Source organism: Achromobacter sp. EG18 (assembly GCF_059759395.1).
In genome coordinates this window covers 1680840-1910497 of sequence record NZ_CM186213.1, presented here as the reverse complement: position 1 = coordinate 1910497, position 229658 = coordinate 1680840, and the positions used below count along the sequence as shown (strand labels likewise).

Here is a 229658-nt window from a genome sequence, read left to right as displayed (position 1 = left end):
GCGTGATTGACGGCATCGCCTTCCAGACCAACATCCTGGCGCTCAACGCCGCGGTCGAGGCGGCCCGCGCCGGCGAGCAGGGCAAGGGTTTCGCGGTGGTGGCCAGCGAAGTGCGCGCGCTGGCGCAGCGCAGCGGCCAGGCCGCCAAGGAGATCAAGGGCCTGATCGACGATTCGGTGCAGAAGGTGTCCATTGGTTCCGACCAGGTCGAAGCGGCCGGTGCGACGATGCAGGAGATCGTGGTGTCGGTGCGCCGCGTGACCGACATCATCAACGAGATCTCCAGCGCCTCGGAAGAGCAGTCGCAAGGTATCCAGCAGGTCAACCAGGCGGTCTCGCAGATGGACAGCGTGACGCAGCAGAACGCCGCGCTGGTCGAGCAGGCGGCCGCGTCGGCGGCGTCGCTGGAGACCCAGGCGCAACGCCTGCGTGACGCGGTGGCGGTGTTCAAGCTGCAGACCGGCCGCGTGATCGACGCCGAGGCCGCTGCCCTGGGCCGCGCGGGCGAACCGGCATTGCTGGGCGCCTGACGCGGCATCTTCGAGGCGCCGGCGCGGGCGCCTTCAGGCCAGCGTCCGCGCCAGCCAGTCGATCAGTGCATGGGCTCGCGCCGGCAGGCGCCGGGAACCCGTCAAGGCGTATAGGGTGACCGGCTCCAGTTCCCATCGCGGCAGCACCGGCACCAGCCCCGCGCCCCGCCAGACGGCCGCGCCCAGCGCGTGCAGCGCGGCGATGCCGACGCCGCGGGCGGCCAGTTGCAGCGCCATGGCGGGCGTGTCGACGCCATAGCGCTCGCGCGCCAGGACCACGACGCGCTCGGGGCCGCACCACAGGCGCCAGCGGGCGGGTCGTGTGTCATGGGCGCGATGCGCGCCGACGCGCAGGCCGATGCAGTCATGCATCGCCAGGTCGGCGGGATGCTCGGGCGCGGGCCGTCGCGCCAGATAACCGGGCGCCGCGTACAGGCTGGCGCGCAAGGCGCCCAGCCGGTGCGCCATCCATGCCGGGTCCGCCGGCGGTTCCAGACCGATCGAGATATCGCAGGGCTGCGGCGCCGCGTCCGCGCCGCCGGGCGGGTCCAGTTGCATGGCCAGGTCCGGATGGCGTTCGGCGAAGGCCTCCAGCGCGGGGGCCAGCGCATGCCGCACGCTGGCGTCCGGCAAGCGCACGCGCAGCGGGGCGGCCTGGCCCGCCGGCCCGCTGCGCGGGGACCCGCGCCAGCATGCGCGGGCCGGGCCCGCGTCGGCCGGAATGCGGCGCTGTTCCAGGTCGAGGCGGCCGTGTCCGCCCTGCGCCATGTCTTGCGTGAATTTCATCGATCCCGCTCCCGGCGCCACCGCGTTCGTTCAGAACGCGTAGACCACCCCGACGCTGCCGAACACGTTGGCGCGGCGCTCGGTCAGCGGGCTGTCGCGGGCGTCGCCCAGCAGCGTGTTCACGCCCACGGTGGTGACGGTGCTCCAGCTGGCGTCGATGCGATGCGACCAGGTGGCGAACAGGGCGGCGGATTTGAAGCCGGACGACGGCGAGTAGGTCGACAGCCCTTCGCGGCTGCGCGCGGCCTGCGAGGACGTGACGCCATACCAGGTCTGCATGTCGTCGTGGCTGGCCCACTGCGTGCTGGCGCCGAGGTTGACGCGGTTGGCGCCGTCCTGCCAGGCGGCATAGGTGGCGCGCAGTTCGAGCGTGCCGCCGTAGCCGCTGCGCGCCGCCTGGCGGTATGCCGCGCCCAATGAAAACGGACCCGGCGCCCATTCGACGAAGGCGCCATAGGTGCCGTGGAAATCGATGTCGTCCAGGCCCTTGGTGCGGTCGGCGTCGCTGGAATCGCGGCCCAGCGCCATGCCGACGAACACGCCGGCCTTCCAGTCGGGCGCCAGCGTGGTCTGCAGGCCCATCGCCGGCAGGCCGGCGCGCGGCGAGATGAAGAAATTGCCGGAATGGTAGTTGATCAGCGGCACCGGCAGGGCGCGGTGTTCGCTGGAGCCCTGGTACACCGGCACGTAGCCGACGCCCAGGCCGATGAAATTGGTGCCAGATTGCTCGGCCTGCGCCGTGCCTGCGGCGCAGGCCAGGGCGGCGCCAGTTGCTAACATAGCCAGCTTCATTTGCGGGGAATTTCCTTTCTTTCGTGAACCGGTGCCCTGGCGCGAGCCAGGGGCACGACGAGCCGCCATTGTCGGAGCCGGCTTTTAAAAATTCTTTAAATCCAGGGCGCCACAATGGCGCGCCATGGACAGTCTGGGAGCGTTCTTGCAAGTTCTGCTGGTCGAAGATGACGCCATGCTCGGAGACGCCTTGCGATCCAGCATGGTGGGCGCGGGCCTGCGCGTCGATTGGGTGCGCGACGTGCCCGCCGCCCGGCTGGCGCTGGTCGAGCATGGCTACGGCGCGGTGCTGCTGGATCTGGGCCTGCCGGGCGGCAGCGGGTTGGCGGTGTTGAAACACCTGCGGGCGCGCTACGACGCCACGCCGGTGCTCATCATCACCGCCCGCGACCGCCTCAGCGAGCGGGTGCAGGGCCTGGATGCCGGCGCCGACGACTACATCGTCAAACCGTTCCAGCTGGACGAACTGCTGGCGCGGCTGCGCGCCGTGGTGCGCCGCAGCAGCAATTCGGTGGTGTCGGTCCTGCGCTGCCGCGACGTGCAGCTGGATCCGGCGCGGCGCGTGGTGACGCGGGCCGGCGCCGAAGTGGTGCTCAGCGCCAGCGAGTACCGCACCCTGCTGGCGCTGATGGAACGCGCCGGCCAGACCGTCAGCCGCGAACAGCTGGAGGCCGCGGTCTACGGCGGCAGCGGCACCATCGAAAGCAATACCGTGGCGGTGTACGTCCACCAGCTCAGGCGCAAGCTCGGCGACGACCTGGTCGCCACCGTGCACGGCCTGGGTTATCGCATCGCCGCGGCGGACGCGGCATGAAGACGCTGCGCAAACGCCTGACCGTCACGCTGCTGCTGACCCTGCTGTTGACCTGGGCGGCGGTGTTCATGTGCCAGCAGCACGCCATGAACGAGGCGCGCACCGGCATCCGCGACCAGTCCCTGGTCGACTCGGCCAACCAGACCATCCTGTCGCTGCGCCGCAGTCTGCTGGAGGAGCGGCCCGATGAGCGTTTCAAGCTGCCGCCGTCCAGCCATTTCCGCGGCGAGCGGACCACGGTGCAGATCTGGTCCAAGGGCGACCGGCGCCTGGCCCTGCGTTCGCCCGAGGCGCCGGACCAGCCGCTGAACCCGGACTTCGAAGACGGCTTTCGCGACAGCGTGATCGGCGACGACACCTGGCGCGTGTACTCGCTCAGCGACGCTTCCGGCCAGGTGCAGGTGCAGCTGGCGCGCGCCGACAGCGACCGGCGCGCCGAAGCCGTGGCCGCCTTCAAGCGCGGCCTGGTCATCGTGTCGGCGTTGTTCCTGCTGCTGGCGGCATCAACCTGGATCGTGGTGCGGCTGGCGTTCCGTCCGGTCGATCGCGCCGGTGACGCGATCCAGCGGCGCACGCCATTCGACCTGGCGCCGTTGCCGCTGGACCGCCTGCCGGGGGAATTGCATCCCTTCGTGCGCTCCATCAATGCCCTGCTGGTCCGGCTTCAGGCCGCCATGGACCACGAGCGCCGCTTCCTGGCCGATGCCGCGCATGAACTGCGCACGCCGCTGGCCGCGCTCAGCGCGCAGACCGAACTGCTGTCGCAGCGCATCGCCGACACGCCGGCCGCCGACGCCGCCGCCCCGTTGCGCGCGGTGGCGCAGCGCACGGCGCGCCTGGCCGAACAATTGCTGGACCAGGCGCGCATGGACGCGGTCAGTGAAACCGGCGCCGATCTCGACACCGTGTCGCTGGACGCGCTGGTGGTCCTGCTGGTGCGCGACGGCGAGGCGGCCGCGGCGCGCAAGCGCCAACGCATCCAGCTGGACGTCCAGGCCTGCGAGGTGCGCGGCGGCATGGATACGCTGGGCGTGCTGGTGCGCAACCTGCTCGACAACGCCCTGCGCTACACCCCCGAGGGCGGCCAGATCGCCGTGGCCTGCGGGCCGCACGAGCGGGGCGGGGCCTGGCTGCGGGTGGCCGACGATGGCCCCGGCATCGCGCCGGCCGAACGCGCGCGGGTGTTCGACCGCTTCTATCGCGCCCCGGGCGCCAACGGCGGCGGCAGCGGCATCGGCCTGTCGCTGGTGGCGCAGATCGCGGCGCGCCACGGCGCCGTGGTGGCCTTCGTGCCTGGCCTGAATGGCCGGGGCGTGGGCCTGATGGTCACTTTTCCCGCGACCGCGGCGGCATGAAAAGGGCCGGCCTGAATGGCCGGCCCGCGAACCAGGCGCGGTGGCGCGCGTGGTTTACTGATCCAGCTGGATCCTGGCGTCGGCCGCCACGTTCTTCCACTTCTTCACGTCGCTGGCGATCACGTTCTTGAACGCTTCGGACGTGCCGGCCACCACCGTGCCGCCCAGGCTGGCCAGCTTGGCCTTGACCTCGGGATTGTTCAGCGCCTTGACCGAGGCGTCGTGCAGCTTCTGCGTCACGTCGGCCGGCAGGCCCTTGGGCGCCAGCAGGCCGTTCCAGGCGTTGGCCTCGTAGCGCGGCAGGCCGGCTTCCTTGAAGGTCGGCGTGTCGGGCAGTTCCGGCGAACGGGCGTCGGCGGCGATGGCGATGGGACGGATCTGGCCGCCCTTGATGTACGGAAGCGAGGCCGGCACCGGCTCCCAGATCATCGACACCTGGCCGCTGATGACGTCGGTGAAGGCCGGGCCCGCGCCGCGGTAGGCGATGTGCATGAGCTTGGCGCCGGTCATCGACTTCATCAGCTCCATCGCCAGGTTGCCCAGGCCGCCCGCGCCCGACGAGGCGTAGGTGTACTTGTCCGGGTTGGCCTTGGCGGCGGCGATCAGGCCGTTCAGGTCGGCGGCGGGGAAGTCCTTGGTCACGCTCAGCACGCCGGGAACGGTCACCAGTTGCGTGATGGCGGTGAAGTCCTGCGCCGCGTCGTAGGTCAGGTTCTTGTAGACCGCCGGATTGGTGCCGTGGGTGCTGGACGAGGCCAGCAGCAGTACGTAGCCGTCGGGCGCCGCGTCGGCCACGAAGCGCGTGCCGATCGAGCCGCCCGCGCCGGCCTTGTTCTCGACCACCACGGTGGCGCCCAGTTCGGTGCCCAGCTGCGCCGCAAATACGCGGCCGATGATGTCGGCGGTGCCGCCGGGGGCGAACGGCACGATCAGGCGCACGGGCTTGTTGGGGTAGTCGGCCTGCTGCGCCGAGGCCGGGCCGGCGATCAGCGAGGCGCCGCTCAGCAACGCCACGGCGATTGCGGTTTTGGTCAGTTTCATGGTGTCTCCAGGCGAAGGTTAGTCGAGGCCGTTGAGCCAGTCGACGATGAGTTCGGCGATGCGGTCGCTGTTGCGGTCCAGCATGCAGAAATGGGAATTGCCGGCGATGCCGGCGGCGGGCAGGTCCAGCACGTCGGCGCGGCGGCCGGCCCGCCGCAGGGCGTCCCAGTAGGCGTCGGTCTGGGCGCGGTAGCGCTGCCAGGTGTCGTGGTGGTCGAAGTGGTCGCCCCATACCAGCAGTTGCGGGGGCAGGGAGCCGTCGACGCGTTCGGGCGTGCCGGTCGGTTCCACCGCCACTACCGCGCGGATCGGGCCGGGGCATTCGCGCGCCAGTTGCGTGGCGTAGCCGCCGCCCTGGCTGTGGCCGATGACGATGCAGGGGCCGGCCAGGTCGAGCAGTTCGCGATAGGCGTCCAGCGCCATGGCGTCGTGCGCCAGCCAGCGCGGCACGAACTGCTTGGCGAAGGTGTCGAAGGCGTCGGCCGGGAATTGCTGCCCCGGATGGGCGCCACGCGGCTGGCCGCGGGGTGCGTAGCCGTTGGCCGGGCCGATGCGGAACAGGTGCCAGGCTTCTTCCTTGGAACGGAAGATCGGCGCCGCGTCGTAGATCTGCGGGTACATCGCCCAGGAAGCGCGGCCGCGCTCGGGCGCGTCGGCCACGAATACGTCATAGCCGGATTGCAGCAGCCGCCAGAGCCAGCCCTGGCGGCCGTCGGGAGTGCTTTCCCATTGCGCGCCGCTCATGCCGCCGCCGTGCCACAGCAGCACCGGATGCGGATGGCGCGGCTCGGCCAGGCGGTATTCCTGCACGTAGAGCTGCCCGGCGCAGTAGCTGCCGTTCATGTCGATGGCGCGCGCGGCGCCGTTGCCCACCACCTGCCTGCGCAGCACCGGCAGCCCGCTGGCCACGGCCTCGCGGCCGCCCAGGAAGTGGCTGCGCAGGGATTTCAGCAAAACGGGGGCGTCGGGCATCGGCATCTCCAGGGGACGCCGTAATACTAGTTGTAACAAACGCTGGGTTTGTGCAGAATGTGCAGCGCTTGTGCCGATACGGCACAACCCCACGAAAGGACAACGGAGACGAAATGGACATCAAGTGGCTGGAGGACTTCGTGGCGTTGTCGAAGTCGCGCAACCTGTTCCAGGCGGCCGAGGCGCGCAATGTCACGCATCCGGCCTTCGGGCGCCGCATCAAGGCGCTGGAGGACTGGGCCGGCGTGCCGCTGGTCGAGCGCGGCCACCAGGTGTCGACGCTGAACGCGGCCGGGCGCAGCATGCTGGCGGCCGCCATCGACGTGCTGGACATCCTGCGCGAGACGCGCCAGGGCCTGCAGAAGCCGGAACAGGAGCGTGTCCGCCGCATCGCCATCGCCTCGGGCAAGACGCTGGCGCATTCGGTGCTGCCGGGGCTGATGGCCAGGGTGCAGCAGGGCATGCAGCCGTTCCAGTTGAAGGTGGTGACCACCACGCTCAACTACGGCATCGACATGCTGGCCGACGGCGAGGTCGACTTCCTGCTGTGCCACGCGCACGAGCCGCTGTACGCGCAGATCGACAATCCCGACTACCGCTGCCGCCGGGTTGGCGCCGACAAGCTGGTGGCCGTCAGCGCGCCGCTGGCGCCGGGCAGCCGCCATCCGCGCCACGCCGTGCCCAAGCTGGCCTCGGATCCGGCGGTGCCGTTCCTGGCGTACGCCGACAGCATGTCGCTGGGCCGCATCCTGCGCGACCGCCTGCGCGGCCTGTGCGTGCCGGCGCGGTTGCAGACCATGTACGAGTCGGACCTGGCGGACGCGCTGCATGCCATGGCGCGGCAGGGCTTCGGCCTGGCGTGGCTGCCCCACACGCTGGTCGAGTCCGACCTGCGCGCCGGCGTCCTGGCGCGGGCCGACAGCGCGCGCAACGACATCCACATGGAGATCCGGCTGTACCAGTCGGTGGCCAACGCCAAGCCGCTGGCGCGGCAGGTGTGGAGCCGGATCGAGGCGTACGCGGCGCGCTAGGGTGGAGGGCGGCGCCAGCCGGCACCGTTTTTCCGGCGCCGCGCGACAAACAGGGACAAAAGATGCCGGCGGCGCCCGGCAGGCATAAAATGGCGGATTATTCCGCTTCCCGACCACAGGATCCCGCGCCATGAACGCACGCATCCCCGACGACGCACTACCTCCTACCCTCGATCCGAAGGCTCTGCAGGCTTTTGTGGACGACAAGTGGGACAACGAGATCATCCCCGCGCTGACCGACTACATCGCCATTCCGGCCAAGAGCCCGGCGTTCGACGCCGACTGGGAAAAGAACGCGTTCATCGAGCGCGTGGTGCGCGACGCGGCGCAGTGGGTCGAAGCCCAGAAGGTCTCGGGCCTGAAGCTGGAAGTGGTGCGCCTGCCGGGCCGCACGCCGGTGATCTTCTTCGACGCGCCCGCCACCCGCAGCGATAACGGCGACACCGTGCTGCTGTACGGCCACCTGGACAAGCAGCCGGAATTCTCCGGCTGGCGCGCCGGCCTGGGTCCCTGGACCCCCAAGTACGAAGACGGCAAGCTCTACGGCCGCGGCGGCGCCGACGACGGCTACGCCGTGTACGCCTCGCTCACCGCCATCATGGCGCTGGACAAGCAGGGCATCCCGCGCCCGCGCTGCGTCGGCATCGTCGAGACCTGTGAAGAATCCGGCAGCTACGACCTGCTGCCCTACGTCGACGCGCTGCGCGACCGCCTGGGCAACGTGGCCCTGGTGGTGTGCCTGGATTCGGGCGCCGGCAACTACGACCAGCTGTGGATGACCACGTCGCTGCGCGGCATGGTCTCGGGCACGCTGGAAGTGCAGGTGCTGGACGAAGGCGTGCACTCGGGCGATTCCAGCGGCGTGGTGCCGTCGTCGTTCCGCATCCTGCGCCACCTGCTGGACCGCCTGGAAGACAGCGCCACCGGCCGCCTGCTGCCGCAAAGCCTGCATTGCGAGATTCCCGCCGACCGCATCGAACAGGTGCACGCCACCGCCCGCATCCTGGGCGACGAAGTCTGGCGCCGTTTCCCCTGGAGCTGCGGCGCCGACGGTGGCTTCGTGCTGCCCATGACCACCGAGCCGGAACAGGCGCTGTTGAACCGCACCTGGCGTCCGACTCTGTCGGTGACCGGCGCCGAAGGCCTGCCGCCGCTGTCCAGCGCCGGCAACGTGCTGCGTCCGCGCACCGCCTTCAAGCTGTCGCTGCGCCTGCCGCCGCTGGTCGACGCCGTTGCCGCCTCCGAGGAGATCAAGGCCCTGCTGGAAGCCGACGCGCCCTACAACGCCAAGGTCATCTTCAAGGCCAACGAGGGCGCCGCCACCGGCTGGAACGCGCCGGCCTCGGCGCCGTGGCTGACCCAGGCGCTGGATGCCGCCTCGCAGCAGTACTATGGCGCGCCCTGCGGCTACATCGGCCAGGGCGGCACCATTCCGCTGATGAGCATGCTGCAGAAGGGCTTCCCCAAGGCGCAGTTCATGGTCTGCGGCGTGCTGGGCCCCAAGTCCAACGCCCACGGGCCGAATGAATTCCTGCACGTGCCCTACGGCAAGAAGCTGACCGCCGCGGTCGCGCAGACCATGGCGGCGATGCCGGCGGCCTGATCGGCGTTGGCGGAGGAAAGAAAGCCCGGCCTGGCCGGGCTTTTTTCATGGCGTCGCGGCGGCGCGGTGCGCCGAGGGGCGGAAGACCACGTGGAGCGAAGCGTTGGAGGTCACGCGCAGGATCACGTCCGCGCGGGGGCGGCGTGAAAGGCAGTGGGCAAGAGACTGCAGCAGCAGCCACAGCCAGACAAGCAGGAAAGCGGCTTCCACAAACACGTGGGTGATCAGCCTGCCGGGAGATTCATTCAGGGGGGCGAGCCGCACGACGCTGTGCAAGCCGTGTTCGGCCAGCAACGCCTGCATGCGCGCCGTCAGGCTATTCATGGCATCGATGTTCTCGATGTAGAAGTCTTCGCGTCGCCGTAACAGCGCCGCCAGCGCTTCGTCGGACAGGTGGTCGGCGAAATAGGTGAGCGCGATGGTCATCCGTTGCTCTCGTGGTAGTCGTGGCGCCACTCTAGCGCGGCCCCGTCGCGCGGTGCCACAGGCTCCGGCAATGTCGGACGGAGGGTGGATGGCGAGCGCGGCCGTCAACGGCGCCCCGGCCACCGCCATCACGCCCGCACCAGCGCCATCGCCCCGAACAGCGCCGCCAGCCCCAGCCCGAGCGAAAGGCCGGCGTACAGCAGCGCGGTGCCGATGCGCCCCTGTTCCACATGCAGCGCGGTCTCCAGCGCGAAGGTCGAAAAGGTGGTGAAGCCGCCGACGATGCCGGTGGTCAGGAACAGCCGGGTCGGCTGCGACACCGAGAACTTCAGCGCCAGCAGTTCGGTGATCAGCCCCATGACGAAGCAGCCGATGACGTTGGTGGCCAGGGTGGCGTAGGGGAAGGCGACCCAGCCCAGGCGCAACGCGGCCAGGCTCATGCCGTAGCGCGCGGCCGAGCCGAGGCCGCCGCCGACGAATACCAGCAATAGATTCAAGATTTCTCTCCAGGTGAAACGATGGAGAGCAACAGCCTGGGGCTTGTCCACGGGCCGCGCCGGTTGCAGGCGCGGGCGGCCAGCGACGAGGTCGCGGCCCGAAAAACAAGAAACCCGCCGCGGCGGGTTTTGTCCGGACGGCACCCGCTGCGGGCATGTTGCCCGGTCAGCAGGAGCCATCAGCCGAGGGATCGGCGGTTTTGGGAAGCTCCATTCCCATTGCGATCGATTGTATCCCAGGCGTGGCGGCAGGGCGTTGGCCCACGGTGAACCCGGTCGCGGCGCCTTCCACCTGGTCGCCTATACTCGCGTTTTGCCAGGACTGCCCGCCATGATTTCCACTTCCGACGCCTACGCCAACGTGGTTGCCGAAACCCGCCATTGGCTCACCCAGGCCGTGATCGGCCTGAATCTCTGTCCGTTCGCCAAAGCGGTCCAGGTCAAGGACCAGATCCGCTTTGCCGTCAGCGATGCCACCGACGCCGAAGGCGTCCTGACCGACCTGCAGGATGAGCTGGCCCTGCTGGCCGAGGCCGATCCGGAGAAGATCGACACCACGCTGCTGATCATTCCCGACGCGCTCGACGATTTCCTGGAGTTCAACGACTTCGAAGACCTGTCGGACCGCCTGCTCAAGCGCATGCGCCTGGTGGGGGAGTTGCAGGTGGCCACGTTCCACCCGCAGTTCCAGTTCGCCGACACCCAGCCGGACGATATCGAGAACTACACCAACCGGTCGCCGTATCCCATCCTGCACCTGCTGCGCGAGGACAGCATCGACCGCGCGGTCGAGTCGTTCCCGGACGCCGCCGAGATCTACGAGAAGAACATCGACACGATGCAGCGGCTGGGCCTGGAAGGCTGGAAGCGGTTGATGAGCAAGCCCGCCTGAAGCCGGGCGCGGCCGGCGGCGAAGGCCGTCGGCGCGGTTGTCGCATCTGTCGGGACGCCGCCGCACAAGGGCGCGACCGCGCGGGGCACGGTCGGCCGCGCGAACCTGGGTTCAGCGGGGCAACGAAGCCCCGCCGCAGATGGCGATGTCCTGACCGGTGATGGCGGCCGCCTCGGCGGACAGCAGGAACGCCACCAGGGCCGCGATCTCGCCGGGCTGTATCAGCCTGCCGATCGGGGGCATGCGGGCCGGGCTGGCGGCCCGGGCGGGGTCTTCCAGCATGCCCGTCTGCGTGGCGGCCGGGGACACCACGTTCACCGTGACGCCCTGGCCGGCCAGTTCCGCGCCCCAACTGCGCGCCAGCGCCACCAGCGCCGCCTTGGACGCGGCATATTGGCCGCGGCCGGGCATGCCCTGGGCCACGCGGCTGCCGACCAGCACCACGCGGCCGCCGCCTTGCGCGACCATCGCCGGCGCCAGATCGCGGGTCAACCGGACCGCGGCATCGACGTGCAGTTTCCACATCAGTTCGCCATCGGCGGATTCCGATTGCGCCAGCGGCGCCACCCGCAACAGCCCGGCCGCATGCACCAGGGCCGTGGCGTTGTCCAGACCCTGCAAGGCCCGATGGGTGGCGGCGTCGTCACACAGGTCGACCGTGACATGCCGGTAGGCGGGATGCCGCGTCACGGCCGGCCCGAGGTCCAGTCCGGTCACGCGCCAGCGGCCATCCAGCAGCCGCTGCACGATCGCCTGGCCGATGCCGCCGGTGGCGCCAGTGACGACCGCGTGGCCTGGGGTGGGATCAGTCGACATGGATGTGGCCTTCTTCGATGATTTTGCGCGAGCGCGCCATATCGTCCTTCTGGAAACGCGTGAACCCGGCCGTGGTGATAGGCGTGATCGTCACGCCCAGCTGTTCGTACTTGGCCGCCATGCCCGAGGACAGGGCCTTGTTGACCTCGGCGTTGAGCTTCTCGACGATCGCCGCGGGGGTGCCGGCCGGCGCCCACAGGCCGTACCAGCTGTAGTACTGGTAGCCGGGCAGCACTTCGCCCACCGTGGGCACGTCGGGCAGGTTGGGCAGGCGCGTTTCCGAGGTGACGGCGAGGATCTTCAGCATGCCGCCCTTGTAGTACGACAGGGCGCCCAGCACCGGGTCGATGAATCCGTCGATGCGCCCGCCCACCAGATCCTGCAGCGCGGGCGAGGTGCCGCGGTACGGGATGACCATGTAGTCCAGGCCGCCCTGGCGCTTGAGCAGTTCGGTGGCCAGGTGACCGGCCGATCCGATCGAGCCGACGGCGAAGGTCAGTTTGCCCGGATTCTGCTTGGCATAGGCCAGCAGGCCGGCCAGGTCGGACACCGGCAGGTCCTTCTTGACCGAGACCGACAGTGGCGCCTTGCCGGCCATGGCGACGGGCACGAAGTTCTTGTCGACGTCGAAAGGCACGGACTTCATCGTCATCGGCGCCGTGGTGAAGGTCGAGGCGTTAAAGAGCAGGGTGTAGCCGTCGGCCGGCGACCGGGCCACGACGTCGGCGCCGATGATGCCGTTGCCGCCCGAACGGTTTTCCACCACGAAGCTCTGGCCGGTCTGCTCGCTTAGTTTTTGCGCCACGTCGCGGCCCAGCATGTCGAGCGTGCCGCCCGGCGGGAAGGGGATCACGAACCGCACCTGGCGCGCGGGGTAGGCGGCCTCGGCGTGCGCCGCGGCGGCGCCAAGCGCCGTGCACAGGGCCAGCGCGGCGCGCAACAGAATGGTTTTTCGCATGATGTGTCTCCTCTTGTTTTGATGTCGTCGCGGCGTCGCCGGGGCTGTCCCGCCCCTTGGCCGCCGCGCGATGCGGCGTCAGCGCGCCAGCAGTTCCGCCTTGGCCAGCGCGGCGCGCAGCGCGTCCATCTCGGCCGCGCCGGGGGCTTCGGTGGGCGGACGCACCGCGGCGCTCTCCAGCACGCCGGCCAGGTACATGCCGGCCTTCATGCGGGCATGCGCTTCGCCAGTGGGCTCGCCGGCGCCGTACACCGCGTCCTTGAGCGGGGTGATCAGCGCCTGCACCGCCTGGGCGCGCTTCAGATCGCCGGCCTTCACCGCCTCCCACAGATCGATGATGAGCTGCGGGATGAAGGTGGCGAAGCCGACCAGCGCGCCGTCCACGTCCTGCACCATCGAGGCCAGCAGGTATTCGTCGTGGCAGGTGAGAATGGCCTTGGAGGCATCGGCGTCGCGCAGCGCCTGAATGTCGCGGGCATACTTGTTCATGTCGCGCTGGCCGACCTTGAAGGCCTGCACGTAGGGCAGCCGCGCCAGGTCGGCCAGCAGGCTCGACGAATAGGACGCGCGCGTCCATGCCGGATAGACGTGGCAGACCAGGTCGAGACCGGGCGCGGCCTCGTGGATGGCCTGGAAGTATTCCAGCGCGTGGCCGGGCGTGAAGCCGAAACGCAACCAGTGGTGGGGCGGCATCACATCCAGCGCGGCGGCGCCGGCGGCGCGCGCGGCGCGGGCGTGTTCGGCGGCCTCGGCGATGCCTTCGCACACGATCGAGGAAATCACGGGCAGCCTGCCGCGCAGCTCGTCGGCCACGATGCGGGTGACCTGCGCGCGTTCGGCGGGCGTCAGCGAAAACACCTCGCCGGTGTGGCCGTTGGTCATGACGGCGACCACGCCATCGTGGCCCGCCAGCCAGCTGGCCAGGCGGCGCAGCGCGGGCTCGTCGATGCGGCGGTCGGCGGTGAACGGGCAGGCGATCGCGGGGATGATGCCACGGTAATTCGGGATGGAAGGCATGGGTGTTTTCCAGGTCCTGTGGGTGGGGGAATGGCCGCTATGATTGCGGCATCCCCTTTGGGCCGTCCAATACTCGAATTGCATAGAATTATCTATGCTGCGCTGCAAACAATCATGGGACCTGGAAACCGACCTCTGGACATGAATTGGCTGGAGGATTTCCTCGCGCTGGCCGACACCGGAAGTTTCTCGCGCGCGGCGGAAGCGCGCGCCATCGCGCAGCCGGCGTTCAGCCGCCACATCCGCGCGCTGGAGGAATGGGTGGGCGCCGACCTGTGCGACCGCAGCTCGCATCCCACCGAACTGACCGCCGCCGGCCGCCGCTTCCTGCCGCTGCTCAAGCAGGTGCTGGCCGACCTGGAGGCGGCGCGCATCAAGGCGGTCGCGGCCCATGCGCAGGATGCCGCCAGCCTGCGCTTCGCGGCGACCCATCTGCTGTCGCTGACCTTCTTTCCGAAATGGCTGGCCGGCCTGGAAGCGGACATGGAAGTCGGCGCGATCCAGATGATGTCCGACAGCTTCCAGGCCTGCGAAGACCTGATGGCGCAGCGCCGCGTGCAGTTCCTGCTGTGCCACCGGCATCCGCGCGTGGCCAGCCGCCTCGATGAAACCGCCTATCCCATGGTGCGGCTGGGCACCGATACGCTGGTGCCGGTCAGCGCGCCGGGCGGATCGGCCGCGCCGGCGCATCGCCTGGCGGGCGAGGGCGCCGTGGACTTCCTGGCCTATGGGCCGGCCTCGGGCCTGGGGCGCATCGTGGCCAGCCAATTGCGCAAGAAGGACCTCGGCGAGGAACGCATACGCGCCACCTTCGTCGGGCCGCACGCCACGTTGCTGCGGACCATGGCGGTGCAGGGCCGTGGCGTTGCCTGGCTGCCGGACATGTTGGTGCGCGAGGACCTGGCGCAGGGCAGGCTGGTGCGCGCCGGCGGCCAGGAATGGGACATTCCGCTGGAGATCTGCCTGTTCCGCCAGCCGACCGACATGGCCGCGGTGGCCGAGCAACTGTGGCGGCTGGCCGCGGCGCGCGCGGCGGGGCAGGCCACCGACCCGGGATATCCCTAGATAGCCCCCGCGCCATATTGCATACAAGATACCGTCATTGAGACCCCCCGCCGTTCGGCGGGCGGCCTGTGCTTCCTTCCCCCTTGTTCATCGCATGGCTCGCGCGGCCGCCTGTCGCGAGGTCGTCGTGCGCGCCTGTCTGGAGAGAGCCTTATGCCGTTCACCCGCCGCCACGCCCTGGGCGCGCTTGCCGCGCTGCCGTTGATGCCTCGCCTGGCGCATGCCCAGGCCCAGGCCGATTTCCCCACCCGCCCCGTGCGCCTGCTGGTCGGCTTCGCGCCCGGCGGCCTGACCGACATCGCCGCGCGCGCGCTGGCCGAACGCATGGGCAAGGTCCTGAAGGGCAGCGTGGTGGTCGAGAACCGGCCGGGCGGCCAGGCCATCATCGCCACGGTGGCCGTGGCGCGGGCCGAACCCGACGGCTACACGCTGGGCTTTGCCGGCACCAACGGCATGATCCTGAACCCCTTGCTCTACAACAACCTGCCGTACCAGCAGTCGGACTTCAAGCAGCTGGGGTCGATGGGCAAGTCGCCGATGCTGCTGATCGTGCATCCGGCGCTGGGCGTCAAGAACGTGCAGGAATTCATCGCGCTGGCCAAGAAGAAGCCGGGCGACATCACTTGCGCCCATGCCGGGCGCGGCGTCATCAACCACCTGGCGCTGCTGCATTTCCAGTCCAGGACCGGTACCCAGTTCCAGGACGTGCCCTACAAGGGCAGCGGCCCGGCGCTGCTGGACCTGATGGCGGGCACGGTGCAGAGCACCTTCGATTTCCCGACGTCGGCGCTGCCTAACATCCAGTCGGGCAAGCTGCAGGTGCTGGCGGTGACGGCCGACAAGCGCCTGTCGAGCCTGCCGGACGTGCCGACCATGAAGGAGGCCGGCGTCGACGGCTTTGAACTCTATACCCGCATGATGATCTCGGGGCCGGCGGCGATGCCGGCGGAGGTGGTCAGGACGCTGGAGCATGCGGTGCGCGAAGGCACGCGCGATCCCAGCCTGGTCAAGCAGTTCGCCGAGCAGGGAGTGACCGTGGAGTTCACCTCGTCGGCCGACCTGGACCGCGTCATCGCCGAGGAATCCGCCATGTGGGCCGGCGTGATCCGCGCCAACAACGTGCCCAAGACCGACCTGAAAGGCTGAGGAAGCGCCATGACCGAGCAAGCCCGCATCACCGTCAGTCCCGAAACGGCGCTGATCGACGTGCCGCGCGAGATCCGCATCGACGGTTTTCCCGCCTACGCCTTCGTCACCGTCACGGCCCGCATGCGGATGAGCGGCGTGCCGTGGCGTTCGCAGGCGGTGTTCATGGCCGGCCACGACGGCAGCCTGGACCTGGCGCGCGATTGCCCCGTGTCCGGCAGCTATGCCGAGCCGTCCGCCATGGGACTGTTGTGGTCGATGACCTGCGAGGAGATGGACCGGGTGGTGTTCCCGCCTGATCGCACCGAGCCGCTGGTGATCGACCTGCACGCCACCGACGGCCGGCATGAGGCCACCGCGCGGCTGGTGCAGACCTTCGTGGCCGAGGGCGTCACGCACCGCGCGGTGCGCGAGCAGGTCGGCGGCATGACGCTGTCGGGCGAGCTCTACACGCCCGCCGGCCCCGGCCCGCATCCGCTGGTGATCTACATGAACGGCTCGTCCGGCGGCGTCAACGCGCCGCGCGCGGCGCTGTTCGCGGCCCGCGGCTACCAGTGCCTGGCGCTGGCCATTTTCAACTACGACGGCCGGCCCAAGTACCTGAACGACATGCCGCTGGAGTATTTCGAGCAGGCGCTGCGCTGGGCCCGCGCCGAACTCAAGCCGCGCGACGGCTTCGTGGCGCTGTCGGGCATCAGCCGCGGCGGCGAGACCTCATTGCTGGTGGCGTCGCACTATCCCGACCTGGTGAGCGCGGTGGTGGCCTACGTGCCGTCGCCGGTGACGCACGGCGTGGTCAGCGCCGGCGAGCCGGGCACCGGACGCAATGCGCAGGTCTGGCGCAAGGGCGGGGAGCCCTTGCCGCACCTGTGGCAGGACAACGCCAGCGCCGATTGGGAGGCGGCCTACGCCTCGGACCCGCCGTACCGGCAGACCCATGCATTCCTGAGCGCCAGCCGCGATGCCGCGGCGTTCGAGCGCGCCCGCATTCCGGTTGAACGCTATCCGGGCCCGGTCCTGCTGGTGAGCGCGTCGGATGACGGCTTCTGGCCCAGCACCGCATATTCCGAGATCGTCATGCGCCAGCGCGAGGCGCACGGGCTGCCCACGTCGCATTATGTGTGCAAGGGGGCGGGGCATCACGTGCACTATCCGTGCCTGCCGGCCACGCTGATCAGCAAGCCGCACGCCATGTCGGGCCTGTTGCTGGACGCGGGCGGCACGCCGCCGGCCAACGCGGCCGGCAACGAGGGGTCCTATCGCGCGGTGCTGGCCTTCCTGGCGCGCGCGACCGGGCAAGCGTCATAACGCGCACGGCCCCGACCGGCGAGGCCGGCGGGGCCGTGGGGCGCGGGCTGGCGCGTGCGCCGGCCCGCGGGCGTTCCGGAAGATCACGCCTCGGCGGCTTCCTCGGCCGCGACCACCGGCTGCACCTGATCGATCAGGCTGGGCCAGGTGTTGATCGACAGCAGGTGGCAATAGACCAGCGGTAGCCAGCCATTGGCGCGCCAGCGCAGGAATTCCGCTTCCGGCAGCTTGTTGAACCTGGCTTCGTCGATCACCTTGAAGCCGGACATGGCCAGGCGCTGGCCGTCGGCCAGGGTGATGTCGGCGCGGTTTTCGACCAGCAGGTCGGCGTCGGCCAGGGCGCGCGCGAATTCCAGCGTGTAGGCGTGCTGGTTCTGGTAGTCGCGGCAGAATTCCAGGGCGCTGCGGGCCAGCGCGGTCGGCTCGCCGGCCTCGTCGAAGAACGGGTTGTCACGGCCCTCGACCACCGCGGCGGCCTTCTCGTCGATACACAGCGTGTACTGGCTGCGGTCTTCGTTCTCCATGAAGATGAAGGGATAGCGGCGCACGTAGGCCGGGATGTAGGTGCCGGGGCGCCATTGGCCCTGCGCGTCGACGAACAGGTTTTCCTGGCCGCGCACGCCCAGCACGGCGACCGGCGTGGGCTGCTCGCCATCGGTGAAGACGATGGGGAAGTGGCGGCACGCGGTCGGCAGCTCGGTGGCCACCAGCGGCACCGCGTTGGTCCTGGCGGCGTAGGCGAAGCCGGTGTTGCCGGCCAGCGACAGGTTGGCGTGCACGCCGGCAGCGAGCGGACGGGGTTGTTCGTAGAACAGGGGAAGCGAAGTCTGCGTGGTCATGGTGTTGGATCAGAGAGTACGTGAGGGAGTGCCGGTGTCGCGGCGCGCGTCATCGGATGACGGCACGCCTTCGGCGGCGGGGCGCTGCGGATTGGCGCCGGGCGTCTGCAGCACCGGGTTGTTGCCGGCCGGCACGCTCAGGAGCGCATTGTCGCCGGAAGGCAGCTGCCAGGTAAACGCGGAGGCCACGGTCAACACCTGCGGATCGGTGTACGCGCCCAGGGCGTCGGGGCCGAAGCCCTTGGACGGAACCGTGCCCTGGAACAGCGGGTTGGCGGTGGGCGTGGTGGGGATCACCGTGCGCGGCGCCGTCACGGCGGCCAGGCGGTCGATCACGTCCGTCGGGCCCCAGGTGGCGCCGTTCATGTAGTACGGCGCGCCGACCAGCGAACTGCGGACCATGGTGGCGGCCATGGAGCCGGTCTTGCCGCCGATCGCGCCCCACATGTCGGCCGAGCCGGCGTTCGGCACGGTCAGCCCGGCCACGTCCAGCTTGTGGCTCGGATCCGCGTCGTTCAGGCCGATGCGCAGCGCGCCCACGCCGGAGGCCAGCGTCAGCGAGGTCTGCAGGCCGCTCAGGCCGATGGCGGTGATGTCGCCGTTGGTCTGGATGACCGCGTTGCCGCCTTGCAGTTTCGCCGGCGCGCCCAGGTTGATGGGGCCCTGCGTCACCAGCAATTGCGCCGGCAGGGTCAGCCCGGCGCCGCCGGTCTGGGTGAAGCCGGTGGCGGCCTTCACGGTGCTGCCCGCGCCAAAGGACGTGGTGCCGGTCGGGCTGGTATTGGCGATGCGGATCGAACCCGTGTCGGCGGTGACGTTCTTGCCAAATGACAGCGTGCCGCCCGAAATGTCGATGCCGTCCGGGCCGGAGGCGCGCACCGCGCCGTTGTAGCTGGCGGACTTGGCCTCCAACTGCTGCACACGGTAGGCGCTGACGTCGCCGTTGAACACGATGGTGTCGACGGCGCGCAGGGTCAGCGAACCCAGGCCGGTGGCGTCGCCCGCGACCTGGATGTTCTTGCCGGCGTTGACGTTCAGGTTGTTGCCGTTGCCGCCATCCAGCTTGCTGCCCAGGATCACCGAGCCGGTGTCGCTGGTCAGGTCGCGGTCGCCCTTCAGGGTCACGGCGCCGTTGTAGACCTGGTCGCCCGTGGTGTGCGTCTTGCCGCCGCCCAGGGTGGTGGCGCCCGTGACGGCCACGCTGCGCAGCGGCGTGGTGGCGCCGACGTCGCCCTGGATATCGGCGTTGCCGACGATGACCAGGCCTTGCTGGCCCGGCTGGGTGCCGTCGACGCCGGCCTTGAGCTGCACGTTGGCGCCGGTCAGGGTGGTGTCCACGCCGCTCAGGATGACGTGCTGGCCGTATTGCTGCGTGCCGGTGGTGTCCACCGAGCCGCCGTTGATCAGCACGTCGCCATTGCCGCCGGTCTGCACCGAGGCGGCGCGCACCGGGCCGTCCAGCACGATGTCGCCGGCGGCGCTGACCTTCAGGTCGCCCAGGCGCGAGCCCTGGCCGACCGGGCCGGCGAAGGTCACTTCGCCGCGGTTGGCGACGACCGTCAGGCCGTGGCCGCCGTCGACCGCGCGGTCGAAGCCGATGTCGCCCTGGCGGCTGGTCACCGAGACGTTGCCGCCCACGGTCACATTGCCCTGGTACGACTGTTCGCCGTCGGTGACGATGCTGCCGGCGCCCAGCGTGGCGCTGCCCTTGACCGTCAGGCTGGCCAGCGGATCATTGGCGCCCAGCGGTCCCTTGAGCACGGCATTGCCGTCGATGGTCAGGTCGTGCTTACCGTCGCCGCCGCCCAGCAGGCTGACGGTGCTGCCCTTGAGCACGGTGTCGGTGCTGAACACGGCGCGTTCGCCATAGGACTGCGTGCCGGTGGTGTCGATCAGGCCGCCGTTGATGGCCAAGGTGCCGCCGGCGTCGGTGTTGACCGACGCGGCGTACACGGCCTTCTCGAAGGTGGTGGCGCCGTTGCTGTTGAGGGCCAGGGCGCCCAGGCGGCCCGTGGCGGCGTCGCCGACCTGTTCGGCAAAGCGCACGTCGCCGCTGCCGCTGCTGACCGTCAGGCCGCTGCCGTTGCCGCTGGTGACCGTATCGTTGAAGGTCACCTTGGCGTCGGCGGTGCTCAGTTGCGCATTGCCGGACAGTTCGACCTTGCCCAGGTAGGACTGTTCGCCCACCGTCTTGAGCGGGCCGCCGCCGAGCGTCGCGTCGCCGTCGACGGTCAGATAGGCCAGGCGGCCATTGGCGCCGGCGCCCACCGGGCCGTTGATCGTGGCCGGACCTTCGATGGTCAGGCCCTGGCCCTCGTCGGTCGCGTTCGCGCCGCCGGCCAGGGTGACGCTGGCGCCCTTGAGCGTGACGTTGCCGCCCAGCGTGACCAGCTCGCCGAATCGCATGACGCCAGTGGTGTCGACGCGCTCGCCCGTGATGGTCACGGCGCCCGGGTCGTCGGTCTGCACCGATGCCGCGTAGACCGAACCATTGAAGGCGGTCGTGCCGGCCGTGTCGACCGTCAGGTTGCCCAGGCGTTGCGTGGCGCTGCCGACCGCGTCGAAGCTGACGTCGCCGCCGGCCGTGGACACGACGTGCAGGTCATGCGTGCCGTCGAGCGCGCCGTCGAAGGCCACGCCGCCGGTGGTGGTGCTCAGCGTGTGAACGCCGCTCAGCGTCACGGCGCCCTTGTAGCGCTGGTTGCCGGTGGTGGCGATGCTGCCCGCATTGAGCGTGGCGGCGCCGTCCAGCGTCAGGCTGGCCAGCTTGGTGGTGGCGCCGATGGCGCCGGTCAGCAGGGCCGTGCCGTCGATTTCCAGCGCATGGGCGCCGTCGGCGCCGTTGGCCAGGGTGACGGTGGCGCCGGTCAGCACCGCATCCTCGCCCAGCGTCACGTGGCCGACGTAGGTCTGCGTGCCGCTGGTGGTGACGCTGCCGCCGTTGATGGCCGTGTCGCCGGTGCCCGCCTGGTTGAGCGAGGCGATGTCGACCGCGCCGCCGTAGGTGGTGGTGCCGCTGCTGGTGACGGTCAGCGCGTTGGCGCCCGACACGGCGCCCGTGAAGGCGACCGCGCCGCTGCCGGTGGTCACGCTCACGGTGCTGGCCAGCGTGGTGGCGCCGTCGACGCCGAAGGCGCCGTTGGCGGTGGTGTACGCGCCGCGCAGCGTGGTGGCGCCGTTGTACTGCTGGGCGCCGGTGGTGGCGACCTGGCGCAGGTCGATGTTGTTGCCGGTGATGGTCAGGCTGGCCAGGTTGGAGGCATTGCCGCCCAGCGTGACGTCGCCGTCGTCGGCCACGATCACGGCCTGCTGCGCGCCGCCGTTCAGCGCGCCTGAGAGGGCGACGCCGCCGTTGGCGCCGTTGGCCGTCAGGGTGCGCTTGCCGCCGGCCAGCGTGGCGTTGCCGGTGATGCCGATGGCGCTGCCGGTCAGGTCGCCGTTGAGGGTGACGTTGCCGGTGTAGGCCTGGCTGCCGCTGGTGTTGGTGGCGGCCATGGCGATGGCCGCGCCGCTCACGGACAGGTCATGCACGTCGGCGCTGGCGATATCGTGGCTGACAGTGACGTTGCCGGCGGTGGAGGCCAGCGTGACGTCGCCGCCGTTGCCGGCCGACAGGCCGACCGTGCTCGTCAGGTTGCCGGCGGAGGCGATGCCGATGTTGCCGTCGGCCGTCGCGACGCGGCCCAGCGTCAACGGACCGGAGGCGTCCACATAGATGTCGCCGCTGCCCAGGACGTTGGCCTTGAGGTTGCGGGCCGACGTGGTGAAGTGGTCGGCCTGGGTGCCGATGCCGGTCTTGCTGGTCAGGTCCAGGCTGTTGGCCGTGAGGGTGTTGTCCAGCCGCAGCAGCGAGCCCTCGGCGGCGCTCAGGATAACGGTGCCGCTGGCGGCGCCGGCGTTGACGATGCCGATCTCGACATCGCCGTGCTGCGAGGTCAGCGCGATGGTGCGGTTGCTGCCGGCGGCGGTGGCCGAGGCGTTCAGCGAGCCGGTTGCCGTGGCGCTGATGTCGCCGTTGGCGGCGCTCAGCGATGCGTCGAGCGCGCCGGTGTTGGTCAGCGTCAGGTTGGCCGGCGTGCTGGTGCCGGTCAGGCTGGCCCCGATGGTGCGGGCTTCGGTCACCAGCGTGGTGTTGCCGCCCGCGGCGCCGCTGCTGAAATTCAGCGTGGTGCCCTTGACGTTGATCGTGCGCGGCGTGGCGCCGGCCGCCACCACGTCCTGCGTGCCCTTGAGCGTGATGGTGCCGTTGGCCTGCACGCCGGCGCTGGCCAGCGTCAGCTTGCCGCCCGAGGACAGCAGCAGGTTGGCGGCGGTGTTCGACATGCCGCCGCTGGCGTCCAGATCGCCGGCGGTGGTCAGGTAGACCGAGCTGTTGGCGCCGCTCTGCTGGATGTTGCCGCTGTTGGCGCTGAGCGCCCGCGTGCCGATGTTGTTGACCACGATGACCGCGCCGTCGGCGGCGGTCGACAGGTTGCCCAGGGCGCCGAGGTTGGTGCGCAGCGCGATGCCGCCCGAGCCATTGCCCGGGTAGGCGGCCGAGCCGATGCTGCCGCCGGCGACGGCCGTCAGCGTGTTGCCCAGGACCAGGTTGTTGGCCACCGCGCCGAGGATGGAGCCGGCCGCATTCAGGCTGATGTCGCCGCCCGCCGAGGCGTCGATCGTGTTGACCGACAGGTCGCCGCTGGTGGTGGCGATCGAGATGCTGTTGCTGGCCGAGCCGTTGCGGCTGATGGCGCTGGTGACCAGGGTGGGGCCGGCGGTGGTGATGCCGATCGCGCCGTTCTGGGTGATGACCGATGCCAGCGTGGTGCCGGCCGCGCGGTTGTCGTTCAGGTAGATCGCGCCGGCGCCGGTGACTTCGGCGGTGATGTTGGCGGCGGTCGTCTGCAGATTGTCGGGCGAGCCAGCGGCGCCGCCGATGCCCGCGCCGGCCTTGAGCACCACGTTGTTGCCGATGATGCGCGTGGATTCCTCGCGGTCGTCGACGATGGTGCTGCCGGTCTTGCTGAAGTCGATGTTGACGGTGCCGGCGCCAGCGTCGATGTTGCCGGCCACCAGCTGGCTGTTGGCGCCGTTGCCGGTGATCTTGATCGCGCCATTGGACGAGATCGCGTTGGCGATCTGCAGATTGCCGGCGGCCGCGATGTCGATGGTGTTGCCCGACAGGTACGAGTAGACGGAATTGTTGTCCGCCGCCAGGTACATGCCGCCGCCGGTGGTGGCTTCGACGCGCTGGCCGGTCGCGTTGATGCGGCCGTTGCTGGCGCCGATGGCGTTGGCGGCGTTCAGCGCCACGCCGTAGGCCTTGACGGTGGCGCCGGCGGCGTCGGCCAGGATCGAACCGTTCTCGGCGTTGAGCGTGACCTGGCCGTGGTTGGCGCCGGCCTGCACGTTCTTGACCGTGATGTTGCCCGAGGTGGTCTTGACCGAGATGTCGTTGCCGGTGGCGTCGGTGCCCGAGGTGACGCTGGTCAGCGCCAGGCTGCCGTTGCCGGTGATGCGCGTTTCGCCATTGGCGACCGAGGTCGTCAGGCCGCCCAGCAGGTTGCCGCTGCTGTCCAGGTAGAGCGAGCCGTCGCCGGTGACGGTGGCCGACACCGGGCTGTTGGGCGCGGCGATCTTGATGGCCGCGTCGCGCGTGCCGATACCGTTCTGCGCCGTCAGCGTGATGGCGCCTGCGCCCGCGCCCGAGAGCGTGCCGCCGCCGTACAGGATGCTGCCGGTCTGGGCGTTCAGGGTCAGGGCGTTGCCGGTGCCATAGCTGACCGTGCCGACCAGGATGTCGCCCGTGGTGGTGGTGACCGACAGGTCGCCGCCCGCGCGCAGGTTGCCCAGGTTGATCGAGCCGGTCTGCTTGAGCCAGATGCCGCCCGAGGCGGTGGCGGCGATGTTCTTGACCTGGGTGTTCAGGGCCAGGCCGGCCGAGCCGATCGTGTTGGGCGCGTTGCCCGAGGCGGTGGACAGCGTCAGGTCGCCGGCGACGATCTTGGAGGACGCGTTCATGCCCTGGATCGAGCCGCCCGTGGTGTAGTACGGGTTGGTCGACAGGTTGACCGAACCGTTCTGGGTGACGTCGATGTCGTGTACGTTGATCGCGCCGATGGCCTGGTAGGTGAAGTTCAGGCCGGTCGTGTCGCGCACGATGGTCAGCGCGGTGGCATTGCCGGTGTCGGCGCCGCTGAACGTCAGGTTCTGGGCGTCGATGGTCAGGAAGCCGGCGCTGCCCAGGTTCGAGCCCTGCGCGTTGGTGCGGATGATGGTCAGGTCGGACAGGTCGGCCAGGTTGTCGACGTAGATGCTGCCGGGCGTGGCCATCGTCAGCTTCTCGGTGTTCAGATGCAGGCGAGCCGAGTTGGAGGAGCCAATCTTCGAGGCCGTGCCGTAGTTGGCCGTCAGGTTGACGCTCTTGCCGGTGACCAGGTTGCCGTTGTCGATGCCGGTGATGCTGCCGCGCGCGGTCGACAGCGTGACCGCGCCGTCGGTGGACGTGACGGCGCCCACGGTCAGGTTGCGGCCGTTGTTGCCGGTGTCGGCGGCCAGCGTGATGTCGCCAGCCGCGGTAACCGAGGTCGCCTGCAGGCCATAGGTCTCGTTCAGCGCGATGCTGCCATCGGCGCGGTCGGTCCTGGTGGCGCTGAGGGTGACCGTGGTGGTGCCGCCGTTCAGGGCATTGGTGCGGATGGCGCTCTTGTTGCCGATCGAGCCGTTGGCCGTCAGGTTGACGCTGGTGGCGTTGTTGATCGTGCCGCTCAGGATCGAGCCGCCGGTGTTGTTGACCGAGAAGGCATTGCCATTGGTGTTGACCGTGCCCAGCTCGATGTCGCCGAGGGTGTTGCCCACCGAGCTGGCGCCGGTCGAGGTCAGGCTCGGCAGGCTGGTGTTGCCTTCCACCGTGATGAACGCGCCGCCGTTGTCGGCGCGGCCGCTCAGCGTGCTGACGCGGGTGTCGATGGCGTTGCCCGTGCCGGCGGCGCCGATGGCGTTGGCCGCCGTCAGGGTCAGGCCGGCCGCGTCGATCTTGCTGTTGGCGTCGCCGTCGCCCAGCAGCGAGCCGCCGCGCGAGTACAGCGCCACGTTGTCGTAGCCGACGTTGATCGCGCCGACAGTGATGCTGCGGTCGCTGGTCACGCTCAGGTTCAGGCCGCCCGCGTCCTCGACCTTGGTCAGGACCAGCCCGGCGCTGCTGCCGCTGCCGCCATCCGCGGCCTGGAACACGATGTTGCCGCCGTCGCGGGTGGGCGAGGTGATGCCATAGCTGCGCGCGCTGTTGCCGGTGGAATACAGCGTCAGCGCGTCGATGTGGCGGTCGGAGTCGATGTACACATCGCCGGCGTTCTGGATGTTCACCAGCGGCGCCGACAGGTTGATCTCGCGGCCCACGGCGCCGATGGCGCCCGAGCCCTGGGTGGTGATCTGCACCGACGCGGCGGTGATGCGCTGGCTGTCGTCGGCGCTGCCCAGGATGCTGTTGTTGCTCGACAGGCGCACCGTGCCGTTCTGGGTGGTGTCGATGATGCCGATGTCCTGGCCGACGTTGCTCGACAGCATCAGGTTCAGCCCGGTGTTGTCGCGCACCTCGTTGACCTGCAGGCGGCTGCCGTTGTGGGCCACGTCGAACAGCAGTTCGTTGGACAGGATCTGGTAGGTGGCCGCCGACGAGCCGGTGGCGTACAGCGACAGGCTGGCCAGGTCGCGGTCGTTGTCCAGGTAGACGTGGCTGCCGGCGGTCAGGTACAGCTCGCCGGTGGTGGTGTGGATCGAGCCCGAGTTGTCGCCCGACGCCACGCCGATCTGGCCGCTGGCGCCCAGCGTGACCACGTCGCCGGTGATGTGCGAGGTCGGCGTCAGGTTCAGGATGTGGGCGCCCGAGCCAAAGGCGCCCAGGCTCACGGTGTTGGCCGGGCCGACGTCGACGTTGCCGACGTACAGCGTGCGGTCGCCGTTGAACGAGAAGTTCAGGCCGGTCAGGTCGCTGACCTCAGTCATCGTGTAGACGCCGGCGTCGGTGACGTTGAACGTCAGGCCCTTGGCCGCCACCTGCACCACGTTGTCCACGGCGCTGTTGGCGTGGTTGGCGGTGATGTTCAGCGAGAACAGGTCGCTGGCGTTGTTGATGTACAGGTTGCCGCCCGACTGCGTGGTCAGCTGGCGGGTGTCGGTCTGCATCGCGTTGCCGGCGGCGCCGATCGACTGCGTGGCGGTCAGCGTCAGGACCGGCGTGACGAAGCGGCCGGCGCCCTGCGTGATCGAGCCGTTGGTCACGTTGACCTGGGCCGAGCTGGTGGCGCTGTTGTCCAGCAGCGTCAGGTTCTTGTTGTTCGACACCCACAGGCTGCCGCGGACGTTGGACGAGAGCGAGTCGACGCTGACGAACAGCGGCTGGTTGGTTGCGTAGGTGCCCGTGACCGAACCGGCATTCAGGGTCAGTGCGCCGGTGGTGATGTTGGGCGAGCTGGCGCTGGAGCTGTTGCCATAGATGGTGCCGTTGCTCGCCAGCGTCACCGAGCCGCCGGCGGCGGTGCTGACGTTGTTGACCGTCAGCGCGCGGTCCGACGAGATCGACAGCGCCAGGTTGCCGGTATTGGTGATGTTGTTGAGCGTCAGGCCGGCGACGCCGGTGGAGTCGCTCAACGAGAACGCCGTCATGCCGCTGGCGCTGATGTTGTACGTGTTGTTGATCGAACCGCTGCTGCTGTTGTGGTTGGCCGTCAGCGACAGCGCGGTCAGCGCCTTGTTGTTGGCGACGGACACGTTGCCGGCCGAGGCGATCGACAGGTTGGACGCGCTGGTCTGCGCCGAGACGCTGCCATTGGTGCCCAGGGCGCTCAGGCTGACATTGTTGCCGGTGATGAGGCCCGAGCCGCCGATGGTCGGGGCCAGGTCGGTATTGGCGTAGCGCGAAGTCAGCGACACCGAGCCGCTGCCGGTGTTGATGGCGTTGGCGGTGATGGCGGTATCGGTGTTGATGGTCAGCGCCGCGCCGGCCATGCTGGCGCCGATCGACAGGTTGGTGCCGCCGGAGATGGCCAGCGTCTGGCTGCCCAGGCCGCCGAAGGCGTAGCTGTTGGTGTCGAAGTTGACGCTGCTGCCGGCGTCGCGGCGCGACAGGTACAGGTTCAGGCTGTTCAGCGCCAGCCCGCCGTTGTTCAGGTTGATGTCGCCGTTGTTAGTGATGGCCAGGTTGCTGGTGCTCAGGCGCAGGGCCCGGCCGCTGGCGCCGATGGCGCCGGTGTTGGCGTCGCGCGCGGTGTAGCTGTCCGCGCCGGTGGCGGACAGCGTGACGCTGCCGGCCGTGATGCGGCCGCTGCCGCCGTCGCTGGTGATGCTGGAATTGACGCCGCCGCCGGCGGTGGTCAGGCTGACCGTGTTGCTGGCCGTGAGGGTGCCGACCTGGATGTTCTTGCGGCCGCTGAAGCTGAAGTCGGTCAGGCCGCCCGTGACCTGTTCCAGGTACTGGGTGGCGCCGTCGTCGCTGATGGTGATGACCTGGCCGGCGCCGCCGCCGATGGCGAAGGTGCTGGCGCTGCCGGCGTTCTTCAGGCTGTTGATGGCCAGGCTGCGCAGCACGGTGTCGCTGCCGACGTACATGTTGTTGCCGGCGGTCAGGCTGAGCGCCGAGGTGCCGCTCAGGGCCAGCGCGCCGCCCGTGATGGACGAGCCGATGGAGCCGTTCGAACCGGCCGTCAGCGCGACGGTCGCGGCGCGGATGACGCCGGGACTGGCCGGATTGTCGTTGCTGATGTTCTGGGCCGATGCCAGGCTGACCTTGCCGTTGGCGCCCGCGTCGATGTTGCCGACCAGCAGGTTCTTGTTGTTGGCGGTGAAGCCGAAGTCCAGGTTGGTCGAGCTGGCGATGTCCGTCAGGTGGATGCCGAGGCCGTCGTCCGTGAGCGTGAAGGCCGTCAGGTTGGGCGCGGTGATGCCGTACACGCCATTGGCCGTGCCATTGCGCGTGACATTCAATCGCGTCAGGCCGGTGAGGCTGTCCACGGCGATGTTGCCGCCGCTGGTCAGGCTGACGTCGGGCGCCTGCAGCGTCAGCGCCGCGCCGGCCGCGCCGATCGCGCCGCCCGCCGTCAGGGCGATGTTGCTGGCGCGGATCACGGTGGCGGCATCGCCGTCGTCCAGCAGCGAGCCGCCGCTATTGGCCAGCGTGGCCGCGCCGCCGGCGCTCAGGCTGCCGATAGTGGTGGTGCCCGAGGACTGGGTGTAGCCGATCTGGCCGCTGCCGGCCTGCAGGCGCGTCAGCTTGATGTTGCCGGTGGTGCCGTTCAGGTAGATGTCGGTGCCGGCGGTGGCCTGCACGTTGGCCTGGCCCGCCGCGCCCACGCCGACGTAGCGCAGGGTGCCGCCGTACATGCCGCCGATCGTGCCCGCGGCCGACAGCGTGATGTCGTTGGCGCCCGCATAGACCCCGCCGCCGCTGCCGTACAGCGAGCCGTTGGCCACGTTCAGCGTGACGTTGCCGGCGTTGCTGCGCACCGTGCCGGCCAGCAGCGCGTCGCCCTGGCGCAGGTCGATCTGCACGGCGTCGCTGGCGGTGATGTTGTTCAGGGTGACGATGCCGGTGTAATTGGCGTAGCCGGTCGGATTGGGCAGCTGCACATAGAAGCCGCCATTGCTCGCCGTGCCGCTCAGGTAGCCGGTCAGCACGTCCAGATAGCCCGTGCCGGTGGCGCCGACCGCCTTGCCGGCGATCAGGCTGACGGAATTGGCCAACAGGCGGGTCTGCTTGTTGCCGTCGTCGCGCAGGTCGCCCGCGGCGTTCAGCGTGATGCTGCCGCTGTAGCCGGCGTCGATGTTGCCGACGGTGATGTCGCGGTCGCTGTTGAAGCTGAAGTTGACCCAGTTGCTGTCGCGGACTTCATGGATCGTGTTGCCGCCGACGTCGTCGGTGATGTTGAACAGCAGCGACGGCGCGCGCACGTCCAGCGTGTAGCGGTCGTCCACGTCCTTGTGGCGCGCGTACACCGTCAACGAGGTGAGGTCGGCGATGTCGGTGGCGTAGAGGTTGCCGCGCGTGTCCAGCGTCAGGCCCGGCGCGTTGACGGCGACGAAATTGGCGCTGGTGCCGATGTCCTGGGCGGCCCGGAGGCTGACGTTGTTGGCGGTGACGCGCGTGTCGGCGATGCCGTCGTCCAGGATGCTGCCCTGGTTGGAGACCAGCGTGATGTTGCTGCCGGCGCGGATGTTGCCCAGCTTCAGGCTCTGGTCGCCGGTGAACGAGAACTGGCTCAGCAGCGAACTGTAGACCTGGCGCAGCTCGTAGGCGTTGCCCAGGTCGTCATTGACGTCGAAATTCAGGGACGGCGCGGTCACCTGGATGGTGTTGCGGCGGGCCGGGTCGGCGTGCGAATTGGTGATGGCCAGGTAGGTCAGCGTCTTCGCGGGGTTGTCGACGTAGATGTCGCCGCCGCTGCCCAGCGTCAGGCTGGTGGTGGCCGCCGTGAGGTGGTCGCTGGCCGTGCCGATGTGTTGTTGGGCTTGCAGGAGGATGCTGCTGCCCGCCAACGCGCTGTTGGCATTGGCGCGCACGATGCTGCCGCCCTGCGCATTGAGCGAGAGCGTGCCGGTGCCGGCATCGAGCATGTTGGCGCTCAGGTTCGCCACGCCGGTGACGAAGATGCCGTTGTTGGCCTTCAGGTCGTCCAGCAGCACCGAGCCCTGGGCCTGGTTCAGGTAGATGCTGCCGCCGGTCGCGTTCAGCATGCCGGCGGCCGTGCGCAGGTAGGTGCCCGCGGTGCCGACGGTGTAGCTGGTGTTGGCGGCCGGGGCCAGCAGGGTGACGACGTTGCCGGTGATCAGCGAGGCCGAGGTGCCGGTGATGCTGCCGGCGCGCGCGGTCAGCGTGACATTGCCGGCGCCCGCGTTGATCTGGCCGGCGGCGATGCTGTTGCCCGTCAGGTTGATGGCGCCGCCGCCGGAGCTGACGTTGTTGGCCGAGACGCTGCCCGCGCCCGTGATCGTGACGGGACCGCCGTTGGCCTGCGCCTGCGTGATGTTCAGGTTGGCGCTGGCGCTGTCCAGGTACACGCCGCTGGCGCCCGCGGTGACGGACAGGGTGCTGGCGTTGGTCTTGAGGGCGCGCGCGGCGCTGCCGATGATGCCCTGCGCGGCCGACAGCGTCAGCGACGAGGTGGAAATGCTGGTGGCGTCGTTGCCGTCGTCGACGATGCTGCCGAGCATCGATGTCAGCGCGGCGGCGCCGCCCGCCTTGATATCGCCCAAGGTCAGCGTGGCGGTGGTCTGGATGGCCAGGTTGCCGGTGGTGTCGATTGCCTTCAGGTTCAGCGAGCCCAGGCCGTTCACATAGATGCCGCCAGTGCCGCTGGTGGCGGTCAACCCCACGGTCTGCATGCGCAGGGCCTGCGCGGACGAACCGATCGCGCCGTTGCGGCCGTCGCTGCCGGCGGCGCTCAGCGTGACCTGGTTGGCGTTGAGCAGGCCGCCGGTCGTGCCGTAGATATTGCCGGCCGTCGACGTCAGCGCCAGCGTGCCGGTGCCCAGGGCCACGTCGCCGACGGTGATGGTGCGGTCGCCGGTGAACGAGAAGTGCAGGGCCGACTGGTTGACGGTGTTCAGCTGGTAGCCGCCGTTGTCCTGCAGCGCGAAGGCCAGGTCCGGCGAGGTCAGCAGGAAGCTGTTGTTGACGCCCGGTTGCGCGTGGCGGCTGGTGATGTCCAGCGAGGTCAGGGCCTGGCGGTTGGCCACCGCCAGGTTGCCGCCGGTCGCCAGCGACAGCTGCGCCGTCTGGGTGTTGACCGGGGCGGCCAGGTCGCCGATGCTGCCGCCGCTGGCGTCCAGCTTGACAGTGCTGCCCGCCACCACCTGGTTGGCGCCGCCGGTGTTGCGGATCGAGCCCGCGCTGGTGCGGATCTGCGCCGCGCCGGTGCCGGCATTGATGACGTTGGCCAGGTTGATGTCGCCGGTGGCGTTCAGCGTGATCGCGCCGCCGCGGCTGGTCAGCTTGCCGATATTGTCCAGCGTGCTGCCCACGCCCAGCGCTTCGAGCGTGATGGAGCCGCCCTGGGTGCTGATCTCGGTGTTCGAATTCTCGAAGCGGATGCCGCCCGTCTGGGTCGAGCGCATCGTGAAGCTGTGGCCGGCGGTGGTCTTCAGGTTGATCGCGGCCATGTCCGCGACCGTGATCTGGCCGGTGGCTTCCAGCTTGATGTTGGTGGTGCCGGCCAGGCTTTCGAGCAGGCCGCGCGATACGGTGTTGTTGGCGGTGTTGGCGTCGCCGCCGTTGATGGTGCCGTCGCCGGCCGCGCCGTCCTGCGAGCCGCCGCCGCTGGCGGAATCGACGATGCGCAGGTCGGTCGGGTCGATCAGCAGCAGGCCGGTCTTGCCCTTGGGCGCGCGCAGGTCGGCCGAGCCGGTCAGGCCGATGTTCTTGTTGCTGGAGACTTCGGCGAAGCCGCCATCGCCGCCTTGCGCGCCGCCGCGCGCCGACAGGCTGCCGGCAAACGCCGTGGCGTCGTTGGACCACATCGTCACGTTGCCGCCCTTGCCGTTGACCAGCGCGTCGGCCTTGAGGCTGGCGCCCGCCGCCACCTTGACGGTGGACGACTTGCCGCTGAACGCGGCCGAGCCGTCGTCGGGCGCGACGCCCTGGCTGCCCAGCGCGATCTCGCCGCCGCCGGCCGCGCCGGACACGTCGATGGCGGCGCCGCGCGCCACGTTGACGTGTTCGCCGGTTACCACCACCTTGCCGCCACGCTCGCCGGCGTTGGCGCCGGTGGCCTCGACCGTGCCCGCCACATTGACCGTGCCGGCGTCGCCGCCCGACAGCACGATCTTGCCGTTCTGCGTGCCCACCGCCTTGGCGCTGACGATGCCGTCGGTGTTGACCACGTTGTCGATCACGCCCTTGACCGCGCGCGCCGTCATCAGCACCGTGCCGCCGTCGGCGCGGATCACACCGGCGTTGGTCACCAGCGCCGAAACCGGCTTGCCATCGGCATCCCTGGGCAATTCGTTGACGGTCGAAGTGGCATCGAAGCTCAGCAGCCCGTCGCCATGGAAGTCGACCGTGACGGTCTTGGCGCCGGCCAGGGCCACGCGGCCCAGCTTGGCCTCGATCACGCCCGAGTTGCGCACGGCAGGCGCCACCAGCACCGCCAGGCCGCTGTCCTTGATGCTGATCGTGCCTTCGTTGACGATCATGGCGTTGGCCTTGGACGACGGCTTGTCGAACTTGTACTTGCCGGCCAGGAAGTCCTTGTCGCTGATGTTGGCGGTGGTGGCGACCAGGCCGCCCACGTCGATGCGGGCGCCCTTGCCGAACAGCACGCCGTTCGGGTTGACCAGCATCACCGTGCCGTTGGCGTTCAGGCGGCCGAAGATGGCCGACGGATCGTTGCCGACCACCCGGTTCAGCGTGATGCTGTTGCTGCCCGGCTGGCGGAAATTGACCGTCTCGTTGGCGCCGATGCTGAAGTCTTTCCAGTTGATGATCGCCTTGCCGGTCGACTGGTTGATGTCCAGCGTGCCGTTGCCGCGGTCATTGATGGTCGCGCCGCCGGCCACGACGTTGCCGCCGGTGGGGTTGGCGTGGGCGCCGCCGGAGACCAGCGAGCCGATCACCATCGCCATGGTGGTGAGCGCGGGCAGGGGCGGGGCCTTCAGGGACTGGCGGCGGGCGGATTGGGCGAGGATGCGGGATTGACGATTCATGGTCGGTCGCTTTTCTGTCGCGGATTAGTACTGGGCCGAGAGGCTGAAGAACACGCGGGGATCCTTGTTGCCCTGGGTCAGGACGTCGCTGCTCATGGGCTTGGCCACTTCGATCGTGGCGTACAGGTTCTTGGTCAGGTTGGCGCGCATGCCGGCGCCATACGAGGAAAGCTTGGCGCGCGTCAGCGGGGCGCTTTCGCTGCGCGACCAGATGTGGCCGCCGTCCACGAACGTGTAGACGTGCGCGCCCTGCGGCAGGAAACGGTCGCTCGACACGGCGTAGCGCAGTTCCAGCGAGGCCGCCACGCCCGAGTCCGCGGACATTTCGCCGTCGTCGTAGCCGCGGCCGAAGTTGGGGCCGCCCAGGGCGAATTCCTCGCTGGCCAGCAGCGGGCTGGCGCTGTACTGGCCGGCAAAGGTGGCCACCAGGCTGAAGCGGTCGGACAGCTGCTGCAGGCGGGTCAGTTCGGCCGTCAGTTTCAGGAAGTCGGGGCGGCCCTTGGCGCGCGAGGCCAGCTCATTGCCTTCCTGCGAGGCGCCCATGGCGTCCAGGCCCTGGTGCACGGTGCCGCGCACGGCGGTGATCCCGTTCCAGCTGTCGGTGCGGTCATAGCTCAGGCCGGCGCGCAGCACCCGCAGGCGGTCGCGCGTGAAGGGAATGCCGGTGATGTCGGTGGTGACGTTGCGCACGTCCAGCATGCCGAAGGCGCGCAGGTTCTCCAGGCGCGAGCGGATCACCGGATAGGTGACGGTGGCCGAATACGCCTGAACGTCGCTGGCGACGTTCAGGGGAGCCAGTTCGCGGCCCGGTTCGCTCTTGGCGTAGCTGGCCGCGACGTCGACTGTCATGCCGCTGTCGCTGACCAGCATGTCGTAATTGGCGCCCACGGCTTTGCTGCGGTAGGCCGGAAAGCCCACCCTGCCGGTCAGGGTGAGGCTGTCGGCGCGCCCGCCGAACGAGTTCAGCGTGACCTGGCCGGTCATTTCGCTCCAGCCCAGGTAGGGCGAGGCGCGGTTGTCGATGCCCAGGCGCGCATCGACCGGCTTGCGCTCGCTGCGCACCACCAGCACCGAGCCGCCCACTTCCTTGGGCGAGGCCTCCAGCGAGGCGCGCACGGTCAGGCCGTTCAGGTCGTTGGCCAGCAGCAGCTGGCGCTCGACTTCGGCCACGTTGATGGGACGCACGCCGCGCAGGCGCTGCACCAGTTTTTCGACCGCCGCCTGCGCCGGGCCGATGTCGCCGTCGTACTTCACGTCGGAGATGTAGCCCTCGACCACCATGATGCGGAACTGGCCGCCTTCGATCGTCTGCGCCGGCACGATCACGCGCGTGGTGACGTAGCCGTCGTTGCGGTAGCGCAGCTCGATGTCGCTGGCCACCTTGAAAGCGTCCGCCACGGTGATGGTCTTGCCGACCAGGTCCTGGTAGAGCGGGCGCAGCGTGTCGGCGGGGTAGCGGGTCACCCCTTCGACACGCATGTCGGTCAGCGTGAACGTCAGCTTGTCCGCGCCGGCGGGCGCTTCGGTCGCGCCACCTTGCTGCACCGTCACCGGTGGCGCGGTGGGCGTGCTTTCGGGCATGACCGGCTGAGGCAGCTGGCGGCCCGGCTCGGCGCCCGAAGGCAGGTGAAGCTGCACGTTCTGCGCCGCCACGGGGCCGGCGGCTAACGCCAGCAGCACGGCGGCAACGCCGGCGCGCAGGGAGGAAGGAGGCTGGCGGAACAGGGCGGGGCGGCGGAGTGGAATAGGGCGGCGCATGGATGCTTGGGTGATAATTCGTTACATTCAGGCTTAAATGAAGCTATTTGATATATTTCGTAAACATCAAAAAACAAAATTTCTAAAGTTCTTTACAACTGTGGGGCACTGCGGGATTCTTGCTTGGGCGGTGGCATCCAGGAGATGCCACGGAGGGACGACCTGCCAGCGTGCTGTCGAGGGTGTTTACGTGATGTTGTTGTCGCGGGACGTTGCCGAAGATCGATGGGACGCCACGGATTCCCGGTCCATGGCTTGATGTAACAAACACTATCATGTGTGAATAATGATTGCGCCCACCAGGTTTGCCGGAATGCACGACACGTTTGCCGCAAGGAAAAATATTCACAAAACCGGCACGGTTCTGTGGGCTGTTACCAACGCGTCCAGCGGCCGGCATGAAAGAATGCGCGGCATGAATGACGCCTCCTATCCGCTTATCCCGGGCCAGCTTGCCGGCCTGCGCGTGCTGGTCGTCGAGGACCGTCCCGAGGACCGCATGCTGCTGGTGGATTTCCTGACCAGCCAGGACTGCCGGGTGTATGTGGCCGAGGACGGCAACGACGGCTATCGCAAGGCGCAACTGGTGCAGCCCGACATCATCCTGATGGACGTGAACATGCCGGTCTGCGACGGCCTGGCGGCCTGTCGCCTGCTCAAGGCCGACCCGGCCACGCGGGCCATTCCCGTCATCTTCCTGACCGCGGCGTCGTTGCCCATGGAGCGCGTGGCGGGCTTGTCGGCGGGCGCCGTCGACTACGTCGCCAAGCCGTTCGATTTCGAGGAAGTGCGCCTGCGCCTGCTGATACACCTGCGCGTGACGCCGGTGGCGCAGCCCGCCAGCGCGGCCGGCCCTTGCGAGGACGGCGCCCCGGCCGCGGGCACCGGGTCGACGCTCGATGGCGTCCTGTTCCGCGCCGCGCGCAAGCTGTTGCGCGAACGGCTGGACCACACGCCGGAGCTGGTGGCGCTGGCCCAGGCGCTGGGCACCAACGCGCGTCGGCTGAACCAGGCGTTCCGGCGGTGCGCCGGCACCACTGTGTTCGAATTCCTGCGCGAAGAACGCATGCGCGAGGCGCGCCGCCTGCTGTGCGAGACCGGCCTGGACATCCAGGCCATTTCGCAGGCGGTGGGCTATGGCAACCGCGGCAATTTCTCCACCGCTTTCCGCGAGCGTTTCGGCATGGCGCCGACCGCCCTGCGCCAGGAGCAGGATCCCCATGCCTGATCGTCGCGTGGGCTGGCTGGCCTGGTTGCTGTGGCTGGCCCTGTCCTGCCTGAGCCTGCCCGCGCGCGGGCAGGATCCCCAGCCCGTCATCGACCTGAGCACCGTGGGCGGCACCCTGCCGCTGGTCGGCGAGCTGCGGGGCATCGAAGACCATGCCGGCGACCAGGACGCCAGCCAGGTCCTCGATGGCGCCTGGCAGCCGGTGACCGCCCGCTGGCTGAACCGGGGGTATTCCGCCTCGGCGTTCTGGCTGCGGCTGGAGGTCAGCAACACGTCCGGCAGCGCTCAGGAACGCTGGCTCTCGTTCGGCGTGCCGCGGCTGGAGGACGTGCGTTTCTATCTGTTCGCGCCAGGGCAACGGCAGCCGTCCGGCATCCTGCTGGCCGGCAACCGCGAGCCGCTGGCGCGCCGCGAGATCCCGGCCACCGTCTCGGTGGTGCCGTTGCGGCTCGAACCGGGCCAGCGCATGACGGTATTGGTGCGGGTGCAGAGCCGTTCCGCCATCAGCATGGAGCCCACCCTGAGGACGCCGGCGGCGTTCGTCGGCGTGACCCAGCGCAACACCATGGTGGTGGCGCTGCTGATCGGCGCCCTGATGATGGTCGGCCTCTACGCCGCGGTGCTGGGCGCGGCCCAGCGCGACCCGGTCTACCTGTTGCTGTCCGCCGCCATCTTCATCGAGATTCTCTACAGCCTGTCGTTCCAGGGGCTGCTGTACCGCTACGTCCTGACCGGCGGCGGCGAGATGGTGTTGCGCGCGCCCAGCGTGCTGGCGACGCTGGCGGCGTCCCTGTTCGGTTTCATGGCGATGCTGTTCGCCGACCTGCACCGGGTGCGCATCTGGCGCGGCGTCTATCGCGGGCTGATCGCCGCCGGCGTGGCGGGCGCGGTCTGGGCCGCGCTGGGCGACTACCGCGAGGCGGCGCAGGCGTTGATCGGGCTGATTTTCCTGTGGGCGCTGGTGTGGCTGGTGTCCATGGCCGACGGCTGGCGCCGCGGCCATGCCAACGCGCGCATCTTCCTGCTGTCCTTCGCCATCTATTGTTCCTGCCTGTTCCTGCGGGTGGCCTACATCCAGGGGCTGCTGCCGGGTCGCTGGGCGGGCGGGCCGGAAGTCGCCTGGGACCTGCTGTCGGTGTCGCTGATGCTGGCCGTGCTGCTGCATGGCCGCTCGCGCCAGCATCGCCAGGAGCGGCTGGCGGCGCAGCGCGAACTGGCGCAGGCGCGCGAACGCGAACACCAGCGGCTGGACCAGGCCGTTACCGAGCGCACCCAGGCGTTGCAGGCGGCGCTGATTCTGGCCGACGAGGCCAGCCGGGTGCGGCAGGACTTCCTGGCGCGCATCAGCCACGATCTGCGCACGCCGCTGACCTCGATCATCGGCTTTGCCGACCTGATCCAGGCCGGTGGCCGCGACGACGCGCCGCGCGGCGCCGTCATCCGCCGCAGCGCCGACCACATGCTGGGCATGGTCAATGACCTGATCGACTACGCCGCCGGCGCCGGCGGCCAGGCATTGCGGCTGGCGCCCGAATACGCGCACGCCTTGCTCGATGCCGTGGCCAAGGAAGCCGCGCCGATCGCGGCGCGCCAGGACAACCGCTTCGAACTGCGGGTCTCGGACAGCGTGCCCGCCGTGCTGGAGATGGATGGCAAGCGCGTGCGGCAGGTGCTGTCCAACCTGATCGACAATGCCGCCAAGTTCACCCGCGGCGGCGTGCTCACGCTGACCGCGGACTACGCCGCGCCGGCGGCGGGCGAGGCCGCGGGCTGGCTGACGCTGGCGGTGCGCGATACCGGCTGCGGCATCGCGCCCGAAGACCGGCAGCACATCTTTGAACCGTTCCAAAGGCTGACGTCCGCCGACAGCCAGCCCGGCGTCGGGCTTGGCCTGGCGATCGTCCAGCAATGGGTGCAGCGCATGAACGGCCGCATCCACGTCGACAGCGAAGTGGGCCAGGGCACAACGATCAGCGTGGCCCTGCCGGTCAGGCAGGTGGACGAATCACGCGTGTCGCACCACTACATCGCCGCCGCGGCGCACGTGCTGCCCTTGCTGGATGGCGCGGGCAAGCGCATCTGGCTGGCCGAGGACACCCCGGAAATCCGCGAGTTCCTGGTCGAGGAACTGGCCAGCCTGGGCTTCCTGGTGGAAAGCGAAGCCGACGGGCGCGGCATGGTGGCGCGCATCCAGGCCGACGACGCGCGCCGGCCCGACCTGATCCTGACCGACCACCGCATGGAAGGCGCCGACGGTTCCGCCGTGCTGCGGGCCGCGCGCGCGCGCTGGCCGGACCTGCCGGTGGTGGCGGTTTCGGCGACGCCGCAGGAGACGCCGCCCCTGGACGGCGCAGGCTACGACGCCAGCCTGCTCAAGCCCATCAACCTGGTGGAATTGCGGCATCTGCTGGGCCGCCTGCTGCATCTGGCGACGAACCCCGCGGCCAATGAGCCGGCGCGGGCGGCATCGCCGCTGCCGCGCCTGTCGCGCGCCGAACTGGAACAGGTGCAGCGGCTGCTGGATATCGGCGGCATTTCGGACCTGATGGATTGGGCGCGCGCCGTGCAGGCGCGCGATCCGGCCTTCACGGATTTCAGCCAGCAGGTGCAGCGGCTGGCGCGGCAGGGCGATCTCGCGGCCATCGGCGAACTGTGCGGGCGGATGCCCGTGGCCTGAGCGGGCGTCAGTGCGGGCTGTCGCGAAGCCGCGGCGCGGCCTCGCCCGCGGCCCAGCGCTTGGTCGCCGGCGGCGGCGCGCTGGCCTGAGGCCGGTGTGGCGGCGCCTCACCCCAACCGCATCGACAGCTCGACGTCGTCGCCGAACGGCGTCGACAGGTAGCCCGAGTCCGGCGAACGCACGCGGGCCAGGTACTCGGGGCAATGGTCGGCATTGTCCGCCACGATCAGCGCGCCGGGTCGCAGCCGGCTTTCCAGCAAGGCCAGGATGTCGGAGTACAGCGCCTTGGCGCCGTCCAGCAGCACCAGGTCGATGCGCTCGGGCAGGTCGGCGGCCAGCGTCTGCAACGCATCGCCCTGCCGCAGTTCGACCAGGTCCGCCAGCCCGGCTTCAAGCAGATGGCCGCTGGCCAGGGCGACCTTGGAAGGCTCGAATTCGGTGGTGATCAGCCGGCCGCCGCCGTTGTCGCGCAACGCCGCCGCCAGGTGCAGCGTTGAAATGCCGAACGAGGCGCCGAATTCGATGATGGAGCGGGCCTGCGTGCTGCGCGCCAGCATGTACAGCAGGGTGCCGGTCTCGGGCGACACCGCCAGCGGCAGGTCCTTCATGCGGCCGTAGAACTCGCGGTATTCGGTCTTGCTGCGCATCAGCCGCGCCTGCTCGGCGTCGGACATATTGGCCAGGGCGGGGTCGGCATTTGACCAGGAGGCGTCGGCCTGGGTGAACAGGCGGTCCAGCAGCGCGGGCAGGGGCGCAGAGGTCAGGGTGTTGGTCATGATGATGGGTTTCCAGTCGGGGGCAGGGGTTTAGAATACGATGAATTCGTCGCATTTCCCTATTCGCATTTCGCGCGCCGCCATGACCACACGCCGCAGCACCCGGCTTTCCGAGAGAAAACAACCGCAGCAGGCCCGCTCGGCCAAGCTGGTCGCGGCCATCCTGCAGGCGGGGGCTCAGGTTTTGGCCAAGGAAGGGGCCGCGCGCTTCACCACCGCCCGCGTGGCCGAGAAGGCCGGCGTCAGCATCGGCTCGCTCTATCAATACTTCCCCAACAAGGCCGCCATCCTGTATCGCCTGCAGACGCAGGAATGGCAGCAGACCTCGGATCTGCTGCGGCGCCTGCTCGAAGACGCGCGCCACGCGCCGCCGCAGCGCTTGCGCAACCTGGTGCACGCCTTCGTCCGCTCGGAGTGCGAAGAGGCCGTGATGCGTGTCGCCCTCAATGACGCGGCGCCGCTGTATCGCGATGCGCCCGAGGCGCGCGCCACCAAGGAAGAGGGCGGCCGCATCGTGCTCGCGTTTCTCGAAGAGGCCCTGCCCAACGCTTCCGACGCCACCCGCGTCCTGGCGGGCGATCTCATTACCCACACGCTCAGCGCCGTCGGCAAGCAGTTCTCCGAAAGCCCGCGCACCGACGCCGAGATCGAGGCCTACGCGGACGCGCTGGCCGACATGCTGTGCGCGTATCTGGACAGCCTGGCGCGGGGCGTCGGCCAGGCACGCCGGCACGCCCGCAAGTAACCTGTGGCATCCTCCTTCCGTGATGCACTCTCATACGACTGACACGATGCACGATTCCCTTCCCGTGGCGCTGGTGACCGGCTCCACCTCCGGCATCGGCGCCGCCATTGCCCGGCGCCTGTCGCGCGATGGCTATGCCGTGGTGCTGCATTCGCGCCAGTCGGCCGAGGCGGGCCGGGCGCTGGCCGCCGAGCTGGGGACGGCGGTGTATGTGCAAGCGGACCTGGCCGTCGACGCCGACCGTGTGCGTCTGGTACGCGAGGCGGTGGCGGCGTGGGGCCGGCTGGACGTGCTGGTCAACAACGCCGGCATCAGCCGCGTGATCGCGCACGGCGACCTCGCCGCGGCCACGCCCGCGGTCTGGCACGAGATGTACGAAGTCAACGTGGTTGCGCCGTTCCGCCTGGTGGCCGAGGCGCAAGCCGCGCTGTCGGCGGCCGCGGCGCGCGGCCGGCCGGGTTGCGTGGTGAACGTCAGCTCGCATGCCGGCGTGCGGCCCAAGGGCGCGTCGATTCCGTATGCGGCGGCCAAGGCGGCGCTGAACCATGTGACGCGTCTGCTGGCGGTGTCGTTGGCGCCGTCGATCCGGGTCAACGCGGTGGCGCCCGGATTGGTGGACACGCCGTTGACGCGGGATTGGACCCAGGCGCAGCAGCTGTGGCGCGAACGGGCGCCGATGCGCCGCGCCGCGCAGCCGGACGACATTGCCCAGGCAGTGGCGTGGCTGGCGCATTCCGACTACCTGACGGGCGAGATCCTGTTGTCGGACGGCGGGCTGAACCTGACCTGAGGCGCGGCCATCGCCACGGTCACGCGTCCGCTTCGGCGGGCGGCACGCCCGGCACGCCGCGCCGGATATTGCGCGAGTATTGCGCCGCATCGCGCGTGGCGCGGGCGCGGTCGGTGTAGCGGCCGGCGGCGCGATAGGCCTGGACGCTGCCAGCGCCTTGCAGCGCTCCCAGGCGGTACAGGTATTCCGGCAGATATCCCGACAGCAGCAGGCGGTAGTCCAGCGGCAGGCCCGGCACGATCTTGTCGGCCAGCCGGTACACGATGGTGATGCAGTTGGCCGTCAGGGTGTTGTAGAAGCGCGGCTGGCGCCGCAGGCGCGTGGCCGTGTCCACGTACGACAGCAGCAGCTTGCGCGGCGCGCCGGGCGGCATGTGGACGCGGTACAGATAGCCGTCCTCGCCCCGCACATTGGTGCGCACGCGCAGGCTGTCTTCCTCGGCCGAGGCCAGCACCGACAACTCATACTGGCGGAAAAAACCGCCGATTTCCGAGAACGTGTCGTTGCGCTTGCGGCGGATCTCCACCGAGAACACCACGTACTGGCCGTCGCTGAAGCCGAACGACACCAGGGCATGCGCAATCGCCGGGCGGCCCCAATACGACAGCGCCAGGTCCACCGATGCCAGTTTGGACAGGTCGTAGTGGCGGGTCTCCCAGCGCGCGTCGAAGTCGGTGCGCGAGCGCCAATCGAAGTTGCGCACGTCGTGCAGCGTCAGGCGGTCGCCATGGACCTCGCCATGGGTGGCGCGGGCCACTTCGGGCATCCAGTCGCGGTCGTTGGAGGGCCGCATGCCCCAGATCCACCAGGCCAGCAGCGCCAGCAACAGCGCGCCAAACACCGCGGCCGGCAGCAGGTAGCCCCATGCCAGTCCCGCCAGCGCGGCGGCGGCCAACGCCACCCAGGCCAGCGGCGCCAGCAGGCGGGCGCGGCCCCGGCCTGGCGACTGGAACCACAGCGCCAGCGCGCCCCACAGGGCGCCGGCGACGACGGCGGCCGCCAGCAGCGCCGTCATGACTGGGTCTGGGTATTGCGGGCGACCGCCTCGCGGTCCTGGCGGCGCCAGCCGGCGCGCAGCGCCGCGATCTGACGCAGCGCCGCCTGCGACATCTTCCACCAGCCGAACGGCCGCGGATCGGCCAGCATGCTGAGCGCGCGCGCATAGTCCAGCGTCAGGCCCGGGGTCCAGGCCATGGTCAGGGCGCGCTTGCGGATCTGCGCCGCCACCCACAACTCGGGCGTGAACAGCAGCCGCCACAGCACCGCCCAGCCGGCCCGCGGGCCGTGCAGGCGGCCCACCACGCCGTCCAGCGCCGCTTCCAGCGCGGCCGAGACCGAACTGGAGCAGTTGCGGTGGGTCAGGTTGTAGATCTCGGTCTTGCGGTACTCGTCCCAGAACGCCTGCAGCTTGGCGGCGTCGTAATTGCGGATGCGCACCTGCATGGTCGACGGGCACCAGGCCTTGGACTCGGTGGCGTAGTCGGGCTGGTACACGCCGGGCACGTTGTTGTCGGCGGTGGCGCGCAGCAGCGTGCCGAACTGCTCGGGCGAGTGGTCGATCTCCACGGCCGGATAGAGACTGATGTAGATGCCTTCGGGCGATTCCAGCGCGGCATGGCCGGTGGACACGACGCCGTTGATGTCCACCGCCGCGATGTAGCGGTCGACCACCGGGTAGTTGCGCGTCTCGGTCTTGGCCGAGCCCGACGGCGTCCATACGTGCACGGTCAGGGCGCGCTCGCTGGCTTGCGGCGGACCGTCGAACACCTTCTGCGCCGGGCCGTCGGCGCGCGTCGGCATGAAGGCGGGGTCGGGGTTGCTGGCCAGCGCCGGATTGGCATCCAGGTTGCGCACGCGGCGCGCCAGCCACAGCAGCTTGAGGCCCGAGATGGCCAGGAACAGCCCGATGCAGTAGGGCACCGTGCCGACATAGTGGGTGGGGTAGGGCTGGAAGAAGAAGATCGCCAACAGCACCTCGGCCACGCCCGAGGCGAACACCACGCGCCAGCGCTGGTAGCGCACCACGTAGGCGGCGATGCACTGGATCAGCCCGTCCACCAGGAACAGCAGCCCGAAGATCATCGACAGCACGAAATGCCCGTGATGATGGCCCGCCAGCACCAGTGTGCCGGCCACCAGCACGAACACGCCCTTGGTGTAGCGCAGCACGCGCTGGCCGCCCACGCCGGACTTGGCGATGGCCAGCGTCGCGATGCCCTCGGCCACCAGCAGCGCGGCGAAGAAATTCAGGGGAAAGTACAGCGCGTTGTCCAGGGCGTCGAGGAACACGAACGTGCCTGCGGCCAGCATCAGCCAGCCGCCGATCATCAGGGCGCGGGCGCGCTTGTGCAGATAGTCGACACCGAGCAGCAGCAAGACCAGGTGACTCATGGGGCGGGTCTCCATGCAAGGGCGCAATGCCACGGGATGGCAAGTATCGCATGCAGGGTACCGCGACTGCGGCCCGCGCGTCGAGTTGCGCGGCCGCCGGCGCCGAGGCGCCGGCGGCGGGCCGGTCAAGCGATGGCCGGCATGGCCCGCGGGCGCAGCGTGGCCAGCACCCAGTAGACGCCGCCGCCGATCCCCACGCCGAAGAACCAGCCATACGTGGCCCACCAGGCCGGCAGCAGGTCGGTGAAGTTGGGCAGGATGGTCGAGAACACGCTGCCGATGCCGGTGGCCGCCAGCGCGTTCATGTTCCAGCCGCCCTGGTAGCGGTATTCGCCATGCTCGTCATACAGCGCCGCAACATTGATGCGGCCCTTGGCCACCAGGTAGTAGTCCACCAGGATGATGCCCAGCAGCGGTCCCATGGTGGCGCCGATGGCGTTGACGAAGTGGGCCGCGCCGCCTTCCCACGGCGCGAACGGATACAGCACCAGCGCGATCAGCGCCGCGATGTAGCCGCCGCACTTGAAATTGATGCGCTTGGGAAACACGTTCGAAATATCGAAGGCGGCCGACACGAAGTTTGCCACCACGTTGATGCCCAGCGTGGCCACCGCGAAGGTCAGCGCGGCCAGCAGCGCCAGCACCCAGCTGTCGAACTTGGTGGAGATCTGCTCGGGGTGCAGCAGCACCTCGCCGTAGACCTTGTAGGCGGCGATGGTGGTGACGCCCGCCACCAGCGAGAAGGCCACCAGGTTCACCGGCAGGCCCCACAGATTGCCGCGCTTGACCGCCTGCTTGTCGCGGGCGTAGCGCGAGAAATCGCAGAAGTTCAGGTACAGCGCGGCGAAGTAGGTGATCCAGGTGGCGCCCACCGCCATCAGCGCCCAGAAGCTGCCCGGCGCGCCCGTCACGCCGGCGTCGCGGGTCTTGTCCAGCAGCACGTCCATCGGGATGCCGTGCTCCAGGCTGAAGCCGCCGGCCTTGATGCACAGGCCGACCGCCAGCACCAGCATGGCGATCCACACCGCCGGGCCGGCCCAGTCCTGGAAGCGGCGCACGGTTTCCATGCCTTTCTGGATGATGAGCAGCTGCAGCGCCCAGATGCCGACGTAGCAGATCAGCTCCAGGCCCGAATGCCCCAGCCATTGCGTGTTCTGGTGGAAGGCCAGCAGGCTGTCGTTGCGCACCAGCAGCGCCACGATGGCGCCCGACGCGGCCGCCGTCTGCGCGCCATACCAGAAGCACGCCACCACCGCGCGCACCAGCGCCGCCAGGTTGGCGCCCCAGATGCCGAACGAAGCGCGCGCCAGCACCGGGTAGGGCACGCCGGTCTTTTCGCCGGCATAGCCCATCAGGTTCATGAGGAAGAAGATCACCAGCGAACTCAGGCCGATGGCGATCAGGAAGTTGACGAAGCTGCCGCACAGCAGGAACAGGCTGGCGGCCAGGTAGTAGCCCCACAGGCTGTGCACGTCCGAGGTCCAGACGTTGAAGATGCTGAAGGCGCCCCAGCGGCGTTCCTTCGTGGGGGCCAGGTCTTCGTTGTAGAGACCGGGGGAAGGATTTCGGATATCGATGGCGAGCTCCCTGGCCCAAGGTTGGGCATGGCCGTAAAGGAAGCCGGGCGGACCAATTACAGCAGCAACACTTGGACGGAGCCTGGCGCGTACTATGGTGTGCAAAGAGTGTATACAACCTTTGCGCCAATACGCCCCTGGGGTTTTCCCTTCCGGCAAAGGGGCCTGCCTGCGCAGGCCCTGGCGGCCTTCAGCCTGGCACCGCGCCCCGCAGCCACTGGCCGGCCAGGTCCAGCACGATGTGCGCCTGCTCGCGGTGCGGCACGTGGCCGCAGTTCTCCAGCAGCGCCTGTTTGCCGCCGGTCAGGCGGGCGATGATTTCGGGGTGCGCGGCCGAGCCGTACTCGTCCACTTCGCCGTGCAGCGCCAGCACCGGGCATTTGACCTGGCGCAGCGCGTCGTCGAGCTTCCAGTCGGCGAAGGCCGGCGACAGCCAGGTGTCGACCCAGGCGCTCAGCACCCACGCGGCCTTGTCGCCGTGATACTTCTTCAGGCGGTCCAGCTGGCCCGGCTCGGCGAAGTTGCGCTGCGCCGCGCGGATGCCATCCAGGGTGCGGTTCTCGGCGAAGGTCTGGGCCGACTCGGTGATCAGGGCGTCGCAATCTTGGGGATGGGTCGCCGCGCAGCAGATGCCCATGCCGCCGCCGACGCTGTGGCCGAAGGCGATGAAGCGGCCGATGCCAAGCGCCTGGCGCACGGCCTGGAAACCGTCGCGCGCCTCGGCCTCGACGAAGCCGGTGGTCAGCGTGGCGGGGTTGGGATCGGAGCGGCCAAAGCCCAGGCGGTCATAGGCGATGACGGCGCGGCCGGTGGCCGCGGCCAGCTGTTCGGGGAAGTCGCGCCACAGTTCGACGCAGCCCAGCGAATCATGCAGCAGCACGATCGGCGCCGCGTCCGCATCCCGCCCGGCGGGATCCCAGCGCCGCGCGAACAGGCGGCCTTGCGGGGTGGACACGTGGACATCCTGGCTGGCAATCGACGACATGTAGGGATCCTGGGAAGCAAAAGGGCGCCGAAGCGCCGTTTGAAGGAATCCCGGGATTATAGGAAACCGCCCGCGCTATTCCTCGGCGGTCCATTCGACCTGCACGCCCAGGCTGCGCAGGTTCTCGACGAAGCGCGGGTGGGCGCGGCGGATCGGCGTGGCGTTGCGGATCTCGGAACGCCCCTTGATGCTGCTGGCGATCATGAACAGCGCGATCGCCACGCGGATGATGTAGGGGCTTTCGACCACCGCGGGCGTCAACGGATTGCCGCCGAAGGTGATGACGCGGTGCGGATCCGACGAGAACACGTGCGCGCCGAACTTGGACAGCTCGCCGGTCCAGCCCAGCGCGCCGTCGTAGACCTTGTTCCAGAACATCGCGTTGCCTTCGGCGCACACGCCCAGGGCGATGAAGATGGGCAACAGGTCCACCGGGAAATACGGCCACGGCGCGGCTTCGACCTTGGTCAGCACGTTGCTGGTGAAGGGCGTCTGCACCTTCAGCGGGCCGTCGCGCAGCGCGCGCGACCAGCCGTTCTCGTGCACGATCCTGACGCCGAACTTGGCGAAGGTGCGGTCGATCAGCGGGAAGTTGGACGGCGTGCTGTTGCGCACCACCACGTCGCCGCCGGTGATCGCGCCCAGCGCCAGGAAGGTGGTGATCTCGTGGAAGTCTTCCTCGAAGGTGAACTCGCCGCCGCGCAGGGTGGCGCCGCCGCGCACCGTCAGGCGCGAGGTGCCGATGCCGTCGATATCGGCGCCCATCATCGTCATGAAGCGGCAGAACTCCTGCACGTGCGGCTCGGACGCGGCATTGGTCAGCGTCGATTCGCCGGCCGCGGCGGCCGCGCACAGCACGAAGTTCTCGGTGGTGGTGACCGAGGCGTAGTCCAGCCAATGGTGGGTCGGCTTGAGCGGGCCGGCGCTGCGCACCAGCAGCGAGCCGCTGGCGCGTTCGACCTCGCCGCCGAACGAGCGGAAGATGTCGACGTGCGGATCGATCTCGCGCACGCCCAGCGTGCAGCCCTTGACGTTGTCCTCCAGCCGCGCCACGCCGAAGCGCGCCAGCAGCGGCGACACCAGCATGATGGACGAGCGCATCTCTTCCGGCAGGCGATGGCGCGCGGCGTCGAAGGTGGTGTCGCGGTGGTGCAGGTCCAGCGTGCGGGTGCTTTCATCCAGCCGCACTTCGCTGCCCAGCGTGCGGAAGATGTCGAGGATCTTGCGCACGTCGGTGATGTCGGGCACGCCATGCAGCCGCAGCGGCTGGTCGGTCAGCAGCGTGGCGCACAGGATCGGCAGCACCGCGTTCTTGTTGGCCGACGGAATGACGCGGCCGCGCAGGGGCGTGCCGCCGTGGACGATGAGATTGGACATGGGCGAGAAGCTTGGACGACAGGTGGAACGGCAAGGGGGATGGCAAGGGCAAGCGCGGGGGAAATTGTACCCGGCATGCCCCGGGGCCGCGTCAGGCCGCCGACCCTGGCGCGTTGCGGAACTTGCGCAGCATGACGGCGCCGCCGATCGTCAGCGCCAGGCCGCCGCCCAGGTAGGGCAGGCCGAAGATCAGCATCCAGAAGAAGAACGCCGTCTTGGCGTCGCGCGCCTCGGAGGACCCCGCCGGATGCGAACCCAGGTCCATCGTCGGCAGGGCGGCCGCCAGCGTCAGTATCAGGGTCACGCCCAGCACCAGGCAGCCCCACGCGATGCGGCGCCGGTTGTCGGCCACGCGCAGCAGCGCCGCCGCCGTCACCCCCGCCGCCACCAGGCACAGCACACTGCCGGTGATCAGCATGCGATCCTGCGCCTCGGGGTCGAAGGGGGCGCCGGGCTGGCCCACGCCGAAGGCCATCTGCAGCAGCGAGTTGATGACACCGTAGGCGGCGCGGCCGATGACCAGGCCAAAGCCGACGCTGGTCAGCCACTTGATTAAGGTCGGGTTCATTCAAGATATCCTTGCGGTTGCCTGAACGTCAAAGAATACGCTATTACGAGGCTTGCCCAGGATGTCCGAACATCATCAGTTCATCTTTCCCCGCTACCCCCATCTGCCGCCGCCCGACTGGCCGGCGCTGCAAGCGCGCCTGCTGGCCGGCGGCTACCTGCTGGAGCCGCGTGGCGATCGCGTGCCGCGCGAGGCTCTGGACAACCTGAGCCTCGGCCTGGCCGGCCTGAAAGAGGGCTCGTTCCAGTACCGCGAAGGCCTGCGCACGACCGGCGACGTAATCGCGCTGTACCAGTCCGCCGGCCATCTGCCGCCCGAGGTGCCGGTGCGGCATCACGACACCATGGAAGAGACACTGGCGCTGCTGGCGGCGCATGGCATTGTGCCCGATCCGTCGTTCGACGATGAGCGCAGCAGTTGGCGCAGCCCGCATTTCTGCCTTGGACCGGCCGCCCGCGCGCTGCTCAATCCCGGGCAACGCGCCCATTACGACGCCGACCCGACGGGGTTCAGCGTGATCCTGCTGGCCTACGAGGGGCCCGAGCCGTACGTCGGCGTGGGCGAGAACCTGGAAATGCCGAGCCTGCCGGGCTCGGATGAACCGTTGGAGGAACTGCCGCCGTTCGGCTCGCACGTCGACTTCATCGGCGCGGCGTACGAGGACCCGGCGGTGCGCTGGCGCAATCCGGCCGACGGGCGCGATTACCACCTGTTCGACCTGGACTGGCATTTCAGCATGGCGCTGGGGTTTCGCATGATCCGCGCCAACTGCCTGGAAGAAGGCAGCGCCGAGGCGCTGGCGCGGCTGGTTGGCGAGCTGGTCGGCCAGCCGATGGCGTGCAGCCATCGCCATTTGTAGGCGCAGGCGTTGAACCCGACGCGGCGGCCCGGCGGCGCCGCGTCGGGGCCAGCGCGTCGATCAATAGTAGATGTCGACGTAGTCGGTCAGGCCGCCGCACGCTTCCATCTGCTGCAGGCGCCAGTACTTGCGCTTGCCGGTGGCGCGGAACTCGTAGTCGCCGGTGCGTTCGCAGCGGCGGCCCTTGTCCGGCGCGTCCACGATCAGGATGGTGCCGCGGAACGTGAAGCGGTCGGCCGAGATCGACAGCACCTGGCCCTTGATCGTCACCGAGCCGTTTTCGTTGGTGTGGCCGCCTTCCAGGCGCACCACGTCGTTGTCGTCGACCGCGTTCAGCTTGCCGCGCGCGTCGGTCCACAGCCATTGCACGCTGATGCCGCTGTTGTGCAGCAGGCGCTCATAGGCGGCCTGGCTCTTGATCTCGGTCTTCTGTTCGGTGCCGGCGGGAGCCTGGGCTTGCTGCTGCGCGGGGGCCGGGGCCGGCGCGCCGCGCGGCGGCAGGCGGCCTTCGTCCTGGGGTTGCGCCTGTTGTTGCGTCTGCGGCTGTTGCGTCTGCTGCTGGGTGGCGGCGCCGCCGCGCGGCGGCAGGTCGCCCGCCAGGGAGGTGGCGGCGGTCGCGGCCAGGGCCAGGCCCAGGGCGACCGCACGCAGGCCGGCTATCCGTTTCTTGCCGGCCAGGGCCGGGGCGCGATCTTGGTTGTTGTGCATGATGGTCGTGAAGAAAGGAAGGGGAAGCGCATCGGCGTTGGCGCGCCGCATGGCCGCATCAACGGGGACGTAACTTAGCACGCGGGGTCCGGCGGGGTAATTGCCGATTTCCGTCTTGTGTATCCAATCGTTAACGGGGCAGTGGCGAGGATACCAGCGGTCCGTGACGGCGGCGCGCACGGCTGCGCGCCAAGGCCGGTGCGCTGTCCCGTGGATGCGCGCGTATCCGCGGGCCAGCGCCCTAGAACAGCTCGTCCAGCTGTTCGAAGAAGCGGCGCTTGGCCGGGTCGTCCGCGACGCCCAGGGTGCCGAGAAAAGCGGCCGCCGCGTCCTCGGAAATGTCGCGCAGGTTGCGGTGGATGAAGGCCACGTCCTGCCAGCGGTCGGCCACGCCGCCGCGGCCCAGGTCGATGAAATGCAGCTGGTCGCGGGCGTCGACGAACACGTTGTTGTCGCACAGGTCGCCATGGCTGAAGGCCGGGTCTTCCCGCGGCAGGGTGGCATGCAGCCGCGCCACCAGGTCGGCCGGCGTCGCCAGGCCGGGCCATTGCGTCAGGTCGTGGTCGTCGGCGCACAGGCGGCGCGCCAGCAGATAGTCCAGCTCGCGCAGCCGCATCGGCGCGCCGGCGTCGAACGGGCAATCGTCCGCCGGCACCGCGCGCAATTGGCGCAGGGCCTCGCCGAACAGCCCGATGGCGGTGTCGGCATCGTCCATGCGCGCCTGCAGCGGCACGCCGGGCACGCGCCGCGTCAGCATGAATTCGCCATCGGCGTTGTCCGCCACCCGCACCACTTCCGGCACGTTCAGATGGCCGGCCAGCCATTGCAGCACTTGCGCCTCGCGCCGCACGCTGTAGGTGGTGGGCGCATACACCGCCGCCGACGCCTTGAGAAAGAAGACGTCGTTGCCGCGGGTGAAGTGGTAGACCCGGCTGGGCGATTCGCCGACCTGGTCGGCGATGAGCGGGGCGTCGCCAATGAAGTCGGCGATGGGGCCTGGCAGGGTGTAGCGGGCCTGGGCCTTCAACGCTTGATGCCGTGCTCGAATTTGGGCCGGGCGCGGAAGTTCTTCAGCATGTAGGCCAGGTATTCGGCCTTGCTGATGCGCCCGTCGCCGTCCGTGTCCATGGCCACGACCTGTTCGACGGTGGCTTCCTGGAGCAGGGGGCTGCGGCTGAGATAGCCGTCGGCGTTGACGTCGCGCTTGTTGAACGACATCTCCGCCCGGGTCATGTATTCGGCCTCGCTGATGGGGCCGGTATTGGCGTTGTCCAGGGCGTCGTCGGTGGCGGGCGCGGGCTGGGCCGGCGTGTCTTTTGCCGGCGTTTCCTTCGTTGGCGTTGCCTGCGCCGGCGCGGGCTTGGCCGGGGCCGTGGAGGCGGCGGGCGTGGATGCCGCCATGGCATTGCCGGCAGCGCAGGCAAGCAGCAACGCGGCGGTCAGGCTGCCCATGCGGGTGGCGTTCTTCATCGTTTTCCTTTTTATGCGACAGATGCGGCGCGCGTCGCCTTGCCGTGCCCGTCGCCGGGCCGCAACGCGGTCTCGCGCGCGGCTCATTTTGCCTGAATCCGCGATGAAGGGGCCAGATACAATCCTTGGTTACCAATCACGCCATGCATATCAAGAGGATCGGCGATGACGACACTCGTGGTCGGCGCCAGCGGGGCGACCGGGCGGCTGCTGGTCGGCCAACTGCTGGAACGCGGCGAGCCGGTCAGGGCGCTGCTGCGCTCGCCGGATGCGCTGCGGGCGTGGGCGGGTGATCCGCGGCTGTCGCTGGTCCAGGCCAGTGTGCTGGACCTGGACCCGGCCACGATGGCGCGTCACGTGGCGGGCTGCACGGCGGTGGCGTCGTGCCTGGGCCATGGCATGAGCTTGCGCGGCATCTACGGCCAGCCGCGGCGGCTGGTGGCCGATGCGGTGCGGCGCCTGTGCGAGGCCGTCATGGCGAATGCGCCGGGCCGGCCGGTCAGGTTCGTGCTGATGAACACCGCCGGCAACAGCAACCGCGACTTGCGCGAGCCGCTCTCGCTGGCGCAGCGCGCCGTGGTGGCGCTGGTGCGCGCGCTGGTGCCGCCGCACGCCGACAACGAAGCGGCCGCCGACTATCTGCGCGCCGTGGTCGGCCAGGCGCATCCCGCGATCGAATGGGCCGTCGTGCGGCCCGACAGCCTGGTCGACCGGGATGCCGTCAGCGGCTACGAGGCGCATCCTTCGCCGGTCCGCAGCGCCATCTTCGACGCAGGCCGCACCAGCCGCATCAACGTCGCGCATTTCATGGCGGAGCTGGCCATGGGCGGCGCGGCCTGGGAGCGGTGGCGCGGGCGCATGCCGGTGATCTACGACACGGCGCCGGGCTGAATCGCCAGAGGGCGCCGGCGCGCACCGCGCGCGCTTATTGCGGCAGCAGCCGCAGCCCCGTGCGCTTGACGAATTCTTCGTAGCCGATCGGCGGCCCGGCCTTGGTGCCGGCGCTGTTGGCCTGCCAATGCACCCACGAGCGGTGCGTGGTGGCGTCGTACACGACCTTGTACAGATAGGTGGGCACGGCCACGCCGGCGCCGATGGTCTTGGGGCGGTCGCCATACACCGGCCCGGTGAACACGTATACGTCGCCCGCCGCCCGCATCACGTATTGGCGCGTGTCCTGCTCGATGCGGCTCCACGGGCCGGCGTTGTGGCTCTGGTCCTGCGGCACCATGTTGGCCAGCGAAAAGCTCTGCGCCATGGCCTCGGGCGTGGCCATGTCGCCGGCCGGCGCCATGTGGCCGCGCGAGTAGCCCGAGCCGCGGTAGTCATCCAGCTCCGAACGCTCGGCGCGCGGCACCCGCGCCTCGGCGTAGAACTTGTCGGTGCGGTGCAGTCCCTTGGCCTGCGCCAGGTTCTCGCGGTTCAGCCGCTCGGCCACGAACACAGGCGTCTTGGTCGCGCCGTTGTGCAGGATGGCGAACGAGGAAAAACAGACTTCGCGCAAGCGTTGCGCGGCGGGCACCGCGGGCGGCTGCGCGTTCGGGAAGAACTGCGGACAGTCGCTGAAGGCGGTCTGCACCAGCGCCGCGTTGGGCGCGGGCAGGGCCACCGGCGCGCTGCGTTGCAACGACGGCCATTCCAGGCGCGACAGCATGTCGCCGACCGCCGCGGGCATCTTCCATTGCGGATGCAGCACATAGGTGGCGGCGCCAAAACTGGCCAGCGAGCTGACGATCAGCGCGCGCAGGAAACGCGGCACACGGCCGGCGGCGCGGCTTTGGGAGCGGGAGGTGGAGCTTCTCTTTCTGGGAGCGGGTTTCTTCGCGCGGGTCATGCTACCTGGGGCTACGGACCTGCCGCCCTGGCGGGCGACCACTATGACCCCGGATTGTAGATGAGTGACGGATTTGTCACGCCGTGCGGCGTGCGCGCCGCGGGCGATGCGATGTCGCACCCGGCAAGGCCACGCCGGCTGGCGCGTTTCAGGCGGGCAGGTCCTGCCGCGCGATCGTGATGACCCACTCCACGAACGTCTTCACCGCCGCCGTCGCGCGCGCCTGGGGATAGACGATGGCGATCGGCACCGGCGCGCAACGCGCCTGCGCCAGCACCTCGCGCAGGCGCCCGCTGCGCAGGTAGATGCCTGCGGCCAGCTCGGACAACTGGATCAGGCCCAGCCCCTCCAGGCCGCAATGCAGATAGGCCTCGGTCTCGTTGACCGCGTAGCGTCCGGGCAGCGCCAGCGCCACGTCCTCGCCATCGACACGGAAGCGCCAGTCCAGCGGCCGGCCGCTGGCGTTCGACAGGTAATTGACGACCCGATGCGCCGCCAGCGCCGCCACCGAGTCCGGCTCGCCGAATCGGGCCAGGTACAGCGGCGATGCGCAGGTGAGCCAGCTCAACCGGCCCAGCGGCCGGGCCACCAGCGTGGAATCGGCCAGCGCCCCGCTGCGGATCGCGCAGTCGATGCCTTCATGCACCAGGTCCAACGGGCGATCGTTCAGGCCCAGCACCAGCTCGATATCCGGATAGCGCGCCTCGAACTCGCGCAGGCGCGGCACTACCAGGGCGCGGCCGATGGCGCCCGGCATGTCCACCCGCACCCGGCCGCGTGGTGTCTGCGCGTCGGCGGCCAGGGCATGCTCGGCTTCGGCGATCTGCGCCAGGATGGCCTGGCACGCGGCGTAGTAACGCGCGCCGGCCTCGGTCAGGCTGAGGCTGCGCGTCGTGCGGCGCAGCAGCGGCGTGCCCAGCAGCGCTTCGAGCTGTTTGATGGTCGTCGTCACCGACGAGCGCGGCAGCGCCAGCGTGGCCGCGGCCTTGCTGAAGCTCTGTGCCTGGACGACCCGCACGAAAGTCGTCATCGCTTGAAGTTTGTCCATGGGCGGTCTGCGGCGATGCGGATAGGGAAGGGCGATGTTAGCAAGCGCCCGGCCGAGCGAGGCGGCGAGGCCAGTTCGCGGATCGCGCTTTGTGTGTTCAGGCGCGGCGAACAATGGCGCCGGCGGGCGCTCCTACACTGCCTGCGTCCGAAGGCCGGGCCGCGGCGCAATGTCCGCGCCGGCCGCATTCATTCTTGTCTGTGGAGTTTCCTATGTCGAATCCCGATGCAACCCTGGTGCTGGGCGCGGGCCAGCTCGGCCTGGCCATGCTGCGCGGCCTGGCGCCGCACGCGGCCCCGGGCACGCTCGCGGTGCTGCTGCGCCCGTCGTCCCAGCGCACCGACGATCCGCAAAAGCAGCGCGATCTCGCCACCCTGCGCGCGCTGGGCGTGCAGATCGTGAGCGGCGACCTGCTGGCGCAACCGACCGCCGAGCTGGCCGCGCTGTTCGGCCGCTTCGGCACCGTGGTGTCGTGCACCGGCTTCGTGGGCGGCCCCGGCGTGCAGCGCAAGATCGCGCGCGCCGCGCTGGACGGTGGCGTGCGGCGCTTCGTGCCCTGGCAGTTCGGCGTCGACTACGACCTCATCGGTCGGGGCAGTCCGCAGGACCTGTTCGACGAGCAGCTCGACGTGCGCGACATGCTGCGGGCGCAGTCCGCCACGGAGTGGCTGATCGTCTCGACCGGCATGTTCACCAGCTTCCTGTTCGAACCGGCCTTCGGCGTGGTCGACCTGGCGGCGCGGCGGGTGAACGCGCTGGGCGGCTGGGATACGCAAGTGACCGTCACCACCGCCGACGACATCGGCGCCCTGACCGCCGCGATCCTGCGCGCCGAGCCGCGCCTGGCCAACCAGGTGGTGTACGTGGCCGGCGATACCGTGAGCTATCGCCAATTGGCCGACACGGTGGACCGGGCGCTCGGCATCGAGACACAGCGCCAGGCCCGGACGGTGCCGGCGCTGATGCGCGAGCTGGCCGCCGCGCCTGGCGACCCGATGCGCAAGTACCGCGCCGTGTTCGCGCAAGGGCGTGGGGTGGCGTGGGATCCGGCGCGGACCTTCAACGCCGCGCACCGCATCGCCACGCAGGGCCTGGCGGCGTGGGTGCGCGAGAACCGGCAGGCGTTGCGGCGGGCGGCGGGCGTCGTGCCGTAGGGGCGGGGCCGAAGCGGGCAGGGGGCAAAGCGGGCAGGGGACAATGCGTGCAGGGGGCCGCCGCAAGGCCGCCGGCCGGGTGTCACTCCGCCTGCGCCTCGCGCTGGCGCGCCTCGAATTCGGCGCGGTCAAGCAGGTCGAAGTACAGCACCTCGCTCCACATCAGCCCCAGGATGTAGTCCACGCGCTGGTTGCGGCCGCCATCGAAGCTGTCGTCCAAGCGCAATCCGTGCAGGGCATCCAGCGGCGCGGCGCCGCGTTCCCGGGTGGCCGCCAGCAACTGCCGGCCGGCCTCGACCGGATCGGCTGGCAGCGCGTCGAGCGCGGCGCCCGCCTGGCGGCAACGCGCCAGCTCTTTTTCCACGCTCGCCTTGAGCGCGGCCTCTTCCGATTCGGCCATCACGTCCAGTTCGATGGTCTCCAGCAGCAGGTAGTCGTCGCGGTGCGCTTCGAGAAAGGCGATGGTCTCGTCCAGGGCCGCCAGCAGTTCGGTCGGGGCCGTGGTCGCAGGCCTGGCCGGCGCGGCGTCGGCGGACGAGAACAGCCGCCGGATCCTGCCGAGCAGCGATGGCGCCGGCTCGGCCGCTGGCGTCGCTGCCGTCGCGGGCGCGGCGCCGCCCACCGCCGCCCGCACGATCTCGGCAAAGCGCTTGATGCGCGCCAGGCCGGGCTCGAAGCGGCTGCTGATGGCGTACAGCCGGGTGCGCCGTTGCGGCTCGTCGTCTTCCAGGCCGTCGGCGATCAAGGACGCGCACAACTGCGGATCGCCCGACATCAGCAAGCGGTAGGAGAACGGGACGGCATACGGCCATTCGGACAGGCCGCAGATCGTTTCGGGCCGGTCGGCATAGCTGGCGGGGCGGTTGCTCAGGCTGTACAGATAGGATCGATTGGCCATGGGGGCGGGACCTCGAAAGGGGGAGGGGCGCCGGCGCAAGCGCGCGGCGGGGCCGCGGCGGGATTGTCCGGGCGCCGCGTGGCGCTATTGAACCCCAGCCAGCGCGGGGCACCGTTGCAGGCTGCCACGGTTTGCCACCAGGTGTTTCGGTGGAGCCTGGAGCGTCGGGCCGCCCGCGGCCCGCGCGAGTTCCCGGCCTTCCAAAGGTCGGCTTATCCGCTGCGCGAGATGCGTCACGGATCGGAAGCGGCGGTCATCATAATTCCGGGATCAATTCCCATTGTCATAAAACCATTGATCCTGGCATTCAGCTGAAACAGTGTGGCTATAATTCCGCTCCTAAATGTAATAAGACTGGTTCTTATTATTATTCATGTGTGAACGGAGTTTCCATGGCTGTACGCCTTTCGTCCCGCCGGCGCCCGGTGCATTTCCGGGCCCGGCAATTGCCTTTGATCGTATTCGGCCTGGGCCTGCCGGGCGCCGCCCTGGCGCAGTCCGCCCCTGCCGAGGTCCACTTGCCCGCCGTCACCGTCACGGGCAGCGATGTCGAACAGACCGCGGTCGGCCCCGTGCAGGGCTTTGTCGCCAAGCGCGCCGCCACCGCCACCAAGACCGACACCCCGGTGATGGAAACGCCGCAGTCGATCAGCGTCATCACCCAGGATCGCATGACGCTGCAGGGCGCCCAGTCGGTGCAGCAGGCCGCGGGCTATACCGCCGGCGTCACGGCCGGCGCGTTCGGGCCGGACAATCGCGGCGACTCCATCAAGATCCGCGGCACCGATTCCACCCAATACCTCGACGGCCTGCTCAACGCCGTGGGGTCCTACAACAACACCCGGCCCGATCCCTACGCGCTGGAGCGCATCGAGATCCTGCGCGGGCCGTCGGGCATGCTGTACGGGCAGGGCGCCATCGGCGGCATCGTCAACCAGATCAGCAAGCGGCCGCAGCCCGAAGCGATGCGCGAGATCGGCGTCAGCTACGGCAACCACAACCGCAAGCAGATCCAGGCCGACCTCACCGGCCCGATCGACGAAGACGGCAAGTGGCTGTATCGCGTGGTCGCGCTGGGGCGCGACAGCGACAGCTCGGTCAAATACGTCGACGACGACCGCTATTTCATCGCGCCGTCGTTGACCTGGCGGCCCAGCGCCGCGACCTCGTTGACGCTGCTGGCCAATTTCCAGAAAGACAATAGCGGGTCGATGGTCGGTTTCTTCCCGTGGCGCGGCACGCTCACCAGCACGCCGGCCGGCCGCATCCCGCAGGACTTCTTCGTCAGCGAACCCGACTTCGACAAGTACACCGCCAGGCAGAGCGCGGTGGGCTACCAGTTCGAGCACGCCTTCAACGACAACGTCACGGTGCGGCAGAACCTGCGCTACACGCACAGCGAGGTCGACTATCGCAGCATCTACACCGCTGGCTTTAACGGCGCCGGCCACGGCTGGGTGCCGGGCAGCGACACGCTGCTGCGCCGCGTGATCTACCAGAACCAGCCGACCCTCAAGCAGTTCGTGGTCGACACCCAGGGCCAGTTCAAGTTCCAGACCGGCCCGATCCGGCACACCCTGCTGACCGGCATCGACTACCAGCGTTCCGTGCTGGATGCGCGCCAGGGGGTGGGCGGCACGGTCGCGCCCATCGACGTGCACAACCCCGTGTACGGCAACTTCACGCCGCCCACCTCGACGGTCAGCGCGCCCACCTCGCGCGGCAACCAACTGGGCCTCTATATGCAGGAGCAGCTCGAATGGGAGCGTTGGCTGCTGATGCTGGGGCTGCGCCACGATCGCTCGCGCGCGTCGGTGGACGATACGCCGTCCGGGTCGCGCGATGACAGCGAAATGAGCAAGCGTTTTGGCCTGATGTACCGCTCCGAGGCCGGCCTCAATCCCTATCTGAGCTACTCGGAATCGTTCCAGGGCCTGGCCGGCTTCAACCGTGCCAACCAGGCGTTCAAGCCGCTGCGCGGCAAGCAATGGGAGGCGGGCCTGAAGTACCAGCCGCCGGGTGAAAACCTGACGGTCACCGCCAGCGTGTTCGACATGACTGAGAAAAACCGCAAGGTCGCCGGCGTGGTCAACGGCATTGCCGACACGGTGCAGGTCGGCGAGGCCCGCACCAAGGGCGCCGAACTGGAAGCCCTGGCGTCGCTGGGCAATGTCGATCTGGTGGCCACCTACACCTTCCTGGACGCCAAGGTGGCCAAGGGCACGCCGGCCGAACAGGGGCGCCAACTGGCCAGCATTCCCCGGCACATGGCGTCGTTCTGGGCCAACTACCGCTTCAGCGTGATGGGGACCCCGGGCTTCCTGGCGGGGGCGGGCGTGCGCTACAACGGCAGCAGCGACGACGGCACCGGCCAGAACGGCGTGCCCGCCGTCACCCTGTATGACGCCGTGCTGGCCTACGATGCGGGTCCCATGCGCCTGGCGCTGAACGTCACCAACCTGTTCGACAAACAGTACGTGGGCACGTGCCTTGCCCGTGGCGATTGCTTCTTCGGCACCCGCCGCACCGTGGTGGGCAGCGTGACGTATCGCTTCTGACACCAAGCGGGCGGGGCGGCTTAATTAGGGACTTATTGCCCCGATAGCGGCCGCCCCGTCACATATCCGCGGCGGATTTCCCCCTAAAATTGCGAACGCCGCCGCAATTTCCTCCTGGCGTGCCACCTCTTTCCGGCCGAGATGCACGTCGATCTGCTCACCCTTTACTTCATCACCATCGGAACGCTGCTGGCCAGTGCCGGCCTGACGTTCTGGGAGCACCGGACCCACCCCAACCGCAGCCGTTCGCTGGGCATCCTGGCGGCCGGTTTCGGCACGCTGGCCGTGGGCTGTATCTGCGCCTTGTTCCGCGCCGACATGCCTGCCGCGATCGGCGCGCCGCTGAGCAATCTGGTCATCCTCAGCGGCTACCTGCTGGTGCTGAACAGCGTTGCCTCGCTCAGCGGGCGCCATTACCGCAAGCGTTCGGTGGGCCTGCTGGCGGTCATGGCGCTGATCTGGCTGGCGGCCGGCGTGCCGGGGCAGGACGTGGTCTGGAAATACGTCAGCGCCTTTCCCATTGCGCTGGTCAGCGCGCTGACCGCCTGGGAACTGCTGCGCTGCGATTCCATGAAGACGCTGAAGACCCGCAACTTCGCCATCGCCGTCGCGGGCATCCATGCGTTGATCTATTTCTGCCGGACCTTCCTGCTGCCGTGGTGGGTTGCCGTCGAGGGGCCGTCGGTGCAGTTGCTGGCCAGCAATATCACCATGTACGAAGGCGTGCTGTATTCGGTGCTGCTGCCAATGACGCTGATCAAGCTGATCCGCGAGGAAACCCATGCGCAGTTGGTGCGCGAGTCGCAGACCGACTACCTGACGCGGCTGGGCAACCGCCGCTGGTTCTTCGAGCAGGGCGCGCGCCTCATCGCGGCCAGCGCGGGGCGCGAGCCCATCGCCGTGCTGGCGTTCGACCTGGACCAGTTCAAGGCCATCAACGACCGCTACGGCCACCATACCGGCGACCTGGTGCTGGCGGCGTTCGCCACCGTGGCCCGGGATGCGCTCGGGCCGCAGGTCATCCTGGCGCGCCTTGGCGGCGAGGAATTCGCCGCGCTGCTGGCGAGTGACGACGCCCGCCGCGCCCATCAATTGGGGGCGGCGGCGGCCCGCCGCTTTGCCACCACCGTCGCCAACCCGGCCGACGGCCTGGGCATCGCCGCCACGGTCAGCATCGGCCTGGCCTGTTTCGACGAGGACGTGCCGCCGCTGGCCGACGCGCTGGCGCGTGCGGACCTGGCGCTGTATCGCGCCAAGTCCCTGGGCGGCAACCGGCTGGAGGAGGCCCTGGCGCCCGAACGGGCCGCCGCGGATTGAGGCGCCGCCGTCCCGGCCAATGACGTGGCCCGAGGGGCGGGATGCCCGGCGGCCGTTCGCGCGCCGGCCGCCGCTTTGGATCGACGCCTTGGATCGACGCCTTGGACCGACGCTTTGGACAGATAATGACGGCCATGACGACTTCTACCCCCGCCTCTTCCGACCGCGACGGTTTCTGGTTCGACGCCGCCGATCCCGACATGGCGCTTGAACGCGCCGGCAACCACGTCCGCCTGGCGCGCGCAGAGCCGCCCTGGCTGGTCGTCGATCAATCCATTGCCACCATGACGCTGGGCCGCCGCTGGCCCGGGCAGTTGTGGCGCGTGCGCGTGACGCAACTGGGCGACATGTCCGGACTGGTGGCGCAACCCGGCTACTGGCGCGCCGCCGCGATCGAACTGCTGCAGCCGCTGCCGCTGGGCGCGCTGTTCGGCCCGCACGGCGAGGCGGTGGTCGACATCCTGGCCCGCATTCCCGAACTGACGCGCGAACAGGCGCGGGCGTTGGGCGCCGATCTGCCTGCCGACGGCTGGGACCGCTACGGCCGCGCCTGGGAACGCTGGTCGAAAGACGAAGAGGGCGTCCCCACGCCTGCCGATGCGCCGCCGCAATCTGAATGGTATGGCGTGCTGGCCGCCGCGAGCCGTCGGGGCGGGGCGCGTTCGCCCGTGCATGGCGGCTTGCTGCAGATCCACGGCCTGCTGCGGCAACGCGCCCAGGCCGTCGATGGCGACGCCGCGTTCATTCGCGAAGTGGACGAGGACGGCGAGGTCGACGAGTCGCTCGCGGCGCCGTGGGACGGGGCTAGCGACGCCTTGCTGTTTGCCGCCATGGCGCGGGGGGCGCCGCAATACCTGTCGACGGCGGACGCCGATGTGCTGTCGCGGCCCTGGCGCGAGGTGTTTGGCGACCCGGCCGGATCGATGTGAACCGACTCGGCTCCTTATCGGTTCACCGCAGCGTTCGGATGATTTCACGCCCGTCGCCATGTTGGCAGCCGTAAGGGCATGCCGCGCGGCGCAAGGGCGCGCCGGCGCGCTTTATTCCTCGCCCCGCCAGGACTTGCGCCGCCGCGCCCGCGGCTTGGGCACCACGCCCAGGCGCGGATCGCGCGCCAACGCCAGCTCCACCAACCGGGTCGCCAGCGTCTCGAACGCCTCGTCGGTCTGCGGCAGGTACAGCCACTTGCCCAGTTCCGGGTGCGGCAGCAGGCTCGGCATGTCGGCCAGCAGCGCCGCGTGGCGCTCATGCGAGGTGCACACCATCACGCCGTTCCAGGGCGTTTCGCGGTCGGCCACCACCAGGTACAGCGCGCCGTCCAGGTAGGCGGCGTCGCAGCCGAACATCTTGCGGCGCAGATAGCCTGGGTCACGCTCCAGTGGGTCCAGGAGCCAAAGCAGCGAGTTGGCGCGGGCGGCGCGTTGGCGGGGCGGCGGCGAGAACAGGTCGGGGCGGTGGGGCATGATGGCGGCAAGGGCGGGGCGACAACGCAAACGGTATCAGACTCCAGGGCCGCCCTGTCCGACATGTGATGTCTGCAAGCGGCCGCCCCGGCGCGTCGGACTACAATTCCGCTCCATGCCCTGGCGACCGGCCCGACCCGGACCGCCAGCGGTCCAGTGGTTTGCACCGCCGGCGAGGTGGCAACCGGTATGTCGTTTGTACGTGCAGCGTAGATAAAAGGTCCCCCGATGCGCCTGAACCAGTGCCAGAATTTCCACGACTTTCGCCGCATGGCGCGCCAGCGGCTGCCCGGCCCGATCTTCAACTACATCGACGGCGCCGCCGACGATGAGACCACCTACCGCCGCAACACCGAGGCCTTCGAGGCCTGCGACCTGGTGCCCGACGTGCTGCGCGGCGTGGCGGATGTGGACATGTCCGTCACCGTCATGGGACAGAAGCTGGCCATGCCGGTCTATTGCTCGCCCACCGCGCTGCAACGCCTGTTCCACCACGACGGCGAACGCGCCGTGGCCGCCGCCGCCGGCAAATTCGGCACCATGTTCGGGGTGTCGTCGCTGGGCACCGTCAGCCTGGAAGAGGCGCGCCGGATCAGCGGCGGCCCGCAGGTCTACCAGTTCTACTTCCACAAGGACCGCGGCCTGAACCGCGACATGATGGCGCGCGCCAAGGCCGCCGGCGTGCAGGTCATGATGCTGACCGTTGACAGCATCACCGGCGGCAACCGCGAGCGCGACAAGCGCACCGGCTTTGCCATCCCGTTCCGCCTGAACCTGGCCGGCATCGCCCAGTTCGCCATCAAGCCGGCCTGGGCCATCAACTACGCCACCCACGAACGCTTCCGCCTGCCGCAGCTCGACGGCCACGTCGACATGGGCGGCGGCGCCATGTCCATCAGCCGTTATTTCACCGAGATGCTCGATCCCGCCATGACCTGGGACGATGTCGCCGCCATGGTGCGCGAGTGGGGCGGCCAGTTCTGCCTGAAGGGCATCATGTCGGTCGAGGACGCCAGGCGCGCCGTCGACATCGGCTGCACCGGCATCGTCCTGTCCAACCACGGCGGCCGCCAGCTCGACGGCTCGCGCAGCGCCTTCGACCAGTTGGCCGAGATCGTCGACGCCGTCGGCGACCGCATCGACGTGATGATGGACGGCGGCGTGCAGCGCGGCACGCACGTGCTCAAGGCGCTGGCGCTGGGCGCCAAGGCCGTGGGGCTGGGCCGCTACTACCTGTTCCCGCTGGCCGCCGCCGGACGGCCCGGCGTGGAACGGGCGCTGGAACAGATGCGCGTGGAGATCGAGCGCGCGATGAAGCTGATGGGCTGCCGGACGGTGGCGCAGCTGCAGCGCCGGCACCTGCGGTTCCGCTGAAGCGGCCGCTGGCGGCGGGTTTGATACAGTCGCGGAACTGCCCGATAAACAGAAACACCCACGCCGGTGGACCGCCGCCCGTCAGTTGGATAGCAATCCGGCTTGCGGGATTTTGAGGACCGGCCGGGCCCGGATCGTCGACGCTTTGGAGATTTCATGCACATTCGTCCCCGTCTGACCGCTTCGATCGCCGCGCTGACGCTGGCGCTGCTGGCCGCGACGCCGGTCATCGCCGCCCCTGTCCAAGCCGAAGCCCCCGCGGGCGCGACCACCTGCGCCTTCAGCGCCTGGGCCAACTACGACAAGCCCTCGATCACCGTGCGCGACGCGCCGTCCGCCGGTGCCAAGGCCCTGGGCCAGATCCCCGCCAGGCCCGCCGCCGGCGAGCCGGAGTATTCCTACAGCGTCACCTTCGACGTGAAGGAAGCGAAGGACGGTTGGCTCAGGATCGCCAATGCCAGCGACGCCTACAACGAGGAGGAATATCCGGAGCGTGCGCCGCGCAAGGTCTACAAGGGCGAAGGCTGGATCCTCGCGGACGATGCACGGGTCGGCATTCAATCCGCGCGCGGCTATGCCAAGCCGGACGCCGCCAGCGAGCGCCTGGTGGACCTGGGCAGCGACTGGCTGACCGCCGTGGGAAAAGTTCAGGGCATTCGCGCCTGCCACGAGGACTGGGTGCTGTTGGACTATCTGGTTGACCGCAAACGCTCGCCGCAGGATGAAATCGTCGAGCGCGCCAAAGGCGAGCGACTGGCGGGGCGGGCGTGGTTTCGGGGGCTATGCGACGTGCAGGAGACCAGCTGCGATATGAAGTCGGTGGATCGGTAAGGGCTGGATTCATGCCAGTGATCCTGGCGTGGGCGCATGTATTGCGGAACCGGAACAGGGCGACCCGTGGCTGACTCCAAGATGATTCAACAGTGCTTATTCATGACTTCAGTGGATGAGGCTGAATTCGCTGGCGCGCTCATGAAAGCCCGTCCCTCTATCCGGCTCATCAACATGCAGGAGCAGCCGGACGTCGAGCGGCCGGGATACAGGACTCGAATCGATGCGTGTGAAGGGGTTCATGTAACGATCGTGGATTCCTCCATCATCTCCGAAGCGGATTTTCAAAATCGCTATGTGAAACGTCATCCCTCGGGAAAGGGGTGGATCTACGCGCTGGTCGGGTCAGGGCTGGTCAGCCTTTTGAGGTCAAGAGCGGCGGACTTTCTTCCGGATTCCCTTCTCAACGGCGAGCTGCGGGCATCAATTCCGGCGGGTGACGAGAATACCGAGGCATTCGTGGCGATCGTGCTGCGCGAGGCAAAGGCGCGCGCGGAGAAGTTGGTAACCATCGACGCGGCGACCGGTCAGCGCGGAACCAGGGTCGACCGGAAATTCATTGCATGGCCAGATGCGGCGCGCAGATTCGATGGCGTGAACGGGGCATACCTGGCCAATGGCGCGCACGCATTGTTTGTTCCGAAGAGCGCCAGTGCCGCGTAGTGCCCGTTTGCGATGCTGTTGCACGATTATCGAACGCGCCAAGGGCATGCAAGCGGCGGGCGCGAGTGGTTCGGCGCGCTTTGCAGGGTGAGGCAGACGAACTGCGGCATGAAGTTGGTCGATCAGTAGGTTTTCGCAAGTCAGGCGAGAGCGCCGGCGCCACCGCGGCGCTTTTTTTTCGTGGCCGAAGAAAATATTTGATTTCCACCCCTAAACTGACTTTAGACCGGGGGGATAACTTAGGAATGTAGCGGCGCGAAAGGCGCGCCGCGTGTGCTTGCCTGGTTTATCCATGTCCCGCGAAATCCAATGGTTGTGGCCCACTCCGATCATGCATTACAACCTGCGCGAAAGCGGTCGGGTGGATGCTGGGCTGCATGACGCTCTACAGGCGTTTTCGGAGCGCAACCAGGGCCGTCTATTGAACGACGAGAGGCGCTCGGCCACGCTGGAAACACTTTATACCCGTTACGACACGGGCATATTCAAGCGCACGCGCAATCCTCAACTCAAGGCCATCCGCCAGCTGATTCTGGAGGAATGCGACGACTATGCGGCGCAGGTCTACGGCGACCAGGTGCGGCAGGCCCGGCGCGACCATACCATGTGGTTCGTGGTGCAGCGGTCTGGGCAGGCCAAGGATGCAGTTCATGCGCATTATCACGAAGGTTCGGATCTGGCCTTTGTCTATTACCTGACCATGCCCAAGGATGGCAGCGGCCAGTTGGTGCTGATGGACCCGCGCGGCACGGTCGGCAGGGGCGGCTTCGTGGTGCCCCGCCACGCGTTGGTAAATATCATCCAGCCCTGTGAAGGCGACCTGATCCTGTTTCCGCGTTACCTCATGCACTACACCACCCCCAATACCGACAATGTAACAAGGCGGGTGATAGCCGGTAGCGTCAAGTACGAAAGACCGCAGTAAACAAGGCTGAACGCAAAGTTCCGTCAGGATCTTTGCGTTCTTTGGCAGTTACAACATATATGTTCTGACAATATGAGTTTCGTCTTGACATGCGTCTGACGCGCCGTCAAGCCTCCAAGAATTCGCGCTGATACGCCGCAGTCGCCGTTTGCTCCGGGTTTTACATGTACTTCTTGTTCCGTCCCATCAAGCATCTGCATCCCATTCGTGAATGGGCGCTTGCACATGGCGCGGACGCGTCGCTGGATCCCTTGACGTTCGAGCTGACGTTGCGGTGCGGCGGGCGCACGGTCGTGTTGTACCCGCGCTTTGTTCGCCAGCACGAGGGCCGCACGATGTATCAGCGACCGTTCGCCGGGGACGGCGATTTCATCGGCTGGATGCCGTATCCGGTGAAGTCGTGGGGGCTGTCCACGGACAAGATGCTATTCAAGGACTACGCCCTGGCCAATGGGCTGCGGGTCACGGCATTTTGGACGGAAGGTCCCGAGCTCGTGCCGGACTATATCGTCAAACCAGCTATCAGCTCGTTCGGCGTGGGCATTCGCGGGCCGTTCGGCCCGCTTGCTCCGCCCCTGGGCGGCCTGATGCTGGAACCGGGCGAGTTCTGCGAACAATTCATCCGCGGTCGTAGCGCGAAGGCGTGGTTCTGGAACGGCGAACCGGCGGCGCTTGAGGTGTTGACGCCGCCCCAGATCGTCGGCGACGGCCGGCGCACACTGCGCGAAATTGCCACGCAGCCGCGTGGCAATTTCGACCTGGTGATGGACCTGGACGCATCCGTGCAGATCCTGGCATGGCAGGGCTATCAACTGGATTCCGTGGTGCCTGAAGGCGTGGAAGTGATGCTCGACTTCCGCTACCTCACCCCGCATGACCGGGTCACGCTCAAGAATCGCGACGTCTGGGATGCGGTGTCGACAGAGATTGCCACGCAGTTCTGTTACGCCGGCCCCTTGCTGCATCGTGGCATCGATGAGTCGCTGCGACAGAATTCCGTGTTCACGCTGGATGCGGTGATAGACGCCGACGATCGCGTGTGGCTGCTGGAAATGAACAGCCACCCCATGATCCATCCCAATGTGTACCCGTTGATGCTGGCATCGGTCTTCGCGGACGAGCCTGTGGCCGCGGAGCCTGCGCTGGAAATCGGGAGCATGCATGCGGCCTGATCTTGCGATTCAGCTGATGAGCGACCTGTTCTGGACGGGGTTGATGATCTGCGCACCCGTGTTGTTGCTGACGCTGGCGGTGGGCGTGACCATCAGCATCCTGCAGGTGGTCACCCAGGTTCAGGAAATGTCCCTGACCTTCATTCCCAAGATCGTGGCGGCGGTGGTCGCCATGGTGATCTTCGGGCCGTGGATGTTGCGCACGTTGATGCAATATGCGACCACGCTGTTGCGGGACGTGCCGGGACTTCGCTGAGGGCGTCATGCTAGCCATTGATATTCCTGTCCTGGCGACAGCCGCCCTCGTGTCGATCCGTATCGCGACGATGCTGGCGTTCACGCCTGTCTTTACGCAATTTCCGGTTCCGGCGACTGCCCGTGTGCTGCTGGTGGCCATGCTGTCCATGACGCTGGCGGCAGCCCTGCCGAGGACCGGACCGCCGGTGTCGACCGACCTGGGCGGCTTCGTTCAGGCCGCCGCGCTGGAATTCTCGTTCGGATTGCTGCTGGCCTGCGGCATCTTCTGCGCCTTCTCCGCGATTGCCTTTGCCGGGCGCGTGCTGGACATCCAGATCGGATTTGGCATTGGTCAGGTGTTTGACCCGGTCAGCCGCGCGCAGGTGCCGATCATAACGTCGGTGTTCCTGTACACCGGCGTCATCGTGTTCTTTCTGCTCGATGGCCATCATGCGGTGCTTCGCGGGCTGGCCTACACATTGACGGTTGTTCCGGTGGGCGGATTCTCGCCGCCTGATGTGAATGTGCGCGTATTGATCGCGGCCTGGGGCAATGTCTACGGGCTGGGGTTCATGCTGATCGCTCCTGTCGCGGCCCTGTTGCTATTGGTTGAGCTGGGGCTGGGCATTCTGGCGCGAGGCTTGCCGCAGATGAATGTCTTTGTGATCGCGCTACCAATCAAAATCCTGGTGGGCCTCGCGGCGTTGGCGACCTGGGCACGTTTCATGCCGTCAGGCCTGTCGCGTGTCTTCGGCCTGACGTCGGATGTCTGGAACGGAGCGGTGCGCTGATGCAGGAATTCGACAAGAGCGAAGCCGCCACGCCCTTCAAGCTGCAGCAGGCCCGCGATCGCGGATCGGTGGCGCGCAGCCCGGACCTGACTGGTGCCATCGCCATGTTGGCCGCGGCCGCCACGATGTATGCGTGGGGTTGGGAGGCCGTGCAGGCGCTGGCCGCGCTGGCGCGCGCAGCCCTCATCCATGGCTTGGGCATGCACGTGTCCACGGCTTCCGTGGTGTCGTTGATCGGCCGTGTCGGAGCCGATGCGTTGCACGTCATCGCCCCTTTTGCGCTGACGGTGGCGGGAGCGGCGCTCATCGCCAACATCGCGCAGACGGGGCCTGTCTGGAGTGCGTTCCCGCTCAAGCCGGACCTGAACCGCATCAATCCCGCCAGCGGCCTGAAGCGGCTGTTCTCGTTGCGCACGGTGTATGACGCCGTCAAGAGCGTGCTCAAGGTGGCCGTGTTGGCGTGGGTGCTGTACCTGGTGCTTAAAGATCTGCGGGCGCTGTTCTACCTGCTGGGCGAGCGCACGCCTTTCGTGGCGTTGAGGCAATTGCTGGAAATGCTGACGTCAATGGCGTTGAAACTGGCGTTCGCCGCCTTGCTGCTGGCATTGCTGGATCTGGGCTACACGCGCTTCGAGTTCAGGCGCAAGATGCGCATGAGCAAGCGCGACGTGAAAGACGAAGTCAAGAATCGGGAAGGAGATCCCCGCGTGCGCTCGCGCCTGCGCGGCTTGCGCATCGAGATGCTGCAAAAAGCGGCGTCCGTGCGCCAGGTGGGTCAGGCCGATGTGCTGATCGTCAATCCCACCCATATCGCGGTGGCGCTGCAATACAAGCGTGGCGAAATGGCCGCGCCGGTGATGTTGGCCAAAGGCGCCGGTACGCTGGCCGCGCGCATGCGGGCCGAGGCTGCCCGTCGCGGTGTCACGGTGGTGCGCAGCCCCGCTCTGGCGCGCGCGCTGTACTTCCAGGGCGACCTGGGCCAGTCGATCCCCGCCGGGCTATATGCGGACGTGGCCCGCATCATGGTTTGGCTGATCGCCCGGCGCAATGCGCGCAGCATGCTGGCGGGGGCGGCATGAATCGACTGTCTCAATGGCTGGGGAGCAACCGGGATATTGTGATGGTCCTGGTGGTGATGGGCGTACTGATCGTCCTGTTCATGCCGATCCCTCCTGCCGCGCTGGATTTCCTGATCCTGGCCAATTTCAGCTTTGCCTTCCTGATCCTGCTGCTGACTTTCTACATGACGCGGCCGGTGGAGTTCTCAACCTTCCCGTCGCTGCTGTTGATTGCCACGCTGTTCCGCCTGTCGCTGAATGTGGCCGCCACGCGCCTGATCCTGTCGGAAGCGAACGCCGGCAGCGTGATTTCGGCGATCGGCGGCTACGTGGTGGGTGGCAATTATGTGATCGGGCTGATCGTTTTCCTGATCCTGATCGTGGTGCAGTTCGTGGTGGTGACAAATGGCGCGCAGCGTGTGTCCGAGGTGGCCGCGCGCTTCACGCTGGACAGCATGCCCGGCCAGCAGATGAGTATCGACGCGGATCTGAACATGGGTTTCATCACCCAGGAGCAGGCGCAGCAACGCCGCAAGACGCTGGAAAAGGAGGCGGCCTTCTACGGCGCCATGGACGGGGCGTCCAAGTTCGTCAAGGGTGATGCCATCGCCGGCATCCTGATCATGGCAATCAACATCATCGGCGGCCTGGTGATCGGGGTGATGCAATTGGGCATCCCTTGGAGCGAGGCGATCCGCATCTATACCCTGTTGACGATCGGCGATGGCATCGTGACACAGGTTCCCGCGTTGGTGATCGCGGTGGCCACCGGCATCATCGTCACGCGTTCGGCGTCGGACGGAAATTTCAGTCAGGAAGTGGCGCGCCAGATCACGCTGTTTCCAAAGACGTTGTTCCTGGTGTGCGCGGCGCTGTTTGCGTTGATGGCGTTGCCTGGCATTCCGGCGCTGCCGGCTTTCCTGTTGGGGATTGCGGTGCTGGGGTTGGGCTGGATGGCTCATCGAGCCGGGCGGGCGAGGCAGGTCGCGGACAGCTCCGCGCCGGATGTGCTGCCTGCCGTCGCGGCCGGCGGAGATCCTTACGATGCCTTGAAGGTCGAGGCCGTCGAGATCCAGGCTGGCGCGCATTTGCTGCCGTCGGTAATGGACCACAGCGGATTCGCGGACCGGATCGCCGCCTTCCGTAATCAGTACGTGCAGGAAATGGGCATGGTCATTCCCACGGTCAAGGTGCGCGCCAGCACCCGGTTGGGGCCGGACGACTACGAGATCGTGGTTTACGGCGTGCCGGCCGGCAAGGGGCAGGCGATGGCCGACCGCTGGCTGGCAATCCACCCCGCGGGCGTGACCAAGACGGTGCGGGGCATCGAGACGCGTGATCCGACCTATGGCTTGCCGGCCGTGTGGATCGAGGAATCCGAAAAGGCCAATGCCCAGCAGGGACGTTATACGCTGATCGACGGGCTGACGGTGTTGATGACGCACCTGACCGAAGTGCTGCGACGCGAATCCGCCAATCTGTTGACCCGAGCAGAGACGGATCGCTTGCTCGAGCGCGTGCGCTTGGCGCAACCCGGTCTGGTGGAAGAGTTGACGCCCGCAATCCTGTCCATGACTGAAGTGCAAAAAGTGCTGCAGGCCCTGGTGCGCGAGAAGGTCAGCATCCGCAACCTGGAGGCGATTCTGGAAGTGTTGGCGGATGCTGGCCGCAGCCAGCGGGATCCGGGAGCGCTGGCCGAACAGGTGCGTCAGCGGCTGGGGCAGGCGATCTGCCGTTCGTTGTCGGGTGAAACCAGCACATTGCACGTCATCACGCTGGACCCGCTGACCGAAACGCATATCGGCAATTCCCTGCGTCATACGGCCGAAAACGGCGGCCGCCTGGCGATCGAGCCGCGCGTGGCGGACCAACTGATCGGCAGCCTGGTGCAGCAGGCGGAAGCCATGATGAAGGCCAATCTGTTGCCGGTCCTGCTGTGCTCGCCGGACCTGCGGCGCCATCTGCGCCTGTTGACAGAACGAGTGCTGCCGCATCTGCGGGTGCTATCCATGGCCGAGATTCCCGGCAGCATCGACCTGAAAGCGTTTTCGGCGGTTTCCGTTGCCGCGTTGCAGGAGGCCGCGAACCGTGCTTGAGCGGCGTCGGGGCGACCGGACCAGAAGGAGTGAACCATGGAAATAATGAATCTGATCGGGCAAGGCATGGCTGTGGATCAGGACCGCCTGAAGGCGATCGCCTTGAACCTGGCCAATGCGCGCACGCCAGCCTACAAGCGTGAACTGGTGAGCGGCGTGGCGTTCGAGGCTCGGATGGACGCGTTGGAACGACGCAGCCAAGTGGCCGACGCGCCGCCGCCGACGGCAACGTATTCCGACATGAGGCCCGGCGGGGTGCGATACACAGGCCGTCCCCTGGACCTGGCGCTCACGGGCGAGTCTGCCTTTCTTGAACTGTCCCGCGATGGCAAGACGCTATATGGGCGGCAAGGTTCACTGCATGTGGATAGCCAGGGCCGCCTGGCGACGGCGGGCGGCGATCTGGTCATGGGGCAGGGCGGCGAGATTCGCTTGACTTCGACCGCGCCGCGGGTCGATCCGATGGGCAACGTCTACGACCAGGGCCGATTCGTCGACAAGCTGAGCCTGGCCTCGTTCACCGACCCGCAGGGCCTGACACGCCTGGGCGGTGGCGTCTACGGGGCGCCCCAAGGCCGCGCCCAGCCCGCGCGGGAAGGCGACTCGTCGGTGCTGCAAGGCTATCTGGAAGGATCGAACGTGGATCCGTCGCGGGAGATGGTCGGCATGATCGACGTCATGCGCCACTTTGAAAGCCTGCAAAAAAGCGCCCAGTTCATCGACGAGATGACCGGCCGCGCCGTCCAGAAACTGGGCGAATTCTAAGGAGAACACGAATGATTGATTCGCTGTATATCGGCGCCACGGGCATGCATGCACAGCAGACCGGTGTTGACGTCGTGGCCCAGAACCTGGCCAACATGAACACCACTGGCTACAAGAAATCGTATGTCGTGTTCGAAGACCTGATGACGCGGGCCGCCGCGGGCGGCCAACCCGCTGGCGTGCTCGGGGCAGACCCGGCCTCCAATATGGGGCTGGGCGTGGCGATCGCCCGCAATGCCAAGTCGTTTACGACCGGCGAGATCAAGCAGACCGGCAGACCCCTGGACCTGGCCATTCGTGGGGAAGGGTTGCTGGAAGTCAGCATGCCGGACGGTAGCGTGGCCTATACCCGCGGCGGCACCTTGAAGATCGATCAGGACGGAATGCTGTCGACCCTGGCTGGTTTGCCCTTGAAGGCCTCGATTTCGGTGCCCGCCGACACCGAGAAGCTGACCATCGCGCCGGATGGCCGTGTCACGGCGTGGCGTAACGGCGGCCGGGATGCGGATGAATTGGGCAAGCTCGAGCTGGCGCGCTTTAACGCGCCGGAAGACCTGAATTCGCTGGGCGACGGCCTGTACCAGGCCACGGAGCGTTCCGGTGAACCCGTGCAGGGGCGGCCTGGCGAAGATGGCCTGGGATTGTACGCGCAGGGTTTCCTGGAATCCTCCAACGTGCAACTGAACGAGGAAATCGTCAATCTGATGGTGGCGCAACGCGCCTACGAGGCCAACGCCAAAGTGGTCCAGGCGTCGGATGACATGTTGGGCCTGGTCAACAATCTGCGACGTTAGGCGACAACGTGCGCAAGCTGACCTTCCTGTTGATTCTGTGGTCATGCGTGGCCGCGGCGGCGCCGCAAGACAGCGATGCGGTGCTGTTTCTGCGCGCGCAGGTGCGGGTACCGACGGCGGCGCTGACGCTGGGCGACGTGGCGCGCATCGAGGCGCCAGCCGAAAGGTTGCCGGCGCTGGCAGGCCTGGCTATCGGCGTTGTGCCGCCCGCCGGCGCAACGCGTGAGATCGGCCGGGAGGAACTGCAGCGCTGGATCGATACCGCCGAGCAAGACCTGGGGCAGGTGCGATGGCGCGGCAATAACACGGTGCGGGTCTCGCGCAAGACGGCCCCGCTGGATGCCGCGGCCGTGCTCAAGGTGGCCGAGGATGCGGCGCGCCTCGCGCTGCAGGCACGTTTTGACGAATTTTCGGTGCAGGCGGCCGGCAATCCTTTGCCGGACGTCGTCTCCGCGGGCCCGTTCGAATTTCGGGCTCGTCCGGTGGCTGCGGACGAGGCCTTGGCTTCGCGCCTGGTGGTATGGGTCGAACTGTGGCGCAAGGGCCAGTTGTACCGGGCGGTGCCGGTGGCGTTGATCGTACGGGCCATGGCGCCAGTGCTCCGGGTGAATGCCGCGTTGCCGGCGGGCGCGTCAGTGTCGATGGCGGACGTGACCATCGAGCAACGCGACGTGGCGGCGCTGGCCGCGGCGTACTGGCCCGCGGATGAGCCCCTGGGCGCGGTACGTACCCGTCAGGCCGTGGCCGCCGGGACCGTCTTGTTGCGATCGCAGCTGGACGCGCTGCCGGATGTCGAACGCGGCGACCTGGTGGCGCTGCGCGTGCGCGCCGGCTCGGTCACGATCGAGACGTCGGCGCAGGCGATGCAGGACGGCTGGATCAACCGCACATTGCGTGTGCTGCCGGCCAATGCCACGGACACGATACAGGCGCGCGTGATACGCGGCGGGCTGGTGGAGGTAGTGCAATGAAGTTCAACCCTGTGTTGGCGCGGGCGATGACCCCGCGAGCCGTGGGGCTGGCGCTGGTCCTGGCATTGGTCACGGCGGGCGCGCGGGCGGAAAGTCTGTACGACCCCGCGCTGTATCGGTCCCTGGGTACGGACCGCAAGGCCGCGCGGATCGGCGACGTGCTGACCATCCAGGTAGTCGAGACATCATCGGCGACCAGTTCGGCGGACACCTCGACGGGCCGAAAATCCAGCATCGACGCGGAATTCCGCTTATCGCGCCGGCCGACGACCGCGGGCGGGCTGGAGGTGGACAGCGATTTCGAGGGAGGCGGCAAGACGCAGCGCTCAGGCCGGTTGCTCGCGCAGATGTCCGTGAATGTGGTGGACATCGCGCCCAACGGCGATCTGTACGTCAAGGGCGACCAGTTGCTGACCGTTAATGACGAGCAACAGAAGATCCATGTCAAGGGCAGGGTGCGGCCGCAGGACATTTCGCCGGGCAACGTGGTGCTGTCCACCCGTCTGGCGCAAGCCGAAATCATATACATGGGCGAAGGCGAGCTCGCGGGTCGGCAGCGCCCCGCCTGGTGGAACCGCTTTCTCAATTGGCTGGGTTTCTGATGCGCGCGTGGATCGTGGTTCTGATGATGGCAGGGATGTTGGCGGCGTCGCAGGGCGCGCTGGCGGCGCGCGCGACCGATACCGAGGTCGTGCGCATCAAGGACCTGGGCAAGCTCAAGGGGTGGCGCGAGAATTCGCTGGTGGGCTACGGCATCGTGGCCGGCCTGGCCGGCACGGGAGATTCTCCCTCCAACAAGACCACGCGCCAGGCAATGGCGAACGTGTATTCACAGTTCGACCTGACCGTGGCGCCTGACCAGGTGCAAAGCCGTAACGTTGCCGTGGTGATGGTCAGCGCCATGTTGCCGCCATTCGCGCGGCCGGGCGACGCCATCGACGTGGTGGTGACGTCGGCAGGCGATGCCCGCAGCCTGGTGGGCGGCAATCTGCTGGTGACGGCCCTGAAGGCGCCGAACGGCAAGGTCTATGCGCTGGCGCAGGGTTCGTTGTCGGTCGGGGGCTACCGCTACGACATGAACGGCAACGTGGTACAGAAGAACCACCCGACGACGGGATCCATCCCCGGCGGGGCGATGGTGGAAGTCGGCGTGAACGCCCAGATGCTGACGGACGACGGCACGATGACCTTTCTGCTGGCCAACCCTGATTACACAACGGCGGGACGGGTGGCGGCCGAGATCAATCGGTCCCTGGGACGGCCGCTGGCCAAGGCGCGCGACGCCGCGGGCGTGGATATCCGGGTGCCTGAATTCGAACGTGACGATCTGGTCGCGTTCGTGTCGCGCATCGAAGCGCTGTCGATCACGCCCGACCAGCGGGCCAAGGTGATTCTGGACGAACGCACGGGCACAGTGGTATCCGGGGGCAACGTGCGGCTCTCCAAGGTGGCCATTTCCCACGGCGACCTGCGTATTTCCATCGTGACCGACAACCAGGTATCGCAACCGATCTTTGTACGCCAGGGCGACGGCGGCGGTATTCGCACTGAGGTTGTCTCCAACTCAAGCATCGACGTGCGCGATGGCGAGGCCAGCGCTTTCGTCATGTCCGAAGGCAGCACCGTTGCCGACCTGGTCCAGGCGCTGACCAAGATCCGGACCAGTACGCGCGACATCATTTCCATCCTGCGCGCTATCAAGACGGCCGGCGCGCTGCATGCGGATCTCATCATCCAGTAAACCCAATGAGCCTATCACGCCATGATTGATCCCGTTACGCTCGCCGCCCTGGGCGCTGCCCTGGATGCCGCCAGCCTGCGCCAGCAGGCCGGCGCGGCCAATATCGCCAACATCAATACCGCGGGCTATTCGCCGACGCGGGTGAAGTTCGAAGAGCTGATGCCTTCGGCCGCCGCCGCGCTGGAGCGCAACGGAAGAATTGCCCGGCAGGACCTGGTCGCGCCGCGCCTGGCGGTCGAGAGCCGGACACAGAACGTTCCCTACGGCGCCAATGGCGTGGCCATCGACCAGGAAGTCGCGGGCCTGGCGCGCAACGCCTTGCACTACCAGGCGCTGGTCAAGACGCTGAACGGCCAGTACGCCCTGGTCGAGTCGGCCCTGACCGACGGGAGGCGTTGAGCATGGATTACCAGAGCGCATTCGCCATTAGTGCCGCCGGCATGAGCGCCGAGAAACTGCGGGCGGACGTGGCCGCCCTGAATCTGGCCAACGCCAATACACCGCTGTCGGCCAAGGGCGCGGGATTTCAACCGCTGCGGGTGATGTCGTCGGCGCGCGCGACGGCTGCCGTCCGTGGTTTCGGCGCCATGGTCGAACAAGGCTTATCTGTGGACCAGGCCCTGAGCGTGGCGCCGTACCGGGCGCCAGCCCGGCGCGTCTACGAGCCCGGGCATCCCCAGGCGGACAAGGACGGCTATGTGTCCTATCCGGGCGTGGATACGCTGACCGAGATGATGGCCCTGATGGTGGCCAGCCGCGCCTACGAGGCCGATGTCGCGGCCTTCAATGCCGCCAAGTCCATGGCGATGAAGGCGCTGGAGATCGGAGGACGCCAATGAGCGTCGCCGCGATCGATGCGCTGCAATCCGCCGCGGTCCAGGCTCAGGCGTCCAGCGCGGTGCAGCCCGTGGCGGCGCAGTTCGACGCCTTGGTTCACGCCGGCCTGTCAGGCGTGAACCGCGCATTGCTGCAAACCGAGACCGACGCCCAACGGCTGGCCGTGGGCGATGTACAGAACCTGCACCAAGTCATGATCCATATGGAAGAGGCCAAGGCCAGCTTCCAGTTGTTCCTGCAAGTGCGCAACCGTCTGTTGGACGCATATCAGGAAGTCATGCGCATGCAGATTTGAACCGGGGTTGACCTGAAATGTCTTTATCGGAGTTTTGGACGCGTCTGGACCGGCGCAACCGCAACACCCTGATCGCGGGTGCCGTGGTCATCGTGGTGGCGGTGACGGCCGCGGGGTGGATGCTGACTCGCGCCAATTACCAGGTGCTGTTTTCCGGCATGAAGCCGCAAGACGCTTCGGCGATGCTGAGCGAGCTGGACAAGCAGAAGATTCCTTATCGGCTGGAAGCGGATGGCACCGCCATTCTTGTGCCCCAGGAGGTGGTCCACAAGACCCGTATCCGCCTGCTGGGGCAGGACCTCCCGCTGCATGGGGCGGTGGGGTTCGAGCTCTTCAACAATGCCGATTTCGGCATGACGGAGTTCGCCCAGCGCATCAATTATCAGCGCGCGCTGCAAGGCGAAATCACACGCACGATCCTGTCGCTGGCCAATGTGGAATCGGCGCGGGTGTTGATCGCGATGCCGGAGCAGGGGCTGTTCCACCGTGGCGCGGGCGTGCCCACGGCATCCATCGCGGTGGCATTGCGGGACGGCCGCAGCCTGTCGCCCGAACAGGTGCTGGGCATTCAGCGGCTGGTGTCGGCGTCGATTCCGGATATCGAATCGCGCAACGTCACGATCGTCAACCAGAACGGCGTGGCGCTGACGGCCGGGGCGGGCGAAGCGGACGGCGCCGCGTCCGTCGACGCGCGTCTGGCGCTGAAGCGATCCACGGAGGAATACCTGTCCCGCAAGGTGACCGGCATGCTGGACCAGACCTTTGGCAGCGGTGCGGTGGTGGCGACGGTGGACGTGCTGTTGAACATGGACCGCATCCGGATAACCACCGAAGACGTACTGCCCTATTCAGCTCCCGGTAAGGGGCAGCCCACCGGCGTGGTGGTGCGCGAACGGCGGTCGAGCCGAGACGGCGAGCCAGGCTCCGGCGTCAATAATGGCCGCCGTGCCGGTGGTGGCACGGACAACGAAACCGACTATCAGGCCGGCCGCAAGGTGGAAGAGATCGTGTCGACACCCGGTGTCATCATGAAGATGGGCGTGACCGCCGTGGTGCGCGGGCCCATGGATGGCGTGGCGCTGGAGCGCCTGAAGACGCTGGTGGGCAACGCCGCCGGCGCACAGGCCGAGCGCGGCGACACGGTCATTGTCTATAGCACCGAACAGATGGCCGCGCGCAGTGCGGTGGTGGTTCAGGAAGCGGGCATGACCGTGGCCAAGGCGGCCGAGCCGCCGTCGTTGCGCACGGATTTCGAATGGACGCCGCGCCTGGCGATTGCGCTGCTGCTGGCGGCAGGCGGCCTGGGGCTGATCCTGCTGCTGTTGTTGAGCCGGCGACGGACCCAGGCGCCCAGGTTGTCGGCCGAACAGCGCGAGGCGCTGCTGCATCAGCTGCGTGGCTGGCTCGAACCGGGCAGGGCGCCAGCCGACGTGGAGAAGCCGTAATGGAGGGGCTGCGTCTTTGTGCCCTGGCTCTGCATGCCGTTGCCGGCTCCGATCGGGCCTGGCTGCTGGCGCGCCTGCCGGATGGCCCGCGCCGCCAGTTGACAGCGCTGGTGGAAGAGCTGCGCGGCACCGGAATCCCTGCTGATCCAGAGCTGGTGCGCCAGTTGGTGCGTGAAAGCGAGCTATTGGCGCGCAATCCGACGCCGCATTCGATAGGCGCCAGGCTATTGCGCGCCAGTGCGCCGGATGTCTGGAGCTTGTTGCGCAGCGAGCCGGACGCATTGGTCTGTCGCGTGGTCCGGCGTCACGAGTGGCCCTGGAAGGCGGAATTGCTGGAATTGTGTGGCCCTGTCCGCGCCAGGCGGATCGAAGCGCTGGCGATGCAACTGGCGCCTGCCGAGGCGCTCGAACAGGCCGTCATGGATGAACTGGAGCAGAGGCTGGGCACGCGCCCGTCGACAGCAGGCCGGTCGCGGCCGGCGCGGTGGCAATTCCTGCGGCGCGAAGGGAGATCGGCATGAAGACCGCCGCCATCCTGCGGCAGATGCCGGTCGCGCGATCTTCGCGCCTGTTGGGGCAACGGCCGGCATTGACGCCGCGTCCGTCGATGGCTGCCCCTGCGGCCGCCGCGCGGCCGGCTTCCGACGCCGCGGCCGCAAACGCGCCGTCCGCCGCGCCATCGGCCGCGGCGACGCACTTGGTCCCGGTGTTGACCGAGGCGGAAATCGAACAGCGTAGCCTGGCGTTGGCCCAACGCATGATGCAGGCCGAATCGGATCAACTGCGCAAGGCTGCCCGTGAAGAGGGCTTGCGCGCCGGCCGGGAAGAGGGGTTGCGCCAGGCGCAGACGCAGGTGGCCGAACAATTGACGGTCCAGCAGACCCGCTTCCAGGAAGTGGTGGATGCGCTGGTTCAGGCGCTGGCACGGGAGCGTCAGGCGACCGAGGACGCCGCGCTGGAGCTGGCCTTGGCGGCCCTGGCGCGCATATTGGGAGAAGCACCCGATGCGACGCGCGTCGCGGCATTGGTGCGGCAGGCCGGCGCGCAGTTGCGCGACCCTGCCCAGGTACGGGTCCGAATGGCACCGGCCGATATCGAACTGCTGAAGGAGACGGGCATCGATCCGGCCGCCCTCGCGCCCCAGGCGGCCGAGGTGCAATGGGTGGCGGATCCGGCGGTCCAGGGCGGGTGCGTGCTGCAGACGGCGACAGGCAATCTGGATGCGCGCCTGCACAAGCAGGTCGGGGCGTTGGCGGATGCCCTGTCGCATGCCTATCGCGCGCGGGGAGCGCAGCCATGAGCGCGGCGGTCTTGGCGCCCTACTTGAAGGCGATTGAGGGCGCGACGCTGTTTGCGCGCGACGGATCTGTGCGGCATGTCGCCGGCCTGGTGGTCACGTGCGCCGGGCCCGATGCCAGCCTGGGCGAATTGTGCCGGATCACGCCTCAGGGCGGGATCGCGGATATCCTGGCCGAGGTCGTCGGCGTGCGTCCCGACGGCGTCGTGCTGATGCCTTATGGGCGCCTGGACGGCGTGGCGGCGGGCTGCCGGGTCACGGTGGCGGGCAGTCTCGCCGGCGTCCCGGTGGGCCCGGCCTTGCTCGGGCGAGTGGTGAACGCGTTCTGCGAACCGCTGGATGGGGGGGCGCCGTTGGCATCCGAGACGCTGGCGCCGTTGAAGGCGGCGCCTGTCAACCCGCTGCATCGCAAGCCGATCGATGCGCCGTTGGAAACGGGAGTGCGGGTCATCGACGCCATGTTGCCGTTGGGACAAGGGCAGCGCATGGGCATCTTCGCCGGCAGCGGGGTTGGCAAAAGCACGCTGCTGGGCATGCTGGCCCGAGGCGTGCAGGCCGACGTCAACGTGATCGCCCTGATTGGCGAGCGCGGCCGCGAGGTACGGGATTTCATCGAGCGCCAGCTGGGGCCGGATGCGCTGGCGCGCTCGGTGGTGGTGGTGGCGACTTCGGATGAACCGGCCTTGATGCGCGCGCGCGCCACTTATACGGCCATGGCGGTGGCTGAATACTTCCGCGACCGGGGGCAGAACGTGTTCCTGACGATGGACTCGGTGACGCGCTACGCCATGGCGCGGCGCGAGATCGGCCTGGCCGCGGGCGAACCGCCGACCGCTCGGGGATACACGCCGTCGGTGTTCGCCGACATCCCCGAACTTTGCGAGCGTTGCGGTCGACTGGAAGGCGGCGGATCGATCAGCGCCATTTTCACGGTGTTGGTGGAGGGCGACGACTTCAATGAGCCGATTGCGGATAGCCTGCGAGCAACGCTGGACGGCCACATCGTGCTCACGCGCGATCTGGCCCACCGGGGGCACTATCCGGCCATCGACGTGTTGCGCAGCGTCAGCCGACTTGCGGGTGAGTTGGCGAGCAAGACGGAACGGGCGCTGATGGCCGAAGCGGCCGCCTGCCTGGCGCTGCTCGAGCGCAACCGCCAGATGGTCGATATCGGTGCCTATCAGCCCGGCTCCAATCCCACCCTGGACGAGGCGCTTGCACTGGCTCCCGCGCTGGATGGCTGGTTGCGCCAGGATACCGACGCGCCAGACACTCGCCAGGGGGCGTTCGAAGCGCTCGCGGCGATCCTTGCCGACGGGCAGCGGGAGGCGCCATGACGACCCAGACTCGCTTCAGGTATTCGCTCGCTGCGTTGGAATCCCTGTACATGCACCGATTGGATCAGGCTCGTCTGGCGCTGGCGCAAGCGCAGCGGCAACTGGATGCTCACCAGGACCTCCTGCATGGGCTGCGCCTGGCCATGGCGCGTCATCACACGGATTGGGTTGCGGCATCGGCCGTGGCCGGCGGTTTCGATCCGGCGCGCCATGAGGTGGTGCGTGCGGCCATGAGCGTGATGCAGGCGCGGTTGGATGCCGCCGACGCTCACGAGGCGGCCCTCATCAAAGCCGTTCAGGCATGCCGCGACCATGTGTTGCGCGCGCATCGGCGTAACGACACGCTGGACCGGCACAAGCGGGATGCCACCCGTGAGTTTCAGCTGCAATCCGCGCGTAGCGACCAGCGTCAGGCAGATGAGGCCTGGCCGTTGCAGGGAGGCAGGCATGACCGCATTTGACGCGTTGATGCCGAGCGGCGCCGGTGCGTCCGTCGCCGCAGCCGGCGCAGTCCGCCCAGGCGGTGGCTCGGGGGGGTGGCGCCAGGCGGTGGAACAGGCCCAGGCCCGCGCGTGGCTGCGTGACCGGACCCTCGCGGCCGGCCACGGAAGGGAGCAGCCCGGGTCGGGCTTGCCCGCATCGTCCGCGGCGCCCTTGGCCGGTCCGGCCATCCAGACAGCCGTGCCGTTCGCGGGTCCACGGAACGGCACGCTGGAGACACCCCGCATTCCGGGGACGGATGTGTCGCCGACGGTGGCTCCACGCCCGCCGATGAACGCGGCTCCGGCGGAAGCGGGGTTGCCGGTGCCTTGGACGGCTGTTGCGCCGCCTGCCACCGCGCCGGTCGATCCGCGGGGACCTGTCGCCTTTCCCGCCGCGGCGGCCGGGCAGGGTGAAGTCTTGCGCAGCGCCCGCGCGCGCAAACAGTCCATCCACGCGGAAAGCGGCGAGCAGGGCGTGTCCGTCTGGATTCGGGATGTATCGCTGAACAGCCGCGAGGCTCGTCACCTGGCCGCCGCGATTGCCGCGAGCCTGGGGTCTGGTCGGCGAGACATCGCGTCGCTTTATCTCAACGGCCGTCCGATGGTGGACGGTTCGCAATTGTCCTCACCCCAATCGTCGGAGTAAGCATCATGGCAATCGATTCGACCGCGGCGGCATCCGCCTCGACCCAACTGGGCATGCAGGACCTGCTCAAGGTGTTGCTGGCGCAACTGACCAACCAGAATCCGCTCAAGCCGATGGAGAACCAGGATTTCATCGGCCAGATCGCGCAGTTTTCGTCCCTGGAGCAAAGCCGTCAGACGTACGCCAAGCTCGACCAACTGGTGGGACTGCAATCCACGCTGCAATCGGTGGGCCTGATAGGCAAGACGGTCGATGTGCAGTCGGCCACGGGCAGCATCACCGGCGTGGTGACGGCGCTTAGCCTGGCGTCGGGCAGCCCCATGCTCAGCGTTCGCACCTCCAGTGGATCCATCGTCAATGACCTGAGCCTGGGCTCGGTGTCGGCCATTCGCTGAAGGGGAACGCCGTGCTCGATAGCATCTGGCTCAGTCTGGCGGGAATGAACGGATTCTCCAAGGGGCTGCGCACCATCAGCAATAACGTCGCCAATATGAACACGCCGGGTTTCAAGAAGTCCCAGCTGTTGTTCGAAGAGCAGTTCAATGCCAGCGTGCCGTACAGGCACGACCGGCAAGGGCTGGGCGCGGAGGGTAGCGGCGGCGGTGTCAACGCCTATGCCAGCCGCATCGATTTCTCGCCGGGCGAGGCCCGCCAGACCGGCGCCGGCCTCGACATGGCGTTGGACGGGGCCGGCTATTTCATGCTGCGCGCGCCAGACGGCGAGGTGCGTTACACCCGCGCGGCCCAGTTCGACTTTGGCGATGATGGCATTCTTCGCAACAAGAGCGACGGAGCGATCGTGCTGGGCACCGATCGCAAGGGCGAAGGGCCGCTCGGGCCGATCTCGCTGGCGGGCTTGACGACGTCGCCCGCCAACTCCACCTCGTCCATCCGGTTCACGGGCTACCTGTCGTCGACGGGCACCGACCACCAATTGGCGGCCGTCAAGATCTACGACCGTAGCGGCGCGGAACATTTGCTGAGAGTGTCTTTCTCCAACATGGGGGCCACCCAGCCGGGCGCCTGGAAAGTCACCGTGGAGGACGGGCCGAACAAGATCGGCGAAGGCACGCTGGTGTTCAAGGATGGCCGGCTGGATCCCGCCTCGGCCAAGATCGGCGTGACCTACGCGTTGCCCTCGCTGGCCACGCAGTCGATCACGCTGGATTTCAGCGAAGGCGTGACGTCGTTCGCGTCTGGCACCACCTCCACGTTGACGGTGTCCGGCCAGGACGGCTACACCGCGGGCACCGCGACTGGCGTGACGTTTGACGCCGCCGGCACGCTGTCAGTGGCGTACTCCAATGGTCAATCGGTGCAGGGGGCGCGAATCGCACTGGCGCGTTTCGCCTCGGACGACATGTTGTCGCCGCTGGGCGCCAGCCAATTCGTCCTGGCGGACGAACGTGGCCGCACGTTGGGCAATCCCCGCGACGCGGGCTTCGGGCGCTTGCAGACCGGCCGGGTCGAGGGATCCAACGTGGACCTGTCGCAGGAGTTCAGCGACCTGGTCGTCATGCAGCGCGGCTACCAGGCCGCATCGCAGACGATCTCCACCGCCAACGACCTGATCCAGTCGCTGTTCGACCTGAAAGGCAGGCGCTGATGGCGACCTGGACGATAGCGTGGTGGACGCAGGCCGAGCGCGACCGGGCGGCGAGCAATGTGCGACTGGCATTGTGCGATTGGGCGCGGCAGTGGGGCGCCGAAGAATCCGTGGTGGGGGTGGGCGACGGCGCGGTGTCTCCTGGGGAGGCGGCCGTCACGGGCTGGCTGCGCCTGACCGGCAGCGGCGACCAGGATGGCGTTTGGCTCACCCACCCCGATGCAGCGGCGCGTGTACTGAGTGGCGCCTTGTACGACGACGGGCGGGATCCGGACACCCTCACCCGCCATGGCGGGCCAGTCTCCCAGGCCGTGGCGCGTCAGGCGGCGCGTGCGCTGGCCGCATCGTTGCGCGCGCATTTCGACTGGGCAGCGGCCGAGGACGATGGGGCCAGCGCCTTGCCCGAGGGATTGTTGCGCGGGGGCATGGCGCTGTCGGTGGCGGTGGCGGGCGCGACGCTGATGCTGGTGTGTGGCGCAGGCGTGGCGCATGGCATCGCCGGCCGTCGGCCTGGCGCGTTGGAGGCGCCGCTGGTGCCGCTACCGCAGGTGATCGGCCGGCGTCCGGTCACCTTGACCGTCGCGCTGCGCCCGGTTCGGCTGGACATTGGCAGCCTTTGTTCGTTGGCGGCGGGTGATGTGATCGCCCTGGACCACAAGCTGGATGAACCAGTGGCGCTGCTGGCCGGTGACGCATCGCCAGTCGCTGACGCGAATCTGGCAAGAATCGGCCCGCAAAAGGCTATCAGGTTTGAACGGGCGGCGCCTTAGGCTCCGTCCGAAATATTAGAAAAACGCTTCAGGAGTACGGATTTGACTACGCAACACGGAGACATTGCCGGCGCAATGGCTCAACCCATCGATTTCCCGGAAGGGATGGACGCCCAGGCAGAGCAGCAGGCGCTGGCGATTCGCAATCTGAACCCTATTCATAGCGTCAAGGCGACGCTGTCCGTGCGGGTCGGTGAAGTGGAACTGACGGTGGGAGACCTGATCAACGCCAAGAGCGCGCAAGTGTTTGCGCTGAACCGGCGAGTCGATCAGCCGGTGGACCTGCTGCTGGAAGGCAGCGTGGTGGCGCGGGGCGAGCTGGTCGCGGTCGGCGACCAGTTTGGTATTCGCGTCATTGAGCTACCCCTGGATCTGCGTTCGCTCGCATGAGCGCCGGCACGCCCTTGGAGTGGGCGCGAGAAACCGCTCCAACGACGGGACTGCAGTCGTGGTCGTGGGCGCTGGCAATCGTGCTTGCGCTAGCCGCCTGCGGCATTGTGCTGTGGTGGCGCGCACGCGCCGGATCGCCGGCAGGACGCCGAGCCACCGGCCCGGCATTGCGGCGCCTGGGGGGCACGCGTCTGAGCCCGAAGGTGACGCTGGAGGTGGTCGAGTTCGGTGGCCAGCGTCTGCTGCTGGCGGTCAGCGACGCCGGCGCCCGCGAACTGGCGCGTGAGCCGGTGGCGGGCGTGGACACTGGGAGCGCACCATGAAAGCGCGTCATCTTGTCGCCGTCATGGCGGCGTTGCTGCCGCTCGCCAGTGACGCAAGCGCCTTGGCCGCCGGGCTGGCCCCTCCCGCGGGGGGGCTGGCTTCCACCACCGCCGCGCCGGAAACCGCCATGGCGTTGCGGGTAGCGATCGGTCTGACGGTGCTGAGCCTTCTGCCCGCCATGCTGGTGTGCATGACGGGGTTTCTGCGCATCATCATCGTGCTGTCGATGCTGCGTCACGCCTTTGGCATGCAGGAGACTCCCCCCAACGCCGCGCTGCTCGGCCTGTCCCTGTTCCTGACGCTGTTCGTGATGGCGCCCGTGGCGCAGGACGTGAACGAGCACGCGCTGCAGCCCTTCATGCAGGGCACGCTGTCGATCGAGGATGCCTACGCCCGTGGCGCCGAGCCCTTGCGCGCCTTCATGGTCAAGCAGACCCGCGAGGAAGACCTGGCGCTGATGCTGGAGCTGTCGGGCGCGACCAAGCCGAGAACACTGGAAGAAGTCAGCAATGTCCAACTGATTCCCGCTTTCATGCTGTCCGAGCTACGCGTGGCATTCCAGATCGGTTTTGTGATCTTCCTGCCGTTCCTGTTGATCGACCTGATCGTCTCCAGCGTCCTCATGGGGCTGGGCATGATGATGATGCCGCCCGTCACGGTTTCCCTGCCGATCAAGATCCTGCTGTTCGTGTTGATCGACGGCTGGGGGCTGGTATTGCGTTCGACCATCGGGTCATTCCATTGAGCGCCCTGGCTATGAGCACGAGCTCCTACGAATCCGACTGGCCGCTTGTACCCGAAGAGGACCGGTTGTGGCTCGCCTACCGCGAGGCCCCCTCCCAGACATTGCGCGACCGACTGGTGACGCGCTACCTGCCCTATGCCCGCGCCATCGCGGCCCGCATGTATTCACGGCGGGGCGGGCAGGACTTCGAGTTCGACGACTACCTGCAGTACGCATCGTTGGGCTTGATGGAATGCGTGGATCGGTACCAACCGGGGCTCGGCGCGTCCTTCAAGACGTATGCCACGACCCGTATGGCGGGCTCCATCTTGAACGGCCTGGAGAAACTGACCGAACGCCAGCAGCAATTGTCGATCCAACGCCGCCTGACCGCCAACGAAGACCGCCTCGCATCCTGGGCCGAAGAGGACGGCGAGGACGATGGCATGGAATCCACCGAGGCGCTGTTCCGCCGGCTTGCCGCCGTGGGGGTCGGTGTGGCGCTGGGAGTGTTGCTGGAAGGTTCCGGCTTGATCGAATGGCAGGCTGGACAGGCCGCCAGCGGCCTGGGGGCCTACGAACAGGTCGAACTCAAGCAATTACGCGAGCGTGTCCTGGCGCTGGTGACGGCCTTGCCCGAACGCGAGCGTCATATCGTCCGCGCTCACTATATGCAGGATGTCCCCTTCCAGGACATCGCGGCGGAACTGGGGCTGACCAAAGGCCGAATTTCCCAGTTGCACAAGCGGGCGCTTGAAATGCTGCGTAACGAGCTGGCCAAGTTCCGACAATCGGCGGCGGATTTCTGATCGCAGCGGATCGCGCTACGCTTAACCCTTGAATGAATTTCGCTATACAGGAACCTTGCCATGTCGAATTCCACGGAGCGCCTGGATCGCCTTGACGGCTACCTGCGGCAAGACCCGGACAACACCGCGCTGGCGGTCGAAGCGTTCGAGCTGGCCTTGAATCTGGGCCTGCACGAGCGGGCCGGGGCCTATCTGGACGCGGCCCAGGCCAGCGCGGGCGACGATCCCTACCTGGCTTATCGGCGTGCCGCCTGGTGGGCGGCGCAAGGCCGCTGGGACGAGGCGTTGGCATTGCAGCAGGACCTTTGCCGGCGCCATCCGGAGGATGCGGATCTGGCCGTTGCGCAGGCCAGCCTGTTGCATTATGCCGGCCGCCATGACGAGGCCGAGGCCGCCTGGTCGGCCCTGCAGGCGGCCGGCAGATTGCCTGACCACGCCTGGGCAAACCGTTTGCGCACGCTGCATTTCCTGGGGCGCCTGAAAGAAGGCCTGGCGCTGGCGGGAATGCGGGCCGACCTGTTGCACGCGCAGCCCGAGGCTGCGGGTGTGCTGAGCCTGATGGCGGTGGACGCTGGCGATTTCGCCGCCGCCAGGCACTGGTCCGAGCTGGCGCTCACTGCCGCTCCCCCCTCTCTTGAGGCGCTGACCGCGCGGGGCGCCTTGGCCCTGGCGGCCAAGGACGCGCCAGGCGCGCTGGCAGCGCTGGCGCCGGTCGTAGAGGGGCGGCCCAATGAAGGCAGGGCCTGGTCGTCAATGGGCATCGCGCATCTGCTGCTGCAGGACGCCAGCGCGGCCCAAGCCGCATTCCTGCGGGCCACGGCCCTGATGCCCGGTCATATCGGCAGCTGGCATGGGCTGGGCTGGGCGCGGCTGCTGGGCCGCGATGCGGGGGGCGCGGCCATTGCCTTCCAGCGGGCCCTCGAGCTGGACCGGAACTTCGGCGAAAGCCATGGCGCGGTGGCGATCGGCCAGGCTTTGGCCGGTCAGCGCGACCAGGCCGAACACCACATTGAACTGGCCCTGCGCCTGGACCCGGCATCCCTGTCGGCCCGCTTCGCTCAGGCTGTGCTGAGCGGCGCCTTGCACGATCCTGATGAATTCAAGGCGCTGGCCTTGCGGGCGCTACGCGGCGTCGAGGCGCCAGACGGCCGGTCCCTGGCCGACTGGATCCGCCAGTGAATCGCTGTGCGGCCCGACACCGCCTTATTTTTCGGCCGTGTCCTTCGGCATGGCCAGCAGCAGGCGCGCGGCTCGTCGGCTGGCCGCCAATAGATCGGGCTGCGCTTCCATGCGCTGCTGAACCACGTCCACCAGTTGATGGAATTTGGGGTCGTTGATCAGGTTCGTGCCCAGGTCCGAGAGCAGGGCGGCCTCCAGGAAATAACGAAAGGCCTTGCGTTCCCTGGCGGGGTCGTCCGGGTTCAAGGCTCCGACCCGGCTCACGAGCTCGGTGAAGGCGGGCGGCTCCGCGCTCTTTGAGGCGCCGTTGGCGCGGGTGGCCTTGCCGGCCTTGCCCGTGCTGCCCGCGCGTCCGCCTGCCGCGGTCCGCTGCTGAATAAGCTGGGCCAGGCGCCCGATGCCGTCAATCATATGGGGTCTACAGGTTCTGCTTGTAGGAGGCCAGCACGAACTGGGTCGCGGCTTCGTCTTGTTTTCCGGGCGCCGGATCGTCGGTGCGGTTCTGCAGGGCCTGGATATGCGCGGCGACCATTTGCATGTCATGGTTCAGGGGCGCGTTCTCCTGGTTGTTGGCAATGCCCTTTTCGAGCAGCAACAGCGCGTCGTCGAAGGCGTCGATCGCCAGCGCGGCGAAGGCGCGCTTGAACAGCACAAGGAAGTGGACTTCTCCCAGGTCTTCGAGCGGTTGCCAGGTCTGGAACGCGGCCAGGGGCCGTGCGCTGGTGAACTGCAACAGGCCCAGCTGAAAACGTGCGGTGGCCAGCGCGGGCTCCCGTTGCAAGGCGCCGATGAACGCGGCCTCGGCGGCATCGGGCTCGCCGCGCTGCATGTGGTGCGCGGCGAGTACCGCCAAGACCTCGCCGGAGTGGGGCTGCGTCTGGCTGGCGTTTCGCAACACCGCCAACGCGGCGTCTTCATCGCCGCGCTCCAGCGCCTGGGCGTACTGTTCAAGAAAGGAGGGGGGAACGGGGGCTTGGATCATGGCAGGGGCGCGCGGCGGATGAGGGTCAGAGAGAGGCAATGGCGGACAGTTGCAGATTGCTTGCCAGGGTTTCGGCAAGTTGCGCGCAGTGCGCCGCATCGTGCCCGGTGACCGCGAACATGGGCCATGCGTGACCAAGGTCGTAGGGGCGGCTCGAATCGTACGCCAGCTCTCGTATCAGCGGCACGCATTCCGCGCCGAATGTCGCCTGGCGCCGACCATGCTCCAAGGGTAACACCAGCCGGCGGATGCCCACATACGGGGCGGGCCAGGAGAAATCCAACGTTTCCGCCAGACCCAGCATGTACGCCAAGGCGGCGGTGTAGAAGGGCAGGCCCAGCCCATGGAAGGCCCGGTCCGGCATGGTGCCGGGCCGCAAGTTGATGTCAATGGGGCATAGTTCGCCGCCTTTTTCCACGCATTGGATGTAGATGATGGATTGGCGCAGGCCGATATCGTGCAGCGATTGGATCATGTGCCCAATTCGCTCATGGCGGGGGTGGCGTTGACCCAATAGCATCCATTCGCATTGCATCGAATCGCGGGTGAACCGCAGGCGGCCGCCTTCGTGAATCTCGATCTTTTCCGGACCGGCCACTGCAGCGGCTGTATACACGTCGCTGTCGCCGATGTACTCCATCGTCAGATACCGGCCGTACCAGGAATTGGGGTCGTTCTGGTAGGCCAGGAAGGCTTCCAGCAAATCCCGGGATGCCAGCCATTCATGGAAATGGCGCAGGCTTTCATACCGCTGGTACGCCCAGGGGTGCTCGGCGAAAGAGCCGCTACCCTTGTCCGGCTTGACGATGATGGCATAGGGCAGGTCGAGCAGCAGGTCTTCGGCCCGCAGGGGCGCATGCGTCCACAGCGTGCTGAAGCCGCTGCGCGCGAAATGTCGATAAGCCAGGGATTTCTGCGTGGCGATTGTGGTGGCCAGTACATCCGGGCCGGCCACCCGGTGCAGCGCGGCCAGATTCGCCGCGTCCACGCTGCGAAAGTCACTGCACGCGAACACGCCCAAGGTGTTGGCGTCGGGATAAGAAACGACCTCCAGGCCCAGCGCGCGGGCGGCGGCGTGATACTGCTTTTCCTTGGCGGCGCTTTCGCGGCTATGCGAAGCGAGCAGGACGATATTCCGTTTCATGTGGATGCTCTCAGATCGGGGTGCAGCATGCCGCCGCGCAGCAGCTCAAAGGGATGGGCTACGCCGAAGTGCTGGTTGGCCCGCCAGCTGTCGCGCTGAGCGTCATGCTCGAACCAGGGGGCAAATCCCAGCACCAGGTGAATGCGGGGCGTATTGCAGGGCTCTTTCACATAGACCCGGTGGGGAATGTTGGTATTGAAGGTGTAGGCGTGCCCCGGCGCCAGAAAATGCTCTGTCATGGAATCGGAATCGACCTCGGGGCTGTCCTTGGTGTGCTCGATCTGCAGGCGATACGCCGGGTCTGATGTCAACGGGATGTTCAGCCGCAGGTTCTCGAAAACGGGCTCGTCGCGGTGCCAGCCATCCTTGAAATCCGCCGTGACGCCGCGTTCGCCGATCAGCACCGACAGCCTTGAACGGATCAACGTCAGCCCGCACTCGTCCAGGAATTTTCCCAACGCGCCCACTCGCGCCGCTGGCGTGCGGACGCGAAAGCCGTATGAATCGAAATAGGTATTTTTCAGCGTGCGATGGCGCTCTACCGAGTTGTAGTAGAACTCGCTGATCGGATTGAGCGAGGTACCCAGGGTGGCCTGGTGAACATCCTGCACGCCTGGGTCGTGCATGTCGGGGTTGTGCACCAATGACAGCGACTGGTAGTTGTGGTCGTCGTAGCGACCTTCGGCCGACAGCCAGCCGTGCAGGCCGTGCGACTCGATTGCCTGGATCGCGGCGTCCTGCAATCCGTGGTACAGGCTCGGCGGCAGCGCAATGGCCAGCAATTGCGACGAAGTCTGGCTTCGCATCGACGCGCAGGCCTCGGCAAACGGCGTATGCGCTTTCAGGTGCTGGACGATCGTCAGCGCCTCGGGCGCATCTTGAACCGGGAAGGAGGTCATGGCGGAGCCTTTCAATTGAAGGGATGGGGGAAGGCGTGCTGGCGGCGGGGGGCACGCGTGGCCCGTAACGTACGTTGATAGGCGGGGTGTCCTTCGGCCGCGTTGCCGGCGCCGAATTTCAGCGGAATCAAACCGGGTATGAACGCGCGCACAGTGGGTGTACGCAGCGGGGCGCCGTCGCTCAGGTCCACGGCAATCAGGCGCTGTCCGTCGCGACGAAGGCGGGCGAGCAGGTCGTGATAGTCCCGCGCGGTGCCGCTGTCGCGCATGGGCGGCAGCGGCGCGCACACCAGATGGTCGGCGCGGCGGAAGTACGCTTTCTGTTGATACAACCGGGCATGGCAGGCGGCCTCTTGCACGTGCGCGGGTAGCAAGGGCGCCGCTTGCGTTTGATGCATCGATAGATAGACCTGCGCTTCCAGTTCCATCAAGGCATGGTCCATGGCTGCGTGAGGCAGGTAGCCCGCGCCGCTGGCCACGCGCGTGAAGCAATGGGCCACGGACTGTGCGAAGCAGAAGGCCACCTGGCAGTATGGCGATGGCAACATCCGCAATTCCACCCGCAGACCTTTCAATCGCAAGCGACGCAAACGGGCTTGCAGAGACGGCGACAGCAATGCTTCGTCCACCGCATGAGCGGGCTGGCCAAGCCACAGGCGCATGAAGGCGTCGCGTTCGATCAGTTCCAGCACCGCGCCTTCCAGGGCCTGGTCCGTTGATACGTGGCTGGCGACGCCGGAAGTATTGCCGCCGGTGTAGGCGTTTGGCCGAACCAGATCCGACAATGCACCCTCGAGGTAGACCAGGTCTGCCAGCATGAAGCAGGGACGATCCGCGAAGACATCGTGGGCCGATTTCCACCAATACGTGGCCGCCTCGTCGAAGCGCGCGTAGGGAAATCCCGGTCGACGATACTGGGCGTCGCGGTAGCGCAGCACGTCGGCCGGATGCACGGCGCCAGGCAGGTCGGGCAGGGTCGCGGCGATCAGGCCCCGCGGTTGCAGCAACGCCGCCCGCTCGCGGCTCTCCATCACGGCCTTCAGGCGCGCCTTGGCGGGTTGGGTGTCGCGGCCCCAGGACCACGGGTGGGCGGGGGCGAGTCGTGCGCGGCAAAGATAGAAGCCTGGTTCGGCCGATGCTTGCAGGTCGACCCAATCGAAGTCGCCGTCGTCGGGTGGGTCGGCGTGCGCGCAAGCCGAGCCGATAAACACGGTCGTGATGGGAACGATGCCGGCGGGAAAGCGCAACAGCGTGCCCAATTCCCGTTCGATGAAGCCGCCGATTTCCACCGCGTGGCATGTGCTTGCCGCTGCCGCCAGCAACGCGTTCTGCGCGGCATGGCCTGCTTCCAGCGGGACATAGGACAAGGCCCTGGGGCCGTATTTTTTCGCGCTCGCCGAAAAGTCGGCCGCAATCACCAGCACGCCCTGGGCGTGGTCAAGCAACTGCGGCGCGGAAAACGCGGCGCAGCAGCGCGACAGGTCGGCCTCCATCGATGAGTAATGCAGGCGACCGGCAGGCCCGGCGGCCAGCTTGTAAACGCCGGCGGGCAGCGCGGCGGGGCGATGCGGGCTCGCCACGGCGCTCGCCCGCAGATTGATGTAGAAGTACCGCAGGGGATAGAGTGCGCCGGCGGATGGACTGGTGGCGCGCGTGATGCCGGCGTCGACGACGACGCCTGCAGCCGCCCACAGGATCGAGGTCAATGTTGGCGCGTCGAGCGCGGTCATCCCAAATCCGCGTCGCGACTGGCGCTTGGCCAGCAGCGTATGCAAGGCCGTGGCGGGGCCATGACTATCCAGGGTGATCGCGTCATCGTCTGGCGCCGCGTTCAAGCGGCGTTGGGTCGCCCGCAGCAAGGCCCGCAACGCCTGCGTGTCGGGGGGGGCGCCCAATGTACGGGGGTTCTCGGCATAGGCCCACCAATGCCGCGGCGCATCGTGCAGGCAGACCAACGCACCTTCATCAATCAACGTCTGCAACAGACCCGACACGGAATCGGCATGCCAGTGCTCGTCTTGGCGACGTTGCAGCCAGTCGCGCGCCGTGAGGATGCCATCGAATTCAGGCAAGGTGCGCAGGATGCGCGCCGGCGCATCCAGCGACAGCGTGCGCGTTGGCAGCCGGCATTGCAGGCGATCGCCATGCAGCAGGCTTCCGGGCATCAACACATAAGGAAGATCCAGTTGCATCGGCGGCGCCTGCGCGGGGCTGCCGCCGCAGGCCTCGGTCTGCTTACTTGCCGCTGCTGCCAGCAGGCACGGGTACCGATTGGCCGCGACGTTGCTGGCTGGACGCTGTCCAGGTGAAGCGCTTGGGATCGTTCTGGCCGGCGACGGGCTGGGGAGTGGTAACAGGGGTCTGGCTCATGGTGGCTCCGGTTTCAGGGCATCGGCACGCCTTGCGGTGTGCGTTGGATGAAGAGTCCGGGTGTCAGCCGGCTCGCATAACTTGTCCGGGTGATGACGGTGCGGTTTAGGGCGATGGAAATTGAGGAGGGTAAGCGGCGGCGCTAAACCCATGGTGTGCCAGTCGGAGAAGTTGAGTGCGGATAGTGCGCCTTCGATCAGAAGGGCGGCTAACAACGACTTCAAGGACGACGTAGAAAAATGGTCGCAATCGTAAGCGGGAACAGTCTGGGAATTAACCTGAGTTCTCTTGCCAAACTGGGAGACCAAGGGGTATTTGGCAATGCCAATCTTGGCCGCAGTAACGATCAGGTCTACATCAATGCCTGGAGTGGGAACCTAGTATTCCGGACGCCGGACGATCAGTTGGCGGGCCACGGATCGTTGTTCGGCTCGGTGCGCACGTACAACAGCCAGGGAAAGCTAGGACACGCGGACGCTTGGTCGATCGGCGCAGCCTTGAAGAAAGTGCGTCTGAATGGACAGCTGTTCAACTCGATGAGCACGATGACGCGCATCGATGATGATGGGTCCGAGCAGTCGTTCCTGACGGATCCGTCTATCGCGGTCACCTACGTGTCGTCTGGTGGCGTGGGAGCCTATGACAAGATCACATACGACTCGGTCAAGGGGCAGTTTGTCTGGCAGGATGGTTCGACCGGCCTGATTGAGCGCTACGAGGGTAGTGGAGCTGGCCGGCTTTTGAGCTCGACGGATGCCAGCGGGAACACGCGGACATACGCCTATGGCCCGAACGGCAAGCTCAGCAGCGTGACCGATGCCAGCGGTGGTGTCACCTACTACGACTACGTCGGCCAGAACCTGACCCAGATACGCACCGCCACTGTTGAAAACGGCGTGCAGGTCATGCAGACGCGGGTTCGATACGGCTACGACGGACTGGGGCGTCTGTCCGCCGTTTCCATAGATCTGACGCCGGAAGACGGTTCGATCGCCGATGGCAAGGTGTTCCAGACGTTTTACACCTACGACGGCGATAGCGACCGCCTTGCCTCGGTGTCGCAGACGGACGGCACACAATTGTCCTTCACCTACGTGCAGGACGGCGCGGACTTCAGGGTATCCAGTGTCACGGATGCATTGGGGCAGGTTACGCGTTACACCTACAGTTACGGCCTGACGACGGTTGTCAATCCGAAAGGCGAGGCCACGCTCTTCCAGCACAACTACTGGACCGGCCAACTTCGCACCGTAACCACTCCGCCGGTGAATGGCGTCAGCCAGGTCACGACGTTCACGATGGATGGCAAGGGCAACGTCACTCGCATCGATCAGACGGGTGGCTATTCGGTCACCATGACGTACGATAGCCGCGGCAATCAGCTTTCCTGGTCGGACTCTGGAAGGAATGTCGTTAACCGGACCTACGATAGTGGGAACCGGGTGCTGACCGAGATTTCGTACGTCGTGCCCATGACGCAGACGGGAGGCGCGGCGCGTGGCGAGCTGACGACGCGTTATGTCTACGATGCCGCAGGGCGGCTGCGTTTCCATATCAATCCGGTGGGAAACGTCACGGAATATCGCTATAACGCGTATGGCGAGCGGGTATCGACGCTGAGCTACGCGGGCGACGTCTTTCCCATTCGTACGCTGGCAATCAACGAATCTGCCACGTTGACGCGGATGGAAAGCTGGGCCGCCACGGTCAACTTCAGTCGGGTATCCCGAGTTGACTCGGTCTATGACTATCGCGGTCTGCTGCAGCAAACGATCGCGTACCAAAGCGTATCGAGCAGCGGCGACGGCATACTGGACGGCGAACAGGTCCTGACCCGTTACGTGTATGACCAGGCCGGGCGTCTCTTGACGTCGATATCGCCGACCAATGGCGCGACGAGTTACGTCTATGACGGCCTGGGCCGTCAGATATCGGTACAGGACGCCCAAGGCAATCTGACCCTGACGCAGTATGACGATGCGGGCGGTCAAGTCGTCGTGAAGCAGGCGGGTGGCTTGAACGTTGTCTCGACCTACGACAAGGCGGGCCGGTTGGTCACTCGAATGAGCCGGGATCAGGCGGGAGCGAACCTGGGGGAAACGCGATACGCCTACGACGCCAACGATCGGTTGATCATGACGACGGACCCGTCGGGAGGGCGGCAGTTCAACATTTATGATGCCGCCGGCCGCAAAGCCGGCGAGATCGACGCCAGTGGCGCATTGATCCAGTACATCTACAACGATGCTGGCAAGCTTTGGCGAACCACTCGATATTTCGGTAAGGTGAATCTGGCGTTGCTTGTGGATGCGCAGGGCAAGGCGCTTACCCCTTCCATCGAAAGCATTCTCCCTAATACGGGTGGTTCGGCGACGTCCTGGAATCTCTACGATACGTCGGGGCGCCTGGCCAAGACGATTGGTGAGACCAACGCCATCACCGAATATGTCTATGACGGCCTGGGCCGCATGACAGAGGAGATCAAGTACGCCCAACGTATGACGACGTGGAAGGTGGCGCAGCCCAGTCGCCCGGAACACGCTGTGGTATCGATAGATGCCAGCGATGTCCATCTTATGCGCTATTACAACGCGGATGGCACGCTGCGGGGCGTGATGGATGGCGAGGGTGGCGTCATCGAGTACGTCTATGATGGCGCTGGGCGGGAGGTTCAAAGAATCTCGTATGCGAACAAGTCGTCGAGATCGGGAACCAATGCGCAATTCGAGAGTATAAAGCCCGCATCCTCACCCGCCGACATCACCGACTACAAGATCTACAACAACCTCGGCCGCCTGGTCGGCACCATCGATGGCGAAGGCTACCTGACCGAGCTGGTCTACGACGCCAGCGGCAACCCCACCACCAAGATCCGCTACGCCACGTCGCTGACCGGGGCCAATAATCCTAGCCGTAGCACGTTGATTTTCACCCCGGACCTGGCCAAGATGCGGCCAGCTTCCACGCCGCAAGACCAGGTCTGGACCTATTCTTATACCCGTCTGGACAAGGTCTCGTCCGAGCGCAATGCCGAAGGCACGCTGACCCTGTATGTCTACGACGAGATGGGGCGCCTGACGTCCACCGTCAAGGCCGCTGGCACCGCCACGTCGCGCAGTGTGTTGTCGCGCTACGACGTGCAGGGGCGTCTTATCGGCGAACTTTCCGGCGAGGGCGCGGCCAAGCTGAATGGCAACCAGACCCAGGCCGAGATCGATGCGATCTGGAAAACGTACGGTACCACCTACACCTACGATGCCCTGGGCCGCCGCACGTCCATGATGGATGGCGCGGGCCAGCGCACGCTGTATTACTTCGACGCCAGCGGTCGGGTCACGCATACGATCAATGCGCTGGGCTATGTGCAGGAACGGGTCTACGACAACATCGGCCAATTGGTCGAAACCATCCGCTATGGCGCGCCGATCGCGCTGCAGGGCTTGAACGGTGGTCTGGTCAATGACGCGCTGCGCCTGGCTATTGCCGCCACCAGTAATGCCGACGTGGATATCCACGCGACCTACACCTACACGGCGGACGGCCGGGTGGCCAAGGAAACCGATGGCGCGGGCGGGGTGATCGAACGCAGCTACGACGCGTTCGGCAACGAGATCATGCGCCTGACCAAGATCGCCGGGGCGATCACCCGTACAGACCGCAAGACCTATGACCGGATGGGGCGCCTGACGCAGACCAACGAGGACGCGGGCCAATGGGGCCGCAAGAACAACTTCGAATACGATGCGTTCGGCCGGCTCATCACGAACCGCGACGGCAACGGTGCTTCGTTCAATCATGTCTACGACAAGCTGGGGCGCGAAGTCGCGACCTACGACGCCGTGGGCAGCAAGCAGACCGCCTACGACGCTTTCGGCAATGTCCTGTGGCGTATCGACGAATTGGGGCGTCGCACCAGCTACACCTACGACGCGCAGAACCGCAGCGCGACGGTCACGACGCCGGATGGGGTGTCCGTCACGACAGTTCATAACGCCTTCGGCCAGACGGTGGAGGTGCGCGACGGCAACGGCAACGTGACCCAGCATACCTATAACGCCGACGGCAGCCTGGTGCGCACCGTAGCGGGCGGCCGCGTGGTGACGCAAGCCTATGACAGCTTGAACCGCCTGGTCGAGACGGTGGATGGTCGCGGCATCAAGACGGTGTACACCTACGACGCGGTGGGCCAGCGCCTGAGCCGCACCGTGGACCCGGGTGGCCTGAATCAGTTGACGGAATACCGGTATGACGGCCTCGGTCGTCAGTATCAGACCACCGAGCCGGGCGGCGCACGGACCATGGTGACGTTCGACAAGGCCGGCCGCGTGCTGTCGTCCACCGTGGACGCGGACGGCCTGAAACTGGTTACGCGCTACACCTACAACGAGGCGGGCCAACGGTTGACGGTGACGGCCCCCAATGGCGTGGTCACGGTCTACACGTACGACAGCCTGGGCCGCCGCGATAGCGAGACGGTTGATCCGTCGGGCCTGGCGTTGAAGACGACCTACGGCTATGACATGAACGACAACCTGGTCTCCAAGGTGGAGCCGGGCGGCGTCAAGACGCTGTACGCGTACGACAGCCGTGGCCGCGTCACGTTCAAGGTGGACGCGGGCGGGTACGTACTGGAGACCCGCTACGACGCGGCCAACCAGGTCATCGGCACCATTGCCTATGCGACCCCGCTGGACAGGGCGTCCTTGACCTTCGCGCCCAGCGATTTTCAAATGCGCGGCCTGGTCAAGCCCAACGCCGCCGACGTGGCTGAGTATCGCTATTACGATAGCGCCGGCCGACTGGCGATGACCGTCAGCGGCACGGGCAACGTCGTGGCCATGCGCTACGACGGCAATGGCAACCTGATCGAGCGAACCGCCTACGCCACGCGCCTGCCGGCGGCCAGTGTCGGCGCCGCGCAAATGCCCGCGTTGCCGATGGCCAGCCCGATCTATGACCAACGCCAGCGCACCGTCTACGACGCGCTCAATCGCGCCGTGTTCCAGATCGATGGCCTGGGCGGCGTGGTGCGCCAGCGTTACGACGCCAATGGCAACGTGGTGGAACGCGTGGCCTACGCCGGCCGCATTCCGGTGGATACGGCCATGAGCGAGGCGGCCATCGACACCGCGTTGGCCGCCGTGGCCGACGGCACGCGTGACCAGCGTGCGGTCAACGTGTATGACAGCCTAGGGCGGCTGGCCTACACGATGAACGGCCTGGGCACCGTCACGCGGAACACCTACGACGCGTCGGGCAACCTGCTGAGCCAGACCGTGTTCGCCACCCGCCTGGCGCCGGGCAGCGACCCGGCCACGGTGCCCGCCGCGCCCGGCGACATCACCGTGTCGCGCGTCTACGACAGCGCCAATCGGCTGGTTGGCGCGGTGGACGCCAACGGCAACACCACTCGCTACGTGCTGGATGCCGCCGGCCGCACCGTATTCCAGATCGACCCGGCGGGCGCCGTGGTGGAAACGCGCTATGACGCGGCGGGCCGTGTGGTGGCCACGCTGGGCTATGCCACGCCGATCGTGTTGCAGGGCCTGGGCCAGCAGGTGACCGACGCCCAGGTGCGCGCGCTGCTCAAGCCGCAGGCCGGTGACCAGGCCGAATACCGGTATTACGGCGCGGATGCCCGCCTGGCGATGACGGTTTCGGCGTTGGGCGCGGTGGTGACCTACCGCTACGACGCCAGCGGCAACCTGGCCGAGCGGACGGCCTATGCCAACCGCCTGCCGGCGGCTAGCATCGGCGCCGCTGCCATGCCCGCGGCGCCAGCCGTGGACATGGCCTATGACCAGCGCCAACGCACCGTGTACGACGCCCTGGGCCGCGCCGTGCTGCAGGTGGATGGCACCGGCGCCGTGGTGCGCCAGCGCTACGATGCCAACGGCAATGTCGTCGAACGTATCGCTTACGCGGCGCGGGTGCCGGCCAATGTGTCCCTGACGTCGGCCGCCATCGAGGCTGCGCTGGCCACGGCTGCAGACGCCGCGCGCGACCTGCGCACTGTCAACGCCTACGATGGCATCGGCCGCTTGACGCATGTGATGGACGGCCTGGGCGCCGTCACCGAGAACATCTACGACGCGGCCGGGAATCGAGTGCGTCAGATCCAGTACGCCACGCCGGTGACGGTCGGCGGCGATCCCCGCAGCGTGCAAGGCAGCATGAAGGACCGCGCCAGCGACTGGGTCTACGACGGTTTGGGCCGCCAGGTCGCCAGCGTCGACCCCACCGGCGCGGTGACGCGCCGGGTGCTGGATGCCAACGGCAACGCGATTCAGGTCGTCAGCTACGCCGTTCGCCTGGGGGCCGGCGTGCCGCGCACGGCGCAGGCGATCCTGGCGGCATTGCAGCCCGGCGCGCTGGATCGCGCCACCACCACCGCGTTCGATGCCGCCGGCCGCGCCGTGCTGGTGATCGATGCCGAACGGGGCGTGCAGCGCAACACCTATGATGCGGCGGGCAACCTGCTGGAGTCCTATCGCTATTCCGCGCCGCTGACCGGCGCCGATCTGGCGGGCGTCGCCCCGGCCAGCCTGACGCTGGCCGCGCTGACCGCGCGCCTGCCGGCCGCCGACGGCCAGGGTCGCAGCACCCGGAGCGTATATGGCGCCAACGGCCTGCCGGTCTACAAGATCGATGCGGCCGGCTTCGTGACGCAATTGACCTACGACACCCGCGGCAATGTCACCAGCAGCCGTCGCTACGCCAACGGGGTATTGCTGGGCAGCACCCCTTCGGCCGCCGACGTGGCCGCCGTGCTCAGCGCGGACAACGCGCGCGACCGCGTCGATACCTTTGTCTATGACGCCGCGGGGCGGCTGCTGGGGTCGACCGACTCGTTGGGCAAGTCTGAATCCTATGGCTACGACGGTGTGGGCAACAAGATCCGCTTCGTCAACAAGGCCGGCAACGAGTGGACCTACGAATACGACGCCGCCGGCCGCCTGCTGGTCGAGCGCACGCCGCTGACCAGCGTGGTCGATACCAGCTGGTCGGGCGCTGGCGACCTGGTGGTGGGAGCCAGCAAGTCGATATCCATGGTGACACGCAACGTCTATGACGGCCTGGGTAACCTGATCTCGCGTACCGAGGCCGACGGCCAGCCCCAGGCCAAGATCACCCGCTACGTCTACGATGCCGCCGGACGGCAGGTCCGGACGATCTTCGCGCCGGTCAACGTCTATGACGCGGCCGCCGACAACCTCTTGACCAACGGCGCGTCGGGTGTGGCCGCGCGCAAGGAAAGCGCGCCAATCTCGCTGACGTCGGACGTGCTGTATGACGCCTTCGGCAACGCCGTGGCCGGCCGCGATGTGGCTGGGGCCATCAGTTACAAGGTCTACGACAAGACCGGCGCCCTCAAGTACGAGGTCGACGCCGAAGGCTTTGTCACCGAGTACGAACGCAACGCCCAGGGCGACGTGACGCTGCGCCTGCGTTACGCCACCAAGACGGCATTGACCAGCCACGGCTACGTCGGCATCACTGCCGAAGCCGTGTCCGCCGCCGTCAATGCTGCCGGCATCGACCACAGCGGCGACCGCGGCGTTGTGACGCAGTACGACCGCCTGGGCCGCGCGGTCGAGTCCAGCCAATCGCAGATCTACGCTTACGACTCGTCGGCCGCGGCCGGCGCGCAGTACTTCACCAGCAACAAGCTCACCCGCACGGAATACGACGCCTTTGGCCAGGTGGTCGCCGTCCGCGAACTGGTCAACCCGGTGTCGCAGGTATGGGCCACAACCACCCAGTACTACGACCGGGTCGGCAACATGACAGCCCGGGTCGATGCCCTGGGCTATGTCACCACCATGTCGTACGATGGCATGGGCAACAAGACGTCGGTGCGCGAATACGCCACCGCCACCAACATCTGGAACGCGCAGGGCTATGGGCTGCCGGTCACGCATGCCAATGACCGCCTGACCACCTACGCCTTTGACGCCTTGGGTCGCAAGATCGCGGAAACCCGCGTCAACGTGGAATACAGCAACCAGTCCAACGGCACCGTGCAGCGCGGCGACCTGAAGACCACGTTCGGCTACGACGCTCTGGGCAACCAGACATACGTTGCGAACCCCAACGGCGGCCGCACTTACAGCTATTACGACGCTCTCGGCCGCGTCACGGCGACCGCCGAGCCGATGCGCACCGACGCGTCGGGCAAGGCCTACGCACCGCTGACGACCTTCTATCGCGATGCGCTGGGAAACACCGTACTGACGATCCAGCACGCCAACGGCGCCTCGACCGTGCTGGAATCCGGTTACACCCCTGGCGCGGCCAGCGGCCAGGACCGCTACAACTACGTGGGCTACGACAGTCGCGGCAACAAGATCCAGACGATCGACGCCAATGGCGCGCGCACCAACTTCTCCTATAACGCCGCCGGTTTGATGGCCAAGCAGTGGCGCGGGGTCACGGGCAACGACGGTAGCGTCAAGACCTGGTTCCAGGCCTATGAATACGACAAGCTGGGCCACCAGACCCGGGTGATCGACCCAGCTTCCACTGCCGTCCTGAAGAACGGCATCCAGACCAGCTTTTCGTCGGCCCCCAAAGAATTCCGCCAGCGCGAGAAATACGTCGTCACCGGCGACAGCGCGATCAACCTGAACTGGTCGTCGCTGATCGACGCTGGCGGCGGCCTGGTGCGGGTGCAGGTGTATTACAGCACCGTTAATACGCTATACAGCGAAACCACCGCCACGGAAAGCGGCGGCGGCGAAGGCGGCGAGGGTGGCGTGTCCACCGGCGGCACCACCATCACCTATGGCTCGGCCAGCGTGGCCACCAGCCGCACGGTGGACTTTGGCGCGGCGTCGGCCGCGTCGGGAGTGTCCATCCGCTGGAACGATTATCGTGCGAGCCAGGGGGGCATCGCCGAATTGAGCTACATCCGCATCTGGCAACAGGACGCCGCGGGCAACTGGATCAGCAAGTGGGAAGGCAGCAATGCCCAGGCGAATGGCTCGGGCATTTTCGATGTGTCGCAGCAGGAAGCCGGCTGGTCGGACACCGTCACGGAATACAACGCCTTTGGCGAGGTGGTGCGTCGCGGCGTCAACGGCGGACGCCAGGAATACTACCAATACGACAATGCCGGCAACGTGGTCCGCACCAACGCCAAGGAAGGCAAGGACCAGATCACCCTGTACAACCTGCAGGGCAAGGCCACGGCCAACCTGACCAGCGGCGGCGCCGGCGGAGGCAACGTCAACGTCGCGGCGATCGGTTCGATTCAGCAGGCCGCCAACATGGGCAACCTGCGGCGCGAAGAGACGGTGTACAACCTGCTGGGCAACGCGGTCAAGACGCTGGCGCCGGAGCGTTCGGTGTACGAAGGCGGCGTGACGGTCAACCGCGACTTCACCGGCGCGGTGATCACCTCGTCCGCCACGATGTACTACATTCCCAAGCCCGACACCGGCGGCGGATCGGAAGGCGGCGAGGGCGGCAATGAAGGTGGCAACGGCCCGGTGGACCCGGGCACGCCGGCCTGGCGCGGTACCAACAGCGTGCAGCTGAGCTGGACCAGCCTTGCCAATCTGGGCGACGGCGATGTGCGCGTCGTGATGACCTACCAGAGTGCCGGCGGCACGCGCCGCAGCATCACGCAGAACTTCGCCGCGGCCTCGGCCACGTCGGGCGTCCTGATGAGCTGGGACGGCACCGCCAACAACAACACCGACGGCGGCGTCAGCCGCGTGGTGGCCATGGTGGTCTACAAGAAGGACACCAACGGCACCTGGCAGGCGGTCATCAACCAGCAGGGCACCTTCGGCAATACCGGCAACTTCATCGACATCGCCGCGCCCGTCGACCCGGGCCTGAAGGTACGGCTGGAGATCCGCGTGCCCAACGGCGGCTGGAGCGAAGTCGGGCTGGTCAACTACGGCAATTCGCTGCGTTACGACGCCGAAGGCCTGGCCATCGGCAACTATGAATACCGCGTCTCGCAGATTGGCCGCGACGGCGTGGTCAAAGTGACCGGCAACGGCACCTTGTCGCTGGCCGCGCCCAGCCTGGCGTCCGTCGGCAGCGCCATGGGCTTTGGCTCCGTCGGCAACGACGTCTTCAGCTGGCCGTCGTTTGGGGCGGGCGTGGACGCGCAGTTCCGCTACCGCGTGCCTGGCGGCGGTTGGGTGCAATTGCCGGTTTCGGCGCGGGCCTCGGGCCACGACGGCGTGGACTGGGTGAACATGGGGGCCGGCCGCTTCGAGTACGAGCTGCTGCTGATCGATCGCAGTTCCGGCGCGGCCTATGCCCACGCCACCGGATACATCGACAAGTCGGCCGCGGTTCCGGATCGCTGGGTGCCCCAAGTGGGCTATCCGCCTATCTCCCAAGCCCTGACGCTGGATACCAGCAACACCGGCATTTCCTGGACCACCATCGGCGACTGGCGCGAGCTGGAAGGCACCGCCACCCTGAAGTATCGCCTGCAGGGCAGCAACGGCGCCTGGTCGTCGGTCGTCATGAACAAAGTCCCCACCACCGTGCCGTTCGGCCCGGTGGGCACGGGCGGCGGCGTTGGTGAAGGCGGCAACGAGGGCGGCGAGAACGGCACCGGCTTCATGACCTACTGGGTCAAGCTGGGCACGCTGCCCGCCGGCAACTATGAATTCGACCTGGTCTACACCCGGCCAGGCTCCAGCGAACCTTACAAGCACCGCATCGGCGTCATTTCTCAGGGCGCCACCACGCCGGGCTACTACTACACCCGCTACTACAATGTCACCGTTCCCTACCAGGTGTGGGTGCCGCCCGTGCCTGGCACGGGCGAGGGCGGCGAAGGCGGTGAGAGCGGCGGCACCCCCGGCTACTGGAGAACCGAATACCGCACCGAGACCCGCTCCGAGCAGGTCTGGGTCGCGGCGGTCACCCCGCGACCCGGCATGTCGCAGACCACCGCCACCTACGTGCCCGGCTATACGGTGCCGGGTCGTCCGCCCGCGTATTCGTTGTCCAGCACCACCGCGTCCAATCCCAACCCGATCAGCACCAACGTGTCGGGCTACCTGGGCGTGGCGGCGTCGTGGACGCCCGTGGGCGCCAACGGCGGCGTGCAATCCAGCCGCCCCACCGTGGAACGCACCTACGACCGCTGGGGCAACGTCGCCACGGTGACCGATCCACGTTCGCCGTACTGGATCACGCGCTACACCTACAACGCCAACAACCAGGTCACATCCGAAGTGCGGCCATCGGCCGATGGCGTGGCCGGCGCGGGGCCGTCGACGACGCTTTACTACGATGCCCTGGGCAACAACGTCGCCACGCGTGATGCCAACGGCAACGTCAATGGCATCCAGTACGATGCCGGCGGCAACCGCATCGCTGAACTGCATGCCGACGGCGGCGTCTACCGCTACGGTTACAACGCCTTCGGAGATAAAACCACCTGGGTCGACGCGCTGGGCAATACCACCAGCTACACCTACGACAAGCTCAGCCGCCTGGTCCTGACCTCCAACGCGGCAGTCACCAGCTACGTCATGAGCAACGGCACGACGCTGGCGGTCACGGGCACCAAGACCGTCACCGAAAGCGTGCGCTACGACGAACTGGGCAACAAGCTCAGCTCGACCAACGGCGCGGGCGATACCGTGTACTTCCGCTACGACCTGCGCGGCAACGTCACCGGCGTGCGCAAGCCGGGCATGTCCACGGAACTGCGCACCGCCTACGACGCGCGCGGCAACAAGACCTTCGAGGCCGACGGCAACGGCAATGCGTCGACCTGGGCGTACGACTACTTCGGCCGCCTGGTCGCGCACACCGACATTGGCGGCGCCAAGTACGCCTACAGCTACGACAACGCGCGCCAGCTGCTGCAGCAGACCAACACGCGTGGCCAGAACCTGAACTACACCTACGACGCCACGGGCCTGGTCACCCGCATCTACGATGCCAGCCTGGGCAAGATCACCGACTTCTCGTACGACCACGCTGGCAACAAGGTACGCGAGCGCACCAGCCAGGGCGGGGTGGTGTACCAGAACAACATCATGGCCTACGACGCGCTGGGGCGGCTGCGCGAGGTGTCCGACGGCTACCTGCGCCAGAGCATCGACTACGACGCCAACGGCAACCGCAAGCGGGTGCAGACCCAGTACACCGACGCCTCTGACACGTGGCGCAACCGGGACTACTGGTACGGCTATGACGCGATGAACCGCCAGACCACGGTCGAAGCGGTCAACGCCAACCTGGAGATCAACGCGGCCCAGGGCCACAAGCTGACCTACGACGCCAACGGCAACCGCTTGAGCGATACGTATTGGGACAAGGTGATCTACGCCGATGGCGGCACGGCCGTCGGCTTCACCACGGAAAGGTACACGTACGACGCCATCAACCGCCTGACCACGCTGCGGCGCGACGGGCTGCTGCTGGACGCACGCTACTACGACGGTGCCGACCGCGTGGTGCTCAGCGGCATCGATGGATCGCTGGGCAAGGCATTTTTCGACCGATCCGGCCTGGCGGGCGAACAGCGTCGCAACGTCTACGACGGCGCCGGACGGCTGTATTCGGCGCGGGTGCTGAAGATGACGGCGGCGGGCCTGTCCGGCGGCTACGCCACGACGTACTCCGGCTACGACCAGGCGGGCAATGTCACCCAGTACCGCATGGACGTGTACGACGGTTCACCGTACACCAACACGTACACGTACACGCATGCCCGCTACGAAGGCTACCGCGAAGCCACCTTGTCCGGTGCCAGCACGGAGCTGGACCCCGGCCAGACGACGTACCAGTACGACGTCAACGGCAACCTGATCGGAGTGGTGGACACCAAGGACAGCAGCAAGAACCAGACGCTGGTTAACGACGCCAACGGCAAGATCCTGCAGCGCGTGCAGAACGGCCAGACGATCCGGTCGCTGGTGGTCAACGGCGAGCTGCTGGGCACCACCGGGCCGGCGGCGGGCGCGGACGATTTCTCGCCGGCGTTCCGGCCGATTGACGGCGGCAACCCGTCGGCCAGCCCGGGGTCTTATCGGATCCAGGCGGGCGATACGCTGCAGAGCATCGCGCAGCAGGCGTATGGCGATAGCCGGTTGTGGTACCTGGTGGCAGAAGCCAATGGTCTTGCCAGCGACCGGGATCTGCGGGTTGGAGCGACGGTCACGATCCCGAACCGAGTGTCGGGCAACCATAACGACTACAAGACGTTCAAGCCGTATGACCCGGGCAAGCTGATCGGGGATACGCAGCCGACGATGCCTGTGCCTGAGGCGGATAGCGGTGGCGGCGGTGGTGGGTGCGGCGGGATCGGGAAGATCTTTGTGGCGGTGGTTGCCGTGGTGGCCACGGTGTTCACGGCAGGGGCGCTGGCGCCCGTTGCTGCTGCGGGCTTTGGAGCCACCATGGCGGCAGGCGCTGCTGTGCTGACCGGCGCCTCGGCGGTGTCCGGATTGGCGGCGGTGGGGATTGGTCTGGCTGCCGGAGCGGTGGGAAGCATCGTTAGCCAAGGCGTCGGCATGGCGATTGGCGTGCAATCCAAGTTCTCGTGGAAGGGTGTCGCAACGAGCGCTCTGGGCGCCGGAGCTACGGCGGGGGTGGGGTCTGCACTCAATGGAGCAAATATCCTGACCGCTGCGGGAGGTGGCGCCGCGACGGGCCTTAGTACTGGCTCGGCCGCAATGGATCTGGCTTTGCGTGCGACGGTTAGCTCGACGGTCAGTCAAGGTCTGGCAATGGCGACAGGGCTGCAATCGAAGTTCAGTTGGACGAACGTCGCGGCCGCTGGCATCGGCGCTGGTGTGGGCTCTGCGGTTGGCTCCCAACTTTTCCCCAACGTAACGAATTTTGGTGAGCGTCTTGCTCGCGGATTCGTGGCTGGCGCGGTGGGAGGGGTAGCAGCTTCGGTGCTCTCGGGCGGCAAGGCGAACTACGTGGAGATTGCCGTTGACGCTTTTGGGAATGCGTTGGGGAACTCCGTGGTGGAGGAGATGGGATTGGCGGGATCAGAACTTTCTGGCCGCACCGGTACAGGTGCAGCAGGTTCAGATGACCGCACGCGGGGAGTATTCCGTCAACAGACCCTGGGAGACATTCAGCGGCTTGCAGCCCAGGAAGGTGGGCAAGGAATTGGGTTAGGCACTGTTTCTCTGGACGAGACCGCATTCAATGACATCGGGTCCTTGATGGAATTGGGGCGTGGACGAAACGGAGAGATTTACTGGAACAACGACGTTACTTCATATCCCGTTGCTGACAGGAGGATGATCCCTGCGGTGCCACTGGCTCCTCTGCTTCCTGAAAGGCCGGCAGACAGCATACGAGAGATTGGCCCGCTGGAAGGATTCCTTACGTTCAACAAGTTTGGACGCTTCCTCTCCAGCGCAGGTACGACCGCTAAGGCCCTTCCTGGCGCGCTGCTGCACTCGGCGCAACAAGTTGGCTATGCGTCCGCCGACGTCACGGGCTACGCCGTGGGCCAGTTGCACGAGTGGGCCGGCGACTCCGGCTATCGAGTCAGGCCCCAGAGCAATTTCTTCATGCAGGCACAAGAGGAGGGCTTGGGCCTGACCACTGCAAAGTACGGTCTCGAGATCGTAGACGGTATGGTTGCACGTCCGCTGCGGGCCATTGTGAATAGAAACCCAGAGCAGATGGGCGAAATCGCTGCGGAATTAGCTTTGGGCGGCGTAGCAGGAAAGCTTGTGAAGGGCGGCGCCGGTATGGCCGGGGATGCGATTGTGGCAGGCGGGCGCTGGGTGGGCGACGCGTTGGCGAATCGCGTCGAGGGCACTCTTAGTCGGCAGGGGTTGGCAACGAATTTGTTGCCTAGTGATTCGAAGTTCTGGATTGGTGCAGAATCGCCTCGCGTCAGTAACGTCGACGTGAGTCTGGGAGCTGCCAGCCAAGGCATATTTACAGATTTACCGGTTACCATCGAGGCAACGGCAGTACGTCCCCTACAATTCAACTCTAGGGCTGATCCGGTTTTCGATAGCACTGGTCATGCCGCTATCAGTCACCCTGGAGAATATCAGGCCATAATGGCCGACCTTCAGCGGAAAGGTGTAAATGTTAAGTATGGCGAAAGCGCTATATCGTTTTCGCCCAATCCGAGTGGTGGTGCAATTGGAAATGAAATTTTGCTCCCCAGTGAATTTTCTATTTCTGCGCTAAGACATGAGTATGGGCATTTTTTAGACCATCAAGCCCTTGGCTTTCCAAGATATGTTGAGTATTTCAAGAGCCCTGAGCTAATTGTTGCTACAGAGCGTCGCCAATATCTGGGCGAAATTGGTTTTGCGCGGCGAATCGGTGACCAAGGCGCGCGACGTACGCTTATTGAAAACTATCTTTCCGAGCGCAATCGTACTATTGAAAATTACTACCAACGTCCATATGGTGGCGCATACAATTCGAATCCATTCAGAGGTAATTAGTCATGTATTTCCCATCAGATCCAAATAAGAATCCTGCTTTATGGGAGGCTCTTAGAGATGGCCTGCTTACGTCAAATATTTCATATGTTCTGGAGAATGGAAAAGATCAATCTGCGGGCTTGCCAAGAAAGGCAACGAGTGCTGAAGCGGATCTTTTAATTAATCGGATGCGAAGGCTTGGCTATGTAAGGGTAGGGGTAAGTCGACTAATAGCCACACCCCCGCATTTTGGTGTGTTGCTAAGCTCTGATGGGAAGGTCGCAAACCTAATGGAATATCTCGCTCTCGACAGTGCGAAGGATAGGCCGGATCGCGATATTTCATTGCTTGCGGATTTGATGTTTTATGAGTTGCCCAATTTGCGTAAATTGATTGTCCCGCTTAGATTGGAATTCATTGAGATTCCAGGGGTCGGGGTTGATATTGATAGCCTGCATGGTGTTGCGGAGTTTTCTCGTGCTCCGATTCCCCAAGTTAAGTAGAGGGGGCTCGATAAGGGGGGGCGGGGCTTCGTGAATTAATGTGTGAAATACTGAGTTTATTTACGAGTTTTGGCGAAGGTGTGAACATAATTCAGGGGTTGCCAGGATCTCAGGAGGATTTAACGTGTCATGGCGGGAAGCGAATTTTCCCCTGCTATTGAAGCCTATTTCCTGCTGAGGATTTTCTGAATGGCCTTCGGCGTCATGTCCATGATCCTGGTGATTTCTTCGAAAGAAATATCTTTACTAAAAAGTGCGGCGGCCGTGGCCAGTTCCAACTTTTCCCGGCGTCCTTTTTCCGTTATGCGATTGTGGGACGCAGACGCTGAGCGGTTGATGCGTTGGCGAATCGCGTCTAGGGCACTCTTAGTCCTGTATGCGGGGAGATTTTAGAAACCGTTCCCGAAGAGTGGAAGTCAGGGATGCCCTTGCACGGTCTTCGGTGTCCGGCTAATTTTGAGCACTATATGCTTGTTATCGAAGATGAAAATGCTATGAGAGAAATGTGCAGGTGGATGGCTGCGCGCGCCAAAAAATCTTAGGGACTATATTTGAGCGGATTTAGCGTGTCAGACTACATTAAATGTGAAAGAAAGGAAGAGGCCCCGGTTGCATACTGCTACCGGGGCTTTCGTTTTTTAGAAGGTGGTGGTATTTAATTAAACGTAGTCAGATACTGACGTTTCTCCGCGAATTCATCGCAATCCTCCTGTGGGTTCAGCGAGTTTCACCGGTCTTTGCAAAAGGACTGTACTGAGCTGGTATTAACCTGACACCGGCCCCAAGCCGGTGCTTTCTCAAGTCGCCTCGGCGAATACATCCTGCGGTTCGGGCTGCTGTGTCTTGCTGGCATCTAAATTCTGCGCCGGAGTTCTGCCTTCCATCATCCGGCCTTGATGCGGCCGCTCATGGTTGTAGTGGTGCAGATGGGTATCGAAGTCTCTCTGCATCTGCTCAATCGATTCATACCAGGTCGTACGACCCGCAATTCAGAAGTGCACGTCCCGCAAGGTGTGCGGTGCAGCCGTTCGACAAAGCCGTTGCTTTGCGGTCGCCTGACACGGGGCGTGCGATGCTTGATGCCTTCCAGTCGCAGGAACAATTCGAACGGAAGCTGATCGGGCCTGCCGCAATACTCCCTGCCATTGTCCGAGAGCAGGGTTTCGATGCGCAGGCCCAGCTGCTCGACGCTCGTGGACCGCCGCCAGAGGCAGTTTATTGTTATACAACCGGCCAAAGGCAAATTGGTTATAGCAGTCCAGGACGGCTTGCAGATACCTTGTCTACGCCCTTGAGCGTGCCGACGAAGAAGGTGTCGATGAGCTCCAGCTTGCCTGGGGGATGCAGGTATTGACACAGCAGAATCCGGCTTCGGGTCATATGACCACGCCCCAACGCGGCCAACTGTCTGGTGAATACCATCTCAATACAGTTCTTCCATCCGGTGATACGACCGGTTCCCTGAGCACGCGCGCGGCTGGTCATCTCCTGAGTATTCGTCCGCTTTTCGTTCGCTAGAACTTCCATCAGGCAGGGCACGGATATACGTTATTGCAACTAATTCGCAATAACGATTCCTCCCGGCGGGCTCTGTCGGCGCGGAGACGTGCCGCCATGGAGGTTCCGATGTCGAGCGTGGTAATTCCCAGTGTGAGCATGATCTCGTCGGTGGCGTCAGTGTATTCGGCCGTGACTTGGCGGTCGCCATGCCGATCATGAGCGTGGATGTCCGCGAAGGGAACGACTCGTCGCCTGCCGAAGAGGATCGGCTTTGGGTCGCCTTCCGCGCCAAGCCGACGCCAGCGTTGCGCGAACACCTGATCGCGCGTTACCTGCCTTACGCTCGATCGATCGCGGCTCGCATGTATTCGCGTCGCGGCGGACAAGGTTTCGAATTCGATGACTACCTGCAGTATGCCTCGGTGGGGTTGCTGGAATGCATCGACAGGTTTCAGCCGGGGTTGGGGGCCGCCTTCAAGACATATGCCACGACTCGCGTGGCGGGATCGATTCTCAACGGCCTTGAGAAGATGACCGAACGCCAGCAGCAGCTGGCTATCCAGCGGCAGGTGATCGCACTCGAAGATCGCATGTCTGGCTGGTTGGAGGGAGATACCGGCGATGATGGCCTCGAATCCACCAGGGCGCTGTTTCGCCGCTTGGCCGTGGCTGGGGTGGGCGTTGCGTTGAGTGTGTTGCTGGAAGGGTCAGGCTTGATCGAATGGCAGGCCGCCGAGGCCGTGGGCTATCTGGGCGCCTATCAGCAGGTCGCGCTCAGGCAACTACGTGAGCGCATGATCGCGCTGATGACGCGCTTGCCTGAGCGCGAGCGGCATATTATCCGCGCCCACTACCTCCAGGAGATGCCGTTCCGGGATATCGCGGCGGAGATGGCGCTCAGTAAAGGCCGGGTATCTCAACTGCACAAAGCTGCGTTGGAGCTGCTGCGCCAGGAACTGATCCGCGCCAAGTTTTTGCAGGCCGACTTCCTATGACATGCAACGGTATTGCAGCGCGTCGGGCGCGGCACGCGGTTGTCTGCGAAAGGACGATGGAGAGAATTAAACGCCCCATGCGCTTGCCGGAGAACTTGAGTACGAGCCGCGCTAGCCAAAGGCAAGCTCGCAATGACGCAAGGACTGCCAAGAAATGGTCGCAATCGTAAGTGGATATAGCCTGGGCCTGAATCTGACCTCGTTGGGAACAATCGGGGAACGTGGCGTGCTCGGCAACGCCAATCTCGGACGCAGTTCCGAGCAGGTCTATGTCAACGTGGCGACCGGCAATCTGGTATTCCGCAATATCGACGACCAGTTGGCCGGAGTTGGGTCGATGTTTGGATCGACCCGGGTCTACAACAGTCTGGCCGGTGGCGCGCACGCGCAGGCGTGGTCGATCGGCGCGGCGCTCAAAAAGGTGCGTCTTGAGGGACCGTTGAATACGGCCGGTAGCGCGATTTATCGCACGGATGAGGACGGTTCCGAAGAAAGTTATCACTACGACGCGTCAAAGGGACTGTATGTCAATCTTGGGGCGCCCTCAACGCGAAGCTCCCTGGCAATGGAAGTATCGACCGGCCAGTACCTCTGGAGGGATGGAAAGAGCGGCCAGACCGAACGCTATGAAGGCAGTGGTGCAGGTCGTATCCTGACGTCCACCGATATCAGCGGCAACACCCGTAGCTTCGCCTATGGTGCCAACGGCAAATTGATCAGCGTGACTGACGCCGGGGGCGGCATAACGTTCTATGACTACGCCGGTGAAAATCTTGCTCAGATTCGCACCGCAACGCGAGAAGACGGGGTGGAAATCATCCAGACCCGGGTGCGGTACAGCTACGATGCATTGGGACGGTTGTCGGCAGTGGTGGTCGACCTGTCGCCGCAAGACAATTCGATTGCGGATGGCAAAGTCTTCCAGACCTTCTACACCTACGACGGCAGCAGCGATCGAATCGCCACTGTCTCGCAAAGCGACGGCACGCAGCTGTCATTCCAATACACCCAGGTCGGTGGAAGCTATCGCGTTTCCCATTTCACCGATGCGTTGGGTCGCCTGACGCGGTATGGCTACGACCCGAGTCGAAACAGCGCGTATGTCGTCGATCCAGAGAACGTACATACCTATGTCGATTACGACGACAGAGGCGCCATCACATCCGTGCGGACCCCAGGGCAAGGCAGCGCGCCGGATCGCACCACCAAGTACACCTACGACGCCAGCGGAAAACTGGCAACGATCGTGGAGCCCGGCGAGCGGGTGCTGTACCTGGACTACGACGCCAATGGCAACCCGGGGGGATGGATCGATTCCAATGGCATGGGAATGTCGCGAACGTTTGACAGCGCCAATCGGGTTCTGACCGAGACCGTGTACACGCAATCCCAGACTTTCTCCGCATCATTAGGTGGGCCGCTGGTCACGCGCAACACCTACGATGCGGCGGGGCACCTGCGTTTCCAGCTCAGCCCGGCAGGCAATGTCACGGAATATCGCTACAACGCCCGGGGAGAGCGCGTCTCGACCTTGACCTATGCTGGCGACGTGCATCCGCTGACCGGCTTCGGTGCAACCAACGCGCCTTCAGAGGCGCAGATGGTCGCCTGGGCTGCGGCCGCCAATCTTAAGCGCGTCGGCCGCGTGGACGCGGTCTACGATTACCGGGGCATGCTGCAGCAGACCGTTGCCTACGCGGAAGTCAATAATGTGGGCGAGGGTGTGCTGGATGGCAAGCAGGTCCTGACGCGCTACGTGTATGACCAGGCCGGCCGCCTCCTGCACACATTGTCGCCCACGGGAGGCTCGACGACGTACTCCTATGATGGACTGGGGCGGGTGCTGTCCGTGCAGGATGCCCAGGGCAACGTCAGCCTGACCCAGTATGACGACACAGGCAACCGCGTGGTACTGACACAGGCCAACGGGCTCAAGTCCGTTTCCACCTACGACAAGGCCGGCCAGCGTGTCAGTCTGGTGATGCAGGACGCCGCGGGCAACAACCTAGGTGAAACCAGGTATGCCTACGACAAGAACGATCGTCTGATCATGACCGCCGACCCTGGCGGCGGCCGCACCTTCATGTTGTACGACACGCAGGGCCGCAAGGTGGGCGACGTGGATGCAGGCGGTGCGCTCAAGCAATATGTCTACAACGGCGCAGGTCAGGTCTGGCGCACGATTACCTACATGAATACGGTGGATCCGGACTCTCTGGCGGACGCGCAGGGCAATCCGCTGAACCCGTCCATCGATCAGCTGCTGCCCGATAGTGGCGGTTCGACCACGGTATGGAACCTGTATGACGGGGCCGGCCGCTTGGCCAAGACCATCGACGAGACCAACGCGCTCACCGAATACCGCTATGACGGTGTCGGCCGCCTGGTGAGCGAGACCAAGTACGCGCAGCGCATGGCTGCGTGGAACGTGGTGGAACCCAGCCGTCCGGAACATGCCGTGGTCACCGCGAGCGCTGGTGATGCCACCACCTATCGCTTTTACACCGAAGACGGCAAGCTGTGTGGCACCGTCGATCCCGAAGGCGCGGTGGTCGAATACATCTACGACGGCTCGGGCCGGCATGTACGCCAGATCGCTTATGCGACGCGCAGTACGGCGGCGGTTACTGCGGCCACGAGCTTCGAGAAAATCCGGCCGGCAACCGCCGACGCGGACATCGACGAATACAACATCTATAACAATCTAGGCCGCCTGGTGGGTACGATCGATGCCGAAGGCTATCTTACCGAGCGTGTCTACGACGCCAGCGGTAATCTGACGACCCGTATCCGCTACGCCACCTCGTTGAACGGGGCCAACAACGCCGTGCCTATGGCGTTTGCCTTCACCCCGGATCTGGCCAGAATGCGGCCGGCGTCCTCGCCGCAAGACCAAGTATGGACGTACGCCTATACGCGACTGAACCAGGTGTCGTCCGAGCGTGGCGCCGACGGTACGCGGACGCTGTACGTTTACGACGAAATGGGTCGGCTGACGTCCACCGTCAAGGCGGTTGGCACGGTGGCCTCGCGCGGTGTGCTGTCGCGCTACGACATGCTGGGCCGCCTGGTCGGCGAAATCTCGGGGGAGGGCGCGGCCAAGTTGAACGGCAATCAGACTCAGGCGGAAATCGATGCCATCTGGAAGACCCATGGCGTCACCTACACCTATGACGCCGCCGGACGCCGCGCGTCCATGATGGATGGGGCTGGTCAACGCACGCTGTACTACTTTGACGCCAACGGCCGCGTGACGCACACCATCAACGCGCTGGGCCATGTACAGGAAAATGTCTACAACAACATCGGCCAGTTGGTGGAAACCATCCGCTACGGCACGCCGGTCTCGCTGCGGGGCCTGAACGGCGGCCTGGTCAACGACACGTTGCGCCGGGCGATCGCGGCCGCGCGCGACGCCGAGGCGGATATTCATGCCACCTATGCCTATACGCAGGATGGCCGGCTGGCCAGGGAAACGGACGGCGCCGGCGGGGTCATCGAGCACCGCTACGATGCGTTTGGCAACGAGGTTCAGCGCCTGACTCGGATCGCTGGCGCGATCAGCCGTGCGGATCGCATGGCGCATGACCGGCTGGGCCGGTTGACGCAATCCACTGACGATGCGTTGGGATATGCGCGCAAGGATACCCGCGAATACGACGCGTTCGGGCGGATCATCACGGTGCGCGATGGCGTCGGCCATGTCGTGAGTCATCGATACGACCGCTTGGGGCGCGAGGTCCTGACCTATGACAACGTGGGTGCCAAGTCGACCTCCTACGACGGGTTCGGCAACGTGTTGTGGCGCATCGACGAACTCGGTCGGCGTACCCGCTATGCCTACGACGCGCAACAGCGCAGCGTCACCGTCACTATGCCCGATGGCGTGGCGGTGACCACGATCCACAACGCCTTCGGCCAGGCCGTGGAGGTGCGTGATGGTAACGGCGATGTTACTCGCCACGCCTACAACGCCGACGGCAGCCTGATTCGCACCGAGATGGGTGGCATAGTCACCACCCAGGCCTATGACCGCCTGAACCGCCTGGCTGAAACCGTGGATGGCCGTGGCGTCAAGACGGTCTACACCTATGACGCTCTGGGCCAGCGGCTGAGCCGCACGATGGATCCGGGTGGGCTGAACCTGTCGACGCAGTACCGCTACGACGCGCAGGGGCGGCAGTACCAGACTACTGACCCCGGGGGCTGCCAGACGGTTGTGACGTTCGATAAGGCCGGCCGTGTGCTGTCGTCCACCGTGGACGCGGCGGGTCTGAATCTGACCACGCGCTACACCTATGACGAGGCGGGCCAGCGCCTGACGGTGACGGCGCCGAGCGGGGTGGTCACGGTCTACACCTATGACAGTCTGGGGCGCCGCGACAGCGAGACAATCGATCCCAACGGCCTGGCGCTGACGACCCGCTATACCTATGACCTCAACGATAATCTGATCGCCAGGGTCGAGCCGGACGGCGGCCGTACCCAGTATGCAGTCGATAGCCGCGGGCGCCCGGTACTCAAAGTCGACCTGGCAGGTGGCGCGGTGGAAACCCGCTATGACGCGGCCGATCAGGTCTCGGCGGTGATCACCTATGCCGAGCCGTTGAGCCAAACCTTTGGCGGCGGGCCGTACAACGAGGCGCAGTTGCGCGCCATGCTCGCGCCGCAGGCGGCTGACTCGGCCGAATACCGCTACTACGACGGCAACGGCCGGCTCGCGATGACGGTTGGCGGCACTGGCAACGTTGCCGCCATGCGCTATGACGGCAACGGCAATCTGGTCGAACGCATCGTCTATGCCAACCGGTTGCCCGCCGCCAGCATCGGCGCCACGCAACGGCCCGCCGCGCCGCCGGCAAGCCCTGTCTATGATCAGCATCAACGCATGGTCTACGACGCGTTGAATCGGGCCGTTTTGCAGGTCGACGGCCTGGGGAGCGTGGTGCGCCAGCGCTTCGATGCCGATGGCAATGTGCTGGAGCGCGTGGCTTATGCGGGCTGCATTCCGTTGAATACGGCCATGACAGAGGCGGCGGTCGAAGCGGCGCTGGCGGCGGTGGCCGACCCCATGCGCGACCGGCGTGAGGTCAATCTCTATGACCCTGCCGGCCGCTTGACTTACACGATGGATGGCGTTGGGGCGGTGACGCGCAACTTCTACGACGCGGCCGGCAATCGGGTGCGTCAGATCCAGTACGCCGCGCCGCTAGCCCTGGGGGCCGATCCACGCAGCGTGCGCGGCGGCGCGAAAGATCGCACCAGCGACTGGGTCTACGATGGGCTGGGTCGCCTCATCGCCAGCGTCGATCCCACCGGCGCGGTGACGCGCCAGGTGCTGGATGCCACCGGCAACGTCGTGCAGGTGATCCGTCATGCCGGGCGGATCGAGGCCGATGTGCCGCGCACCGCCGCGGCCATCCTGGCGTCGGTGCGGCCCAGCGCACTGGACCGCGCCACCACATCGGTATTCGATGCGGCCGGCCGGGCGGTGCTGGTGATCGATGCCGAACGGGGAGTGGTGCGCAACACCTATGACGCAGTCGGAAACCTGCTCGAAGCGTACCGCTTCTCGACGCCTTTGGGTGGCGCCGACCTGGCGGGCGCGGACCCCGCGAGCCTGACGCTGGCGGCCTTGGCCGCACGGCTGCCCGCCGTCGATGGCCAAGGACGCGGCACCCGCAGCGTGTATGGCGCCAACGGCCTGCCGGTCTACAAGATCGACGCGGCCGGCTTCGTAACACAGTTCAGCTACGACACGCGCGGCAACGTGACCCGTGTGCGGCGGTACGCTCACGAAGTCACCCTGGCGGGGGCTGCGCCAAGTGTGTCGCAGGTGCAAGCCGCGCTTCTCATCGACAATGCGCGCGACCGCGTCGACAGATTCGCCCATGACCCGCAAGGCCGCCTGCTGCGCGTGACGGATTCCCTCGGCAAGTTGGAGTCCTATGCCTATGACGGCGTAGGCAACAAGATCAGTTTCACCAACAAGGCCGGCAACCAGTGGACGTACGAGTACGACGCGGCTGGCCGGCTGTTGGTGGAACGATCGCCGCAGACCTCCATCGTAGAGACTCGCTGGTCGGGCAGCGGTGACCTGATCGTGGGTCCTGCCAAGAACATTTCGATGGTCACGCGCAACGTCTACGACGGTCTGGGAAACCTGGTGTCGCGCACCGAGGCCGATGGCCAGCCGCAGGCCAAAACGACCCGCTACGTCCATGACGCCGCGGGTCGTCAGATCCGCACCGTGTTCGCGCCGGTCAATGTATATGACTCTGCCGCCGACGACGTTCTCGCCAACGGCGCTTCGGGAGCGGCAGCGCGCAAGGAAAGCGCGCCGGTCTCGCTGGCCTCCGACGTCCTGTACGATGCCTTCGGTAATGCGGTCGCGGGCCGCGATGTGGCCGGAGCGGTCAGCTACAAGGTCTACGACAAGACCGGCGCGTTGAAATACGAGGTGGATGCCGAAGGCTACGTCACCGAGTACGAGCGTAACGCGCAGGGGGATGTGACGCTGCGCCTGCGTCATGCCAACAAGACCGCGCTGACCAGCCATGGCTACGTGGGCATCAGCGCCGAGGCGGTGGCCGCCGCCATCAACGCGGCGGGCCTGGATCACGGGGGCGATCGTGGTGTGGCGACGCGCTACGACCGTCTGGGCCGCGTGATCGAGACCAGCCAGTCGCAGATCTACGCGTACGATTCGTCGGCGGCTGCCGATGCGCAGTATTTCACCAGCAACAAGCTTGTCCGTACCGAATACGACGCGTTCGGCCAGGTGACGGCGGTGCGCGAGCTGGTGAACCCGGTGTCGCGGGTCTGGGCGACGACGAGGCAGTACTACGACCGTGTCGGCAACATGACCGGCCGCGTCGACGCGCTTGGCTACGTCACCGCCATGTCTTACGACGGCCTGGGCAACAAGACCTCGGTGCGCGAGTACGCCACTCCAACAACGGCGTGGAACGCGCAGGGCTATCGCCTGCCGCCGGCGCACGTCGACGACCGGCTAACGACCTATGCGTTCGACGCGCTCGGGCGCAAGGTTGCCGAAACCCGCGTCAACGTTGAATACAGTAAGCAATCCAACGGCGCGATCCAGCGCGGCGACCTGAAGACCACCTTCGGCCATGACGCGCTGGGCAACCAGACCTTCGTGGAAGACGTCAATGGCGCGCGCACCTACAGCTACTACGATGCGTTGGGTCGCCTCACGGCCACGGCCGAGCCGTCGCGCGCGGACGCCTCGGGCAAGACCCATGCGCCGCTGACCACGTTCCACCGCGACGCGCTCGGCAACGTGGTGCTGATCCTGCAACACGCCAACGGCACCGCCTCGGCGCTGGAGTCGGGCTACATCGCCGACGCCGCCAGCAGCCAGGACCGCTACAACTACGCGGGCTATGACAGCCGTGGCAACAAGGTCCAGACGATCGATGCCAATGGCGTGCGCACTAGCTACTCCTACAACGCCGCCGGCCAGCTCGCCAAGCAGTGGCGTGGCGTCACAGGTAACGACGGCGGCGTCAAGACCTGGTTCCAGGCCTTCGAGTACGACAAGCTGGGGCGCCAGACGCGGGTGATCGACCCGGCCTCCACCGCCGTGGCGGGCAACGGCATCAAGACGCGCTGGTCATCGTCGGCCAGGGAATTCCGCTGGCGCGAAAAATACGTCATGACCGGCGAAAACGCCATCGACCTGAACTGGTCATCGCTGATCGATGCCGGCGGCGGCCTGGTCCGCGTGCAGGCGCACTACAGCACCGTGAGCACGCGCTACATGGAGTACCTCGGAGGCGACGACGATGATGATGACGATGACTACGCCGATGGCGTGGGCATCGCCTTCGGCATGGCCAGCGTGGCCACCAGCCGCACGGTGGATGTCAGCGCGGCCTCGGCCGCCTCGGGGGTTTCGATCCGCTGGCGCGATGATCAGGCGGCGCAAGGCGGTATCGCGTCGTTGGACTACATCCGCGTCTGGCAGCAGGACGCCGCAGGCAATTGGGTCAGCCGATGGGAAGGCAGCAACGCCCAGGCCGATGGCCCGGGTGTTTTCGAGGTCTCGCAGCAACAGGCGGGCTGGACCGACAGCGTCACCGAATACAACGCTTTTGGCGAGGTGGTGCGCCGAGGTGTCAACGGTGCAACCCAGGAGTCGTACCAGTACGACAACGCGGGCAATGTGGTGCGCAGCCACGGCGCCGACGGCCTGGACCGGATCGCCCTGTACAACCTGCAAGGCAAGGCCACCGCTAGCATGATGAGCGGCGGCGCGGGCGGTGGCGATGTCGATGTGGCGGCGATCGGTTCGCTGCCGCAGGCGGCCGCCATGCGCAATCTGCGGCGCGAAGACACAGTCCATGACCTGCTGGGCAACGCGGTGCGGACCCTGGCGCCCGAACGCTCGGCGCTCGAAGGCGGGGTCAGCGTGAATCGCGGCTATACCTGGGCGCGGGTAGAGGCCTCGGCGGACCTGGAATACGGCTATGGTCCAGGGGACGACGACGATGACGATATCGGCTGGTACGGCGCGAACCGCGTGCAACTGGGCTGGAGCGACCTGGCCTGCCTGGGCGATGGCGACGTGCTCGTTGTCATGGATTATCTGACCGCGGGCGGAACGGCGACCAGCATCACCCGGCATTATGAGTCCGGCATCGCGGCTTCGGGCGTGACCGTTAGCTGGGACGACAGCGGCGGTGATGACGGCGGCATCAGCCGCGTGACGGGCCTGCGCGTGTACAAGAAAGACACGTACGGCAACTGGAAGCGCATCATCGATCAGCAAGGCCGGTTCGGCCAGAGCGGCAACTTCGTCGATATCGCCGCGCCCGCCGATCCGGGAGTGCGGATCAGGCTGGAACTGCGCCAGGCTGGCGGCGACTGGCGCGAAGCCGGGCTGGTCGATTACGGCAAGTCGCTGCGCCATGACGCGGCCAGCCTGTCCATCGGCCGCTATGAATATCGGGTGTCGCGGATCGGGCGTGACGGCATCGTCACGCCCCAAGGTAGCGGTACTTTGACGCTCGATGCGCCCGACCTGGCGACGATCGGCGGCTCGATGGGGTTCGGATCGGCCGGCAATGACGTTTTTAGTTGGGCGTCCTTTGGCGCGGGGGTGGAGGCGCAGTTCCGCTACCGGCCTGCGGAAGATGGGGATTGGACTTCGTTGGCGGTCGCGGCGCGCGGGTCGGGGCAGGATGGGGTGGATTGCAGCGCGTTGGGCGCCGGCGCCTACGAGTACGAGCTGTTGCTGATCGATCGGGCCTCGGGCGCAGCGTATGCGCACGCCACCGGCGTCATCGACAAGACCGGCGCCATCGCCCCGCGCTGGGAGCCGCCGGTGGGCATTGCGCCAATCACGCAGAACCTGCTGCTGGACCCGGCGAATACGGGAGTGCGCTGGACGACAGGCGATCCGGGCGATTTTGGCGGCAGCGCGGTCTTGCAATACCGCCTGCAAGGCACAGAGGCATGGACCCGCGTGGCGCTGGAAAAGCGTTTCCTGGGCGGGTTCATGCATTTCGGATTCGGCGGCGGCATGCCGTTCGCCATGACCTACTGGGTCAACCTGGGCGCGCTGGCGGTGGGCAATTACGACTTCGACTTGCTCTACACGCCGGCCGGCGCGTCCGAGCCGTCCAAGCACCGCATCGGCGTCATTATCCAAGGGGCGGCAACGCCGGGGCACTACGAGACGCGGACCTATACGGTTAGAGTGCGCGACCCCGGCAGCCGCGCCGTCCGCCGCCATCGAGGCCGATACCACACGGAAACGCGCTCCGAGCAGGTCTGGGTGGCGCCCGTCACGCCGCGTCCCGGCATGACGCAGAGCGCCGCGCCGTACATCGCTGGCTACACGCGGCCGGGGCGGCCGGCCAGCTACGCGCTGTCCAGTACCACCGCCGCCCACCCCAAGGCGATCAGCGCCGCGGCGGCGGGCCAGTTGGGCGTGGCTGCCTCATGGACGCCCGCTGGCGTCAACGGCGGCGCGCAATCGAGCCGTCCGAGCGTCGAACGCACCTACGACCGCTGGGGCAACGTGCGGTCGGTCACCGACCCGCGCTCGCTCTACTGGATCACACGCTACACCTACAACGCCGCCAACCAGGTCACCTCCGAAATCCGGCCGTCCGCCGATGGCGCGGCTGGCGCGGGTCCGGCCACGTACCTGTACTACGACGCCCTGGGCAACAACGTCGCCAGCCGCGATGCCAACGGCAACGTCAACGGTCTTCAGTACGACGCCGGCGGCAATTGCATCGCCGAACTGCATGCCGATGGCGGCGTATGCCGCTACGGCTACAACGCCTTTGGTGAAAAAACCGCCTGGACCGATGCGCGGGGCCACACCACCACGTACACCTACGACAACGTGGGCCGCCTGATCCAGACGGCTCATGCCGCCGTGACGGCCTATGTCATGCGCGACGGCGCCACCCTGACCGCCACGGCCGCCAAGACCCTCACCGAGAGCATCCGCTACGACGAACTGGGCAACATGCTTAGCACCACCAACGGCGCCGGAGAGACTATCCATTACCGCTACGACCTGCGCGGCAACCTGGTTGGCGTGCGCAAGCCGGGCGTGGCGGCGGAGCTGCGCAGCGCCTACGACGCGCATGGCCGCAAGGTCTTCGAGGTCGACGGCAACGGCAACGCGGCCTCTTGGGCCTACGACGGCTCCGGCCTGCTGGTCAGCCATGTGGACATCGGTGGGGCCAAGTATTCCTACCGCTACGACCATGCCCGCCAACTTCTGGAACAGAGCAACACCCGTGGCCAGCACTTGATCTACACCCATGATGCGGCCGGGCAGCTTACCAGTATCCACGACGCCGCCATGGGCAAGTTCACCGATTATGCCTACGACCACGCCGGCAACCGGGTGCGCGAGCGCATGGAGCAGGGCGGCGCGGTCTACCAGAACAACCGCATCGCCTATGACGCGCTGGGCCGGCTGCGGGAGGTCTCGGACGGCTACTTCCGTCAAAACATCGACTACGACGCCAACGGCAACCGCACGCGCATAGAAACGCAATACACCGACGCGTCGGAAACCTGGCGTAGCCATATTGATTGGTACGGCTACGACGCGATGAACCGGCAGACCACGGCCGAGGCGGTCAATGCCAACCTGGAGATCAACGCGGCCCAGGGCCACAAGCTGACCTATGACGCCAACGGCAACCGGCTGAGCGACACCCATTGGGACAAGCAAATCCAGTCCGACGGCAGCAGGGCGGCGGGTTACACCACCGAGACCTACGCCTACGACGCGCTCAACCGCTTGAGCACGATGCGCCGCGACGGGCATCTGCTGGATGCGCGCTACTACGACGCGGCCGACCGGTTGGTGCTCAGCGGCATCGACGGCTCGCTGGGCAAGGCGTTCTTCGACCGTTCGGGGTTGGCGGGCGAGCAGCAGCGCAGCACCTACGACGCAGCGGGCCGCCTTGCCAGCGCGCAGACATTGAAGATGACCGCGCGCGGCTTGAGCAGCAGCCATGCCACGACCTACTTGGGCCACGACGGGGCGGGCAACGTCACGCAGTACCGGGTTGACGTGTACGAGGGCAGGCCCTACAGCAACACCTACACCTACGATTACGCGCGCTACGAAGGCTATCGGGAAGCCAGCCTGTCGGGAACCAGCACGACGCTGAACGCGGGCCAGACCACGTACCAGTACGACGTCAACGGCGATCTGGTTGGCGTAACCGATTCCAAGGACCGGGCCAAGAACCAGACGCTGGTCAATGACGCCCATGGCAAGCTCCTGCGGCGCGAGCAGAACGGCAAGGTCTCGCGCTCGCTGGTGGTCGATGGCGAGGTCCTGGGCACGGCAGGGCCGACGGTTGGTGAGGATGACTTCTCGGCGGGCTTCAGGCCGATCAGCAACGACAACCCATCGGCCAGCCCCGGCGCATACCGCGTCCGGGCCGGCGACACTTTGCAGGGCATTGCACAGCACGCCTACGGCGACAGCCGCCTGTGGTACCTGATCGCCGAAGCCAACGGCCTGGCGAGCGACCGCGAACTGCGGGTCGGCGTCACGCTGACGATCCCGAACCGGGTGGCGGGCAGCCACAACAATTACCAGACCTTCAAACCCTACGATCCAGGCAAGCTGCTGGGCGACACACAGCCGACGATGCCCGCGCCGCAAGCGTACGGCGGTGGCGGTCACCATGGCGGCTGCGGCGGGGTCGGGAAGATTCTGGTTGCGGTGGTGGCGGTCGTGGCGGTGGTGTATACGGCTGGGGCGCTGGCGCCTGCCGTGGCGGGTGCAGGGGCTGCTGCGGGAGCGGGAGCGGGCGCAGGAGCAGCGGCCGGGGCGGGGGCGGCGGCAGGCTTTGGCGCGACGATGGCGACGGGCGCGGCCGTGCTGACCGGCACGGCGACTGGCATCACCGGCATGGCGGCCGTGGGCATCGGTCTGGCCGCCGGGGCAGTGGGCAGCGCGGTTAGCCAGGGCGTGGGCATGGCCATCGGCGCGCAATCGAAATTCAGTTGGAGCGGGGTGGCGCTGAGCGCGCTCGGCGCGGGCGTCAGCGCGGGCGTCGGCACCGTCGCCAATGGCGGCAGTCTGTTTGCCGTCAACCAGGCCGCGCCCTCAGCCACCACGTTGACCACCATGCAGATCGCGCAGCGGGCGATGGTCAGCTCGACGCTCAGCCAGGGGATCGCGGTGGCGGCGGGGTTGCAGTCGCGGTTCAGTTGGACGAGCGTCGCGGCGGCGGGTATCGGGGCGGGAGTGGGCGCGGAGGTGGGAGCCGAATGGTTCCCCCATGCCCAGGACTTCGGCGACAGGCTGGCGCGAGGTTTTGTGTCGGGCGCGGTGGGAGGGATTGCCGCGTCGGTGTTGACGGGCGGCAAAGCAGATACCGTGCGGATCGCCACGGATGCGTTTGGGAATGCGCTGGGTAATTCGATTGTGGAGCAGGCGCAGTTGGCGGCCCAACGCGGGTGGGAAAAGAATGGCGTGCGGTTGCGCGGGCTGCGCGTGCAAGAAAGCGATCTTCCCGCATGGGGGCATCAAGACGCTTTGCGGCGACCAATGCCGACCGCCGGCGACGGGATCTATGAAGCGCTCGTGGCGGAATTCGGGCGTGCGCAAAGAGAGGGGGCGCTGTCGCTTGAAGGCGGCGCGATGGTAGCTGGCCCGGCCATGCTGTCGGGAAGGCCATTAAACCGGGAAGACTCTGGATCTTCTTCCGTTATGCCGTTGCGTGGCTTGGCGGATTCAGCGCGGAATCGAGAGCTTGAAAATACTCTGTTTTGCGAAATTCCTCCGGCGGTTGGTTCTGAGAAATGGCTGAAAACGGCAACATCGGCGGAGCTATACGCCAATGGGTATCAAACCATGGAGCAATATGATCCTGCCAGAGATCTTCGCAGTGCCCAAGCGCAGATGAAATTCGCAAACGACTTGGGATTTGCCATTGCGGGTCCACAAGTAGCAGCAGTCGCGGGGATAGGTATTTATGCGGCGGGGAGTGGGTTTATTGCTTCCCAACTGGCGAAAACGCCAGCGGCTACGCTGGGGTATAGGCAGCTTCTTAAGGGCATGGGATCTGGCAGTGTGGCCTCGACTGCCGCCTATTTAGTTCTAAAACAGGAGGATGCCACGCCTGCGGGAATAGCGGTCGCATTCGCGGGCGGCGCCATAGGAGGCGGACTCGTCAAGCAAGAATTAAATTATTTCGCTCAATTGCCTAATACGGCAATTCCGTTGACCGGGTCCAACTTCATGACCCAATTTACAGGAGCGGCGTATGGGTTCGGAACAGTCAATTGGGCCAATACGTTTGGCATTACCAGTGCCGGTCAGTCTTGGTGGACGCGGCCGATATATTCTCCCGTAAAGGGGGGGTAAATGACCTATGAGAGATTTGCCTATGGCCTTCAAAGATAATTGGCCCTTGCATCTTACTGCTGTATTTGCCGGAGATGGGCTCGACGATAAGCTGGCGCAGGATTTCTGGTCGGAAGAATTGTTCAACTATAAATCCATGGTTCGACACCATTGGTTGAAACTGGTTTGGGTTTATTGTGTAAGTGCTTTGGTTCAAATTACGCTTCCAGTATCAGTTGTGACGATACCGATTGCGCTTTATAAAAATGACGGCTTCGATTGGGGGTGGACATTAATGGTTCTTGGTATAGCAACGGTGGCTGCTTGGCTATTCGCCGTTATTGTTGCCATTGCAACATGGGTTGATCTTAACCGTGATGCGAGAAAAGAATTGGACGCGCAGTGACGCATTCGCCATAAGGCGATTTCAAGCTTTTACCCGCGCGCCAAAGTAGCCACTCCCGAACAGAATGGCGACTCGGTGAAGGCCCTGAGTCAGAACTTGGCCGCCGGTGTGGTCGACGTGCACATCCACCAAATCGTGGCGCATCGTAGAACAACGTGGCGTTCGACTCAATGGTGGAGCTTCTACCAGTACCGAGCTCTAAAAAAAGGATGCCACGCCTGCGGGGTTAGCGGCCGCATTCACGGGCGGCGCCATAGGAGGCGGGCTTGTCAAACAGGGATTGAATTATTTTGCTCAATAGCCTAATACGGCGATTCCGTTGACCGGGTCCAACCTCTTGACGCAATTTACTGAGGCGGCGTATGGGTTTGGAACAGTCAATTGGGCCAATACATTTGGCCTTACCCGTACCGGTCAGTCTTGGTGGACGCGGCCGATATATTCTTCCGTTAAGGGGGTTGATAAATGATCGATGGGAGAATCTTCTATGGCTTTCAAGGATAATTGGCCCCTGCACCTCACCGCTGCGTTGACCGGGAATGGGGCCAGTGATCAACTGGCACAGGATTTTTGGTCGGAAGAATTGTTCAACTATAAGTCCATGGTTAGATTTCATTTGCTGAAACTGGTTTGGGTTTATTTGCTTTGCTCATTGACTCAAGTTGCGCTGCCTGGGCTAATTTTTTTGATACCGGTCACGTTTTATCAAAATGGTGGTTCTGATTGGACTTGGACTTTAATAGCAATTAGTTTCGGAGCGGTGGGTAATTGGTTATTCCTTGTTCTTGTTGCCATTGCAAGATGGGCCGATCTTAAGCGTAAGGCAAGAAAGGAATTGAACGCGCAGTGACGCATTCTCCATAAGGCGATTTCAAGCTTGTACCCGCGCGCCAAAGTAGCCATTCCCCGAACAGAATGGCGACTCAGTGAAGGCCTTGAGTCAGAACTTGGCCGTAGATTTGCTCGACGTACATATCCGCCAAGTTACTTAGGGATGCCAACTTGCGCGCCAGCGCCAAATAATCGCCAGGTTGCTGAACCCATTCGTCGTTGCGGATTTGTGTTCGTGGCGCATCGTAGAACAACGTGGCGTTCGACTCAATGGTTGAGCTTCTACCGGTACCGAGCTCTAAAAAAGGATGCCACGCCTGCGGGGTTAGCGGTCGCATTCGCGGGCGGCGCCATAGGAGGCGGGCTTGTCAAACAGGGATTGAATTATTTTGCTCAATTGCCCAATACAGCGATTCCGTTGACCGGGTCCAACCTCATGACGCAATTTACAGGGGCGGCGTATGGGTTCGGGGCAGCCAACTGGGCCAATATATTTGGCATCACCAAGACTGGCCGGTCTTGGTGGACACAGCCAGTAAATTCACCCATCAACCGAGCTACTAAATTATCTTCAGGGGGGCATGGCGTTCAAGAATAACGGGCCTTTACATATCACTGCTTCATTGACTGGGGAGATGTTCAGCGATGAGTTGGCGCAGGATTTCTGGGCAGAGGATTTGCTTAATCCGAATTCTATGGTTCGGTGGCATTGGTTGAAACTGGTTTGGGTCTATTGTGTAAGTGCGTTATTTCAACTTACATTATTTTTATTAATATTTGTAATGCCGATCGCACTTTATCGAAGTGGTGGCTCCGATTGGGCTGGGCGGCTAATATTAATTGGTGCGGGGACAGTGTTTTGTTGGTTGTTGTCCTTTATTAATGCCACTGCGACTTGGATTGGTCTTAAGCGTCGTGCGAAAAAAGAAACGGAATCTCGGTGAGCGCTCGCCACGAGGGGTTCCCACCGGAGGTTGGTTTTGAGAAATGGCTGAAAACGGCAACATCGGCGGAGCTGTACGTCAATGGGTATCAAACCATGGAGCAATATCCATCCTGCCAAAGATCTTCGTAGTGCCCAAGCGATCGCCCTTCGGCGGCCGCGCGCCTGATGGGGAATTGGCGCGTGCCGGGAACATCGGGGGGCGCCAAATCGGGGCAATCCCTATTGTGCATATCAGCAACACAAATGCACATGATAAGAGTTCGCATTACACTTCCTTGCCAATCGTTCACCAACCCTGCAAGGAAGCGTCATGCAAGACCCGCGGCCCGCCAGCCTGATTTTCCCCATTCGTCCACGCCTCGCCCTGCGGCGCAGCACCAGCCTGGTGCTGATGGCGCTGGCCAGCGGCACAGCGCTGGCGCAGGAGTCGGGCGTCGCCACCTTGCCCGCCGTGCAGGTCCAGGCCGACGGCGATCCCACCACCACCGAGGGCACGGGCTCCTACACCCCACGCGCCACGGCGGCCAGCACCGGTCTGCCGCTGACGCTGCGCGAAACCCCGCAATCGGTCACCGTCGTCACGCGCCAGCGCATCGAAGACCAGGACATGCGCTCGCTGACCGACATCCTGGGCAACACGCCCGGCATCTCGGTGCAGAACTACGACAGCGAACGCTACACCTTCAGCTCGCGCGGCTTCGCCATCAGCAATTATCTGTACGACGGCGTGCCCACCAGCTTCGAAACCGGCTATTCGGCGGGCGAATCATCCATCGACCCCATCATCTACGATCGCGTCGAAGTCGTGCGTGGCGCAACGGGCCTGCTGACCGGCACCGGCAACCCGTCCGCGTCCGTCAACCTGGTGCGCAAGCACGCCACCAGCCGCGAATTCACCGCCGACCTGAGCGTCAGCGCCGGCACCTGGGACACCTACCGCGCCACCGCCGACCTGTCCTCGCCGCTGAACGCCAGCGGCAGCGTGCGCGGCCGCATCGTCTCGGCCTACCAGGACAACCACTCGTACCTGGATGGCTACCAGAACCGCAAGAAGGTCTTCTATGGCGTGGTGGACGCCGACCTGACCGCCCGCACCACCTTGAGCGTCGGCTTCAACTATCAGGACAACGACCCGCAACGCAGCAGTTGGGGCGGTTTCCCGCTGTGGTACGCCGACGGCGGCCGCACCGACTGGAAACGCTCGCTCAACACCGGCGCCGACTGGACCAAGTGGGCCAGCACCACCGAAGGCGCCTTTGCCAGCCTGGAGCACCGCTTCGACAACGGCTGGCGCGTGCAGGCCGTCGGTTCGCACTCCAAGCACGAAATGGACGGCAAGCTGCTCTACCTGACCGGCTGGCCCGACCGCGTCACCGGCCTGGGCATGGGCGCCTCGGCCCAGCGCTACTACGGCGACCGCAAGCAGAACAGCCTGGACCTCAAGGCTTCCGGCCCATTCTCATTGTTCGGCCGCCAGCACGAAGCGGTGGTCGGCGCCAGCTTCACCCGCCAATACGCCGATTTCCGCAACCGTGGCGCGGTCTCGCCGGCGCCCATCGGCAATTTCCTGGACTGGGACGGCTCGTATCCCGAACCGCAGTGGAGCGACACCTCCACCCTGGCCAGCCGCTACACCACCAAGCAGGCCGGTTGGTACGGCGCGCTGCGCTTCAGCCTGGCCGACCCGCTGAAGCTGATCGTCGGCGGCCGCTACAGCACGTGGAAGACGGATGCGGTAGGGTGGGGCGGCAGCAGCCGGCAGGCGTTCGACAAGGACGCCTTCGTGCCGTACGCCGGCCTGCTGTACGACATCAACGAGAACTACACGGCGTACGTCAGCTATACCGGGATCTTCAATCCGCAGGACAAGCAGGACCGCAACGGCAACTGGCTCGATCCGCTGGAGGGCAAGGCCTACGAGGCCGGCATCAAGGGTGAATTCCTCGAAGGCCGCCTGAATGCCTCGGCGGCGGTATTCCAGATCAACCAGGACAATCTGGCGCAGGACGATGTCGGCTATCTGGTGCCCGGCACGCTCAACCAGGCCTCGCGCGCCGCTAATGGCACGCGCAGCCGGGGCTTCGACCTGGAAGTGTCGGGGGAAGTCTCGCCCGGCTGGAACGTGGCGGCGGGATGGTCGCACTGGACCGCGCGCGATGGCGACGGCAGCCCCATCCAGACCGACCAGCCGCGCAGCCTGGTGCGCTTGTTCACCACCTACCGATTGCCGGGCGACTGGAACCGGTTGACGGTGGGCGGCGGCGTCAACTGGCAGAGCCACGTCTACATGATCGCCAACGGTCCCAATGGCGAGGAGCGCGTGGGGCAGGGCAGCTATGCGCTGGTCAACCTGATGGCGCGCTACCGGTTCGACAAGAGCCTGTCGGCGCAGCTGAACGTCAACAACCTGATGGACCGCAAGTACTACTCGCAGATCGGCTTCTACAGCCAGGGCGCGTGGGCGGCGGGGCGCAGCGCGATGTTGACGATGCGGTATCAGTATTGAGCGCGAGCCCGGCCGGTTCGGCCGGGCTGACTCATCGTCCTGGAGACGGCGCCCGTCATGCCTATCGCGGGCGCCGGGCCAGCGTCAGAAGCTCGGCTTGCGGCTGTTCGACTGGTTGATGAACTCGATCCGCGCGTTGGTCCAGGCCGGGTCATACAACTGCACGCTGACGCCGCTGTATTTCAGCACCGCTTGCGTCATGTCGGTCGAGCAACCCATGCCGGGATTGGTGCTGGGTTTCTGGCACCACTCCAGGTTCAACTGGTTGGGAAAGTTCGACTGCTTGCCGTATTTCTGCACCACGGCCTGCGCCATGGCGTCCTTGTTGGCCGGTGTCCACGGCATTTCGTAGCTGACCTGGGACACCGCCAGCGGACGCTGCTTGTCGACCGGCACGCGCGGCTCGAAATGCACCACCAGCCGAACGCCGTCTTTTTCGTAGCTGAAATTCTGCGGCTGCTTGGTATTGGTGACGGGGTTCAGCGTCGGGTAACCCGCCTTGATCTGATGCTTGCCCACGCCGAAATTCTTCGCCGCGGCGGCGACCGCTTCGTCGTAGTCCATGCCCGTCTTGACGCCGGCGATGTCGAAACTCCGAGCATCCACCGAGCGCGGCGGCTCGGCGTTCGCGGGGGCGGCAACCACGGCGGTGATGGCGGAGATCAGGAGTGCGGCTTTGAACTTCAAAATAATATCCTCTGCAAGTGGCGACCGGCCTGATCGATGGCGCGGCCGGTGGGCCTTTCAGTGAAGCTGGTCGGAGCCTTCCGGCTGTAGTCCCGCTAGGCCATTCCAATCGGGATCCTTGTACGTGCCCAGTCGGATGGGATAGACCGGATGCCCCGCCAGGCAGGCATTGAACGCATCCAGGAACGCTTCGACGTCGTGCGTGTAGAAACGCCATTCCTTCTGGTGATTGCCGGTCAGGCAGGCCACCTGCACCCCGATGTCGGAGTCGTCGAAAGCCTGTTCGATGGCTTCTTCGAAGCGGTTGGTGCTTTGCTTGTCTTCTTCATTGGGCATGCCGTTTTCGATGCCCGTGTACGGCCAGGAAATGATGACCAGGTTCTCATTGACCTGGCGTGTGGGCGCCGGCGGCAGGCCGGTGCGCAAGCGGACCACGACCAACAGATCGTTGATGCGGGCTTCGCCCACGGACCAGAGGTCGCCTGGAAAAATACGGCTCATTGAATGGGATCCTGGGTTGCTGGCCGGGCCCGCGGGCCCGGCGCTTCTTATTGCCCGGCAACGTTGCGCGCGCGCGCTGCCGAGGGAAGGTCCGCATTATCAAGGGCGGATTTGCGTATGTCCCCAATAAAGTGCAACCGGATCTTTCGCCAGATCGGCGAGCGCGGGGATCACTGGCGGGGATAAGAGCCCAGCAGCCGTATCTCCGGATGGGCCGCCAGCATGGACGCCAGCGGCTCCTGCCGGGCGTGGCCGGCCACCTCGACCACGTAGCGATGCGTGTCCAGCGTCTTCTTGCTGGGCCGCTCGTAGATCGTCAGCACCGGCACCTTGGCATCGACCAGCGCCGCCAGCGTGTCGTTGAACCTGTCGTCGGATGTGTCGACCAGCAGCGAGGTCTTGTCGCGCCCGGTCGGCGCCGGCATCGCGCGGCCCAGCACCCACCAGCGGGTCACGTTGTGCGGCCCTTGCTCAATGCCATCCACCAGCGATACCAGCGAATAGACCGACGCGCCCACCTTGGGGCCGAACGACGCCTTGTCATGGCCCGGGCTGTCGGCCACCGTCTTGGCGGCGGCGCCGCCGCTGGCGGCCTCGGTGCGCTTGACCTTGGGCATCTCGCGGTCGACCCACGGCTTGACCTCTTCGAACGCCACCGGGTGCGCCAGCACTTCCTTGACGTCCGCCAGTTTGGTGCCCGGCTTGGCCAGCAGGCTGTAGCCGAGCATCTTCGGATACTCGGCCACGATCATCACGTCCGGCAGGTCCAGCACGGCATCCAGGTACGGCGTCACGCCCACTACCGACGTCGTGACGGGCACGCAGGCGCGTTCGATCTTGCCGGACTGGTAGCCCTTGAACAGGTCGTCGCGCGTCAGCGGCACCAGGTCAGCGGGGCCGAACAGATCCAGGCAGGCCTGGTGCGTCCACGAACCCGCCGGCCCCAGGTAGCCGATCTGGCCGGCCGCGCTGGCGGCCAGCGGCAGCGCGAACATCGAGCAGCCGACGAGCGTCGACAGAATGGTCTTCTTCATGCTTTCCCCTTGTAGAGCGCGGGTCAGGCGCCCGCGTTGGCATACTCTACAACGGCAATGTCGCGAAAGGCGCGGATCAGCGCCAGCCTTGGCGACCCGCGCGACCAGATCAGGCCGAAGCGGCGCGGCTCGCAGGGCTCGGGCAGCGGCAGGGCCAGCAGGCCGAGCCGTTCGATCGCGCCGTTGGTGGAGCGCGGCAGGATCGCCACCCCCAGGTCGCGGCTGACCATCACCGCGATGGATTCGATGGCGTTCAGCTCGAAGCGCTCGCGCGGCGTGATGCCGACGCGCCGCAGGTAATCGTCGATGTGCTGGCCGCCCCAGTCGCTGCGCTGGTAGCGGATGAAGGGCTCGGCCGTCAGCAGGATGTGCGGGTGCCGACCGGCATGGCGCGGCGCCGCCGCCAGCACGTAGGGTTCTTCGCGCAGCAACTGCCAGCCCAGGCTCTTGGACAGCGGGTAGGGCGCTTGCAGCGCGATGGCGGCGTCCAGTTCGCCGCTTTCGATGGCGGGGTAGAAGCGCGCCGAATGGCCCGGCTGGATCTCGACGTTGATGAGCGGATGGCGCCGCACCAGGTGTTCCAGGATGGTCGGCACCATCGAATTGAGCGCCGTATTGCCGGCCCCGAGCCGCAGCTCGCCCATCATCTCGTCGGAACGGGCCAGATAGCGGATCTTCTCGATCCGTTCCAGCACCTCGCGCATCGGCCCGATCAGTTCGGTGGCCTTGGCGGTCAGGTGCACGGTGCGGCCGGCGCGCGCCACCAGCGCCACGCCCAGCTCCTGTTCCAGCTTGCGGATCTGCTGCGCCACGGCGCCGTGGGTCAGCCCCAGGCGGCGGGCGGCTTCGGCCATGGAGCCATGGCGCGCCACGGCGGCCAGCGTGTGCAGGAAGTCGGTGTTCATGATGATAGATATTCTATCGTCTTATCGTAATTTGGCTGTCCCCGATCGCACGTCTCCAGCGCCACAATGCGGCCAGGAGACATCAATGAGAAGCAAGCTTTTCGTTCCCGCCTCGCGCCCGGAACTGTTCGACAAGGCCCTGGCCAGCGCGGCCGATGCGCTGTCCTTCGACCTGGAGGACGCGGTCGCGCCGACCCGCAAGCAGGAAGCCCGCGCCGCCTTGGCGGCCTGGCTGACTGCGCCCGCGTTCGCCGCCGCCCGTGAACAACATCCCAAGAAAATTATCGTCCGCGTCAACGCCGCCGACACGCCCGACTTTGCCGCCGACCTGGCCGCGCTGCGCGGCCTGCCCATCGACGTGCTGAACCTGCCCAAGGTCGAAAGCGCCGCCGCGCTGCGCGCCGCGATCGACGAGGCCATGGACGCCGGCTTCGCCGGTGAATTCCTGGTCACCATCGAAACCCCGCGGGCGCTGGCCGACGCCGCGCAACTGGCGGCGGCCCATCCATGCGTCGCCGGTCTGCAACTGGGCCTGGCCGACCTGTTCGAGCCGCTCGGCATCGAGCGCTACCAGCCCGACACGCTGCGCGCGGTGATGCTGTCCCTGCGCCTGGCCGCCGGCTGCGCCGGCAAGTACGCCATGGACGCGGCCTATGCCCGCGTGCGCGATGCCGAGGGCTTTCGGGCCGAGGCGCAACTGGCGCGCTCGCTCGGGTTCCTGGGCAAGTCCTGCGTGCATCCCAGCCAGATCGCCATCGCCAACGAAGTGTTCGGCTTCAGCGCGGACGAGATCGCCCAGGCCGAGCGCATCGTGTCCGCCAGCCGCGAGCATGACGGCGTCGGCGCCTTCGTGCTCGACGGCAAGATGATCGACGCCCCCTTCGTGCGGCGCGCCCAGGACGTGCTGCTGGCCGCCGGCCGCGCCGCCTGACGCGGCCGCGCTACCGATTTTGAGTGAATCCGCAATGCAACAAGCATCCCCCGCCGACCTGCCGCTGGCCGGCATCAAGGTCCTGGACCTGAGCGCTTACATCGCCGGCCCCTATGGCTGCGCCCTCTTGGGCGACATGGGCGCCGACGTCATCAAGGTCGAGCCACCCGAAGGCGACAACCTGCGCAAGTACCCGTCGACGCTGGCCAGCGAAAGCCGCGCCTTCCTGGGCATCAACCGCAACAAGCGCGGCCTGTGCCTGAACCTGAAGGAAGCCGCCGGCCACGAGATCCTGCTGCGCCTGGTGCGCCAGGCCGACGTGCTGGTCCACAACTTCCGGCCCGGCGTGCCCGAACGCCTGCGCATCGACTTCGCCACGCTGTCGGCGGTCAACCCGCGCCTGGTCTATTGCGCCATGACCGGCTATGGCGCGGTCGGCCCCATGGCGCGCCACGCCGGCTACGACCAGGTGCTGCAATCGATGACCGGCATGTGCGCCGCCCAGGCCAAGGCCGACGGTCCGCCCGAAGTGCTGTACGGTTCCGTGGTCGATTACTACGGCGCCGCCTTGATCTCCAACAGCGTGGCGGCGGCCCTCTACCGCCGCGAGAAGACCGGCCGTGGCCAGGCGATCGAGGTCTCGCTGCTGGGCAGCGCGCTGGCGATGCAGTCGGCCCGCCTGGTGTGGGCCGACGGCGAACCGCGCCATATCGAACGCGACATGCGCTCGGGCGGCATCACCGGCATCCATCCCACCCGCGACGGCTACCTGTACCTGTCGGCCAACACGCCGCACTTCTGGCGCGCGCTGTGCGGCCACCTGGACCTGCCGGAGCTGGCCGAACACCCTGACTACGACTCCGTCAAGAAACGCGCTGCCCAGGCTGCCGTGCTGGTGCCCCGGGTGCGCCAGGCGCTGGCGCGCGCTTCGGCCCGCGAATGGGCCGAGCGCTTTGGCCAGAGCGTGCCTTGCGCCGAAGTGCGCCCGGTCGAGGACATGTTCGATCATCCCCAGGTCGAGGCCATGGGGCTCATGCGGCCGTACCACAACCCGCAGGCCGGCGACTACCTGGGCCTGGCGCAATGGGCCCACTTCGGCGGCGCCGCGCCAGCGCCTGCCGATGAGTCGGGGGAGGGGCGCGGCGAATCTGGAGCAGGGCGCGGTGGGTCCGAGGCAGCGCGCGACGAGTCCCGGGCAGGGCGCAGCGAGTCCCGAGCAGGGCGCGGCGCGCCCGGTCTGGGCGAACACAGCGAAAAAATTCTGTCCATCCTGGGATACACCGCGTCCGAAATTGCCCAATTACGGCAATCCTCGGTGGTGCAATAGCCGCCACAACGATCATAAGACTCGTCCGAGACAGAACGAGGAGACAAAAAAATGCTTCCACGCTACCAGCAGCGTCCCGACGGCTCCAACTGGGGCGACTTCGGCGACGACGACCAGCTCGGCACCCTGAACCACCTGGACCGCCAGGCGCGCCTGGCCGCCGTCGCGGAAATCCGCGAAGGCCTGTCGTTTTCCCTGAGCCTGCCGCTGACGGTGCCGCGCGCGCCCGTGCTCAACCCACGGCGCAAGGGCCCCGTGATCCAGCCCGCCGAAAAGAACGGCGTGCCGGTGTACCGCTATCCGCTGGCGCGCGACGTGCCGGGCGCCACCGACGTCGTCAGCGACGACCGCGTCACGCTGTCGCCGCAGTACTCCACCCAATGGGACGCCCTGGGCCACGTCGGCGCGATGTATGACGCCCACGGCACCGGCCAGCCGCAGCCGACCGGCTACAACGGTTTTACCGTCAGCGAACCGCGCGTCGACGGCTTCACCGGCACCCAGGACTTGTCCATCGCGCCCATGGCGCGGCACGGCATCCAGGGGCGCGGCGTCATGGTCGACCTGCGCGCCCGCTTCGGCGACGCGCATCGCAAGGTCTCGTACCAGGACCTGATGGACGTGATGCACGCCGACGGCGTGCAGGTGCGCGCCGGCGACATCCTGTGCCTGCATACCGGCCTGGCCGACCTCGCGCTCACGCTGGGCGATGACGAGCAGGACCGGCTCAAGACCAGTTGCTGCGTGCTGGACGGCGCCGACGCGCAATTGCTGGCCTGGATCAAGGACAGCCGCATTGCCGCCATCGCCGCCGACAACCACGCGGTGGAATTGCGCAACCATCACCTGGAGAGCGGCAGCGGGCCGCTCCTGCCGCTGCACGAACAATGCCTGTTCAAGCTGGGTTTGCCGCTGGGCGAACTCTGGCACCTGACCCCGCTGGCGCACTGGTTGCGCCAGCACGACCGCCACGCCTTCTTCCTGACCGCCGCACCGATGTACGTGCCCGGCCTGGTGGGCGCGCCGGTCAACCCCATCGCGACCGTCTGACCTCGGACGGACCGCGCCACGATCCTTGATCGATTCAACATCCCCTGCAGGGGAGACGTGAGGAGCACACATGAAGAAAACCCGTCACGCGGCCCTGGCCGCACTGCGCCCCGTGGCCGCCGCATTGGCCCTGGCCGGCACCCTGGGCGCGGCCCACGCCGCCGGCTACCCCGACCAGCCCATCACCGTGGTGGTGCCGTACTCGGCCGGCGGCGGCGCCGACAACGCCGCCCGCATCATCGCGCAAGGCATGGGTGAAGTCGCCGGCCAGAGCGTCGTCATCGAAAACAAGGGCGGCGCCAGCGGCTCCATCGGCGCCGCCTACGTGGCCCGCGCCAAGCCCGACGGCTACACCGTGCTGTACGACGCCTCCGCGTTCTCCATCAACCCCGTGCTGCGCAAGCTGCCCTACGACGCCAAGAAGGACTTCATTCCCGTCTCGCAGGCCGTCAGCGTGCCCAACATCCTGGTCGCCGCAACCGGCTCGGCCTTCAACAGCCTGCCCGACTTCATCAAGGCCGCGCGCGCCAACCCCGGCCGCTATACCTTCGCCTCGTACGGCCCCGGCAGCCTGGCGCAGATGGCCGCCGAACTGCTCAAGAAGGATGCCAAGATCGACGTCGTGCACGTGCCGTACAAGGGCGGCGCGCCCGCCATCGTCGACGTCATGGGCGGGCAGGTCGATGTGTACTTCGCCAACGCCGCGTCCAGCCTGAACTACGTCAGCACCGGCAAGCTGAAAGCGCTGGCCGTCTCGTCGGCCGCGCGCATGCCCGACCTGCCGAACGTGCCCACCGTCAGCGAAGGCGGCGTCAATGCCTTCGACGTCGTCGAATGGAACGGCTTCTTCCTGCCGGCCGGCACCGATCCGCAGGTCGTCGCCAAGCTGCAGGACCTGGTGCAGAAGGCGCTGGCCCGCCCCGAAACCCGCGACAAGCTCGCCAAGCTCGGCCTGACCCCGGTCGGCAGCAGCGCCGCGGACTTCGCCAAGTTCGTCGACGCCGAACAGGTCCGCTGGGCCGAGGTCGTGAAAACCAATAACATCACCGTGAACTGATCGGAAGGGGCGGGCAGCGCCGTTGCCCGCCCCGCCGACGCAAGCACCCAAGGGGAGATGCCGCAATGAGCCGGGAAGACGATTTCGAGCGCGGCCTGGCCAACCGCCGCGCCGTACTGGGAGAAGAATGGGTGCAGCGCTCGCTGGACCGCGCCACCACCTTCACCGCCGACTACCAGAACCTGATCACCCGCTACGCCTGGCACGACATCTGGAGCCGCCCGGGCCTGCCGCACAAGGCGCGGCGGATGATGGTGCTGGCGGTGACCTTGTCTTTAGGGCGGTGGGAGGAATTCGAACTGCACGTGCGCGCCGCGCTGACGGCGAAGGACGACTCGCGGCTGAGTCCGGATGAACTGAAGGAAGTGCTGCTACAGAACGCGATCTACGCGGGCGTGCCGGCGGCCAATACCGCGTTCAATCTGGCGCAGGGGATTCTGCGCGAGGTGGCGGGGGAGATTGGGTATGTGTTGGAGCCGGCGGATGCGCGGGGGGCGGATTTGTTTGGCGGCGGTTAGGCGGTCTGGGGGGCGTTTCTGTCGGCGGTCGCCTGCGGGCTCCCTAGTGCATCCTACCCCGGCCCAATTCGTGCGCAACTAGAAAATTGTCTTTCCGGTCCTATAGTCAAGCCTATATGCGGAACTATTGAAGTCCACGGCCTCGATATAGTCAGGCAACAGGCGGAAGTCCCCTGTAAATATGTCCGCTCCAGATACTCGCCACATCAGATCTCCGTCGGTTGAAATTCGAGAAATCTCCAGCTCGCCATGAGAGATCAATGCAGACCGGTGGCTATTCCAGTGGATGCCAAAGCATGTCGCCGCATCGGCTCGGACTGACCACAGCAATCGATGTGGTCGATCCAATGACAGGCACACAACATGGTTACCGACTGCCAAATGAAGCTTGTCGTCAATCATCAGGGCCGAATGCTGGTGGACCGTTGAGCATCCTCCACCCGCGCCAACGACCATTATGCGTTGATGGTTCAGATCAATGCCGTGGATGGAGCTCGGCAACCCGTTCGCAAGACATATTTCTAGCGAGTAACGATGCGGGTTGTCCTGTGAATCGAATGAATACAATGGCTCATCGATAATGTGGAGTGGACCGTAGCGAGTCGTCATCGTAATGGTCATTTGGTCGTCTACCTGTTCTCGCCGTCGGGCTTTGATTCGTATTGTTTCACTGAATTTTCCATGGGCACCTTCATGAATTCATAACTCGAATCGCTCAATACCGAATTACCACCGACTCCGCCGTCCGCACCGCCGAATCCCGGCAGACCGCCTCGATATTGTTCCCATCCGGATCAAGCACGAACGCCGCGTAATACCCCTTGTGGTACGCCCGTTCCCCCGGCGCGCCATTGTCCCGCCCGCCATGGGCCATCGCGGCCTGGTAGAACGCATCCACCATGTCCCGGTCCCGCGCCTGGAACGCCAGATGCAACCGCCCGGTCAGTTGCCCCTGCACCTCATCGCTATCCGGCGTGGAAATGAACAACTCATCCGCCCAGAAATTCCTGTCATCGGACCCGCCGATCGGAATTCGCAGCGCTTCGAACACGGCGGTATAGAACTTCTTGCTGGCGGGCAGATCACGCACCACCAACCCGATGTGATCAATCAAACGGCCCTTGTGTCGTTCTCGATTCAGCACGAAACGCTCCTCGTGGTTGAGGGAAAAACAGGGAAATCCGCCGCCCGGGCGCCGTACCCGTATCTCCCGTGCGACGGCGCCCCGAACTCGCCGATAACTATAATCCCCCCTCGATCCCCGCTTTGACGGCATTTCCCGCCGTGTCTCATGTCCGCCACGCCCCTTCGCGTGCTGTCCGTCATCCCGCCGATGACGCAGCTCAATACGCCATACCCGTCCACCGCCTACCTGACCGGCTTCCTGCGCTCCCGCGGCGTCACGGCCACGCAGGAAGACCTGGCGTTGGCGCTGGTCTTGCGCCTGCTGTCGTCCGACGGCCTGCGCGCCGTGGCGGCCAGGGTGGATGCGTTGCCGCTGGACAAGCACACCCCCGCGATCCAGGCCTTCGTCGCCATGCAGCCGCGCTACCTGGCCACCATCGGCCCGGTGATCGCCTTCCTGCAGGGGCGTGACTCGACGCTGGCGCACCGCATCGTCGGCCGCCACTTCCTGCCCGAGGGCCCGCGCTTTGCCTCGCTGGACGTGTACGTCGATGACGAGGGTGGCGACCCGCTGGGCTGGGCCTTCGGCGCCCTGGGCCTGCAGGATCGCGCCAAGCACCTGGCCACGCTGTACCTGAACGACCTGGCCGACGTGCTGCGCGACGCCATCGATCCGCGTTTTGAATTCGTGCGCTACGCCGAATCGCTGGCCGGCAGCCAGCCGACCTTCGACCCGCTGGCCGACGCGCTGGCCGCGCCGCTGAACCTGGTCGACGACACCCTGCGCGACCTGACCCTGGAAGCCCTGGCGCGCCACCAGCCCACCATGGTGCTGCTGTCGGTGCCGTTCCCCGGCGCCGTCTACGCCGCCTTTCGCATCGCCCAGGCGATCAAGGCGCAAGACCCCAGGATCATCACCGTGCTGGGCGGCGGCTTCGTCAACACCGAGCTGCGCGAACTGAAAGACCCGCGCGTCTTCGACTATTTCGACTTCGTCAGCCTCGACGCCGGCGAGCGCCCCTTGCTGGCGCTGATGGAACACGTGCAAGGCAAGCGCTCGCGCCAGCGCCTGGTGCGCACCTTCCTGCGCGACGCCGACAGCGGCGCGGTGCGCTACGTCAACCTGATCGAGTCCGACGTCGCCTTCGCCGAGGTCGGCACGCCCACCTGGGACGGCCTGCCGCTGGACCGCTACCTGTCGCTGCTGGACATGCTCAACCCCATGCACCGCCTGTGGAGCGACGGTCGCTGGAACAAGCTGACCGTGGCGCATGGCTGTTACTGGAAGAAGTGCAGCTTCTGTGATGTCAGCCTGGATTACATCGGCCGCTACGAAGGCGCCTCGGCCACGGTGCTGGCCGACCGCATCGAGGCCATCGTGCAGGAAACCGGCCAGACGGGATTTCACTTCGTCGACGAGGCCGCGCCGCCCAAGTCCCTCAAGGCCCTGGCTACGGAACTGATCGCGCGCAACGCCGGCATCTCGTGGTGGGGCAACATTCGCTTCGAGAAGACCTTCACCCCCGAGCTGTGCGAACTGCTGGCCGACAGCGGCTGCATCGCCGTCTCGGGCGGCCTGGAGGTCGCCTCGGACCGCCTGCTGAACCTGATGAAGAAGGGTGTGTCGGTCGACCAGGTGGCGCGCGTGACCCGCGCCTTCAGCGACGCCGGAGTCCTGGTGCACGCCTACCTGATGTACGGCTTTCCCACGCAGACCGTCCAGGACACGGTCGACGCGCTGGAATACGTGCGCCAGCTATTCGAGAACGGCTGTATCCAGAGCGGGTTCTTCCACCGCTTCGCCTGTACGGTGCATTCACCGGTCGGGCTGAACCCCGAGGAATACGGCGTGACGCTGCGGCCGCTGCCGGACGTGACGTTCGCCAAGAACGACATCGGCTTCGACGACCCGACCGGGGTGGATCACGACGCGCTGGGACGGGCGTTGAAGAAGGCGATCTACAACTACATGCACGGGATCGGGCTGGACGAGGACGTGCGTAGCTGGTTTCCGTTCAAGGTGCCGAAGACGACGGTGGGGCGGCATCGGATTGCGAAGGCGTTGAGCCAGCGGGGGTGAGCGACAGGCCGCGCTTGTATTCCCCCGGCCCCACGCCAAACTCCTTCCGGAACGCCGCCGCGAAGTGGCTGGGATTCGAATACCCCATATCGAACGCCACCTCCATCACCGTCACCTTGCCCGCCCGCAGCTGCCGCTGCGCCTCGCGCATCCTCGTCTGCTGGAACAAGCCGTAGACGCTGTGCCCGAACAATTCGCGGAATCCTCGCTTGATGCGCATGGCGCTCAAGCCCGTCTGCGCGGCTATCTGCGCTAGCGTGGGCGGATGGGCGAGGTCGGCCAGCAGATAGTCGCGCGCCGCCATCAGGCGTTGCCGTTGCGGCGTGGCGGCATTGGCCCGGCTCAGGTCCGCGTGGCCGGCCTCGAGAAACAGGCCCGTGAGCATCATGGCCTGCGCTTCGCGGATCAGCCGCGCGCCGGGCGTGTCGCAGACGGGCGTGCGCAGATGCTTCAACTCGCGGCTGATGGCCAGCGCTGCTTGATGCAGCTTTTCGCCGCGATAGCCGGTGCGAAAGCAACTGCCGGAGTCCAGTGAGCGCCGCAGCGGCGCGTCCTCTTCGTCCTCGATCCACGTGCGCAGCACGTCCGGCCGCAGCGCAACGGTCAGGCTCTCGCACACCCCATGTTGGGCAAAGTGTCCACGGCGATCTGGCGTGTAGTACAAGCAGCCCGACGTTTCCCTGATGGCCTCGCCCTGTCCGGCGACGCCGCCTTCCAGCCAGCAATCGGTCTCGCCGCGCAATTGGTACGACAGCAATACGCGGTTGCCGTCGTCACGCGTGTGCACGGTGAACGGCTGCTCGAATGCGCTTTGCCAATGGCAAAGCTCGATGCCCTCCGCCACTTCCGCGTACACCAACCGATGTCGTTGTCCTGACAGGTAGTGCGCCAGGAAGTCCGTGTCGAACATCGAGGACGTGGGCACATCGGGCAGGGAGGAAATGGCGCCGTGGCGCGGCGCGTCGGGATGGGTCTTCATGAAGCGATGTCGGGGGACCCGTTTCGGGGGTGACGACCCGATCCGGGTAGTTAAAGGAATGAGACGCAATATTAAATGGAGCGGCTTCCAAGCAATGCCCATACATCGCGCCCGGCGACACGCGCCGGGTCTCGGGATGCATGCCATCAAACAAACGGACCACGCTCATGATCTTCCAATCCCGCGCCAGATGCGCATCACCCCGGGTTCTTACCGTCGGATTTCATTTGCTGCTGTTGGCCTGGACCCAGCCCGGCGCGGCGCAGGCGGCCGCAGCGGCCAAGGCGGGGGACGCGCCCACCTTGCCGTCCGTCGAGGTCGTCGGCATTGCACAGGACGATGGCGTGGTGCCGCGTCGCTCCAGTTCCGCCACGCGCACCGATACGCCCCTGATCGAGACGCCGCAGTCCCTCTCGGTGGTCACCCGCGAGCAGATGGACGCGCGCAACGTGCGCTCGGTCAACGAGGCCTTTCGCTACGCGCCCGGCGTCGCCACTGAATCCTGGGGCGCCGTCACCGCCTATGACGACATGAGCATCCGCGGCTTCAGCACGGGCAACGGCCCCGTCGACACCTTCCTGGACGGCATGCGCCTGAACCGCGGCGTCGTCTTCGGCGGCCAGCAGGTCGATCCTTTCCTGCTCGAACGCATGGAAGTGCTGCGCGGCCCCGCCTCGGTGCTGTACGGCACCTCCACGCCCGGCGGCGTCATTGCGCTGACCAGCAAGCTGCCGCGCGAAGACGCCGTGCGCCTCATTGAGCTTGAGGGCGGCACCAGCCGCTACCGTCGCGGCTCGTTCGATCTGGGCGGCAAGGCCGACGAACGCGGCACGCTGCTGTTCCGGGTCGTCGGCACCGCCATGAACAGCGATGGCCAACTGGACGGCACCTGGCTGCGCCGCCGCGCGGTCGCGCCCTCGCTGACCTGGCAACCCAGCGCTGCCACCCGCTTGACGCTGTACGCGCGCTACCAGGACGATCCCGGCCTGGGCATGATCTCGTCGGTGCCGGGCATCGGCAGCGTACTGCCCAACCCCCATGGCCAACTGCCGCCCCGCTTCAACGTGGGCGAGCCGGGCTACGACACGTTCGCGCGCACCATCCGCGCCGTGGGCTACCAGTTCGACCAGAAGCTGGCGGGCGACTGGTCGATGAGCCTGAACGGCCGCTACACCCGCGTCGACAGCGACTATGACGCCGTGGTCCTGGCCGCCTTGCAACCGGACCTGCGCACCATCGACCGCCAGGTGCTCGGTTCCACCGAGCGCTACGACAGCTTCACCCTGGACAACCAGTTGAAAGGCCGCTTCGCCACCGGCGCCGCGCGCCACGAACTGCTGGCCGGCCTGGTGTGGGAGCAGATGCGCGGCGACGGCGACTACCGCACGACCTACAACGGCACCAAGCTGGATATCTACAGCCCCGTCTACGGCGCGCGGCAGCCCGTCCCGCCCACCGTCATGGACAAGGGCATGCGCTCGACGCTGACCGGCCTTTACGTGCAGGACCAGGTCGCGCTGGGCAACTGGCACGCCACCGTCGGCGTGCGCCAGGACTGGTCGACCATCGATTCCACCGACAGGCTCTGGCACAGCGGCTTCACCCAGAAGGACCAGGCAACCACCGTGCGCGTCGGCACGCTGTATCGCTTCGGCAATGGCCTGGCGCCGTATGCCACCTACGCGCAGTCCTTCGAGCCCGTGAACAGCCTGTCCGCCAGCGGCGAGCCGTTCAAGCCGACCCGGGGCGAGTTGTTCGAGACCGGCCTCAAGTACCAGCCGGAGAACTGGGACGCCTTGTTCTCCGCGGCGATCTACCACCTGACCCAGACCAACGTGCTGAGCGCCGACCCCGCCAACCCGCGCCTATCCGTGCAGTCGGGCGAGGTCCGCTCGCGCGGGCTGGAGCTGGAAGCGCATGCGCGGCTGTCGCCGCAGTGGAGCGTGATCGCGGCCTATACGTGGCAGAACGTCGAATACACCAAAGGCAACGCCAACGAAGTGGGCAGGACGCCCTCGCGCGTGCCGACGCGCTTTGGCGGCGTCTGGCTGGCGTGGGATGCCCCGTCGGGGTTGGGCGCGGCGCTCGGGGTGCGGCATAACGGCGGAAGCTGGGGCGGATACAAGACGCTGCAGGACTTCCGCGTGCCGGGATACACGTTGGTGGATGTGCAACTGCATTACGACCTGGGGCGGCAGGTGCCCAGCTTGAAAGGGACGAAGGTGCAGTTGAATGTGTCGAACTTGACGGACAAGCGGTATAGCGGGGGATGCTATGACCTGGATAACGGCTGCTTCGCGGGGGCGGGGAGGGTGGTCAGTTTGAAGGTGGGGTATCAGTGGTGAGGCGGGCGGATTGATGGCGGGGCGGGCGCGTCGGTGGGCGGCCCGCGTTCGAGGTTTTCGAATCCATGATGCGGGAGGCGAGTGCTCATGCAGCTATGTCGTTGCCGCGATGTTGGAATGCCGTAGTTTGGTTTTCAGCTTGGCTTCCAGTACACCCAGGCGGATATTGCCGCAGCCCACCAGGGTCAGGTCTTGCAGGGCGGGCAGCGCCTCCAGGGTATTGATATCGGTGATCCGCTTGCAATACTGGATATTCAATTGTTCCAACGCCGGCAGGGCGGCAATCGGGCCAATGGTTTCCAACAGGCTTTGGTTCTTGAGCCGCAATGAACGCAGTCCGGAAAGCTGTTCGATTCCCGCCAGCGTTTTCAAGGAGCGGCCCGCCATCAGGCCCAGCGATAACAGGGGCAACGCCGCGATGCGGTGAAACAGCGATTCATCGAACGGGACATTGAACAGATTTAATTCCTGCAGCGGCAGCCGCAAGGCCTGATCTAGCAGTTTGCCGGGTTTGTCCGGCAACATCGACAGCGACTTCAGCGCCGGAAAATCCTCCGCCTTGAACCGCATCGGAACGTTGACCTCCAGCGATTCCAACTGCGGCATCGGCCCCGCCAACCAGGCATGTGACCCCGGGCAATCAAAAATCGACAGATGCCGCAGGCTGGCCGGCAGCATCTCGGCGCGCAGGTTCTTGACCACCGAGGCCTGGATATTGCCGGGTCCGATGGACAGATGGGTCAGGGACGGCAGGCGCGCGATCAATGCCGGCAATTCCTCCATCGGGTCCAGGGGCGGCGCCCATAGATGGACGTATTCGATCGTCGCCAGCGTGGCCGCATCCGGCGGCGCATCGTAGACAAGGACTTGATCCGAGCCATGCGCCTGCGCGGCCTGGCGGCTGTGCATCAACAGCCATCGCTTGTCGCGGCCGGGTTGGGGCGTCGAAAACGGGACTAGTGGCATACGGGCTCCGGAGTCATGGCGTCTGTCGGCAGCGCGGGCATGGCGACAGCGGGGCGGGCATTCTCGAAGGGTAGAACAATAAAGCAGAACGGCAATCCCGCGCGAGCCGGATTGCCGTTCTGTCTGTGTGGCGCCGTGATGGCCTCCGCTTTTTCACTGTTCCAATGCCGTGATGCGGTCAGTACTCGGTTTTCAGCCGCGCTGGCCGGTGTTGCTGCCAGCCGGCGCCGACGGTTGACACTATTTTTTACCCCGCCCCGAGGCTGTGGTTGCCATCGTCGCCGGTACACTACCGTGATTCCCCAAGGAGCCATATGTCGATTCAAACGTTGGGCCGTTACGGTATTGTGCTATTTCTCGCTGCGTTGAGCTCGGGCTGCTCTTCAATAATCGGCGAGTGCGGCTTGGCCCGCAGCAGTTGCATGTATGAAGGCAAATACGAACAGGGCGAGGAAGACTACGCGGAAGCCGAGGCAAAGCGGCTGAACAAGCAGTCGACGGATCGGTTGCGTCGAAGCTCCGGTGATTGAATCCAGCGATGTCCTGCCGTTGCGCTCAGGACGTCGTCACAGCTTCCGGCAGGAAAAACCGATCCTTCAACTCCTGCAACCCGATCCGATCCAGCATCTCCGTCAGCCGTTCCGCAGGCTTCCGACGCGGTAGATCCTTGTACTGCGCGATGATCAGCTCATTCTTCATCGAATGCTCCCACCCAACCAGCTCCGTCACGCTGACCTGATACCCATGGGCTTCCAGTTGCAAGCACCGCAGCACGTTCGTGATCTGACTGCCAAATTCCCGCGTATGCAGCGGATGCCGCCAGATTTCCGCCAGCGGATCGGCCAGCGCCTTGGCCTTGTTCTTTCTCAGTACCGACGCCACTTCCGCCTGGCAGCAGGGCACCACCACGATGTACTTGGCCTTTTTCTCCAGCGCGAAATGGATCGCGTCGTCGGTGGCGGTGTTGCAGGCGTGCAGGGCCGTGACCACGTCGATGGTCGCGGGCAGTTTGTCGGAGGTGATGGATTCGGCCACCGACAGGTTCAGGAACGACATGCCGCCAAAGCCCAGGCGTTTGGCCAGCTCTTCCGATGACTTGACCAGTTCCTCGCGGGTTTCGATGCCGTAGATGTGCGAGCCGTTCTTCAGCGCGTCCGGTTGTTCCTTGAAGAACAGGTCGTACAGGATGAAGCCCAGGTACGACTTGCCCGCGCCGTGGTCGGCCAGGGTGACGGCGCCGCGTTGTTGCTGGACGTCCTTGAGCAGCGGTTCGATGAACTGGAACAGGTGGTAGACCTGCTTGAGCTTGCGGCGGCTGTCCTGGTTCATCTTGCCGTCGCGGGTCAGGATGTGCAGGGCCTTGAGCAGTTCAATCGACTGGCCGGGGCGGATGTCGTGGGTTTTGTCGGACATGGGGGTAAGGCAATGCGCCCCGCGTGGGGCGGGGCGCATGAATAGGCGGAAAGCGCCAGTTTAACGAAAATGCCGCCGTCAGACCTGCACGACCACCGGCTCGCCCAGGTTCAACATCAACCGATTGGCCCACGCGAAGATCGCGTCCGAATGCAGCAGGTCCAGCACTTCGCCGTCGCTCAGGCCCACGTCCTTCAACGCCTGAATGCTGGCCGCATCCACCGAGGCCGGCGCGTCCGTGATCTGGATCGAGAACTTGCCGATCGCCAGCTCGCGCGCGGTGGTGCCGGCGGTGGCCGGGTCTTCGAACACCTGCGCGATCACGTCGTTGCGCTTGGCCAGTTGCTCGAATCGCTGCGCGTGCACCGACGCGCAGTAGACGCAGCCGTTGACGCGCGACACCACGGTCGCGCCCAGTTCACGCTCGGCGCGCGACAGGCCGCCGGGCGCGTACATGATGGCGTTGAACGCGGTGGAGCGCTGGCGCAGGATCTCGGGCTGGTGCACCAGGAACAAGTAGTAATCCGAGACCTTGGCCTTGGGGTGGCTTTCTTCCAGGACCGCGATCTGCTCGGGCGTGGCGCTGTCGACCTGGACCACGTCCAGCCACGCCTTCCACTCCAGCACTTCGTTGGTGAAGCCGTGGGCCTTGATGACGTCACCGGGTTCGGTGGCGGCGGTGTTGGCCGGGAAGGGCGCGGGCGGGGTACCGGCCGCAATCGGCTTGGTTTCCAGCGCCAGCATGGCCTGCAGGCCGGCGACGAGGCGCACCTGATACGACAGGAACGCCACCAGTTGCGACAGCGTGACCACGGCGGGCGTGGAGACGCCGGCGGCCGGCAGGGTCTTGAGCGCGGCTTCGTCGCCTTCGACGGGCTTTTCGATCAGCTTGCGGGTGAATTCCAGGATCGCGGCCAGGCGCGGGTCGGCGGCGTCCGCCGGCTTGCCGGACTCGGCCACCTGGATGTCGGCGGCGCTGGCGCCGGCCTCGACCAGGCGCTGGCGGTAGTGCGCGGCCAGCGCCGGCGACGGCGTCAGGCGCGCGGCGTACAGCGCGACCAGCAGGCGCTCGGCCAGCGTCAGGCCGGGCAGGGCCGGGTCGAACAGGGCGTCGTAGCTGCCCTGGGTGGCGGCGGCGACCTTGTCGCGCTGGTGGCGCACGGCGTAGGTGGCGCTGTCGGCCTTCAGGCCGACGAGCTGGTCCACCAGGTCGCGGGCGGCGTCATAGACGATGGGTGGTTGTGCCATTGAGAAAGTCTCCTTGGATGTCGTTCAGCCGGCATTGCCGGGCGTGGCGGCCGCGCCGGCTTCGGCGCGGTTCGCGGACGGCGCGGCCTGGCCGCGCGCCTTGACCGCGGCGTCCAGGAACTTCAGCACGCCTTCCCACGATTGCTCGTCGGCGCGCGCGTTGTCCTTGGGGTTGCCGCCGCTGGTGCTGATCTTGCCGGACACGGGGTGGGCGTAGACCAGTTGCGTGGTGGGCACGTAGGGGAACAGGATCGAGTGGCCGCCGTTCTCGTAGTCCAGCCATTGGACCGGATACGGATGCTTCACCTCGGCCAGCTTGTCGCGCACCATCTTCGAGTACAGGCTGGACGGCCACGAGCCGTCGTCGGTGGCCGACAGCAGCATCACCGGGCCCTGGATGTCCTCGACCCTGATGCGGGCGCGGGCCACGGCGTCGGGGTCCTGCAGCGCGGTGAGGATGGCCTTTTCGTGACGATGCGGCGCGGGGCCTTCGTCGAACGGCGCCCAGGTGGCGGTGCGGTTGTTTTCCCAGACGTGCGGCAGGGGCTTGCCGCCCAGCAGCCAGGTCGGGCCTTCGCGGCCGATCTTGGGGTCGCAGGCGTTCTGGCCGCTGTGGACCACGGCGCCCGGCACGTAGGCCACGACCGCCGACACTTCCGTGGGGAAGGTGGCGCCCAGCAGCAGCACCAGTTCGCCGCCGCGCGACTGGCCGCTGATGGCGACGAAGTCGTGCTTGGGCTGGACCTTTTTGCGCAGCCAGCGCAGGCCGGTCTGGAAGTACTCCAGCGGCGTGTTGGAGATGTAGTCCGACAGGCCCGGCGCCTTGAAATAGGCCAGGGCGAAGGCGGCGTAGCCGCGCGACGCATACAGCGCGGCGCGCGGTTCGTTGATGCCGCCGCCCGAGCCGTTCAGGATCAGCACGGCGGGATGCGAGCCGGGCGTGGCGCCGGGCGGCAGGTAGAGCGTGCCGACCAGGCCTTCCTCGCGCACGTCCTGGCGGGTGACGCCTTCGGCCGCCAGGCGCTGGGTGAAGCGCGCCACGCTCTGGGCGCCGGCCACGCGCGCCACGACCTCGGTGACCAGCGCTTCGGTCACGGGATGGTTGAAGTGCTCGCGGCTGGGCGAGTCCACGGGCGACTGCGACCACACCAGGCCCATGGGCGAGAGGCCGCTGTAGTCGCCCGAGACGGGCGCGTCGCGCGTCAGGTCGACCACGCCGTCCTCGCCCGCGACGAAGGCGGCGTGGCTTTGCCACAGCACGCCGTTGCGGCGGGTGAGGGCGGTGATCTCCACCGTCTGGCCGGGCGCGACGTGCTCCACCCGGATCTGGCGGGGCACGTCGATGAGCGCGTCGGCGGGTTGGATGCTCAGGGTAGGAACCATGATGCGCGCCTTACTTGGCCGAGTCCTTGGTGACCATCATGGCGGCGGTGCGGTCGCTGGTCATGGGGGTGACCTTCAGGCCCTTCTTGGCGGCCCAGATGTTCTTGTAGTGGTACAGCGGGATGATGCCGACGTCGTCGGACACCAGCTTGACCGAGTCGCGCAGGATGGCTTCACGCTTGGCCACGTCGAATTCCGAGGTGGACTGGTCCAGCGCGGCGTCGACCTTGGGGTTGCTGTAGTGGCCCCAGTTGGAGGCGCCCAGGCCCTTCTTGGCGTCGACGGTGGCCAGGATGTTGACCAGCGCGTAGCTGGCTTCGCCCGTGCCGTTGCCCCAGGCCAGCATGCTGACCGCGAATTCGTTCTTGTTGGCGCGGCCCGAGTACACGGCCCATGGCACCACTTCCACTTGCGTCTTGACGCCGATGCGGGTCCAGAACTGCGCCACCGCCTGGGCCGTTTCCGGGCCTTGCGGGTAGCGGTCGTTGGGCACGTGCATGGTCAGCTTGAAGCCGTCAGGGAAACCGGCTTCGGCCAGCAGCTTCTTGGCCTTTTCGACGTCGTTGGGGATGTCCTTGACGTCGGGGTTGTAGCCGAAGGTGCCCTTGGGCATCCACTGGTTGGCTTCGGTGGCGGCGCCCTGCAGGATGCGGTCGGCGATGGCCTTGCGGTTGATCGCCAGGTTCAGCGCCTGGCGCACGCGCACGTCCAGTAGCGGGTTCTTGTCCAGCGGCTTGCCGTTGTTGTCGGTGATGTACTGATTCGGCGCGGGGTTGAAGCTGGGCTGCAGGATCATGACGCGCAGGCCGTCGTACGGATAGACCGAGATGTTGGCGGCCTTTTGCAGCTTGGCCAGGTCGGACACCGAGACCTTGTCGATCACGTCGACGTCGCCGGCCAGCAGCGCGGCGGTGCGGGCGGCGGCGTTGTTGATGTAGCGGTAGTTGACCTTGTCCCAGGTGGCCTTCTCGCCCCAGTAGCCGTCGTTGCGTTCCATGATGACGCGGTCGCCGGGGGTGTAGGACACGAACTTGTAGGGGCCGGTGCCGACCATGGCCTTGCCCGAGTTGTAGTCCTCGGTGGTGGACTTCTCGCCGACGTGCTTGCTGACCACGTGCACCGACGCCAGGTTCAGCGGCAGGTCGGGGTTGGGCGCCTTGGTCTTGACGATCAGGGTCAGCGGGTCCTTGGCGGTCATCGTGTCGATGGTGCGCAGGTAGCCGGCGTAGGTGGCGACGCTGCCGGGCACGGCGCGGGCGCGGGTGTACGAGTAGATCAGGTCGTCGGCGGTGAACGGCGTGCCGTCCTGCCACTTGACGCCTTCGCGCAGCTTGAATTCCCAGGTGGTGCTGTCCAGCGGCTTCCAGCTCACGGCCAGGCCGGGCTGCAGCTTGTTCCACTTGTTCTCGATCAGCAGGTCCCAGAAGTGCAGGGCCACCGAGCGGTCGCCGGCGTGGTTGTTCAGTTGCGGGTCGAGCGAGGACAGCGGATCGGCAAAGCCGATCGACAGGTTGTCGGCCGAGGCCGCGGCGGACGCGCCCAGGATGGCGGCGGTCAGGGTCGAGAGAATCAGGCGTTTCATGTTCGGGGTCCTTGGTGAGGGGGAACTTCTTTCAGGCCATGTCGTTCAGGTGACAGGCGCTCAGGTGGTTGATGGCGATTCCCTTCAGGGTGGGAACCTCGGTTTTGCAGCGCGCCATCGCATGCGGACAGCGCGGGTGGAAGTGGCAGCCGCCGGGCGGGTTGAGCGGGCTGGGAATCTCTCCCTTGATGGCGGTGAAGGTCTTGTGGCGCGATTTCAGGTTGGGGATCTCGGCCAGCAGCGCCTGGGTGTACGGATGGTTGGGGCGGCGGAAGACCTCGTCCACCGGCGCCGTCTCGACCACGCGGCCCAGGTACATGATGACCACGCGGTCCGACAGGTGCTCGACCACGCCCAGGTCATGGCTGATGAACAGGTACGTCAGGTTGAGCTGTTCGCGCAGGTCCATGAACAGATTCAGGATCTGCGCCTGGATCGACACGTCCAGCGCGGCCACGGCCTCGTCGCACACCAGCATCGACGGCTGCACCGCCAGGGCGCGGGCGATGCCGATGCGCTGGCGCTGGCCGCCGCTGAACTGGTGCGGATAGCGCTGGCGCAGGGCCGGGTCGAGGCCGGCGCGTTGCAGCTGCGCGCTGACGTAGTCGTCGAAGTCGCCGTTGCCGACCAGGCCGTGGATGCGCGCCGCCTCGCCGACGATCTCGTCCACGCGCAGGCGCGGGTTCAGGCTGGCATATGGGTCCTGGAAGATCATCTGCACCTTCAGGCGCGCGGCGTGGGCCTGGGCCGGCGTCATGTCGGCGGGGCGCTGGCCGTTGATCAGCACCTCGCCGCCGGACGGCGTCAGCAGGCCGGCCGCGATGCGGCCCAGCGTGGACTTGCCGCAGCCGGACTCGCCGACCAGGCCGACCACTTCGCCGGGGCGCACCAGCAGGTCCACATGATCGACGGCGCGGGTGATGGCGGGCGGCTTGGACAGGCCCAGGCGCTGCAAGGCCCGGCCGGCGGCGCCCACGGGGCGTTCGCCGAAGCGCTTGCTGACCTGGCGCAGGTCGATGAGCGGGGTGGCGTTGGCGCCGTCGCGGGTATCCGGAATCGTCGTCGAGCTCATGCCGTCACCTCGCCCGGTTGGCGCGACGGATGAAAGCAGCGCACCTGATGGCCGGGCAGCACGTCGGTGATGGCGGGCTGCTGGCCGCATTGCGCCGTGGCGCGCGCGCAGCGCGCCGCGAAGGCACAGCCGGCGGGCAGGGTGAGCAGGTTGGGTGTCATGCCGGGAATCTGGCGCAGGCGTTGGCCGCGCTGGTTGTTGCTGGGCAGGCTGTCGATCAGGCCCACCGTGTAGGGATGCTGCGGACGGTCGAGCACGTCGTCGACCTTGCCGTGTTCGACGATGCGGCCGGCGTACATCACCGCCACGTCGTCGGCCAGGCCCGCCACCACCGACAGGTCGTGGGTGATCCAGATGAGGCTGGTGCCGTGTTGCTGCGCCAGCTTCTGCACTTCGGACAGGATCTGCGCCTGGATGGTGACGTCCAACGCCGTGGTCGGCTCGTCGGCGATGATGAGGTCGGGCCGGTGCAGCATGGCGATGGCGATCGCCACGCGCTGGCGCATGCCGCCGGGCAACTGGTGCGGATACGCCAGCAGCCGTTCTTCCGGGCTGGGAATGCCCATCATGCCGAGCGTGTCGCGGGCCAGCTCGCGCGCCTGCGCCTTGCTCATGCTGTTGTGGGCGCGCACCGTTTCGATCATCTGCACGTCGACCCGCAGCACCGGGTTCAACGTCATCATCGGATCCTGGAAGATCATGGCGATGCGGTTGCCCTGCAGCTTGCGTAGTTCGCGCGGGGCCAGCTGGGTCAGGTCGCGGCCCTGGAACAGCACCTGGCCGCCGACCACGCGGCCGGGGGCGTCCACCAGGCCCATGATCGAAAAGCCGGTGACGGATTTGCCCGAGCCGGACTCGCCGACCAGGCCCAGGATCTTGCCGCGCTCCAGCGTGAACGACACGTCGTCCACGGCGGGCAGGGTGCCGGCGCGGGTGAAGAAGTGGGTGCGCAGGTTGCGCACTTCCAGGGTCGGCACGTTGGCGGCGGCCGGCGCCGCGACGGGACGGGCGGCGCTCATTTGTGGGTCCTCGGGTTCAGCACGTCGCGCAGGCGGTCGCCCACCAGGTTGATGGCGACGATGGTGATCAGCAGCGCGATGCCGGGGTAGAAACTGATCCAGTATTCGCCGGACAGCATGTATTGGAAGCCGTTGGAGATCAGCAGCCCCAGCGACGGCTCGGTCACGGGCACGCCCAGGCCCAGGAAGCTCAGGGTGGCTTCGAGCGTGATGGCGCGCGCGATCTGCAGGGTGCCGATGACGATCAGCGGCGGCAGGCAGTTGGGCAGGATGTGCTTGAGCATGATCCGCCAGTTGGGGATGTCCAGGCAGCGCGCCGCCTCGACGTACTCGCGGCGGCGCTCGACCAGGGCCTGGCCGCGCGCGGTGCGGGCGTAGTAGGCCCATTCCAGGATCACCAGCGTCAGCACCACGTTGCCCACGCCCTTGCCCAGGTAGGCCAGGATCATCATGGCCACCAGGATCGACGGGAACGACAGGATCAGGTCCACCAGCCGCATGATCAGCGCGTCGACCTTGCCGCCGGCGTACGCCGCCAGCAGGCCCAGCAGCGTGCCGATGATGCCGGCGATCAGCGCCGAGCCCACGCCCACCATCAGGCTGATGCGCAGGCCGTACAGGATGCCCGACAGCAGGTCGCGGCCCTGGCCGTCGGTGCCGAGCCAGTAGTGGAAGGTGTTCAGGCCGTTCATCGTGCCCGGCGCCAGGCGCGCGTCCAGCACGTCGATCTGCAGCAGGTCGTAGGGGTTCTGCGGCGAGATCCACGGCGCCAGGATGGCGGCCAGGATCAGCAGGGTGGCGATCACCAGCCCGAACACCGCCGTCTTGGACGACAGGAATTCCAGCAGGTTGCGGCGCCAGGGCGATTCGCGCTTGAGCGCGGGCGCGGCGGATGTGGCGGTTTGCATGGCATTTGCCTGGGGAGTGTTCGGAGCGCTCATGCCGAGGCCTCCAGCCGCACCCGCGGGTCCAGCACTTTGTACAGGATGTCGACGATCAGGTTGAGCGTCACGAACAGGCACACCACCACGATCAGGTAGGCCACGATCACCGGGCGGTCCAGCGCGTTCAGGCTGTCCAGGATCAGCTTGCCGGCGCCGGGCCAGGCGAAGATGCTTTCGGTGATGACGGCGAAGGCGATGGTCGAGCCCAGCTCCAGGCCCAGCACCGTCACCAGCGGGATCATGGTGTTGCGCAGCACGTGCACACAGACCACCCGGAACGGCGACAGGCCCTTGGCGCGGGCGAACTTGACGAAGTCCAGCGGCATCACGTCGCGCACGCCGGCGCGGGTCAGGCGGATCACCAGCGAGATCTTGAACAGCGACAGGTTCAGCGCCGGCAGGATCAGGTGGCGCCAGCCGTCGGCCGTCAGCCACGACCACTGGAAGCCCAGGAATTCCACCGTCTGGCCGCGGCCGCTGGCCGGCAGCCAGCCCAGCGACACGCTGAAGGTCATGATCAGCATCAGCGCGACCCAGAAGGTCGGCAGCGAGAAGCCGACGATGCTGCCCGCCATCACCAGCTTGGAGAAACGGCTGTCGGGATACAGCCCGGCCAACAGGCCCAGCGGCAGCCCGATGATCACCGCCAGCAGCAGCGCGGCGATGGCCAGTTCCAGGGTCGCCGGCAGGCGCTGGATCACCAGTTCCACGGCGGGGATGTTGTAGACGAAGCTGTTGCCCAGGTTGCCGTGCAGCGCCCCGTTCAGAAAGCCCAGGTACTGTTGCCACAGGGGCTTGTCCAGCCCCAGTTCGGCGATGATGCGGGCGCGGTCGACCTGGTCGACGTCCTGGCCGATCAGGATGTCGACGGGGTTGCCGATGGCGTGCAGCCCGACGAAGACGATCAGCGTCATCAGGAACACGACCACCGCGGCTTGCGCCACGCGGCGGAGCAGCCAAGCGGTCATTGCGCGGTCTCCGCCTGCCGGGCCGCGCCGGGCGCCGGGGCCGGCGTCCATTCGTCGCCGAACACCTCGGGTTCCGCGAACGCTTCCATGTTGGCGTAGTGCGTGGCCACGTCCTCGCGGTAGAAGAGGCCGGCGATACCCTGCGCCAGGCGCTTGGCGCCTTCGCTGATGGCGGGGATGTCGCCCGACACGGTGCCGTGCGTCAGCGCGGCCGGGTACGAGAAGCAGTGCACCCGGTCCAGGCCCGGACAGGCGCCCGGGGTCTTCTCCTGCAATTCGAAGGCCGCGCCCAGGTCGGGCGAATCATGCAGCTCCTGGTCTTCCTCGCCGGCGGGCGGGGTGTAGCGGTCGCCCCAGGCGCGCACGTGCGGCGCCAGCGCGGCGAATTCCGGACGCACGGTCCAGTCGATGCGAAAGCCGGTCGAGAACACCAGGAAGTCCAGCGTGAAGACGCCCTTGGGCGTGGTGACGCGGATTTCGTCATTGACCAGCGCCAGGTCCTGCACGCCGCAGCCCAGATTGAAGCGGGCGTTCGGGTGGCGGGACACGCGCAGCGTGCTACCGCGCGGCGGCGGCACCTGGGCGGCGTTGATGTAGTGGCGGATCTTCCACTTCCATTCATCGGGCAAGTTCAGGTGGCCGTGGGTCAGGCCGGGGTTGCCGGCGCCCTTGCCCTTGTTGATGCGCGGAATGTCGTCGCGGCGGATCAGCAGGTCGACGCTGGCCGCGCCCGCTTCCAGGGCGGTGGCGGCGCTGTCCATGGCCGACGCGCCCGCGCCCACCACGCCGACGCGCTTGCCGGCCAGGGTGGCGTAGTCCAGCACGTCCGACGAATGCGCCCAGCGGTCGCGCGGCAGCTTGCGCGCGAAGTCCGGCACGTAGGCGCCGCCCAGGCCGTCGCGGCCGGTGGCCAGCACCACGCGGCGCGCCAGCACGGTCTGGCGGCCAGTGGGCGATTCGATGTCCAGTTGCACCAGCCGGTCGGCGCGCGGCAGCACGGCCAGCACGCGGTGCTGGTTGCGCACGTCCAGGTTCAGCACGCGGCGGTACCAGCGCAGGTAGTCCATCCATTGCAGACGCGGGATCTTGTCCAGCGCCTCCCAGGCTTCGGCGCCGAACTGCGCCTCGAACCAGGCGCGGAAGGTCAGCGCGGGCAGGCCCAGCGCCGGGCCCGTCAACTGCTTGGGCGAACGCAGGGTTTCCATGCGCGCGGTGGTGGCCCACGGCCCTTCATAGCCTTCGGGCGACTGGTCGAAGATCGGCGCGACGATGCCCAGGTGCGTCAGCGAGGCCGCCGCGGCCAGGCCGGCCATGCCGCCGCCGATGATGGCCACGTCCAGCACCGGCTGGCCGTCGACCAGGCGCGGCGTGACCCAGGGCTTGGCGGGGATTTCCAGCCAGGACAAATCCTGGCGCAGGCGCGCTTCCAGTGCGGCCAGGCCTTGCGGGGCGGGAGCGAGGGGTTGGTTCATGCGGGGGTATCCGTAAGAGGGGTTTCATCGCCGTAGATCGACTGCAGCAGCGCGCCGTGCTGGCAGGCGTCGTGCAGCACGAAGCCGGGCAGCAGTTGCGCGGCGGCCTGCGCCAGCGCATCGGCCATGGCCTGGCAGGCCGGCGTCAGCGGCTGCGACTGCGAAGTGATGACCCCGAAGAAAAAGGGAATGTCCAGGTCGATCGGGCGGATCGCCACGCCCGCCATCGGCGCGCCGTAGGCGGTAATGGGTTCCAGCACCGACACGCCCAGGCCCGCGCGCACGGCGGCCAGGGCGTTGACGGACGAATTGGTTTCGATGGCGCCGGCGGCATGGCCCAGCGCCGCATCCAGCCGGCGGCGCAGGCGGTAGGGATTGGCCATGGTGATGACGCGGCGCCCGGCCAGCTCGGCCACCGGCACCACGTCATGGCGCGCGGCCGGATCGTTTTCGGGCAGCGCCACCACACAGGGCGCCTGGCCGATCCAGTGCACGGTCAGGCCGCGATGCTCCAGCGGCAGGCTGGTCGCGCCCAGTTGCGCCGCGCCGCTCAGCACGGCGTGTACCACGCGCTCGGGCGAGGCGCTGCGTAGCTGGACGCGGGTATTGCCGGCCTGGGCCTCGATGCGCTTGAGCGCGTCCGGCACCAGCCCGGCGGCCAACGCCGAGGTGGCCGCCAACAGCAGCGGCTGGGCCTGGCCCCGGGCGATCTCCTCGGCCCGGTCGCGGATCTGCCGCAGGCTGGACAGGGCGCGCTCGACGTCGTCATAGAGCAGGAAACCCTGCTCTGTCGGCGTCACGCGCGGCCCGCTGCGGGCGAACAGGGCATAGCCGATCTCGGCTTCCAGCTCCTGCAACAGGCGGCTGATGGCCGGTTGCGACCGGCCAAGCAAGCGCCCGGCAGCGGTGACGCTGCCGGTGGACATGACGGCCGCGAAGGCCTCGAGTTGACGAAGTTCCATTGTCTTGCTTTATGCCAAGGACGAATTCTTACGTATCGAGTATGCGCTGTACAAATAATTAAAGGGCATAAGCAAATTCCCTAATCGGGATTTCCTTATGCCCTTTCATTACTGTCAGTTATTTCAACGACTTACGGGATTCCCCTTAGGCCACCAGCCGCAGGCTGGGGGACTTTTGGGGACTTCTCGTTGTCGCCTCTCCCGCATGATGGCCAGCAGGTTGGCCGAGATGAAAACAGCCACCCGGAGGTGGCTGTTGGCTTGATTAGGTTCTGGGCGTTTAGCTAAACGCTCAAACAGAATCCTTCTTTATCTCTATAGCAGCGAGCTCCGCGCTAGGTGGCTTATGGGAGGAGGGTGTATCTTGTTTTTTCGCCATTGTCGTACTCCAATGCAGGGCCTGGCGGGTGGACCATCTGCCGGGTGTTCGCACAGAACCGCTGGCAGTACGAGGTGTGGGCCGCGAACGGCACGCGCCACGGCATGGAACCGACCCTGGCAGCCGCGATCACGCTCTACGACAAGGTGAAAGGCTGATGCCTATTTCTCCTTGCCGCGGCCACCAGCCGCTCGGCCGGGATGGGCGCTAGGAACCCCGTGTCGCACCCGTCTGCACGGCCTCAATTGGCGCTGACGCAGGCATACTGTCCGCCTCGCCATGCGGGATCGCGCATGGTTGTGCCGGCGCGCGCGCTAGCCGGATATTCGCACGCCGCCCATTCGACTTTTCCCTTCCCTTTGCTTACGGTTTCTCTTTTTCCGGGCTTAATGGGTCCGGCTGCGCCGACACCGTTTTGATTGAGAAAGGTAATCCAGACAGGGAAATTGCACCGATTTTCAAAGAAATCGGCCAGGCTGTTGCTGCTGTCGTCGTAGCTTACGCAGTGGTCTGCGGTTCTATATGTACGTCCGGACGGTGCAGCTGCAGCGCTTGATTTTGTGGCGTAGGCGGAAGGCATCGTGTTCTTCGAAGCATTGGCCTTCGTGTCTTGGTAGGTAAGCGCCTCTCGGGTATTGGTCGCGGCCACGGCGTTCGAGCCGGCATACGTGGGGGTTGGTGCTGTGTAGCCAGAGCTGGGGGATGCATAGGCCCCCGCCGTTGCACCAAGCGCCGCCGAGTTGGCGATTTCGTTCAACGAGCCGTCTTCCGCAGCGCTCGCGAAAGCCTCCTTGTGAAACGTCCAGACGGCATCGAGCGTGTCGCAGCCAGACAGCGTGATGGTAAGAAGTGTCGCGATGGCCAATCGATGCCCGCGGTGCCGCTCTTTAAAGGCGAGTTGTACTGTTGGCGAGGCGCTGACCATAGGATTACTCCGCTGCGGAAGTGCTGGTGGCGGCATTTTTGCGTAGAACTTGATACAAGTCCATACGAAAGTTCACGTATTCCAAACGGTTGGAATACTTCGTTCGCGACCGTCTCTTGCGCGCGACAAACAGCAGCTGTATCTGAGTGCCCCCCCCGACATGCCCAGGCGAGTCACCGAATGCGATGTCAGAAGGCAGGAGCGCCCGTGGAGGGTACTGTGACGGGCTCGATCGCGTCCGGCATCTGGTACTTGGAATTGCTGACCTCCTGGCGCACTGGGTGCCAGGTGAAGGCCGTCTCCGGTAGACCATGCTCCAGCAGCGCAAGCGCCTGGGCGGTGGGAAATTCCGGGTCCATCCAGTGGATGGCCAAGTCTGCTGGCAGCGCCACCGGCCGGCGGTCGTGTACGTCTATCATGCCGCCAGCTGCGTCATTGGTGACGATGGCGAAACCGTGGGCCTCGTCCTTTTCGGCTCCAGCCGCCAGTTGCTCAAACCTGCGAAGAACAGGGGCGAATTGTCGGCGGCATGGACGAAGTAGGGCTGCTTGGGCGGCTTCGGCCCATCGGCCAGGGGCTTCCATTCGTATCAGCCATCCGCCGGCACCAGGATGCGGCCGCGCGCGGTGAGCGTCTTCCAGGGCCAGGCGCCGGCGAGGATTTTGTCCAGCCGGGCGTTGGACATGAGGTACTTCGAATTGTGCGGGCGCCAGCCTCAGTGCAGGCACTCCAGTTCGAAGTCGCCGGTCAGGCGATGCATTGCCATGGGGCGCGTGCCTGGCGGGATGTTGTAGAGCGGGCCGGTCGGGTCGCTGAACAAGGCTCGCGGATTTGGGAATATGCGCTCGACGTAATCGAGCGGGCCGGACTTTTGGACGATTCGGCCGCACATGCTTGGCTCCTGGCCGCGCTGCTAGGGGGGGCAATCGTGGAAGGCGGCGGTTGGTGGGGTAATTTCGGGGTAGTTTGCTGTACACGACTGTGCAGGACAAGCCAAATTTGGGCAATGGGCGTCTGCGAAAAGATTAATAAAATCAAAAGGTTATGTATTGATGCTAGGCAAATTCCCTAATCGGGATTTCCTTATGCCCTTTCATTACTGTGAGTTATTTCAATGGTTTAGGGGATTTCCCCCGCTGACCTGCGCCCTCTGTTCCGCTCGCAGCCGCCCGTGCCAGATCAACCCAGGACGCCTTGCGCGGCCTGCGCCGCGTCCACCGTGTGGCCGATGTAATGCCGCAAGCGATCCGCGGTCAGGCCGTAGCCGGGTAGACGCCGCCAGATCACCAGGCCGCCGCTGTCGGGATCGATGCCCGCCGCGGCACCTTTCAGGTTCTGTCCCAGATAGGCGTCCTGCAACAGCCGTATCGCCTCGGCCTCGCCCATAGGCACGGCCTGCGTGCCCACGGGGGCAAGCAGCAGCACCTCTTCGGCGGATTCATCCCAGGCGAGGATGACTGCCTGCTCGGGCAGGGGAGCCAGTACGCACTGTTCGATGTCGAACACCGGCGCGGGCAGCTTGGCCCGCTGGCAATAGTCTTGGACGAGGGATTGGAAGGTATCGATATTCATGTCAGCCGCTTTGGAGAAGGGGATCAGACGAGATTGGCCATGGACGGCAACGCTGGCGTCGCCACGCCGGGGCGGGCCGCCTCTTGCGCCGCGCCCGGCTGGGCGGCCAGGGCCGCCAATTTGCCCGCCCAATGGATCGCGGCCCGCGTGAAGGCGTAGATTCGTTGGGCCAGCGCGGCGTCGGTCAACCCAGCCAGATCGACCCTGGCCATCAGCAGGGCCCTCTGCTGTTTGTCATCCAGCGCCAACGCCCCGCCCGCCACGTCGCGCCAGGAGGTGTTGGCCGAGAGCATCAAGGCGTACGCCTGGATGCGCGATTGCGCGTCCAGTTCGCCCAGGTCGGCGGCCAGCACCAGTACGGAGACGTCGCCTTCGGCGAAGTACTGCAGATGCAGGGTGATGCCATCGAACTGCAGAAACGCGTGGTCCTGCTCGTCGAACAGCGAGGCATCGTGTCCGACCGCCTTCGCGATCGCTGTCAGTTTTTCGGGGCGGGTTTCCGGCATGCGGACTCTCCTTGGGGGCGGCGGCTTGTGGCGCCGGGGGGGGGGCTGGGTGGGTGTCAGGGATGCTTGTGTGCGATGATCTGCGCCGGGGCGAGTGCCGCTTCCAGCGCCAGGACCTGGGCGACCGGGATACGCAACGTCAGCGTGTTTTGCGGTCCGACCTGAAGCGTGTGTCCTTGCACCGTGTTGGGCAGAAAATTCTGGACGGCCGTCCGCATTTGCGCGACGGACTTCCCGGTGGAGACGAACAGCAGGTCGCCGGTCGCGGGATCCTGCGTGACGTTCCATTCCTTGCGATCCGATGGCGACTTGACCTGGGGATACTCAAGGTCGATACCGCTTTTCGTGGTGGCGGTAGTTTTCGAAGTAAGTTTCTCCAGGCCATCGAGCGCGTTCAGCGTGGCGTCGCGCATGGCGAAGTACTGGGCGGCCGGCTCCTGGAAGCCGAACGCGAACGAGTCCACCGCCAGTCGTGGCGCGAACACGTTGAGCAGCCCGTCGCGCCGGGCAATGTACAGGGCTTTCAGGTTGACGATGGTCGCGTCGAACCGCGCCTCGGGGGGGCGGTTGTTGTTGGCGCTGAACTCCTGGGCATAGCGGTCGAACAGTTGCTCGTCGGCTTGTGACTGCTTCAGGTGCGCGATCATCCGCACCCCTTCCATTTTTTCCGCCAGCGAACTCTGGTCGAAGACGGTGAAGTTCTTGTAGCCCATGAATGTCGGGCCTTTGGGCTGGTTGAACGAAAAATCGCTGTGGACGTCGCCCGTGACGCCCAGGCGTTCTTCTTCCAGCGCGTGCCCGGGATCGATGCCGACGAACGTATTGCCGACATAGCCCTTGTTCCCGCCGCGCGAGCCCAGCGCGTCGCGGTCCGCCATGAGCAGCATCAGGATCTTGTTGCGGCCCAGCTCGTTGATGGTGGTTACCAGGGCAGGGGCACCGGTGTACTGATTGGGCGGATCGGTATTGCGTTGCTGGTTGCGCACCAGCACGCCATCCTTCAGGTAGATGTCGCCGCGCTCGGGTCTGCCATCGAAATCGCTGAAACCCGCTACGTGCGTGCCGTCCAGCATCAGCTTGGTGGTGCCGTCGGGATATTGGCCCTCCACGATCTTCAGTTTCTGGCTCTCGACTCCCATGACGCGCATCAGGTCATTGGCCAGCGATTCGCGCACGGCCCCTTCATTGCGCTCGGTCGGGGTTGCTCCGGTCAACAGCCGGTGCAGCGGGGCGGTGACGATGTTGCCCTTGGCCTTGTCCTTCGGGATGTGATACTTGTCGCCAATCTTGTCGGCTTCGTAGTAGTCGAGCTTGATGTAATGATTCTTGGTGAATTTGGCCTGGGTCAGCATGATGTCGCCAGTCAATTCACGGAACAGGCTGGTCGCTTCATTGGTCAGCGCGTTCTGGTTGGGCGCCGTGATCGCCGCGACTGTGTCCGCGACCAGGGCATCGGCCAGTGCCGCGTTGAGCGCGGCGTTCGGCGGCATGACGTTTCTGAGCACGTCGATAAGCGATCCATTGTTAAGCGCCAGCGCGGGATTCGTCAGCACCAGGGTCGCGGCCCCGGCAAGCGGCCCTCCGCCCGTGGACAGCCTGCTCAGGCTGTTCAACAGCATGGCGTCCAGATCGGCGTCCGGCGGCGTGTGCGGGGGAAGGCCGCCGCCGCCCACCAGCCATTGTTGCGCCAGCGCCACGGCTTGTGTATTGAAGGGGTGGGGCGCGGCGCCCATCTTGACCGTATCGCCCGCGCTCCAATCGCGCTTGCCGATGAACCCGGGTTCCACCCCCCGGGTCTTGTCGCCCATGACACGGTAGCCGCCGACCCGGTCCAGGACCAGTCCGTTGCCTACCGGATAGCGCTGGCCAAAGGTGGGCGCGGGTTGGTTGTTGCCGTTGGCGATGATGCGGCGCAATCCCTGGGCAATGGTCTGCGCGAATTGCACTGCGTTGTTGTAGCCCGTCAGTAGATTCGTCTGTAGCAGACCCGACGCGCCTTGCACGGTGGATACCATTTTTTCCGCTCCCGAAGAAATGCGCCGCCCATGGCCGCGCCACCGTCGCTGGTGGTCGCGGCCGGCTGGCTTGCCTGATGAGTAACGGCGCGGGGCGGGGAGTTCCATCGCAAAGGCGATGAATGTCGCTTGCCGGGACAGGGAAGGGTCGCATGGCGCCATCCCGCATCGCCGGCCAGTCGCGATGCGATTGCTCTGACGCGCAAGGAGACAAGCGCGCAGCGCGCGACAACGCGGGGCCGGAGGCCGTTGACGCTCAATCCGTCCCGGGAAACACATCCACCCACTTGACCGTCACGTCGGGGAACGCGTCCACGAACTGGACCGTGAAGTCGGGAAAGGCCGGTGGGCGAGGGGACTATGCCCGAGTCCAGCCATTGCGCTGTGCGCATCTGTTGCGTGCGGCCGCGCCTACACCGCCGAGACGCTGGCCTCGGTTGTTCCCAGCGCACCGCCCGGCGGCGCCGTCACGATCGACGTCAACGCCGGCTCCGCCGCCTTCAGCCCCGCCAGATCCGGCCGCGGCCGCCGCAGTTCCTCATTAGCCGCAAACGCAGACTCCATCCCCTGCGCCGCCGCCAGTACCTCGCGATCGCCGCGAAACCGCCCCACGATCTGCAAGCCGAACGGCATGCCCTTGTGATCGAGCCCGCAAGGCAGCGTCAGCGCCGGATGCGTGGTCAGCGTGATCACATACGTCAGCGCCAGCCAGCGGTAATAGTTTTCCTGGCGCTTGCCATTGATGGCCTCGGCATACAGCTGCGTCCACGGGAACGGCGACACCGGCGTGGTGGGCGACAGGATCAGGTCGTAGTCGTCGAAGGCGCGTTGGAAGCGCTTGATCAGCCGGGTCTGCTCGGCCTGCGCCCAGGCGCAATCCTTCAGGCTCATGGCCGCGCCCATCTCGAAATTGGCGCGGGTGTTGGGGCCCAGGCTGCCCGGGTCTTTCTCATAGGCATCGCGCATGCCGGCCACGAAGGCTTCGGCGCGCAGCACGTCGAAGCAGCGGTGGGCCTCGCCGAAGTCGATCTCGATGGGATCGCAGGCCGCGAACAGATGGCGCATGGCGGCGATCTTGGCGCGGAAGGTGGCGCGGATGCCATCGTCCACGTCGCACAGCCCGAAGTCTTCGGTATAGGCCACGCGCAGGCGGCCCAGGTCGGCGCTGCCCGGCGCCAGGAACTGCAGCGGATCGAGCGGATAGCTGAGCGGATCGCCGGCGTCGGGGCCGGCGCTGGCGGCCATCTGCAGGCAGGCGTCGGCCACCGTGCGGCCCATCGGGCCGACCACCGAGATCGGCGTCCAGCCCAGCGGCTTGCGCACGCTGGGCACCACGCCGGGCGACGGCCGGAAGCCGACCACGCCGCACTTGGCGGCGGGGATGCGCAGCGAGCCGCCAGTGTCCGACCCGGTGCACAGCGGGAACAGGTCGCTGGCCAGCGCCGCGGCCGAGCCGCCCGAGGAGCCGCCGGCATTCAGGTTCGGGTTGAAGGGATTGCCCGTCGCGCCCCACACGGTGTTGCGCGAATTGGCGCCCGCGCCCATCTCGGGCACGTTGGTCTTGGCGGCCACGATGGCGCCGGCGTGGCGCAGGCGCGCCACCAGCGTGACGTCCTCGGTCGGCACGTGGTCGCGGTAGATCGGCGAACCGAAGGTGGTGAGCAGGCCGGCGGTGGGTTCCAGGTCCTTCACGCCCAGCGGCAGTCCATGCAGCAGGCCCAGCGTGTCGCCGGCCATCACCGCCTGTTCGGCCGCGCGCGCCTCGATGCGGGCGCGGTCGAAAGCCGTGGCGGTGACGGCGTTGATGTACGGGTTTACCGCCTCGATGCGGGCGATGCACGCCTCCAGCAGTTCCACCGGCGACAACTGCCGCGCGCCGATCAGGCGCCGCAGTTCCACGGCGGATAACGAGACGAGGGAATCGTCCAGGATCATGGGGGTGTTTCCTTTCAGTCGATCTTGATATCGGCGCGCCGGGCCAGGTCGCGCATCATCGGCAGTTCCTTCTGGATCAACGCTTCGCCCTCGGCGGCGCTGGAGAAGGCCGGCTCGAAGCCCTGGTTTTCCAGGCTCTTGCGCACGTCGGGCGATTCGACCGTGGCGCGCAAGGCGTTTTCGAGCCTGGCCTTCACGTCGGCGGGCAGGCCGCGCGGCGCGGTGAACATCAGCCAGGTGTCCATCGCCACCGACGGGTAGCCTTGCTCGGCGAAGGCCGGCACATCGGGCAGGAAGCTGGAGCGGGCGGGCGCGGACACGGCCAGCACGCGCACCTTGCCCAGCTTGCTTTGGGGCAGCGCGGCGGCCACGGTGTCTACCGAAAACGGGATCTGGCCGCCGATCAGGTCGGTCATGGCCGGCGCGCTGCCCTTGTAGGGCACATGGACCATCCTGAGGCCGGCGGCCGCCAGGAAGGCTTCGCCCACGAAATGCGAGGTGGTGCCGGTGCCGAACGAGCCATAGGCCGGCGGCTCCTTGGCGCGCGCGTTGACGTAGGCCACCAGTTCCTTCACGTCCTTGACCGGCACCTGCGGGTTGGCCAGCAGCGCCAGGCCGGTGCGGCCGACGATGCCGAGCGGCTCGAAGCTCTTGACCGGGTCATACGGCAGCTTGCTCTGGATGGCGGGGTTGACCGTGAAGGTGGTGCCGGAACTGACCAGCAGGGTGTAGCCGTCGGGCGCGGCCTTGGCCACATAGCCGGCGCCGATCACGGTGCCGGCTCCCGCGCGGTTTTCCACGACCACGGTCTGGCCCAGTTCCTGGCCGAGCTTTTGCGCGATGACGCGGCCCAGCACATCCGTGGCGCCGCCGGGCGGGAAGGGCACGACCAGGGTGATGGGACGGGTCGGATAGCCGCCCTGGGCGCCGGCGGGGGCGGCAGCCGCGAGGGCGCCCGCCAGGGTGATACCAAGGGCAATCAGGGCAGTCTTCATGGTCATGCTCGACAAGGGAGTGGACGGAACGACGCGTGTGACGGATGCCATCTTGGCGGGGGCTCAACGTTGCAGCAATATGAATTGTTAGAATCCTGCGTTGCGTTTGGCGCAAAGCTAACCTCAACCAAGGGCAAACCCCGATGAACCCGCAGATCCTGCAGGAAATGGCCGTCCGCTACTTTCTGGAAGTGGCGCGCTGCGGCTCCGTCAGCGTCGCGGCGGAGCGGCTGGACGTGGCGCCGTCCGCGGTCAGCCGCCAGGTCGCCCGCCTGGAGCGCGAGCTGGGCACCTTGCTGTTCGAGCGCCGCGCGCGGGGCATGACGCTCAACGCGGCGGGGGAACTGCTGGCCGCCCATGCCAAGCGCGCGCAGCAGGACGTCGAGCGCGTCGCCGGCGACATCATGGGCCTGCGCGGGCTGCGCCAGGGGTTGGTGCGGGTGGTCTGCACCGAAGGGTTCATCCATGATTTTCTGCCCGCCGCCATCGCGGATTTCCGCCGGCAGTACGCCGGCATCCGCTTCACGCTGGACGTGTGCTCGCAGCGCGAGGTGCCGGTGCGGGTGCGCGACGGCACGGCCGACATCGGCGTCACGCTCAGCCTGACCTCGCATCGCGACGTGCGGGTAGAACTGCGCATGCCGGCGCCGGTGCGCGCGGTGGTGGCGGCCGGCCATCCGCTGGCAGGCCAGCCCGAGGTGTCGCTGGCGCAATTGATGGCCTATCCGCTGGCCTTGCCCGATGCCGATTCGACGCTGCGGCAACTGATCGACATCAGCTGCAGCCGCCAGCAGCTGTCATGCGAACCGATGTTCTCCAGCCGCAGCGTTGACGCGCTGGTGGCGTTCGCGGGCGCGGGCGGCGGCGTGGCGTTCTGCGGCGAACTGGCGATCCGCTATCGCCTGCGTGCCGGGCAGGTGGTGGCCTTGCCGCTGCGCGACCGCGAGATGAACGAACGCCACTTCGAGGTGCAGACGCTGGCCGGGCGTGTGCTGCCCGAAGCGGCCAAGGCCTTCATCGCCAGCCTGCGCGCGCAGTTGCAAGCGGATGGCGGCGTGGTGCCGGCGCCTGATAGTTAGGAAGGCGTCGTGCTCATGCCGGCCTGGCGCGCGGCCAGCCAGGCGCGGCCCTTGGGCGTCAACGTGGCCACCGGGGCGGCGGCGTCGCCGGCAGGCCGGCGGGCCAGGTCCACCAGGCCGTTGCTGGTGGCGTCTTCCCAGGCCGACAGGCGTGGACACGAAGTGCGCCACGCCTCCATGATGTTCGCATAGGTGCGGGGATGCTCGGCAACCCAGATCAGGAACTGCGTCAGGTTGCCCAGTTGCGAGGCGCTGGCCTCGATGGCGGGGATGTCGTCGGACATGGCGGGCTCCGGGCGCGCTGGGCCGGTTTTCACGATAGGCCCACGATACGCCCGGACGCAAGGCGCCGCCAGGGGCGGCTTCAGGACAACCGGGTCACCATGTCGCCCGGCCGCGCCAGCTCGTGGTACAGATCGTCCAGATAGGTGGACAGTTCGTCTTCGGGGAGGTCGGCCGGGATGACGATCCCGCCGGCGCGCACCCGCTTGCCCGCCACGGCCTGATACACGGCCCATTGGCCGGCCTCGCGAACGATGTCCAATTGCAGGCGGCGGTAGATGTCGAATCTCATGGCGGGTCCACACTTTGCGGCGGGCAGGGCGACGACGCGCAGTGCTCACGCTACCATGGCTTTCACCACAACAAGGGAGCGACGATGGAAATTCTGGACGGTTTTCAGATCACGCGCGGCGCGCTGCAAGTGCAGGATGGCTACGTACCGGTCATCGAGGCGCGCGGGCCGGGGCCCGACGGCCGCCCGTTGCATGGCGCTGTGCCGGTGACCGAATACGGCGTGTTTGACGATCAGGAGGAGGCCATCAACGCCGGCTGGACGATACGCGTGCGCGCGATCACGACCGCGGGCGATGGGCTGTCGATACGGATCGACGAGTGAAGGGCCGCGGCGCGGCGCCCTGGAAATTCTGGACAAAAAAAATCCGGCCCGAAGGCCGGAAAAAATTACAACAACAAGCACAACAGCTCGCCGGCACGAGCCAGTGCGGTGAGAAATTTATCATGTATGAGATAAATAACAAGATGTAGTGTCCACGAAATGGACGCTTGGTGGCCGATTTATTCGAATAGGGCCATCCCGGTGCGTTCCCCGTAAATCGGGCGACGCCGCCGCCCGCGCGCTTGCGGGCGGCCCGCGCTCTCAAACCACCTGGGTCACCGTCTTGCCTTCGCGGAACCAGCCGTCCAGATTGGCCAGCATCAGGTCCGCCATGGCCCGCCGGGTCTCATGCGTGCCGCTGGCGATGTGCGGCAGCATCACCACATTGTCCATCGCGTTCAACGCCGCCGGCGTGGCCGGTTCGTGTTCGAACACGTCCAGGCCGGCGCCGGCGATGGCGCCGCTTTGCAGGGCCTGAACCAGCGCCGCCTCGTCCACCACCGTGCCGCGCGCGATGTTGATCAGCCAGCCTTGCGGGCCAAGCGCCTGCAACACGTCGGCATTGACCAGGTGGCGCGTGGCGTTGCCGCCAGGCACCGCCAGCACTAGGAAATCGCACTCGGCCGCCAGCGCCGTCAGCGTCGGGCAGTAGCGGTAATGCGCCGGCGCGTCCGCACGCGGCTTGCGGTTGGTGTACAGGATCGGCATGTCGAATGCCTCGGCGCGCCGCGCGATCTGCAGGCCGATATTGCCCAGCCCGACAATGCCGCAGCGCTTGCCGCTCATGCGCGTGCCCAGCCCGAAACCTTCCTGCGGCCAGCGCCCCGCGCGCACGAAACGGTCGGCCTCGGCGATGCGGCGCGACGCCGCCAGCATCAGCGCCAGCGCGGTGTCCGCCACGCAGGCATCGAGCACGCCAGGCGTGTTGGTGACGCGCACGCCGCGCGCCTGCGCCGCCGCCAGATCGATGGTGTCGTAGCCCACGCCGACGCTGAAAACGCCTTCCAGCGCCGGCAGCGCGTCGATCAGTTCGCGCGGCGCGCCGAAGCGGCCGCTGGTGGCGATGCCGCGGATCGCCGCGCCGTGATCGCGCAGCAGCGCCGCCTGGTCAGGGCTTTGCCACCAGCGGTGCACGCGGTAGCGTGACTCCAGTTCGGCGGTCAGTTCGGGCAGCAAGGGGCCGACCATCAGCAGGTCGGCAAGAGGTGGGGAAGCAGTCGTGGTCATGTCGGGTGTCACGGTTGTTGCGACGACCCGCGGGTGCGCGGGTCGCAAGAAATGGCCGGCGGAGGGACGACCGGCGATGAAAGCCGTCCCGGCCGTGTGGGTCGGGGACGAAGAAATGACGGGGGCGGGCAATGCGCCGCCCTTCGGGCCGCGTCACCGCGTCGTGTGCGGCCGCATTGCCCGCCCGGTTACTGCGTCTGGATATGCCGGGTCTTGATGATCTCCCCGTAGCGCGCGCGTTCGCTGGCCGCCAGCGCCTGCAATTGCTGCGGCGTCGATCCGTGCGCGACCGCGCCCTGCGACTCCAGCTTGGTCTTCATCGCCGGGTCCGCCGCCACCTCGCGGATCGCCGCCGACAGCTTGTCGATCACCGCCTGCGGCGTGCCCGCCGGCGCCAGCACCGCCGTCCATGAGCCGGTCTGCGCGTTCTGGACGCCGGCCTCGTCGATGGTCGGCACGTCGGGCAGGGCGGGCGAGCGCGTCGCGCCCGTCACCGCCAGCGCGCGCAGCTTGCCGGAATTGACGTACGGAATGGTCTCCAGCACCGACGCGAACAGCATGTCGACGCGGCCCGCCATCAGGTCGGTCATGGCCGGGCCGCCGCCCTTGTAGGGCACATGCATCAGATCGGTGCCGGTGGCCTGCTGGAAGATCTCGCCCGACAGGTGCGGCGCGCCGCCGGTGCCGGAACTGGCGAAGGTGTGCTTGCCGGGCTGGGCGCGCGCCAGCGCCACCAGGTCCTTCACGTTCTTGGCGGGCAGCGTGGTGGGCACCACCAGCACGAACGGCAGGTCCGAGAACAGCGATACCGGCGCGAACGCGGTGGCCGGATCGGAATGCAGCTTGTAGATCCACGGATTGATCGCCAGCATGCCCGAATTGGCGAACAGCAGCGTGTAGCCGTCGGGGTTGGCGCGCGCCACCAGATCGGCGGCGATCTGCCCGCCGGCGCCGGGGCGGTTGTCCACCACCACCGACGCCGCCAGCTTGTCGCCCAGCGCCGCCGCCAGCAGGCGCGCCGAAATGTCGGTGCCGCCGCCCGGCGAGAACGGCACGATCAGGTTGATCGGGCGGTCCGGGAATGGCGCGGCCTGCGCCGCGGCGGGCAGGGCGCCACAGGCAGCCAGGGCCAGGGCCGCGGCAAGGAAGCGGCGGCGCGGGCGTGCGGAATTGCGTGTCTCCATGGTCTTCTCTTTGTAGTAGTGAGCGGCGCGGGCCGCGGAAAGTCGATGCTGCGATGGCACTCCTTTCGCGGGACGGAAAGAGCGCGCCCCGGTGTTGCGGCCGAGTATAGGAACGCCGGCCGATGGATGACTGTTCGAGCTATAAATAGCATTGATCAATTCAAGGATTGGATCGATGGAATTCCGCCAGCTCGAATGTTTCATCGCCGTGGCCGAGGAACTGCACTTCGGCCGCGCCGCCCAGCGCCTGTGCATGACGCAGCCGCCGCTGTCGCGCCAGATCCAGTTGCTGGAGCAGGACCTGGGCGTGACGCTGTTCGAGCGCAGCAGCCGCCAGGTAGAACTGAGCGCCGCTGGCCGCCGCTTCCTGCGCGACGCGCGCCACCTGCTGGAGTACTCGGCCCGCGCCACCGCCAGCGCCCGCCGCACCGCCGGCGGCGACGCCGGCCACATCACGCTGGGCTTCACGGCGGTGGCCTCGTACCGCCTGATGCCATCGCTCATCATGCGGGCCCGCAAGCGGCTGCCGGGCGTGGAGATCCAGTTGCGTGAAACCGTCAGCACCGACCTGTCGCGCCTGCTGCTGGCGCGGGAACTGGACGCGATCCTGGCGCGCAGCGTGCCGCAGCAGGCCGGCATCGAGGCCCGCCTGATCGAGCGCGAGCCGCTGGTGCTGGCGCTGCCGGCGGATTCACCGCTGTGCGAACAGGAGGTGGTGCCGCTGCGGCTGCTGCAGGGCCAGCCCTTCGTGCTGTATTCGCCGCGCGAAGGCAAATACTTCTATGACCGCATCGTCGGCGCATTCGGCCTGGCCGACGTGCAGCCCGACTACGTGCAGCGCGCCAGCCAGACGCATACCTTGCTGGCGCTGGTGCGGGCCGGACTGGGCGTGGGCATCGTGCCCGATTCGGCGCGCGAGCTGCGCCTGGAGGGGGTGGAGTTCCGGTCGCTGGGCCAGCGCGACCTGTATGCCGATATGTACCTGGCCTGGCATGCGCAGCACGACAACCCGGCGCTGGCCGCGTTCCTGCGGCAGGTGGCCGAGGTGCTGCCCCCCGCGCCCTGAAGGGGGCGACAGCCGGGGGCGCGCCCGGCGTGTCGTCGCCGTTCAACGCGACACGGCGTTCGCATCCGACTTCAGGCTCTCGATGATCCGCAGTCCGTCCCGGTGGCGCTGTTCGCCGGTCTCGCACGACTTGCAGATCGCGCCGACGTACAGGCCATCGACCACCGTCTCGGCAAACACGCCCGACCGGTACTGGTGCCGCGCATCGGTCTCGACCCGGTACCAATCCCGATCGCCGATCCGCACCCGCTCCAGCGGCTGGCGGATATCGGCGTCGGGACTGGTCGCGCGCAGCACCGCGCGCAACCGGAAATAGCGCTTGAGCGGCGAGGCGTAAAGCGATTGCAAGCGGGCGTCATCGTCGTCGCCTTCGAGCGGCTTGGCCTGCATCAGCAGGGTGCAGGTTTCCTGCGTCTGTTCGCAGGCCTCGCTTTCGCAGACCAGTTGCACGCGCCGCATGCCGCTGCGCGAGACCTCGCCTTGTGGCGAGCCGTCCACCACCCAGCCCTCTGGCAACTGCACCGACAGGCCATGCGGCAGATCGAGGGTCTCGGCGGACGCGGCGGGCGCCAGCGCGCCAAGCGCCGCGCACAGGGCCGCCAGGCGGATCAAGGCCGGCCCGCTCATGGCGTACCCCCGCGCTGGCGATGATCGCCGCCCGCGCCGCCCGTGAGGATGCGTTCGAACAGCGCCAACTGCTCCGCGTCCAGCGCGCGTCGGGGCAGGATCAGCGGTTCGCCCTCCCGCCGCATCAGGATCAGGTGTTCGCCTTGCCGCTCGACCCGGTCGAAGCCGGCCGTCGCGAAGCTGTTGACCCAACCGTCCTGCCGGACTTCGAGCCGGTCGTCATACAGCCGCGCCTCGTGTTCCTCGGCCGGCATGCGCTGGTGCATCTGCCCGGCCAGCTTGTACGCGTGGCGGCGCCGGGACCAGGGATGCAGCAGGATGATGACGGCCAGGATGGCCCAGAACCCCAGCGTGATCTTCCAGAAACTGTCCGTGAACATCTCGCCGAACAGCGGCCAGGCATAGCGCAGCGGCACCCGCTCGGGGTCCAGCAGCCACAGCAGCACGAATATCAGCGGCACCAGCAGGGCGGTCAGCGCGAAGGCCAGCAGGAAACCGCGCCGACGGCGCCGCCGCATGCCGGGACGTTCAATCTGCCACGAAATCGCGGCGGCTCGGTCTTCCTGGTTCAGCAGGAAGCGCGTCGTCAGCAGCGGCGGCGCGGCCTCGGGCGCCTGCCGCGCTTGCGGCGGGTGCTGCGTCGCGTTCGGAGCGCCGGCGTGGCAGGATGCGGCCCACGCCTTGATGCGCGCCACCTGCTCGTCGGATAGCGCCTGTCGCGGCAAGGCGTACACGTCCTCGATGTTGCGCAACTGGATGAACAGGTGTTCGGAGGTCTCGGCAAGCCCCTGGATGCGCGAGCACGCCATGGCCGTCTTGCGTCCCGGCAGGGTGACGGTAAGCCCGCCAGGCTGAAAGCAATAGAGCGGGTGGATGGTCTGGTCGAGCCCTTCGTCGCGGCACCAGCGCGCCAGGCGCCCGCGCACGATCGCCGGATGGCGGAAGTAGTAGATCAGCACGGGGATGGCCACGACCAGGATGGGCACGCCGTCCAGCCCGAACAGGTCGTGAAAGAAGCGCGAGAGGAACGGGCCGAAGCCCTGCTCGCCGCTATCCCGCCAGGAAGAGAACCCCAGCATTCCCAACAGCGCCAGCACCACCCACGCCAGGAAGTACAGCGCGCGCCGCCGGGCGGCCCCGAACATGTCCGCGTAGCTGAACAGCGCGGCCGCGATGCGGTCCTGCAGCGTGATCGGCGCGGTCAGCGAGAAGCCGTCGGCCGGCATCGCGCCGGGCGCTTCGTCCGGGGGCGCAACGGGCGGCGTCAGCGTGCCGTCGGCAGCGGTGCTCGGCTCGGGCATGGGGTCTCCGTCAGGGGGTGACCCGCAATTTAGCATTGCTGCGGGGCGAGACGAGACGGGACTAGGTTAGGCGGGACGGGGAGAGGCGCGGCGGGGAGAGGCAGGGCGCGACGAGGCAGGGCGCGGTGAGGCGGGGCGAGGCAAGGCGCGCGACCAACCGCGCGTCGCCGCTGTCAGGCCGGCATCTTCTTCTTGCCCAGCAGCGCCAGCGTCAGCGTGCGGCCACGGCTCATGAAGGGATACAGCGCCGCCGACAGGCACGGGCGGCGGAAGATGGCGGCATTGATCTGGTTGAACAGGTCGCTGTCCGAACTGAGCAGCGCCAGCCGGTTGATGCAATCGGCGCCCCAGTAGATGTGCCCCTCCAGCCGCAGTAGCATGCCGTCGTTCAGGTCATAGCCACGGTCGCGGAAATACGCCACCAGTTCGGGATGCTGACGCATGTCGAGCAATTCGACCGGGCCGACGGCCTTGCGCAACTGCACCATCCGCACGTAGTTGGTGCAGAACGGGCAGTCGCCGTCGTACAGCAGGAAGTTGCGGGGCGCGGTATCCGTATCCATGACGTACAGCTTACCAGCGGCGGGCGTCGCTTGCTTGGGGCGCCGGGATGCCGCCGACGCACGATTGGAAGCGGCGCATGGCGCGCGCGCCGCCCTGCGCCAGCGGCGCGCGCAGCGGTGGGGCGCAGCGACGGCCCGCAGTCATGGTGGGGAGGTATGGGGCGCAGGTGTGTGGCGCAGGTATGTGCGTAGGGATAAGGCGCTGGAACAGGTCACTGGGACCGCGCCCAGCGATACGCGGCTTGTCGCTCAGGCCTGCTCATCCGCCCACGCCAGCGCCATGGCGTAATCGCGCACGTCCGCCGGCCACGCGGCAACCTGCCGCGCGAAACCCGCGCGGTCATCGGCATACAGCGCCCGCGTGGCTTCCTCGAAGCCCGGCAGGTTGCCCGCCATGCTCGACATGAAGTGGTACGCCGCCTCTTGCCGTTGCCGCTGCTGGTCGCGCGCCTCGTTGTCGCGGCGCGCCTGTTCCACCAGCTTGCGCAGCGCCACCGACGCGCCGCCGGGCTGCGCCGCCAGCCAGTCCCAGTGGCGCGGCAGCAGCGTCACCTCGCGCGGCACCACACCCAGCTTGGGCCGGCCACGGCCGCGCGGGGCGGCATCGGCGCCGTCCGTCTCGTCAGCCTGCTTGGGAGCGGCCTCGGGCGAAGGTTGATAGCGCTTGCGGATATCGGCGTCGGCGCCGCGCAGGTCCAGGTCGACCTGCTTGCCGGTCTGGTCGTCGAATACCAGGATCGCGCCGTGGCCGTTGTCGTTGGCGTGCCCGGCCTGGGCCTGCTTGACGGCCAGCGCGACCTCGGCAAGCGCGCCGCGCGCCAGCAGGCGGTGGCCGGAGAAAGCGGTATGGAGAAGGGCGGATGGGTTCATGGTGTGCACAGGTATTTACCCGGGTAAATTTGACGCCTCGCATTGTGCGCGGCTCCAACGCTTCTGTCAATATAATCCGGGTAAAAATAATGCAAGCCCACGACGGTGATTGAAAAAAGTCGCAAAAATTACGTCCCGACCTAGGGTCAATACCTAGTCAAAACATACAAGCGGCGTATAATCTTGCTTTGCGCCCGGAGTTACCCATGCGTCTCGTTCAAAAAGCGCTCACCTTCGACGATGTGTTGTTGGTGCCTGCGTATTCCGAGGTGTTGCCGCGCGACACCTCCCTGGCCACGCGCCTCACCCGCAACATCTCCCTGAACATCCCCCTTGTGTCCGCCGCCATGGACACGGTCACCGAATCCCGCCTGGCGATCGCCATGGCCCAGGAAGGTGGCATCGGGATCATCCACAAGAATCTGTCCGCCGACGCCCAGGCCCGTGAAGTCGCCCGCGTCAAGCGCCACGAATTCGGCATCGTGATCGATCCGGTCACCGTCACCCCCCAGATGAAAGTGCGCGACGCCATTGCGTTGCAGCGCCAGCATGGCATCTCGGGCCTGCCGGTGGTGGAAGGGCGCAAGCTGGTCGGCATCGTCACCAACCGCGACCTGCGCTTCGAAGAGAACCTGGACCAGCCCCTGCGCAACATCATGACGCCGCAGGAACGCCTGGTCACCATGAAGGAAGGCGCCACGCTCGATGAAGCGCAGGCCCTGATGCACAAGCATCGCCTGGAACGCGTGCTCATCGTCAACGACGGTTTCGAGCTGCGCGGCCTGGCCACCGTCAAGGACATCGTCAAGAACACCGAGCACCCGCTGGCCAGCAAGGACGCCCAGGGCCAGTTGCGCGTCGGCGCCGCGGTCGGCGTCGGTGGCAACACCGAAGAGCGCGTTGAAAAGCTGGTCGCCGCCGGCGTCGACGTGCTGATCGTCGACACTGCCCACGGCCACTCCAAGGGCGTGCTGGAAGGCGTGCGCTGGGTCAAGCAGAACTACCCCAAGGTCGAAGTCATCGGCGGCAACATCGCCACCGCCGCCGCCGCGCGCGCGCTGGTCGAGCACGGCGCCGACGGCGTCAAGGTCGGCATCGGCCCCGGCTCGATCTGCACCACCCGTATCGTGGCCGGTGTCGGCGTGCCGCAGATCCACGCGATCTCCGAAGTCGCCAAGGCGCTGGAAGGCACGGGCGTGCCGCTGATCGCCGACGGCGGCATCCGCTACTCGGGCGACGTCGCCAAGGCCCTGGCCGCCGGCGCGTTCTCCTGCATGATGGGCGGCATGTTCGCCGGCACCGAAGAAGCGCCGGGCGAAGTGGTGCTGTTCCAGGGCCGTTCGTACAAGTCGTACCGCGGCATGGGCAGCCTGGGCGCCATGACGGAAGGCTCGGCCGACCGCTACTTCCAGGACCCGGCCAACAACGCCGACAAGCTGGTCCCCGAAGGCATCGAAGGCCGCGTCCCGTACAAGGGCAGCGTGCTGGCCATCATCTACCAACTGGTCGGCGGCATCCGCGCCTCCATGGGCTACTGCGGCGCCGCCACCATCGACGACATGCGCACCAAGGCCGAATTCGTGGAAATCACCTCCGCCGGTGTCCGCGAATCCCACGTGCACGACGTACAGATCACCAAGGAAGCGCCCAACTACCGCGCCGACTGATCCCCGTACAGTCAACTACAATGTCATGCATCACGCACCGGCAGAACCGCAAAATCAGTCAGCGGGTCTGCCGGTGCGGTTTTATTTACAGCGATTTCATTCCTTACCGGTAGAGTCTCCATGCACCAGCGCATCCTCATTCTCGACTACGGTTCGCAAGTCACCCAACTGATCGCCCGCCGCGTGCGCGAAGCCGGCGTCTACTCCGAAGTGCACCCGGGCGACGTCGACGATGCCTTCATCCGCGACCAGATGGCGCAGGGCCTGAAGGGCATCATCCTGTCGGGCAGCCACGCATCGGCCTACGAAGAAGGCTCCATGCGCGTGCCGCACGCCGTGTTCGAGCTGGGCGTGCCCGTGCTGGGCATCTGTTATGGCATGCAGTCCATGGCGCAACAACTGGGCGGCGTGGTCAGCTTCTCCGACCACCGCGAATTCGGCTACGCCGAAGTCCGCGCCCACGGCCACACCAAGCTGCTGGAAGGCCTGGAAGACTTCACCACGGACGAAGGCCACGGCATGCTCAAGGTCTGGATGAGCCACGGTGACAAGGTCACCGAGCTGCCGCCGGGCTTCAAGCTGATGGCCTCCACGCCGTCCTGCCCCATCGCCGGCATGGCCGACGAAGAACGCCGCTTCTACGCCGTGCAGTTCCACCCCGAAGTCACGCACACCGTGCAAGGCAAGGCCATGCTGGCCCGCTTCGTCAACGAGATCTGCGAATGCCAGGGCGACTGGAACATGCCCGACTACGTCGCCGAAGCCGTCGCCCGCATCCGCGAGCAGGTCGGCGAAGACGAAGTCATCCTCGGCCTGTCCGGCGGCGTCGATTCGTCGGTGGCCGCGGCCCTGATCCACAAGGCCATCGGCGATCAATTGACGTGCGTGTTCGTCGACCACGGCCTGTTGCGCCTGGACGAAGGCAAGCAGGTCATGCAGACCTTCGCCGAGAACATGGGCGTCAAGATCATCCACGTCGACGCCACCGCCCAGTTCATGGGCAAGCTGTCCGGCGTGGCCGACCCCGAAGCCAAGCGCAAGATCATCGGCCGCGAGTTCGTGGAAGTGTTCCAGGAACAAGCCGGCAAGCAGAAAAGCGCCAAGTGGCTGGCCCAAGGCACCATCTACCCCGACGTCATCGAATCGGCCGGCGCCAAGACCGGCAAGGCCACCTCGATCAAGTCGCACCACAACGTCGGCGGCCTGCCGGACACGCTGAACCTGAAGCTGCTGGAACCCCTGCGCGAACTGTTCAAGGACGAAGTCCGCGAACTGGGCGTGGCCCTGGGCCTGCCGCCGCAGATGGTCTACCGCCATCCGTTCCCGGGCCCGGGCCTGGGCGTGCGCATCCTGGGCGAAGTCAAGCATGAATACGCCGAGCTGCTGCGTCGCGCGGACGCGATCTTCATCGAAGAACTGCGCAACACCAAGGACGAGGCCAGCGGCCTGACCTGGTACGAGCTGACCTCGCAAGCCTTTGCCGTGTTCCTGCCGGTGAAGTCGGTGGGGGTGATGGGCGATGGCCGCACCTACGAATATGTTGTCGCGCTGCGGGCTGTGCAGACGTTTGACTTCATGACTGCGGATTGGGCGCCGTTGCCGCATCCGTTGCTGGCTCGGGTTTCCTCGCGGATTATTAATGAGGTGCGGGGGATCAATCGGGTGGTGTATGACGTGTCGAGCAAGCCGCCTGCGACGATTGAGTGGGAATGATCCCACGTCCGGCATAGATCGGCACCAAATAGCACGAAAGCACCTCTAAGCCCGCGTAACTGCGGGCTTTTTCTATTCTGGGCCCGGCACTGTCTGGCAAATTTTCGCATCGCCAAGCACGGCGTTTGTATGGCATGGTAGGTGGTACTATCTGAACCTGATGCCATGTTTGGTGCTTGATACCATGTTGCCTCCGACAGGACTGGCATGGTATTAAATTTATATAACGCATTGATCTATAAGGAAATTTAAGGTGAAATGCGAGCGTTTCTGAGCATGGTATTTTGACGTGGAGAATCGCACACACCATGCTGACCGATACCAAGCTGCGCAACCTCAAGCCGAAGGACAAGCTCTACAAAGTGAATGACCGTGACGGCCTCTATGTGGCCGTCACCTCTGCGGGTTCAATCTCGTTCCGCTACAACTACTCAATCCACGGCAGGCAAGAGACCATCACCTTCGGTCGCTACGGTGTCGGCGGCATTACCCTCGCGGAAGCGCGCGAGCGGTTGGGCGAGGCCAAGAAGATGATCGCCGCTGGGAAGTCGCCGGCCAAGGAGAAGGCGCGAGAAAAGGCCCGTGTCAAGGACGCTGAAACGTTCGGGGCCTGGGCAGAAAAGTGGCTGCGGGGCTACCAGATGGCGGACTCCACCCGCGATATGCGCCGTTCGGTCTTCGAGCGTGAGTTGAAGCCGAAATTCGGCAATCAGAAGCTGATCGAGATTACCCACGAGGACTTGAGGGCACTGACCGATGCCATTGTCGAGCGAGGTGCACCAGCAACCGCGGTGCATTCCCGTGAGATCGTGTTGCAGGTCTATCGTTGGGCCATTGAGCGTGGCCAGAAGGTAGAGAACCCGGCAGAACTGGTTCGACCGACGACCATCGCCAAATTCGAGCCGCGTGACCGTGCGCTGACACCCGATGAAATCGGCTTGATGTACCAGTACATGGAGCGGATCGGCACGACACCATCCATCCGGGCAGCCGCCAAGCTGTTGCTTCTAACGATGGTGCGCAAAAGCGAGTTGACCAACGCGACCTGGAGCGAGCTCAATTTCAGCGAGGCGCTTTGGACAATCCCGAAGGAGCGGATGAAGCGACGCAATCCGCACTTGGTTTTCCTGTCACGGCAGGCGCTGGACATCTTCATTGCCCTCAAGACTTTCGCCGGCGGATCGGACTATGTGCTTCCGTCGCGATATGACTCGGACCTACCCATGAGCAGCGCCACACTCAACCAAGTGCTGACGTTGACATACCGACTGGCGCAGAAGGAGGGGAAATCGCTAGCCAAGTTCGGGCCGCATGACTTGCGTCGTACGGCCAGCACGCTGCTGCATGAGGCCGGCTACAACACTGACTGGATCGAGAAGTGCCTGGCGCACGAGCAGAGAGGCGTCAGGGCCGTCTACAACAAAGCCGAATACCGCGAGCAGCGGACGGCGATGCTACAGGATTGGGCGGACATGATTGACGAATGGACGCTCAGGAAGCTAGGTCGGAACGAATGAGAGCATGGAGCACTTTCCTGCCTCACGCGATTTTAGCCGCTAAAAAAAAACAAAAAACGGCATGACCTTCGGCGGACAGCCTCGGCATGACGGCCAAGTTCCACCCGCCTCGCAGAGCAGGATTCCCGTTGAGCACCGCCAGGTGCGAATAAGGGACAGTGAAGGGAGATAACCGGCTCGCCGGTTAGCTAACTTCACCTATCCTGCCCGGCTGACGCCGTTGGATACACCAAGGACAATCCACATCGATCCCTGTGTAAAGCTCTGCAATTGGCTCTGCGTACGGCGCGCATTGACGATCCTTGTGTTTTCATTGGATTTCGCCGGATTTCCCTCGAATTTTCCATGAGAAATACAGAGATTTCCTGCGCTTTCACCAATGCGAACCCAAGGGCTACCGAGCGGTGTTCACCGCCCAGAGCGCTTCGGCTGTTTCAGGTGAAAGCTATTGGGGATAGAAGCAATTGCCTTGGACACTGCTTGGCGCGTCAGTGGCCGCTGGCCCTTGCCTAGAAGCTGTTCTGCGATTTCCGACTGATTGAGGCCAGAACGCTGGAGCATCAGTATTCTCTTCTTGGTGTCTGACAGCTTGGAGTCCACCATCAGTCGCGCCAGGTTGCGCAGCTCAGCTATGTCGGCAGGCTGTAAGGTCTGACCTAGCATGTAGTGAAAAAAGTAGTCGTCAACCAGCGGGTCACCGGATGCTGCCGCACGGGGCGTGGACCGCTTTGCGCATTGCCGGTTAAGCCTTGCCAATTCGAGATCGAACTGTGCGACTGATCGCTTCGCTTGCCGGTAGGCTGGGTTCCAGGCGCCACTCGGCAATCTGGGTCGATGATCCAGGCAGTATTGGCTGCTCAGCCGAAGCTCTTCCTCTAGATCGTTGGCCTTCGGGGTGTCGCTCCCGTCAGCGTACAAAGTGAGTTCGGTAAGTGATCCGCAGAACCGGCAAAAACCCTGGCGACGCTCGCCATTCAGACGCGTGGTGCGCACTCGGGACTTTGCTGGCCGTTTGCAGGCGCAGTCCTCCACCAGCTCAATCAGCGTTTCCAGCGTCGCCACAAACCGCTGATCCCTAGCGGATTGTCTGTCCGCAGTTTTGACGAACTGGCGCAGCAACTGCCGCTGCACACGAACCATCGCGTCAAGCCCCACCAACCGAATGATTCCGCTGAGGCTCACCCCTGTTCCTGCGCCAGGGACGTGACTCAAGTAGCGTTGTGGCAGCGTCGTCGTGTACGCGGCCACGGCGGGATCGATCAGCTCCTGTATCAGCCGAACGATGGGATAGCGCTTCGAATACTTGGAGTACGGGTGCCAGCGATCCTGTAGCTGGCCGATGGCTTTCGAGACAGTGGGATCGCATCCGTCCCAAATTGTTATGGTCGACTTATTTTTCATGTCAACCATTTTAGCCAATCATTAGGTCGATGCAATTCCGCATTGCGAGGCATGATCAGGCACATATTCGAAAGTGCCTGATGGAGGTCAATGCATGCAAGCAACGACAAACAGAACGCTCATCAATAAGAAAAAGCTACTCGCCATGATCCCGCTGTGCGAGCGCACGATTTACAACTTGGAGCAGCGGGGAGAATTCCCGCGCCGCATTGCGCTAACCAGCCGAAATGTCGTGTGGGACTTGGCTGACGTTGAGGAGTGGATCGAGGCCCGCAAGTTGTCGGGTATCCAAGCTCGCCGCCCTGGATTTGGGGCTTGATCGTGGCCATTGATTTAAGGGCCGCGTTCGACAACGAGCCGCCTTTACTGGACTTTGTATGGCCAGGTTTTCTCGCGGGAACCGTCGGAGCGCTAGTAGCCCCAGGAGCTACGGGCAAGAGCTTCTGGGCATTGGAAGCTGCAATGTCCATCGCGTGCGCCGTCGCCGGTGGGGACCTGGTAGGGATCACCCCTGAGCGCGCTGGACGCGTGGTCTATTTCGCAGGGGAAGACCCGGAAGTCGCGTTGGTACGGCGAATTCATGCGATAGGCCTGCACCTGAATCAGCAGGCACGCGAAGCTATCGCGCAGAACCTCACCCTTGAGCCAATCATGGGCAAGCGCCTGAACGTGATGGACGATCGGCACCTTGCCCGTGTCATTGAATTTTGCGCGGGTGCTCGGTTGATCGTACTGGATACCCTGAGCCGAATTCACGACAAGGACGAGAACAGCAACGGTGACATGGCGAGGCTTGTCGCCACGCTTGAGCACGTCGCGGCCAGCACCGGCGCATCGGTTCTGTACTTACACCATGTGAGCAAGGGCAGCGCCCGCGAAGGGCAAACCGATCAGCAGCAGGCTGCGCGAGGCGCATCCGCTCTAATCGACAATGCCCGCTGGTGTGGCTTCGTCGCCAAGATGAGTGAAGACGAGGCGAAGCGTTTGAGCGACCGCGACTATGACCGACGCCCCATCGGCAACGACCGGCGCGGCTTCTTTGTCCGGTTTGGTGTCAGCAAGCAGAACTATGACGCGACTGCACTCGACCGATGGTACCAACGCCACGATGGCGGCGTCCTTGTGCCGGTGCAACTGGTGGAGGTGAAGAAGGAGAAAGTCCTGCATGTCGTAAACGGGAGTGACGATGAGCGGTGGTAATGCCGTGACACCCACTAGTACCAGCGCGCAGGCGCGAGTAATGCTCTATCAACCTAGCCAGCGACCGCGCTTGCGCGAAGGCGACTGGATGGAAACCTCTTTTGGTCGCTGTCGCGTGACCGGCAGGTTAGGTCAGCGGCACGCCGATATTGTCGAGGCAGTTTTGTACTGCGCCGAACGTCGGCGCGATGTTTCTGATGGTGGTGTCGAGCTGCTGGTAGACCCGGCCCGCGTGCGAAAAACGCTTTCCGATAGCCGGTACAGCTTTACTCAGATAGAAAAGCTGTTGACCGAGCTAAGAGCCGCGACGATCACAATCGAGATGCCGCAGTTCGACCGCTCAATCATCGGCGGATTGATTGACCACGTTATCCCTTCTCCCATGACACGCCATGATCCTCTGACGGGCGGGGAGCGGAATTTGTGGAAGGTACGCCTTGGATTTGCGCTTGTGACGCTGCTCGAACATGACCTGAGCTTGTACTATGACCCGGCCCCCATTGCTCGCTTGCAGCATGGAATCAGCCAGGCCGTCGCAAGGCACGTCTTGAGCCACAAGATAGAGCCGACAGGAGGATGGTTCCTCGATACCGTCATTGTGGCAGTCGCCGGGCAAGCATCAAGCCAAGCCATGCGCGATGCGCGGCGAAGGCTGAAGGACGAGGCAGAAGAATTACGGCAAATTGGGCTTATGCTCGACGGCGATCGCATCAAGAAAAACGGTGTGTGCAGCCCCTAAAGCGTGGCGCAGCCGCCCGATGGCGTGGCACATGCGCCCGAAAGCGTGGCACAGCCGCCCGGAATGTGGCACACCCGCCCGGAGTTAGCAGGATATTCAGGATATTCAGATCCTGCGCGGCGCAGCCCACGCTTGAGGCGCGACCTGGCCTTGCCAGTCGGCCGTGGGCCGACGGTTGAACACCAAGGAGAGTGCAGGTGGTCGTCAGACCGCCTACAACGACCGCTATGGCCGTCTAGGGCTTCCCCTGACCCTCTGTGAGGCGCCGAATCGCTCTTACAACGCCGCTACGGCCGCTTCAGGCCTTCTGGGGCCACTCCGCCGCAGCCGTTCCCCCATTCTTGGCGTCCAACCAGGCCGCAGGCCGATACTTGCTTTTGCAATCGCCAGAGAAAGAATGCAGGCGAATTGGGCCAACAGCCCTTTAGTCGGTAAGAATAATAATATTCTTATTATCACTGCATAGCCCTTGCTGCCAAACGTCTGCGGCTTCGTGAACATGAGCGCGGTTCGATCAGTGTGGAACCCCTAGTGGCCGCGATCAGAATTTCAGTGGCTAAATTTGCCGCCCCTCAAGTGTCAAAGAACGCAATACAAACCAGGAACATGTGACCGATAAAACCGGGGAAACCGGGCGTTCTGCGTTCGGGTCTGATCGTTCTTTGACAGATGCGGCGGCCCCGCTGTGCGCGACGGTCAAATGTTTGCAATTTCCTGTATTTGCCTGTTTTTAATCGGTGCAACGTTGGTAAATGGCGGGTCTATCGCTACGAAAACGCGGCCTTTCGCTGTGTTCAGTCGATTGCGGTCATTTCCATGCAATACACCGACTTATACAGAAGGGACTGCATGATTTTCCTCAGAGTTTGCAGGTGCGTGAGCGGGGCAGGATAGGTGAAGTAGGCCCACCCGCTAGCGGGTGTTCCTTCTTCACTGTCCCTTATTCGCACCTGGCGGTGCTCAACGGGAATCCTGCTCTGCGAGGCTAGCGGGCTACCGCCGGCTAACCAAGTTGAGCGATGGAACGAGACGAGACAGACACGACCCGCTTGCCCAACAGGTGATTTTTGTGATGTCAACCGTTTTGTACAATCATTAGGTCGATCATATTCCGCATTGCAAGGCATGATCAGGCACACATTCGAAACGTGACTGATGGAGGTAGATGCAATGCAAGCAAAGACGTACGGCGCCCTAATCAACAATCGAAAGCTGACCGTGAAGCCGAAAAATTTAGCGGCTAAAATCGCTCTTTCCATCGCCGCGACCTTTGGCGTCGCCACAATGCCAGCGCAAGCGGGCATTCCGGTCCTCGACGGTACCAACCTATCGCAAACCACTGTCACCGCGATTCAGCAGGTTGCGCAGGTCCAGAAGCAAATCGATCAATACCGGACCCAATTGCAGCAGTATGAGAACATGCTGCAAAACACGGTCGCGCCGGCGGCCTACATCTGGGATCAGGCACAGTCCACCATCAACGGGCTGATGCAGTCCATTGACACCCTGAACAACCTCACCAATCAGGCCGGTAGCCTGGATGCCTACCTGGGCAAGTTCCAGGACGTTTCCTATTACAAGTCGTCGCCGTGCTTCACCTCGGCCGGTTGCTCTGACACCGAACGCGCAGCGTTGGAGAAAACGCGCGCCCTGGCATCGCAGTCGCAAAAGGCGGCGAACGATGCGCTGTTCAAGGGCATCAAGGATCAACAGGAAAACCTCAAGTCGGACGCGCGCCAGCTCGAACGGCTGCAATCGAAGGCGCAGGGCGCACAAGGGCAGATGGAAACCCTCGGCTACGCCAACCAGCTCGCCAGCCAGCAGGCTAACCAGCTCCTGCAAATCCGGGGGCTGTTGATCGCGCAACAAAACGCGATAGCGGCGCAATCGGCCGCCGAGTTGGATGAGAAAGCGCGCGGCCAAGCTCGGGCTACACAGTTGCGTACCTGGCAATACAAGGCCAGCTCGGCCGACGACTTCTAAGAGGGGCGTATATGCGGATTTTCCCTTTGATTGTGGTGGTCACTGTCGCGGCCGGCCTTGCCGGCTGCGACGATGTACCGGAGCCGACCGCAGCTACGTGCGCCCCTGACCTACTCGAAAAATCGCTGTCGGAGATTCATAGCGAGACGAAGCGCCAAGCCTTCATGGATGGCTGCAAGTCGTTCCAGAAAGCGAAGGCAATGCGGCAGTGGGAATACAAGCCCAGCCCGGCCGACGACTTCTAATCCCAAGAGGGCAAGAACATGAAAATCACCTACTGGAAAGGGGCGACAATCGTTGCAGTGTTGACGCTCTTGCTAGTCGAGCCAGTGCTAGCCCAAAGCACCGGCGGTCAACTGAGTAGCGGCGGCATCATGAACGATGTGCTGCGCCGATTCAATGAAGCTGCGAGCACCTGGGGAACGATCATCGAGGCCGCCGCCTCGCGGCTATTTTGGGCGCTCACGACCATTAGCATGGTTTGGACCTTCGGCATGATGGTGGTCCGAAAAGCGGATATTGGTGAGTTCTTCGCCGAGCTTTCGCGCTTCATAATCGTCACAGGCTTTTTCTGGTGGCTGCTGACGAACGCCGTCACCGGCATGAACATTGCCGGCACGATCATTACCTCAATGCAGAAGTTGGGCGCAGAGGCGGGCGGCCTTAGCACGTCCAATCTTGGACCTTCGAGCATTGTCGATCTTGGGTTCGATCTCTATAACCGAACAATCCAGGCCACCTCGGAATTGAGCTGGCGCGAAATGGGCACGGCAATAGTTATGGAGCTACAAGCTCTGGCTGTTCTGTTGGTCCTGGCGCTTGTGTCGATCAATATGCTTCTGACGCTCGCATCGGCCTGGATCGTGCTTTACTCCGGCATTATTGTCCTGGGGTTCGGTGGCTCCCGATGGACAACGGATATAGCCATCAACTACTACAAGACGATCCTCGGAATTGCCTTGCAGCTCTTGGCGATGGTTCTCATCGTCTCCATCGGCAAATCGTTCCTGACACACTATTTCGCCCAGCTAAGCAACACCCTGGCTACCCAGGAACTCGCCGTCATGCTGGTTGTTGCCATCATTTTGCTTGTCCTGGTCAACAAGGTGCCACCCCTCATCGCCGGCATCATCACCGGCGCAAGTGCAGGCGGCGGTGGAATCGGAAGTTTCGGCGCGGGAACCCTGTTCGGCGCCGGCATGACGGCGGCAGGACTCGCTACTCAAGCGGGTGCGGCCATTGCATCCGGCGGTGCCTCCTTGGCCGCATCTGCCGCCGGTGGCGCTGCGGCTGTAGCAGCGGCCGCGTCGAAGGCCAACGATAACGTCTCTGCGGGGACTGACATTCTGTCGACCATGATGGGCGGCGGTGGCGGTGGCAGCGCCGGTACCAGCAGCACCAGCGGCGACGCCGGCGGTGGTAGTGGTGGCGTCTCTGGCAGTGGTGAAACGCCGTTGGCAGCGGCAGCAGGCCACAACAGCACCGGCGCACGCGGCGGCAATTCGGGCGGTGGCTTGGGTGGTGGCCGCTCGTCCGGCGGTATCGGGGCCACTGCGGCCAAGGGCGGCCGGATCGCGGCCGATACCGTCGCTAACCTCGCCAAAGGCATCGGCTCGATGGCATCCACGAAGGCCGGCAGCATGGCCGACGCGGCAAAGAGCCGGATTGCAGAGACGACCGGCGGCAAACTCGCCGCGACGATCAAGGCGACCCATGGAAACAAAAGCGCTGGCACATTCGACGGAAATAACCTGGCCGGCACGAACGACAGCACGGCGGCCGGGGCAAATGACGAGGTGGCCGCGTTCGTGAACCGACCGCAGCCGACCTAAGCGCGCCGGCCGGCGCATCAACGCCGGCCGACACTTCCACTAACCACCTGTGAGAGAGGTGAAAAATGGCAACTCTACATCCTAACGAATTTTCCCAGGCAGTTCAGCACGCGGCAGCGGAATTGAACGCTATCGACTGGCTGGACCAGGACGCCGCGCACGAGCTGGGGCCGCTGGCCGAGGCAACGGCTAACCTGTTCATGGTGCTGTTCTACCAGGCTGAAACGGGCCTCGCGACGCGCGAGGACTTTTCGCAGGCTAGGGCGCAGCTTCAGCATGCCCTGGCCACCCGACACGTTCGCTTTCAATAAATCGGAGGCTTTATGGACTTCTTTCCCCCTCAATCGTTTTCCGACTTCCTGCTTGTCATGGGGGTGTTGTTCCTGGTGTTCGTGCCGGGCTTCTATCTGCTCGGCCAGCTCATTTGGGCGTTGGGTTTCGGCCCCCAGGCATCGGCGATCGCGGACAAGATGGAACGCATACAGCAGACCGTCATGCGGCCGACCGGGCAACGGCTGATCGGAACGGCTGACCAGCTCTCAAAACTGCGGGTCCGGCCATTTAGCGGCCGCCAGCGCTGACCCTTCTGCCCCGCGCTACGCGGGGCAGCTTCGTTTAATCATCGCCTTTAGTGGCTCATGCTAGCCGTTTATGATGAATTGCTCCGCGTCTTCCAGTGACGGAAAGACCTTACCCCCGTCTCGAAACTCCGGGCCATAGCGGTACGCTTTCCAGGCTCCGCAGTCCAATGGATGAGCCTCACCTAAAAACTGGCCGCTATCGGACTGGATGAGACGGGCCTTGAGCGGCTTTTCACGGACCGCCTTGACCTGGTTGATGAACTTGTTCGCGTTCTTCGCCTGGCGTTCCGTGATCTCCCCGGCCGCGAGCGCCTCTGCCACCGCTCCTAAATCCAGCCCTAGTTTGAGTTCATCCATACCACGCCGATTGGCGGGCTTTCTTGTTTCGCTCATACACACTCCACTTAGCTGCTAAATAGCTGTTGCTGATTTCGCCGGCGCGCCAGCTCGGCGCGCGCCCATTCGATGGCCTGGCTCATGTCCTGGCGTAGCGCCTCGATCTCCGCCGGCGTGAGCGGGCGAGGGGAGGCCGCCATTGCCAGTTGCCGGCGAACGATAGCCAGCTCGGCCGGATCGTCGTCCGCCTCGACGGCGGCCAGCACGGCGGCCGCCAGCTCCGGGTCGTTGCGGTAGACCTCGGCCATTGCGTCGTCATGGTGCCGGTCCTTCATGCCTGTTCCTCCTGGTGTCCATCGTCGGCGGCCGCCAGGGCGTCGGCTTCGCTCAAGGCGTCCTCCTGGAAGGCTCCCATATGTTCCGCCTCGGCCTGGCTGACCTCTGCCCATATCCGTTTGACCTGGGCGGGGCTGTAGCCGGCCAGCTCGGCAGTCCTGGTGATGCTATGACCGGATCGGCGCAAGGCGATGACCTGGGCGCGGCGCTTCGGATCGGCCCGCCGGCCCCGGTACTTGCCCGCATCCTTCGCCAGCTCGATGCCTTGGCGCTGCCGCTCGCGGCGGTCCTCGTAGTCGTCGCGGGCCATCTGTAGGGCCAGCTTCAAAAGCATGTCCTGGATCGATTCCAGCACGATCTTGGCGACGCCCTGCGCCTCGGCCGCCAGCTCGGACAGGTCTACAACGCCAGGGACGGCCAGGCGTGCGCCCTTGGCCCGGATCGCGGCAACCAGGCGCTCGGCTTCGGCCAGCGGCAAGCGGCTGATGCGGTCGATCTTCTCCGCAATGACCACCTCGCCGGGCTGTAGGTCCGCGACCATGCGCAGCAGCTCGGGCCGGTCGGGCCGAGCGCCGGATGCCTTCTCGCGGTAGACGCCGGCGACGTAGTAGCCGGCCGCCCGCGCGCCCTCGATGATGCTTTCCTGGCGTTCCAGGTCCTGCGCGTCGGTGCTGACGCGCAAATAGACGCGGGCGACCTTGAGGGCTGGGGCGTCGTCAAACCTCATCGGCTCGGCCGGCGTCTTGTCGCGGAGCTGGTCGATGGCCTCGGCTTCGGCTTCGGTCAGGCCGCCTGCCTCGCGTGCGATCCCGGCCAGCATCGAACCGACGCGCCGGTCCTTCCTTGTCCTCATGCTGCCTCCTTCACCTGGTCCCACTGGTCGCCGTCCTCGATGCTCACGTCCGCCGGCAGCAAAGCCCTTGCAGCCGCCAGAGCGGCATCCCGGCTATCGTGGCGGCTGCGTTCCTCTGGCACACCATCACGCCAGGTCAGAACAACCCAGCTCGTTGGCGGGTATTCAGCGTCGAAAAGGGCCATCTCTACCGCGTATGCAACGGATTCAGGTTGTCGGCCGACGCGACCCTGGGGGATTGATTTCATGCGTTCGGCTCCTTTAGGTATAGGCTAATGCGCCCATCGTAGCCGACACGGCTCAATTCTGAAATACCGATTTATATACGCCTAGCGCATTTCTCCGGCCCTAATGAGCTTTCAAGACAGTTTCAGCACGGCCTCCTCGGGGGTGGACGGCAGGGCAGGAGCGAGCTATAGTACTAAGAGGTATTACCTTTTGCTACGGAGGCCACATGGCAACGGCAACATCCATCAAGCTCGACGACGAGCTGAAAGGGCGCGTCCAGCACCTGGCCGAAGCCCGCCGGCGCACATCGCACTGGATCATGCGAGAAGCCATCGCGCAGTACGTCGAGCGCGAGGAAAAGCGGGAGGCGTTCAAACAGGATGCGCTCCGCGCCTGGGAAGAGTATCAGCGCACCGGCCTGCATCTGACACTTGAGGAAGCCGACGCTTGGCTGGCGAAGCTAGAAGCCGGCGAGGATGCGGAGCTGCCTAAGTGCCACGTCTGATCTGGACGCCGCCGGCGCTGGCTGATGTGCAGCGGCTCTATCGCTTTCTCGCGCCCAAGGATGCCGACGCCGCGCAACGCGCGGTGAAGGCGATCCGGGCCGGAGTCAAGATTCTGGCCCATCAGCCGCGCATCGGCCGCCCGGTCGAGGACATGGAACCGGAGTTTCGGGAATGGCTGATCGACTTCGGGAACAGCGGCTATGTCGCCCTCTATCGCTTCGACGGGGAGAACATCGCCATTCTTGCCGTTCGGCACCAGAAAGAAGCGGGGTATTGAATGGCACGCCTTTCGGTGACGGTTGATGCGGACTTGAAGCGGGATTTTCTCGCGGCCGCGAGTGAGTATGGGTCCAGCGGCGCGGCCTTGGTGCGCGCGTTCATGCGATCGGTCGTAGACGGCGGCCGCGATTTGGATGGCCTGCGCGACCAGGTGCGCGCGGACCTGGAACACCCTGCACCGGCGCGAACGCCGGCGGCCGCGTTGCAGCTCGTGCGCCGGATCACCCTCGACATACTGACCGCGCCGGCGAGCCACTGAAGGACCAAGCGATGAGCAATGAACCCTTTGCCAGTGTGTGGGATGCCATCGAGGACACCCCCGCAGAAGCTGAAAACATGAAGGTGCGTTCGGCGCTGATGATGGCCCTGGAAAAGCAAATCCGCGATCACGGATGGACGCAGGCAGAAGCCGCGCGCCGTCTTGGCGTGACGCAACCTCGCGTGTCTGACCTGATGCGCGGGAAGATCAACGAATTCGGGCTTGATGCGCTTGTGAGCATGGCCGTCGCTGCGGGTCTGCTCAAGGACGATGTGGCATGGGCACAGCTCAAGGCTTTGCTGGCCGAACGGATCGACGCCGGCCTGGCGGGGCAGGTGTCCGCCAAAGGCGTCGATGAAATTCTTGATGATGAGCTTGCCCAGATCGTCGCCGGCATCACCCCCAACAACCTGCACTCTGAAATCGACGCTGGCCCCGACGTCGGCCGCGAGCTGGAACGGTGGAAATAACAAGGGCGGCACACTGGCCACCTTTCTGTATTAGCGATTTCACGTGTCGCTAGCTTCTTGGATGAATGGATATTTCTAAATCGCAATAATAGTTTCAAATAGAATACTATTCGCTAACGGATAGTGCCCTGACTGTGCTCGATTGGATCACGTAATCCAAGTCGGGCTGGAAGCATGCGTGGAATCACACTACGAACGAGGCAGGGATGGTCGATTGGGGGCAGCGTGGGACTGTACGAACGGTGGTGCGAAGCCACGAAAAAGAAGGATAAGCGCAAGTACTACTGGACCTATGTTGAGAGGGAAGGCGGTCGAGACGAGATTCGCGCAGACTTCGCCGCGACTATTCGGTCGCACTATGACCGGCTCGAACGCATAGCCGAAGACGTGAAGCGCCTCGGATATAAGGCCGCAGCGCAGATTCTTAGTGAAGCGTTGCCGCAAACCGCTAAAGGCCGGTCCGGCGATCTCGGCGAAATTCTTGCCACGGAACTGGTCGAGGAAGAGGTTGGCTTACGTGTGCCGGTGCGACGTCTCCGTTATAAGGACGGCCGCAATATGGCCATGCGCGGCGATGACTTCATCGGCGCTGGATACAATGGGGTGGACGAGAAGCTCTGGCTTCTAAAGGGCGAGGCTAAGAGCAACAAGGTGCTTGGCAAGGCCACGGTTACAAGCGCTCGGAAGGTACTGAACCGCGACAACGGCCGTTGCACGCCCGATTCCCTTCTGTTTGTCGCAAACCGTCTCCTCGAAAGTAATGATCCGGACGACAACGTGCTGGGTCGTAGCCTTCGTGACGAGGTGGGTGTGAAGTCCCTCCGTGCCGACCGCATCGACCATATGCTTTTCACCGTGTCGGGTAACGGTCCTCATGCATCTTTGAAAGAGGACCTCGACGCCGCAGGGACGAATCGTGACCACTACGTAGTAAACGTCCACGTCGAAGATCACCAGGATTTCATCGCAGCCATGTACCAGGAGGCGGAAGATCTTGGAGACGATTGACGAACTAACCACGTTCTTAGCTACCGCGACCGTCGATGGCATCCTTGGACGCTTGCTCTATCGTGGCGCTGCCTGGTCGCTGATGCGCGAGGAAGGCGTGTTACCGGCGAACGCGCCGCCGCTAGGTGCGACGATCGAAACCGATCTTGCCGAACACGGCTTTGCCCTGCTTCGCGGAGCGATGGCCCTGCGCGCTCAGGCCGGTGCGTCGGATCTGACGAGCAAGGCGTTCGAGCGCGCAGCCAACTCCTTCGAAGCCCTGGTGCGCAACGGCGATCCCGAGTCCCCTGATCGCGGTTTCCGCCTCACGATCGCCGCAGCAGCCTATCATCTGGCTGGTTTCTCCGCCGTTGCCTATTCGCTCTTCAACGAGGCCATGGATGATCTCAATGCGTCGCCGGGCGAAACGGCGATTCGGCATTTGATCCTGCGCGATCTTGGCCAGCTGCGCGGATTCGTTCGCGACTGGTTGGACGATCACGCTCACGGAGATGAGGAGATCGCCAAGGCGTTGATGGGCGAAGAGACCGACATCGACGAGGCTCTATCGACAATCCTCAACACGACAATATGCCGGGCGCTGGCGCATTTCGACTTCGCACTGGAGACGGGCGAACCCGAGCCGATCGAGACCGCGCGGGCGCTGCTCGCCACCGCAGTCAGCTTGGCGGACAACGGCGGGAATGTTCCGTTGTGGTGGATATGCAACCTCTGCCGTCACTTGATCGATGACCTCTGGCAGCATTCTCTGCACGAAAACTTGCCCACTGAACCGCCGGAGGGAACGGAGGAAAAATACCCGGATTTGCGCCGGCTATTCATCTCGTCCCTCTTCGCCCGCAAGACGTCCGAGGTGGAGCTATGGCCATCTCAGCGCGAAGCGGCTCGACGCTCCACGGATGTCACCGACGATCTAGTCGTCGCCCTGCCGACCAGTGCCGGTAAGACTCGCGTGGCGGAGATCGCCGCGCTGATGACCCTGTCGTCGGCGCGCCGGGTGTTGATCGTGACGCCGCTGCGCGCACTGTCCGCCCAGACTGAGCGATCGTTCAGAAAAACATTCGCCCCGCTCGGCTTCAGCGTTTCCTCCCTTTACGGCGCTAGCGGCCTTTCGGCTGGCGATGAAGACGCGCTGCGCATGCGTGAGATCATCATCGCGACGCCCGAGAAACTTGATTTCGCGCTGAGAAGCGACCCCTCGCTGATTGACAATGTCGGCCTTATCGTTCTCGACGAAGGCCACATGATTGGCCCCAGCGAACGCGAGATCCGCTATGAAACCCTCGTGCAGCGTCTGCTTCGGCGCGCTGACGCAGGCGAACGCCGTATCGTTTGTCTATCCGCGATCCTGCCCAGCGGCGATGAGCTGGAAGACCTTACAGCGTGGATACGCTCTGACGAACCGGGCGAGCCTGTGCGTTCCGACTGGCGCCCCACGCGGCAGCGGTTCGGCGCGCTCACCTGGCGGGGCAAGGACGCGCTGCTCCGGCTGGACCTCGACGACGATGGTCCGTTTCTCGACAAATTCGTCGTGGAGAAAGCCGCGCGGGGGAAAGAGAAGAAGCCCTATCCGCGCAAGAACTCGCATCTCGCTCTGTTCGCGGCATGGGAATTCGCGGGTCAAGGCAAGCGGACACTGATCTTCTCCACTCAGGCGAATTGGGTCGAGAGCTACGGTAAACAAGTGGTGGACCTATGCAAACGCGGTTATCTGGACTCACTGTTGGAGGATGAAGCCTCGATTGCCCGTGCTCTAGAGGTCGGCAAGGAGTGGTTGGGCGAAGACCACCCCGCCGTCGCCTGCCTAAAGAGCGGCGTTGCCATCCACCACGGCCGGCTGCCGAGCCCATTCCTTCGCGAACTGGAAGCCCTTCTCTCCGAAGGTGTTCTGAAGGTCATCGTCGCGTCGCCGACATTGTCTCAGGGTCTCAACCTCAACGCCGCCGTCCTGCTGGTGCCAGCGTTGTATCGGGCATCCGAGAAGATCACAGGCGAGGAATTCGCGAACGTCGCCGGCCGCGCTGGACGCGCATTCGTAGATGTCGAAGGCCTCATCGTGCATGTCATGTTCGATAAGGTCGACTGGCGAAAGAAGGAATGGAGGAAGTTAGTGGCCTCCGCAAAGGCCCGGACGCTGAAGAGCGGTCTCATCCAGATCGTCGCCGAGATCCTTGAGAGGCTAGCCCGCGAAGGCGTCCTGGATCGCGATGATGCCTGGGAATATTTGGCCAACGCACGTGAAGCTTGGAGATCGCCCAAGGAAGAGGCCGAAGTCGCCGAGCGACTGGCGACCGGCGCGGAGTATGACGCTGATGGCGACGATGATGAAGGCGGTGGCGATGACAAAGAGGAAACCATCGAAGAGGAGCCGCTATCACAGATCGTCGAGCGCCTCGACGCAACGGTATTTGGCCTGATCGAAGCACTCGATTCCGATCGCGCCGACCTGCCGAAGCTCTTGGACGAGGCGCTCAAGGGATCGCTCTGGGCACGCCAGATCGCGCGTGAGGACAAGGACGTCGCCCCGCTGCATAAGAAGGTGTTCGAGGCCCGCGCCGCTCTCATCTGGAAAACCACCACGGCGCAGGCGCGACGCGGGCATTTCGCCATGGGCGTTGGACTTGAGGCGGGTCTAAAAATCGACGCCATGGCTGACGAGTTGGCCGAACTCCTTGACCGGGCTGACGATGCGGCACTGAGCGGCGACGTTGAGGCACTTGTCGATGCGCTCGGCGGTCTCGGCGAACGTCTGCTGTTCATGCGACCTTTCATCCCCGATAAGGCGAACGCGCTACCGACGAATTGGAAGGCTATCCTGCGTAGTTGGGTGTCTGGCGAGAATGTGGCCGAGATCGGACCGCAGAACATGCGAGTCGTTGAAGAGGCCTTCACCTATCGCTTGGTCTGGGCCTTGGAAGCTGTTCGTACCCGCCGCATGTCACTCGGTTGGTCGCCGGAGACGGTGGCGGGCGGCGCAGCAGCAGCGGTCGAAACTGGCGTCCCGCAATTCATGATGTCGATGCTGATCCGCGCGGGCCTTCCTTCGCGGCGCGCGGCGATGGCAGCGATCGAGGATGCTATGCCGGTCTTCGTCACGCCAGCTGAGATGCGGGCCTGGCTCGAGTCCGACGAGATCACCGCCTACACCGACGCCGGTGACTGGCCCACGCCTGATACGGCCGCGCTATGGGCGCGGTTCCGGACCGACGCCCTCAGCGGAGGCATTCAGAAATGGTCAGTCGAACATTACAAGCGTCTGCTTGACACCGCGATAGCCCCGCCGGCTGGCCTCTATCGCATAGTCACCGACGAGGGTGATGGGCGAACTTGGCTGACAACACCCGACTATCAACGTGTCGGTGCGTTCAAGAAACCGGCGGTTGATCCCAAGCCCAGCCTCTTTTCCGGCCGGTTGCCCGGCGGCACTAGGCTGGTAGAGGCGTTACGTGTGGGGCGCGGCAAGCTGAGATGGCCTCCAGCCGATGCATAGGGGCACAATTTCTGGCGGATGGAACTCATAACGAAATATTCGCTGGGGCGAGCGCCTCGCTCTCAAAGTCAAAAACGCCGTCATCGGCCAAAGCAGTGCCGCGCCGGTGCCGGTGGCATTGGTGTAGGTGTCAACTAATAGCACCCGAGGGAAACCATGAAACTTCGCCGCCTGCGCATCCACAATTTCCGGTCTATTGTCGATGCTGACATCGAGGTTCACGACTACACAATGATCGTGGGTGCCAATAACGCGGGCAAGAGCAACATTGTTGCCGCGCTCCGGGCGTTCTATGAGGACTTCAAGCATTCAGGCGACGATCTTCCCAAGATGAAGGGCGTACAGACTGACGAATCCTGGGTTGAACTGACTTTCGATTTGTCCGAAATTGAATGGGAGGGGTTGGCGGACAAATACAAGGCAGGTGTGGCTGGTTATAGCCTCACCGTCCGTCGCTACTTCGCGTCCACCGAAAAGGAAAGATTTAAGCCAAGCCAAAGCAACATTTACGCCATCATCAATGGTGAGCCCGAGAAAGAATTGTTCTATGGAGCGAAGAACGTCGGTACCGCTAAGGTCGGCAGCGTCATATACATTCCGGCACTCACTACCGCTGCGGAGCAGATGAAAACCAGCGGCCCGTCGCCCTTGCGGGATATGCTTAATCTGATGCTAAAGCGTGTGATCGCGGACAGCCCCGCATTCAAGGAAATGGAAGGCGCATTCGGAAAGTTGAACGACGAGGCATGTGGAGAACAGGGCTTCTTGACTCAGATTTCTAAGCCTATCAACCAATCCATCGAGCAATGGGGCATTCGATTCGACATGGGAGTGAACCCTGTCGCACCGGAGGACATCACTAAGAACCTAATCCGGCATGGCTTCGTGGACGCCATGCTTGGAGAAACATCGTTTGCACTCGATCGTTATGGGCATGGGTTCCAGCGATCATTCCTGTATGAACTTATCAAGCTCGCGCCCAGCTTTACCGAAAGCAAGGTGGCGGGGAAAAAGGAATTCGACCCTGATTTTACCCTCATCCTGTTTGAGGAACCGGAAGCATTTTTGCATCCAGCTCAACAAGAGAATATGGCTTACCACCTGCGCAGGTTGGGAGCGGGAGATGCTCAGCAGGTCATTGTGACCAGCCATTCGCCAATCTTCGTAGGCAAGGTGGCGGACGATCTGTGCCAGATTGTTCGTGTCCGCCGCAATAATGGTGTGAGTAGCATTGGCCAGGTCAAGAAGACCGACCTTGGTAAGGTACTTGGTCAAGGATACGAGTTCAAGAATTGGTTGGAAAATTATGTTAACGACGCAGCGGTGGCGGAGAGTGCAAAGGGAAACGCCAGGAAACTGCTAAAAGGCGCAACCGAAGACGCGGTGATTGCGGAACAGGAGGAGAGATTCCGCTATCAGCTCTGGTTAGATTCCGAGCGGGCCTCCATGTTCTTCGCCGACCGCGTGCTGCTTGTGGAGGGGGCCACCGAAAAAGCCTTGTTCGCGTGGCTGTTCGCACGGGACTGGCATGACTTGAGCCGCCATCGTGTGGCGATTGTCGATGCGATGGGGAAATACAATCTTCATCGCTATATTGCTCTACTTGAAGGATTCGGCATCCCGTATGGTTTGATGCTTGATGACGATCAGGATAAGGACCACCACAAGGTGGTGAATGAAATGCTGAGGAGTAAGGCTGGCCCAAGTCGCCTTGCGGAGCCTTGTTTCGTCGATAGCTGTATGGAGAAGTTCCTCGGATTGAACTTACCTGTTCGGGACGACCAGAAGCCAGTTCACACTCTGAAGGCTATTGAGGATGGGGGCATAGCTAAAGAAAAGCTCGACGAGCTTCGCAAATTGTTCCTTAAGTCTTTGGCGCTCGAAGCGGAGCCGCTCGTCGCTTAGTAAATGACCATGCCGCTAATCATCATCGAAACCCAAGGCTACTGTGAGCGGTGCATGAACGATCGCATTCGTAGATGAGGCAGATTCTCTAGATTGCTCTTGGTATTTTTCATGGTATCAAAACCATTCTTCGAGTTAAATTGCTGAATTTCCTACAGAAAACTTGGTTGTTGAGTATGGAGTGGGAGTGAGTTGACGTCCTTCGGGGACTATCGCCAGCTATCGAAAAGCTGCCGTAACGTGTTGATTTTCAAGTGGATACGTCGCGGCAGCTATCGGTGACTATCGCCGGCCAGCAGAACAGGTTGGCGGTGGAAGTGGCGGTAAGAACCGGAGGCCGGATTAAGACCCTCCCGTTCACTATTCGGACCAAAGCCGTCTTTGACGGTAGAAAGTCTCCTCGGGAAAGCTTGTTTCATGCGGCTTTCCGAGCATCAGCAGGTCTCCTGCGTTGGAGAAGCAGCGCGAGAAGCGCCGGCCGATTGCCGCGAAGGCCTTTGGCGACATGACCGCGAAGTGGCAAGAAGGTGCCCGGATGGCCGATAACACCAAGGCGATGCGCAAGCACATCGTTGAGCGGGATGTCGATCTTTCAGAACCGACAACTCCACGAAATCACTGCCGATGACTTGCGCGCCCTTTGCAGCAAGGTGAAGGCACGTGGTGCGCCCGCCCCTGCGGTACATATCCGCGACATCGTGAAGCAGGTCTATGCCTTCGCCATCCTGCATGGCGAGAAGGTGGGCAATCCCGCCGACGGCGTCGGCTCGGCGTCGATCGCGACCTTCGTGCCGAAGGGTCGGGCGTTGTCGCTGCGGCAAATCCGGTTGATGGCACGACAGATGTATTCGGTGGCCACCTATCAGACGATCCGGCTGGCACTACGCATGATCTTGCTGACGCTGGTGCGCAAGATCGAACTGAGCCAAGCTACTTGGGATGAGGTCGATTCCCCGGGCGCGACCTGGACGATACCGAAGCAGCGGGTGAAGGGACGCAATCCGCACGTGGTCTATTTGTTGCTCCAGGCACTAGATATCTTCGGGGCGTTGCACACCTGCGCAGCCGGCTCCAAGTTCGTGTTGCCTTCCCGCTACGACGCCGACCGCTGCATGTCGAACGCGACCTTGAATCGGATGACGCAGATTGTTGCGGAGCGTGCGAAGGCTGCGGGACTGCCATTGGAGCCGTTCACCGTCCGCGATCTGCGCCGTACCGGCTCGACGCTGTTGAACGAAATTGGCTTCAACCGAGACTGGGTCGAGTAGTTCCCGGCGCACGAGGGTGGGTGTTTCCCGCGCTCGCTCTACAGCAAGGCTGAGTATGCCGAGCAGCGGCGCCGCATCCTGCAGGAGTGGGCCAACATGGTCGATGCATGGATTGACGGGCAGACCTACGTGCCGAAGCTGCTGCCGGAAAACGTCGTTGTTCCGGCGTTGAACGAAGCGGTCTGAAATGGCGACTAGGCTGTCACTTGACAACCAGACCGATTATCCCCGCACTGGAGATCACTGATTGCCCGTTTCTCTCATCCGACGAAAGAGGTCGAAGATGCTCTCATACATGTCGAAGGGTGGGGCTGGCGCGTAGAAGTCGACGGCAGCCACGCTTGGGGCGGACTTATTGTCCGTGCAACGACGAACCCGCCCGAACAGGGTGGGTTTTTTTCGTAGGCAGACATCCGGTTTCGAGCTGTTGTCGCGAGGGCTTGCTTGCTTTGATCTAGGCCTCTAGTTCGGCCAGGTCCTACGCGAAGCATTGAGGTGTCAGATTGAAACGCCGTGGAAATCCGACGCGGCGCTCCATTTCGTAGATCGTCATTTCAGCTAAGGGGACGATCCGCTGCAGCTCGTTGTGGCGGATGGTGCGGCGGAAGGGCAGAGGGCTGCGCTTGGGAAGCTGCGGCATCCTCGTAGGTCCCTGTGTTCGGCATAGGAAAGTAGTGGTCAGCGTCGATGCTGGCGGCGCTAATGCTTGCGGTAGCTGTGTCACCTCGGACTCCATGAGTGCGCTGCACGGAGGCATGATGAACTTCGGTACCTATCGACCCAACTCCCCTCGGCGTAGAAGAGCAAGCAGCCGTGCAGTAAGACTAAATTAGTCTCAAGCGCTGGGGCGTTGGATTGCGGCAACTGGGCGGGAAGTTGGAGGACTATAGCGTTTTCGTGCAAGGCCGGGCTCAATCCGCTAGTTGGTGGGGGCAGACGGAGAGGCGGAGGCTATTATCTGACCAGGATTAAAATAGTTTTTTATTGTAAAATTTGGCTGCTTACGGAAGGCGATGATGATAGTTGCTGTTTGTCATGCATCAAAGGGGGCGGCAGGTGGCAGAACAGAGAAATGTATTCATCAGTCACGTCCATGCGGACGATGCCGGACTGCAGAAGTTTAAAGCTCTGCTGGCTCCAAAAGGAGTCGACGTTCGAGATTCCTCGATCCATACGGGGAAATTCAATAAAGCGACCGACGAGCATTACATCAAGACGCAGATACTGGCTCCGGCGATCAACTGGGCCGGTGTGTTCGTCTGCTACGTCTCCCCGCGCACGAAGGACAGTGAATGGGTGAACTGGGAAATCGAATATGCAGCCAAGCAGGGCAAGCGTATCGTTGGCGTTTGGGAGCACGGCGAAAAGGAGTGCGATCTCCCGGAAGCCTTGAAGCAGCATGCAGATGCTATGGTGGGTTGGAATGGCGATGCCATTATCGATGCGATTAACGGCAAGGACACGTGGGAGAAGCCGGATGGCGGCCCTTGCGATCCAGTCCCTCTTAAGCGGCATCCCTGCTGATGGCCCGTATCTACTCCTACGTGGTGCGCTACGACAGCGGCTTCGCACCGAATCCATTTTACGGCTACTGCACGCTCGCCACTTGCAAACCCTCGATCCGGCGCAGTGCGTCTGTTGGTGACTGGGTGGTCGGCAGCGGTAGTAACGATCGAACCATTCGTCGTGGCGGACATCTCGTGTATGCCATGCGGGTCACCGATACGCTTACATTCGATGAATATGGCGTAGATCCGCGATTCGGCCCGAAGACGCCGTTTCGTAACGGGAGCCGAAAGCAAAGTTGTGGAGACAATATCTATTTCAGGACCGCGCCAGAGGCCCCCTGGCAGCAGCGGGATTCTTTCCATTCCTTGTCCAATGGATCGCTCAATCCGGATCACGTACGTAGGGATACTGGGGTCAACCGCGTGTTGATCAGCGATGACTTTGTCTATTTTGGTGGTGAGGGTCCTGAATTTCCTGATGATCTGAAAGACCAGCAAGGTCGTCCGCTTTGCAAGACGGGTATCGGCCTGACTACGTTTGACGATCCGCTACTGGTGGCCGGGCTTGAACAATGGATTCGCAGCTTGGGGGCTACCGGGTACCAAGGTGCGCCGTTCGAATGGTTGACGCTTCGCGGGTGATCGATGAAGAAGGAAGGCACACTCTTACTCTCTGACTATGCTGCGCAGGTCGCAGCCACAGATGTTCTCGGTCAGAGTGATTTCAACCCCGTCCTCCAGGGGTTGTATGGCGAGGTCGGTGGAATCATGGCGACGGCCAAGAAGCACGTGCGCGAACAATCCGCGTTTCCGGGTTTCAGGAAAGCGGCGGAAGAAGAATTCGGCGATACCTTATGGTACCTGGCTGCCGTCTGCAGACGCCTCGACGTTCCGCTTGAAGAGGTTTTCTCCGAGGCCGCAAATCACGGCAACTTCAGGAATGTGGGCGCGGCGAGTGACATCATGGAAGGGGCGATGGCCTACGTCGCCGTGCCGGTCGCCGGTCCCGTTTCACTTGACACAACCTTGGTGCAGTTGGGACAAGCGGCTGCGGCATTGCTCGGATCGGTGGCTCCAGACCGCGCCGGTCTGGTCGCATTTGCTCGGGCCTATCTGGATGCGATGCATGCGGCAAGGCTAGCTTTTGCGGACGTGGCGCGTGGCAACATCCGGAAAGCGCGAGGCGCATTTCTGGAGCCCGCGACGGCCGATCTGGCCAATCTTGATTTCGACAAGGATTTCGGACGCGAAGAGCAGTTGCCGCGAGAATTCCGGGTTAGGGTCAACCAACGCGGCAGCGGCAAGAGCTACCTTCAGTGGAACGGCGTCTTCATCGGAGATCCTTTGACCGATAACATCGCAGACCGCGATGGTTACCGGTTTCACGACGTCTTTCATTTCGCGTATGCGGCTATATTGCACTGGTCACCTGTGATACGCGCATTGATCAAACACAAGCGAAAGAGCAACTCGAAATATGATGAAGAGCAGGATAGTGGGCGGGCGATAGTCGTTGAAGAAGGGCTCACGGCCTGGATTTTCTCGAAAGCCAAAGAGCTCAATTTCTTCGAAAAACAGGAGAAGGTTTCTCTTGGAATCCTGAAAACCATTGCCGAATTTGTGAGCGGCTACGAAGTCGAAAAATGTCCGCTCAAGCTATGGGAACGGGCAATCCTGGACGGCTACGCTGTTTTTCGTCAGATGAAAGAAAATGAAGGTGGCTGGATCGTTGGCAACCGGGAGCAGCGCACTATTGTCTACTTGCCACTTGAGTCAGAAGAATGAAGATCCATCCGTTCGTTGAGGCGGTTGCCTCACTGCAATTCGAAGACTGTTTCAATCCCTATTCGGATCGTTGCGAAGTGCACGACCGGCGCGACGCCCCGCGTCGCCGCGCAGCCGCGCTTTCCGCCATGTTGCGGCGCGCGGCGCAGGAGCCAGTGGACGCGATCTGGATTGGCCGAGACCTCGGATACCGGGGAGGGCGTCGTACAGGACTGGCGTTGACTGACGACGTTCATATGACTCATCACGCCAGGCGCTGGGATCTTGATCTTTCCGAAGAGCGCCCGACGAAGGGCGGCGCAGTGTCGGAACGGACCGCTGCGGTGATATGGAACATGCTCAAGCATATTGATGCCCGCATTTTCCTATGGAATGTCTTCCCGCTTCATCCGCATGATGCTGGTGATCCCTTTTCCAACCGGCAACACAACGCCCGTGAAAGACGTGCCGGGGAAGAGCTACTGCAGCAGCTTATCGTCTTGCTACGGCCAGTGCGGATAGTTGCCATCGGCAACGACGCAGCAGCCGCAGCGCATCGTGTTACTGATTCCGTACCCGTGGTTTGCGTCAGACATCCGAGTTATGGCGGGCAGACTCAGTTTGAAGGGCAGATCAAGGAGCTATATGGGCACTGCGCGAGAGTGGACTCACTGTTTTGACCAATTGCTTCCCCTTGATGAATATGGAGCGCTCGGCAGACGTAGCTAGCGCCAGTACTGCAGCTCTCCTGGTAATCGATGGCGATCTGCGCAAGAAAGCTTGCCGTGTCGACTACGGCAGTATACGCGTCTGCACCGTTGCTCCGATCGAAGGTGGGTGGATGTCGTCAGCAGATCTGTGGCGACCGATTCGTCGAATTCAATGATTCCAACGGGATCTGTCAATGGCTTCTAGGCAACCTCTTGCGGGCGTACGTGTTCATCTGTCCGGTTCCGTCCCGGACGTACATAACGAAGAAATATGTGTATTCGTCAAACGGCTTTGTACAACGATATTCAACGAAGGAGGCTCCGTCATTCACGGCAGCCATCCGACCTTTACAGAACCATTGGAAGAAGCGGCGCGGGCGTTTATCGATGCGGGCGGAGAAGTCGGTGCATTGACGCTTGTGCGCGCCCAGAAGTTTGCCGAGACGCCTGAGCAGATTGAGGAAATAGAAAGGCAGCGACAATTCGCCGTTGTGCAGGTGGTACCTGTCGAAACGGAGGGCGAGCGGGGTGGCGATTTGACTCCGATGCGTGACTGGATGGCAGAACGATCCGACGCCGTGGTGTGCGTGGGCGGAAGATGGTGGAATACAAATAAGGCCAAGGCTGGAGTTCCTACCGAGCTTGATGCCATGCTTGATCTCGGCAAGCCCGGCTTTATCATCGCCGGCTTTGGCGGCGCCATCTCTGGCTATCTGAAAGAGAATCTGGGGCTGCTGTCGAGCCTGCAAAACGGGTTGTCCGACGACGAAAACAGGAAGATTGCGTACGAGACGTCCATTGAGAGCATTGTCGATTCAATTGTCAACCAGTTGAAGCGTCTGCCCCTTGTACGACGGAGCGTCGAAAGGGGACGCAATTTCAGAATTCTTGCGCTCGATGGTGGTGGATTGCGCGGAACTTTCACCGCGGCCGTCCTGGCAAAGTGGGATGAGATGCTCGGCAGCGGCGGTGGCAATAGTCTGGTTTCTCACTTTGACTTGGTCGCCGGAACCTCAACGGGCGCCATACTTGCAATTGGTCTCGGGCTGGGCATCAAGCCGGCCGACATACTTAGCTTCTACCGGGACAAGGGGCCGCTCATTTTCCCGAAGGACCGAACGCTTCGGCATTGGCTGCGGTCCAAGCACGAGTCTTCAACGCTGCGGGGATTGCTTCAGTCGATCTACGGCGATCGAAAGCTTTCAGACTCGATCTGCAGATTGGTTATTCCGACTGTGAGAGCCAAGCATGGGCAGGCTGAGGCCATAGTCACGCCGCATAGTCCAGATCGAACGGCATTTCGGGATATCCCGTCCGTTGACGCCGCGCTTGCTTCATCAGCCGCCCCTACGTACTTTGACGAATCTCTCTGGGAGGGGCCTATCGTGCCGGAGATGTTCCTGGATGGTGGCGTTTGGTCGAACAATCCAATTCTGCCGGCGCTGGCAGAATCTGTGCGCCATCTCAAGATCCCGTTGGATCGAATAGACGTCCTAAGTATTGGCACGTTGAGTAGTGAGTCTGACTTTACTGATGCTCTGGGGAAAGGTAAGGCGGGATGGGCATTACACAGTGTTGATCTCTTCTTTACAGCCCAGGAGCACGGTGCATTGCTCTTGGCGGACAGCTTTCTAGGACCGACCCGGCATCTCAGGGTTAATCAGCAAACCCCCGTCGAGATAAAGCTTGATGATATCGCGGCGATTGACGAAATGGCGGCGAGGGGTAACGAAGCTGGAAAAGATTCTTTTGTGTCGGTTCGATCCCGTTTTTTTGACGGGAGATTTGCACACGACTGGAAGAAATATTAATTGGATTGAATCGGCGGTGTCGGCTAAATTTTTTAGAAGTTAAAAAATGCGCTAGAGGAAATGAATGTTTATTGATTTGCGCGTTATTGATTTTCGGGGTGGATTGTTGCGTTGGACTGCCGATCAGGTTAAATCCTATAGCCAGCGTGGAAATGAAATATTAGTTAAATTGGAAGAATATCTTCTCGATAAAGAGAGAATTTTGGATGCTTCTTTGATCGAGAAGAGTATATTTCCCGCGCAGGATGTGGATGTGTTTATTTCCCATTCGCATAAAGATAGGGATGAGGCCATCAAGCTCGCTTTGTCCTTCGAGAGTCGAGGTTTGCGAGTATTTGTCGATTCGTGTGTATGGGGGTATGCAGATGAGCTTCTGAAGGAAATAGATAATAAATTTTGCATCCCAAATGGCTGGAAAAACTATAGCTACCCTCTGAGAAATAGAACGACAGCAAATGTCCATATGATATTGAATTCCGCGCTGCATGGCATGATCGACAGCGCAGAATTGCTGATTTTTCTTGATTCCGAAAATTCTGTAAAGGTCGAGGACTATGTGAATGATAACGAGTATCTGTCATCTCCGTGGATATTCTCAGAATTGATGTTTGCCGGTAGAGTTCGCAGAAAACCTAGAAGAAAAATTGTACGGGCTGAGGAAAGCATAAGTTTCGATAGCGTTACGGCAAGTAAGAAAGCTGAGGCGGAATTCGTGTATTCCGTTCCAAAGTTAAGCTATTCGATCAAATTCGACCATCTGGTTGCGTGGCTGCGAGAGAACGGATCGAGTAAATCTCCAGATAAAAGTGTTAGAGGTCTTCTGCATCTCGATCGGTTGTATCGACTGCTGGACGTTCCGGCGGGTCTCTTGGACGACCCGCGGGTGGAACTGTGATAAGTTGTGCCGTTCACGAGGCTTGACCCATGCTGATAAGATTGGGGCGGAGATGGCCTTAGGATGCTGGACTCGTCCGTCGCCGCATCTCGTACGACTGCGGACGATATCGCGGCGAAAGCTTTCGGAAGCCAATGACATATTAGTAACGGCAACTGAAAATGCGCACTTAGCCATGTCTAATGATCCGCGATGACAGTTTCAACCCGACCAGCAAGATTCTTGCTGATGTAGTCATGCACATCAGCACTAGCTGCGTAAGGAGGATCGTAGGCTTTGAAGAGAGTGGATAGCTTGCGTCCATCCTTCAAAGAAGATCCATCGAATGGATTTGCTCCGGCGATCGAGGTTTGCTGGGTATAGTCCAGAATTTTGTGAACGCGAATGCGAACAGGCCTTTGCCGCTATTCCAAGATTTCTCGATTTCGTATTTCACCCAACGGCGGTTCGCCGTCTCATCGCCGAGGAGGACGATGGTGCAGTTCCGGTTTTCCAGCTGCGCGTCGATCCAGCATTGAACACCGGCATCGCCACCGCGCAGGACCTCTTCCTATTTGTTGTCGCTAGCAGGGCGGCTGCCTTCGACGACCCCGATATTGCGGACCTTGGAGGCACGCCATCCATCGCGTTGGTAACGAAAGCGGTAGAAGACTGTGCGCGTCATGGACGATTCCTTGTTCTCGTTTTGGCCGATGGGGTGGCTGTGTTGGCTAAGGCACTTAGATGTGAATGGAATAAGCGCGAAAAATCGATGTCCTGCAGCTCGGCTTCGTCGAAGTTGCCAAGGCGTTTTGCCAATGCAAGTGCGGCACCACCCGGCGCTGCTACCGGTAGCACTTTTTTATTCGGATGGAAGCGGATAAATAGGTCGTACTCGGCTTCAACCCCATCCATTCCCCCGATAAACACGGCCGCAACCAGGTCTTCGCGCGACAGCATCCGCTCGCGCATGAGTAGCAGACTTGCGCTCCGATCCCGCGGCACTGCATCGGTCAGCACGACATTGTGAAAACGCTGGTTCTCTTCAGGGAATCGATCCTGAAAAAAACTACTTTGGTACAGGATGACTGCATCGGAATAGTCGACCTTCAGGTCCTCACAGATCGTCCAGATCATGGGTGTTATAGCCGGATGCCCGCCCCAGACAATCTTGTGTTGTCGGATGACCGAAATGACCAATTCCCGTACCGCGCATTGAATGAGAAATGGATTCGCAGTCTCGTGGTAGGTACCTCGATCGACAAGCGGCACGCTAGCCGAAAGGAAGATGGCGCTCATGTATCAGGCCTCCCAATCTGCGAACTGCCAACCCGCTTCGCTGGCCTTGACCCAGCGCGCAGTTTGAACGTGATTGCCGAGCCAATCCAGATGGCCTAGCCAACGAGGATGCAGTCCAACGTGGTCAAAAACAACAGCAACCGAACGATCCGGCGAATTGATCGACGCCTCATGCAGTGTCGTCGAAGTCGGCACGCCGACAGTAGGGTACACCACGACTTCCTTGCCGTCCGGTAGCTGGATGTAGACGGCTTTGTTCAAGCCGACGCCCGCTACGCTCCCGCCGATTGTTTCGACTGCATTGCGCAGATTGCTGACCAAATTGACGCTGCGTACCGCCTGACTTTGACTGCGAACAGCTTCCAGTTGCAGGCAGATTCGTTCGATCGCTGTGTCGGCCAAGCGACCTGTGTCTCCATTCACTTCTTCTGGCAGGAGTTCTGCACGGCTGGCTGTGGCTGTGCGTACCGATGGAGTAGAGTCCGGCCAGCCGATACGTAGCACACTGATGCCTTTGGCAAGTGCTCGGCCAAACTCAGCACTAGTCCACCGGCTCTCAAAGTAGCCGGGAGTATCGAGCATAACAAGTACATCGGAGTCGCAGAGCCGATGCCAGAGCATTGCTTGAAAATCCTCGGCGGGTGCGATGCCATGCGTATCGAGGAATACATCAAAAAGCCGAGTGGAGAACGCATCGAAAAGCTGCAGCGCGGCTTCGCGGGCCTCCCCCCTTCTATAGCTAACAAATACACGACGCTGGCGGGGAAGTAGGCCTGCACATTCCAGCAGCGCGGTTGCTACTCGTTGGGCGCCGCCCGCGTTGTACGCAAGGCAGTTCAGCGGACGAAGCAATTCGGGAATTTCTGCAGTGACCCGCTCTGCTTCGGAGGCTACTGGAAGGATAGGGATACCGCGTTTCAGCAGTTGATCTACATTGGCTTGTGGAACGTTGGCGGCACCGTAGAAAACGGCTGCGGACGATTTCTGCTGATCGGGATTGAACAGAGTAGGGCAGACTTCCCATCCCACCTCGTGGCCAAGCCTCAATCCGAACAACTGCACTGCATGCGCGACGACCTGCTCAAGCTCGTCAACTTGTTCGTCGGTTGGCTCACCGAGCACGGCTAGCTGGTACAGCACAGACATGCCCCCTCCCGTCGTCCTTTTAGAGTTTTAATCGGTGCAACGTCACGTCTCGCCACCCAATGCAAGCACTGCAATAGCGATTTCGCAGTAGCTTTCGGGGCTATGTATTTGTAATGCGAGTGTCTAAGTTAATTTTAACCTAAGTCCGCGTACGTCAATGCGTGCGTACGGTCTGACGTCGCCTGTTTCAAATACGTGTCCCGTTGTACTGCCGTCAGGCTCGCGGGCCGTGCCCGCGCTTCATGCCGAGTCGCGGCTATTCGGCTTTATTCCCTGACGCCTTCGGCCCAGATTCCTCCTATCCGGCCCTGTACGCTTCGCCAGCGAGCGGTTGGCAAGTAAGGCGGCCATTGCCTGTTCAGCCTTCTCTCCTGACTTCGTCACCTTGTCCGCAACTGTAGTCTCTGGTCGTGTGCCTTCAAGGCACGCAAGGCGGCGGCCACGGCCTTGCTGTCCTTCCAATCTGCGCAATCTAGGCTGTTGCGGATCAGATGCACGATGCAGGTCTGTATCGTCGTGCGTGGGAAGGACGTGCCGATGGCGTCGGCCAGGCCCTTCAAGCCGTCGATCAAGGCGAGCAGTATGTCCTGGCACACCCTCGGTCTGTTCGACCCGCAGGCACAGCACGTCGCGCTGGCCGTCGGCCTGCACGGCCAGAGCCAGATACACCGCTTTGTTGCTGACCCCACCGTCGTCGCGGATATTGACACGCAGTGCGTCGGAGAACATCACCGGATACATCGCTTCCAGCGGCCGGTTCTGCCAGGCGATGGTCTCGGCCATGACCTCGTCGGTGACCGAGCTGATGAAGTCCGGCGATATCTCGGTGCCGTAGCTCTCGGCCAGGAACGCCTGGGTATCGCGCACGCTCCTTCCTCGTGCGTACAGTGCGATGATCCGGTCATCGATCCTGGTGAAGCGCCGCTCGTCCTTGGGGATCAGAATCGGTGCGAAGGAGTCGTCGTGATCACGCGGCAGTTCCACGCGCACCGGGCCATGCTCGGTCAGCACCGTCTTGCCGCTGGCGCCGTTGCGCTCGTTGGCCTGGTCTTCGGGCTTGTCCTCGCCTGGCCGATAACCCAGATGCGGGTTCATCTCAGCAGCCATCCTGAGCTCGATGACCGCCTTTTGGCACGCCAAGAACAGGTCTTGAACTTTGCTGGGAGTCATCGGTTCCTTGACCAGATGATCCAGCAACTCGGCCGCCACTTCAGGCAACGGCCTGCGGGCCGCTGCCTTTACGGCTACTGTGCATCTCTTCTTCATCCGCATATCCATGGCTTTTAGTTTTCATGGTATGCCTCGCACACAAAATTAGGGATAGGCCCATTTCCCGCATCCTTCGAAAGGGAGGGCCGACCATCACCAATCCGCGCTGTAGCTCACCGCCACAGTCCTCCCCTGCGCCCGCGGCCAAGGCGCCCGCGCATTCGCCTGCATGAACACCGAGTAATAATCCCGATTGGTCAGGTTATAGACCCCCACATCCACCCGCCCCTTGGGCAACTCCACCGAAGCCAACAGATCCAGCAACGTATACCCCACGGTCTCGCGCCCATTCTTGTCCCGAGCCGCCGCGTCATACCCTCCGACGCGCACCCCCTGCAACCGCGCACTATACGTCCCAGGCGCATAACTGACATAAGCCGTGAACTTCGGCGGCGCGATCCGGGTCGCCGGCAGCGCGATCCAGCTTCCATTCTGCTTGGTCGCACCCTTGGTATACGCATAACTGCCGCCCACCTTCCAAGCGCGAGCGACATTGACGTCCAGGCTCGCCTCGACCCCGCTCACGCGCTCCTTCTGGTTGATCAGCCGCAGCACCCGGTCCTTCGCATCGTAGAACTGCGTCACATCCGAGTTGTTCCGATAGGCCGTGACGCTGGCCTGCACCGCGTCCCACGCACCGCGCCAACCGATCTCATAGCTGTCGACCTTCAATGCCTGCGAGTTCAACTGCTGGATGTCGTAGTCGCTGCGCACGTCGCGCAGGAAGCGCTGGATGTCTGGCAGGGTGAAGCCCTGGCTGAAGTTGACGAACACGTCCTGGGCATCGCTCAGGTGGCGGACCACCCCCAGGTTGTAGAGCGTGGCGTTGTACTTGAGCTTGCCGCCCGGCAGGATGTTGCCCACGCCGGTGGCCTGGATGTCGCCATAGGCGACGCTGTCTTTGACGTTGCTGTCGATCCACTGGCGACGAACGCCCGCGCGCAGGGTCCAATCCTGCATTTCCCAGGCGGATTGCAGGAAGAGGGCGCGGGTCTGGGTGGTCATGTCGGGGCCCAGTTCAAGCGTGCGGCCAGTGGGGGTGTAGACCAGTCCCTTCACCGTGTATTGCCTGCCATCCTGGGTCAACTGCTCGCGTTCGTAGTCGCCGCCGTAGGTCAGCGTTCCCTGGATGCCGCTGAAGCTGGGTAACTGGCTTTCCATGGCAAGGCGCAGTCCGTAGACCGTCGCGCGGCTGTCGGTGGCGGTGATACCAGCTTTCTTCCTGGGGCGATCAGGATAGAAAAGCGCCTCGTTGTGGCGCCAGTAGCTTTCGGCTTGGAGCCGTTGGCCGAAGAAGCCGCGGTCGGTGTAGTTGAGGTTGATGGCGCGATTGAGCGTCTTGGGTTGATCGTCCAGATCCAGGCCGGATACGGCGCGGGCTTCTCCGGCGACAGCCTGGAAACCGTAATCGGAACGCTGCTTGTCCTGGAACTCCTGCAGGCCCAGGGTCAAGCGGCGGTCTGGGGTGAAGTCGAAGCCGAAGCGCGCGGTCAGGTCATGGTTGCGGGTGTCCATTTCGCTGCCTTGGGAGGTGTCCTGCGGAATGCGCTGGCCCAGGGCATCGAATTGCCCGCCGCGTTTGACGAAATCTCCGGACAGGTACCAGTCGAATGCGCCCTGGCGCCCCGTGGCGCTCTGGAACAGTTCGTAGGCCATGCCGTCGCCGTGGAAGTCCTTGTCGGCGGTGATGCCGACTCGACTGCTGAAGGCCAGGTCTTGGCCCTTGTTGCGCTTGGTGATGATGTTGATCATGCCGCCGGTGGCGCCGGCCCCGTAGAGGCTGCTGGCGCCGGAGACCACTTCCACGCGCTCGATGCTCTCGGGCGCGATGCTGTTGAGCTGGCGATAGTTGTCGCGGCTGGCGTTTTGCGGCACGCCGTCGATCAGGACCAGGACGTTGCGTCCGCGCAGGCTCTGGCCGTAGTTGGTCATGGTGCCGCTGCTGGGGGCCATGCCGGGGACCAGCGTCGCCAGGACGTCGGCGACCTTGCGGCCGGCGCCGGATTGCCGCTTTATTTCTTCGGCTTCGATCACCTGTACCGAGCCGGGGATGCTGGCGATGCTGGCTTCGCCGCGAGTGGCGGTGACCGTGACGGTGGGGAGGGTGGTGGCTTCCTCGGCATAAGACGGGCTGATACCCAGGGGCCACATCGAGGCGGAGATGAGCATGAGCGGAAGTCGGTTGGCGCGGACAGGCGCAAGGCCGGCGATAAGGGATTTCATGGTGAGTCCTTGATTTGCGGGGAGGATGGCGTGGCGGGAGGGTCAGGGGGAGTGGGGAGGGGCTGCTGGCAGCCGGGTAATTGGCGCAGGAAGCGCACGCTCAACGCGGCGACGACATAGAGGGGGGCGACCAGCCAGAAGCCCCAATGCAGGCTGGCCCATGACATGGCGCCGGCGCCCAAGGCGAGGCCAGCCAGCGCACCCGCTTTGGCGGCGCTGTTGCCCAGCCCCAGGCCGATCGCCCGGTAGGCCTTGGGGGCGGTATGTCCGATCAGGACGTAGGCCAGCGGCAGGAGCGCGCCTTGCCACAGGCCCCACAGCAGGCGGGTGGCGATGAACGTAGTAGTGTCGTGGGCGAGCGCCATCAGGCAGAGCGTGAGCGCGCTGGCCCAGGAGGCGGCCTCCAGGCATCGCCAGCCGCGCTGGACGGGCTGTGGTGAGCACAGGCGCGCCCACCACGGGGCGGACAGGGCCAGCGTCAAGGCGCTTGCTGCGTAGCTTGCGCCGCTGAGCCAGGAGGGCGCGTGCAGCACTTCGTTCAGATACAGCGCGAAGAAGGGCTGCGGCATCATCTTTGCCGCCTGGATGAGGGTGATGACCACTAGCGGGGCCAGCAACCAGGTGTGCGCGGTGGTGTGTCCGGTGGTCCCGGTGCCCAGTGGTGCGACGGGTTCTGGCGTGTCCTTGGGCAGGCTCAGGACGGGAATGACGCAAATCAGACAGATCAGCCCGGCGATGAGGCAGATCCAGGCGAATCCGTAGAGGTCCATCAACAGGCCACCGGCGACGGGACCCAACAAGGAGCCGATGGCGGTGGCCGATTGCAGGCGGGCGAGGATTTGCCCGCGATTCGCGCCGGACGAACCGGTGGTGGCGTAAGCCTGTGCCGCGGCGATGAAGCCAGCCAAGGCGCCTTGCAGCACCCGGATGCCGATCAGCAGCCAGACGTTCGCGGTAATGGCCGCGAGCCACTGGCAGACGCCAAGCGCCAACAGCGCCCGGATCAACATGGGGCGGTGTCCACGACGCGTGCCCAGCGCGCTCCAGAATGGCGTGGCGATAATGGCCGTTAACGCCGGCCCGATGTAGATCAGCGCCGCCAGCCAGGACAATTGATCTTGTCGATCTGGAGGCAACAAGGCCCGCAGGCGCAGCGGCCAGAATGGGCCGCTCATTTCCATCGCGCCCATCGCAAAGGCCTGGATCAGCACCAGCCGGAAGATCTGTCGGCGATCGAAGTTCATGCATCGCCGATCCACGCGCGTAGCGGGTTGTCCATTTGGCCGGTGATGTCGTTCTGGGTCTGGGCCAATCGCATGCGCAGGAAGCTCTTGGCGGGCCAGGGGCGTTCGAGAAACGCGGCGCGTTCGGATTGCCAGCGGTCAGGGTCGGTCCGTGTACGGACATGATCGAAGCGCTCGGCGACCTGCCGGGCGAGCACGGACCAGAGCGCTTGCTCATCCAGTTCCGGCCAATGGCGCTGGTACAGCAGGGCCAGTTCGCCGAGATGGCACATGAAGCCGGCGTGCAGCAGCTTGGCGCGTACGAAGTCGGCGTCGTCAAAGAGCGTCAGCGCGGGATCGTGGATCTCCAGCGTGAGACCCTGCCGGACCAGGCTGGGACGGTGGATGCGCAGATCGCCGAAGTCGCGGATCAGCAGCCGGGAGGGTTGGCCCGCGTCATCCATGACCATGAAGCTGTTCTGTTGATGGGCTTCGAAGGCGATGCCGTAGATCAGGTATAGATCTAGCAGGCCGGGTAGGGCCGTGGCGACGTAGTCCTGAAAGAACCGCAGTGCGGCCTGATGGTCGCTTGCGCCTTGCGCGATCGCGACCCATTGGCGTAGCAAAGGTTCGTTGTTGTGGTCTTCGACGAACAGGCTGCCGACGGGTATCGCCATCTGGCCTGAATGCAATCGACTTGTCGGGTTGTCCCGATAGAGAACGCCGAGGTGGCGCGCGCGCTCGTCGTTGGCCGGTTCCAGCAAGACATGGATGCCGTGCCGCTCGGGCACGAAGTCCCAAGACCGAGCCAGTTGCGGTTCGCGTTGCCGGATGGTCGCCAGTAAGCGGCTGATGCGTGGCCCCATCCTTGCTGACCTGGGCGTGAGCGTGCGTTGCACGCTGGTCAGGCGCAACGCGACGGGCAGCTTTACCATGAGCGTATGCTGCGGATCGGCGCCATCCGTCCACAATGTACGGAAGGACATGCCCGGGCTGCCAGCGATCGCAGTGTCGTCTGGCAGGATCAATTGACCCTGTGCGATCTCGGCGGTGAATGTTTCCCGGAGGGTGGAAAGCTGAAAGGGATGCACCGGCAGGGGAAGGAAGTCCGCCGGCTCGCGTCCCAATGTGCGTAGCGCCGAATCCCAGGTACGCGCTTCGTGTGGAAAAGCCCCGCGCCACCAAGCCGGATAGGCAGGCTCCGACATCGACTCGGTATGCGCTACCCCTCGGTGTAGCGCGACAAGCGGAAGACGCACGTGCGCTTCGAATTCCGGGGCGCAGCCAATGACTTCCCGGGTGTCCATGCCGAGCTTGGCTTTGTAGCCGGGATGCCAAGGATGGCCGAGGGTTCCCCACTGTTCCAGCAGTTGCGTGGGGTTGCGGGGAGCGTCCGGTGATCGCAACCATTGCAACAGGCTGTCGGTGTGCGCGTCGCGAGTCTGCTTCAACAATCGCGCGTTCCAATTGTCATGAAACGCCAGGCACAGGCTGTCGTTGCGGAAGCTGTCGTCGAGTTCGCGTTTCAGTTGTTCGATCACCTCGACGCCGGGGATGGGGGCCAGCAAGGGAACCAATTGTTCGATCAGGTCCGAGGGAATTTCCAGTTCCCGTGCAGGATTCGGAGAACGGTGAAGCAGCACGGGACCAGCGAGGTACCAACTGGCCATGGGCCCCGGCCGCAGGCTCCCAAAGGTGAGGTAAGCGCCCTCGTCGCCGAGGGGCAGGATGCTTCGCCCATGCGCTTGTTGGACGCGCCCGGGCGCTATCAGCTTCTCTCGCAGCAACGCTTGCATCAGACGCTGAAACGCACGTTCACGAACCCGGGGGAGCACGGCAATCAGGTCGGCCTGATGGATGCCATTACGCTGAAACGCTTCGGTCTGAAGCGCCTGCGTCCATACGGAATGCAGGCGTCCGGTGCTGCTGGAAAGCTCCATACACGGCCTCGTTGAAGTGCCACGTTGCCGCAGAAGGGAGAGCTGTGTAATCGGCTCGACAACGTCGGGGTTTACCGTTGCGCGCCGTGCCGACGCGCTATTCGGTTGGAGCTCGATTTTTGTTGAGAATGGGAGTTATTTAAGATGCGCGTCGTCCGACTCTTGTCCCTGCTGCCTCTAAATCGGACGAAATCGGCCCGTGGTCAGCAGGTATGGCAACAGAGGGCTGGGAGCGATGAGTCGGTCTCGCCGGGACGCCTGGCCACTACACCAGTGCCCACGGAGAATTCAATCCATGGTGCTCGAGGGGGGGATGCAGGCACAAGATGCACGTGCCAGATGGCAGGCAGAGCATTTGCAGTTGGCCGGAAGACGCCTTCTCGATGCGGCCAAGTCCATGAGGATGGGGGCGATGCCGGAATCGCCGTTCGGACTCACCGATGAGGGCTTTGAGGACTACCGAGGGATTACGCTCGCTGAATACTGCGATGCCTGCGTCTGATCGGCTTTTCCGGCACTAGCCATATTGTGGTGCCATTAGGTGAGCGCCGGACGGCTTGCAGATGCTTTGCATCCGACAAGCCATAGTCCGGCGCGCCAATTTTCACTTCAACATCACCCCTGCAATTCCTTCCGGACGATCTCCGCGCCTTCGCTCAGCGCCAGCAGCTTGCCGTGCGCGATGGCGCGCGACAGCGGCGCCATGCCGCAGTTCGTGCAGGGATAGAGCTTGTCGGCGTCGACGAACTTGAGCGCCTTGCGCAGCGTGTTTGCCACTTCCTCCGGCGTTTCGATTTTGTCGCTGGCCACGTCGATCGCGCCCACCATTACCTTCTTGCCGCGGATCAGTTCGATCAGGTCGATGGGCACATGCGAGTTATGGCATTCCAGCGAAACGATGTCGATGCTGGATTGCTGCAGTTTGGGGAACGATTCCTCGTACTGACGCCATTCGGACCCCAGCGTCTTCTTCCAGTCGGTGTTGGCCTTGATGCCGTAGCCGTAGCAGATGTGCACGGCGGTTTCGCACTTCAGGCCTTCGATGGCGCGTTCCAGGGTGGCGATGCCCCAGTCGTTCACCTCGTCGAAGAAGACGTTGAAGGCCGGCTCGTCGAACTGGATGATGTCGACGCCGGCGGCTTCCAGTTCCCTGGCTTCCTGGTTGAGGATCTTGGCGAATTCCCAGGCCAGCTTTTCGCGGCTCTTGTAGTGGGCGTCGTAGAGGGTGTCGATCATCGTCATGGGGCCGGGCAGGGCCCACTTGATGGGCTGCGTGGTCTGCTGGCGCAGGAACTTGGCGTCTTCGACGAAGACCGGCTTCTGGCGGCTCACGGCGCCGACGACGGTCGGCACGCTGGCGTCGTAGCGGTCGCGGATCCGGACGGTTTCGCGCTTTTCGAAATCGACGCCGTCCAGGTGCTCGATGAAGGTGGTGACGAAGTGCTGGCGGGTCTGCTCGCCGTCGCTGACGATGTCGATGCCGGCGTGCTGTTGTTCGTGCAGGGCCAGGCGCAGGGCGTCCTGCTTGCCTTCGACCAGTTCCTGGTCCTGCAGCTTCCAGGGCGACCAGAGCTTTTCAGGCTGGGCCAGCCAGGAGGGTTTGGGCAGGCTGCCGGCGGTCGAAGTGGGCAGTAGTTTTTTCATGATCTTGCGGTCCCGTGTTGGATGTTTGGGGCGGGGGGATTAGTGCGCGTAGTTGGCGGCCCAGCTTTCGAGCACGTGCTTGTACGGCTTGATGAAGTGTTCTTCGGTGAACTTGCCTTGCTTGACGGCCAGCTGGCTGCGTTCTTCGCGGTCGTAGACGATCTGCGTCAGCGAGTAGTCCTGGTTCTTCAGGCTGGGCTGATAGAGCTTTCCGGCGGCGGAGTTGGCGTTGTAGATCTCGGGGCGGTAGATCTTCTGGAAGGTCTCCATCGTGCTGATGATGCTGATCAGCTCGAGGTTGGTGTAATGGCCCAGCAGGTCGCCCTGGAAGTAGAAGGCCAGGGGGGCGGCGCTGCCCGGGGGCATGAAGTAGCGCACGCGCAGGCCCATCTTCTCGAAGTACTCGTCGGTCGATGAGAGTTCGTTCTGTTGATACTCGACGCCCAGGATGGGGTGCTGGTTCTCGGTCCGGTGGTAGGTCTTGCTGCTGGACGCGCTGATGCAGATGACGGGCGGTTTGCTGAACCGTTCCTTGTAGGCGCTGGAATTGACGAAGTGCTTGAACAGCTTGCCGTGCAGATCGCCGAAATTGTCCGGCGTGCTGAAGGTGGGTTTGTCGTTGTTGTGCTCGGGCAGCAGCACGCTGAAGTCGTAGTCGCGCACGTACGAGGAGAAGTTGTTCCCCACGATGCCCTCGATGCGCTCGTTGTTGGCCTTGTCGACGATATTGGTCTTCAGGATCTCGATCAGCGGAAAGACGTCGCCACCGCTGGCGGCGCCGATATGCATTTCGGCGGTGATGATCTCGAGTTCGACGGCGTAGCGATCGCCTTTGGGGTTGTCCCAATGCGCCAGGTTGTTGAACCGCTTGTCGATCATCCGCAGCGTGTTGCGCAGGTTTTCCTGGCGGCTTTCGCCCCGGGCCAGGTTGGCGAAGTTGGTGGTGATGCGCGTGTTGTCCGAGGGACGATAGTTTTCATCAAAAGAAAGGCTCTTGATGCTGAAGGTGAAATCGTTGCTCATGGTGATGGGATGCGCTGATTCTGCGAAAAAAAGTCTGCGGAAAACGAAAAGCCGGTTCGGGCGGCCGCAAGGCGGGAGAAACGGAAGCCTTTGCGGGGCGCTCGAAGGGCGGATGTCGGGTTGGAACGGCGCTGGCGAACGAGCCGCCTGGCCAGCGTTCCGAGGCGTGCTTCAGGCTGCGATGGCTTCCACGGCGGCGACGGCGCCTGCGTGGCGCGACAACGCGATCAGGGGCAATGCCCGTTCGATCGCCAGCCTGGCCCGTTCGATCAAGGCTTCGTCCCGCAGCCGGTAGTCGGCGAAATCCTTGTCGGTCGCGTAGACGCCCAGCGGCAAGGTGCGGGCCTGGAAGAAGCTGAACAGCGGCCGCAGTTGGTGGTCGATCATCAGGGCATGGCGTTCGCTGCCGCCGGTGGCAGCCAGCAGGACGGGCTTGTCGATCAAGGCGTCCTGGTGGATGAAGTCGAAGAAATGCTTGAACAGCCCCGTGTAGGAGCCGCGAAAGACCGGGGTGGCTACCACCAGCACGTCCGCCTGTTCGACCGCGTCAAGGTCCCGCTCCACGGTGTCGGGCAGGTGGGGGCGCCAGGTGGCGCCGGCCAGGTGCGGGACGAGCTGGCCCAGTTCGACCAGGCGCTGTTCGCACGGGACGTCGTCGGCGATCAGGTCCATCAGGTGCTGCGCCAGGGCGGCGGATTTGGAGGGGCGTTGCAGTCCGCCGGAAACGGCTACTAGACGGAGTGGACGTGTCATTTTTGCTTCACTGGAATTGATTTATGCGGCGCCGCGCCCGCAGACGACGGAAGCGCATACTAGGGGCGGGAAGCGATGAAGTAAAATGGTTTTATTTCACGAATCCATGAGCGGAAATCATCTGAATGCTTGAGCGCATCCATCTCAGCATCGTCCAGCAGGTCGAAAAGCAGGGTTCATTGACGGCCGCCGCGGGCGTGCTGAGCCTGACCCAGTCCGCCCTGAGCCACAGCATGAAGAAGCTGGAGCAGCAGCTGGGCACCGACGTCTGGCTGCGCGAAGGCCGCAGCCTGCGCCTGACGCAGGCCGGCCAGTACCTGCTGGCGGTGGCGAACCGCGTGCTGCCGCAGCTGGACCTGGCCGAAGAGCGCCTGGGCCAGTTCGCGCAGGGCGAGCGCGGCGCGCTGCGCATCGGCATGGAATGCCATCCTTGCTACCAGTGGCTGCTCAAGGTGGTTTCCCCCTATCTGGCCGCGTGGCCCGACGTGGATGTGGACGTCAAGCAGAAGTTCCAGTTCGGCGGGATCGGCGCGCTGTTCGGCTACGAGATCGACCTGCTGGTCACGCCCGACCCGCTGTTCAAGCCGGGCCTGAAGTTCGAGCCGGTGTTCGACTACGAGCAGGTGCTGGTGGTGGCCAAGGGCCATCCGCTGGCGTCGGTGGCGCATGTGAAGCCCCAGCAGTTGACCCAGGAAGTGCTGATCAGTTACCCCGTGGACATCGAGCGGCTGGACATCTACAACCAGTTCCTGTTACCGGCCGGGGTCACGCCCAGGCGCCACAAGGCCATCGAGACCACCGACATCATGGTGCAGATGGTGGCCAGCGGCCGCGGCGTGGCCGCCTTGCCGCGCTGGCTGGTGGAGGAATACGCCGCCCGGATGGACGTGGTGCCGGTGCGGCTGGGCGCCCGCGGCATCGCCAAGCAGATCTTCCTGGGGGCGCGCGAGGCCGACACGGCCATCGATTACGTGCGCGCCTTCATCGAGCTGGCCCGCCAGCCGGCCGCCGCCGCCACCGTTGCGCAACAAGCCAACGGTTGAACCCTTTTTTGCCGTACACAGGCCGCGCGCCGAGCCGTTCGGCCTGCCTTCATCGATGTCCTTGATTCCTCGCGGTACCCCTTTCTTTCCCGGCAACATCACCGACGACTGTTCGTTGGAAGTCAGCGTGAAGGACATTGCCGCGCTGACCGCGGCAGCGTCGCGGCTACCGCCCGGGTCGACCATTTCCATTCCCTACCTGCCGGGCCAGGACGATGACGCCCGGCTGGCCGCCGCGCGGGCCGTGCGCGGACTGGGCCTGGAACCCATGCCGCACCTGTCCGCGCGCCGCATTGCCTCGCTGGCCGACCTGGAGGCGTTCGTCTCGCGGGCGGTGGCCGAGGCCGGCGTTGACCGCTGCTTCGTGATCGCGGGCGATCCGTCGACGCCGGCGGGGCCGTTTGCCGATAGCGCCGCGCTGATCGAGACGGGGGTTTTCGAGCGCGCGGGCATCAAGGTGGTCGGCGTGGGCGCGCATCCGGATGGCCATCCGGTCATGAGCGCGGCCCAGCGGTGGGAGGTGTTGGAACGCAAGTGCCGCGGCATCGGCGCGCGTGGCATGTCGCCCTTGATCGTCACGCAGTTTGGATTCGATGCCGACATCGTGCTGGCGTGGCTCGAAGCGCTGCGCGCGCGCGGCCTCGAACACCCCGTGCGCGTGGGCGTGCCGGGACCCGCCGGTATCGCGGTGCTGGCGCGCTATGCCGCCTTGTGCGGGGTCGGCGCCTGCGCATCGATGTGGGCCAAGTACGGTATCTCCCTGGGCAAGCTGTTTGGCACCGCGGGGCCGGACGTTTTCGTGGATCGGCTGGCCGCCGGACTGACGGACGCGCATGGTAAGGTGAGCCTGCATTTCTTCCCGTTCGGAGGGATCGCGCAGTCCGTGAGCTGGCTGGAACGGTATCGCGCCCGCTCCGGACAACCGGGTTGCGCCACGGCATCCCTGCCGTGACATTTGGCGGCCTTGCCCATTTCACCGCGTTTGGCCAGCCGCCCGGCAAGTTGCGCGCCGCGGTTGTCAGCCTGGCGTCGCCGACGGCCGACCATGCCGGCAATCCGGCACTGTCTCAGGCGATGACTCGTCATAGGTAGCGTGAGTTCGCCTTGCCGCCGATGCGTCAATCGGCCACCGCGATCGCGATCTTTCCCCGCAGCCCGTTGTTCGCACTCTCCAACCGCGCATGCGCCGCCGGAATATCGGCAAGCGGATACACCGCGCCCACGTGCGGCCGTAGTTGCCCACGCGCCACCAACGCGCTCAACTCGTCCAGCTTCCCGCGGTTCTGCCGCGTGAAAACGAAGTGATAGCTGGCGTTCTTGCCCCAGGCCTGGATCAGGTTCTGCGGCTGCGCGATATCCACGATGCTCACCACGCGGCCCAGTTGCGCCAGCGCGTCGGGGCTGCGCGCCAGCGTGTTGCCGCCGATGGTGTCGAACACCACGTCGACGCCGCGCCCGTCGGTCTCGCGCAGGATGGCCTCGACATAATCTTCCTTCTCGTAGTCGATGGCGACGTCCGCGCCCAGGCTGCGCGCGAAGTCGACATTGCTGTCGCGCACGGTCGTGAACACCCTGGCGCCGACGGCTTTCGCGAGCTGGATGGCGACGTGGCCGACGCCGCCGGCGCCGCCGTGCACCAGGATGCTCTCTCCCACACGCAAGCCGGCGCGCACGACCAGCGCTTCCCACGCGGTGCCGCCGACCAGCGTCAGGCTGGCCGCTTCCAGATGGCTCAGCGAGGCGGGCTTCCTGCCCACGATGCTTTCGGCGGCCACGTGGTATTCGGCGTAGCTGCCGGGGCCGTCGAAGATCTGCGGGGTGTACCAGACTTCATCGCCCGGCACGAAGGCGCTCACGCCGGGCCCGACGGCTTCGACCACGCCGGAGACGTCGTGGCCGGTGATGACGGGCAGGGCGACCAGATCGGGGTAGTCGCCCCGGCGGACCTGGTAGTCCAGCGGGTTGATGGAAGTGGCGTGGACGCGGACCAGGACCTGGCCCGCTTGCGGCACGGGTTTGGGGACGTCGCGCAGTTCGAAGGATTGCGGGCCGCCAAAGGCGGTGAGGACGAGGGCTTTCATTGGATGGCTCCTTATTTCGGTAAAACGGGATATCGGGAATTGTCGATTTAAAAAAAACAAAAAAATGCGAAGAACAGGGCAAGGCAAAAGGCGAGGCAAGCGCGCGGCAAGCTGGCGCCGAATAAGCACGGGCGGCCATGCCCGACCTCGGCCACCGCCAGCTACAGCTCTTTTCCGATGATCTCGGCCAGAGCGCGGATGGTGGCTTCATTGCGCTTGTAATACGTCCACGAGCCGATGCGCGTGGCTTCGACCAGGCCGGCGCGTTGCAGCGTGGCCAGGTAGTCGGACACGGTGGACTGGGACAGTCCGACGCCTTCCTGGATGCTGCTGACGCAGACGCCGACCGTATGCACGTCCCCTTCGTCCTGCGGCGGGAAGCTGTTCACGGGGTCCTTCAAACCCTTCAGGATTTCAAGGCGCGTGCGGTTCGAGAGGGCTTTGAAGACGTCGAGCAGGTCCATGGCGGGCATGATATCGGAAATTCCCGATATGTCAATATGACCGAGCGTGGCGTATGGGGACGCGCCGGGTGGGACGCGGACAGGCAGCGACCAAAATACTTAAGTGAATACTTGACTTTCCGCGTCGTCCTCTCTAACTTAAGCGAATGCTTGAGTATCAATCCCAACTCGACCTGGCCTTCCATGCGCTTGCCGACGCGACGCGGCGCGGCATGCTCGAGCGCCTGTCCCGCGGTCCGGCTTCGGTCAGCGAGCTGGCGGCGCCGTACGACTCGACGCTGGCAGCCATCCACCAACATGTCCGGGTGCTGGAAGCCAGCGGACTGATCGTCACGGAAAAGCGCGGACGCACGCGCGAATGCCGGATTTCGGCCGAGGCGGTCATGCGGGTGGAGCAGTGGCTGAGCGAGCGTCGCCAGCTTTGGGAAGACCGATTCGACCGCCTCGGCCAATTGCTCGAAGGCGAAGCCGGCAATCACCCGGGCGGGCTGAGCGCCGCGCCCGATCAGGGAGGGAAGACATCATGACTTTCACGCCGTTTTTCCATGGCACGTTCACGCTGCGGCGCACGTGGAACGCGCCGGCCCAGCGGGTCTTCGAGGCGTGGGCCGATCCGCGCGTCAAGGCGCAGTGGTTCACCGGCCCGCCGGATCGCTGGACGCTGTCGCGCCGCGAAATGGACTTTCGCGTGGGCGGCCGGGAGGTGCTGGAAGGGCGTTTCAACGAGAGCGGCATGGTGTCGTGCTTCGATGCGCGCTATCACGTGATCGAGCCCGCCAGCCGGCTGGTCTACGCCTATGACCTGTTCCATTCGGGCAGGCTGCATTCCGTGACGCTGTCGAGCCTGGAGATCGAGCCGGCCGGCAATGCCACGCGCGTGGCGTACACCGAGCAGATCGTGTTCACGGACGGCAACGACGGCGTCGAGTCGCGCCGCCATGGGACCGGGCTGCAGTTCGACATGATCGAGACGCTGCTTCAAGCGGGCGGAGCGCTGCCATGACGGTCGCGATCTACGGTCATCCGTTTTCGTCCTTCACCTGGAAGGCGCTGATCGCGGCGTATGAACGCGAGGTGGACTTCGAGTTCCGCATGATCGATCCGGATCATCCCGAGCACGCGGCCCGCATCGCGACGCTGGCGCCGACCGGGCAGTTTCCGGCCCTGGTGGATGGCGTCACGGAGGTGGTCCAGAGCAATGCCGTCATCGAGTATCTCGACCTGCACCACGGCAAGGGCGCGCCGCTCGTGCCCCTGGACCCGCGCGAGGCGCTGGCTGCGCGCATGATGGCGCAGGTGTTCGACGACTACGTGCACGTGCCGATGCAACGCATCGTCGGTAACGCCTTGCGCCCCGAAGACAGCCGCGATCCGTTCGGCGTGGAGCAAGCGCATGGCGTCATCGCGCGGTGTTATGCCTGGCTGGAGGCGCGATTGCAGGACGGGCCGTGGGCCGCCTGCGGCCGCTTCACGATTGCGGACTGCGCCGCGGCGCCGGCGCTGTTCTATGGCGATTGGGTGCATCCGATGGGCGGGCGGTTTCCCGCGCTGGCGGCGTATCGGGCCCGGCTGCTGGCGCGGCCGTCGATCGCCCGGGTGGTCGACGAGGCGCGTCCGTACCGCGGCTTCTTTCCGCTGGGGGCGCCGGACCGGGATTGAGCGGGGCGGGGGGCGTCGACGGCGCGAGCCAAGGACACGGCAACTTGGAATAGACTACGTCGCTGACCCCGATTCGATGATTTTTCCTGGCCTGGAACAAGCTACCCAAGATGACCCATTCCGTGTCCCGCGCCATTGTCCTGACAGCAGGCCTGCTGCTGACCGCCACCTGCCTCGCCCAGTCGCCGCAAGTGGGCGCCTGGCGCAAGGTTTCCGATTCCCAGCTCGACAAGCAATACCATTTTTCCATGCTGCCCAGCGCCGCGCCGGTGGCGAGCAAGTGGGCGGCTTTCGACGCCAAGGCCGGCAAGGTGGTGTGCTGCCTGGTGGTGCAAGGCGAAGCCGTGACGGAAGCCGAACTGGAGGGTACCTACGACATTCCCGGCCCGTGGATTACCGATCTGACCAACGGCTGGAACCTCGACGCGGCGCCGTACCGGCCGCGCGTGCAGCGGCTGCGCGCCGAGGGGGCGCTGGACACATACGAATTCGCGGACAGCGTGGATGCGCTGGGAGGCTTGCTGGTGCCGGCCGATGCCCGCGCGCCGGCGCGGGGTGCGCTGGAGGTCGGCGGCCAGCGCTACGCCGTATCGCGCAAGGATGCGTCGCTGGCCGACGATGACGGCGGCGTGGCCAGCTACACGTTGCGTCCGGCCGCGGGCGGCAAGGCGTTGACGGTGGAAGTGCCTTTCGCTACGTATTGACACATGGGCGATACCCTGCGGCCGGGGCCGCGTGAGTTGTCCTTCCACATCAAAGACCAGCCCCCCATGACGTTATGACGGCGCGTTGCGCGAGCCGTGCGACGAGGCTGCGTCCGTTGCCCCACCTTCGTTGACCACCAAGAGGAGTGCAGTGTGTCCCAACCGATCGATGTGTCCGGCCAACCCGCGGGTTCGGTGACGGGGGATGGCCGCTACCTGCTGGGCCTGACCGGGCCGGGCAGTCACGTGCTCGTCAGGGAGCCCGGGCGCGGCAACCTGATCATCGGGCCGGCCGGCATGGGCGCGAAGGCGGATCTGCATGTGGCGCCCCGCGAGGCGATCCACTGGCCGGCGTTCGAGCCGTTCGCCACGCCCGCCGGCTCGCCCTGGCCGCGCCATATCGATTACCACGGCAACGACAGCGGTTTTGTGGGCTGGTCGGCGCAACGCGCGATCGAGCAGTTCACCTGGGCCCCGGCGTTTGCCGATGCGCGCCGGATCGACGCGCGCCCGGCCAGGATCCAGATGCTCCAGATCCGCCTGGCGGCGGTATCGGGCCACCTGGACATCGTGTTGCCCAGGGACACGCGCCTGGGCCTGCATGGCGATCTGGCGCGGATTACCGTGTCGGGCGCGCTGCCGGACCTGCTGTCGCTGCATCCCGCGTTGGGGCGGCGGCCCGGCCTGGCGCCGTATGCCTTGCCCGACCTGGGCGCGCTGCAGGGCGTGTCGACCCTGGCGCTGTATGGCGAGCCGGTGGCGCAGGCGATTTCGCTGCGGGGGATCGAGCGCTTTGCCGCGCTGGAGCATCTTTCACTATGGGGCGCTTTTGCCGATTGGGACGCGCTGGCCCGGCTGCCCGGCCTGAAGAGCCTGGAGATCCGCCATACTCCCGACCTGGAAGGCCTGCCGGCGCTGGCCACCTGGCCGTCGCTGGAACGGTTCATCGGCTTCAACATCGATGACACCGGGGGCAAGCGGCTGAAGGCGCAGATGAAGGCGCGGGAGAAGCTGCGGCCGTGGGCCGGCTATAGCTCGGTCAGCAAGCTGCGCAAGCCGGATTGGTGGCAAAGCGAGTATGGCCGACCTTTTTCCGCCTGGAGCGGCCGCATGGCGAAGTCAGCCAATACCGCGTACGACGCCGCCCGCCAGGCGCTTGAAGGGGCGGCCACGGTCGATGCGGCGCGGGCCGCCATCGAGGTTTTCGCGCGCCATTTCAACGACATGAAGGGCATCGAGACCGCCGAGCGCGAGGACATCGGCGAAGCCGTGTGGCAGTTCAGCCAGATCGAGCGCGTGGGCGTGCTGGGCGTGTCCGGCGCCCAGGCGCAGGCCTGGTTCGACGCTGTCCGGGATTATTGAGAGGGCGGCAGCGCGCGGGCTGCCGTGGCGCGGACTTGCGTTTGGTCAAGGTCGAGCGCCCTGCGAGTTGTAGAGTGGTTCTGGCGTCGCGCCGCTGCACGGGGCGCACGCCTCGATCCACCCTTGTTCTACCGGGAGCGCTCGCCATGGGAAAAAACGCTATCGCCGCGGCGCTGGCCGCCATCACTCTGTGCGCTGGCCCCGCGTTGGCACAACCGCCCAAGCCCGCGCCAGTCACGCCTGCCGCGGCGCCCGACAAGCCCGACAACGTCGCCGAATTCGACAGGCGGATGAACGCCGTCGAAGACAATCTGCGCAAGATGCACGAGCAGATGGACGCGCTGCGCCGCACTCAGGATCCCGAGGTCCGGCAACGGCTGTTGCAGGAGCATGGCGACACCATGCAGGCCAGCATGGCCTTGATGCAGGCAATGCGCGGCATGGATGGCCAGGGCTGCTGCCTCGGTCAGCCGCGGGCGGGCGGCCCGATGATGGGAGGTCCGATGATGGGCAACGGCGCGCGGCCGGGGCCGCCACCCGACCGGGGCCAGATGCGGCGCTTCTACTCCGGCATGACGGAGCGCCAGCTCAAAGAGCACCAGTACATGATGGACCAGTACATGGGCATGCAGCAATCGTTGATGCAGCAGATGATGTGGCACCAGCTGATGCAGCGCGGCCCGGCGGCCGCGCCGCCGGCCGCGCGGTGATGGGCCGGCCGCTCGGCGTCGACACCGGCGCGCGCCCGCGTTGGCGACCGGGGCGACGCGGCTCGGGCGGGCCATCGACGTCGAGGGGCGCATGGATCGTTCGACAAGCGTCGTGAGGAGCGGGCGGGACTGCCCTTCGTCCCCGTTCCCGGACGATCCGGGCGGCGCGGGACTGACGACGGCCGAGGCCCGGCGGCGTTTCGCGCACTATGGCCCGAATGCGCTACCCGGTGTGCCAACGCCGAGTCTCATGCGGGTGTTCCTGCGGCAGTTTCGCAGCCCGCTCATCTACATATTGCTCGCGGCGGCGCTGACGGCGGCGGCGCTGGGTGATCTCAGCGACGCCGGGTTCATCGCCGTGGTGCTGCTGGCGAATGGCCTGATCGGCACCTTGCAGGAGCATTCCGCCAACCAGGCTTCGGCGGCCTTGCGCAGACTGGAGGAGCCTCGCGCTGTCGTGATCCGCGATGACCTCCGGCAGGAAATTGCCGCGCGAGACCTGGTGCCCGGCGACGTGGTGTTGGTGGAGGCCGGGTCTCGTGTGCCCGCGGACCTGTCCTTGACGCGCGCGACGGACTTGCAGTGCGATGAATCGCTGTTGACGGGCGAATCGCTGCCGGTACGCAAACGGCCGCCGCCGGATCTGCGCGCGGAGCCGGCACGAGAGGATGCCGCCCGGCTGTTCGCCGGGACCCTGGTGACCCGTGGCCGAGCGCGCGGAACGGTCATCGCAACGGGCGTGGCGACCGAGCTTGGCGCGATCGCGGATCAGTTGCGGGGCAAGACCGTCACCCGGCCGCCGCTGGTCATCCGGATGGAGCGGTTTTCCGGACGCATCGCCCTGGCGGTGGTCGGCGCGGTGGCCTTGCTGGCGCTGGCCGGCGCGCTGCGGGGGATGGCGCCGGGCCAGTTGTTCATGATGGCGGTGGGGCTGGCGGTGAGTGCGATTCCGGAAGGATTGCCGGTGGCGATATCCGTGACACTGGCCATCGGCATGCGCCGTATGGCGCGCGCCCATGTCATCGTCCGCCGCATGCCTGCCGTGGAAGCGCTCGGGTCGTGCACCGTGATCGCGACGGACAAGACCGGCACATTGACACGCAATGAACTGGTGGTGACGACCCTCGCGCTTGCCGACGGCGCGACGCTGGCCTGCGATGGCGATCCGCCCAGTGCCGCGGCGCAGCCCGACCGTGCAAGCATCGAGGCGCTGCTGGAAGCCGCAGTCCTGCCCAACGAGGCGCGGTTGGTTGCGGTGCATGGGAAATGGCAGGGCAGCGGCGACGGCGTGGATGTCGCGTTGCTGCGTTTGGCGCGCGCGCTGGGGGGCGCGGACGACAGCCTGTCACAGGCCTATCCCCGGGTTGCGCGCGTGCCGTACGAGCCCGAGCGGGCTTATGCGGCGTCGTTTCACGAACACCACGGGGGGATTCATGTCTTTGTGAAGGGGGCGGCGGAAACGCTGCTGGGGATGTGCTCGCACAGTCTTGGTCGGCAGGGAGTGGGCGCGTTGGATCGCGATGCCCTGCTGCGCATGAAGAACGAGCTGGCGGCGCAGGGCCTGCGTGTCCTGGCGTTTGCGCGCGGTACCATCGCCCGGCGAAGTGATGGCCGGTATGACGACGCCTCGCTGTCGGGGTTGACGTTCCTGGGGTTCGCAGGCATGAAGGACCCGCTGCGCGTGGAGGTGCCTGCGGCCATCCGGCAATGCTATCAGGCCGGAATCGAGGTGTGTGTGCTGACCGGCGACGATCCGGTCACCGCGACGGCGATCGCGCGCCAGGCGGGGATGGTGTTCACGCCGCAGCAGGTGGTGACCGGGGACCTGGTGCGCCAGGCCGAGGCCGGCGGGCTGGACGAACTGGACCGGCTGGTCCGCGTGGCCCGGGTCTATGCCCGGGTGAAGCCGGCACAGAAGCTGGCGATCGTGTTGGCGCTGGGTCGCCTGGGGCACTTCGTGGCGGTAACGGGAGACGGCGTCAACGACGCGCCGGCGCTCAAGCACGCGCATGTCGGGGTGGCCATGGGCGGCAAGGGCACCGAACTGGCCAAGGAAAACGCCGACATCATCCTCACCGATGACAATTTCGCTTCGATAGTCCGGGGTATCCAGGAAGGCAGGATCGCCTACGGCAACATCCGCAAGGTGGTCATCATGCTGGTTTCCACGGGGGCGGCGGAGGTGGCGCTGTTCCTGTTGGCGATTCCGCTGGGGTTGCCCATGCCGCTGTTGCCGACCCAGCTATTGTGGTTGAACCTGGTGACCAATGGCATCCAGGATGTGGCGCTGGCGGCCGAGCGCGGCGACGGCGACGAACTCTCGCGGCCGCCGCGCAAGCCGGCCGAACCGATCTTCGACCGGGCATTGATGCGCAAGGTCTGGTGCGCCGTCGCGGTCATGGGCGGCGGCGGGTTCGTGACGTTCCATTGGTTGCTGGCGCAGGGCTATACCGAGCAGCATGCCCGCAATCTGCTGCTGTTGTTGTTCGTGCTGTTCGAGAACTTCCAGGTGCTGAACAGCCGTTCCGAGCGCGGCTCGCTGTTTCGCCCGGGGTTCTGGTCCAATCCGCTGCTGTTGACCGGCATCGCGGCGGCCCAGGGCCTGCATATCGCGGCGATGTACATGCCCGGACTCAGCGGCATCTTGCAGGTGGGACCCGTGTCGTGGGCCGAGTGGATGGTCTTGCTGGCGCTGGCGTCGGTAGCGGTGTGGGCGGCCGAGTTGGAGAAGTGGTGGGCCCGCCGGCCACGCACAGGATAATGGCGATGCAAGGCCGCTTTCGATGACAGGAGAACGCATGACGGTTGACCCGCAGTCCGCCACGCTGGCGTTCCTGACCTCCCCGCGCGTGCAAGGCGTGCCGGCCGCCGAGATCGCCACGGTGCGCACGCATCTGTCGATCATCGTGCTGGCGGGCGCGCGTGCATGCAAGCTCAAGCGCGCGGTCCGCTTGCCCTACGTCGATCTCTCCACCCCGGCCTTGCGCCTGCAGGCCTGCGAGCGCGAACTGGCGCTGAACCGCCGCACCGCGCCCGCGTTGTACCTGGGGGTCCGGCGCATCACCCGCCAGGACGATGGACAGCTGTCGTTCGACGGACCGGGCGAGCTGGTCGATGCGGTGGTGCAGATGCGGCGCTTTGCCGACGATGCGTTGCTGGAAACGCGGGTGACGCGCGATGGGCTGTCGGTGGCGCTGGCAGACCGCCTGGCGGGCGTGATCGCCGATTTCCATGACCGCGCCGAGATCGCGCCGCAGGTGGATATGCCGGCGCGGTTGATGGGCGTGATCGACGCCAATGCGCAGATCTTCGCCGCGCTGCCGTCGTTGCCCGCGGATAAGACGGCAAGCCTGGATGCGGCGTTGCGGCGCGAGCTGGCGCGTCATGCGCCGCTGTTGCGGGCGCGCGCAAGGGCCGGCAAGGTGCGGCGATGCCACGGCGACCTGCATCTGGCCAACATCTGCCTGATCGACGGCGAGCCGACGCTGTTCGACTGCCTGGAGTTCGACGTGTCGCTGTCCACCATCGACGTGCTCTATGACCTGGCTTTTCTGCTCATGGACCTGTGGAGCCGGGGGCTGGCGCCGCAGGCCAACCAGGTGCTCAACCGCTACCTGGACCGGCGCGGCGACGACGATGGTCTGCCGCTGATGCCGGCGTTCATGGGGCTGCGCGCGGCAATTCGCGCCCACGTCGTTGCCACCCAGGCGGCCGCGGCGGCGGGGCCGGAGCGTGCCCGCCTGCAGGCGCAGGCCCTGCGCTACCTGGACACCGGGCTGGCCTGCCTGGAGCCGCGCGCGGCGTGGCTCGTTGCGGTGGGCGGCCTGAGCGGTTCCGGCAAATCGGTGCTGGCCGCGGCGATCGCGCCCGCGATCGGGGCCCCGCCGGGCGCGCGCGTGTTGTCCAGCGACCGCATCCGCAAGGCCTGGCATGGGGTGGGCGCGCAAGCGCCGCTGCCGGCGCGGGCTTACCGCCCGGAGGTATCCGAACAGGTCTATGCGGCGCAGGCCCAGCGCGCGCACGCGCTGTTGGCCGCGGGGTGCTGCGTGATTGCCGATGCCGTGTTCGAGCGGCCGGCCGACCGCGAGCGCATCGCGCAGGCCGCCGCGCGCGCGCGGGTGGAATTTGCCGGCTTTTGGCTGCAAGCGCCGCCCGCGACCTTGGTGGCGCGCGTCAAGGCCCGCGAGAACGACCCCTCCGACGCCGACGAGGCCGTCGTACGGCGGCAATTGGCGCGCTCGCCAGCGACATCGCCCTGGTTGGCGGTGGACGCCGGCGGAGCGGCGCAGGCGACGGCGCGATATGTCCTGGCGCGGCTGGCTGCCGACGGCGCGGACCGTGGCGCGGCGGCGCCGTGATCGTGCCGTCGTCAGTGCGTCGCCGCCACGCCTTCCAGTTGCGCCGCGGGCAATAGCGCGAACATCGCCTTCATCTGGCGCGCTTCCTCGCCCGGGCTGCGGCCGAACAGGCGCTTGAATTCGCGGTTGAACTGCGACGCGCTTTCGTAGCCCACGCGCGTCGAGGCCGCGGCGGCGGTGAGGTTGTCGCGGATCATCAGCAGGCGCGCCTGGTGCAGCCGGATGGACTTGATGTACTGGATGGGCGAGGTGCCGGCGATGGTCTTGAAGTGCGCGTGGAAGGCGGGCGCGCTCAGGCCGGCCTCGCGCGCCAGGGTCGCCACTTCCATGGGCTGGCTGTAGTCATCGTGGATGCGGCGCAGCGCGCGCGAGATGCGGCCGAAGTTGCCCTGGCTGGCCAGCGCGGCGCGGATTGCGCCGCCTTGTTCGCCCACCAGCACGCGAAAGCACAGCTCCCGCACGATTGCCGGCCCGAGCACCCTGGCTTCGAGCGGCGAGGCCAGCGCCCGCAGCAGTCGCAAGGTGGCATCGGCCAGCGTGGGATCGAGCGGGGTGGACGTGATGCCGGTGGGGGCGGGCGCGGCCGGCCCGTCGTGGCCGTCAAGCGACAGCACCAGGTCGGCCAGGGTGGTCGGATCGAGCCGCAACTGGATCGCCAGCAGGGGTTCCTCGGGCGTGGCGTCGGTCTCGGTGGAGAAGGGCAGCGGCACGGACAGCACCAGGTAATGCTGCGCGTCGTAACGATAGACCTTGTCGGCCAGGTAGCCGCGCTTGCTGCCCTGGCACACGATGACGATGCTGGGTTCGTACAGCACCGGCGTGCGGCCGAGCGGCTGGTTGGCGCGCATGAAGCGCACGCCGTCCAGGCGCGACAGGGTGTAGCCCTCGTGCGGGGCGAGCCGGTCGAGCAGGGCGGTCATCTGGTCATGGAGGGCTTGCGGTGCCGTCATTGCGCTATCGCTTGGGTAAGAGTCTTAGGCATCATTTTGCTCCTGATTCGTCAAAGAATATGGCGTTCGAGTAGGAATAGGCAATGATCCAATAGCGCTGTGCCTATCCGGCCCGCCCGCCCGCGCCTAGCATCTGTCCTGTCATCCGACCAAACCGGGAGTACAGGAATGCAAGACACTCAACGCAACACTCAGCGCAATCAAACGT

The 229658-nt window shown here is 65.4% G+C and carries 188 protein-coding genes, 4 pseudogenes and 1 riboswitch (2 of these 193 cut by a window edge); of the genes and pseudogenes, 105 read left to right on the top strand and 87 right to left on the bottom strand.

All coding sequences use genetic code 11. The features are described 5' to 3' along the window. Positions 1-530 carry the 3' portion of a methyl-accepting chemotaxis protein gene (locus AC6CR5_RS08700; RefSeq protein ID WP_498085519.1) on the top strand. 1096 nt of this gene lie to the left of the window's left edge, so 530 of the gene's 1626 nt are visible here — the last part of the coding sequence; the start codon falls outside the window, past its left edge; its stop codon occupies positions 528-530. Between the two features lie 33 nt (positions 531-563). On the opposite strand, the gene AC6CR5_RS08695 is transcribed toward AC6CR5_RS08700, so the two are convergent. Continuing rightward, entirely contained in the window at positions 564-1316 is a 753-nt protein-coding gene (locus AC6CR5_RS08695) for a substrate binding domain-containing protein (RefSeq protein ID WP_053074725.1), read from the bottom strand. A gap of 30 nt (positions 1317-1346) precedes the next feature. Continuing rightward, on the bottom strand, positions 1347-2108 hold the full coding sequence (locus AC6CR5_RS08690; RefSeq protein ID WP_047991125.1) for a MipA/OmpV family protein: 762 nt from the start codon (positions 2106-2108) through the stop codon (positions 1347-1349). 145 nt (positions 2109-2253) lie between these two features. On the opposite strand from AC6CR5_RS08690, the gene AC6CR5_RS08685 reads away from it, so the two are divergent. Both AC6CR5_RS08685 and AC6CR5_RS08680 read left to right on the top strand, forming a co-directional pair. Beyond that, a complete protein-coding gene (locus tag AC6CR5_RS08685) occupies positions 2254-2922 on the top strand; it encodes a response regulator transcription factor (protein ID WP_006385125.1) in 669 nt (222 codons plus the stop codon). Further along, the gene (locus tag AC6CR5_RS08680) at positions 2919-4277 is read left to right on the top strand and encodes an ATP-binding protein (RefSeq protein WP_024069360.1); all 1359 of its coding nucleotides are present in this window, start codon (positions 2919-2921) and stop codon (positions 4275-4277) included. Before AC6CR5_RS08685 ends, AC6CR5_RS08680 begins: the two co-directional genes overlap by 4 nt. A 54-nt stretch (positions 4278-4331) precedes the next feature. On the opposite strand, the gene AC6CR5_RS08675 is transcribed toward AC6CR5_RS08680, so the two are convergent. Beyond that, positions 4332-5318 (bottom strand): Bug family tripartite tricarboxylate transporter substrate binding protein, encoded by a 987-nt coding sequence (locus tag AC6CR5_RS08675; protein ID WP_006386306.1) that lies wholly within the window; start codon positions 5316-5318, stop codon positions 4332-4334. Positions 5319-5336: 18 nt separating this feature from the next. Then, positions 5337-6290, bottom strand: a complete 954-nt coding sequence (locus tag AC6CR5_RS08670) for an alpha/beta hydrolase (protein ID WP_047991124.1) — start codon at positions 6288-6290, stop codon at positions 5337-5339. A 113-nt stretch (positions 6291-6403) separates the two neighbouring features. On the opposite strand from AC6CR5_RS08670, the gene AC6CR5_RS08665 reads away from it, so the two are divergent. Next, a complete protein-coding gene (locus AC6CR5_RS08665; RefSeq protein WP_006386308.1) occupies positions 6404-7321 on the top strand; it encodes a LysR family transcriptional regulator in 918 nt (305 codons plus the stop codon). 130 nt (positions 7322-7451) lie between these two features. After that, on the top strand, positions 7452-8924 hold the full coding sequence (locus AC6CR5_RS08660) for a M20 family metallopeptidase (protein ID WP_006386309.1): 1473 nt from the start codon (positions 7452-7454) through the stop codon (positions 8922-8924). 45 nt (positions 8925-8969) lie between these two features. Here the strand turns inward: AC6CR5_RS08660 and AC6CR5_RS08655 are convergent, their stop codons facing one another. Then, positions 8970-9350 (bottom strand): hypothetical protein, encoded by a 381-nt coding sequence (locus AC6CR5_RS08655; RefSeq protein ID WP_235442306.1) that lies wholly within the window; start codon positions 9348-9350, stop codon positions 8970-8972. Positions 9351-9478: 128 nt separating this feature from the next. Then, positions 9479-9847 carry a fluoride efflux transporter CrcB gene (gene crcB, locus AC6CR5_RS08650; RefSeq protein ID WP_054445110.1) on the bottom strand — a complete coding sequence of 123 codons (369 nt, stop codon included), beginning with the start codon at positions 9845-9847 and terminating at the stop codon, positions 9479-9481. Between the two features lie 163 nt (positions 9848-10010). After that, a riboswitch (Fluoride riboswitch) is annotated at positions 10011-10074 on the bottom strand. 104 nt (positions 10075-10178) lie between these two features. Here crcB and AC6CR5_RS08645 point away from each other — a divergent pair. Further along, positions 10179-10739, top strand: a complete 561-nt coding sequence (locus tag AC6CR5_RS08645; RefSeq protein WP_024069356.1) for a DUF1415 domain-containing protein — start codon at positions 10179-10181, stop codon at positions 10737-10739. Positions 10740-10850: 111 nt separating this feature from the next. Here the strand turns inward: AC6CR5_RS08645 and AC6CR5_RS08640 are convergent, their stop codons facing one another. The 3 genes from AC6CR5_RS08640 to AC6CR5_RS08630 form a co-directional block, all read right to left on the bottom strand. Continuing rightward, positions 10851-11555, bottom strand: a complete 705-nt coding sequence (locus AC6CR5_RS08640) for an SDR family NAD(P)-dependent oxidoreductase (protein ID WP_053501239.1) — start codon at positions 11553-11555, stop codon at positions 10851-10853. Then, entirely contained in the window at positions 11545-12513 is a 969-nt protein-coding gene (locus tag AC6CR5_RS08635) for a Bug family tripartite tricarboxylate transporter substrate binding protein (RefSeq protein WP_054445109.1), read from the bottom strand. Before AC6CR5_RS08635 ends, AC6CR5_RS08640 begins: the two co-directional genes overlap by 11 nt. Before the next feature lie 78 nt (positions 12514-12591). After that, complete coding sequence (locus AC6CR5_RS08630) at positions 12592-13530, bottom strand: dihydrodipicolinate synthase family protein (protein ID WP_251200773.1); 939 nt, start codon at positions 13528-13530, stop codon at positions 12592-12594. A gap of 141 nt (positions 13531-13671) precedes the next feature. On the opposite strand from AC6CR5_RS08630, the gene AC6CR5_RS08625 reads away from it, so the two are divergent. The 3 genes from AC6CR5_RS08625 to AC6CR5_RS08615 all read left to right on the top strand — a co-directional run bounded on the left by AC6CR5_RS08625 (position 13672) and on the right by AC6CR5_RS08615 (position 17049). Beyond that, positions 13672-14595, top strand: a complete 924-nt coding sequence (locus AC6CR5_RS08625) for a LysR family transcriptional regulator (protein WP_233638984.1) — start codon at positions 13672-13674, stop codon at positions 14593-14595. A 153-nt stretch (positions 14596-14748) separates the two neighbouring features. Next, positions 14749-15741: a Bug family tripartite tricarboxylate transporter substrate binding protein gene (locus AC6CR5_RS08620; protein WP_241117478.1), complete on the top strand. Its 993-nt coding sequence runs from the start codon at positions 14749-14751 to the stop codon at positions 15739-15741. Between the two features lie 9 nt (positions 15742-15750). After that, the gene (locus AC6CR5_RS08615) at positions 15751-17049 is read left to right on the top strand and encodes an alpha/beta fold hydrolase (RefSeq protein WP_200221488.1); all 1299 of its coding nucleotides are present in this window, start codon (positions 15751-15753) and stop codon (positions 17047-17049) included. Positions 17050-17132: 83 nt separating this feature from the next. Here the strand turns inward: AC6CR5_RS08615 and AC6CR5_RS08610 are convergent, their stop codons facing one another. Genes AC6CR5_RS08610 through AC6CR5_RS08600 form a run of 3 tightly spaced genes read right to left on the bottom strand, consistent with a single transcriptional unit; the run spans position 17133 to position 34244 of the window. Next, the gene (locus AC6CR5_RS08610; protein WP_047991115.1) at positions 17133-17888 is read right to left on the bottom strand and encodes a SapC family protein; all 756 of its coding nucleotides are present in this window, start codon (positions 17886-17888) and stop codon (positions 17133-17135) included. Positions 17889-17897: 9 nt separating this feature from the next. Beyond that, positions 17898-32564: a filamentous hemagglutinin N-terminal domain-containing protein gene (locus AC6CR5_RS08605; protein WP_498085518.1), complete on the bottom strand. Its 14667-nt coding sequence runs from the start codon at positions 32562-32564 to the stop codon at positions 17898-17900. A 24-nt stretch (positions 32565-32588) separates the two neighbouring features. Next, positions 32589-34244 (bottom strand): ShlB/FhaC/HecB family hemolysin secretion/activation protein, encoded by a 1656-nt coding sequence (locus tag AC6CR5_RS08600; RefSeq protein ID WP_006386324.1) that lies wholly within the window; start codon positions 34242-34244, stop codon positions 32589-32591. A 484-nt stretch (positions 34245-34728) separates the two neighbouring features. Between AC6CR5_RS08600 and AC6CR5_RS08595 the strand changes: the two genes are divergently transcribed. Together AC6CR5_RS08595 and AC6CR5_RS08590 are read left to right on the top strand one after the other, a co-directional pair. Next, the gene (locus AC6CR5_RS08595; RefSeq protein ID WP_006386325.1) at positions 34729-35550 is read left to right on the top strand and encodes a response regulator transcription factor; all 822 of its coding nucleotides are present in this window, start codon (positions 34729-34731) and stop codon (positions 35548-35550) included. Then, positions 35543-38227 carry a hybrid sensor histidine kinase/response regulator gene (locus tag AC6CR5_RS08590; RefSeq protein ID WP_498085517.1) on the top strand — a complete coding sequence of 895 codons (2685 nt, stop codon included), beginning with the start codon at positions 35543-35545 and terminating at the stop codon, positions 38225-38227. Before AC6CR5_RS08595 ends, AC6CR5_RS08590 begins: the two co-directional genes overlap by 8 nt. 107 nt (positions 38228-38334) lie before the next feature. Here the strand turns inward: AC6CR5_RS08590 and AC6CR5_RS08585 are convergent, their stop codons facing one another. Beyond that, positions 38335-39003, bottom strand: a complete 669-nt coding sequence (locus tag AC6CR5_RS08585) for an O-methyltransferase (protein ID WP_026382989.1) — start codon at positions 39001-39003, stop codon at positions 38335-38337. An 82-nt stretch (positions 39004-39085) separates the two neighbouring features. Between AC6CR5_RS08585 and AC6CR5_RS08580 the strand changes: the two genes are divergently transcribed. Continuing rightward, positions 39086-39748 (top strand): TetR/AcrR family transcriptional regulator, encoded by a 663-nt coding sequence (locus AC6CR5_RS08580; protein WP_498085516.1) that lies wholly within the window; start codon positions 39086-39088, stop codon positions 39746-39748. Between the two features lie 46 nt (positions 39749-39794). After that, the gene (locus AC6CR5_RS08575; RefSeq protein WP_498085515.1) at positions 39795-40538 is read left to right on the top strand and encodes an SDR family NAD(P)-dependent oxidoreductase; all 744 of its coding nucleotides are present in this window, start codon (positions 39795-39797) and stop codon (positions 40536-40538) included. A gap of 19 nt (positions 40539-40557) precedes the next feature. Here AC6CR5_RS08575 and AC6CR5_RS08570 read toward each other — a convergent pair whose 3' ends face one another. The 6 genes from AC6CR5_RS08570 to AC6CR5_RS08545 form a co-directional block, all read right to left on the bottom strand. After that, entirely contained in the window at positions 40558-41553 is a 996-nt protein-coding gene (locus AC6CR5_RS08570; RefSeq protein WP_498085514.1) for an Lnb N-terminal periplasmic domain-containing protein, read from the bottom strand. After that, on the bottom strand, positions 41550-42929 hold the full coding sequence (locus AC6CR5_RS08565) for an HdeD family acid-resistance protein (protein ID WP_172999528.1): 1380 nt from the start codon (positions 42927-42929) through the stop codon (positions 41550-41552). Before AC6CR5_RS08565 ends, AC6CR5_RS08570 begins: the two co-directional genes overlap by 4 nt. Positions 42930-43054: 125 nt before the next feature. Beyond that, positions 43055-44506 (bottom strand): NCS1 family nucleobase:cation symporter-1, encoded by a 1452-nt coding sequence (locus tag AC6CR5_RS08560; RefSeq protein WP_026382985.1) that lies wholly within the window; start codon positions 44504-44506, stop codon positions 43055-43057. 190 nt (positions 44507-44696) lie between these two features. Then, a complete protein-coding gene (locus tag AC6CR5_RS08555) occupies positions 44697-45491 on the bottom strand; it encodes an alpha/beta fold hydrolase (RefSeq protein ID WP_054514957.1) in 795 nt (264 codons plus the stop codon). Positions 45492-45566: 75 nt separating this feature from the next. Next, the gene (locus AC6CR5_RS08550; RefSeq protein WP_020928225.1) at positions 45567-46868 is read right to left on the bottom strand and encodes a UDP-N-acetylglucosamine 1-carboxyvinyltransferase; all 1302 of its coding nucleotides are present in this window, start codon (positions 46866-46868) and stop codon (positions 45567-45569) included. Between the two features lie 91 nt (positions 46869-46959). Continuing rightward, positions 46960-47436: a hypothetical protein gene (locus AC6CR5_RS08545; protein ID WP_150100640.1), complete on the bottom strand. Its 477-nt coding sequence runs from the start codon at positions 47434-47436 to the stop codon at positions 46960-46962. 61 nt (positions 47437-47497) lie between these two features. On the opposite strand from AC6CR5_RS08545, the gene AC6CR5_RS08540 reads away from it, so the two are divergent. Beyond that, a complete protein-coding gene (locus tag AC6CR5_RS08540) occupies positions 47498-48295 on the top strand; it encodes a hypothetical protein (RefSeq protein ID WP_149895211.1) in 798 nt (265 codons plus the stop codon). 60 nt (positions 48296-48355) lie between these two features. Here AC6CR5_RS08540 and AC6CR5_RS08535 read toward each other — a convergent pair whose 3' ends face one another. The 3 genes from AC6CR5_RS08535 to AC6CR5_RS08525 all read right to left on the bottom strand — a co-directional run bounded on the left by AC6CR5_RS08535 (position 48356) and on the right by AC6CR5_RS08525 (position 50473). Then, the gene (locus AC6CR5_RS08535) at positions 48356-49003 is read right to left on the bottom strand and encodes a hypothetical protein (RefSeq protein WP_155873364.1); all 648 of its coding nucleotides are present in this window, start codon (positions 49001-49003) and stop codon (positions 48356-48358) included. A 241-nt stretch (positions 49004-49244) separates the two neighbouring features. Then, positions 49245-50030, bottom strand: a complete 786-nt coding sequence (locus AC6CR5_RS08530; protein WP_498085513.1) for an APH(3') family aminoglycoside O-phosphotransferase — start codon at positions 50028-50030, stop codon at positions 49245-49247. Beyond that, positions 50027-50473: an EF-hand domain-containing protein gene (locus AC6CR5_RS08525; protein ID WP_172999526.1), complete on the bottom strand. Its 447-nt coding sequence runs from the start codon at positions 50471-50473 to the stop codon at positions 50027-50029. Before AC6CR5_RS08525 ends, AC6CR5_RS08530 begins: the two co-directional genes overlap by 4 nt. Positions 50474-50638: 165 nt before the next feature. Between AC6CR5_RS08525 and AC6CR5_RS08520 the strand changes: the two genes are divergently transcribed. Further along, a complete protein-coding gene (locus AC6CR5_RS08520; RefSeq protein WP_020928219.1) occupies positions 50639-51364 on the top strand; it encodes an NAD(P)-dependent oxidoreductase in 726 nt (241 codons plus the stop codon). A gap of 34 nt (positions 51365-51398) precedes the next feature. Here AC6CR5_RS08520 and AC6CR5_RS08515 read toward each other — a convergent pair whose 3' ends face one another. After that, complete coding sequence (locus tag AC6CR5_RS08515) at positions 51399-52307, bottom strand: DNA/RNA non-specific endonuclease (RefSeq protein ID WP_172999525.1); 909 nt, start codon at positions 52305-52307, stop codon at positions 51399-51401. Positions 52308-52455: 148 nt separating this feature from the next. Further along, on the bottom strand, positions 52456-53355 hold the full coding sequence (locus AC6CR5_RS08510; protein WP_006386343.1) for a LysR family transcriptional regulator: 900 nt from the start codon (positions 53353-53355) through the stop codon (positions 52456-52458). A 212-nt stretch (positions 53356-53567) separates the two neighbouring features. On the opposite strand from AC6CR5_RS08510, the gene AC6CR5_RS08505 reads away from it, so the two are divergent. Then, a complete protein-coding gene (locus AC6CR5_RS08505; RefSeq protein WP_498085512.1) occupies positions 53568-54509 on the top strand; it encodes an aromatic alcohol reductase in 942 nt (313 codons plus the stop codon). An 82-nt stretch (positions 54510-54591) separates the two neighbouring features. On the opposite strand, the gene AC6CR5_RS08500 is transcribed toward AC6CR5_RS08505, so the two are convergent. After that, on the bottom strand, positions 54592-55407 hold the full coding sequence (locus tag AC6CR5_RS08500) for a DUF7822 domain-containing protein (protein WP_054514965.1): 816 nt from the start codon (positions 55405-55407) through the stop codon (positions 54592-54594). A gap of 392 nt (positions 55408-55799) precedes the next feature. On the opposite strand from AC6CR5_RS08500, the gene AC6CR5_RS08495 reads away from it, so the two are divergent. From AC6CR5_RS08495 to AC6CR5_RS08485, 3 genes are all read left to right on the top strand, one after another. Beyond that, positions 55800-57965: a TonB-dependent siderophore receptor gene (locus AC6CR5_RS08495; protein ID WP_233639392.1), complete on the top strand. Its 2166-nt coding sequence runs from the start codon at positions 55800-55802 to the stop codon at positions 57963-57965. Positions 57966-58106: 141 nt separating this feature from the next. Further along, a complete protein-coding gene (locus AC6CR5_RS08490) occupies positions 58107-59282 on the top strand; it encodes a GGDEF domain-containing protein (protein ID WP_498085511.1) in 1176 nt (391 codons plus the stop codon). 134 nt (positions 59283-59416) lie between these two features. Beyond that, positions 59417-60211 (top strand): hypothetical protein, encoded by a 795-nt coding sequence (locus tag AC6CR5_RS08485; RefSeq protein WP_498085510.1) that lies wholly within the window; start codon positions 59417-59419, stop codon positions 60209-60211. Positions 60212-60322: 111 nt separating this feature from the next. Here the strand turns inward: AC6CR5_RS08485 and AC6CR5_RS08480 are convergent, their stop codons facing one another. Then, a complete protein-coding gene (locus tag AC6CR5_RS08480) occupies positions 60323-60745 on the bottom strand; it encodes a hypothetical protein (protein ID WP_251200981.1) in 423 nt (140 codons plus the stop codon). Positions 60746-60973: 228 nt separating this feature from the next. Between AC6CR5_RS08480 and AC6CR5_RS08475 the strand changes: the two genes are divergently transcribed. The 31 genes from AC6CR5_RS08475 (at position 60974) to AC6CR5_RS08325 (ending at position 86304) form a co-directional block, all read left to right on the top strand. Then, a complete protein-coding gene (locus AC6CR5_RS08475) occupies positions 60974-62119 on the top strand; it encodes an alpha-hydroxy acid oxidase (protein ID WP_251200982.1) in 1146 nt (381 codons plus the stop codon). A 156-nt stretch (positions 62120-62275) separates the two neighbouring features. Next, on the top strand, positions 62276-62950 hold the full coding sequence (locus AC6CR5_RS08470; RefSeq protein WP_498085509.1) for a hypothetical protein: 675 nt from the start codon (positions 62276-62278) through the stop codon (positions 62948-62950). 66 nt (positions 62951-63016) lie between these two features. Next, the gene (locus tag AC6CR5_RS08465) at positions 63017-63613 is read left to right on the top strand and encodes a DUF8467 domain-containing protein (protein ID WP_498085508.1); all 597 of its coding nucleotides are present in this window, start codon (positions 63017-63019) and stop codon (positions 63611-63613) included. Positions 63614-63905: 292 nt separating this feature from the next. Beyond that, a complete protein-coding gene (locus AC6CR5_RS08460) occupies positions 63906-64538 on the top strand; it encodes a putative 2OG-Fe(II) oxygenase (RefSeq protein ID WP_026382965.1) in 633 nt (210 codons plus the stop codon). Positions 64539-64702: 164 nt separating this feature from the next. Continuing rightward, the gene (locus AC6CR5_RS08455; RefSeq protein ID WP_026382964.1) at positions 64703-65710 is read left to right on the top strand and encodes a hypothetical protein; all 1008 of its coding nucleotides are present in this window, start codon (positions 64703-64705) and stop codon (positions 65708-65710) included. Then, a complete protein-coding gene (fliQ, locus tag AC6CR5_RS08450) occupies positions 65700-65966 on the top strand; it encodes a flagellar biosynthesis protein FliQ (protein WP_054507301.1) in 267 nt (88 codons plus the stop codon). The genes AC6CR5_RS08455 and fliQ overlap by 11 nt, the downstream gene beginning before the upstream one ends. A 7-nt stretch (positions 65967-65973) precedes the next feature. Continuing rightward, positions 65974-66738, top strand: a complete 765-nt coding sequence (locus AC6CR5_RS08445) for a flagellar biosynthetic protein FliR (protein ID WP_498085507.1) — start codon at positions 65974-65976, stop codon at positions 66736-66738. Then, on the top strand, positions 66738-67817 hold the full coding sequence (locus AC6CR5_RS08440) for an EscU/YscU/HrcU family type III secretion system export apparatus switch protein (RefSeq protein WP_498085506.1): 1080 nt from the start codon (positions 66738-66740) through the stop codon (positions 67815-67817). The genes AC6CR5_RS08445 and AC6CR5_RS08440 overlap by 1 nt, the downstream gene beginning before the upstream one ends. Beyond that, a complete protein-coding gene (locus AC6CR5_RS08435) occupies positions 67766-69892 on the top strand; it encodes a flagellar biosynthesis protein FlhA (RefSeq protein ID WP_498085505.1) in 2127 nt (708 codons plus the stop codon). Before AC6CR5_RS08440 ends, AC6CR5_RS08435 begins: the two co-directional genes overlap by 52 nt. Positions 69893-69928: 36 nt before the next feature. Next, complete coding sequence (locus tag AC6CR5_RS08430; RefSeq protein ID WP_498085504.1) at positions 69929-70657, top strand: flagellar hook-basal body protein; 729 nt, start codon at positions 69929-69931, stop codon at positions 70655-70657. 11 nt (positions 70658-70668) lie between these two features. After that, complete coding sequence (gene flgG, locus AC6CR5_RS08425; protein WP_026382958.1) at positions 70669-71451, top strand: flagellar basal-body rod protein FlgG; 783 nt, start codon at positions 70669-70671, stop codon at positions 71449-71451. Between the two features lie 8 nt (positions 71452-71459). Continuing rightward, positions 71460-72422: a flagellar basal body P-ring formation chaperone FlgA gene (gene flgA, locus AC6CR5_RS08420; protein WP_026382957.1), complete on the top strand. Its 963-nt coding sequence runs from the start codon at positions 71460-71462 to the stop codon at positions 72420-72422. After that, entirely contained in the window at positions 72419-73024 is a 606-nt protein-coding gene (locus AC6CR5_RS08415; protein WP_498085503.1) for a flagellar basal body L-ring protein FlgH, read from the top strand. Before flgA ends, AC6CR5_RS08415 begins: the two co-directional genes overlap by 4 nt. 23 nt (positions 73025-73047) lie before the next feature. After that, positions 73048-74163 (top strand): flagellar basal body P-ring protein FlgI, encoded by a 1116-nt coding sequence (locus AC6CR5_RS08410; RefSeq protein ID WP_240683414.1) that lies wholly within the window; start codon positions 73048-73050, stop codon positions 74161-74163. Positions 74164-74184: 21 nt separating this feature from the next. Continuing rightward, complete coding sequence (gene flgB, locus AC6CR5_RS08405) at positions 74185-74562, top strand: flagellar basal body rod protein FlgB (RefSeq protein WP_498085502.1); 378 nt, start codon at positions 74185-74187, stop codon at positions 74560-74562. A 2-nt stretch (positions 74563-74564) separates the two neighbouring features. Then, on the top strand, positions 74565-75002 hold the full coding sequence (flgC, locus tag AC6CR5_RS08400) for a flagellar basal body rod protein FlgC (RefSeq protein ID WP_026382953.1): 438 nt from the start codon (positions 74565-74567) through the stop codon (positions 75000-75002). Further along, positions 74999-75295: a flagellar hook-basal body complex protein FliE gene (gene fliE, locus AC6CR5_RS08395; protein WP_498085501.1), complete on the top strand. Its 297-nt coding sequence runs from the start codon at positions 74999-75001 to the stop codon at positions 75293-75295. The genes flgC and fliE overlap by 4 nt, the downstream gene beginning before the upstream one ends. 17 nt (positions 75296-75312) lie before the next feature. Next, the gene (fliF, locus tag AC6CR5_RS08390) at positions 75313-76740 is read left to right on the top strand and encodes a flagellar basal-body MS-ring/collar protein FliF (RefSeq protein WP_498085500.1); all 1428 of its coding nucleotides are present in this window, start codon (positions 75313-75315) and stop codon (positions 76738-76740) included. Next, positions 76740-77261, top strand: a complete 522-nt coding sequence (locus tag AC6CR5_RS08385; RefSeq protein WP_498085499.1) for a hypothetical protein — start codon at positions 76740-76742, stop codon at positions 77259-77261. Before fliF ends, AC6CR5_RS08385 begins: the two co-directional genes overlap by 1 nt. Further along, the gene (locus AC6CR5_RS08380) at positions 77258-78040 is read left to right on the top strand and encodes a FliH/SctL family protein (RefSeq protein ID WP_498085498.1); all 783 of its coding nucleotides are present in this window, start codon (positions 77258-77260) and stop codon (positions 78038-78040) included. Before AC6CR5_RS08385 ends, AC6CR5_RS08380 begins: the two co-directional genes overlap by 4 nt. Next, positions 78037-79374: a FliI/YscN family ATPase gene (locus tag AC6CR5_RS08375; RefSeq protein WP_269877206.1), complete on the top strand. Its 1338-nt coding sequence runs from the start codon at positions 78037-78039 to the stop codon at positions 79372-79374. The genes AC6CR5_RS08380 and AC6CR5_RS08375 overlap by 4 nt, the downstream gene beginning before the upstream one ends. Beyond that, positions 79371-79835, top strand: coding sequence for a flagellar FliJ family protein (locus AC6CR5_RS08370; protein WP_498085497.1), 465 nt, complete (start codon positions 79371-79373; stop codon positions 79833-79835). Before AC6CR5_RS08375 ends, AC6CR5_RS08370 begins: the two co-directional genes overlap by 4 nt. Next, the gene (locus AC6CR5_RS08365; protein ID WP_498085496.1) at positions 79822-80502 is read left to right on the top strand and encodes a hypothetical protein; all 681 of its coding nucleotides are present in this window, start codon (positions 79822-79824) and stop codon (positions 80500-80502) included. The genes AC6CR5_RS08370 and AC6CR5_RS08365 overlap by 14 nt, the downstream gene beginning before the upstream one ends. A gap of 5 nt (positions 80503-80507) precedes the next feature. Beyond that, positions 80508-80897 (top strand): flagellar hook assembly protein FlgD, encoded by a 390-nt coding sequence (locus AC6CR5_RS08360; RefSeq protein ID WP_025136186.1) that lies wholly within the window; start codon positions 80508-80510, stop codon positions 80895-80897. 11 nt (positions 80898-80908) lie between these two features. Next, complete coding sequence (locus tag AC6CR5_RS08355; RefSeq protein ID WP_498085495.1) at positions 80909-82108, top strand: flagellar hook protein FlgE; 1200 nt, start codon at positions 80909-80911, stop codon at positions 82106-82108. Next, complete coding sequence (locus AC6CR5_RS08350) at positions 82108-82878, top strand: FliM/FliN family flagellar motor switch protein (RefSeq protein ID WP_498085494.1); 771 nt, start codon at positions 82108-82110, stop codon at positions 82876-82878. The genes AC6CR5_RS08355 and AC6CR5_RS08350 overlap by 1 nt, the downstream gene beginning before the upstream one ends. 75 nt (positions 82879-82953) lie before the next feature. Further along, positions 82954-83268: a FliM/FliN family flagellar motor switch protein gene (locus tag AC6CR5_RS08345; protein WP_051429071.1), complete on the top strand. Its 315-nt coding sequence runs from the start codon at positions 82954-82956 to the stop codon at positions 83266-83268. Further along, positions 83265-83591, top strand: a complete 327-nt coding sequence (locus AC6CR5_RS08340) for a flagellar biosynthetic protein FliO (RefSeq protein ID WP_498085493.1) — start codon at positions 83265-83267, stop codon at positions 83589-83591. The genes AC6CR5_RS08345 and AC6CR5_RS08340 overlap by 4 nt, the downstream gene beginning before the upstream one ends. Then, a complete protein-coding gene (gene fliP / locus AC6CR5_RS08335; protein WP_498085492.1) occupies positions 83588-84337 on the top strand; it encodes a flagellar type III secretion system pore protein FliP in 750 nt (249 codons plus the stop codon). Before AC6CR5_RS08340 ends, fliP begins: the two co-directional genes overlap by 4 nt. Positions 84338-84348: 11 nt before the next feature. Beyond that, positions 84349-85125, top strand: coding sequence for a sigma-70 family RNA polymerase sigma factor (locus AC6CR5_RS08330; protein WP_051429070.1), 777 nt, complete (start codon positions 84349-84351; stop codon positions 85123-85125). Positions 85126-85185: 60 nt separating this feature from the next. Continuing rightward, entirely contained in the window at positions 85186-86304 is a 1119-nt protein-coding gene (locus AC6CR5_RS08325) for a hypothetical protein (protein ID WP_498085491.1), read from the top strand. A gap of 24 nt (positions 86305-86328) precedes the next feature. On the opposite strand, the gene AC6CR5_RS08320 is transcribed toward AC6CR5_RS08325, so the two are convergent. The 6 genes from AC6CR5_RS08320 to AC6CR5_RS08295 are packed head-to-tail and all read right to left on the bottom strand — an operon-like array spanning position 86329 to position 91699. Further along, positions 86329-86715, bottom strand: a complete 387-nt coding sequence (locus AC6CR5_RS08320) for a hypothetical protein (protein ID WP_026382942.1) — start codon at positions 86713-86715, stop codon at positions 86329-86331. A gap of 7 nt (positions 86716-86722) precedes the next feature. Next, positions 86723-87286, bottom strand: coding sequence for a tetratricopeptide repeat protein (locus AC6CR5_RS08315; protein WP_498085490.1), 564 nt, complete (start codon positions 87284-87286; stop codon positions 86723-86725). A 25-nt stretch (positions 87287-87311) separates the two neighbouring features. Beyond that, positions 87312-88430: an ATP-grasp domain-containing protein gene (locus AC6CR5_RS08310; protein WP_026382941.1), complete on the bottom strand. Its 1119-nt coding sequence runs from the start codon at positions 88428-88430 to the stop codon at positions 87312-87314. Further along, positions 88427-89329 (bottom strand): hypothetical protein, encoded by a 903-nt coding sequence (locus AC6CR5_RS08305; RefSeq protein ID WP_498085489.1) that lies wholly within the window; start codon positions 89327-89329, stop codon positions 88427-88429. Before AC6CR5_RS08305 ends, AC6CR5_RS08310 begins: the two co-directional genes overlap by 4 nt. A gap of 11 nt (positions 89330-89340) precedes the next feature. Next, positions 89341-91521, bottom strand: coding sequence for a YcaO-like family protein (locus AC6CR5_RS08300; protein WP_498085488.1), 2181 nt, complete (start codon positions 91519-91521; stop codon positions 89341-89343). A 43-nt stretch (positions 91522-91564) separates the two neighbouring features. Continuing rightward, positions 91565-91699, bottom strand: a complete 135-nt coding sequence (locus AC6CR5_RS08295; protein ID WP_255358774.1) for a hypothetical protein — start codon at positions 91697-91699, stop codon at positions 91565-91567. Positions 91700-91938: 239 nt separating this feature from the next. On the opposite strand from AC6CR5_RS08295, the gene AC6CR5_RS08290 reads away from it, so the two are divergent. Beyond that, positions 91939-107121: a LysM peptidoglycan-binding domain-containing protein gene (locus tag AC6CR5_RS08290; RefSeq protein WP_498085487.1), complete on the top strand. Its 15183-nt coding sequence runs from the start codon at positions 91939-91941 to the stop codon at positions 107119-107121. A 2-nt stretch (positions 107122-107123) separates the two neighbouring features. Further along, positions 107124-107603, top strand: coding sequence for a hypothetical protein (locus tag AC6CR5_RS08285; protein ID WP_498085486.1), 480 nt, complete (start codon positions 107124-107126; stop codon positions 107601-107603). Positions 107604-108400: 797 nt separating this feature from the next. Here AC6CR5_RS08285 and AC6CR5_RS08280 read toward each other — a convergent pair. Continuing rightward, positions 108401-108950: pseudogene (locus AC6CR5_RS08280) on the bottom strand (integrase core domain-containing protein); the annotation flags it as partial. 359 nt (positions 108951-109309) lie between these two features. Between AC6CR5_RS08280 and AC6CR5_RS08275 the strand changes: the two are divergent. The 6 genes from AC6CR5_RS08275 to fhuE all read left to right on the top strand — a co-directional run bounded on the left by AC6CR5_RS08275 (position 109310) and on the right by fhuE (position 128651). Beyond that, positions 109310-110098, top strand: coding sequence for a sigma-70 family RNA polymerase sigma factor (locus tag AC6CR5_RS08275; protein ID WP_498085485.1), 789 nt, complete (start codon positions 109310-109312; stop codon positions 110096-110098). A 226-nt stretch (positions 110099-110324) separates the two neighbouring features. Next, on the top strand, positions 110325-123983 hold the full coding sequence (locus AC6CR5_RS08270) for a LysM peptidoglycan-binding domain-containing protein (protein ID WP_498085484.1): 13659 nt from the start codon (positions 110325-110327) through the stop codon (positions 123981-123983). A 22-nt stretch (positions 123984-124005) separates the two neighbouring features. Beyond that, entirely contained in the window at positions 124006-124368 is a 363-nt protein-coding gene (locus tag AC6CR5_RS08265) for a hypothetical protein (RefSeq protein ID WP_498085483.1), read from the top strand. 487 nt (positions 124369-124855) lie between these two features. After that, positions 124856-125218: a hypothetical protein gene (locus tag AC6CR5_RS08260; protein ID WP_498085482.1), complete on the top strand. Its 363-nt coding sequence runs from the start codon at positions 124856-124858 to the stop codon at positions 125216-125218. A gap of 562 nt (positions 125219-125780) precedes the next feature. Next, positions 125781-126143, top strand: a complete 363-nt coding sequence (locus AC6CR5_RS08255; RefSeq protein WP_498085481.1) for a hypothetical protein — start codon at positions 125781-125783, stop codon at positions 126141-126143. A gap of 312 nt (positions 126144-126455) precedes the next feature. Beyond that, positions 126456-128651 carry a ferric-rhodotorulic acid/ferric-coprogen receptor FhuE gene (fhuE, locus tag AC6CR5_RS08250; RefSeq protein ID WP_498085480.1) on the top strand — a complete coding sequence of 732 codons (2196 nt, stop codon included), beginning with the start codon at positions 126456-126458 and terminating at the stop codon, positions 128649-128651. A gap of 84 nt (positions 128652-128735) precedes the next feature. On the opposite strand, the gene AC6CR5_RS08245 is transcribed toward fhuE, so the two are convergent. The 4 genes from AC6CR5_RS08245 to AC6CR5_RS08230 all read right to left on the bottom strand — a co-directional run bounded on the left by AC6CR5_RS08245 (position 128736) and on the right by AC6CR5_RS08230 (position 131778). Further along, positions 128736-129338 (bottom strand): hypothetical protein, encoded by a 603-nt coding sequence (locus AC6CR5_RS08245; RefSeq protein ID WP_054447826.1) that lies wholly within the window; start codon positions 129336-129338, stop codon positions 128736-128738. A gap of 57 nt (positions 129339-129395) precedes the next feature. After that, positions 129396-129839, bottom strand: coding sequence for a DUF695 domain-containing protein (locus AC6CR5_RS08240; protein ID WP_049053443.1), 444 nt, complete (start codon positions 129837-129839; stop codon positions 129396-129398). 170 nt (positions 129840-130009) lie between these two features. Next, the gene (locus tag AC6CR5_RS08235; protein ID WP_437257554.1) at positions 130010-130873 is read right to left on the bottom strand and encodes a prephenate dehydratase; all 864 of its coding nucleotides are present in this window, start codon (positions 130871-130873) and stop codon (positions 130010-130012) included. A 23-nt stretch (positions 130874-130896) separates the two neighbouring features. Further along, positions 130897-131778: a LysR family transcriptional regulator gene (locus AC6CR5_RS08230; protein ID WP_498085479.1), complete on the bottom strand. Its 882-nt coding sequence runs from the start codon at positions 131776-131778 to the stop codon at positions 130897-130899. 85 nt (positions 131779-131863) lie between these two features. Between AC6CR5_RS08230 and AC6CR5_RS08225 the strand changes: the two genes are divergently transcribed. The 5 genes from AC6CR5_RS08225 (at position 131864) to AC6CR5_RS08205 (ending at position 136661) form a co-directional block, all read left to right on the top strand. Further along, positions 131864-132709, top strand: a complete 846-nt coding sequence (locus AC6CR5_RS08225) for an HpcH/HpaI aldolase/citrate lyase family protein (RefSeq protein WP_498085478.1) — start codon at positions 131864-131866, stop codon at positions 132707-132709. 34 nt (positions 132710-132743) lie between these two features. Then, the gene (locus tag AC6CR5_RS08220) at positions 132744-134036 is read left to right on the top strand and encodes a CaiB/BaiF CoA transferase family protein (protein ID WP_498085477.1); all 1293 of its coding nucleotides are present in this window, start codon (positions 132744-132746) and stop codon (positions 134034-134036) included. A gap of 51 nt (positions 134037-134087) precedes the next feature. Next, positions 134088-135086 (top strand): cyclase family protein, encoded by a 999-nt coding sequence (locus tag AC6CR5_RS08215; RefSeq protein WP_498085476.1) that lies wholly within the window; start codon positions 134088-134090, stop codon positions 135084-135086. Positions 135087-135156: 70 nt separating this feature from the next. Further along, entirely contained in the window at positions 135157-136143 is a 987-nt protein-coding gene (locus AC6CR5_RS08210) for a tripartite tricarboxylate transporter substrate binding protein (RefSeq protein ID WP_498085475.1), read from the top strand. Positions 136144-136208: 65 nt separating this feature from the next. Then, the gene (locus AC6CR5_RS08205) at positions 136209-136661 is read left to right on the top strand and encodes a carboxymuconolactone decarboxylase family protein (RefSeq protein WP_054514979.1); all 453 of its coding nucleotides are present in this window, start codon (positions 136209-136211) and stop codon (positions 136659-136661) included. A 715-nt stretch (positions 136662-137376) separates the two neighbouring features. On the opposite strand, the gene AC6CR5_RS08200 is transcribed toward AC6CR5_RS08205, so the two are convergent. Continuing rightward, on the bottom strand, positions 137377-137805 hold the full coding sequence (locus tag AC6CR5_RS08200; protein WP_054445084.1) for a VOC family protein: 429 nt from the start codon (positions 137803-137805) through the stop codon (positions 137377-137379). Between the two features lie 147 nt (positions 137806-137952). On the opposite strand from AC6CR5_RS08200, the gene AC6CR5_RS08195 reads away from it, so the two are divergent. Next, positions 137953-139866 (top strand): B12-binding domain-containing radical SAM protein, encoded by a 1914-nt coding sequence (locus tag AC6CR5_RS08195; protein WP_498085474.1) that lies wholly within the window; start codon positions 137953-137955, stop codon positions 139864-139866. Here AC6CR5_RS08195 and AC6CR5_RS08190 read toward each other — a convergent pair. Continuing rightward, positions 139802-140845 (bottom strand): helix-turn-helix transcriptional regulator, encoded by a 1044-nt coding sequence (locus AC6CR5_RS08190; RefSeq protein ID WP_498085473.1) that lies wholly within the window; start codon positions 140843-140845, stop codon positions 139802-139804. The two genes, AC6CR5_RS08195 and AC6CR5_RS08190, sit on opposite strands and share 65 nt — an antisense overlap. Before the next feature lie 227 nt (positions 140846-141072). On the opposite strand from AC6CR5_RS08190, the gene AC6CR5_RS08185 reads away from it, so the two are divergent. After that, positions 141073-143190 carry a TonB-dependent siderophore receptor gene (locus tag AC6CR5_RS08185; RefSeq protein WP_498085472.1) on the top strand — a complete coding sequence of 706 codons (2118 nt, stop codon included), beginning with the start codon at positions 141073-141075 and terminating at the stop codon, positions 143188-143190. A gap of 93 nt (positions 143191-143283) precedes the next feature. Here AC6CR5_RS08185 and AC6CR5_RS08180 read toward each other — a convergent pair whose 3' ends face one another. Further along, complete coding sequence (locus tag AC6CR5_RS08180) at positions 143284-144156, bottom strand: leucine-rich repeat domain-containing protein (RefSeq protein WP_498085471.1); 873 nt, start codon at positions 144154-144156, stop codon at positions 143284-143286. A gap of 314 nt (positions 144157-144470) precedes the next feature. On the opposite strand from AC6CR5_RS08180, the gene AC6CR5_RS08175 reads away from it, so the two are divergent. After that, positions 144471-144686: a hypothetical protein gene (locus AC6CR5_RS08175; protein WP_006384150.1), complete on the top strand. Its 216-nt coding sequence runs from the start codon at positions 144471-144473 to the stop codon at positions 144684-144686. A 25-nt stretch (positions 144687-144711) separates the two neighbouring features. On the opposite strand, the gene AC6CR5_RS08170 is transcribed toward AC6CR5_RS08175, so the two are convergent. The 21 genes and pseudogenes from AC6CR5_RS08170 to AC6CR5_RS08070 all read right to left on the bottom strand — a co-directional run bounded on the left by AC6CR5_RS08170 (position 144712) and on the right by AC6CR5_RS08070 (position 164552). Further along, positions 144712-145569, bottom strand: coding sequence for a class I SAM-dependent methyltransferase (locus AC6CR5_RS08170; protein ID WP_498085470.1), 858 nt, complete (start codon positions 145567-145569; stop codon positions 144712-144714). 78 nt (positions 145570-145647) lie between these two features. Then, positions 145648-146817, bottom strand: coding sequence for a CMD domain protein (locus AC6CR5_RS08165; RefSeq protein ID WP_082401910.1), 1170 nt, complete (start codon positions 146815-146817; stop codon positions 145648-145650). Between the two features lie 24 nt (positions 146818-146841). Continuing rightward, positions 146842-148200 (bottom strand): acyl-CoA thioester hydrolase/BAAT C-terminal domain-containing protein, encoded by a 1359-nt coding sequence (locus AC6CR5_RS08160; RefSeq protein WP_498085469.1) that lies wholly within the window; start codon positions 148198-148200, stop codon positions 146842-146844. Positions 148201-148210: 10 nt separating this feature from the next. Next, positions 148211-149782: an ABC transporter substrate-binding protein gene (locus AC6CR5_RS08155; RefSeq protein ID WP_006387057.1), complete on the bottom strand. Its 1572-nt coding sequence runs from the start codon at positions 149780-149782 to the stop codon at positions 148211-148213. Between the two features lie 31 nt (positions 149783-149813). After that, positions 149814-150854 (bottom strand): ABC transporter ATP-binding protein, encoded by a 1041-nt coding sequence (locus tag AC6CR5_RS08150; protein ID WP_051429064.1) that lies wholly within the window; start codon positions 150852-150854, stop codon positions 149814-149816. Next, the gene (locus AC6CR5_RS08145) at positions 150851-151873 is read right to left on the bottom strand and encodes an ABC transporter ATP-binding protein (RefSeq protein WP_498085468.1); all 1023 of its coding nucleotides are present in this window, start codon (positions 151871-151873) and stop codon (positions 150851-150853) included. Before AC6CR5_RS08145 ends, AC6CR5_RS08150 begins: the two co-directional genes overlap by 4 nt. Then, the gene (locus AC6CR5_RS08140) at positions 151870-152781 is read right to left on the bottom strand and encodes an ABC transporter permease (protein ID WP_498085467.1); all 912 of its coding nucleotides are present in this window, start codon (positions 152779-152781) and stop codon (positions 151870-151872) included. The genes AC6CR5_RS08145 and AC6CR5_RS08140 overlap by 4 nt, the downstream gene beginning before the upstream one ends. 29 nt (positions 152782-152810) lie before the next feature. Continuing rightward, positions 152811-153785 (bottom strand): ABC transporter permease, encoded by a 975-nt coding sequence (locus tag AC6CR5_RS08135; protein WP_006387061.1) that lies wholly within the window; start codon positions 153783-153785, stop codon positions 152811-152813. After that, positions 153782-155257, bottom strand: coding sequence for a flavin-containing monooxygenase (locus tag AC6CR5_RS08130; RefSeq protein ID WP_110059532.1), 1476 nt, complete (start codon positions 155255-155257; stop codon positions 153782-153784). The genes AC6CR5_RS08135 and AC6CR5_RS08130 overlap by 4 nt, the downstream gene beginning before the upstream one ends. Further along, the gene (locus AC6CR5_RS08125) at positions 155254-156219 is read right to left on the bottom strand and encodes a LysR family transcriptional regulator (RefSeq protein WP_498085466.1); all 966 of its coding nucleotides are present in this window, start codon (positions 156217-156219) and stop codon (positions 155254-155256) included. Before AC6CR5_RS08125 ends, AC6CR5_RS08130 begins: the two co-directional genes overlap by 4 nt. A 620-nt stretch (positions 156220-156839) precedes the next feature. Next, on the bottom strand, positions 156840-157523 hold the full coding sequence (locus tag AC6CR5_RS08120) for a hypothetical protein (RefSeq protein WP_498085465.1): 684 nt from the start codon (positions 157521-157523) through the stop codon (positions 156840-156842). A 188-nt stretch (positions 157524-157711) separates the two neighbouring features. Next, on the bottom strand, positions 157712-157942 hold the full coding sequence (locus AC6CR5_RS08115; RefSeq protein ID WP_238920776.1) for an SOS response-associated peptidase family protein: 231 nt from the start codon (positions 157940-157942) through the stop codon (positions 157712-157714). After that, complete coding sequence (locus AC6CR5_RS08110; RefSeq protein ID WP_332909760.1) at positions 157939-158097, bottom strand: hypothetical protein; 159 nt, start codon at positions 158095-158097, stop codon at positions 157939-157941. Before AC6CR5_RS08110 ends, AC6CR5_RS08115 begins: the two co-directional genes overlap by 4 nt. A 15-nt stretch (positions 158098-158112) precedes the next feature. After that, positions 158113-158208 carry an SOS response-associated peptidase gene (locus AC6CR5_RS08105; protein ID WP_223821426.1) on the bottom strand — a complete coding sequence of 32 codons (96 nt, stop codon included), beginning with the start codon at positions 158206-158208 and terminating at the stop codon, positions 158113-158115. 30 nt (positions 158209-158238) lie between these two features. Further along, positions 158239-158415 carry a hypothetical protein gene (locus AC6CR5_RS08100; RefSeq protein ID WP_223821425.1) on the bottom strand — a complete coding sequence of 59 codons (177 nt, stop codon included), beginning with the start codon at positions 158413-158415 and terminating at the stop codon, positions 158239-158241. A gap of 287 nt (positions 158416-158702) precedes the next feature. Further along, positions 158703-159095, bottom strand: coding sequence for a type III secretion system chaperone (locus AC6CR5_RS08095; protein ID WP_047991087.1), 393 nt, complete (start codon positions 159093-159095; stop codon positions 158703-158705). 23 nt (positions 159096-159118) lie between these two features. Continuing rightward, positions 159119-159601: a type III secretion system chaperone gene (locus tag AC6CR5_RS08090; RefSeq protein ID WP_327762678.1), complete on the bottom strand. Its 483-nt coding sequence runs from the start codon at positions 159599-159601 to the stop codon at positions 159119-159121. 56 nt (positions 159602-159657) lie between these two features. Beyond that, complete coding sequence (locus tag AC6CR5_RS08085) at positions 159658-161616, bottom strand: hypothetical protein (protein ID WP_498085464.1); 1959 nt, start codon at positions 161614-161616, stop codon at positions 159658-159660. A gap of 256 nt (positions 161617-161872) precedes the next feature. Further along, positions 161873-161947: pseudogene (locus tag AC6CR5_RS08080) on the bottom strand (hypothetical protein); the annotation flags it as partial. 80 nt (positions 161948-162027) lie between these two features. Continuing rightward, positions 162028-163551 (bottom strand): amidase, encoded by a 1524-nt coding sequence (locus AC6CR5_RS08075; protein ID WP_047991084.1) that lies wholly within the window; start codon positions 163549-163551, stop codon positions 162028-162030. 14 nt (positions 163552-163565) lie between these two features. Next, positions 163566-164552, bottom strand: coding sequence for a Bug family tripartite tricarboxylate transporter substrate binding protein (locus tag AC6CR5_RS08070; RefSeq protein ID WP_498085463.1), 987 nt, complete (start codon positions 164550-164552; stop codon positions 163566-163568). A 137-nt stretch (positions 164553-164689) separates the two neighbouring features. On the opposite strand from AC6CR5_RS08070, the gene AC6CR5_RS08065 reads away from it, so the two are divergent. Then, positions 164690-165625, top strand: coding sequence for a LysR family transcriptional regulator (locus tag AC6CR5_RS08065; RefSeq protein ID WP_006387071.1), 936 nt, complete (start codon positions 164690-164692; stop codon positions 165623-165625). Here AC6CR5_RS08065 and AC6CR5_RS08060 read toward each other — a convergent pair. Together AC6CR5_RS08060 and AC6CR5_RS08055 are read right to left on the bottom strand one after the other, a co-directional pair. After that, positions 165622-165909: a hypothetical protein gene (locus tag AC6CR5_RS08060; RefSeq protein ID WP_047991083.1), complete on the bottom strand. Its 288-nt coding sequence runs from the start codon at positions 165907-165909 to the stop codon at positions 165622-165624. The genes AC6CR5_RS08065 and AC6CR5_RS08060 overlap by 4 nt on opposite strands. A gap of 80 nt (positions 165910-165989) precedes the next feature. Next, positions 165990-166199, bottom strand: coding sequence for a DUF7661 family protein (locus AC6CR5_RS08055; protein ID WP_047991082.1), 210 nt, complete (start codon positions 166197-166199; stop codon positions 165990-165992). A gap of 84 nt (positions 166200-166283) precedes the next feature. Here AC6CR5_RS08055 and AC6CR5_RS08050 point away from each other — a divergent pair, with 84 nt between their 5' ends. Continuing rightward, on the top strand, positions 166284-166523 hold the full coding sequence (locus tag AC6CR5_RS08050) for a hypothetical protein (protein WP_047991081.1): 240 nt from the start codon (positions 166284-166286) through the stop codon (positions 166521-166523). A gap of 261 nt (positions 166524-166784) precedes the next feature. On the opposite strand, the gene AC6CR5_RS08045 is transcribed toward AC6CR5_RS08050, so the two are convergent. Together AC6CR5_RS08045 and AC6CR5_RS08040 are read right to left on the bottom strand one after the other, a co-directional pair. Beyond that, the gene (locus tag AC6CR5_RS08045) at positions 166785-167750 is read right to left on the bottom strand and encodes a 2-hydroxyacid dehydrogenase (RefSeq protein ID WP_047991080.1); all 966 of its coding nucleotides are present in this window, start codon (positions 167748-167750) and stop codon (positions 166785-166787) included. 188 nt (positions 167751-167938) lie between these two features. After that, complete coding sequence (locus tag AC6CR5_RS08040; protein ID WP_020928162.1) at positions 167939-168934, bottom strand: tripartite tricarboxylate transporter substrate binding protein; 996 nt, start codon at positions 168932-168934, stop codon at positions 167939-167941. Positions 168935-169109: 175 nt separating this feature from the next. Here AC6CR5_RS08040 and AC6CR5_RS08035 point away from each other — a divergent pair, with 175 nt between their 5' ends. Beyond that, on the top strand, positions 169110-170000 hold the full coding sequence (locus AC6CR5_RS08035) for a LysR family transcriptional regulator (RefSeq protein WP_054482681.1): 891 nt from the start codon (positions 169110-169112) through the stop codon (positions 169998-170000). 42 nt (positions 170001-170042) lie between these two features. On the opposite strand, the gene AC6CR5_RS08030 is transcribed toward AC6CR5_RS08035, so the two are convergent. The 4 genes from AC6CR5_RS08030 to AC6CR5_RS08015 all read right to left on the bottom strand — a co-directional run bounded on the left by AC6CR5_RS08030 (position 170043) and on the right by AC6CR5_RS08015 (position 173361). After that, positions 170043-170627 carry a hypothetical protein gene (locus tag AC6CR5_RS08030; RefSeq protein ID WP_054482682.1) on the bottom strand — a complete coding sequence of 195 codons (585 nt, stop codon included), beginning with the start codon at positions 170625-170627 and terminating at the stop codon, positions 170043-170045. Beyond that, entirely contained in the window at positions 170624-171928 is a 1305-nt protein-coding gene (locus AC6CR5_RS08025) for a YcxB family protein (RefSeq protein ID WP_498085462.1), read from the bottom strand. Before AC6CR5_RS08025 ends, AC6CR5_RS08030 begins: the two co-directional genes overlap by 4 nt. 173 nt (positions 171929-172101) lie before the next feature. Beyond that, a complete protein-coding gene (locus AC6CR5_RS08020; RefSeq protein ID WP_053497856.1) occupies positions 172102-172491 on the bottom strand; it encodes a DCC1-like thiol-disulfide oxidoreductase family protein in 390 nt (129 codons plus the stop codon). Positions 172492-172740: 249 nt separating this feature from the next. Beyond that, complete coding sequence (locus tag AC6CR5_RS08015; RefSeq protein ID WP_498085461.1) at positions 172741-173361, bottom strand: DUF2239 family protein; 621 nt, start codon at positions 173359-173361, stop codon at positions 172741-172743. 206 nt (positions 173362-173567) lie between these two features. On the opposite strand from AC6CR5_RS08015, the gene guaB reads away from it, so the two are divergent. From guaB to AC6CR5_RS08000, 3 genes are all read left to right on the top strand, one after another. Further along, complete coding sequence (gene guaB, locus AC6CR5_RS08010) at positions 173568-175028, top strand: IMP dehydrogenase (protein WP_006387084.1); 1461 nt, start codon at positions 173568-173570, stop codon at positions 175026-175028. 120 nt (positions 175029-175148) lie between these two features. Continuing rightward, the gene (guaA, locus tag AC6CR5_RS08005) at positions 175149-176741 is read left to right on the top strand and encodes a glutamine-hydrolyzing GMP synthase (protein WP_498085460.1); all 1593 of its coding nucleotides are present in this window, start codon (positions 175149-175151) and stop codon (positions 176739-176741) included. Positions 176742-177049: 308 nt separating this feature from the next. Further along, complete coding sequence (locus tag AC6CR5_RS08000; protein WP_132569240.1) at positions 177050-178258, top strand: tyrosine-type recombinase/integrase; 1209 nt, start codon at positions 177050-177052, stop codon at positions 178256-178258. Positions 178259-178666: 408 nt separating this feature from the next. On the opposite strand, the gene AC6CR5_RS07995 is transcribed toward AC6CR5_RS08000, so the two are convergent. After that, on the bottom strand, positions 178667-179668 hold the full coding sequence (locus AC6CR5_RS07995; protein WP_498085459.1) for a LuxR family transcriptional regulator: 1002 nt from the start codon (positions 179666-179668) through the stop codon (positions 178667-178669). An 85-nt stretch (positions 179669-179753) separates the two neighbouring features. Here AC6CR5_RS07995 and AC6CR5_RS07990 point away from each other — a divergent pair, with 85 nt between their 5' ends. The 8 genes from AC6CR5_RS07990 (at position 179754) to AC6CR5_RS07955 (ending at position 185994) form a co-directional block, all read left to right on the top strand. Continuing rightward, the gene (locus tag AC6CR5_RS07990; RefSeq protein WP_498085458.1) at positions 179754-179978 is read left to right on the top strand and encodes a helix-turn-helix transcriptional regulator; all 225 of its coding nucleotides are present in this window, start codon (positions 179754-179756) and stop codon (positions 179976-179978) included. A gap of 2 nt (positions 179979-179980) precedes the next feature. Then, a complete protein-coding gene (locus AC6CR5_RS07985) occupies positions 179981-180859 on the top strand; it encodes a helicase RepA family protein (protein WP_132569683.1) in 879 nt (292 codons plus the stop codon). A gap of 40 nt (positions 180860-180899) precedes the next feature. Beyond that, complete coding sequence (locus AC6CR5_RS07980) at positions 180900-181598, top strand: ABC transporter ATPase (RefSeq protein ID WP_243702775.1); 699 nt, start codon at positions 180900-180902, stop codon at positions 181596-181598. A gap of 1170 nt (positions 181599-182768) precedes the next feature. Next, positions 182769-183581, top strand: coding sequence for a P-type conjugative transfer protein TrbJ (trbJ, locus tag AC6CR5_RS07975; protein ID WP_498085457.1), 813 nt, complete (start codon positions 182769-182771; stop codon positions 183579-183581). A 32-nt stretch (positions 183582-183613) separates the two neighbouring features. Next, the gene (trbK, locus tag AC6CR5_RS07970) at positions 183614-183826 is read left to right on the top strand and encodes an entry exclusion lipoprotein TrbK (RefSeq protein ID WP_498085737.1); all 213 of its coding nucleotides are present in this window, start codon (positions 183614-183616) and stop codon (positions 183824-183826) included. An 18-nt stretch (positions 183827-183844) separates the two neighbouring features. After that, positions 183845-185413 carry a P-type conjugative transfer protein TrbL gene (gene trbL / locus AC6CR5_RS07965; RefSeq protein ID WP_498085456.1) on the top strand — a complete coding sequence of 523 codons (1569 nt, stop codon included), beginning with the start codon at positions 183845-183847 and terminating at the stop codon, positions 185411-185413. Between the two features lie 65 nt (positions 185414-185478). Further along, positions 185479-185724: a type I toxin-antitoxin system ptaRNA1 family toxin gene (locus tag AC6CR5_RS07960; RefSeq protein ID WP_237173136.1), complete on the top strand. Its 246-nt coding sequence runs from the start codon at positions 185479-185481 to the stop codon at positions 185722-185724. A gap of 12 nt (positions 185725-185736) precedes the next feature. Then, positions 185737-185994 (top strand): hypothetical protein, encoded by a 258-nt coding sequence (locus AC6CR5_RS07955; protein ID WP_237173135.1) that lies wholly within the window; start codon positions 185737-185739, stop codon positions 185992-185994. Between the two features lie 60 nt (positions 185995-186054). Here the strand turns inward: AC6CR5_RS07955 and AC6CR5_RS07950 are convergent, their stop codons facing one another. The 4 genes from AC6CR5_RS07950 to AC6CR5_RS07935 are packed head-to-tail and all read right to left on the bottom strand — an operon-like array spanning position 186055 to position 187767. Beyond that, the gene (locus AC6CR5_RS07950; protein WP_350320752.1) at positions 186055-186387 is read right to left on the bottom strand and encodes a hypothetical protein; all 333 of its coding nucleotides are present in this window, start codon (positions 186385-186387) and stop codon (positions 186055-186057) included. A gap of 11 nt (positions 186388-186398) precedes the next feature. After that, positions 186399-186665 carry a hypothetical protein gene (locus tag AC6CR5_RS07945; protein ID WP_498085455.1) on the bottom strand — a complete coding sequence of 89 codons (267 nt, stop codon included), beginning with the start codon at positions 186663-186665 and terminating at the stop codon, positions 186399-186401. Then, complete coding sequence (locus AC6CR5_RS07940; protein ID WP_498085454.1) at positions 186662-187519, bottom strand: recombinase family protein; 858 nt, start codon at positions 187517-187519, stop codon at positions 186662-186664. Before AC6CR5_RS07940 ends, AC6CR5_RS07945 begins: the two co-directional genes overlap by 4 nt. Continuing rightward, the gene (locus AC6CR5_RS07935) at positions 187516-187767 is read right to left on the bottom strand and encodes a hypothetical protein (RefSeq protein WP_411507154.1); all 252 of its coding nucleotides are present in this window, start codon (positions 187765-187767) and stop codon (positions 187516-187518) included. The genes AC6CR5_RS07940 and AC6CR5_RS07935 overlap by 4 nt, the downstream gene beginning before the upstream one ends. 206 nt (positions 187768-187973) lie before the next feature. Here AC6CR5_RS07935 and AC6CR5_RS07930 point away from each other — a divergent pair, with 206 nt between their 5' ends. From AC6CR5_RS07930 to AC6CR5_RS07865, 14 genes and pseudogenes are all read left to right on the top strand, one after another. Next, positions 187974-188252, top strand: coding sequence for a CopG family ribbon-helix-helix protein (locus AC6CR5_RS07930; RefSeq protein ID WP_350320750.1), 279 nt, complete (start codon positions 187974-187976; stop codon positions 188250-188252). Then, entirely contained in the window at positions 188240-188530 is a 291-nt protein-coding gene (locus AC6CR5_RS07925) for a type II toxin-antitoxin system RelE/ParE family toxin (protein WP_032957513.1), read from the top strand. Before AC6CR5_RS07930 ends, AC6CR5_RS07925 begins: the two co-directional genes overlap by 13 nt. Further along, a complete protein-coding gene (locus tag AC6CR5_RS07920; RefSeq protein ID WP_350320749.1) occupies positions 188531-188791 on the top strand; it encodes a hypothetical protein in 261 nt (86 codons plus the stop codon). 11 nt (positions 188792-188802) lie between these two features. Further along, a complete protein-coding gene (locus tag AC6CR5_RS07915) occupies positions 188803-189261 on the top strand; it encodes a type II TA system antitoxin, ParD family (RefSeq protein WP_411507152.1) in 459 nt (152 codons plus the stop codon). 225 nt (positions 189262-189486) lie between these two features. Further along, positions 189487-190269 (top strand): HamA C-terminal domain-containing protein, encoded by a 783-nt coding sequence (locus AC6CR5_RS07910; RefSeq protein WP_350320747.1) that lies wholly within the window; start codon positions 189487-189489, stop codon positions 190267-190269. Next, a complete protein-coding gene (locus tag AC6CR5_RS07905; RefSeq protein ID WP_411507151.1) occupies positions 190256-193759 on the top strand; it encodes a DEAD/DEAH box helicase in 3504 nt (1167 codons plus the stop codon). The genes AC6CR5_RS07910 and AC6CR5_RS07905 overlap by 14 nt, the downstream gene beginning before the upstream one ends. Before the next feature lie 156 nt (positions 193760-193915). Continuing rightward, a complete protein-coding gene (locus AC6CR5_RS07900; protein WP_498085453.1) occupies positions 193916-195664 on the top strand; it encodes an ATP-dependent nuclease in 1749 nt (582 codons plus the stop codon). Positions 195665-196103: 439 nt separating this feature from the next. Then, positions 196104-197118 (top strand): annotated as a pseudogene (locus AC6CR5_RS07895) (tyrosine-type recombinase/integrase); the annotation flags it as partial. 870 nt (positions 197119-197988) lie between these two features. Beyond that, positions 197989-198456 (top strand): TIR domain-containing protein, encoded by a 468-nt coding sequence (locus tag AC6CR5_RS07890; RefSeq protein ID WP_498085736.1) that lies wholly within the window; start codon positions 197989-197991, stop codon positions 198454-198456. Further along, positions 198456-199082: an Nmad2 family putative nucleotide modification protein gene (locus tag AC6CR5_RS07885; RefSeq protein WP_081330355.1), complete on the top strand. Its 627-nt coding sequence runs from the start codon at positions 198456-198458 to the stop codon at positions 199080-199082. The genes AC6CR5_RS07890 and AC6CR5_RS07885 overlap by 1 nt, the downstream gene beginning before the upstream one ends. A gap of 3 nt (positions 199083-199085) precedes the next feature. Further along, positions 199086-200225, top strand: coding sequence for a nucleoside triphosphate pyrophosphohydrolase family protein (locus tag AC6CR5_RS07880; RefSeq protein ID WP_068950808.1), 1140 nt, complete (start codon positions 199086-199088; stop codon positions 200223-200225). Then, entirely contained in the window at positions 200222-200884 is a 663-nt protein-coding gene (locus AC6CR5_RS07875) for a uracil-DNA glycosylase (protein ID WP_081330354.1), read from the top strand. Before AC6CR5_RS07880 ends, AC6CR5_RS07875 begins: the two co-directional genes overlap by 4 nt. Positions 200885-201108: 224 nt before the next feature. Continuing rightward, complete coding sequence (locus AC6CR5_RS07870; RefSeq protein ID WP_068950806.1) at positions 201109-202725, top strand: CBASS cGAMP-activated phospholipase; 1617 nt, start codon at positions 201109-201111, stop codon at positions 202723-202725. Between the two features lie 64 nt (positions 202726-202789). Continuing rightward, positions 202790-203620: a hypothetical protein gene (locus AC6CR5_RS07865; RefSeq protein WP_498085452.1), complete on the top strand. Its 831-nt coding sequence runs from the start codon at positions 202790-202792 to the stop codon at positions 203618-203620. A 307-nt stretch (positions 203621-203927) separates the two neighbouring features. On the opposite strand, the gene AC6CR5_RS07860 is transcribed toward AC6CR5_RS07865, so the two are convergent. The 10 genes and pseudogenes from AC6CR5_RS07860 to msuE form a co-directional block, all read right to left on the bottom strand. Continuing rightward, positions 203928-204095 carry a TIR domain-containing protein gene (locus AC6CR5_RS07860; protein WP_498085735.1) on the bottom strand — a complete coding sequence of 56 codons (168 nt, stop codon included), beginning with the start codon at positions 204093-204095 and terminating at the stop codon, positions 203928-203930. A 185-nt stretch (positions 204096-204280) separates the two neighbouring features. Next, complete coding sequence (gene thcA, locus AC6CR5_RS07855) at positions 204281-204898, bottom strand: Thoeris type III anti-phage system protein ThcA (RefSeq protein WP_498085451.1); 618 nt, start codon at positions 204896-204898, stop codon at positions 204281-204283. Between the two features lie 3 nt (positions 204899-204901). Next, positions 204902-206044 (bottom strand): Thoeris type III anti-phage system protein ThcB4, encoded by a 1143-nt coding sequence (thcB4, locus tag AC6CR5_RS07850; RefSeq protein WP_081330351.1) that lies wholly within the window; start codon positions 206042-206044, stop codon positions 204902-204904. 419 nt (positions 206045-206463) lie between these two features. Further along, positions 206464-207310, bottom strand: a pseudogene (locus AC6CR5_RS07845) (IS256 family transposase); the annotation flags it as partial. 96 nt (positions 207311-207406) lie between these two features. After that, complete coding sequence (locus AC6CR5_RS07840; protein ID WP_498085450.1) at positions 207407-209536, bottom strand: TonB-dependent receptor; 2130 nt, start codon at positions 209534-209536, stop codon at positions 207407-207409. Continuing rightward, complete coding sequence (locus AC6CR5_RS07835) at positions 209533-210780, bottom strand: MFS transporter (RefSeq protein ID WP_172999485.1); 1248 nt, start codon at positions 210778-210780, stop codon at positions 209533-209535. Before AC6CR5_RS07835 ends, AC6CR5_RS07840 begins: the two co-directional genes overlap by 4 nt. Beyond that, on the bottom strand, positions 210777-212699 hold the full coding sequence (locus tag AC6CR5_RS07830; protein WP_498085449.1) for an IucA/IucC family protein: 1923 nt from the start codon (positions 212697-212699) through the stop codon (positions 210777-210779). Before AC6CR5_RS07830 ends, AC6CR5_RS07835 begins: the two co-directional genes overlap by 4 nt. 615 nt (positions 212700-213314) lie before the next feature. Further along, positions 213315-214343 (bottom strand): methionine synthase, encoded by a 1029-nt coding sequence (locus AC6CR5_RS07825; protein ID WP_006387098.1) that lies wholly within the window; start codon positions 214341-214343, stop codon positions 213315-213317. A 39-nt stretch (positions 214344-214382) separates the two neighbouring features. After that, positions 214383-215366: a DUF1852 domain-containing protein gene (locus tag AC6CR5_RS07820; RefSeq protein ID WP_006387099.1), complete on the bottom strand. Its 984-nt coding sequence runs from the start codon at positions 215364-215366 to the stop codon at positions 214383-214385. A gap of 171 nt (positions 215367-215537) precedes the next feature. Then, positions 215538-216119 (bottom strand): FMN reductase, encoded by a 582-nt coding sequence (msuE, locus tag AC6CR5_RS07815; RefSeq protein ID WP_148319483.1) that lies wholly within the window; start codon positions 216117-216119, stop codon positions 215538-215540. 125 nt (positions 216120-216244) lie between these two features. Between msuE and AC6CR5_RS07810 the strand changes: the two genes are divergently transcribed. Both AC6CR5_RS07810 and AC6CR5_RS07805 read left to right on the top strand, forming a co-directional pair. Beyond that, positions 216245-217162, top strand: coding sequence for a LysR family transcriptional regulator (locus tag AC6CR5_RS07810; protein WP_026382901.1), 918 nt, complete (start codon positions 216245-216247; stop codon positions 217160-217162). Between the two features lie 55 nt (positions 217163-217217). Continuing rightward, complete coding sequence (locus tag AC6CR5_RS07805; protein WP_498085448.1) at positions 217218-218114, top strand: methylenetetrahydrofolate reductase; 897 nt, start codon at positions 217218-217220, stop codon at positions 218112-218114. 166 nt (positions 218115-218280) lie between these two features. Here the strand turns inward: AC6CR5_RS07805 and AC6CR5_RS07800 are convergent, their stop codons facing one another. Then, positions 218281-219243, bottom strand: coding sequence for a zinc-dependent alcohol dehydrogenase family protein (locus AC6CR5_RS07800; RefSeq protein ID WP_498085447.1), 963 nt, complete (start codon positions 219241-219243; stop codon positions 218281-218283). Between the two features lie 161 nt (positions 219244-219404). Beyond that, positions 219405-219707 (bottom strand): ArsR/SmtB family transcription factor, encoded by a 303-nt coding sequence (locus tag AC6CR5_RS07795; RefSeq protein WP_026382898.1) that lies wholly within the window; start codon positions 219705-219707, stop codon positions 219405-219407. Positions 219708-219853: 146 nt separating this feature from the next. Here AC6CR5_RS07795 and AC6CR5_RS07790 point away from each other — a divergent pair, with 146 nt between their 5' ends. From AC6CR5_RS07790 to AC6CR5_RS07755, 8 genes are all read left to right on the top strand, one after another. Then, positions 219854-220234, top strand: coding sequence for an ArsR/SmtB family transcription factor (locus AC6CR5_RS07790; RefSeq protein WP_148319487.1), 381 nt, complete (start codon positions 219854-219856; stop codon positions 220232-220234). Continuing rightward, on the top strand, positions 220231-220710 hold the full coding sequence (locus AC6CR5_RS07785; protein WP_006387106.1) for an SRPBCC family protein: 480 nt from the start codon (positions 220231-220233) through the stop codon (positions 220708-220710). The genes AC6CR5_RS07790 and AC6CR5_RS07785 overlap by 4 nt, the downstream gene beginning before the upstream one ends. Continuing rightward, positions 220707-221366, top strand: coding sequence for a glutathione S-transferase family protein (locus AC6CR5_RS07780; protein WP_006387107.1), 660 nt, complete (start codon positions 220707-220709; stop codon positions 221364-221366). Before AC6CR5_RS07785 ends, AC6CR5_RS07780 begins: the two co-directional genes overlap by 4 nt. A gap of 110 nt (positions 221367-221476) precedes the next feature. Continuing rightward, positions 221477-222070: a hypothetical protein gene (locus AC6CR5_RS07775; protein WP_498085446.1), complete on the top strand. Its 594-nt coding sequence runs from the start codon at positions 221477-221479 to the stop codon at positions 222068-222070. Between the two features lie 153 nt (positions 222071-222223). Continuing rightward, positions 222224-223432, top strand: coding sequence for a hypothetical protein (locus AC6CR5_RS07770; RefSeq protein ID WP_172999480.1), 1209 nt, complete (start codon positions 222224-222226; stop codon positions 223430-223432). 146 nt (positions 223433-223578) lie between these two features. After that, positions 223579-224142, top strand: a complete 564-nt coding sequence (locus AC6CR5_RS07765; RefSeq protein WP_020928140.1) for a hypothetical protein — start codon at positions 223579-223581, stop codon at positions 224140-224142. 91 nt (positions 224143-224233) lie between these two features. Then, a complete protein-coding gene (locus AC6CR5_RS07760) occupies positions 224234-226903 on the top strand; it encodes a cation-translocating P-type ATPase (protein WP_150100596.1) in 2670 nt (889 codons plus the stop codon). A gap of 37 nt (positions 226904-226940) precedes the next feature. After that, on the top strand, positions 226941-228500 hold the full coding sequence (locus AC6CR5_RS07755) for a bifunctional aminoglycoside phosphotransferase/ATP-binding protein (RefSeq protein WP_172999479.1): 1560 nt from the start codon (positions 226941-226943) through the stop codon (positions 228498-228500). A gap of 11 nt (positions 228501-228511) precedes the next feature. On the opposite strand, the gene AC6CR5_RS07750 is transcribed toward AC6CR5_RS07755, so the two are convergent. After that, on the bottom strand, positions 228512-229450 hold the full coding sequence (locus tag AC6CR5_RS07750; RefSeq protein ID WP_006387111.1) for an AraC family transcriptional regulator: 939 nt from the start codon (positions 229448-229450) through the stop codon (positions 228512-228514). Between the two features lie 168 nt (positions 229451-229618). Here AC6CR5_RS07750 and AC6CR5_RS07745 point away from each other — a divergent pair, with 168 nt between their 5' ends. Beyond that, positions 229619-229658, top strand: the start of a protein-coding gene (locus tag AC6CR5_RS07745) for an SDR family oxidoreductase (RefSeq protein ID WP_026382894.1). Its footprint extends 824 nt past the window's final position; only the first 40 of its 864 coding nucleotides appear in the window; it begins with the start codon at positions 229619-229621; its stop codon lies beyond the right edge, outside the window.

What these genes read in the sequence shown, in the direction of transcription:
- AC6CR5_RS08610 (WP_047991115.1), bottom strand. Translation starts at nt 17,888, where the DNA reads ATGACCACGCAGACTTCGCTTCCCCTGTTCTACGAACAACCCCGTCCG.
- AC6CR5_RS07750 (WP_006387111.1), bottom strand. Translation starts at nt 229,450, where the DNA reads ATGACGGCACCGCAAGCCCTCCATGACCAGATGACCGCCCTGCTCGAC.
- flgG (WP_026382958.1), top strand. Translation starts at nt 70,669, where the DNA reads ATGATTGATTCGCTGTATATCGGCGCCACGGGCATGCATGCACAGCAG.
- AC6CR5_RS08025 (WP_498085462.1), bottom strand. Translation starts at nt 171,928, where the DNA reads ATGCCCGAGCCGAGCACCGCTGCCGACGGCACGCTGACGCCGCCCGTT.
- AC6CR5_RS08595 (WP_006386325.1), top strand. Translation starts at nt 34,729, where the DNA reads ATGCGCGGCATGAATGACGCCTCCTATCCGCTTATCCCGGGCCAGCTT.
- AC6CR5_RS08225 (WP_498085478.1), top strand. Translation starts at nt 131,864, where the DNA reads ATGAGAAGCAAGCTTTTCGTTCCCGCCTCGCGCCCGGAACTGTTCGAC.
- AC6CR5_RS07945 (WP_498085455.1), bottom strand. Translation starts at nt 186,665, where the DNA reads ATGAAGGACCGGCACCATGACGACGCAATGGCCGAGGTCTACCGCAAC.
- AC6CR5_RS08315 (WP_498085490.1), bottom strand. Translation starts at nt 87,286, where the DNA reads ATGATCCAAGCCCCCGTTCCCCCCTCCTTTCTTGAACAGTACGCCCAG.
- AC6CR5_RS08165 (WP_082401910.1), bottom strand. Translation starts at nt 146,817, where the DNA reads ATGGCACAACCACCCATCGTCTATGACGCCGCCCGCGACCTGGTGGAC.
- AC6CR5_RS07820 (WP_006387099.1), bottom strand. Translation starts at nt 215,366, where the DNA reads ATGAGCAACGATTTCACCTTCAGCATCAAGAGCCTTTCTTTTGATGAA.
- AC6CR5_RS08630 (WP_251200773.1), bottom strand. Translation starts at nt 13,530, where the DNA reads ATGCCTTCCATCCCGAATTACCGTGGCATCATCCCCGCGATCGCCTGC.
- AC6CR5_RS08085 (WP_498085464.1), bottom strand. Translation starts at nt 161,616, where the DNA reads ATGGTATCCACCGTGCAAGGCGCGTCGGGTCTGCTACAGACGAATCTA.
- flgC (WP_026382953.1), top strand. Translation starts at nt 74,565, where the DNA reads ATGGATTACCAGAGCGCATTCGCCATTAGTGCCGCCGGCATGAGCGCC.
- AC6CR5_RS08135 (WP_006387061.1), bottom strand. Translation starts at nt 153,785, where the DNA reads ATGACCGCTTGGCTGCTCCGCCGCGTGGCGCAAGCCGCGGTGGTCGTG.
- AC6CR5_RS07790 (WP_148319487.1), top strand. Translation starts at nt 219,854, where the DNA reads ATGCTTGAGTATCAATCCCAACTCGACCTGGCCTTCCATGCGCTTGCC.
- AC6CR5_RS08515 (WP_172999525.1), bottom strand. Translation starts at nt 52,307, where the DNA reads ATGACCCGCGCGAAGAAACCCGCTCCCAGAAAGAGAAGCTCCACCTCC.
- AC6CR5_RS07990 (WP_498085458.1), top strand. Translation starts at nt 179,754, where the DNA reads ATGCAAGCAACGACAAACAGAACGCTCATCAATAAGAAAAAGCTACTC.
- AC6CR5_RS07885 (WP_081330355.1), top strand. Translation starts at nt 198,456, where the DNA reads ATGGCCCGTATCTACTCCTACGTGGTGCGCTACGACAGCGGCTTCGCA.
- AC6CR5_RS08635 (WP_054445109.1), bottom strand. Translation starts at nt 12,513, where the DNA reads ATGCGAAAAACCATTCTGTTGCGCGCCGCGCTGGCCCTGTGCACGGCG.
- AC6CR5_RS07935 (WP_411507154.1), bottom strand. Translation starts at nt 187,767, where the DNA reads ATGAAATCAATCCCCCAGGGTCGCGTCGGCCGACAACCTGAATCCGTT.
- AC6CR5_RS08195 (WP_498085474.1), top strand. Translation starts at nt 137,953, where the DNA reads ATGTCCGCCACGCCCCTTCGCGTGCTGTCCGTCATCCCGCCGATGACG.
- AC6CR5_RS08125 (WP_498085466.1), bottom strand. Translation starts at nt 156,219, where the DNA reads ATGGAACTTCGTCAACTCGAGGCCTTCGCGGCCGTCATGTCCACCGGC.
- AC6CR5_RS07870 (WP_068950806.1), top strand. Translation starts at nt 201,109, where the DNA reads ATGGCTTCTAGGCAACCTCTTGCGGGCGTACGTGTTCATCTGTCCGGT.
- AC6CR5_RS08415 (WP_498085503.1), top strand. Translation starts at nt 72,419, where the DNA reads ATGAAGTTCAACCCTGTGTTGGCGCGGGCGATGACCCCGCGAGCCGTG.
- AC6CR5_RS08375 (WP_269877206.1), top strand. Translation starts at nt 78,037, where the DNA reads ATGAGCGCGGCGGTCTTGGCGCCCTACTTGAAGGCGATTGAGGGCGCG.
- AC6CR5_RS08660 (WP_006386309.1), top strand. Translation starts at nt 7,452, where the DNA reads ATGAACGCACGCATCCCCGACGACGCACTACCTCCTACCCTCGATCCG.
- AC6CR5_RS08220 (WP_498085477.1), top strand. Translation starts at nt 132,744, where the DNA reads ATGCAACAAGCATCCCCCGCCGACCTGCCGCTGGCCGGCATCAAGGTC.
- AC6CR5_RS07760 (WP_150100596.1), top strand. Translation starts at nt 224,234, where the DNA reads ATGGATCGTTCGACAAGCGTCGTGAGGAGCGGGCGGGACTGCCCTTCG.
- AC6CR5_RS08055 (WP_047991082.1), bottom strand. Translation starts at nt 166,199, where the DNA reads ATGAGATTCGACATCTACCGCCGCCTGCAATTGGACATCGTTCGCGAG.
- AC6CR5_RS08305 (WP_498085489.1), bottom strand. Translation starts at nt 89,329, where the DNA reads ATGACCTCCTTCCCGGTTCAAGATGCGCCCGAGGCGCTGACGATCGTC.
- AC6CR5_RS08690 (WP_047991125.1), bottom strand. Translation starts at nt 2,108, where the DNA reads ATGAAGCTGGCTATGTTAGCAACTGGCGCCGCCCTGGCCTGCGCCGCA.
- AC6CR5_RS08695 (WP_053074725.1), bottom strand. Translation starts at nt 1,316, where the DNA reads ATGAAATTCACGCAAGACATGGCGCAGGGCGGACACGGCCGCCTCGAC.
- AC6CR5_RS08160 (WP_498085469.1), bottom strand. Translation starts at nt 148,200, where the DNA reads ATGGTTCCTACCCTGAGCATCCAACCCGCCGACGCGCTCATCGACGTG.
- AC6CR5_RS08100 (WP_223821425.1), bottom strand. Translation starts at nt 158,415, where the DNA reads ATGTGCGGCCGAATCGTCCAAAAGTCCGGCCCGCTCGATTACGTCGAG.
- guaB (WP_006387084.1), top strand. Translation starts at nt 173,568, where the DNA reads ATGCGTCTCGTTCAAAAAGCGCTCACCTTCGACGATGTGTTGTTGGTG.
- AC6CR5_RS08030 (WP_054482682.1), bottom strand. Translation starts at nt 170,627, where the DNA reads ATGAGCGGGCCGGCCTTGATCCGCCTGGCGGCCCTGTGCGCGGCGCTT.
- msuE (WP_148319483.1), bottom strand. Translation starts at nt 216,119, where the DNA reads ATGACACGTCCACTCCGTCTAGTAGCCGTTTCCGGCGGACTGCAACGC.
- AC6CR5_RS08510 (WP_006386343.1), bottom strand. Translation starts at nt 53,355, where the DNA reads ATGGACAAACTTCAAGCGATGACGACTTTCGTGCGGGTCGTCCAGGCA.
- AC6CR5_RS08155 (WP_006387057.1), bottom strand. Translation starts at nt 149,782, where the DNA reads ATGAAACGCCTGATTCTCTCGACCCTGACCGCCGCCATCCTGGGCGCG.
- AC6CR5_RS07880 (WP_068950808.1), top strand. Translation starts at nt 199,086, where the DNA reads ATGAAGAAGGAAGGCACACTCTTACTCTCTGACTATGCTGCGCAGGTC.
- AC6CR5_RS07835 (WP_172999485.1), bottom strand. Translation starts at nt 210,780, where the DNA reads ATGAACTTCGATCGCCGACAGATCTTCCGGCTGGTGCTGATCCAGGCC.
- AC6CR5_RS08565 (WP_172999528.1), bottom strand. Translation starts at nt 42,929, where the DNA reads ATGAGTCACCTGGTCTTGCTGCTGCTCGGTGTCGACTATCTGCACAAG.
- AC6CR5_RS08460 (WP_026382965.1), top strand. Translation starts at nt 63,906, where the DNA reads ATGTCCCGCGAAATCCAATGGTTGTGGCCCACTCCGATCATGCATTAC.
- AC6CR5_RS07940 (WP_498085454.1), bottom strand. Translation starts at nt 187,519, where the DNA reads ATGAGGACAAGGAAGGACCGGCGCGTCGGTTCGATGCTGGCCGGGATC.
- AC6CR5_RS08590 (WP_498085517.1), top strand. Translation starts at nt 35,543, where the DNA reads ATGCCTGATCGTCGCGTGGGCTGGCTGGCCTGGTTGCTGTGGCTGGCC.
- AC6CR5_RS08520 (WP_020928219.1), top strand. Translation starts at nt 50,639, where the DNA reads ATGACGACACTCGTGGTCGGCGCCAGCGGGGCGACCGGGCGGCTGCTG.
- AC6CR5_RS07755 (WP_172999479.1), top strand. Translation starts at nt 226,941, where the DNA reads ATGACGGTTGACCCGCAGTCCGCCACGCTGGCGTTCCTGACCTCCCCG.
- AC6CR5_RS08615 (WP_200221488.1), top strand. Translation starts at nt 15,751, where the DNA reads ATGACCGAGCAAGCCCGCATCACCGTCAGTCCCGAAACGGCGCTGATC.
- AC6CR5_RS08105 (WP_223821426.1), bottom strand. Translation starts at nt 158,208, where the DNA reads ATGTCCAACGCCCGGCTGGACAAAATCCTCGCCGGCGCCTGGCCCTGG.
- AC6CR5_RS08505 (WP_498085512.1), top strand. Translation starts at nt 53,568, where the DNA reads ATGTCGAATCCCGATGCAACCCTGGTGCTGGGCGCGGGCCAGCTCGGC.
- AC6CR5_RS08320 (WP_026382942.1), bottom strand. Translation starts at nt 86,715, where the DNA reads ATGATTGACGGCATCGGGCGCCTGGCCCAGCTTATTCAGCAGCGGACC.
- AC6CR5_RS08295 (WP_255358774.1), bottom strand. Translation starts at nt 91,699, where the DNA reads ATGAGCCAGACCCCTGTTACCACTCCCCAGCCCGTCGCCGGCCAGAAC.
- fliF (WP_498085500.1), top strand. Translation starts at nt 75,313, where the DNA reads ATGTCTTTATCGGAGTTTTGGACGCGTCTGGACCGGCGCAACCGCAAC.
- AC6CR5_RS08230 (WP_498085479.1), bottom strand. Translation starts at nt 131,778, where the DNA reads ATGAACACCGACTTCCTGCACACGCTGGCCGCCGTGGCGCGCCATGGC.
- trbJ (WP_498085457.1), top strand. Translation starts at nt 182,769, where the DNA reads ATGCAAGCAAAGACGTACGGCGCCCTAATCAACAATCGAAAGCTGACC.
- AC6CR5_RS07825 (WP_006387098.1), bottom strand. Translation starts at nt 214,343, where the DNA reads ATGAAAAAACTACTGCCCACTTCGACCGCCGGCAGCCTGCCCAAACCC.
- AC6CR5_RS08580 (WP_498085516.1), top strand. Translation starts at nt 39,086, where the DNA reads ATGACCACACGCCGCAGCACCCGGCTTTCCGAGAGAAAACAACCGCAG.
- AC6CR5_RS08545 (WP_150100640.1), bottom strand. Translation starts at nt 47,436, where the DNA reads ATGAACCCGACCTTAATCAAGTGGCTGACCAGCGTCGGCTTTGGCCTG.
- AC6CR5_RS08265 (WP_498085483.1), top strand. Translation starts at nt 124,006, where the DNA reads ATGGCCTTCAAAGATAATTGGCCCTTGCATCTTACTGCTGTATTTGCC.
- AC6CR5_RS08655 (WP_235442306.1), bottom strand. Translation starts at nt 9,350, where the DNA reads ATGACCATCGCGCTCACCTATTTCGCCGACCACCTGTCCGACGAAGCG.
- AC6CR5_RS08040 (WP_020928162.1), bottom strand. Translation starts at nt 168,934, where the DNA reads ATGGAGACACGCAATTCCGCACGCCCGCGCCGCCGCTTCCTTGCCGCG.
- fliP (WP_498085492.1), top strand. Translation starts at nt 83,588, where the DNA reads ATGAAAGCGCGTCATCTTGTCGCCGTCATGGCGGCGTTGCTGCCGCTC.
- AC6CR5_RS07950 (WP_350320752.1), bottom strand. Translation starts at nt 186,387, where the DNA reads ATGAGCGAAACAAGAAAGCCCGCCAATCGGCGTGGTATGGATGAACTC.
- AC6CR5_RS08275 (WP_498085485.1), top strand. Translation starts at nt 109,310, where the DNA reads ATGCCGATCATGAGCGTGGATGTCCGCGAAGGGAACGACTCGTCGCCT.
- AC6CR5_RS08330 (WP_051429070.1), top strand. Translation starts at nt 84,349, where the DNA reads ATGAGCACGAGCTCCTACGAATCCGACTGGCCGCTTGTACCCGAAGAG.
- AC6CR5_RS08310 (WP_026382941.1), bottom strand. Translation starts at nt 88,430, where the DNA reads ATGAAACGGAATATCGTCCTGCTCGCTTCGCATAGCCGCGAAAGCGCC.
- AC6CR5_RS08440 (WP_498085506.1), top strand. Translation starts at nt 66,738, where the DNA reads ATGCAGGAATTCGACAAGAGCGAAGCCGCCACGCCCTTCAAGCTGCAG.
- AC6CR5_RS08020 (WP_053497856.1), bottom strand. Translation starts at nt 172,491, where the DNA reads ATGGATACGGATACCGCGCCCCGCAACTTCCTGCTGTACGACGGCGAC.
- AC6CR5_RS08525 (WP_172999526.1), bottom strand. Translation starts at nt 50,473, where the DNA reads ATGAAGAACGCCACCCGCATGGGCAGCCTGACCGCCGCGTTGCTGCTT.
- AC6CR5_RS07765 (WP_020928140.1), top strand. Translation starts at nt 223,579, where the DNA reads ATGGGAAAAAACGCTATCGCCGCGGCGCTGGCCGCCATCACTCTGTGC.
- AC6CR5_RS08120 (WP_498085465.1), bottom strand. Translation starts at nt 157,523, where the DNA reads ATGGTCAGCGCCTCGCCAACAGTACAACTCGCCTTTAAAGAGCGGCAC.
- AC6CR5_RS08070 (WP_498085463.1), bottom strand. Translation starts at nt 164,552, where the DNA reads ATGACCATGAAGACTGCCCTGATTGCCCTTGGTATCACCCTGGCGGGC.
- AC6CR5_RS07800 (WP_498085447.1), bottom strand. Translation starts at nt 219,243, where the DNA reads ATGAAAGCCCTCGTCCTCACCGCCTTTGGCGGCCCGCAATCCTTCGAA.
- AC6CR5_RS08205 (WP_054514979.1), top strand. Translation starts at nt 136,209, where the DNA reads ATGAGCCGGGAAGACGATTTCGAGCGCGGCCTGGCCAACCGCCGCGCC.
- AC6CR5_RS08670 (WP_047991124.1), bottom strand. Translation starts at nt 6,290, where the DNA reads ATGCCCGACGCCCCCGTTTTGCTGAAATCCCTGCGCAGCCACTTCCTG.
- AC6CR5_RS07830 (WP_498085449.1), bottom strand. Translation starts at nt 212,699, where the DNA reads ATGGAGCTTTCCAGCAGCACCGGACGCCTGCATTCCGTATGGACGCAG.
- AC6CR5_RS08550 (WP_020928225.1), bottom strand. Translation starts at nt 46,868, where the DNA reads ATGTCCAATCTCATCGTCCACGGCGGCACGCCCCTGCGCGGCCGCGTC.
- AC6CR5_RS08645 (WP_024069356.1), top strand. Translation starts at nt 10,179, where the DNA reads ATGATTTCCACTTCCGACGCCTACGCCAACGTGGTTGCCGAAACCCGC.
- AC6CR5_RS08370 (WP_498085497.1), top strand. Translation starts at nt 79,371, where the DNA reads ATGACGACCCAGACTCGCTTCAGGTATTCGCTCGCTGCGTTGGAATCC.
- AC6CR5_RS08210 (WP_498085475.1), top strand. Translation starts at nt 135,157, where the DNA reads ATGAAGAAAACCCGTCACGCGGCCCTGGCCGCACTGCGCCCCGTGGCC.
- AC6CR5_RS08410 (WP_240683414.1), top strand. Translation starts at nt 73,048, where the DNA reads ATGATGGCAGGGATGTTGGCGGCGTCGCAGGGCGCGCTGGCGGCGCGC.
- AC6CR5_RS08050 (WP_047991081.1), top strand. Translation starts at nt 166,284, where the DNA reads ATGGAAATTCTGGACGGTTTTCAGATCACGCGCGGCGCGCTGCAAGTG.
- AC6CR5_RS08300 (WP_498085488.1), bottom strand. Translation starts at nt 91,521, where the DNA reads ATGCAACTGGATCTTCCTTATGTGTTGATGCCCGGAAGCCTGCTGCAT.
- AC6CR5_RS08130 (WP_110059532.1), bottom strand. Translation starts at nt 155,257, where the DNA reads ATGAACCAACCCCTCGCTCCCGCCCCGCAAGGCCTGGCCGCACTGGAA.
- AC6CR5_RS08620 (WP_241117478.1), top strand. Translation starts at nt 14,749, where the DNA reads ATGCCGTTCACCCGCCGCCACGCCCTGGGCGCGCTTGCCGCGCTGCCG.
- AC6CR5_RS08095 (WP_047991087.1), bottom strand. Translation starts at nt 159,095, where the DNA reads ATGAATATCGATACCTTCCAATCCCTCGTCCAAGACTATTGCCAGCGG.
- AC6CR5_RS08570 (WP_498085514.1), bottom strand. Translation starts at nt 41,553, where the DNA reads ATGACGGCGCTGCTGGCGGCCGCCGTCGTCGCCGGCGCCCTGTGGGGC.
- AC6CR5_RS07980 (WP_243702775.1), top strand. Translation starts at nt 180,900, where the DNA reads ATGCTCTATCAACCTAGCCAGCGACCGCGCTTGCGCGAAGGCGACTGG.
- AC6CR5_RS07865 (WP_498085452.1), top strand. Translation starts at nt 202,790, where the DNA reads ATGTTTATTGATTTGCGCGTTATTGATTTTCGGGGTGGATTGTTGCGT.
- AC6CR5_RS08015 (WP_498085461.1), bottom strand. Translation starts at nt 173,361, where the DNA reads ATGAACCCATCCGCCCTTCTCCATACCGCTTTCTCCGGCCACCGCCTG.
- AC6CR5_RS08585 (WP_026382989.1), bottom strand. Translation starts at nt 39,003, where the DNA reads ATGACCAACACCCTGACCTCTGCGCCCCTGCCCGCGCTGCTGGACCGC.
- fhuE (WP_498085480.1), top strand. Translation starts at nt 126,456, where the DNA reads ATGCAAGACCCGCGGCCCGCCAGCCTGATTTTCCCCATTCGTCCACGC.
- AC6CR5_RS08430 (WP_498085504.1), top strand. Translation starts at nt 69,929, where the DNA reads ATGGAAATAATGAATCTGATCGGGCAAGGCATGGCTGTGGATCAGGAC.
- AC6CR5_RS08190 (WP_498085473.1), bottom strand. Translation starts at nt 140,845, where the DNA reads ATGAAGACCCATCCCGACGCGCCGCGCCACGGCGCCATTTCCTCCCTG.
- AC6CR5_RS08240 (WP_049053443.1), bottom strand. Translation starts at nt 129,839, where the DNA reads ATGAGCCGTATTTTTCCAGGCGACCTCTGGTCCGTGGGCGAAGCCCGC.
- thcA (WP_498085451.1), bottom strand. Translation starts at nt 204,898, where the DNA reads ATGAGCGCCATCTTCCTTTCGGCTAGCGTGCCGCTTGTCGATCGAGGT.
- flgB (WP_498085502.1), top strand. Translation starts at nt 74,185, where the DNA reads ATGATTGATCCCGTTACGCTCGCCGCCCTGGGCGCTGCCCTGGATGCC.
- AC6CR5_RS08380 (WP_498085498.1), top strand. Translation starts at nt 77,258, where the DNA reads ATGAAGACCGCCGCCATCCTGCGGCAGATGCCGGTCGCGCGATCTTCG.
- AC6CR5_RS08115 (WP_238920776.1), bottom strand. Translation starts at nt 157,942, where the DNA reads ATGATAGACGTACACGACCGCCGGCCGGTGGCGCTGCCAGCAGACTTG.
- AC6CR5_RS07900 (WP_498085453.1), top strand. Translation starts at nt 193,916, where the DNA reads ATGAAACTTCGCCGCCTGCGCATCCACAATTTCCGGTCTATTGTCGAT.
- AC6CR5_RS07920 (WP_350320749.1), top strand. Translation starts at nt 188,531, where the DNA reads ATGGCACGCCTTTCGGTGACGGTTGATGCGGACTTGAAGCGGGATTTT.
- trbL (WP_498085456.1), top strand. Translation starts at nt 183,845, where the DNA reads ATGAAAATCACCTACTGGAAAGGGGCGACAATCGTTGCAGTGTTGACG.
- AC6CR5_RS08140 (WP_498085467.1), bottom strand. Translation starts at nt 152,781, where the DNA reads ATGCAAACCGCCACATCCGCCGCGCCCGCGCTCAAGCGCGAATCGCCC.
- fliE (WP_498085501.1), top strand. Translation starts at nt 74,999, where the DNA reads ATGAGCGTCGCCGCGATCGATGCGCTGCAATCCGCCGCGGTCCAGGCT.
- AC6CR5_RS08345 (WP_051429071.1), top strand. Translation starts at nt 82,954, where the DNA reads ATGGCTCAACCCATCGATTTCCCGGAAGGGATGGACGCCCAGGCAGAG.
- AC6CR5_RS08170 (WP_498085470.1), bottom strand. Translation starts at nt 145,569, where the DNA reads ATGTCCGACAAAACCCACGACATCCGCCCCGGCCAGTCGATTGAACTG.
- AC6CR5_RS08495 (WP_233639392.1), top strand. Translation starts at nt 55,800, where the DNA reads ATGGCTGTACGCCTTTCGTCCCGCCGGCGCCCGGTGCATTTCCGGGCC.
- AC6CR5_RS08045 (WP_047991080.1), bottom strand. Translation starts at nt 167,750, where the DNA reads ATGACCACGACTGCTTCCCCACCTCTTGCCGACCTGCTGATGGTCGGC.
- AC6CR5_RS08090 (WP_327762678.1), bottom strand. Translation starts at nt 159,601, where the DNA reads ATGCCGGAAACCCGCCCCGAAAAACTGACAGCGATCGCGAAGGCGGTC.
- AC6CR5_RS08325 (WP_498085491.1), top strand. Translation starts at nt 85,186, where the DNA reads ATGTCGAATTCCACGGAGCGCCTGGATCGCCTTGACGGCTACCTGCGG.
- AC6CR5_RS08215 (WP_498085476.1), top strand. Translation starts at nt 134,088, where the DNA reads ATGCTTCCACGCTACCAGCAGCGTCCCGACGGCTCCAACTGGGGCGAC.
- AC6CR5_RS08665 (WP_006386308.1), top strand. Translation starts at nt 6,404, where the DNA reads ATGGACATCAAGTGGCTGGAGGACTTCGTGGCGTTGTCGAAGTCGCGC.
- AC6CR5_RS08540 (WP_149895211.1), top strand. Translation starts at nt 47,498, where the DNA reads ATGTCCGAACATCATCAGTTCATCTTTCCCCGCTACCCCCATCTGCCG.
- AC6CR5_RS08150 (WP_051429064.1), bottom strand. Translation starts at nt 150,854, where the DNA reads ATGAGCTCGACGACGATTCCGGATACCCGCGACGGCGCCAACGCCACC.
- AC6CR5_RS08255 (WP_498085481.1), top strand. Translation starts at nt 125,781, where the DNA reads ATGGCGTTCAAGAATAACGGGCCTTTACATATCACTGCTTCATTGACT.
- AC6CR5_RS07915 (WP_411507152.1), top strand. Translation starts at nt 188,803, where the DNA reads ATGAGCAATGAACCCTTTGCCAGTGTGTGGGATGCCATCGAGGACACC.
- AC6CR5_RS08490 (WP_498085511.1), top strand. Translation starts at nt 58,107, where the DNA reads ATGCACGTCGATCTGCTCACCCTTTACTTCATCACCATCGGAACGCTG.
- AC6CR5_RS08180 (WP_498085471.1), bottom strand. Translation starts at nt 144,156, where the DNA reads ATGCCACTAGTCCCGTTTTCGACGCCCCAACCCGGCCGCGACAAGCGA.
- AC6CR5_RS08535 (WP_155873364.1), bottom strand. Translation starts at nt 49,003, where the DNA reads ATGCACAACAACCAAGATCGCGCCCCGGCCCTGGCCGGCAAGAAACGG.
- AC6CR5_RS08075 (WP_047991084.1), bottom strand. Translation starts at nt 163,551, where the DNA reads ATGATCCTGGACGATTCCCTCGTCTCGTTATCCGCCGTGGAACTGCGG.
- AC6CR5_RS08625 (WP_233638984.1), top strand. Translation starts at nt 13,672, where the DNA reads ATGAATTGGCTGGAGGATTTCCTCGCGCTGGCCGACACCGGAAGTTTC.
- AC6CR5_RS08475 (WP_251200982.1), top strand. Translation starts at nt 60,974, where the DNA reads ATGCGCCTGAACCAGTGCCAGAATTTCCACGACTTTCGCCGCATGGCG.
- AC6CR5_RS07840 (WP_498085450.1), bottom strand. Translation starts at nt 209,536, where the DNA reads ATGAAATCCCTTATCGCCGGCCTTGCGCCTGTCCGCGCCAACCGACTT.
- fliQ (WP_054507301.1), top strand. Translation starts at nt 65,700, where the DNA reads ATGCGGCCTGATCTTGCGATTCAGCTGATGAGCGACCTGTTCTGGACG.
- AC6CR5_RS08365 (WP_498085496.1), top strand. Translation starts at nt 79,822, where the DNA reads ATGACCGCATTTGACGCGTTGATGCCGAGCGGCGCCGGTGCGTCCGTC.
- AC6CR5_RS07955 (WP_237173135.1), top strand. Translation starts at nt 185,737, where the DNA reads ATGGACTTCTTTCCCCCTCAATCGTTTTCCGACTTCCTGCTTGTCATG.
- AC6CR5_RS08145 (WP_498085468.1), bottom strand. Translation starts at nt 151,873, where the DNA reads ATGAGCGCCGCCCGTCCCGTCGCGGCGCCGGCCGCCGCCAACGTGCCG.
- AC6CR5_RS08350 (WP_498085494.1), top strand. Translation starts at nt 82,108, where the DNA reads ATGGCGACCTGGACGATAGCGTGGTGGACGCAGGCCGAGCGCGACCGG.
- AC6CR5_RS08260 (WP_498085482.1), top strand. Translation starts at nt 124,856, where the DNA reads ATGGCTTTCAAGGATAATTGGCCCCTGCACCTCACCGCTGCGTTGACC.
- AC6CR5_RS08060 (WP_047991083.1), bottom strand. Translation starts at nt 165,909, where the DNA reads ATGTCCGACGACATCCCCGCCATCGAGGCCAGCGCCTCGCAACTGGGC.
- thcB4 (WP_081330351.1), bottom strand. Translation starts at nt 206,044, where the DNA reads ATGTCTGTGCTGTACCAGCTAGCCGTGCTCGGTGAGCCAACCGACGAA.
- AC6CR5_RS08340 (WP_498085493.1), top strand. Translation starts at nt 83,265, where the DNA reads ATGAGCGCCGGCACGCCCTTGGAGTGGGCGCGAGAAACCGCTCCAACG.
- AC6CR5_RS08175 (WP_006384150.1), top strand. Translation starts at nt 144,471, where the DNA reads ATGTCGATTCAAACGTTGGGCCGTTACGGTATTGTGCTATTTCTCGCT.
- AC6CR5_RS07810 (WP_026382901.1), top strand. Translation starts at nt 216,245, where the DNA reads ATGCTTGAGCGCATCCATCTCAGCATCGTCCAGCAGGTCGAAAAGCAG.
- AC6CR5_RS08575 (WP_498085515.1), top strand. Translation starts at nt 39,795, where the DNA reads ATGCACGATTCCCTTCCCGTGGCGCTGGTGACCGGCTCCACCTCCGGC.
- AC6CR5_RS07805 (WP_498085448.1), top strand. Translation starts at nt 217,218, where the DNA reads ATGTCCTTGATTCCTCGCGGTACCCCTTTCTTTCCCGGCAACATCACC.
- AC6CR5_RS08500 (WP_054514965.1), bottom strand. Translation starts at nt 55,407, where the DNA reads ATGGCCAATCGATCCTATCTGTACAGCCTGAGCAACCGCCCCGCCAGC.
- AC6CR5_RS08455 (WP_026382964.1), top strand. Translation starts at nt 64,703, where the DNA reads ATGTACTTCTTGTTCCGTCCCATCAAGCATCTGCATCCCATTCGTGAA.
- AC6CR5_RS08290 (WP_498085487.1), top strand. Translation starts at nt 91,939, where the DNA reads ATGGTCGCAATCGTAAGCGGGAACAGTCTGGGAATTAACCTGAGTTCT.
- AC6CR5_RS07875 (WP_081330354.1), top strand. Translation starts at nt 200,222, where the DNA reads ATGAAGATCCATCCGTTCGTTGAGGCGGTTGCCTCACTGCAATTCGAA.
- AC6CR5_RS07785 (WP_006387106.1), top strand. Translation starts at nt 220,231, where the DNA reads ATGACTTTCACGCCGTTTTTCCATGGCACGTTCACGCTGCGGCGCACG.
- AC6CR5_RS08680 (WP_024069360.1), top strand. Translation starts at nt 2,919, where the DNA reads ATGAAGACGCTGCGCAAACGCCTGACCGTCACGCTGCTGCTGACCCTG.
- AC6CR5_RS07795 (WP_026382898.1), bottom strand. Translation starts at nt 219,707, where the DNA reads ATGGACCTGCTCGACGTCTTCAAAGCCCTCTCGAACCGCACGCGCCTT.
- AC6CR5_RS08065 (WP_006387071.1), top strand. Translation starts at nt 164,690, where the DNA reads ATGAACCCGCAGATCCTGCAGGAAATGGCCGTCCGCTACTTTCTGGAA.
- AC6CR5_RS08235 (WP_437257554.1), bottom strand. Translation starts at nt 130,873, where the DNA reads ATGAAGAAGACCATTCTGTCGACGCTCGTCGGCTGCTCGATGTTCGCG.
- AC6CR5_RS08285 (WP_498085486.1), top strand. Translation starts at nt 107,124, where the DNA reads ATGTATTTCCCATCAGATCCAAATAAGAATCCTGCTTTATGGGAGGCT.
- AC6CR5_RS07995 (WP_498085459.1), bottom strand. Translation starts at nt 179,668, where the DNA reads ATGGTTGACATGAAAAATAAGTCGACCATAACAATTTGGGACGGATGC.
- AC6CR5_RS08640 (WP_053501239.1), bottom strand. Translation starts at nt 11,555, where the DNA reads ATGTCGACTGATCCCACCCCAGGCCACGCGGTCGTCACTGGCGCCACC.
- AC6CR5_RS07775 (WP_498085446.1), top strand. Translation starts at nt 221,477, where the DNA reads ATGACCCATTCCGTGTCCCGCGCCATTGTCCTGACAGCAGGCCTGCTG.
- AC6CR5_RS07960 (WP_237173136.1), top strand. Translation starts at nt 185,479, where the DNA reads ATGGCAACTCTACATCCTAACGAATTTTCCCAGGCAGTTCAGCACGCG.
- AC6CR5_RS08445 (WP_498085507.1), top strand. Translation starts at nt 65,974, where the DNA reads ATGCTAGCCATTGATATTCCTGTCCTGGCGACAGCCGCCCTCGTGTCG.
- AC6CR5_RS08000 (WP_132569240.1), top strand. Translation starts at nt 177,050, where the DNA reads ATGCTGACCGATACCAAGCTGCGCAACCTCAAGCCGAAGGACAAGCTC.
- AC6CR5_RS08675 (WP_006386306.1), bottom strand. Translation starts at nt 5,318, where the DNA reads ATGAAACTGACCAAAACCGCAATCGCCGTGGCGTTGCTGAGCGGCGCC.
- AC6CR5_RS08385 (WP_498085499.1), top strand. Translation starts at nt 76,740, where the DNA reads ATGGAGGGGCTGCGTCTTTGTGCCCTGGCTCTGCATGCCGTTGCCGGC.
- AC6CR5_RS08470 (WP_498085509.1), top strand. Translation starts at nt 62,276, where the DNA reads ATGCACATTCGTCCCCGTCTGACCGCTTCGATCGCCGCGCTGACGCTG.
- AC6CR5_RS08555 (WP_054514957.1), bottom strand. Translation starts at nt 45,491, where the DNA reads ATGTCGTCGATTGCCAGCCAGGATGTCCACGTGTCCACCCCGCAAGGC.
- AC6CR5_RS08605 (WP_498085518.1), bottom strand. Translation starts at nt 32,564, where the DNA reads ATGAATCGTCAATCCCGCATCCTCGCCCAATCCGCCCGCCGCCAGTCC.
- AC6CR5_RS08485 (WP_498085510.1), top strand. Translation starts at nt 59,417, where the DNA reads ATGACGACTTCTACCCCCGCCTCTTCCGACCGCGACGGTTTCTGGTTC.
- AC6CR5_RS08480 (WP_251200981.1), bottom strand. Translation starts at nt 60,745, where the DNA reads ATGCCCCACCGCCCCGACCTGTTCTCGCCGCCGCCCCGCCAACGCGCC.
- AC6CR5_RS07780 (WP_006387107.1), top strand. Translation starts at nt 220,707, where the DNA reads ATGACGGTCGCGATCTACGGTCATCCGTTTTCGTCCTTCACCTGGAAG.
- AC6CR5_RS07930 (WP_350320750.1), top strand. Translation starts at nt 187,974, where the DNA reads ATGGCAACGGCAACATCCATCAAGCTCGACGACGAGCTGAAAGGGCGC.
- AC6CR5_RS08360 (WP_025136186.1), top strand. Translation starts at nt 80,508, where the DNA reads ATGGCAATCGATTCGACCGCGGCGGCATCCGCCTCGACCCAACTGGGC.
- AC6CR5_RS08035 (WP_054482681.1), top strand. Translation starts at nt 169,110, where the DNA reads ATGGAATTCCGCCAGCTCGAATGTTTCATCGCCGTGGCCGAGGAACTG.
- guaA (WP_498085460.1), top strand. Translation starts at nt 175,149, where the DNA reads ATGCACCAGCGCATCCTCATTCTCGACTACGGTTCGCAAGTCACCCAA.